Raw genomic sequence first — 184861 nt, forward strand, 5'->3', positions numbered from 1 at the left:
GCGGAGGGAGTCCGCGGACCGGCCGCCTTCGGGTGTGCGGTCAGCGGCCGCCGCCCGCGGCCGAGCGGGGGCGGAGAGCACCGAGGCGGCGCCGGCCGGTGCGGGTGCGGCGGCGCAGCGAGGCGGCGAGCCGGGCCCTGGTACGCGCCCAGCCCCGGCTGCGCCGGCTGGCGGTCAGCTCCGCGAACAACTCCTCGTAGCGGGCGACGACCGGGGCCGCGTCGAAGCGGGCCGCGCCCTCCAGCGCCGCCCGGCCCATGGCGCGGCGCCGCTCCGGGTCGCCGATCAGCTCCAGCATCGCGTCGGCCAGCGCGTCCGCGTCACCGACCGGGACCAGCCTGCCGTCCACCCCGTCCCGGACGATCTCCGCGGGGCCGAGCGGGCAGTCGGTGGAGACCACGGGTACGCCGCAGCGCATCGCCTCCACCAGGGTCATCCCGAAGGACTCCGCGTCGGAGGCGGAGACCACCAGGGAGGAGCGGGCGAACTCCGGCTCGATGGGGGAGTGCGACCCCATCAACTCGGCGCGGCCCACGAGCCCGAGCCGGTCGATCAGCGCCTCAAGACGCTCCTGCTGGGCGCCGCCCCCGTAGACGCGCAGGCTCCACTCCGGTTCCTTGGCGGCGACCACGGCGAACGCCGTCAGCAGCAGGTCGAAGCGCTTGCCGCGGGCCAGCCGCCCGGCCGCGGCGATCACCGGCGCGGTGCCGTCGGAGGGGGCGACGCCGTGCGGTGCGGGCACGATGTTCGGGACCGAGGTGACCCGCACCCCGGGCAGCGGCATGTTCGCCCGGTAGACCTCGGCGTCGGCGCGGGTGGTGGTGACCAGGGCGTCCAGGGTGCGGTAGTGGCGGGCGAGGAGCTGGCGCAGCGGCCCGGTGTGGGCGTCGTGCCGCAGATGCTCCTGGGCGATGCGCAGCGCGCCGCGCGGCCCGAAGCGGGCGAGGTAGACATTGATCCCGGGGCGGGTGCCGATCACCACATCGGCGTCGCTGCCCGCCAGGTACTCGCGGACCCGCAGGTCGATCAGGCGGTTGTACTGGCGGTGCCGCTTCTCCTCGGTGGGGAAGTCGATCGCGGGCTGGGCGAAGGCGGGTTCGCGCACATCGGGCCCGTCCTCCCGCAGGTCCACCAGGGACGTCAGCCGCAGCCGCGCGTCCACCGCGAACCGCGGGGTGCTGCGGTGCCGCATCATCGACACGATCTCCACCTGGTGCCGCTCCGCGAGCGCGGTGGCGAGGTTGAGCGTGGTGCGTACGGTGCCGCCGATGGCGTACGCGTTGTGCAGCAGGAACACGATCTTCATCTGGTTTCACCCGGCCTTCCCGCGGAGCCCGACTCCCGGGCGACATAACGGCACAGGGTTACCCGATACGGTCCCCCTCGCGCCGGGCCGCGGCGGAAATCGGCGCCCAAGTGCACTCGCGGGGGTGGTTCGCCCGGACTCGGGTTGACGGAGTGGGGAGGGGGCGGGGCGCGGACGTACAGGTCGGCGGCCAAGTCGGTGGCGTTACGCGGCAGTTCCCGTCGGCCGGACGCGACAGGTCGCCGAACTCCCCCTATATTCAAGCGAGTTGGGAGTGCGGCTGGTTCCGCCGAACCCCGTTCGGGCCATTGTCATGGCCTCGACACTGCCCCTAGCCTGAGCTGATTCCTGATCCCCCCACATCCAGGAGTGCCCATGTCCACCAGTACACCGCCGACAACCCGGCTCCGGGTGTCGTTGCTGGCCGTCGCCGTGACCGCCGCGCTCTCCGCGACCGGCGTCCAGGCCACCGCCGCCCCCCAGCCGGACCCCACCTCGGTGACGGTCAACGCGGCCTTCGAGCAGGCGGCGGACAAGTACGGCGTCCCGCGGGACCTGCTGGTCGCGGTCGGCTACGGCGAGACCCACCTCGACGGCCACCACGGGCAGCCCAGCCAGGACCGCGGCTACGGTGTGATGCACCTGGTCAGCAACCCGGTCAACCACTCCCTCGCCAAGGCCGCCGCGCTCACCGGCCACTCCCGCGCCGAACTGCGCCACGACACCGCGGCGAACATCGAGGGCGGCGCCGCCGTACTGCGCGCCCACGCCGACGAGTTGGGCCTCAATCGGGCCGAGCGGCGGGACCTCGGCGCCTGGTACCCCGTCGTCGCCCGCTACAGCAACGCCAAGGGCGCCACCGCCGCCCTCTACGCGGACACCGTCTACCGGTTCCTCGCCAAGGGCGTCACCGCCAACGCCGCGGGCGAGAAGGTCACCGTCGCCGGGCGCAGCGTCGCCCCCGACAAGAGCGCGTACCGGAACACGCTCAAGGCCGACGGCTTCGGCACCATGAGCGAGGACTACCCGCCCGCGCACTGGGTCCCGGCCTCCCCCAGCAACTACAACTCCGGGCGCTCCGCGGACATCAGCACCATCGTCATCCATGTCGTCCAGGGTTCGTACGACGGCTCGATCGGCTGGTTCCAGAACCCCGAGGCGGAGAGCAGCGCCCACTACATCGTCCGTTCCTCGGACGGCGACATCACGCAGATGGTGCGGGACTCCGACACCGCGTGGCACGCCCGGGGCGGCAACCCCTACTCCGTGGGCATCGAGCACGAGGGCTTCATCGACAACCCGAGCTGGTTCACCGACGCGATGTACCGGTCCTCCGCCGCGCTCACCAAGCACCTGGCCGACCGCTACGGCATCCCCAAGGACCGGGCGCACATCGTCGGCCACTCCGAGGTCCCCGGCAACGACCACACCGACCCGGGACCCAACTGGAACTGGGACTACTACATGCAACTGGTCGGCGGCTCCGGCGGCGACAACCCGCCCCCGCCGCCGCCCCCGTCGACCGGCAAGCACTGGGTGGACACCTTCGCCGACGCCCCCGGCTACGCCTCGCCGAGCGACACCACCGAGACGGGCACCCTGAACAAGGGCACCAACTACGTCTACTGCAAGGCGCAGGGCCGCGACATCACCGACAACTCCGGCAACCACAACCACTGGTGGCTGCGCACCGACCTCGACTCCGGCCCGGGCGGCCAGTACGTCCCGGCGTACTACCTCTCCCGCTGGGGCAACGACGAGGCGCGTGACAACGACGGCAACGAGATCCCCGACTGCTGAGCCCGGAGGCCGCGACCGGGCGCCGTCCGACGGCGCCCGGCCGACCGGCCCCGCCGGCGGCCTACGGCCAGACCAGGCAGTACGGCTGGTGCCCCGCCTCGTGCAGGCGGTTGCTGAAGTCCTGCCATTCGTGCAGGAGTTGGTACACGTTGAAGGCGTCGCGCGGGCCGCCGCGGTCGGGCACCGTGGACCAGATGAACGCGGCCGCGCCCACCGACTCCTCGCCCACGCCGCGCAGCGGGTCGACCACCGTCATCGGGAGCCGCACCACCGCGTAGTCGGGGTGCAGCACGACCAGTTCCAGCGGGGGGACCTTGTGCAGGGGTATGCCCTCTATGCCGGTGAGGACCATCGCGGCCATCGTCTCCGGCTTGATCTTGGTGAACATGCCGCCCATGCCCAGTTCGTCACCGCCGAGCTCCTCGGGGCGCATCGAGATGGGCACCCGCGCCGCCGTCGCACCGTCCGGGGCGCCGAAGTACTTGTAGGTCACCCCCACCCGGCCACTCCTGCTTCCCGCCTGAGCCCACTCGCCGGCGTCCCCGCGCCCGGTCTGCGAACCGTCGAACCCTTGCGGGCTGCCCTGGCCCTGCTGCCGGTGCTTGTCCCGCCGATGCCTGCCCTGCCCCTGGCCGGCGGCAGGGGGGACCCTGCGCCGGGGACCCAGGTCGTCGGTCCCCTCGCCCAGCCCGCCACCGCGATGCATATCTCCACCCGACTGCTTTTCTGGGACGCCCGACCCCCGCCGCGCAACCCGATCATCGTGACAGTGACCTCCCCCACCGGTGCCCTCCGAAACGTGCCCGGAAACACCGGTATACAACGTCCCGAAACCGCACCGGGCCGCACGGTGCCGGGAGGCTCTGAGACCATGGCCCCCGGGGGTCATCCGTACGAAGCCCCAGTCTCGCAGACATATGGGGGACGGCGCCCGGTCCGGAGCGAGAAGAGCGCCGAGCCCGCAGCCCCCGCGGCCATGATCACCCCGACATGGCCGCCGAGCCCGATACCTTCACAGTCTTCGCAGGTCAGGACCAAAGTGCCTTATAGCTATGAAGCCCCAGTCTCGCAGACGCTCTTCGACCGCGCGGCGCTTGTGACGCCCGGCGGTGTGAACTCCCCGGTGCGTGCCTTCGGCGCCGTCGGTGGCACGCCCCGTTTCATGGTGTCCGGCGACGGCGCCTGGCTGACCGACGCCGACGGCCGTGAGTACGTCGACCTCGTCTGCTCCTGGGGGCCGATGATCCTCGGCCACCAGCACCCGGAGGTGCTCGCCGCGGTCCGTGAGGCCGTCGGCCGCGGCTTCTCCTTCGGTACGCCCGGCGAGGGCGAGGTGGCGCTCGCCGAGGAGATCACCGCCCGGATCGGACCGGTGGAGCAGGTGCGGCTGGTGTCCAGCGGCACCGAGGCCACCATGTCCGCGATCCGGCTGGCCCGCGGCTTCACCGGCCGCGCCAAGGTGGTCAAGTTCGCCGGCTGCTACCACGGGCACGTCGACGCGCTGCTCGCCGCCGCCGGTTCCGGCCTCGCCACCTTCGCGCTGCCCGACACCCCCGGCGTCACCGGCGCCCAGGCCGGCGACACCATCGTGCTGCCGTACAACGACCTGGACGCGGTACGGGCCGCGTTCGCCGCGCACCCCGGTGAGATCGCCTGTGTGATCACCGAGGCCTCGCCCGGCAACATGGGCATCGTGCCGCCCGGCGAGGGCTTCAACGCGGGCCTGCGCGAGCTGTGCCACCAGCACGGCGCCCTCTATGTCTCCGACGAGGTGATGACCGGTTTCCGCACCTCCCGCACCGGCTGGTACGGCATCGACGGCGTCCGCCCCGACCTGATGACCTTCGGCAAGGTGATGGGCGGCGGCTTCCCCGCGGCGGCCTTCGGCGGCCGGGCCGACGTGATGGCGCACCTCGCCCCCGCCGGCCCCGTCTACCAGGCCGGCACCCTCTCCGGGAACCCGGTGGCGACCGCGGCCGGCGTGGCCCAACTGCGGCTGCTGGACGAGGCGGCGTACACCAAGGTCGACGCGGTCTCCGCCGAACTGCGCGGCCTGGTCACCGCGGCCCTCAGCAAGGAGGGCGTGGCGCACCGGCTGCAGCACGCGTCCAATATGTTCTCCGTCTTCTTCACCGACCGCGAGGTGCGCGACTACGCGGACGCGCAGACGCAGGAGACCTTCCGCTACACGGCGTTCTTCCACTCGATGCTGTCCCAGGGGGTCTATCTGCCGCCCTCGGCCTTCGAGTCCTGGTTCGTCTCCACCGCCCACGACGAGCGGGCCCTGGAGCACATCGCGGCCGCGCTCCCGGCCGCCGCCCGCGCGGCCGCCGAGGTGACGGCATGAGCGACCTCAACTCCCCCGGCTCCGCCGCCACTTCGGGTTCCACCGGCTCCGGCGACGAGCTGACCGTGGTCCATCTGATGCGCCACGGCGAGGTGCACAACCCGGAGGGCGTCCTCTACGGGCGGCTGCCCGGCTACCACCTCTCGGAACTGGGCCGGCAGATGGCCGACCGGGTCGCCGAGCACCTCGCCGGGCGGGACATCACCCATGTCGTGGCCTCGCCGCTGGAGCGGGCCCAGGAGACGGCGGAGCCCATCGCCAAGGCGCACGGCCTCGGCCTCGGCTCCGACGGGCGGCTGATCGAGGCGGAGAACGCCTTCCAGGGCAAGGAGTTCGGCGTCGGGGACGGTGCGCTGCGCCGCCCGGCCAACTGGAAGCTGCTGGTCAACCCGTTCAAGCCGTCCTGGGGTGAGCCCTATGTGGACCAGGTGGTGCGGATGATGAGCGCGCTGGACGCGGCCCGGGACGCGGCCCGCGGGCATGAGGCGGTGTGCGTCAGCCACCAACTGCCGATCTGGATCGTGCGCAGCCATGTGGAACGGCGGCGGCTCTGGCACGACCCGCGCCGCCGCCAGTGCACCCTCGCCTCCCTCACCACCTTCACCTATCGCGGCGACCGCATCGTGTCCGTGGGCTACTCCGAGCCGGCCCTCGACCTGGTCCCCGCCCACCTCCGCGCCGGCGCCAAGCCGGTGAAGGGCCAGGCCAAGGCCTTCGGCGCGTAGCCGGTCCCGGCCGCGGGCGGCGGGGCCCCTCCCGCCACCTGCGGCCGTCCACCCCACCCCCGGGTAAAAACTCCCCATCTGTAACTCCTCACCCCCATATGTCCGTTGTCACGAAACCGTGGTCGGAAATCCGTGCGAGGTCCGGAACCCGGTTTCGGCTCGGATCCTCTTAGGGAGCGACCACCTCCCGTACGGAGGTAAAGCGCGACGAATGGGGGCAAGATGCGGGACTTCAGCCGGAGGAGGCTGCTCGCACTCGGGGCCACGGCGGTGGCCGCGGCGGGAGTCGCCGCCTGCGGCCACGGCGTCAGCGGCGTGGTGAGCAGCGGCAGCGGCGGGGGATCCGGCGAGCGGCGGAGCAAGCCCATCGGCGACGGCTCCACCGCGTACACCGGCAAGCAGCCGCACCAGCCCGAGGCGCCCCGGCCACTGGAACCGGGCGAACAGCCCCCGCAGTTCGTGGTGTTCTCCTGGGACGGCGCGGGCGAGGTCGGCAACGGGCTCTTCCCTCGCTTCCTCAAGGTCGCCGAGGACCACGGCGCCGCCATGACCTTCTTCCTCTCCGGGCTCTATCTGCTGCCCGAGTCCAAGAAGCGCCTCTACCGGCCGCCGAACAACTCCGTCGGCGCCTCCGACATCGGCTACCTCAGCGACGAGCACCTCGTCGAGACCCTCGGCTGCATACGCCGCGCCTGGCTCGCCGGGCACGAGATAGGCACCCACTTCAACGGGCACTTCTGCGCCGGCACCGGCACCGTGGCGAACTGGACGCCCGCCCAGTGGCGCAGCGAGATCGACCAGGCCAAGAGCTTCGTCAAGAACTGGCGCACCAACACCGGCCGCACCGACCTGCCTTCGCTGCCCTTCGACTACGACCGCGAACTCGTCGGCGGCCGCACCCCCTGCCTCCTCGGCCAGGACAACCTGCTGCCCACCGCCCGCGAACTCGGCTGGCGCTACGACGCCTCCTCACCCGGCGGACTCCAGCGCTGGCCGCAGAAGAAGCAGGGCCTGTGGGATCTGCCACTCCAGGCGATGCCCTTCCCCGGGCACACCTTCGAGGTGCTGTCGATGGACTACAACATCCTCGCCAACCAGTCCCGGAACTCCACCAAGGCGCCCCCGCGCAACTATCCGGCCTGGCGCACCCAGGCCACCGAGTCCTACACGGCCGGCTTCAAGCGCGCCTACGAGACCAACCGGGCACCCCTCTTCATCGGCAACCACTTCGAGCAGTGGAACGGCGGCATCTACATGGACGCCGTGGAGGAGGCCCTGAAGCGGATCGCCGGGGCGGGCGAGCGCAAGAAGGACGTACGGCTGGTGTCCTTCCGGCAGTTCACCGACTGGCTCGACGTACAGGATCCCAAGGTCCTCGCGAGGCTCCAGTTGCTCGGGTCGGCGAGGCTCCGGCGGGTGGCTGGAAGGACTATCTGCGGGGTTCCACAGACAGTGCGCAGGGCCCGCCGAACGCCGCCTGAAATGGTGTTTTCCGCCGGATAGGGGGGTGCGGAAGATCCCCTGGCCGGACATGCGAAACTTTTCACATGAGTGCCGCCCGCAGCGCCCACCACAGCACCGCACCCGCGTCCCGCGCCCCCCGCGCGGGACGTGGCCGCGCCGGCCTGCTCACCGCGGGCGCCGCCCTCGCCGCCCTGGTCCTGACGGCCTGCGGTTCCGGTACCAGCGGCGGTTCCGGCAAGACCGGCTTCGTCTCCGGCAAGAACGGCATCGCCACCGTCGCCCTCGCCGACCGGCACCAGGGCCCCGACATCAGCGGCACCACCCTGGACGGCAGGAAGCTCGACGTGGCCGACCACCACGGCAAGATCGTCGTACTCAACGTCTGGGGCTCCTGGTGCCCGCCGTGCCGGGCCGAGGCGCCCAACTTCGCCAAGGTCGCCAAGGAGACCAAGGCCAAGGGCGTGCAGTTCATCGGCATCAACACCCGGGACAGCAGCCGCAATCCGGCGCTCACCTTCGAGAAGAGCCAGGGCATCCCGTACCCGAGCCTCTACGACCCGGCGGGCAAGCTGATGCTGCGCTTCCCCAAGGGCACCCTCAACCCGCAGTCCATCCCCTCCACCGTGGTGCTCGACCGCGAGGGCCGGATCGCGGCCCGCTCCCTCCAGGCGCTCAGCGTCAAGAAGCTGCACGACATGATCGACCCGCTGGTCGCGGAGAAGTGACCCGGTGACCGCCCTGGCCGCCGGCCCCGTCAACGACACCGTCTACAGCGGCACTCTGCTGCTGGCGCTGCCGATCGCCGTCCTCGGCGGCCTGGTCTCCTTCTTCTCCCCGTGCGTCCTGCCCCTGGTCCCCGGCTACCTCTCGTATGTCACCGGCGTCAGCGGCACCGATCTCGCGGACGCCCGGCGCGGCCGGATGGCGAGCGGCGCCGCCCTCTTCGTCCTCGGCTTCACCGTGGTCTTCGTCTCCGGCGGGGCCCTCTTCGGGTACTTCGGGCAGACCCTCCAGGAGTACGGCGGGGTCCTGTCGAAGGTGCTCGGGGTGCTGATGATCCTGATGGGCGTGCTGTTCATGGGCCTGATGCCGTGGCTCACCCAGCGCGAGTACCGCTTCCACACCCGCCCCACCACCGGCCTGGCCGGCGCCCCCCTGCTGGGCGCGCTCTTCGGCATCGGCTGGACGCCGTGCATGGGACCGACCCTCGCCACCGTGCAGGGCCTCTCCTTCAGCGAGGCCAGCGCCGGGCGCGGGGCGCTGCTCACCGTGGCCTACTGCCTGGGGCTCGGCGTGCCGTTCGTACTGGCCGCCGTCGCCTTCCGCAAGGCGCTGGGTGCGTTCGGCTGGGTCAAGCGCCACTATGCGTGGGTGATGCGCATCGGCGGCGGCATGATGATCGCGACCGGTCTGCTGCTGCTGACCGGCGCGTGGGACCACATCGTCCAGGCGATGCAGGTCTGGTCCGACGGCTTCACTGTGGGGATCTGATGAGCAAGACCGGCAACGACACCACCCCCGCCACCGGCCGGGACACCGACGCCGACGACGGGCTGGACGCCGCCGGCTCCCGGCTCTCCACCGCCCCCGTCGAGGACACCGCGCCGCTGGACGACACCTCGCCCGCCCTGCCGCGGCTCGGTGTGCTCGGCTGGGTGCGCTGGTTCTGGCGGCAGTTGACGTCGATGCGGGTCGCGCTGATCCTGCTGCTCCTGCTGTCGCTGGCGGCGATCCCCGGCTCCCTCATCCCGCAGGACAGCGACGAGATGAAGGTGCGCGCCTTCCAGGACGCGCACACCACGCTGGCCCCGGTGTACGACAAGCTCGGCCTGTTCCATGTGTACAGCTCGGTGTGGTTCTCCGCGATCTACCTCCTGCTGTTCATCTCCCTCATCGGCTGCATCGTGCCCCGCACCTGGCAGTTCACCGGCCAGCTCCGCGCCCGCCCGCCCGCCGCCCCGGGGCGCCTCGACCGGCTGCCCGCGTACGCGACCTGGCGTACCGAGGCGAGCGCGGACGAGGTGCGGGAGGCGGCGCGGGCCGCGCTGCGCGGGCGGCGCTACCGCACCCACCTCGCGGGCACCGCGGTCGCCGCCGAGAAGGGCTACCTCCGCGAGGCCGGGAACCTGGTCTTCCATATCGCCCTGATCGTGATGCTGCTCGCCTTCGCCGCCGGCCAGCTCTTCAACTCCGAGGGCAACAAGCTCGTCCTCCAGGGCGACGGCTTCTCCAACACCCTCACCCAGTACGACGACTTCACGTCCGGCAACCTCTTCGACAGCGGCAGCCTGACCCCGTTCAGCTTCACCCTGGACAAGTTCCTCGGCACCTTCGAACGCAACGGCCCCAACCGCGGCACCGCCCGCACCTTCGAGGCCCACGTCAGCTACTCCGCCGGCGTCGACGGCCCCACGAAGCGGAAGGTCATCAAGGTCAACAAGCCGCTCGACGTGGACGGCACCAAGGTCTTCCTGGTCAGCCACGGCTACGCGCCCGAGATCACGGTGCGCGACAGCAAGGGCGAGGTCGTCTACCACTCGTACGTACCGCTGCTGCCCATCGACAACAACCTGACCTCCACCGGCGCCGTCAAGGTCATGGACGGCTACCGCGACAAGTCGGGCAAGGTCGAACAACTCGGCTTCAACGCCTTCTTCGTGCCCACCTTCGCCGGCGTCGGCCGCGGCCAGATGCTGTCCCAGTTCCCCTCCCCGGACTACCCGGTACTGGCGCTCTCCGCCTACCACGGCGACCTGGGAGTGGACGCCGGGCTGCCGCAGAACGTGTACCAGCTCGACACCACGCATATGAAGCAGTTCAAGGACGCCAAGGGCCAGTTGTACAAGGAGCGGCTGCGGCCCGGGGAGACGATGAAGCTGCCCGGCGGGCAGGGCACCGTCACCTACGGCAAGGACCTGCGGCAGTGGGCCAGCTTCCAGATCGCCCAGCAGCCCGGCACCGGCTGGGCGCTCGGCGGAGCCATCGCCGCCATCGCCGGTCTCGCCGGTTCCCTCTTCATCCAGCGGCGCCGGGTCTGGGTCCGCGCCACCCCGGGGGACGACGGCACCACCGTCGTCGAGATGGCCGGGCTGGGCCGCGGCGAGTCCGCCAGACTGCCCGAGGAACTCGGCCGCCTGGCCGGCCTCGTCCACGACCGGGCCCCCACCGCGCCCGACCCCCGCACCGACCAGGACCGCGCATCCTCCGCATCCGACTCTGAAGACGTCACCGCCGAAGGGGCTGAGAAGTGAATCTCGCCGCCGCAACCAACGAGAACCTCGCGGAGATCAGCAATGTGCTGGTCTACTCCGCGATGGCCGTCTACCTGCTGGCCTTCTTCGCCTACATGGCCGAGTGGCTCTTCGGCAGCCGCAGCAAGGTCGGCCGCACCGCCGCCGCCCTCACCGCCGACCAGGACACCCACGGCGCCGCGCCCGTGGTCCGGGTGAAGGGCGCGCAGCGGAACGGTGGCACGGCCGTACTGGAGCGGCCGCAGGTGGTGACCCGGGCCGCGGCCGGCTCCCGCGGCGACCTGCCGGACGGCCCCGGCGCCCACGGCGGCGACGAGCAGGGCGACCTGTACGGCAGGATCGCGGTGTCCCTGTCGGTGCTGGCGTTCCTCATCGAGGCGGGCGGTGTCGTCTCCCGCGCCCTGTCCGTGCAGCGCGCCCCCTGGGGCAACATGTACGAGTTCAGCATCACCTTCTCCACGGTGGCCGTCGGCGTGTACCTGGCGCTGCTGGCACTGAAGAAGAACGTGCGCTGGATGGGCCTGCCGCTGGTCACCACCGTGCTGCTGGACCTGGGCCTCGCCGTCACCGTGCTCTACACCGCCAGCGACCAGTTGGTGCCCGCGCTGCACTCGTACTGGCTGTGGATCCACGTCTCCACCGCCATCTTCTGCGGCGCCGTCTTCTACGTCGGTTTCGTCGCGACCCTGCTCTACCTCTTCCGCGACTCCTACGAGAGCAAGCTCGCCGCGGGCGGCACCCCCGGCCGGTTCGCCACCTCGGTACTGGAGCGGCTGCCGTCCTCCACCAGCCTGGACAAGTTCTCCTACCGCATCAACGCGGCCGTCTTCCCGCTGTGGACGTTCACCATCATCGCGGGCGCCATCTGGGCCGGCGACGCCTGGGGCAAGTACTGGGAGTGGGACCCCAAGGAGACCTGGTCGTTCATCACCTGGGTCGCCTACGCCGGCTATCTGCACGCCCGCGCCACCGCCGGCTGGAAGGGCCGCAAGGCCGCCTATCTGGCCCTGCTCGCCTTCGCCTGCTGGATCTTCAACTACTACGGCGTCAACATCTTCGTCTCCGGCAAGCACTCCTACGCCGGCGTCTGACCCGCGAACCCACCGGCGGCCGGCCCCCGTTCACCTCGGGGACCGGCCGCCGTGGTGTCCGTGCGCCTCAGTGGGCCTGCGGAGTGCGCACCGAGGAGACGGTGAAGGAGTCGCCGCACACCCGCGGGGTGCCCGAGCGCAGCGTCATGGACTGCTTCGAACCGGGCGGATACACCTTGACCAGGTCGGGCCGGTGCCAGCAACCGCCTTGCCCGATGCCCTCGTTGGTGGTGTGCAGGGCGGCCTGGGCACGCGCGCCGGGCGCCAGGGTGACGGGGCCCGCGGCGGCGCCCTCACGGGTGGCGGGATGGCCGACGGTGCTGCCGTCGCGGCGGATCAGGGAGACGCCCGGGAAGCCGCTCAGGGTGCAACTGCGACTGCCGGTGTTGGTGAAGGTCAGGTCGTAGTAGACCTGCCCGGCGCCCGGTTGGCCACGGCCCAGCTTCATCGTCAACTGGCTTGTGGTGCAACGGGATCCGGCGCCCCGCTGGCCGGTGCCGCCCGTGGCGGGGGCGCTCGACGAGGGGGCGCCTTCCGAGGGGGCGGCGGACGGGTCGGAGGGGGCTTCGGTGCCGGTGTCGGACGGGGGGCTGCTCGACCGGTCCGTGCCGGGGGTGGAGCCGCGGTCCCCGTGGTCGGCGCGGGGGGAGGTGGAGGCGCCGGCCGAGTCCCCGCCCTCGCACGCCGTGGTCAGCAGCGCGAGGGCGGCCACCGTGGCGGCCGCCGCACCGGCACGCCACCGGCCGCGGGGCGCGGTGGCACGGTTCCGGCTCTGAGGTGTCGCGTGGTTCTCGGGCATACCTGCCGTGTGCTCCGCCCGGCCGGGTCTGAACGTCACACGATCGGACTGTTACCCGCTCATTACAGGGGCGCGCCCGGAGTGCCCGACAGCCGCCCGGCATAGGGCAGTTCAGTCAGTTCAGTCAGTTCAGTCAGTTCGGTCGGTTCAGTTGCCGGTTCAGTCCTCGGCGCGGCCCTCGCCCCGTTCCCTGCGCCGGAGTTCCTCCTCGCGGCGCCGCAGATCCGCCTCCCAGTCCTTCAGCAGCGACTCGTCCTGCTGCTCCTTCTCGTCCCGCAGCGAGGCCAGGAACTCCGGGTTGTCGTCCGGCGCCACATAACCTCCGCCCCGCGCCGACGGTGAAGCGCCCGCGGCGGCACCCCGCCGGCGGCCCACCACCAGCCAGGCCACCGGGCCCAGCAGCACCTCGCCGAAGAGCAGGATGATGATCACCCACACCACCTTCGGCAGATGCCGCACCTCTTCCTCCGGGGTGTTCAGGCAGTCGATGAAGGTATAGATCCACAGGGCCAGGACCAGCAGGAACGGCAGATACCTGAGCATGGCGGGCGAGGTCCCCCAGAACGCGGGCGGCGGGGCGGCGGGCCCCCGGTGACGGGCCCAGGGTATCCGGTGTCCGATACTTGGCCCCATGGCTTACGACGATCTCCGCTCCCTGCTTCGCGCCCTGGAGCGCGAGGGCGACCTGAAGCGCATCAAGGCCGAGGTGGACCCCCATCTCGAAGTCGGGGAGATCGTCGACCGAGTGCAGAAGGCACAAGGCCCGGCGCTGCTCTTCGAGAACGTCAAGGGCTCCGACATGCCGCTGGCGATGAACGTCTTCGGCACCGATCGCCGCCTCCTGAAATCCCTCGGCCTCTCCTCTTACGAGGACATCAGCGGCAAGATCGGCGGACTGCTCAAGCCCGAACTCCCGCAGGGCTTCGTCGGGATGAGGGAGGCCTTCGGCAAACTCGGCGCGATGACGCACGTACCGCCGAAGAAGGTGAAGGCGGCCGACGCGCCCGTACGGCAGGTGGTGCTGCACGGGGACGATGTGGACCTGGAGCGGCTGCCGGCGCTGTTCACCTGGCCCGGGGACGGCGGCTCCTTCTTCAACCTCGGCCTCACCCACACCAAGGACCCCGAGTCCGGGGTGCGCAATCTCGGCCTCTACCGGCTCCAGCGGCACGACCGGCGCACCATCGGTATGCACTGGCAGATCCACAAGGACAGCCGCAACCACTACCAGATCGCCGCCCGCCGGGGAGAGCGGCTGCCGATCGCCATCGCCTTCGGCTGCCCGCCCGCCGTCACCTACGCGGCGACCGCCCCGCTCCCCGGCGACATGGACGAGTACCTCCTCGCCGGCTTCGTCCAGGGCAGGCGGATCGAGATGGTGGACTGTGTGACGGTGCCGCTCCAGGTGCCGGCGCAGGCCGAAGTGGTGCTGGAGGGCTGGCTGGAGCCGGGCGAGATGCTGCCGGAGGGCCCGTTCGGCGACCACACCGGTTTCTACACCCCGCAGGAGCCGTTCCCGGCGCTCACCATCGACTGCGTCACCATGCGGCGGAAGCCACTGCTCCAGTCCATCGTGGTGGGGCGGCCGCCGACCGAGGACGGTCCGCTGGGCCGTGCCACCGAGCGGTTCTTCCTGCCGCTGCTGAAGGTGATCGTGCCGGACATCGTGGACTACCACCTGCCGGAGGCGGGCGGCTTCCACAACTGCGCCATCGTCTCCATCGACAAGAAGTATCCGAAGCACGCGCAGAAGGTCATGCACGCGGTGTGGGGCGCCCACATGATGTCGCTGACCAAGCTGATCGTGGTGGTGGACGCCGACTGCGATGTGCACGATGTGCAGGAGGTGGCCTGGCGGGCCTTCGGCAACACCGACTACGCCCGCGACCTGACCGTGGTCGAGGGCCCCGTCGACCATCTGGACCACGCCTCCTACCAGCAGTTCTGGGGCGGCAAGGCCGGTATCGACGCCACCCGCAAGCTGCCCGAGGAGGGCTACACCCGGGACGGCGGCTGGCCCGAGATGGTGCTGTCCGACCCGCGGACGGCCGCCCTGGTGGACCGCCGCTGGAAGGAGTACGGATTGTGAGCGCTGCCGAGGCGGTCAGCGGGCAGGGGCCCGCGCGGACCGGGCGGGTGCGGGCCTTCCTACGGCTGGTGATGATCGAGCACTCGGTCTTCGCACTGCCCTTCGCGTATATCGCGGCGCTCACCGCGGGCTTCCAACTCGACGGCACCGTCCACTGGTTGAAGCTGCTGCTGGTGACGGTCTGCATGGTGGGGCTGCGGACCTTCGCCATGGCGTGCAACCGGATCATCGACCGGGAGATCGACGCCCGCAATCCGCGCACCGCGGGCCGCGAGTTGGTCACCGGCACGGTGTCGGTGCGCTCGGCGTGGACCGGCGCACTGGTCGCGCTGGTGGTCTTCCTGGGCGCGGCGGCACTGCTCAACCCGCTCTGCCTGGCGCTGTCCCCGCTGGCCGTGGTGCCGATGGTGGTCTATCCGTACGGCAAGCGGTTCACCGACTTCCCGCACGCGATCCTGGGGCTGGCGCAGGCGATAGGACCGACCGGGGCGTGGCTCGCCATCACCGGGGCGTGGTCCTGGGAGGCGGTGCTGCTGGGCCTCGCGGTCGGGGTGTGGATCGGCGGCTTCGACCTGATCTTCGCCTGCCAGGACGTACAGGCGGACCGGGCGCACGGGGTGCAGTCGGTACCGGCGCGCTTCGGTGTCCCCGCCGCGCTGTGGGGCGCCCGCGGCTGCCATGCCGTCACCATGGGGCTCTTCGTCTGGTACGCGCTGGCCACGGACGCGGGGGTGTTCTTCTGGCTGGGCCTGGCGATCGTCGCCGCGGCCTTCGTCTACGAGCACACCCTCGTTCGCCCCCATGACCTGTCCCGCCTGAACCGGGCGTTCTTCACCACCAACGGCTTCATCGGCATCGCGCTGTTCCTCGCCGCGCTGGCCGATCTGCTGGTGCGGGGGCTGTCGGTGTGAGTGGCCGTGAGCCGTGGGTGGTCGGGGTCTCGGGGGCGTCCGGGACGCCGTACGCGGCCGCGGTGCTGCGGGCCCTGCTGGCGGCGGGGGAGAGCGTGGACCTGGTGGTGTCGCGGGCGGCGCGGCTCACCCTGCTCGACGAGACGGGCATCGCGTTCCGGGACGCGCACTGGGAGCGGGACCTGTCCGAGTGGCTGGCGCGGGGCGCGGACGGTGACCCAACGGCGTTCGCACCGGCGGGAGTTGAGCGGGTGCGGTACTGGCCCGCGGGTGATCTGGCGGCGGGCCCGTCGTCCGGTTCGTACCGGGTGAAGGGGATGCTGATCGTGCCGGCGTCGACGGCCTGTGTGGCGGGGGTGGCGCTGGGGCTGTCGAAGGATCTGCTTCAGCGGGCGGCGGGGGTGACGCTCAAGGAGGGCCGGCGGCTGGTGGTGGCGGTGCGGGAGACGCCGCTGAACGGGCCCACACTGCGGCAGTTGGCGGCACTGGACGAGGCGGGCGCGGTGGTGCTGCCCGCCTCTCCGGCGTTCTACGCGGGGGCGACGCACATCCAGGATCTGGTGGACTTCGTCGCGGGGCGGGTGCTCGACGCGGCGGGTGTGCCGCACGGCCTGTACCGCCGCTGGAAGGGGGAGCTCGGAGGTGGCTCGGGTTAGCGCTTCTTGGCGGCGCGGCGGACGCCGGCGAAGCGGCCGCGGCGGGCGGTCACGGGCCGGTGGGCACGCGAGCGGTCGGCCAGCTCCTGGAGCTCACGCATACGGGCGTAGGCCATCTCGATCGAGTACACGGTGGGTCTCACTCCTGACGATCGTTCTCCGCGTCGAGAACCCGGGATTGCCAGGCATCAACTGAAGAGATGTGGAAGATTTACAGGGTGTGGCCCCTGTGTGCCTTAGATTCTACACGTAAACTCGCGATATTGCTACATAATGAAAGGCATGGACCTATGGACGCCGTGGACAGGCAGCTCATCCAGGCCCTGCGCGAGAACGGCCGCGCCTCCTACGCCGAACTGGGGCGGCTGGTCGGGCTCTCCGGGCCCAGCGTCACCGACCGCATCAACCGCCTGGAAGCCGCCGGGGTGATCACCGGATACCGCGCCACGGTGGACGCCGCCTCGCTCGGCCTGGGCGCCACCGCCCTGATCGGCATCTCCCTCTCCGACGCCGCCGACCACGAGGACGTGGCACAGCGCCTGAAGGACCTGTACGAGATCGAGGACTGCTGGTTCATCGCCGGCGACGACTCGTTCATGCTCAAGGTGCGGGTGAGCGATGTGGACGGCCTGGAGCGCACCATCCGCCGCCTCTCCGGCACCAAGGGCGTCTCCCGCACCCGTACCACCGTGGTCCTCTCCACCAAGTGGGAGAACAGGGTCGGCGAACTCCCCGAGGAGATGTGAGCGGCGGCGGGGGTACGGTTGTCGGGGCCCGGTGAGGGTCCCCGCCGCCGGGGTTCCGGGCCGGCGGAGAGCGAGGACCGGAGGGCGGTCGGCGGATGGACGCGGGGCTGAAGCGCGAGCTGGAGGAGAAGGTCCGCGGGGGTGAACGGCTGACCCGCGAGGACGGCGTCGCGCTCTACGCGTCGGACGACCTGGCCTGGCTCGGCGGTCTCGCGCACGAGGTGCGCACCCGTGAGAACGGCGACGTGGTGCACTTCAACGTCAACCGCCACCTCAATATGACCAATGTGTGCACCGCGTCCTGCGCGTACTGCTCCTTCCAGCGCAAGCCGGGGGAGAAGGACGCCTACACGATGCGGATCGAGGAGGCGGTGCGGCTCGCCAAGGAGATGGAGGGCGAGCACCTCACCGAGCTGCACATCGTCAACGGCCTTCATCCGAGCCTGCCTTGGCGCTACTACCCGCGCTCCCTGAAGGCGCTCAAGGAGGCCCTGCCGGACGTCTCCCTGAAGGCGTTCACCGCCACCGAGATCCACCACTTCGAGAAGATCTCCGGGCTGCCCGCCGCCGAGATCCTCGACGAACTCATCGACGCCGGGCTCGAATCGCTCACCGGCGGCGGCGCCGAGATCTTCGACTGGGAGGTGCGGCAGCACATCGTGGACCACGACACCCACTGGGAGGACTGGTCGCGGATCCACCGCCTCGCCCACCAGAAGGGCCTGAAGACCCCGGCGACCATGCTCTACGGCCACATCGAGGAGCCCCGGCACCGCGTGGACCACGTACTGCGGCTGCGTGAACTCCAGGACGAGACCGGCGGTTTCCAGGTCTTCATCCCGCTGCGCTACCAGCACGACTTCGTGGACATGAAGGACGGCAAGGTACGCAACCGGCTCCAGGCCCGCACCACCATGGCCACCGGCGCCGAGGCCCTGAAGACCTTCGCCGTCTCCCGGCTGCTCTTCGACAACGTGCCCCATGTGAAGGTCTTCTGGGTGATGCACGGTGTGCAGACCGCCCAACTCGCCCTCCAGCACGGCGCGGACGACATGGACGGCTCGGTCGTCGAGTACAAGATCACCCACGACGCGGACAACTACGGCACCCCCGCCAAGCTCACCCGGGACGACCTGCTGGAGCTGATCCGGGACGCCGGCTTCCGGCCCGTGGAGCGCAACACCCGCTACGAGATCATCCGCGAGTTCGACGGCCCCGACCCGGCCCGCCGGGACAGCCCCCAGCCGATGCGGGTCTGAGGCCGGGGCGTACGGAGTGGCGGACGCCGGGCCGACCCCGCGCCCGGGGCCGGTGCCGTGCGTGCTTCACTGGAGGAGCGCCCGCCCGACTCGGGCGGCCCACCGGAACGGAAGACGGATTGACATGCTCCGCTACACGCTGATGCGACTGGGGATCTTCGCGGGCTGCCTGCTGGTCGTCTGGGGCCTCGTCTACTCCGGCATCGCCCCGCGCGGCCTCGGCGGCTCCAACTACCTCTGGGTGGTGCTGCTCTCCCTGGTGATCTCCGCGCCCATCAGCTTCGTGGTGCTGCGCGGGGAACGGGACCGCGCCTCCGAGCGGATCGTGGCCCGAGTCGACCGCGCCAAGGCCAACCTCCAGGCCAACCGCAGCATGGAGGACGAGGCGGACGACGCCCAGCGCGCCCACGGCGGCCCCGCCGTCCGTTAAGCGCGTCACATCCCGCACGCCCCGGTCCAGGGGAGAACGCTCCGGACCGGGGCGTTTGCCGTGCTCGGGCCGAGTCGCCGGGCCGCGTCCCAAAGAGATGCTTTGATTACCTCAAAGTTGAGATGTTAACGTATTCGGCGTGTTCGACCCGACGACCGCTGCCCGCCAACACGCCCGGAACATCCGGCTCGTGGCGCGTCTGCATGTCGATCTCTGCCGCTGTGTGTCCGCGGCCTGTCGCAGCCTCTGAGCTCCGAGCCGCCTGAGAGTTCCCCAGCGACACCACAGCGGTGCGCCCCCGTACGGCCACCGCACCCCGACTGCTGTACTACCCCTGACTGGAGTGTGTCCGTGTCCGCAACCGCTGAGAAGCCGGGCCGCCGAATACCCGAGGTCCCGTTCTGGGCCCAGATCATCGCGGGCCTCGTCCTCGGTGTCCTCCTCGGCTGGATCGCCCGCAACCAGGACGTCACCTGGCTGGTCACCACGCTGCAGAAGATCGGTGACATCTTCATCGGCCTGCTCAAACTGGCCGTCGCCCCACTGGTGTTCTTCGCGATCCTGGTGTCGATCACCAATCTGCGCAAGGTCAACAACGCCGCCCGCCTCGCCAGCCGCACCCTGCTGTGGTTCATGGCGACCTCGCTGATCGCCGTCGCCATCGGCCTCGCCATCGGCCTGCTCACCAACCCGGGCTCCGGCACCGGCCTCACCGCCAAGGACGGCGCCAAGCCGGACCACGCCGGCTCCTGGCTCGACTTCCTCACCGGCATCGTGCCCACCGACGTGGTCACACCGTTCACCGAACTGAACGTGCTGCAAATCGTGTTCATGGCCGCCGTCGCCGGGATCGCCGCCCTCCAGCTCGGCGACAAGGCCAAGCCGATCCTCACCCTGAGCGAGTCCGTCCTCGCCCTGCTCCAGAAGGCCCTGTGGTGGGTCATCCGCCTCGCCCCGCTCGGCACCGTCGGCCTCATCGGCAACGCCATCGCCACCTACGGCTGGGACCTGATCGGCAAGTACGCCACCTTCACCGCGGACGTCTACATCGGCTGCGCCCTGGTGCTGTTCGGTGTGTACCCGCTGCTGGTGGCCACCGTCGCCAAGGCCAGCCCGCTCCAGTTCTTCAAGGGCGCCTGGCCGGCGATCCAGTTGGGCTTCGTCTCCCGCTCCTCCGTCGGCACCATGCCGCTCACCCAGAAGGTCACCGAGCGCCTCGGCGTCCCCAAGGAGTACGCCAGCTTCGCGGTGCCGTTCGGCGCCACCACCAAGATGGACGGCTGCGCCGCGATCTACCCGGCCATCGCCTCGATCTTCGTGGCGCAGATCTTCGACATCCAACTCGGCTTCGGCGACTACCTGTTGATCGCCTTCGTCTCCGTGGTGGGCTCCGCGGCCACCGCCGGCCTCACCGGCGCCACCGTGATGCTCACCCTGACCCTGTCCACCCTCGGCCTGCCGATGGAGGGTGTGGGCCTGCTGCTGGCCATCGACCCGATCCTGGACATGATGCGGACCGCCACCAATGTGGCCGGCCAGGCGCTGATCCCGGTCCTGGTCGCGGCCCGCGAGAAGATCCTCGACCGGGATGCCTTCGACCACGCCTCGGCCTCCCCGATCGACGCGCAGGACGAGCCCGTCGAGGCGGCCCCGGTGCCCGCGGCGGCCTGACGCACCCTGCCGCTTCCCGGCCGTGCCCCGGTCCCCGCCCGCCGCGGGGGCCGGGGCACCGGCGTTCCCGGCTCCGGCTGCAGGCCCGGCCCGTCCCCGATACGCCGGTTGGAGCGCGTCGTCACCGGCGCCCCGTACGCTTGCGCCTGATCGGACGCGGACAACTCGGGGTGTCGGAAGGGGCGGGGCGGATGGCTGTGGTGGGGGACGGTGGCGCGGTGTCGGTGCAGCGGCAGAAGCGGATGCCGCGCGCGGAGCGGGAGCGGCAGATGCTGGACGCGGCCGTGCAGATCTTCGGCCGACTCGGCTACCGGGCCGCCTCCATGGACGAGATCGCCGAACTCGCCGGCGTTTCCAAGCCGTTGGTCTACCTCTACCTCGGCAGCAAGGACGATCTGTTCCTCGCGTGCATCCGGCGGGAGGCGGCGAACCTGGTGACGGCGCTGCGGACCGGCGTCGACCCGGAGGACGCCGCGGAACGGCAGCTCTGGCAGGGGCTGCTCACCTTCTTCACCCACACCGGCGCCCACCCCGACGGCTGGGCCCTGCTGCACGACCGGGCGCGTACCCGGGGCGAGTTGTTCGCCTCCGAAGCGGCCGAGACGCGGCGGGAGATCATCGGCTTCGTGACGGAGCTGGTCATGGCCGCGGCCCGGGAGGGGCACGGCGACCTCGAATTGGGGGACCGGGAGGTCGACGGGCTCGCCTTGGCCCTGGTCGGAGCCACCGAGTCACTGGCGGACTGGGCGTGCCGCGATGCCACCGTCTCCGCCCGCGATGCCGCCGTCACCCTGATGAACGTGGCCTGGTCCGGCCTCGGCAATCTGATGTCCGGCCACCGCTGGACCCCACCCTCCACCGGCTGACCCGGCGTCCTACGGGCGCGGCAACGGGCCGTCCAGGGAGGGGTGTTCGGCGTTCCACCGGTGCGGGGAGCCGAGGGGGACGGGGCAGAAAAGGCAGGAGCCCCGCTTCCGCCGCTTGCGCGGGGAGCAGGGCTCCTTGGGTACTGCTATCCGTTCCGGATCAGATCCCGAGTGACCTCGGGACCCCGATTACATCGGGGAGACGTTCTCCGCCTGCGGGCCCTTCGGGCCCTGCGTGACGTCGAAGCTCACGGCCTGGTTCTCCTCAAGGGAGCGGAAGCCGCTAGCGTTGATCGCGGAGTAGTGGACGAAGACGTCGGGGCCGCCGCCTTCCTGGGCGATGAATCCAAAGCCCTTTTCGGCGTTGAACCACTTCACGGTTCCGGTAGCCATAAGCCCTCCTTGGGCCAAAGGGTTGCCCTGCTCCAGAACCTGCTGTTGTAAGCAACTGCATATGCCTGAAAACGACGAAAGCCTGCGGGTCACATGCTCCGCAGGCTCTGTACTGCAAGGGAAACCAAACTGCAACTTGCGGTGAGCCTAGCACGGCGGAAGCCGAAAGCGATAGAGGGAAAGATCACTTCACTCGGAGGCCGGAGAATCCCCGCGCCGCCTTGACGCCCTTGCGGGGCCGAACGGGGCCCTGGAGTCGGGCGCCCGCGCCGCTGGGTCTAGCCTCACGATGTGGACAATTCTCCCGCGGACTCAGCAAACGGCCCGGGCCGCCACGAGCGCCCCGCCGCACCTAGTGTCAGGCCGCGCGTCGGCCACATCCAGTTCCTGAACTGCCTGCCCCTGTACTGGGGCCTGGCCAGGACCGGCACCCTGCTCGACCTGGAGCTGACCAAGGACACCCCGGACAAGCTCAGCGAACAGCTCATCCGGGGCGAACTCGACATCGCGCCCGTCACCCTCGTCGAGTATCTGAGGAACGCCGGGGAGCTGGTCGCCCTCCCCGATATCGCGGTCGGCTGCGACGGGCCCGTGATGTCCTGTGTGATCGCCTCCCAGGTGCCGCTGGACCGGCTGGACGGCGCCCGGGTCGCCCTCGGCTCCACCTCGCGCACCTCGATCCGGCTCGCCCAACTGCTCCTCGCCGAGCGGTACGGCGTCCAGCCCGAGTACTACACCTGCCCGCCCGACCTTGGCCTGATGATGCAGGAGGCCGATGCCGCCGTACTCATCGGGGACGCGGCGCTGCGGGCCAATCTGCACTACGGGCCCAAGCTCGGCCTGGACGTGCACGACCTGGGCGCGATGTGGAAGGAGTGGACGGGGCTGCCGTTCGTCTTCGCCGTCTGGGCCGTCCGCCGTGAATACGCCGCCGGGCAGCCGGAGTTGACCGCCCAACTGCATGAGGCCTTCCTCGCCTCCCGGGATCTCTCGCTGGCGGAGGTCGCCAAGGTCGCCGAGCAGGCCTCCCGCTGGGAGGCCCTTGATCAGGAAGTGCTGGAGCGGTACTTCACCACCCTCGATTTCCGTTTCGGCCCCGACCAGTTGCGCGGTGTGACCGAGTTCGCCCGTCGCGTCGGCCCCACCACCGGCTTCCCGGCGGATGTGCGGGTGGAGCTGCTCGGGCACTGAGCGGCAGCGAACGGCGACCCTGAGTAATTCCCGTACCGGAGCCCGGAATTCAGGCTTTCCGCGGCAGTGGGAAACCATCGCCCGGCTGAATTCCCGGTGACGGTACGGCGGCGGCGCTGGGGCGGGTCCGGTCCGACCCCGTACCGGATTACCGTCAGGTGGAAATGCGGTACGGGAAAGCACCGCCCCTTTACACCCCGTATCGGGCGTGCATTCTTCCCGATCGGGCAACCCCTTACGGACATACGGCAGTTGCCTGGAAGGCGCGCGGCTAGGCTGGCCCGCGCCGCGGGTCGGCCGGCCGCCGGGCCGTGGCGCTGAAGTCCGTACGGGGGAGGTCGTGATGCAGCCGCTGGACGCCGGGGAACCGCGCGCCGTCGGGCCCTACCGGCTGCTCGGCCGGCTCGGTGCCGGCGGCATGGGCCGGGTCTACCTGGGGCGTTCCACGGGCGGTCGTACCGTCGCGGTGAAGATCGTGCATCCGCACTTCGCGCTGGACGAGCAGTTCCGGGCCCGCTTCCGGCGCGAGGTGGCCGCGGCCCGCCGGGTCGGCGGCGCCTGGACCGCGCCCGTGCTGGACGCCGACCCGGAGGCCGCGGTGCCCTGGGTCGCCACCGGCTATGTGGCCGGCCCGTCCCTCGCCCAGGCCCTCACCCCCGACCCGCCCGCCGACCCCGACAGCCCGCTCCCGCCCCGCCCCCTCCCGGAGCACTCGGTCCGCGCACTGGGCGCCGGACTCGCCGAGGCCCTGGCCCACGTCCACGCGCTGGGCCTGGTGCACCGCGATGTGAAACCGTCCAATGTGCTGCTGGCCATGGACGGCCCCCGCCTCATCGACTTCGGTATCGCCCGCGCCAGCGACGGCACCGCCTCCCTCACCACCACCGGCGTCTCCATCGGCTCGCCCGGCTATATGGCGCCCGAGCAGATCCTCGGCGGTGCGGTCACCGGCGCCGCCGACGTCTTCTCCCTGGGCGCCGTCCTCGCCTACGCGGCCACCGGCCGACCGCCCTTCCCCGGCGACTCCTCGGCGGCACTGCTCTACCGGGTGGTGCACGAGGAACCGGTACTGGACGGGCTCGGCGGGCCGCTGCTCGACCTGGTGTGCCGCTGCCTGACGAAGGACCCGGCGCCCCGGCCGGCCCCCGCCGAACTGGCCCGCCGGCTCGCCCCCGAGGGCGCCGCCCGAGCGGTGGCCGCGGGCTGGCTCCCCGCCCCGCTGGTGGAGCAGGTCGGCCGGGACGCGGTACGGCTGCTGGACCTGGAGGCGGCGGAGGTCCCACCGGGCGGCGCCCTCTCCGGCCCGGTGCCCTTCGACCGCCCCGCCGTCACCGCCGACCCCGGCACCGGCACCGTGGCACCCCCGGCCACCGGCCCGGCCGTACCGCACCCCGGCGGACCCGTGGCCTCCGGCACCTTCGGCCCGCCCGACCCCTCCTACCGCCCCACCGAGGCGACCCCGCCCCCCGGCTCCCCGGCGCACCCGCCGACCGCTCCCGGTCAGGCGCCGGTGCCCGGTCCGCGTAGTGGGGAGGAGGCCGACGGCAAGCAGCCGGGGAAGTTCTCCCTGCGGCTCAGCGCCGGGTCGGGTACCGGGTCCAACGGCCGTGGCCGCCAGGTGAGTTGCACCCTCGCCCTGGCCGTGGCGGGTGCGCTCGCCGCGGTCACCCTTGGCGGTGCCTTCCTCCTCGATGTGCTGCCCGGATCCGGGAACGGCGACGGCCCCGCCGCCGGCGCCGACCACTCGCCCGTCGCCAGCGCCCCCGCGCGCGACTCGGCGACCGCCGTACCCAAGGCGTACCTCGGGCACTGGAAGGGGGAGGCGCAGAGCAGCAGAGGGCTGCCGGTGGGGACCTTCGCGCTGGAGGTCCACCAGGCCCGCAAGGGTGCCCGCTTCGCCACCCTCGTCACCGATCTGTACGGCAGCCGCTGCAAGGACGTGCTCACCCTGGACAAGGCGGACGGGGGCCGGATCACCGCCACCGGGCGCGGCGACAGCGGCAACGGGCCGCTCTGCTCGCAGGCCGCGCACACCGTCTTTCTGAAGCCGGTCGGCGACGACCTGCGGTACACCTCCGTCGACCCGAAGGCGGGCAACCCCTCGGCCCGGCTCAGCCGCGACGACTGACCGCCCGCCGCGTCCGGCGCGGGGCCCTGGCGTACGCTGGATCGGTCCGTGCGGCAGCACATCGCCGCTGCTGAACAGCCACACCCGATGTGCCCGATGAGCCCCGATGACCCCCGATGAAATCCGATGAAAGGGACGCCGGTGACCGAGCAGGCCGACTTCGCTTCCCCCGGTGTCGATGTCACCGCAGTCCTCGAACGCGCCGCCGCCGGTGGGCGGATCAGCGCGGAGGAGGCCGTGGTCCTGTACCGGGACGCGCCGCTGCACGCGCTGGGCGCCGCCGCCGACACGATCCGCCGCCGCCGCTACGCGGGCACCGAGCACATCGCCACGTACATCATCGAGCGGAACATCAACTACACCAACGTCTGTGTCACGGCGTGCAGGTTCTGCGCGTTCTACGCGGCCCCCAAGGACACCGACAAGGGCTGGACCCGCGGCCTGGACGACATCCTGCGGCGCTGCGCGGAGACCGTCGAACTGGGCGGCACCCAGATCATGTTCCAGGGCGGCCACCACCCGGACTACGGCGTGGAGTACTACGAGCAGCACTTCTCCGCCATCAAGAAGGCGTTCCCCGAGCTGGTGATCCACTCGCTGGGCGCGTCCGAGGTGGAGCACATGGCGCGGATCTCCGGGGTGTCCGTGGAGGAGGCCATCACCCGCATCCACGCGGCGGGTCTGGACTCCTTCGCGGGGGCCGGCGCCGAACTGCTGCCGGCCCGGCCGCGGAAGGCGATCGCCCCGCTGAAGGAGTCCGGCGAACGCTGGCTGGAGATCATGGAGGCGGCGCACCGGCTGGGCGTGGAGTCCACCTCCACCATGCTGATGGGCACCGGCGAGACCAACGCCGAGCGGATCGAGCATCTGCGCATGATCCGCGACGTACAGGACCGGACCGGCGGCTTCCGCGCCTTCATCCCGTACACCTACCAGCCGGAGAACAACCATCTGAAGGGCCGCACCCAGGCCACCCTCTTCGAGTACCTGCGGCTGATCGCCATCGCCCGGATCTTCCTGGACAACGTGGCGCACATCCAGGGCTCCTGGCTGACCACGGGCAAGGAGGTCGGCCAACTGTCCCTGCACTACGGCGCGGACGACCTCGGCTCGATCATGCTGGAGGAGAACGTGGTGTCCTCCGCGGGCGCCCGGCACCGCTCCAACCGGCTGGAGATCATCGACCTGATCCGCAAGGCCGGCCGGGTCCCCGCCCAGCGCGCCACCACGTACGAGCATCTGCTGGTCCACGACGACCCGGCGAACGACCCGGTGGACGACCGCGTCAGCTCGCACATCTCCTCCACCGCCCTCGACGGCGGCACGGCCCACCCCGAACTGAAACTGGTCGCCACCGACTGAGGCCCGCCGTGATCACCCTGCACACCGCCGAGGCCGACCCCGGGACCTCGGTCCTGGTCGACGGCGCCCGGATCGCCGCCGTCGGCCCGTACCGGGAGCTGGCCGAGGCGCACCCCGACGCCCGGCTGCGCCGCTGGCCCGGCATCCTCACCCCCGGCCTGCTCAACCCGTACGGTTCCGAGCTGTTGGAGGCCACCTACCACCCCGATCCGCGGGAGGCCGCCGAGCTGGGCACCGAGCCGATCGGCGGCGACCGGGCCCGCCGACTGCTCGCCGCCGACCCGGCCAGGGCCGGCGCCAGCGCACGGCGCGGGGTGCAGCGGATGCTGGCGCACGGCACGGTCGCCGTCGCCGGTGAACTGCGCTCCCGGGCCGCGGTGGACGCGGTACGCCGCGCGGGCCTCGCCGTCGGCCACCGCCCGGAGAGGCTGCCGGGCCCGCCCGCGCTCTCCCCGGTATCGCTGGTCCTCCTCCCGCCCCTGACCCCCGGCGCCCCCGCCCGCTTCGCCGTCTTCGACGTCCCCGACCGCCCCGCCCTGGTCCACCTCGGCGCCACCACCTGCGTCGCCACGGTCATCGCCGGCCGCCTGGTCTACCGGGGGCGATGACGGCGCCCGATCCGGTCCCCGAGTCGACCGGCGAGTGAGCCGAAGGGGCGCGGCCGGTGTCGAGACCGCGCCCGCGCGGAGGCCGCGAGGAACGAGTGGTCGAGCACGGGCGTGGTCTCGACACCGGCTGGAGCGCCCCGGAGGCGAACCGAGCCTGGAAAGGGCAGGCACAATGGGCTCCGTGAATCGCGCATCCCTGGACAAAAAGCCGGCTGAAGTCGCCTCGATGTTCGACGACGTGGCGGAACGGTACGACCTGACCAATGACGTGCTGTCCCTGGGGCAGGCCCGGCGCTGGCGTCGCGAGGTGGCGCGTGCCGTCGACGCGCGCCCGGCGCAGAAGGTGCTGGACCTGGCAGCCGGTACCGGCACCTCCTCGCTGCCCCTCACCCGCGCCGGGGCCTATGTGGTGCCCTGCGACTTCTCCACGGGCATGTTGCGGGTGGGCAGGAGCCGCCACCCGTGGCTGCCGTTCACCGCGGGCGACGCGACCCGACTGCCGTTCCGGGACGAGGCGTTCGACGCGGTCACCGTCTCCTTCGGGCTGCGCAACGTGCAGGACACCGGTGCCGCGCTGCGGGAGATGCTGCGGGTGACGCGGCCCGGTGGGCGGGTGGTGATCTGCGAGTTCTCCCATCCGACGTGGGCGCCGTTCCGCACCGTGTACAGCGAGTACCTGATGCGGGCGCTGCCGCCCGCGGCCCGCGCCGTCTCCTCGAATCCGGAGGCGTATGTGTATCTCGCCGATTCGATCCGGGCCTGGCCCGATCAGCGGGAGCTGGCGGGGAGGTTGGGGGAGGCGGGCTGGTCGCGGGTGGCGTGGCGTGATCTCTCCGGCGGTGTCGCCGCCGTGCACCGAGGCTTCAAGCCGGGGGTGTGAGCGCGGGGGTGCCCCGGCCGCGTACGGCGGCGCTTGTCGTCGCCGGACGCCGCGGCGGGCCGGTGGGCGGCGCTGCATAGACTGCCGGGTGTCCAGTGCCGTCCGGCACGCAGCTTTCCAGTCTGGGGGAGAACCCGCCGTGACCGAGCCGCTCTCCGAACACACCGCGGACGTGATCGTCGTCGGGGCCGGTCCCGCCGGGTCCACCACCGCCTACCACCTGGCCAAGTCCGGCCTCGATGTACTGCTGTTGGAGAAGACCGCCTTCCCGCGGGAGAAGGTGTGCGGTGACGGCCTCACACCGCGTGCCGTGAAGCAGCTCGTCGGAATGGGCATCGATGTCTCCGAGGAGGCCGGCTGGCTCCGCAACAAGGGCCTGCGGATCATCAGCGGCGGGACCCGCCTCCAGTTGGACTGGCCGGAGCTGGCCTCGTACCCGGACTACGGACTGGTCCGCAAGCGCGACGACTTCGACGAGCAGCTCGCCCGCCAGGCGCAGAAGGCCGGCGCCCGGCTGTACGAGCGGTGCAATGTGGGCGAGCCGATCGTGGACGAGCGCACCGGCCGGATCACCGGTGTGCACGCCAAGCTCGGCGAGGAGAAGGCGCCCACCACCTTCCACGCGCCGCTGGTGGTCGCCGCCGACGGCAACTCCACCCGGCTGTCGCTGGCGATGGGCCTGCACCGCCGGGAGAACCGCCCGATGGGCGTCGCCGTCCGCACCTACTTCACCTCGCCCCGGCACGACGACGACTATCTGGAGTCGTGGCTGGAGCTGTGGGACCGGCGCGGTGACAAGCCCCATCTGCTGCCGGGCTACGGCTGGGTCTTCGGGATGGGCGACGGCACCTCCAATGTGGGCCTCGGGGTGCTCAACGCCTCGCCCGCGTTCCGGGAGTTGGACTGGCGGAAGATCCTCAAGGCGTGGTGCGCGTCGATGCCGGAGGACTGGGGCTTCACCCCGGACAACATGACCGGACCGATCCGCGGCGCCGCCCTCCCGATGGCCTTCAACCGCCAGCCGCACTACACCAGGGGCCTGCTCCTGGTCGGCGACGCGGGCGGCCTGATCAACCCGTTCAACGGTGAGGGCATCGCGTACGCCATGGAGTCCGGGGAGCTCGCCGCGGATGTCGTGGTGCAGGCGCACGCCCGGAGCACCGACGCCCAGCGGGAGCTGGCCCTGCACCGCTATCCGAAGGTCCTCAAGGACACCTACGGCGGCTACTACACGCTGGGCCGCGTCTTCGTGAAGCTGATCAGCAACCCGAAGGTGATGAAGCTCGCCGCGGAGCGCGGGCTGACGCACCCGGTGCTGATGAAGTTCACGCTGAAGATGCTCGCCAACCTCACCGACCCCACCGGCGGCGACGCCATGGACCGGGTCATCAACGGCCTGACCAAGATGGCCCCCAAGGCCTGAGCCGACCTTGGAACCGCACGAGAAGGGCGCCGCACCGGGGAGGTGCGGCGCCCTTCTCATGCGCTCGGTACTCGGAGGCTCAGCGGACTCAGAGGACGCGGACCGCGCCGCTCGCCGGGTAGCCGGAGAGGTTCTGGATGACGACGCCCTTGGAGGGGTTCGCGGCGTCCAGGTACTGGCCGTTCCCGATGTAGACGCCCACGTGGTACGCGGAACCGGCGCCGCCCCAGTAGAGGATGTCGCCGACCTGGGCGCTGGACACGGAGACCTGGGTGCCGACGGTGGACTGGGCCTGCGAGGTACGCGGCAGGCTCACCCCCGCCTGCCGGTAGGCGGCCTGCACCAGGCCGGAGCAGTCCCAGGAGTTGGGGCCGGTGCCGCCCATCACGTAGGCGTCGCCGAGCTGCGCCTTGAGGAACGAGATGACACTGGCGACGCTGCCGCTGGCCGGGGCGGAGACGGGCGCCGGGGCGGGCGTGGAGGCGCCGGACCTGGTGGAGAGCGTGGTGCGCTCCGCGGCGCGGGAGGCGCGCTCCCGGGCGGCCGCCGCGGCCTTCCGCTTGGCCTCGGCCTCGGCCTTCTTCTTGGCCTCCGCCGCCTTGCGCTCGGCGGTGGCCTTGTCCTTCTTGGCCTGCTTCACGGCCTTCGCGGCGGCCGATTCCTGGGTGGCCTGCAGCTCGTAGGCGGCGGCGCGCTGCTGGGTGGCGTCGGCGGCCTGGGCGGACTGGCTGGCCAGGTCCGCGGTGAGCGTGGGGAGCGCCGCGGTCTCGGCCACGGGCTCGGCCGCACTGGCGGTACCGGACGCACCGGCCACTGCCAGGGTGCTGAGGACGCCACCGGCGACTCCGGCGCGCAGGGCCATCTTCGAGGCGCTGCGGCGGGGCTTCCGGTGGCTGGGTATGTGAGCGGTGTGGGACATGGGTACAAGCGCTATCAGGGCGCCGCCGTTACCTTCAAGAAACGTGTGGTGCGCCACAGTTGCCGCCTTCGCGGCCGAATCCCGGGCGCGCCGCTCCTTATTGACGCCGTAACGGGCAATACGGGCAGTAGTGATCATGCCGTTGATCATGGCCTTTCAGCAATACGCCCGAATTGCCCGCGACTTACCACCGGTTGAGGTGGTTGGCCAAGCCCGGCTTCCGGTGCCGCGCGAGCCCTGTGGGATAGGTCACGGAACGGTCACCCTGCTCCCGGCGTCCCCTCCTGCTGCCGGCGATAGGTGACGGGGTGTCAGTTCATCGGGGAGATGTCCGGATCATGCGCATGAGAGGGGTGAAATCCGATCCGTCCCCTCCGGCTTTCGCTCGTGGGTGCGCCGGATCGCCCTTGGTGGTGGAAGTTCGTGAACGCGCGCACACGTCCGCAACGAGCCGGAGATTTCCGCCTGTTGTGTGAACAGCCCACTATCAAGTGATTGTGTCCAGCGCCAATTTGCTTGCGCCGTAGGCGCCTTGATAGAGCGCGCACCGCTGCGACCAGCGGTGACCTGCGTGTATGTAGCTCATCGTGATCGATCGGACACATCGTGTGCGAGGCTTCAAGTCCGCCTGAATTCATGATCGTTCGTCGGGTGGTGGAGATCACAAAGCGGATCTTGGACCCCGTGTCGCACGTCACAGACCGCCGGGCATAGGATGCGGGGCAGCCGGGCTTGTGACCTGCTTCACATGCGAGCGATCATTGAGTTGAGAGGGCGCGGGACGCGGTCTCCGCGCAGCGCATGGAGACAGGGGGCGCGCCCGGCGCCGACGAAGCAGTCAGTGCCGACTGAGAGGAGCGAGGAGCGGTGAACGCCTATGCGCCCATCCTCGTACTGGGAGCCCTCGGGGCAGGCTTTGCGATCTTCTCCGTGGTCATGGCCACGCTGGTCGGTCCAAAGCGGTACAACCGGGCCAGGCTGGAGGCCTACGAGTGCGGTATCGAGGCGACGCCGACAGCGGCCGGCGGCGGACGGTTCCCGATCAAGTACTACCTGACGGCGATGCTGTTCATCGTCTTCGACATCGAGATCGTCTTCCTCTACCCCTGGGCGGTCAGCTTCGACGCCCTGGGTCTGTTCGGGCTCGTCGAGATGCTGCTCTTCGTGCTCACCGTCTTCGTCGCGTACGCGTACGTGTGGCGGCGTGGCGGCCTGGAATGGGACTGAAGGCCGCGAGGGATCAAGTCCGCGAGGGATCTAGAGGGGTCTGAGGGGCCACACCAATGGGACTCGAAGAGAAACTGCCGAGCGGTTTTCTGCTGACCACCGTCGAACAGGCCGCGGGCTGGGTGCGGAAGTCGTCCGTCTTCCCCGCGACGTTCGGCCTTGCCTGCTGCGCCATCGAGATGATGACCACCGGCGCCGGCCGCTACGACCTGGCCCGCTTCGGCATGGAGGTGTTCCGCGGTTCACCGCGCCAGGCTGACCTGATGATCGTGGCGGGCCGGGTGAGCCAGAAGATGGCGCCGGTGCTGCGGCAGGTCTACGACCAGATGCCGAACCCCAAGTGGGTCATCTCCATGGGCGTCTGCGCCTCCTCGGGCGGGATGTTCAACAACTACGCGATCGTGCAGGGCGTCGACCACGTCGTGCCGGTCGACATCTACCTGCCCGGCTGCCCGCCGCGGCCCGAGATGCTGATCGACGCCATCCTCAAGCTCCACCAGAAGATCCAGACGTCCAAGCTCGGCGTGAACGCCGAGGAGGCGGCCCAGGAGGCGGAGGAAGCGGCGCTCAAGGCGCTCCCCACCATCGAGATGAAGGGGCTGCTGCGATGAGCGACGACCAGGGCAAGCGCCCGGAGCCCGGCCCCGCCGAGCCCAACCCGGAGCAGGAGCTCAGCGAGCAGAACCTGCCGGGCCAGCGCGGCGAGGGCGGCGAGGAGATCCGCGTCCAGCAGGGCATGTTCGGCGCCAACAACGGTGGTGACACCAGTGGTTACGGTGGCCTCACCAGGTCGGTGCGGATGCCGGGACCGGCCAACCGCCCCTACGGGGGCTGGTTCGACGAGGTCGCCGACGAGCTGGAGGGCGCCCTGGAGGAGCAGGACCTCCTCCCGGAGAACGCCATCGAGAAGACCGTCGTGGACCGCGGGGAACTCACCTTCCACATCGCCCGCGAGCACCTGCTGAGGGTGGCCCGCACCCTCCGCGACGACCCGGCGCTCCGCTTCGAACTCTGCACCGGTGTCAGCGGCGTGCACTACCTCCACGACAAGGGCCGTGAGCTGCACGCCGTGTACCACCTGCGCTCCATCACCCACAACCGGCTGCTGCGCCTGGAGGTCTCGGCCCCCGACCAGGACCCGCACTTCCCGTCGCTGGTCGAGGTCTACCCGACCAACGACTGGCACGAGCGGGAGGCCTACGACTTCTTCGGCATGATCTTCGACGGCCACCCCGCGCTCACCCGGATCATGATGCCGGACGACTGGCAGGGCTTCCCGCAGCGCAAGGACTACCCCCTCGGCGGCATCCCCGTCGAGTACAAGGGCGCCCAGATCCCCGCCCCGGACCAGCGGAGGTCCTACTCATGACAACGCCTTCTGCCGCCCCCCGCGAAACCACCGAGGGGACCGTCTACACGGTCACCGGTGGTGACTGGGACGAGGTCGCCCAGGCCGCCGCCCAGGCCGACGACGAGCGCATCGTCGTCAACATGGGCCCCCAGCACCCCTCCACCCACGGTGTGCTGCGGCTCATCCTGGAGATCGACGGCGAGACCGTCACCGAGGCCCGCTGCGGCATCGGCTACCTCCACACCGGCATCGAGAAGAACCTCGAATACCGCACGTGGACGCAGGGCACCACGTTCGTGACGCGCATGGACTACCTGACGCCGTTCTTCAACGAGACGGCGTACTGCCTCGCGGTGGAGAAGCTCCTCGGCATCGAGGACGACGTACCGGACCGGGCCAACGTCATCCGCGTCATGCTGATGGAGCTGAACCGCCTCTCCTCCCACCTGGTGGCCCTCGCCACCGGCGGTATGGAGCTGGGCGCCACCACCATCATGATCTACGGCTTCCGGGACCGTGAGCTGGTGCTCGACGTGTTCGAGCTGATCACCGGCCTGCGGATGAACCACGCCTACATCCGCCCCGGCGGCCTCGCCCAGGACCTGCCGCCCGGCGCCGTCGACAAGCTCCGCGAGTTCGTCAAGGCCATGCGGAAGAACCTGCCGGAGTACGACAAGCTCGCCACCGGCAACCCGATCTTCAAGGGCCGGATGCAGGACATCGGGTACCTGGACCTGGCCGGCTGCATGGCGCTCGGCGCCACCGGCCCCGTCCTGCGCTCCGCGGGCCTCCCGCACGACCTGCGCAAGGCGCAGCCGTACTGCGGCTACGAGAACTACGACTTCGACATCCCGACCGCCGACACCTGCGACTCCTACGGGCGGTTCCTGATCCGCCTGGAGGAGATGCGGCAGTCGCTGCGGATCGTCGAGCAGTGCCTCGACCGGCTTGAGCCCGGCCCGGTCATGGTCGGCGACAAGAAGATCGCCTGGCCCGCGCAGCTCGCCCTCGGCCCCGACGGCCTGGGCAACTCGCTGGACCACATCAAGAAGATCATGGGCAGCTCCATGGAGGCCCTGATCCACCACTTCAAGCTCGTCACCGAGGGCTTCCGGGTACCGCCCGGCCAGGCCTACGCGGCGGTCGAGTCCCCCAAGGGCGAGCTGGGTGTGCACGCCGTGTCCGACGGCGGCACCCGCCCCTTCCGGGTCCACTTCCGCGACCCGTCCTTCACCAACCTGCAGGCCATGGCGGCGATGTGCGAGGGCGGCCAGGTCGCCGACGTCATCGTGGCCGTGGCGTCCCTCGACCCCGTGATGGGAGGCGTTGACCGGTGACCGCCACTGGATCGGAGCGGGGCGTCAGCCTGGGAATGCCCCAACTGCCCGCCCCCGAGTACCCGGCCGACGTCCGGGCCCGCCTGGAGGCCGACGCACGGGAGATCATCGCCCGCTACCCCGACTCCCGCTCGGCGCTGCTGCCGATGCTGCACCTGGTGCAGTCCGAGGAAGGCCACGTCACCCGCACCGGCATGAAGTTCTGCGCTGACCTGCTGGAGCTGACCACGGCCGAGGTCACCGCCGTCGCGACCTTCTACACGATGTACCGGCGCAAGCCGAGCGGCGACTACCAGGTCGGGGTCTGCACCAACACGCTGTGCGCGGTGATGGGCGGCGACGCGATCTTCGAGGCGCTCCAGGAGCACCTCGGCGTCGGCAACGACGAGACCACCGACGACGGCAAGGTCACGCTGGAGCACATCGAGTGCAACGCGGCCTGCGACTTCGCCCCCGTGGTCATGGTCAACTGGGAGTTCTTCGACAACCAGACCGTGGAGTCCGCCAAGGACCTCGTCGACCGGCTGCGCGCCGGCGACAGCGTCGAACCCACCCGCGGCGCCACGCTCTGCACCTTCAAGGAGACCGCGCGCATCCTGGCCGGCTTCCCCGACGAGCGGGACGGAGCCGTCGCGGCCGGCGGCAGCGCGGGCCCCGCCTCGCTGACCGGGCTGCGCCTCGCCAAGGGCGAGAACACCGCGGCCCGCGTCGTCCACCCCAGGGACGCGGCGCCCCAGGAGGCCCCGCAGTCCGACCCCGAGCAGCCCGCAGGCCCGGCCCGTGAGGAGGGGGAGTGATGACCGTGTCCACCGAGACCCCGGGGGCGCCCCGCCCGGACGCCGGCGGCGACGGCAGCCCGGAGAAGCTCCTGGCACCCGTACTGTCCGCGTTCTGGGACGAGGACGACTCCTGGACCCTCGACGGCTACCGGCGCCACGACGGCTACCAGGGCCTGGCCAAGGCCCTGGAGATGCAGCCCGACGACCTCATCGCCTATGTGAAGGAATCCGGGCTCCGCGGTCGCGGCGGCGCCGGCTTCCCCACCGGCATGAAGTGGCAGTTCATCCCGCAGGGCGACGGCAAGCCGCACTACCTGGTGGTCAACGCCGACGAGTCGGAGCCCGGCACCTGCAAGGACATCCCGCTCCTCTACGCCAACCCGCACAGCCTCATCGAGGGCATCGTGATCGCCTGCTACGCGATCCGCTCCGAGCACGCCTTCATCTACCTGCGCGGCGAGGTCGTCCCCGTACTGCGCCGGCTGCACGAAGCCGTCCGCGAGGCGTACGAGGCGGGCTACCTCGGCGAGGCCATCCTCGGTAGCGGCCTGAAGCTGGACCTCACCGTGCACGCCGGCGCCGGCGCGTACATCTGCGGTGAGGAGACCGCGCTGCTCGACTCGCTGGAGGGCCGCCGCGGCCAGCCCCGGCTGCGGCCCCCCTTCCCCGCCGTCGAAGGCCTCTACGCCTGCCCCACCGTGGTGAACAACGTCGAGTCCATCGCCTCGGTTCCCGCGATCATGCACCGCGGCAAGGACTGGTTCCGCTCCATGGGCAGCGAGAAGTCCCCCGGCTTCACGCTGTACTCCCTCAGCGGTCATGTCTCAGGCCCCGGCCAGTACGAGGCGCCGCTCGGCATCACCCTGCGGCAACTCCTCGACATGAGCGGCGGGATGCGCCCCGGGCACCGCCTCAAGTTCTGGACCCCCGGCGGCTCCTCCACCCCGATGTTCACCGACGAGCACCTCGACGTCCCGCTCGACTACGAGGGCGTCGGCGCCGCCGGATCCATGCTCGGCACCAAGGCCCTCCAGTGCTTCGACGAGACCACCTGCGTGGTCCGCGCCGTCACCCGCTGGACCGAGTTCTACGCCCACGAGTCCTGCGGCAAGTGCACACCCTGCCGCGAAGGGACGTACTGGCTGGTCCAGTTGCTGCGGGACATCGAGGCCGGCAAGGGCACCATGGCCGATCTCGACAAGCTCGCCGACATCGCCGACAACATCAACGGCAAGTCCTTCTGCGCCCTCGGCGACGGCGCCGCCTCCCCGATCTTCTCCTCGCTGCAGTACTTCCGCGAGGAGTACGAGGAGCACATCACCGGCAAGGGCTGCCCCTTCGACCCGGCCAAGTCCACGGCCTGGGCGGACACGCACACGGAGGTGACCGCATGACCGTGACGACCGGGGCTCCCTCCGGGAGCGGCGAGGCCGCCGTGCCGCCCGAGGACCTCGTCACCCTCACCATCGACGGCATCGAACTCAGCGTCCCCAAGGGCACGTTGGTGATCCGCGCCGCCGAGCAGCTCGGCGTGGAGATCCCGCGCTTCTGCGACCACCCGCTGCTCGACCCGGCCGGCGCCTGCCGGCAGTGCATCGTGGAGGTCGAGGGCCAGCGCAAGCCGATGGCGTCCTGCACCATCACCTGCACCGAGGGCATGGTGGTCAAGACGCAGCTCACCTCGGCCGTCGCGGAGAAGGCGCAGCGCGGCGTGATGGAGCTGCTGCTCATCAACCACCCGCTGGACTGCCCCGTCTGCGACAAGGGCGGCGAGTGCCCCCTGCAGAACCAGGCCATGTCCGTCGGCGACCCCGACTCCCGCTTCGAAGGCCGCAAGCGCACCTACGAGAAGCCCGTCCCGATCTCCAGCCAGGTACTGCTGGACCGGGAACGCTGCGTGCTGTGCGCGCGCTGCACCCGCTTCTCCAACCAGGTCGCCGGCGACCCGATGATCGAACTCATCGAGCGGGGTGCCCTCCAGCAGGTCGGCACCGGCGAGGGCGACCCCTTCGAGTCGTACTTCTCCGGGAACACCATCCAGATCTGCCCGGTCGGCGCGCTCACCTCGGCCGCCTACCGGTTCCGGTCCCGGCCGTTCGACCTGGTGTCCTCGCCGAGCGTGTGCGAGCACTGCTCCGGCGGCTGCGCCACCCGCACCGACCACCGCCGCGGCAAGGTCATGCGGCGCCTCGCCGCCGACGACCCCGAGGTCAACGAGGAGTGGCTGTGCGACAAGGGCCGCTTCGCGTTCCGCTACGCGCAGCGCCCCGACCGCCTCACCACCCCCCAGGTCCGCGACGCCGACAGCGGTGAACTCCGCCCGGCGAGCTGGCCGGAGGCCCTGGACGCGGCGGCCCGCGGACTGCTCGCCGCCCGCGGCCGTACCGGCGTGCTGACCGGTGGCCGGCTCACCGTCGAAGACGCCTACGCCTACAGCAAGTTCGCCCGGGTCGTGCTCGACACCAACGACGTCGACTTCCGGGCCCGGGTGCACAGCGCGGAGGAGGCCGAGTTCCTCGCCGCCCGCGTCGCCGGCCGCGGCCGCGACCTGGACCGCACCGGCGTCACCTACACCTCGCTGGAGCAGGCACCCGCCGTACTGCTGGTGGGACTTGAGGCCGAGGAGGAGGCGCCCGGCGTCTTCCTGCGGCTGCGGAAGGCCTGGCGCAAGCACCAGCAGCGCACCTACGCCATCGCCACCCACGCCACCCGTGGCCTGGAGAAGGCCGGTGGCACCCTGCTGCCCGCCGCGCCCGGCACCGAGACCGAGTGGCTGGACGCACTCGCCGGCGGCGTCGGCCTCACCGAACCGGGCACCGCCGCGGCCGAGGCACTGCGCGGCGAGGGCGCCGTGATCGCCGTCGGCGAGCGGCTGGCCGCCGTACCCGGCGGGCTCACCGCCGCGATCCGCACCGCGACCGCCACCGGCGCCCGCCTGGTGTGGATCCCGCGCCGGGCCGGCGAACGCGGCGCCGTCGAAGCCGGCGCGCTGCCCTCCCTGCTGCCCGGCGGCCGGCCCGCCACCGACCCGCGGGCCCGCGACGAGGTCGCCACCGCCTGGGGCCTCGCCCAACTCCCGCACCGCTACGGGCGCGACACCGGCGAGATGCTGGCCGCCGCGGCCGGCGGCGAACTGGCCGCCCTGCTGGTCGCCGGTGTCGAGCCGGCCGACCTGCCGGACCCGGCGGCCGCCCTCAGCGCCCTCGACGAGGTCGGCTTCCTCGTCTCCCTGGAGCTGCGGCCCGGCCAGGTCACCGAACGCGCCGATGTGGTGCTGCCGGTGGCGGCCGTCGCGGAGAAGTCCGGCACCTTCCTCACCTGGGAAGGCCGCGGCCGCCCGTTCGAGACCGCGCTGAAGCCGGACCAGATGACGCGCTCGGTGGCCCCCGCCGATCTGCGGGTGCTCCAGATGCTCGCCGACGCCATGGACGTGCACCTGGGACTGCCCGATCTGCACACCGCCCGCCGCGAGTTGGAGCGGCTCGGCGTGTGGACCGGGGAGCACGCGGCGGACCCGGAGACCGCGACCGTCCCCGCGCCGCGGCCCGCGGCCGGTGAGGCCGTACTCGCCGGACACCGTCTGCTGCTCGACCTGGGCCGGCTGCAGGAGGGCGACGAGGCACTGGCCGGGACCCGGCACGCCGCCGTCGCCCGGCTCTCCGCCGCCACCGCGGACGAGGCCGGCGTCAAGAACGGCGACGTCCTCGCCGTCACCGGACCCGCCGGCCGGGTCGAACTCCCGCTGCTGGTCACCGAGATGCCCGACCGCGTGGTGTGGCTGCCGCTCAACTCCACCGGTTCCGGTGTCGCCGCCGACGCGGGCGCCCGCCCCGGTGAACTCGTCCGTATCGGCCCGGCCCCCCTGCCGGAGTCCCAGGAGGTAACGGAGGTGACGTCATGACGCCTCTGGTCCACGTACCCGCGGGGCTGCCGCTCGCTGCGGAAGACCTGTCGATGTTCGGCCGCGATCCTTGGTGGCTCGTCGTAATCAAGGCCGTGTTCTGCTTCGCGTTCCTGATGGTGACGGTGCTCGTCTCCATCGTGTGGGAACGCAAGGTCGTCGCCTGGATGCAGTTGCGCATCGGCCCCAACCGGCACGGCCCCTGGGGACTGCTCCAGTCGCTCGCCGACGGCGTCAAACTGATGCTGAAGGAAGACGTCGTCGTCAAGCGGGCCGACAAGCTGGTCTATGTGATGGCGCCGGTCGTCGCCGCCGTCCCCGCCTTCATGGCCATCGCGGTGATCCCCTTCGGCCCCGCCGGCAACGAGATCTCGATCTTCGGCCACCGCACCACGATGCAGCTCACCGACCTGCCCATCGCGATGCTGTACGTCCTCGCGGTGGCCTCCGTCGGCATCTACGGCATCGTGCTCGCCGGCTGGTCCTCCGGCTCGACCTACCCCCTCCTCGGCGGCCTGCGCTCCTGCGCCCAGATGATCTCCTACGAGATCGCCATGGGCGCCGCGTTCGCCTCCGTCTTCCTCTACTCGGGCTCGATGTCCACCTCGACCATCGTCGAGCAGCAGCACGACCGCTGGTACATCCTGCTGCTGCCGGTCTCCTTCGTGATCTACATCGTGACGATGGTCGGCGAGACCAACCGCGCCCCCTTCGACATGCCGGAGTCCGAGGGCGACCTCGTCGGCGGCTTCAACACCGAGTACTCCTCCATCAAGTTCGCCATGTTCATGCTGGCCGAGTACATCAACATGGTGACCGTCTCCGCGGTGGCCGCCACCCTCTTCCTCGGCGGCTGGCGCGCACCCTGGCCGATCAGCACCTTCTGGGAGGGCGCCAACCACGGCTGGTGGCCCATGATCTGGTTCGTCGCCAAGGTGCAACTGCTGCTGTTCTTCTTCATCTGGCTCCGCGGCACCCTCCCCCGGGTCCGCTACGACCAGTTGATGAAGCTCGGCTGGAAGGTCCTCATCCCGGTCTCCGTGGTGTGGCTGATGCTCGTCGCCACCGTCCGCGCACTGCGCAACGAGAACTACGACTTCAGCGAGATCGCGCTGTACGTCGTCGGCGGAGTGCTGGCCCTGCTGGTGCTCTCCTTCGTGGTCGACATGTTCCGCGACAGGGCCGGCCAGAACGGCCAGGCCGCCACCCCCGCCGCACCGGGCGGACCCGGCGGCGCCGGAGCGCCCGGCGCCTTCGACCCGATGGCCGGCGGATTCCCCGTACCACCGCTGCCCGGCCAGGAGTTGCCGCCGGTGCCGCGGCGCCGGCCGCGCGGTGAGCGGGCACTGATCCCCAGCGGCGCACCCGGAAATGACCAGCCCGAGGGCGAGCCCCGAACATCCGGGGCCGGCGAAGGAAAGGAGGCGTCCGATGGCTGAGCGACCCGAAGAGGGCAAGAGCACCGAGCCCGGGTTCATGAACCCGGTGGCGGGCTTCGGCGTGACCTTCAAGGCCATGTTCAAGAAGCGGCTCACCGAGCAGTACCCGGAGCAGCAGAAGGTCACCGCACCGCGGTTCCACGGCCGCCACCAGTTGAACCGCCACCCGGACGGACTGGAGAAGTGCGTCGGCTGCGAACTCTGCGCCTGGGCCTGCCCCGCCGACGCGATCTACGTCGAAGGCGCCGACAACACCGACGAGGAACGCTACTCGCCGGGCGAGCGCTACGGCCGCGTCTACCAGATCAACTACGCCCGCTGCATCCTGTGCGGACTGTGCATCGAGGCGTGCCCCACCCGCGCGCTGACCATGACCAACGAGTTCGAACTCGCCGACAGCAGCAGGCAGAACCTCATCTACACCAAGGAACAACTGCTGGCCGGCCTGGAGGACGGCATGGTCGACTCGCCGCACGCCCTCTACCCCGGCGCCGACGAACAGGACTACTACCGGGGCCTGGTGACCCACGCCGCCCCCGGCACCGAACGCCAGACCGCGGTCTCCAAGGGCGAGACCCCCGAGTCCGCCGCGGACACCGAGAGCGGCGCCGACACCGGCACCGCCTCCGGTGACCAGGCCTCCGGGAAGGCGGGCGGTCGATGAACAGCCTTGCCGCCTACACCACTTCCACCGGTGAGGCCATCCAGTTCTGGGTGCTGGGCACGGTCGCCGTGCTCGGCGCCCTCGGCACCGTCCTCATGCGGCGCGCGGTGCACAGCGCCCTCTGCCTCGCCGGCACCATGATCGTCCTGGCGGTGTTCTACCTCGCCAACGGCGCCTACTTCCTCGGCGTCGTACAGATCGTCGTCTACACCGGCGCCATCATGATGCTGTTCCTCTTCGTGGTGATGCTCGTCGGCGTCACCGCGGCGGACTCCCTCAAGGAGACCATCAAGGGCCAGCGCTGGCTCGCCGCCCTCTGCGGCCTCGGCTTCGGCATCCTGCTCATCGCCGGCACCGCCAACGCCTCCCTGAAGAACTTCCAGGGCACCGGCGAAGCCAACGCCGCGGGCAACGTCCCCGCCCTGGCCGCCCTCATCTTCACCAAGTACGTCTTCGCCTTCGAGATCACCGGCGCCCTCCTCATCACCGCCACGGTCGGCGCCATGGTCCTCACCCACCGCGAACGCACCGAACGGGCCCTCACCCAGCGGGAGATGTCCGAGCAGCGGATCCGCGACGGCAAGCAACTCCCGCCGCTCCCCGCCCCCGGCGTCTACGCCCGGCACAACGCCGTCGACATCGCCGGACTGCTGCCCGACGGCACCCCGTCCGAGCTCACCGTCAACAGGACGCTGCGCGCCCGCGGCCAGATCCGCGACGTCTCCGACGAGGCACTCGACGATCTGCACGCCCTGGAACAGCGCTCCGAGGAGCGCCTGGAGCGGACGAGGACCGAGGAGGCCTCCCAGTGAATCCGGTCTACTACCTCTACCTCGCGGCGCTGCTCTTCACCATCGGCGCCTCCGGGGTGCTGATCAGGCGCAACGCCATCGTGCTGTTCATGTGCGTGGAGCTGATGCTCAACGCCTGCAACCTCGCGTTCGTCGCCTTCTCCCGGCTGCACGGCAACCTCGACGGGCAGATCATCGCGTTCTTCACGATGGTCGTCGCCGCCGCGGAGGTCGTCGTCGGGCTCGCGATCATCGTGTCGCTGTTCCGTTCCCGCCACTCGGCCTCGGTCGACGACGCCAGCCTGATGAAGCTCTGAGGGGTCGCAGAAGTGGAGAATCTCATCGCGCTGCTCATCGCGGCGCCACTGCTCGGAGCGGCCCTCCTGCTGTGCGGGGGCCGCCGGTTCGACCGGGTCGGCCATCTCGTCGGCACCGTGCTCGCCGCCACCTCGTTCGTACTCGCCGCGGTCCTCTTCACCGACCTGCTCGGCCGGGCCGCGGACGACCGCACCATCCACCAGCACCTGTTCAGTTGGGTGCCCGTACAGGGCTTCCAGGCCGACATGGCCTTCCAACTCGACCAGTTGTCCATGACGTTCGTCCTGCTGATCTCCGGCGTCGGCACCCTGATCCACCTCTACTCGATCGGGTACATGGCGCACGACGAGCGCCGCCGCCGCTTCTTCGGCTACCTCAACCTCTTCCTCGCGGCGATGCTCATCCTGGTCCTCGCCGACAACTACCTGCTGCTGTACCTCGGTTGGGAGGGCGTCGGCCTCGCCTCGTACCTGCTGATCGGCTTCTGGCAGCACAAGCCGAGCGCCGCCACCGCCGCCAAGAAGGCCTTCCTGGTCAACCGCGTCGGCGACATGGGCCTCTCCATCGCGATCATGCTGATGTTCACCACCTTCGGCACCTTCGCGTTCGGCCCCGTCCTGCACTCCGCGGGCGACGCCACCGAGGGCAAGCTCACCGCGATCGGCCTGATGCTGCTGCTCGCCGCCTGCGGCAAGTCCGCCCAGGTGCCGCTGCAGTCCTGGCTCGGGGACGCGATGGAAGGCCCCACCCCGGTCTCCGCACTGATCCACGCGGCCACCATGGTCACCGCCGGCGTCTACCTCATCGTCCGCTCCGGAACGATCTTCAACGCGGCACCCGACGCCCAACTCGTCGTCACCGTCGTCGGCGCCGTCACCCTGCTCTTCGGAGCGATCGTCGGTTGCGCCAAGGACGACATCAAGAAGGCACTCGCCGGCTCCACCATGTCGCAGATCGGCTACATGATCCTCGCCGCCGGCCTCGGCCCCATCGGCTACGTCTTCGCCATCATGCACCTGGTGACCCACGGCTTCTTCAAGGCCGGCCTCTTCCTCGGCGCCGGCTCCGTCATGCACGGCATGAACGACGAGGTCGACATGCGCCGCTACGGCGGCCTCTGGCGCCATATGCCGATCACCTTCGCCACCTTCGGCCTCGGCTACCTCGCCATCATCGGCTTCCCCGGCCTCTCCGGCTTCTTCTCCAAGGACCTCATCATCGAGGCCGCGTTCGCCAAGGGCGGCACCGAGGGCTGGATCCTCGGCGGCGCCACCCTCCTCGGCGCCGCCATCACCGCGTACTACATGACCCGCGTGATGCTGATGACGTTCTTCGGCGAGAAGCGCTGGGCCAAGGACGCCGACGGCAACGAACCCGAGCCCCACGAGTCGCCCAGCTCCATGACGATCCCCATGATCGTCCTGGCCTTCGGCTCGGTCTTCGCCGGCGGCTTCTTCAGCATCGGCGACCGCTTCCTGCACTGGCTCGAACCGGTCACCGGGCACGCCCACGGCGACTCCCCGGTCAGCGCCCTCACCGTCACCGCGGCCACCATGGTCTGCCTCGTCCTCGGTGTGGCCCTGGCCTGGCTCCAGTACGGGCGGCGCCCCGTGCCCGCCACCGCACCCCGCGGCTCCCTGCTCACCCGGGCAGCCCGCCGCGACCTCCTCCAGGACGACTTCAACCACGTCGTCCTGGTCCGCGGCGGCGAACACCTCACCCGCTCACTGGTCTACCTCGACCACTCCCTGGTCGACGGAGTCGTCAACGGCACCGCGGCCTCGATGGGCGGCCTCTCCGGCCGGCTCCGCAAACTGCAGAACGGCTACGCACGCAGTTACGCGGTCTCCATGTTCGGCGGTGCGGCGGTGCTCGTCGCCGCCACCCTGCTGATGAGGGCGGTCTGATACCGATGTCCTTTCCCCTGCTGACAGCGACGGCGGCGCTCCCGGCCCTCGGGGCGATCGCCACCGCCGCCGTCCCCGCCGCCCGGCGCACCGCGGCGAAGTGGACGGCGCTGATCTTCTCCCTCGCCACCCTGGCACTCGCCGGGCTGGTCCTCGCCCGCTTCGAACCGGGCGGCGCGCGCTACCAGTTGACCGAATCCCACGCCTGGATCCCGGACTTCGGCGTCCGCTACGACCTGGGCGTCGACGGCATCGGGGTGGCGCTGATGGCGCTCACCGCGCTGCTCATCCCGTTCGTGATGCTCGCCGGCTGGCACGACGCCGACCCCCTGGACACACACAGCTCGCGGTGGCGGCCCACCCAGGGCTTCTTCGCGCTGATCCTGCTCGTCGAAGCCATGGTGATCCTCTCCTTCGAGGCCACCGACGTCTTCCTCTTCTACATCTTCTTCGAAGCCATGCTCATCCCGATGTACTTCCTCATCGGCGGCTTCGGCGACCGCGCACACGGCGGCAGCGAGGAGAACGCCGCCGCCCAACGCTCCTACGCGGCCGTGAAGTTCCTCCTGTACAACCTCGCCGGCGGCCTGATCATGCTCGCCGCCGTCATCGGCCTCCACGTGGTCACGGGCAGCTTCTCGCTCCCCGAGATCGCCGCCGCCCGCGCCGACGGCACCCTGACGATGGCGACCAGCACCGAACGCTGGCTGTTCCTCGGCTTCTTCTTCGCCTTCGCCGTCAAGGCACCGCTGTTCCCGCTGCACACCTGGCTGCCGAACGCCATGGGCGAGTCCACCACCCCGGTCGCGGTACTGATCACCGCGGTCATGGACAAGGTGGGCACCTTCGCCATGCTCCGGTTCTGCCTCGGCCTCTTCCCCGAGGCCAGCAAGTGGGCCACCCCCGTCATCATGGTGCTGGCCCTGATCAGCATCCTCTACGGGGCGCTGCTCGCCGTCGGCCAGCGCGACATCAAGCGCCTGATCGCCTACGCCTCGATCTCCCACTTCGGGTTCATCGTGCTGGGCATCTTCGCCATGACCAGCCAGGGCCAGTCCGGCGCCACGCTCTACATGGTCAACCACGGCATCTCCACCGCCGCCCTGATGCTCGTCGCCGGCTTCCTCATCTCCCGCCGCGGCTCCCGGCTCATCGCGGACTACGGCGGAGTGCAGAAGGTGGCGCCGATCCTCGCCGGCACCTTCCTGGTGGGCGGCCTCGCCACCCTGTCCCTGCCCGGACTCGCCCCGTTCGTCAGCGAGTTCCTGGTCCTGGTCGGCACCTTCTCCAGCCACCCGGTGCTGGGCATCATCGCCACCCTGGGCATCGTCCTCGCCGCGCTCTACGTACTCGTCCTCTACCAGCGCACCATGACCGGGCCGGTCAAGCCGGAAGTCTCCGCCATGCCCGACCTCAAGGTGCGTGAACTGGTGGTGGTCGCCCCGCTGATCGCCCTGCTGATCTTCCTGGGCGTCTACCCCAAGCCGCTCACCGACATCGTCAACCCGGCGGTACAGCAGACCATGTCCGACATCCATAAGCAGGACCCCCGGCCCGAGGTGGAGGCGGCCCAGTGAGCACCCCAGCCGTCCACAGCCTGTGGACAACGGCGGCCGAACCGCTGACCAAGATCAACGCACCGAAGATCGAATACGGTCAGCTCTCGCCCACCCTCATCGTCATCGGCGCCGCCCTGGTCGGCGTCCTCATCGAGGCCTTCCTGCCGCGAAGGTCGCGCTACTACGCCCAGGTCTTCACCTCCGTCGTCGCCCTCGCCGCGGCCTTCGCCGCGGTGGTCGCTCTCGCGGCCGGCGGCTACGGCACCACCAAGGCGCACATCGCCGCCATGGGCGCCATCGCCGTCGACGGACCCGCCCTCTTCCTCCAGGGCACCATCCTGCTGGCCGGCATCGTCGCCGTCCTCACCTTCGCCGAACGCCGCCTCGACCCCGAAGCCCACGGCAACCGGGTCGACTCCTTCGCCGCCCAGGCCTCCTCCGTGCCCGGCAGCGACAGCGAGAAGGCCGCCGTCAAGGCTGGCTTCACCACCACCGAGGTCTTCCCGCTCGTCCTCTTCGCCGTCGGCGGAATGCTCGTCTTCCCCGCCGCGAACGACCTGCTGACCCTCTTCATCGCACTGGAGGTCTTCTCCCTCCCGCTCTACCTGCTCTGCGCCGTCGCCCGCCGCCACCGCCTCCTCTCCCAGGAAGCAGCGGTCAAGTACTTCCTCCTCGGCGCCTTCGCCTCCGCGTTCACCCTCTTCGGCATCGCCCTCCTCTACGGCTATGCCGGCTCCGTCTCGTATGCGACCATCGCGCACGTCGTCGACGGCAGCGTCCAGGACGTCAACCCGGCCCTCGCCAACACCATGGGCAACGACGCGCTGCTGCTGATGGGCGCCGCGATGGTCGTGATGGGCCTGCTCTTCAAGGTCGCCGCGGTCCCCTTCCACATGTGGACCCCGGACGTCTACCAGGGCGCCCCCACCCCCGTCACCGGCTTCATGGCCGCCGCCACCAAGGTCGCCGCCTTCGGCGCCCTGCTGCGGCTGCTGTACGTGGTGCTGCCGGGGATGCGCTGGGACTGGCGGCCCGTCATGTGGGGCGTCGCCATCGTCACCATGCTGGGCGGTGCGATCGTCGCCATCACCCAGACCGACATCAAGCGGCTCCTCGCCTACTCCTCCGTCGCGCACGCCGGCTTCATCCTCGCCGGTGTCATCGCCTCCAACGCCGACGGCATCTCCTCGGTGCTGTTCTACCTGGCGGCGTACTCCTTCGTGACCATCGGCGCCTTCGCCGTCGTCACCCTGGTACGGGACGCGGGCGGCGAGGCCACCCACCTCTCCAAGTGGGCCGGCCTGGGCAGGCGTTCACCACTGGTGGCGGCGGTCTTCGCGATCTTCCTGCTCGCCTTCGCCGGTATCCCGCTGACGAGTGGCTTCGCCGGGAAGTTCGCCGTGTTCAAGGCGGCCGCGGAAGGCGGCGCGGCCCCGCTGGTGGTGATCGGTGTGATCTCCTCCGCGATCGCCGCGTTCTTCTACATCCGGGTCATCGTGCTGATGTTCTTCAGCGAACCCCGCCCCGAAGGCCCCACGGTGGCCGTGCCGTCCGCCCTGACCACCACCGTCATCGCGGTCGGGGTGGCCGTCACCGTCGTCCTCGGCGTCGCCCCCCAGTACTTCCTGGACCTCGCGGGCCACGCCAGCGTCTTCGTCCGCTGACCCGACCGGCACACCACCGGCCCGGCACCCCTGGAACGGGGGCGCCGGGCCGGTGGCGTACCGGGGGCGGCCCGGGTGGCAGGCCCCCGGAGCAGCCTGTGGATAACTTTCCCGGCTGTCGGCGCGGACGCCTATCGTTGCGGTGTGGTCGAAAGACGGCCGGGCGGGACCCGCGTGATCGGCGGGGCCGTCGCGATGAACGGGACGGGTGCGACGTACGTGACGGACGCGGCGGACACGGCGGACGTGGTGGGCACGGCTGACGTGGTGGACCACTTCGACGAGGCGGACCCCTTTGGCGGGGCGGATCCCTTCGATGAGGCGGATCCGTTCGATGGGGTGGACCCCTTCGACGGGATGGATCCCTTCGACGGGGTGGGCACCTCTGGCTCGGTGGGCACCTCTGGCGTGGTGGGCGCGGCCGATTCGACCGGTGGTGGTGGCGGGGGCGGGGGCGGGGCCCGGAGGGCCGGCCTCTCCCCCCTCGAAACCCTCCGCAAGATCTTCGGCTACGACGCCTTCCGCGGCGAGCAGCAGGCCGTGATCGAGCAGGTGGTCGGCGGCGGGGACGCGGTCGTGCTGATGCCGACGGGCGGCGGCAAGTCCCTCTGCTACCAGATCCCGGCTCTGGTCAGGCCCGGCACCGGCATCGTGGTCTCCCCGCTGATCGCCCTGATGCAGGACCAGGTCGACGCCCTGCGCGCCCTCGGCGTCCGGGCCGGCTTCATCAACTCCACCCAGGACTTCGACGAACGCCGCATGGTGGAGGCCGAGTTCACCGCCGGCGAGCTGGACCTGCTGTATCTGGCGCCGGAGCGGCTGCGCCTGGACAGCACCCTGGCGCTGCTGTCCCGCGCCCCGATCTCGGTCTTCGCCATCGACGAGGCGCACTGCGTCGCCCAGTGGGGCCACGACTTCCGCCCGGACTACCTGTCGCTGTCCCTGCTCGGGGAGCGCTGGCCGCAGGTCCCGCGGATCGCGCTCACCGCGACGGCCACCCCCGCCACCCACCGGGAGATCACCGAGCGCCTCGGCATGGCCGGCGCCCGCCACTTCGAGGCCAGCTTCGACCGGCCCAACATCCAGTACCGCATCGTCCCCAAGGCCGACCCCAAGAAGCAGTTGCTGTCCTTCCTCAAGGACGAGCACCCGGGCGACGCCGGCATCGTGTACTGCCTGTCCCGCAGCAGCGTGGAGAAGACCGCCGAGTATCTGACCCGGCAGGGCGTGGCCGCGGTGCCGTACCACGCGGGGCTGGACGCGAGGACGCGGGCCGAGCACCAGGCGCGGTTCCTGCGCGAGGAGGGCCTGGTGGTGGTGGCGACCATCGCCTTCGGTATGGGCATCGACAAGCCCGATGTCCGTTTCGTCGCCCACCTCGATCTGCCGAAGTCGGTGGAGGGCTACTACCAGGAGACGGGCCGCGCCGGGCGGGACGGCCAGCCGTCCACGGCGTGGATGGCGTACGGGCTCCAAGACGTGGTGCAGCAGCGGAAGTTGATCCAGTCCGGGGAGGGCGACGAGGCGTTCCGCCGCCGTGCCGCCTCCCATCTGGACGCGATGCTGGCCCTGTGCGAGACGGTCCGCTGCCGCCGCGGCCAGCTCCTCACCTACTTCGGGCAGGAGGCCCCCGGCGAGTCCTGCGGCAACTGCGACACCTGCCTCACCCCGCCGCACACCTGGGACGGCACGGTGGCCGCGCAGAAGGTGCTGTCGGCGGTGGTGCGATTGCAGCGGGAGCGGGGGCAGAAGTTCGGCGCCGGGCAGATCATCGACATCCTGCGGGGCCGCCGCACCGCGAAGATCATCCAGTTCGACCATGACCAGCTCTCCGTCTTCGGTATCGGCGAGGAGCTGTCCGAGGCCGAATGGCGGGGCGTGGTACGGCAGTTGCTGGCGCAGACGCTCCTCGCCGTGGAGGGCGAGTACGGCACCCTGGTGCTCACCGGGGACAGCGGTGCGGTGCTGCGCGGGGAACGGCAGGTGCCGCTCCGCAAGGAGCCGGAGCGGCCCGCCGCGCCTGCCGCGTCCCGTGCCGAGCGGAGCGGGAAGAAGGCGAAGGCGGCGCCGGTGGATCTGCCGGAGGAGGCCGTGGCGCTCTTCGAGGCGCTGCGGGCCTGGCGCGCCGAGCAGGCCAGGGAGCAGGGCGTCCCCGCCTATGTGGTCTTCCACGACGCCACACTCCGCGAGATCGCCACCCTGCGCCCGTCCACCGTCGCCGAGTTGGGCACCATCAGCGGTGTCGGCGAGAAGAAGCTCGCGACGTACGGCGAGGGGGTGCTGGAGGTGGTGGCCGGCGGCGGGAGCTGACCGCCGCGGCGGGCGCGGGGTGGGTCTCGGTCGGCGGGGGCTCAGCCCGTGGGGGCGGCGGGGGTGATACGGCCGGTGACCTCGCCGAGGCCGATCCGGGTGCCGTCCGGTCCCGGTGCCCAGGCGGTCATGGTGACCTCGTCGCCGTCCGCGAGGAACGTCCGCTCGCCGTCCGGGAGTTGGAGCGGCCGGCTGCCGTTGCCGGTCAGTTCGATCAGTGATCCGTACTCGTGCTCGGTGGGGCCGCTGACGGTGCCCGAGCCGTAGAGGTCGCCGGTGCGCAGCGAGGCGCCGTTGACCGTCATATGGGCCAGCATCTGCGCCGCCGTCCAGTACATGAGGGAGAAGGGCGGTTCGGATACCACGGTGCCGTTGACGGCGACCGCGATGTGCAGGTCGTAGCCGGTCGGTCCGGTGGTGGCGTCGTCGAGGTACGGCAGCAGGGGGTGGGTGCGTTCCGGCGGGTTCACCCGGGCCGTGTCCAGGGCGTCGAGGGGGGTGATCCAGGCGGAGACGGAGGTGGTGAAGGACTTGCCGAGGTGCGGGCCGAGGGGTTGGGCCTCCCAGCCCTGGATGTCGCGGGCCGACCAGTCGTTGAGGAGGCACAGCCCGAAGACATGCTCGCGGAAGTCGGCCAGCGGCACCGGGCGGCCCATCGGGGAGGGGGTGCCGACGACGAAGCCGACCTCGGTCTCGATGTCGAGGCGCGTCGAGGGCCCGAAGACGGGGTCGCTCTCGCCGGGTGCTCTGCGCTGCCCGCTGGGGCGTACCACGTCGGTGCCGGAGACGACGACGGTGCCGGAGCGGCCGTGGTAACCGATGGGCAGATGCTTCCAGTTGGGGGTGAGCGGGTCGGGCGCTTCGGGCCGGAAGAAGCCGCCGAGGTTACGGGCGTGGTGCTCGGAGGCGTAGAAGTCGACGTAGTCGGCGACCGCGAACGGCAGGTGGAGTCGGACGTCCGCCAGCGGGTGCAGCAGGGGTTCCACGGTGTCCCGGTGGGCGGGGTCGGTGACCCAGGTGGTGAGTTCGGCGCGGACCCGGCTCCAGATGGGGCGGCCGGCGGCGAGCAGCGGGTCGAGGGACCCGGCGGTGAGGAGCCCGGTGTGCGGGGAGCCGAGGGCGGTGGCGGCGGCGCCCGCGTCCAGTACATGGTCGCCGAGCCGGACGCCGACCCTGCGGGTGGGGGAGTCGGGGGTGGTGAAGACACCGTAGGGCAGGTTGTGCGGGCCGAAGGGGTGGCCGTCGGGGAGGTCGAGCGGGGTGTGCTCGTGCGGCTCGGGCATCGGGTACTGCCTCGCTTTCCGTGTGGTTGACCACACCGTACGTCCGGTCGGTGCCGGGGGTGGGGCCCGGGGGCGCGGACCGGCGTACCAGGAGGCGCGTTATCACAACTCGGGCCTCCGGTGGGCGAATTGCGGGGCAAGTGGGTCCGGGGACTGGCTGGATTCCTCGCCTCGGAGGGCTCTCCGTATCCTGGGATCATGATCAACCAGCCGCCCTACGCGCTGATCGCCACCGATCTGGACGGCACGCTGCTGCGCGCCGACGGCACGGTGTCGGACCGCTCCCGGGCGGCGCTGGACCGGGCGGCCGCGGCGGGTGCCCGGCATATCGTCGCCACCGGCCGGCCGGTTCCCGAGGTGCGGCCGCTGCTGGACGACCTGGGGTATCGGGGGCTCGCGGTGTGCGGGCAGGGCGCGCAGGTGTATGACGCGGGTGCCCGGGCCATGGTCTGCTCGCTCGATCTGGAACTGGAGCTGGCGGAGGTCGCCGTCGGCAAGATCGAGGCGGAGACCGGTGAGCTGGACATCGCCGTCAACCAGAGCGCCGTGGACGGTCTCACCCTGGCCGAGCACGGGTACCGGATGCCGAATCCGATGCTGCCGGCGACCCGGGTCGACCGCCGCGCCGAGCTGTGGGCGGCGCCCGTCAACAAGGTGCTGGTGCGCCATCCGCTGCTCACCGACGACGAGTTGGCGGCGACCGCCCGCCGGATCGTGGGCGATCTGGTGACCGTCACCATGGCGGGCCCGCACATCGTGGAGCTCCAGCCGTACGGGGTGACGAAGGGGAGCGGGCTGGCGGTGGCGGCGGGTTGGCTGGATGTGTCCGCGGCGGAGGTGATCGCGTTCGGGGACATGCCCAACGACATACCGATGTTCCGCTGGGCGGGCCGCGGGGTGGCGATGGCCAACGCGCATCCGGAGCTGAAGGCGGTGGCGGACGAGGTCACCCGCTCCCACGAGGAGGACGGGATCGCGGTGGTCCTTGAGCGGCTGTTCTCCTGAGACGGGCGGGGTCCGGCGGGGCCGCGGTGGCCGGTGGGATGAGCCGATCAGCGCTCCGCGGTGGGCGATCGCGTGCTGTCGTCCCCGCCCGGGGCGGGCGCTCACGGTGATCGAAACACGACCGGATACGCTGACTTGAGTGGTAACAGCGACTCATCGACAAACCGTGGTCGACCTCGTGACCGTCAGCAGACAGGAGCACCCAGTGACCGTCGTCGGGCCGTTCGGGCTGAGCGTGCGGGACCAGGCTCTCGAAGCCGATGTCCAGGCCGGGTTGGCCGCCGTGGAGGAGGGGCTGCTCGACGCCACCAAGAGTGAGGTGCCCTTCATCACCGAGGCCGCCCAGCACCTGATCCGGGCCGGCGGCAAGCGGTTCCGGCCGCTGCTGGTGATGCTCGCCGCCCAGTTCGGCGACCCGCACGCGCCCGGTGTGGTGCCCTCCGCGGTGGTGGTGGAACTGACCCATCTGGCCACCCTCTACCACGACGACGTGATGGACGAGGCCGAGGTGCGCCGCGGGGTGGACAGCGCCAACAACCGCTGGGACAACTCGGTCGCCGTCCTCACCGGCGACTTCCTCTTCGCCCGCGCCTCGCACATCCTCGCCGACCTCGGCCCGGAGGCCGTCCGCATCCAGGCCGAGGCCTTCGAACGCCTGGTCACCGGCCAGATCCTGGAGACCGCGGGACCGCGCGACGGCCGCGACCCGGTCGACCACTACCTCGACGTCCTCGGCGGCAAGACCGGCTCGCTGATCGCCGTCGCCTGCCGGTTCGGCGCCATGATGTCCGGCGCCGACGAGACCGTGGTGGACGTCCTCACCCAGTACGGGGAGCGCCTCGGCGTCGCCTTCCAGCTCGCCGACGACGTCCTCGACATCGCCTCCGAGTCCACCGAGTCCGGGAAGACGCCCGGCACCGATCTGCGCGAGGGCGTCGCCACCCTGCCGGTGCTGCGGCTGCGGGAACGCGCCCAGCGCCTCGGCCTCGCCGAGGACCTCGCCCTGTGCGAGCTGCTCGACTCCGACCTCGGTGACGACGCCCGGCACGCCGAGGTCCTGTCCAGGCTCCGGGCGCACCCCGCGCTCCAGCAGGCCCGCGAGGACACCATCCGCTACGCCGAGGAGTCCCGCGCCACGCTCTCCCCGCTGCCGGCGAACCGGGCGAAGAACGCCCTGGTCGAGTTGTGCGACGCGGTGGTGCACCGCGCGGGCTGACCGCCTCCCGTGCGCCGGGCCGGCCCCTACGCCCGGGGGAGGCGCGGCCGCCCTGCTCTCATACCGCAGCAGTACACGGAGTTGAGTCCGTGGTCTGACGCCTTGTCGGGGCGGATTTGGTCAGATGGGTAGCAGCACTCCTGACCAATACGGGTGAGAATGGCGGCGCGGGAGTGTGTACCGCGGGTACTCGGAAGAGACCGAAGGCCGCCGCCGACCACGGAGGTAGGGCAACAGCATGGCACCGTATGAATCCGGCGACACAGCAACCGGGCCCGCCGGGCCCGAGGACAGTGCGGGGGCGGCCGTGACGCCGGCCCGCCGCAGAGCCGCACGCTACGTGGTCCCGGTCGCGGTCCTGGGGGTGGCGGCGGCGACCATCTCGCTGGTCCCCGCCCTGGCTGACTCCGGTGACCCGGACCTGCCGAAGATCAGCGCCGAGAAGCTCATCGCCAAGATCGCCGCCTCGGACGTCCAGCAGGTGTCCGGCACCGTGAAGATCAGCACCGATCTGGGTCTGCCGGATCTGGGCGGTCTCACCGGCGGGATGCCCGGCGGCGGCTCGTCCCGCGAGGGCGGCGCCTCCGCCGACCCGCAGCAGAAGCTGACCGAACTGGCCTCCGGTACGCACACCTTGAGGGTGGCGGCGGACGGCCCCGACAAGCAGAAGCTGTCCGTCCTGGAGCAGGGCGCCGAGTACAGCGTCATCCACAACGGCACCGACCTCTGGGCGTACGACAGCGCCGCCAATGCCGTCTACCACGCGAAGGGCGAGGCGGCCGGGAAGGACCGCGGGCACCGCGGACACGTCCCGGAGGGCGCCCCGGCCACCCCGGGAGCCATGGCCCGCGAGGTGCTGAAGGCGTCCGCCGACACCACCTCGGTGACCGTGGACGGCACCGCTCAGGTCGCCGGGCGGGACGCCTACCGGCTGGTGGTCAAGCCCAAGGGCGAGGGGTCCACGGTCGGCGCGGCCACCATCGCGGTGGACGCGAAGACGGGCACCCCGCTGAAGTTCACCCTCACCCCGGCCGCCGGCGGCAGCGCGATCGTCGACGCCGGTTACACCAAGGTCGACTTCGGCAAGCCGGCCGCCGGCACCTTCGACTTCCGGCCGCCCAAGGGCGCCGAGGTCACCGAGGGCGGCTCCGCCGACCACAAGGGCCGCCCCGGCCTGCCGGGCGGCCTCGGCGGCCTGGACGGGCTGAGCGGTCTCACCGGCGGCCGCGGAGCGGACGGCGCCCACGGGCGGGACGCGATAAAGGTCATCGGCAAGGGCTGGCAGTCCATCGCCCGGATCACCCTGCCCGCCGGCGCCGGTCTGCCCGTGGACGGCTCCGACCGGATGCCGGCGGAGGCCAAGGGCATGTTGGACGCCCTCGGGGACAAGGCGAGCGGGAAGTTCGGCTCCGGCCGGGTCTTCTCCACCCGCCTGGTCAACGCCCTGATCACCGAGGACGGCAAGGTGTATGTGGGCGCCGTCACCAAGAGCGCACTGGTGAAGGCGGCCGACGCGGGCCACTGAGGGCCGTGGGGAAAGCAGTCGAGCAGGGCCGGGCCGGTCGCAGGGATGCGGCCGGCCCGGCCCGCCTGGGGAGAGGCGGGAGAGCGTATGGGCGGACCGGCCGGCATGGACCGGGGCGGGGACGGCGGCGCGGGCGGCGGCACCGGCCCCGCCCCGGTGATCACCACACACGCCCTCAGCAAACGCTTCCGCGGCGGCCAACTCGCCGTGGACGCACTGGACTTGGCGGTGCCCGCCGGCAGCGTCTTCGGCTTCCTCGGGCCGAACGGCTCCGGTAAGACCACCACCATCCGGATGCTGCTCGGCCTGGTCGAGCCGACCTCCGGCCGGGCCGAGGTCCTCGGCCACCCCATGCCGCGCGCCGCGCGCATCGTACTGCCGCATGTCGGCGCGCTCATCGAGGGCCCCGCCCTCTACGGCTTCCTCTCCGGCCGGGACAATCTGCTCCGCTACGACGCGGCCGACCCCACCGCCGACCCCCGCACCCGCCGCACCCGGGTCGCCGCCGCCCTGGACCGGGTCGGCCTCAGCGCCGCCGCGGGCAAGAAGGCCAAGGCGTACTCGCTGGGCATGAAGCAGCGTCTTGGGCTGGCCTCGGCGCTGCTCCAGCCGCGGAAGCTGCTGGTCCTGGACGAGCCGACCAACGGCCTCGACCCGCAGGGAATGCGTGAGATCCGCGCCCTGGTACGGGAGTTGGCGGAGGAGGGCACCACCGTCTTCCTTTCCTCGCATCTGCTGGACGAGATCGAGCAGGTCTGCACCCACGCCGCGGTGATGGCCCGCGGCCGGCTGCTGGTGCAGGGCCCGGTAGCCGAGTTGTCGGCCGGGGCCCGCGGCCGGCTCGTCGTCACCACACCCGACGCGGCCGACGCGGTCCGGGTACTGAAGGAGCGGGGCGCGGCCGATCCGGTCGTCACCGGGGACACCGTGAGCTGCGATCCGCCGCCCGGCGATCTCGCCGACACCACGGCCGCCCTGGTAACCGCGGGGGTCCGGGTACGGGGCCTGACCATGGCCCGGGTCTCCCTGGAGGACGCGTTCGTGGCCCTGACGGGGGAGGGATTCGATGTCGCAGGCTGAGCCCGAGGTCCGGGCCGCGGGAGCCCCGGCGGCCCTGTCCGGCGGGGGGCGCCGCAGTTGGTCGCTGTCGCTGCTGCGCAGCGAGATCGCCGTCACCTTCCGGCGCTGGCGCACCCTGGCGCTGCTGGGGGTGCTGGCCGGGGTGCCGGTACTGGTGGGGATCGCGGTGAAGATCGAGACCTCCGGCGGTTCGACCGTCGGCGGTGGCGGCGGGCCGGACGGCGGGCAGGGGCCCGCGTTCATCGGCCAGGTCACCAACAACGGCCTGTTCCTGGTGTTCACGGCGCTCGCCGCGACCCTGCCGTTCTTCCTGCCGATGGCGGTGGGCGTGATCGCGGGGGACGCGGTGGCGGGGGAGTCCGGCGCCGGCACGCTCCGATATCTGCTGGTCGCCCCGGCCGGCCGGACCAGGCTGCTCGCCGTCAAGTACGCCACCGTGGGTGTCTTCTGCCTGGCGGCGACGCTGGTGGTGGCGGTCAGTGCCCTGGTGGTGGGGGCGCTGCTGTTCCCGCTGGGCGAGGTCACCACCATCTCCGGCACCCGGATCGGTTTCGGTGACGGGCTGCTGCGGGCCGGGTGCATCGCGGTCGCGGTGGCGGTGTCGCTGCTGGGTCTGGCGGCGCTCGGAGTGTTCGTGTCCACGCTCACCGGCAGCGGTATCGCCGCCATGGCGACCACCGTGGGCCTGCTGATCACGGTGCAGATCCTGGACCAGATCCCCCAACTCCACGCGCTCCAGCCGTACTTCTTCCCGCACTACTGGCTGTCGTTCGCGGACCTGTTGCGCGACCCGGTCTACTGGGACGGCATCCTGCGCAACCTCGGCCTCCAGGCGCTGTATACGGCGGTCTTCGGCGCGGCGGCCTGGGCGCGGTTCACCACCAAGGACATCACCGCCTGAGCCCCGCCCGCCCCGCACCCGCACCGAAGGGCCGGGCGGTGGCGGGGCGGGCGGTGTGCGCCGGGTTCGCGGTGCGGACTACGGCACGGCCTACGGTGCGGCGAGGGTCCAGACGGCGTCGGCGATGGCGTTGGTGTTGCGGCCCAGTGCCGTCTCGTCGATGTTCTCGGTGGTGTCGCAGGACGAGTGGTAGCAGGGGTCGAAGGCCTTGCCCTCGGTGCCGCCCCAGTTCTTCGCCTGCTCTGCGGTCTTGATGTAGTCGGCGCCGCTGAAGAAGCCGCCGACGGGGACGCCCGCGTCCTTGAACGGGGCGTGGTCGGAGCGGCCGTCGCCCTCGGTGTCCGGCTCGGTGGCGATGCCGAGACCGCTGTAGTAGTCGTTGAGCACTTTCTCCAGTGCCGGGTCGTCGTCGTAGACGAAGTAGCCCGGGTTGGGGGAGGCGACCATGTCGAAGTTGAGGTAACCGGTCAGGGTGGAGAGGTCCTCGGAGGAGAGGCTGTCCACATAGTGGCTGGAGCCGATGAGGCCCAGCTCCTCGGCGCCGAACCAGGCGAACCGCAGATGCTTGGCCGGCTCCAGCTTCGCCTTGGACACGGCGAGCGCGGTCTCCAGTACGGCGGCGCTGCCGGACCCGTTGTCGTTGATACCGGGGCCCTCGGTGACGCTGTCCAGATGGGCGCCGGTCATCAGCACCTGGCCCGGGTCGCCGCCGGGCCAGTCCGCGATCAGGTTGTATCCGGTGCTGCCGTCGGCGGTGAACTCCTGGACGCTGGTGGTGAATCCGGCCGCGTCCAGCTTGCCCTTGAGGTAGTCCAGGGAGGCCTGGTAGCCGGGGGTGCCGTGGGCCCGGTTGCCGTCGTTGGCCTCGGCTATGGACTGCAATTCCGCCAGATCGCCCTGGACATCGGCGACCGGTATCTCGGGGGCCTCGGCCGTGGGGGCCGCGGAGTGCGGGGCGGCGCCGGCCACCGTCTGGGTGGCGAGGACGGTGGCCAGTGCGGCGGCCGCGGCGACCGCGGTACGTGCGGAGACGGAGAGACTCATCGTGGGGGGCTCCGGATTCCGTGGGGGGAACTGGGCGGGGCCGATGATGAGTTGGGCGCTGAGACCCGGTCAAGAGCCGATTCCAGTCAGCTTTGTCCGCTATACGGTCGCCTCCGGGATGAGGTCGGACAACGGCGATCATCGCCGAGCGGGCCCCCGTACGGCTGGCTGAGAGTCGCCCCTGTCAGCTCTGGCAGCCGGGGGTCTCCGCGACGGGGGCCGGGGCGCCCGCGGGGGTGAGGCGGTCGGCGGCGCGCTGGGCGCGGAGCCTGCTGCGGCGGGCGTTGCGCAGCGCGTCCCAGGTGAGGATGGAGAGCGCCGCCCACACCAGGGCGAAGCCCGCCAGCCGCTCCACCGGCATCTCCTCGTGGAAGTACCAGACGCCCAGCAGGAACTGGAAGACCGGCGTCAGGTACTGGAGCAGGCCCAGGGTGGAGAGCGGGACGCGGATCGCGGCGGCGCCGAAGCAGATCAGGGGGACGGCGGTCACCAGGCCGGCCGAGGCGAGCAGCGCGGCGTGCCCGGGGCCCTCGGCGGTGAAGGTGCCGGTGCCCCGCGCCCCGAGGAACAGCAGATAGCCCAGCGCGGGCAGGAACTGGATCGCGGTCTCCGCGGCCAGCGACTCCAGGCCGCCCAGGTCCACCTTCTTCTTGGCCAGCCCGTAGGTGGCGAAGGAGAAGGCCAGGCAGAGGGAGATCCACGGCGGCTGTCCATAGCCGATGGTGAGGACGGCGACGGCGGCGGCACCGGTGCCGACGGCGGCCCACTGGGCGGGCCGCAGCCGCTCCTTCAGCAGCAGCACCCCGAGGGCGATGGTGACCAGCGGATTGATGAAGTAGCCGAGCGAAGCCTCCACCACATGGCCGGAGTTGACCGACCAGATGTAGACACCCCAGTTGACGGTGATGGTGGCGGCGGCCACGGTGACCAGGGCGAGGCGGCGCGGGCTGCGCAGCAGTTCCCCGGCCCAGGCCCAGCGCCGCATCACCAGCAGCGCCACGGCCACCACCCCGAGGGACCACACCATCCGGTGGGCCAGGATCTCCACCGCCCCGGCCGAGTCGACCAGCGGCCAGAACAGTGGCACCAGGCCCCACATCCCGTACGCGGCGAAGCCGTTGAGCAGGCCGGTGCGCTGCTCGCTCCTGGTCTTTCCGTCTTGTGCCGCCACGCGCCCGGTCCCTCCTGCTCGCCCGCGCCGCCCGCCGGCCCGGGGCGGCCGCGGCAGCCCGACGAAGGTAGCGCCGCACCCACCCCGCTGTCATGTCCGTATCGCCATACGGTCATGACAGCGGGGCGGGGTGGGAGGCCGGAACGCGGCGGGGCCCGGAACCGCGGGTGCGGTTCCGGGCCCCGGGCGGTAGCGGGTGCCGCTCAGCCGACGACGGTCCAGGTGTCGTTCCCGGCCAGCAGCGCCGACAGGTCGCCCTTGCCCTGCTGCTGCACCGACTCCTCCAACTGGTCCGCCATCAAGGTGTCGTAGACCGGCCGCCGGACATCGCGCAGCACCCCGATCGGGGTGTGGTGCAGGGTGTCCGGGTCGGCCAGGCGGGACAGCGCGAAGGCGGTGGTGGGGGACGCGGTGTGCGCGTCGTGCACCAGGATGTCCGCCTCGTTCCCGGCGGTCACCTCGACCACCTTCAGATCCCCGGTGGCCGCGTCCCGTACGACGCCCTTGGCGCCGTCGGTGCCGAAGCGGATCGGCTGCCCGTGCTCCAGCCGGATCACGGCCTCCTCGGCCTGCTGCTTGTCTTTGAGGACCTCGAAGGCGCCGTCGTTGAAGATGTTGCAGTTCTGGTAGATCTCCACCAGGGCGGTGCCGGGGTGGTCGGCGGCCTGCCGCAGTACCTCGGTGAGGTGCTTGCGGTCCGAGTCCACCGTGCGGGCCACGAACGAGGCCTCCGCGCCCAGCGCCAGCGACACCGGGTTGAACGGGGCGTCCAGCGAGCCCATCGGCGTCGACTTGGTGATCTTGCCGACCTCGGAGGTCGGGCTGTACTGGCCCTTCGTCAGGCCGTAGATCCGGTTGTTGAAGAGCAGGATCTTCAGGTTGACGTTGCGCCGCAGGGCGTGGATCAGATGGTTGCCGCCGATGGACAGCGCGTCGCCGTCACCGGTGACCACCCACACCGACAGATCCCGCCGCGAGCTCGCGAGCCCGGTGGCGATGGCCGGCGCCCGCCCGTGGATGGAGTGCATCCCGTAGGTGTTCATGTAGTACGGGAAGCGGGAGGAGCAGCCGATGCCGGAGACGAAGACGATGTTCTCCTTCGCCAGCCCCAGCTCCGGCATGAAGCCCTGCACCGCGGCGAGGACCGCGTAGTCCCCGCAGCCCGGGCACCAGCGCACCTCCTGGTCCGACTTGAAGTCCTTCATGGACTGCTTGGCCTCGGCCTTGGGGACCAGGTTGAGCGCCTCGAAGGTGCGGGTGGTGTCAGCCATCGATGGCCTCCTTGAGTGCCGCCGCGAGCTGCTCGGCCTTGAAGGGCAGTCCGCGTACCTGGGTGTAGGACTGGGCGTCGACCAGGTACCTGGCGCGGATCAGGGTGGCGAGCTGGCCGAGGTTCATCTCGGGGATGACGACCTTGTCGTAGCGGGCCAGCACCTCGCCGAGGTTGGCGGGGAAGGGGTTGAGGTGGCGCAGATGGGCCTGGGCGATGTGCTCGCCCGCGGCCCGCAGCCGGCGTACCGCGGCGGTGATGGGGCCGTAGGTGGAGCCCCAGCCGAGGACCAGCAGCCGGGTCTCGGCGCTCTCGTCGTCGACCTCGATGTCCGGGACCTCGATGCCGTCCACCTTGGCCTGGCGGGTGCGGACCATGAAGTCGTGGTTGGCCGGGTCGTAGCTGATGTTGCCCGTGCCGTCCTGCTTCTCGATGCCGCCGATGCGGTGCTCCAGGCCGGGGGTGCCGGGGACGGCCCAGGGGCGCGCCAGGGTCTGCGGGTCGCGCTGGTAGGGCCAGAAGACCTCGGTGCCGTCCTCGGTGGTGTGGTTCGGCCCGGTGGCGAACTGCACGCGCAGATCGGGCAGTTCGTCCGCCTCGGGGATACGCCACGGCTCGGACCCGTTGGCCAGGTACCCGTCGGACAGCAGGAAGACGGGCGTGCGGTAGGTGACCGCGATCCGGGCCGCCTCCAGGGCCGCGTCGAAGCAGTCGGCGGGCGTCTTCGGCGCGACCACCGGCACCGGGGCCTCGCCGTTGCGGCCGTACATGGCCTGCAGCAGGTCGGCCTGCTCGGTCTTGGTGGGCAGGCCGGTGGAGGGGCCGCCGCGCTGGATGTCGACCACCAGCAGCGGCAGTTCCAGGGAGACGGCGAGGCCGATGGTCTCCGACTTCAGGGCCACCCCGGGCCCCGAGGTGGTGGTCACCGCGAGGGAGCCGCCGAAGGCCGCGCCGAGCGCCGCCCCGATACCGGCGATCTCGTCCTCCGCCTGGAAGGTCCGCACACCGAAGTTCTTGTGCCGGGACAGCTCGTGCAGGATGTCCGAGGCCGGGGTGATCGGGTACGAGCCGAGGTAGAGCGGCAGATCCGTCTGGACGGAGGCGGCGATCAGCCCGTAGGACAGCGCCAGATTGCCCGAGATGTTGCGGTAGGTGCCGGCCGGGAAGGCCGAGGAGGCGGGGGCCACCTCGTAGGAGACGGCGAAGTCCTCGGTGGTCTCGCCGAAGTTCCAGCCGGCGCGGAAGGCCGCGATGTTGGCGGCGGCGATCTCCGGCCGCTTGCCGAACTTGCTCTGCAGGAACCGCTCGGTGTTCTCGGTGGGCCGGTGGTACATCCAGGACAGCAGGCCCAGCGCGAACATGTTCTTCGAGCGGTCCGCGTCCTTGCGGGACAGGTCGAAGTCCTTCAGCGCCTCCACGGTCAGCGTGCCCAGCGGCACCGGATGCACCTGGTACCCGTCGAGCGAGCCGTCCTCCAGCGGGGAGGCCTGGTAACCCACCTTGGCCAGGGCGCGCTTGGTGAACTCGTCGGTGTTGACGATGATCTCCGCGCCGCGCGGCACATCCACCAGGTTCGCCTTGAGCGCCGCCGGGTTCATCGCCACCAGCACGTTCGGCGCGTCACCCGGGGTGAGGATGTCGTGGTCGGCGAAGTGCAGTTGGAACGAGGAGACGCCGGGCAGGGTGCCTGCGGGCGCCCGGATCTCGGCCGGGAAGTTCGGCAGGGTGGAGAGGTCGTTGCCGAACGACGCGGTCTCCGAGGTGAAGCGGTCGCCCGTCAACTGCATTCCGTCGCCGGAGTCACCCGCGATGCGGATGATCACCCGGTCCAGGCGGCGGATCTCCTTGCCGCCCGGCGCGGCCGGACGCTCCGCCGCCGGCGGGCGCGGCTCACCGGCGACGGTCCCGTCGGCCTGCTCGGCTGGGCTACTGACCTGGCTGGTCACTGAACTGGACCTCCCTGGGGCGGCGGTGCGGGGCGGGCCGGCCGACCCGGTCCCACCCTACGTCGGTAAGGGTCGCCTTCCCCGGGCCGCTCGCATCGTGGACGTGTGCCTGAGACACACGGCGGCGAGGTCGCGCGCGCCCCCTGCCGCGCGGGCCGGCCCTGCTCGGGAAGACGCTCCCGGTGCATCCTCTGGTTCGGGGCTCGCGCCCGGCTCGTTCTCCGAGGGAGAACACCGCCGTCCCGCTCCTTCTTCCGAGCAGGCCCGCGGTGGCGTTCCAGGCGTCGGGAGCCCCGGCTGCCCACCAGTGTGGGTCGATCAGGAGTTCAGGTAGGTAAGGACTGCAAGGACACGCCGGTGATCTCCATCACTCTGGGACAGTCCCAGCTTCAGGAAGATGTTGCTGACGTGCTTCTCCACCGCACCGTCACTCACCACCAGGGCGCGGGCGATCGCCGAATTGGTCCTGCCCTCCGCCATCAGCCCCAGCACCTCGCGCTCCCGCGGCGTCAGCCCCGCCAGCACATCCTGCTTGCGGCTGCGCCCCAGGAGCTGGGCCACCACCTCCGGGTCCAGCGCGGTACCGCCCTCGGCGACCCGCACCACCGCGTCCACGAACTCCCGGACGTCCGCCACCCGGTCCTTCAGCAGATACCCCACTCCCCGGCTGGACCCGGCCAGCAGCTCCGTGGCGTACTGCTCCTCCACGTACTGCGAGAGCACCAGCACCCCGAGGTCCGGGTGGACGCGGCGCAACTGGACGGCGGCGCGCACCCCTTCGTCGGTGTGGGTCGGCGGCATCCGCACATCCGCCACCACCACGTCCGGCAGCGCGCCCTGCGCCGCCAGTTCGGTGATGGTCTTCACCAGCGCCTCCCCGTCTCCGACACCCGCCACGACCTCATGGCCCCGGTCGGTCAGCAGCCGAGTCAGGCCCTCCCTGAGCAGCACCGAGTCCTCGGCGATGACCACCCGCACAAAACCCTCCAGCTTCCTCGGCCCCCGACGGGGCCGTCCCCCACCCGGATCCGTCTGGCCGGGCCGCGACAACTCCAGCATCCCAGGAACCGGGTCGCCCCGGGCGCGGGCCGCAAGGAATCGGACGGCGGGCACGGCCGCACCCCGGCCGGGGCGGCCGGGGTGACGACACTGCTGTGCGGTCAACGGTCAACGGCGCCAGGGCAGTTCGGCGGTGACCCGGGTGGGGCCGGCCGGCGGGGAGTCCACCACCAGGACGCCGTCCACCGCGTCCAGCCGCTCCGCCAGACCCGCGAGCCCCGAGCCGGCGACCGGATCGGCGCCGCCGGTGCCGTTGTCCATGACCTGGAGGATCAGCCGGTGCTCCACCTTCCACACATCGACCGTGGCCCGGCTGGCGCCGGAGTGCTTGCTGACGTTCTGCAGCAGCTCCGAGACGACGAAGTAGGCGATGCCCTCGATGGCGGGGGCGGGGCGGGCCGGTAGATCCACCTCGACCCGCACCGGCACCGTGCAGCGGGAGGCCAGCGAGGAGAGCGCGGCGTCCAGTCCGCGGTCGGTGAGGACCGCGGGGTGGATACCGCGGGCCAGGTCCCGCAGTTCCTGGAGTGCCGTCTTCACCTCGCCGTGCGCCTCGTCCACCATCCGGGCCGCCGCCTCCGGGTCCTCCTGGAGCTTCTCCCGGGCCAGACCCAGATCCATGGCCAGGCTCACCAGGCGGGCCTGCGCCCCGTCGTGCAGATCCCGCTCGATCCGCCGCAGATCCGCCGCGGCCGTGTCCACCACCGCACCCCGGTCCGACTCCAGCTCCACCACCCGGCTGCCCAGTCGCGAGGGCCCCAGCAGCCCCTGCACCAGCAGCCGGTCCACCGAGGTCAGCGCCCGTACGATCCACGGCGTCGCCAGCGTCACCAGCAGCCCCAGCAGTGCCGTCACGGTGATCTCGAACGGGTTGTCCAGATAGATCTGGTGGGTCTCGTCGCCGTACAACTGGAGCCCGCCGACGCCCACATAGGCCGGGAAGACCCACTGCCACAGCGGGTACGTCAGCATCGCCCAGCCGTACGACCAGAAGGACACCGCCACCACGAAGGCGAACACCGCCCACGGGAAGTGCAGCAGCCCGTACAGCGCGTGCCGCCAGGAGGCGCCGCTCTTCAGCAGGGCGCCCATCCACGACATCGGCCCCGGCTTCGCCGCCCGGACCGGTTCCGGAGCCGCCACGTCCAGGTGGAGCAGGGCCCGCGCCCGGGTCCGCTCCAGCGAGCCGAAGCCCCGGCAGGCCGCCAGCGCCGCCGCCAGCACCGGCACCCCGAGGAAGGTCACCAGCAGACCCGCGCCCGCCGACAGCATCGCCACGGTGAAGCCGAACATCGCGGTGCTCAGCGGCAGGCTCAGCAGCAGATAGCCCAACTCCCGCCAGGTACGCGCCTCGAAGGGCGCGCGCAGCCCGGTCGGCAGCCGGTGCCGCCCGGCCGGGCTGCCCGCCCCGGCGCCGCTGTACCCGGGGCGGCCCGGCCGCCCGTGTCCCTGCCCGTACTCCGTGGTCATCGGTGCCGTCCCGTCCGCTGAAGAAGTCTCCTGCCGCGCCCGCCCCGTCCGGGACCGCCCGCGTCCTACCTCAAGACTGCTGGCCGGACGCGGCCCGGACCATGGAGTACGTCGGCGTCTCGGTGCGGGGGTTTTCCCTACCCCCGGGCGGCGGGGGAGGGGCGGACGCCCGCCGGGTCGACGGCCCGGTCCCGCCAGGGCAGTTCGGCGGTGACGGTGGTGGGGCCGCCGGCCGGTGAGTCCACCACGAACAGGCCGTCCACCGCGCCCAGCCGGTCCGCGAGCCCCGCCATCCCGCTGCCGCCGTCGAGGGACGCGCCGCCCACCCCGTCGTCCCGCACCTGGATCAGCAGCCGGTCCCGGGAGCGCCACACCTCCACCGAGGCGGACCGCGCCCGGCTGTGCTTGCTGACGTTCTGCAGCAGCTCCGAGACGGTGAAGTAGGCGATGCCCTCGATGGCCTCGGCCGGGCGAGCCGGCAGCTCCGCCACCACCTGTACCGGCACCGTGCAGCGGGCGGCCAGCGAGGACAGTGCCGCGTCCAGTCCGCGGTCGGTGAGGACCGCCGGGTGGATACCGCGGGCCAGGTCCCGCAGTTCCTGGAGCGCCAGCTTCACCTCGCCGTGCGCCTCCGCCACCATGGACGCCGCCGCGTCCGGGTCCTCCAGCAGCTTCTCCTTGGCCAGACCGAGGCCCATCGCCAGATTCACCAGCCGGGCCTGCGCCCCGTCGTGCAGATCCCGCTCGATCCGCCGCAGATCCGCCGCGGCCGCGTCCACCACCACCCCGCGGTCCGACTCCAGCTCCGCGATCCGCCGCTCCAACTCGTCCGACGGCGACAGCAGCCCCCGCACCATCGCCCGGTCCGCGTTGGTCAACACCCTTGAGACGAACGGCAGTACGGGCCACAGCACGAACAGCGACACCAGCGTCACCGCGAACGTCGCCACCCCCCACGGCAGCCGGATCAGGCCGAACAGCGCGGCACGCCAGCCCACCGGGTCCCTCAGCCGCGTCCACACCCGCCCCAGCGCGGTGTCCCCGTGCGAGGGCAGCGGGCTCGGCTCCTCGATCCGCAGGCCCAGCAGCGCACGGGCCCGCGCCCGCTCCGCCTTCCCCAGCAGCCGCGCCCCCGCCAGCACCAGCGCCAGCAGCGGCAGCCCCACCACCGTCACCGAGAGCCCGGCACCGACGGAGACACCCGTCACCACATAGACGAAGCCGGCGATCGCCATCGGCAGGCTGGCCAGCAGATAGGAGATCTCCCGCCAGGTCTGCCCGCCGAAGGCGAAGCGGGGCGGTTCGAGCCGGTCGGCGCCGGGTGGCTCATCGTGCCAAGTGGGTGCGGTCATACCCGCCAGCGTGCCCGCCGCACCGCGCCCGCGCCATGAGGTCGGCCTCCCGAAGCCCTGGGGGATAACCCCACCCGGGCCGCGCCCACCACCCGGCGGGACCGCCGGCGTCCACCACGGGCACCGGATGCTGAGACGGGCTGCTTACCGTTTCTTTAGCAGGCCCTAGACTCCGGTGCGTACAGATCGACGATCGAGGCGCCCGCGGCCACGTCCCCACGTGCCCCGGGTCGCGAGTCAGGGAGCGAGGGGCCGACGTGCCGGAACCGACCGCGGTCGCCGGGGCGACCGTGCTCGCGGCGGACCACACGGACTACTTCAGGTCCTACTCCGTCGTCGGGCTGCTCGCCGTGGTGGGCGTCCTCTTCGTCGCCGTCGCCTTCGGCGCCGGACGGCTGCTGCGGCCCGTCGCGCCGACCCCCGAGAAACTCCTCACCTACGAGTGCGGCGTCGACCCGGTCGGCGAGGGCTGGGCCCACACCCAGGTCCGCTACTACGTCTACGCCTTCCTCTATGTGATCTTCGCCGTGGACTCGATCTTCCTCTTCCCCTGGGCCACGGTCTTCGCCGCACCCGGCTTCGGCGCCACCACCCTGGTCGAGATGTTCGTCTTCCTCGGGTTCCTCACCGTCGGCCTCCTCTACGCCTGGAAGAAGGGCGTCCTGACATGGACGTGAACCCCACCGCCGACCGCGCCCCGGTGGACCTCCCCGACCCGGCCGCGCCCCCCGTCGCGGGCGCCGGGGACCGCCTCGGCATCCTCGGCCGCCTCGCCCCCCAGCCCATGAAGGTCGTCCTCAACTGGGGCCGCCGCTACAGCCTCTGGGTCTTCAACTTCGGACTCGCCTGCTGCGCCATCGAGTTCATCGCCGCCTCCATGGCGCGCCACGACTTCATCCGGCTCGGCGTGATCCCCTTCGCGCCCGGCCCCCGCCAGGCCGACCTGATGGTGGTCTCCGGCACCGTCACCGACAAGATGGCCCCCGCCATCCGCCGCCTCTACGAGCAGATGCCCGAGCCCAAGTACGTCATCTCCTTCGGCGCCTGCTCCAACTGCGGCGGCCCGTACTGGGATTCGTACTCCGTCACCAAGGGCGTCGACCAGGTCGTCCCCGTCGATGTGTATGTACCGGGCTGCCCGCCGCGGCCCGAGGCGCTGCTCCAGGGCATCCTCACCCTCCAGGAGAAGATCGCCCGCGAGTCCCTCGCCGACCGCTACGGCCGCTCCGCCCGGCCGTCCGCCGCGGCCCTCCAGAGCCCGCTGGTGAAACCGCCCGCGCCGGGCTCCGCGCCGGGGGAGGGGGAGCGGTGACCGGCTGGCTGACCGCACCCGTCGAGGAGCTGTTCGGCGCGGACGCCACGGCCGAGGAGTCCTACGGGCTGCTCACCGTGGACGTACCGCCCGGCGCCTGGCTCACCGCGCTCACCACCGCCCGCACCGGACTCGGCTGCACCTACTTCGACTGGCTGAGCGCCGTCGACGAGCCCGGCACCGGCTTCCGGGTCTGCGCCCACCTGGTCGCCCTCCACCCGGTACGGCGGCTGCTGCTGCGGACCACGGTGCCGCACGAGGCGCCCGTACTGCCGTCCGCGGTCGGTGTGTACGCGGGCGCCGCCTGGCATGAGCGCGAGACCCACGAGATGTTCGGCGTCGGCTTCGAGGACCACCCGCACCTGGAGCCGCTGCTGCTGCCGGACGGCTTCGAAGGCCACCCGCTGCGCAAGGACTTCGTGCTCGCCGCCCGCGTCGTCAAGGCCTGGCCGGGCGCGAAGGAGCCCGGCGAGTCCGAGCACGGCGGCCCCAAGCGGCGCCAGATGCTCCCCCCGGGCGTACCCGACCCGAACGAGTGGGGCCCTCTCAAGGGCACCCTGCCCCCGGCTCCGTCCCGTCCTGCCCGTGGCGCGGGCCGGGCGGCGGGAGCCGGCGGCGGCACGGGCGAGCGGCCCGCGCGGCGCACCCGCACCTCCGCGGAGGGCTCGGCCGCCCAGCGCGCCAACGGGCCGGAGCCGGCGGGCAGTTCGGAGGGCGGGGGCGACTCGTCCGGTACGGCCGGCTCCGGTACGGCGGCCGCGCGGCCGAGGCGGTCCCGGAGCGCGTCCGGTGGTTCCGCCTCCCAACGGTCCGAGGGCGCCCCGGCCCCCGAGCCCGGTGCCCCGAAGCCCGAGAGCGGCGACGCCCCCTGGCACCACGCCCGCCCCGCCTTCGACGAACAACCGGCCCCGCCCGAGGGCGAACCGGCCCCCGGCACGGAGGAGTCCGGCAAGGACGAGTCCCCAGGAGGCAGTGAGTGAGCGGCACGCTCGACGTCGTACTGCGGCTGCTGGTCGTGTTCGCCGCCTTCCTGGTGCTGCCCCTGGTGGTGGGGCAGACCGAGCACAAGGTGATGGCTCATATGCAGGGCCGGCTCGGCCCCATGTACGCGGGCGGTTTCCACGGCTGGGCCCAACTCGTCGCGGACGGCGTGAAGTTCGCGCAGAAGGAGGACGTGGTCCCGGCCGACGCCGACCGCCGCGTCTTCCAGTTGGCGCCCGCCGTCGCCCTCATCCCCTACGTCCTGGTGCTGCTCGTCGTGCCGATCGGCCCCGGCGAGGGCGCGGTGGGGCAGGTGGTCGACGCCGGGATCTTCTTCGTGCTGGCCGTGATGGGCGTCGGCGTCCTCGGCTCGCTGATGGCGGGCTGGGCCTCGGCCAACAAGTTCTCCCTCCTCGGCGGCCTGCGCACCGCCGCCCAACTCCTCTCCTACGAGCTGCCGATGCTGCTGGCCGCCGCCTCCGTGGCGATGGCCGCCGGCACCGTCTCGCTGCCCGGCATCCTCGACGCCTTCCACTGGTGGTGGCTGCCCTGGCAGATCATCGGCGCCCTCGTCTTCTTCACCGCGGGGCTCGCCGAGCTGCAACGCCCGCCGTTCGACATGCCGGTGGCCGACTCGGAGATCATCTTCGGCGCGTACACCGAGTACACCGGGCTGCGCTTCGCGCTCTTCCTGCTCGCCGAGTACGCGGGCATCGTCGTCCTCTCCGGTCTGACCACGGTCCTCTTCCTCGGCGGCTGGCACGGGCCGTGGGGTGCGGACGGGCTCGGCTGGGTGTGGACGCTGCTGAAGACCGCAGTGCTCGCCTTCGTGGTGATCTGGCTCCGGGTGACCTATCCCCGGCTGCGCGAGGACCAGTTGCAGCGCCTGTCCTGGACGGTCCTCGTACCGCTCGCCCTCGCCCAGATCGCCCTCACCGGCGTCGTCAAGGTGGTGATCCAGTAATGGCCCCCGGATCCGGCTTCCCCGGCAGCGGCCTGGCCAAGGGGCTCGCCGTCACCCTGCGCACCATGACGCGGAAGACCGTCACCGCGCAGTACCCGGACACGCTCCCCGAACTCCCGCCGCGCAGCCGCGGGGTGATCGCGCTGTTCGACGAGAACTGCACGGTCTGCATGTTGTGCGCCCGCGAGTGCCCCGACTGGTGCATCTACATCGACTCCCACAAAGAGACGGTCCCCCCGGCCGCCCCCGGCGGCCGCGAACGCAGCCGCAACGTCCTGGACCGCTTCGCCATCGACTTCGCGCTCTGCATGTACTGCGGCATCTGCATCGAGGTCTGCCCCTTCGACGCGCTCTTCTGGTCCCCCGAGTTCGAGTACGCGGAGACCGACATCCGGGACCTCACCCATGAGCGGGACAAACTGCGGGAGTGGATGTGGACGGTGCCGCCGCCGCCCGCACTCGACGCCGCCGCCGAGGAGCCCAAGGAACTCGCCGCCGCCCGCAAGACCGCCGACAAGCTCGCCGCGGCCGAGGCGGCGGAAGCGCCCGAACCGGGCGACCGGGGCGGGGAGGGAGCGGAGTGATCGTCGCCGCGCAGACCCACGGCCTCCAGACCCACGGCTTCCTGTCCCCGACCGGCGTGGAGGTCACCTTCGTCCTCGTCGGCCTGGCCACCCTCGCCGCCGCCGTCGTCACCGTCACCACCCGCCAACTGGTGCACGCCGCCCTCTGGCTGGTGGTGGCACTCGGCGGCGTCGCCGTCGAATACCTGCTGCTCACCGCCGAGTTCATCGCCTGGGTGCAGGTCCTCATCTACGTCGGCTCGGTCGTCGTCCTGCTGCTGTTCGGGCTGATGCTGACCCGGGCGCCCATCGGCCGCTCCCCGGACGCCGACTCCGAGCACCGCTGGGCCGCCGTCACCGTCGCCGGGGCCGCGGCCACCGCCCTGGTGTGGGTGGTGGTGGACGCCTTCCGGGCCACCTGGATCGACCTGGAGGGGCCGGTCGCCGGGTCCACCGCGGTCACCGGAGCCAGCCTGTTCCGGCACTGGGTGCTGCCCTTCGAGGCGCTCTCCGTACTGCTGCTCGCCGCGCTCGTCGGCGCGATCGTCCTCTCCCGCCGCACCCCGGCCCCGGACGCGGACACCGAGGGACGCGACGGCCCGCCCGCCGCCGCACCGAAGGAGCCGCGCTGATGCACCTCGCCTACCCCGCCGTGCTCTCCGTCCTCCTCTTCAGCGTCGGCGTCTACGGAGTGCTGGCCCGCCGCAACGCGATCCTGGTGCTGATGTCCGTCGAGCTGATGCTCAACGCCGTCAACCTCAACCTGGTCGCCTTCGACGTATGGCTGCGCGACCGCCTCCACTCCGGCCAGGCCCTCACGCTGTTCACCATCGCCATCGCCGCCGCCGAGATCGGTATCGGCCTGGCCATCGTGCTGATGGTCCACCGCGGCCGCGGCACCTCCGACGTGGACCGGCTCCGCGACACCGCCGAGCACGGCCCCGGCACCGGCGCCACCGACGACGACACCGAAGCCCCCTCCCCGGCGGGGCAGACAGAGGCCGCCGCGTGACCACCACCACCCTCGCCGTACTCGTCCCGCTGCTGCCCGCCCTCGGCGCCCTCGCCGGACTGCTGCTCGGCCGCGCCGCCCCCGGCTTCGCCCGCCCCGTCGCCCTGCTGCCCACCCTGCTCTCCGCCGTACTCGCGGTACTCCTCGCGGCGCGGCAGGGCGGCGGGCCCGCCATCGACGCCGCCACCCGCCTCACCCCCACCGGCTCCGTCCCCATCGACCTGGCCCTGCACATCGACGGCTTCGCCGCCCTGGTCGCCGTCCTCGTCACCGTCGTCGCAAGCTGCGTCCAGCTCTACTCCACCGGCTATCTGCGCGAGGACCCCCGCTACTCCTCGTACGCCGCGCTGGTCTCCCTCTTCACCGCCGCGATGCTGCTCGTCGTCTACACCGGCGATCTGATGGTGCTGCTCGTCGGCTGGGAGATCATGGGCATCTGCTCGTACTTCCTCGTCGGGCACTACTGGGAGACGCCCGAGGCGCGCGCCGCCTCACTGAAGGCGTTCCTCGTCACCAAGCTCGGCGATGTCCCCTTCCTGATCGGGCTGTTCACGCTCGCCGGGGACACCGGGTCGTTCCGCATCACCCGCATCCTCGGCTCCGTCGCCACCGGCGGGCTGGACCACCCGACGCTGATCGCGCTGCTGCTGCTCGCGGGCGTCGCCGGGAAGTCGGCGCAGTTCCCGCTGCACACCTGGCTGCCCGACGCGATGGCCGGCCCCACCCCGGTCTCCGCCCTCATCCACGCCGCGACCATGGTCGCCGCCGGTGTCTACTTCATCGCCCGGCTCCTCCCCGTCTTCACCGCCTCCGCCGCCGCCCTGGTCGTCCTCGCCGTGCTCGCCGCCGTCACCATGACCGGCTCCGCGCTCGCCGCACTCGCCCAGGACGACATCAAGCGCGTCCTCGCCTACTCGACCATCGGCCAACTCGGCTATATGACGGGCGCCTTGGCCGTCGGCGACCGCGGCGCCGCCGTCTTCCACCTCCTCGCCCACGGCGCGTTCAAGGCCCTGCTCTTCCTCGCCGCCGGCGTCGTCATCCACGCCGCCGGCACCAACTCGCTGGCCGCCATGTCCCGGATGAGGAACCTCCGCGACCGCGTCCCCGACGCCTACTGGACGATGACCGTGGCCCTGCTCGCGCTCGCCGCGATCCCGCCGTTCAGCGGCTTCTTCTCCAAAGAGGCCGTCCTGGGCGCCGCCGAGCACACCGCCACCGGCGGCCAGCACGGCATCCCGGGCGCGGTCGGCTGGATCGTGCTCGTCGCCGGCCTCGTCACCGCCCTCCTCACCGCCGCCTACGCCACCCGCCTCTGGCTGCTCGCCTTCCGCGGCAGCGGCATCGAGGCCCCCGACCACGGCCGGCAGCCGGTGACGATGACCGCCGTCCTCTGGCTCCTCGCCGTCCCCTCCCTCGCCTTCGGACTCACCGTGCGCACCCTGCCCGACTGGTTCGACGGCAACGCGCTCACCCCGACCCTCACCACCTCCGTCCTCGGTACCGGCGTCGCCCTCGTCGGCGGCCTCGTCACCTACGGCGCCTGGCGGCACACCACGGCGCTCACCGCCCGGGTCCCGCTCGGCGCCGTCGCCGCCCACCCCGACGCGGACGCCTCCCACGTCGAGATCGAGGCACTGGTCAGCCACACCCCGGCCTACGGCGACCCGGCCTCCGCGCCCGACCCGGCCGACCCCGGCCGGCTGCTGCTCGGCCCGCTGCACCGGCACGCCGCCGCCGGCTTCCACCTGGACGCCCTCTACACCACCGCCTTCGTCCGCCCCGTACTGGCCGCCGCCTCCCTCGTCCGCTTCCTGGACCGCGAGGTCATCGAGACCTATGTACGCGGCGCGGGCGCCGTCCCCCGCGGGCTCGGCACGGCCGCCCGTCGTGCCCAGACCGGCAATGTGCAGACCTATCTCGGCGCGCTGCTCGCCGGGACCGTCGTACTGGCCGTCGCCGTAGTCCTCGTCGCCACCGCCGGAGCGTGAGCAGCCGTGATCGATATCAGTGCGCCCGTGATGCAGTACCTGCTGGTGTTCACGGTGCTCGCCCCGCTGCTCGGCGCGGCCGCCGCCCTGCTGCCCGCACCCCCCGGTCTGCGCGGCCGCGACCCCGACCAGGCCGTACTGCGCCACGGCGTCACCGTCACCGGTGTGGTGCTCGCCGCGGTGATCCTGCTCGCCCTCGGCTTCGACCACGACAGGCCCGCGACGATGCAGGCCAGCACCGACCTCAGCTGGATCGCGGCCCTGGACATCCGCATCCACCTCGGCATCGACGGCATCTCGCTCCCCCTCCTCGTCCTCACCGCGCTGCTCACCTTCCTCTGCGCCCTCTACAGCTACTTCAAGCTCCCCGAAGGCCCGTCCCCGAAGGCCTTCGTCGCCCTGCTGCTCCTCCTCGAATGCGGCACCCTGGCCTCCTTCGCCGTGCTGGACCTGGTGCTCTTCTTCCTGGCCTTCGAGACGGTGCTCATCCCGATGTACTTCCTCATCGCCAACTGGGGCGGCGCCGGACGGCAGGCCGCGGCCTGGCGCTTCATCCTGTACACCCTGCTCGGCTCCGTGGTCATGCTGCTGGGCCTGCTCCTGATCGGTCTCAGGGCGGGCACGTTCGACATGGTGGCACTCGCCACTGACAACGGCCGCTCCCTCTCCACATCCGTGCAGGTCATCGCCGTTCTCGCGGTCGGACTCGGGCTCGCCGTGAAGGCCCCGATGTGGCCGCTGCACAGTTGGCTGCCGGACGCGCACACCGCCGCCCCCACCGTCGGCTCCGTCCTCCTCGCCGGCGTCCTGCTGAAGATGGGCACCTACGGCTTCGTCCGGATCCTGCTCCCGGCCACCCCCGACGGAATGCACACCTTCGCCCCCTACCTCGGCGCCTTCGCCGTCACCGGCATCGTCTACGGCTCCCTCGCCTGCCTCGCCCTCGCCCGGCGCGGCGCCCGGGGCGACCTGAAACGCCTCATCGCGTACTCCTCCGTCGGCCATATGGGCTTCGTGCTGCTCGGCATCGCCACCCTCAGCCCCACCGGCGTCAACGGCGCGCTCTTCGCCAACATCGCCCACGGCCTCATCACCGGCCTGCTGTTCTTCCTGGTCGGCGCCCTCAAGGACCGCACCGGGACCACCGATCTGGACACCCTGGCGCAACAGACCGGCGCCGCCCTCTACGGCCGCGCCCCCCGCCTCGGCGGCCTGATCGCCTTCGCCGCCGTGGCCTCCCTCGGACTGCCCGGACTCGCCGGGTTCTGGGGGGAGATGCTCACCATGTTCGGCGCGTTCCGCCCCGCCCACGACCTCAGCCGGCCCGCCTTCCTCACCTTCATGTCGGTGGCCGCCTTCGGCACCCTGCTGACCGCCGGCTATCTGCTGGTCGTGGTCCGCAGGGTGTGCATGGGCGCCCTCCACCCCGAGGCCGGCACCGGCACCCCCGACCCCCAGCCCCGGGCCCCGCTGCCCGACGTCCACGGCTACGAGTTCGCCGCCTGGACCCCGCTGGTCGTCCTCACCGTCCTCGCCGGACTCTGGCCCGCCGCGCTGCTGGGCCTGACCGATCCGGCCGTGCAGCAGTTGTTCGCAGGAGGCCCCCAGTGACCGAGTCGGCCGCCGGCCTCGTCCAGTCCGTCGACTGGCTCGCCCTCGCCCCACCCCTGATCACCGCCCTCGCGGCCCTCGGCATACTCGTCGGCGACCTCTTCCTCGAAGCGCCCCGCAAACCCGTCCTCGGCTGGATCTCCGTCGGTTGCCTGGCACTCGCCCTGCTCAGCCTGCTCCCGCTGACCGGCCGTACCCGGTCCACCTTCTGCCTCACCGGCCAGCCCGAGGTGTGCAGCTACACCGCCGACCGGTTCGCGCTCGTCGTCCAACTCCTCGTGCTCGGCGGCGCGTTGCTCGCCGCGCTGCTCTCCATCACCGCCCTGCGCGACGCCCGCGGCACCATGCCGGAGGGCGAGTTCTGGTTTCTGCTGCTGTCCTCCGCGGCCGGCGCCGCCCTGCTGCCCGCCGCCCGCGACCTCGCCACCCTCGTCGTCGCCCTGGAGGTGGCCTCGCTGCCCGCGTTCGCGCTGGTCGGCCTGAAGCGCGGAGAGCGGCGCTCCGCCGAGGCGGCGCTCAAGTTCTTCCTCTCCTCCGTCACCGCCACCGCCGTCACCCTCCTCGGCGCCAGCTTCGTCTACGCCACGACCGGCAGCCTCCATCTGAGCCGCATCGCCGAAGGCCTGACGCACACCGACGGACAACTCGCCACCCTGGCCCGCACCGGCGTCGTCCTCACCCTCGTCGGCTTCGCCTTCAAGACGGCCGCGGTGCCCTTCCACTTCTGGGTGCCCGACACCTACGTCGGCGCCCCGCTGCCCATCGCCGCCTACCTCTCCGTGGTCGGCAAGGCCGTGGGCTTCTCCGGCATCATCGTGATCACCGTCCTCGGCTTCCCCTCGTACGCCCACGTGTGGGGCCCCGCCCTCGCGGTACTGGCCGCGCTCACCATGACCGTGGGCAACGCCGCCGCCCTGCGCCAGCGGTCCGACCGGCGGCTCAGCGCGGTCCGGCTGCTCGCCTGGTCCTCCGTCGGCCAGGCCGGCTACCTGCTGGTACCGGTCGCCGCCGCCGCGTACACCGACTCCGCGACCGCCGCCCAGCACGCAGTCGGGGCCACGCTCGCCTATGCGCTGATGTACGCCGCGGTCAATCTGGGCGCCTTCGCGGTGGCCGCCCTGATCGCCCGCACCCGGCCCGCCAACCGCATCGACGACTACCGCGGACTCACCGCGAACCGCCCCGTCACCGCCCTCCTCCTGGGCTTCTTCCTGCTCTGCCTGGCCGGCCTGCCCCCGGGTGTCATCGGCCTCTTCGCCAAGGTCACCGTCTTCTCGGCGGTCGTCGACGCGGGCCTCGGCTGGCTCGCCGTGGTGATGGCGGTGAACGTCGTCATCGCCCTCTACTACTACCTCCGCTGGACCGCCCTCCTCTTCCGCGCCCCGGCCCCGGCGGCGGCGCCGGGCACCCCGGCTGACGGTGCGGCCGCCGCCGTCCCGGTGCCGCTCGCCGCCGCGCTCGCCCTGACCGCCCTCCTCGGCCTCGTCCTCTCCGGCGCCCCCCAGCTCGTCCTCCGCTTCGCCGCCACCGGCCTCTTCTGACGGCCGTCCGCCCTCCCGACGGCCCGTCACCCAGGCGGCCCACCCACCCCTCCGACACCGGGGAACCACAGCCCCCCGCCTGGCGTTGACCAGTACGGGAGGGTCCACTGGAGCAGTGGAGCACCACGGAGCATCACGCAGGAACCACCCTGGTTCCCCACAGAAGCACCAGGAGGGCGACTGTGCACCGCCGGTACAACGGGCTGAAAACCGCCGTACTCCTCGGCGTCCTCTCCGCACTGATCCTGCTGATCGGCAGTTTCTTCGGACGCACCGGCCTCGTCGTGGCGCTGCTCGTCGCCATCGGCACCAACGCCTACGCCTACTGGAACAGCGACAAGCTGGCCCTGCGGGCGATGCGTGCCCGCCCGGTCAGCGAGTTCGAGGCCCCCGGCCTGTACCGCATGGTGCGCGAGCTCTCCACCCAGGCCCGCCAGCCCATGCCCCGGCTCTACATCTCACCCACCGAGGCCCCCAACGCCTTCGCCACCGGCCGAAACCCCCGCAACGCCGCGGTCTGCTGCACCGAGGGCATCCTGCGCATCCTCGACGAACGGGAGCTGCGCGGCGTCATCGGCCATGAGCTGAGCCATGTCTACAACCGGGACATCCTGATCTCCTCCGTCGCCGGCGCCCTCGCCTCGGTCGTCATGTTCCTGGTGAACTTCGCCTGGCTGATCCCCATCGGCCGCTCCGACAACGACGAGGGCCCCGGCATCGTCGGGATGCTGCTGATCATGCTGCTCGGCCCGCTCGCCGCCAGCATCATCCAGCTCGCCGTCAGCCGCTCCCGCGAGTACCAGGCCGACGCCTCGGGCGCGCAGCTCACCGGTGACCCGCTGGCCCTCGCCAGCGCGCTGCGTAAGCTGGAATCAGGGACCAGGCAGCTCCCACTGCCGCCCGAGCCCCGGCTGGAGACCGCCAGCCATATGATGATCGCCAACCCGTTCCGGCCCGGCCAGGGGTTGTCCAAGATCTTCTCCACACATCCACCCATGGCGGAACGTATCGCCAGGCTCGAACAGATGGCAGGACCGCAGCGATGAAGACCATCCTCAATCTCGTCTGGCTCGTCCTCAGCGGCTTCTGGCTTTTCCTCGCCTATCTCCTCGCCGGGGTGCTGCTCTGCATCACCATCATCGGCATCCCGTTCGGCATCGCGGCTTTCCGTATCGGCGTCTACGCGCTCTGGCCCTTCGGCCACACCACCGTGGACCGGCCCGAGGCGGGCGCCCCCTCCCTCGTCGGGAACGTGCTGTGGCTGGTCCTGGCCGGCTGGTGGCTCGCCCTCGCCCACATCACCACCGGCATCGCGCAGTGCGTCACCATCATCGGCATCCCCCTCGGCATCGCCAACTTCAAGCTGATCCCTGTGTCGTTGATGCCCCTGGGCCGCGAAATCGTCCGTACCGACCAGCCGTTCGCCGTCCACTGAGACACCGGCCGACCGAGGCACCGGCCGCCGCACCCGGTGCGGCAAAGCTCACACTGAACCGTGCGCCGCCCGGTGGCGTCCTTTCCGGCGACGCATGACATCCCCGGCACGCGGGGTAGCAGCATCCCGGCAAGGGCGGCAGGAGCCTGCCCGTGCCGCGACGGTAGGCTCCGCCGCGACACACATCGCACGTCACACGGAAGTTTGGGAAAGGCAGGTCCCCGGCATGGGAATCATCGGTTGGATCATCCTCGGACTACTGGCCGGTGTCATCGCCAAAATCCTGCTACCAGGCCGGGACCCGGGCGGCCTGGTCGGCACCACCGTCATCGGCATCGTGGGCGCCTTCCTCGGCGGCTGGATCTCCGCGAAGTTCCTCGACAAGCCCATCAGCAAGGACTTCTTCGACCTCGCCACCTGGGTCTCCGCGATCGGCGGAGCCCTCGTACTGCTGATCCTCTACCGCATATTCTTCGGCAACTCGCGCAGCCACCGCTGACCGCACACACCCCGACGCCCGGCTCAACCGCCCCTCTGCACAAGGCGGTTGAGCCGGGCGTCGGCGTACGCGACCCGGTCAGGCCTACCGGTAGTTGACGAACTGCAGCGCGAAGTCGAAGTCCCTGCCCTTGAGCAGCGCGATCACCGACTGGAGGTCGTCCCGGCTCTTCGAGGTGACCCGCAGCTCCTCGCCCTGCACCTGCGCCTTGACACCCTTGGGCCCCTCATCGCGGATGATCTTGGCGACCTTCTTGGCGTTCTCCTGCGAGATGCCCTCCTCGATGGAGGCGAACAACTTGTACTCCTTGCCGGACAGTTGGGGCTCACCCGTGTCCAGCGACTTCAGCGAGATGCCGCGCTTGACCAGCTTGGACTGGAAGACGTCGAGGATCGCCTTCACACGCTCCTCGGAGTTGGCCTGCATGAGGATCTTCTCGCCGGACCAGGCGATCGAAGCGCCGATGTTCTTGAAGTCGTAGCGCTGCGAGATCTCCTTGGCGGCCTGGTTGAGCGCGTTGTCGACCTCCTGCCGCTCGACCTTCGAGACGATGTCGAAACTGGAGTCGGCCATGTCCTGTGGCTCCTTGAATCGGGGTGCTGGCTGTCTGGATGCACGGTCGCGACCGATCAACCCGGGCCGCTCCCGCAAGCCTAGCCAGCCCTCCGCACCACTGCGATCACGAGATCAACCGGGTGGCGAAGCACCCCTGCGCATCAGGTATCGTTTACGTCGTTGCCACGGAGCCCCGCCCAGCGGAGCCCCCAGGCAGCACCCCCGGCGGTGTGCCCGAGCGGCCAAAGGGAGCAGACTGTAAATCTGCCGGCTCAGCCTTCCCAGGTTCGAATCCTGGCGCCGCCACGCTGAGGGAGACCCCCTCCGACCTGTGCTTCTGTGCGGGTGGGAGGGGGTTTCTTGTTGCGTGGGGTCGGGGAGCAGCAGCCCCGCCGACCCGCGGTTTCAGGTCGTGAGGGCACCGTCCTGAGCCCCAAGTGCCGCCCGGCGAGCGGTTGGTGGGAGGGTCTGTCAGTCCGCGGGAGAGGCCGGTCAGTTGCCGGCGATGGCCTTTACCGCGACGGAGACGGGGGAGTGGCCGCTGATGAGTTCGAGGGTGAGGCCGGCCGTGGCGGGGGAGTCGGTGAGTTCGGCGAGGACTGCGGCGACGTCGTCGCGGGGGACCGGGCCGCGGCCGGTGGAGGCCTCCAGGCGGACCAGGCCGGTGCCGGCGTCGTTGGTGAGCATTCCGGGGCGGAGGATCGTCCAGTCCAGGCCGGGGCGGGCGCGGATCGAGTCGTCGGCCTCGCCCTTGGCGCGGAGGTAGATGTCGAAGACCTCGTCGCCGGGGTGCCGCGGGGCGGCGCCCATCGCGGACACCATCACATAGCGGCGCACGCCCGCGCGTTCCGCCGCGTCGGCGAGGAGTACGGCCGCGCCGCGGTCCACCGTGTCCTTGCGGGAGCTGCCGCTGCCGGGGCCCGCGCCGGCGGCGAACACGACGGCGTCCGCACCCGGCAGATGCCCCGCGACCTCCTCCACCGAGGCGGACTCCAGGTCGCACACCACGGGCTCGGCGCCCGCGGCGAGCAGATCGCCCGCCTGTTCCGACCGGCGGATGAAGCCCGCGACCTCGTCGCCGCGCGCGGCGAGCAGCCGCTCAAGCCGCAGCGCGATCTGACCATGACCTCCAGCGATGACAATGCGCATACCTCCGACGGTACGCCGGGCCGCGCGCCCGCGCCGGACTGCCGTCGGCCGGAGCTAACCGCCCGAGCGCCCTTGGCGGGGCAGGTCGAGGACGGCGATGGCGGCCGAGTCGCAGTACTCGCGTACCGCGCTGGTGCGGGCGACGATGCGGCCGCGGTGGACCACGATCCGGCTGTACGCGAGGGAGAGCACTCCGGAGAGGCGTTCCCCGCGTACCGCGAGGAGTTCCGCGGGGAAGCCGGCCTCGACGCGGATCTCGGGCAGGCCCAGCGCGGCGCGTGCGGTGGCGCTGATCGCGGCGTACGCCTCGGCGGGCGGCAGGCCCTCGCGGGAGGCCAGGAGATAGGCGGCCTCCAGCGGGTCGCCGCGGCCGGCCGGGTTGGACACGTCGCGCAGGGAGCCGCTGCCCGCGGCGATCGGTACGCCGGCCGATCTGAGCAGCCGTACCGGGGCGGTGCCGTGGCCGTCGATCGAGCCGCAGTTGCCCTGCGGCAGGCAGACCACGGTGACTCCGGACGCGGCCAGTCGTTCCGCGGCGTGGCCGGCGGCGGTCTCCGGCAGCCGGGCCAGCCCGCCGCAGGGGCCGAGGGCGACGCCCGGCCGCAGCCCGCCGGTCATCGCCGCGAGCCGGGCGAGCCGTGCCGGATCGGCCCCGTCGGTGTGCAGGTCGACGGGGCAGCCGTACTCGGCCGCGATCTCCGTCACGGCCTCCACATAGCCGGCCGGGTCCGGGTCGGTGTCGGGGCAGCCGCCGATGACGCCGGCGCCCATCTTCACCGCGTCCCGCAGCAGCGCGAGACCGTCCGCGCCGGCCGCACCGGTCAGCAGCCGCGGCACCGCCACCACCGTGAGTTCGGCGAGGCCGTGCAGGGCGCGGCGGGCCTGGAGCACGGCTTCCAGCGGCCCGAGTCCCTGCATGTCGCCGATCCGTACATGGGTGCGCAACGCCGTTGCGCCGTGGCCGAGTTGGAGCAGGGCGGCCTCGGTGGCGCGGCGCTGTACGTCCTGCGGGTCGAGGTCGACGGGGCCGTCGGAGTCGGCGGAGAGCGCGGTGTCGCTGTGGGCGTGGGGTTCGGCGGGGGCGGGGAGCAGCAGGTAGCCGGTGAGGTCGACGCGGGTGGTGCAGGGCGCGGTGCCGAGGCTGCCCTGGGTGCCGACGGCCTGGATGCGGCCGTCCTGTACGCGGACGTCGACGGTGCGGCCGTCGGTCAGCCGGGCGCCGCTGAGCAGCAGGGCGGTGCCGTCGCCGGACGGGCGGCGGCCCGCCGAGCCGGAGGAGTGCGGCGGCTGCGGCTGGCTGTCGGGCATCGCGCTCCTCTGGGTCGGGGGCGGCTGCGGTCCGGGTGGCGCGGTCCGCTCGGCGGCGGGTGCGGCGGTCGGTGGTGGCCGGTCCGGCGGCCGGTCGGCGAGGTCACGCAGCGTGGTCCAGAGCCTAGGGTGGTCGCTGTCCGGCCGAGCGGAGGATGCACCCACGGACGCAATAGTCGTACTGGTGGGGACGGTGGGGTGCGGGGGGTCGCGCGGCGCGAAAACGGATTTGGGCGAACGGCGGACCACCGTGTAATGTCTTTCTCGCTCGCCCCAATAGCTCAGTCGGCAGAGCGTCTCCATGGTAAGGAGAAGGTCAACGGTTCGATTCCGTTTTGGGGCTCTGATGTGAATCGTCTCCCTCGCCTCCGGGTGAGGGTCCGAATCGCATCGCAGCGGTGTAGCTCAGTCGGTAGAGCAAGCGGCTCATAATCGCTGTGTCACCGGTTCAAGTCCGGTCACCGCTACTGTCAGTAGCCGATTGCGGGGTCGGTCCTTCGATCGGCTACTCTTTTCTGCGTTCATACCATCAATCCGTTCGTCAAGGAGCACTCACGTGGCTGCCACCGACGTCCGCCCGAAGATCACGCTGGCCTGCGTGGAGTGCAAGGAGCGGAACTACATCACCAAGAAGAACCGGCGTAACAACCCGGATCGCCTTGAGATGAAGAAGCACTGCCCGCGTTGCAACGCGCACACCGCGCACCGCGAGACGCGATAACCAAGGCTCGACTGCGAGGCCGTCCCCACCGGGGGCGGCCTCGTGTTCGTTTTGCGGCTGCACCATGTCCGCACCGCAGACCAGCATGTCCGCACACCAGGAGGTTCCGGCCCATGGCGCTCGACCAGTCCTTCGTGGGGCGGTCCTATCCGCCCACCGCCCCGTACGAGGTCGGCCGGGAGAAGATCCGCGAGTTCGCCGCCGCCGTCGGTGACACCAACCCGGCCTACACGGACCGGGAGGCGGCGGGCGCGCTCGGGCATCCGGATGTGATCGCGCCGCCCACCTTCGTCTTCTCGATCACCTTCGCCGCCGCCGGCCAGGTCGTCCAGGATCCCCAACTCGGCCTGGACTACAGCCGGGTGGTGCACGGCGATCAGAAGTTCGCCTACCGCCGCCCGGTGCGCGCCGGCGATCTGCTCACCGTGTCCTCGACCATCGAGGGCATCAAGTCCATGGCCGGCAACGACATCCTGGACATCCGCGGCGATGTCCACGACGCGGACGGCGAGCTCGTGGTGACGTCCTGGACCAAGCTGGTGTCCCGCGCCGCAGAGGAGGCCTGACCATGACCGCGAAGATCGGCTACGACGAGGTCGAGGTCGGCACCGAACTCCCCGCCGCCTCCTTCCTGGTGACCCGCGACACCCTGGTGCGGTACGCGGGCGCGTCCGGCGACTTCAACCCGATCCACTGGAACGAGCGCTTCGCCCGGGAGGTCGGACTGCCGGATGTGATCGCGCACGGCATGTTCACCATGGCGGAGGCGATCCGGGTGGTCACCGACTGGGTGGGCGACCCGGCCGCCGTCGTCGAGTACGGCGTCCGCTTCACCAAGCCGGTCGTGGTGCCCGACGACGGGCAGGGCGCCGTGATCGAGGTCAGTGGGAAGGTCGCGGTGAAGCTGGACGACAAGCGGGTCCGCGTCGACCTCCTCGCCACCAGCGCCGGGCAGAAGGTCCTCGGCATGTCCCGGGCCGTCGTCCAACTGTCCTGAGCACACCACCCCACGCGGCCCCGGCGGCACCGCCCCCGCGGCCGCGTACGCTTGCTCGCGTGCTGGAACTCCACGACGCCCCCCTGGCCCCGCTGACCACCTTCCGGCTCGGCGGCCCCGCGCACCGGCTGCTGACCGCCACCACCGACGCCGAGGTGGTGGAGGCGGTCCGCGCCGCCGACGCCGCCGGTACCGGGCTGCTGCTCATCGGCGGCGGCAGCAATCTGGTCATCGGCGACGACGGCTTCCCGGGCACCGCGCTGCGGATCGCCACCCGCGGGGTCGAGATCGACGGCAGCACCGTGGAGTTGGCCGCGGGCGAGGTGTGGACGGACGCCGTGGCCCGCACCGTGGAGCAGGGCCTGGCCGGGGTGGAGTGCCTGGCCGGCATCCCCGGCTCGGCGGGCGCCACCCCGGTGCAGAACGTCGGCGCCTACGGCCAGGAGGTCGCCGCCACCCTCACCGAGGTACTCGCCTACGACCGGCGCAACGGCGAGACCGTCACCCTCAGCCGCGCCGAGTGCGCCTTCGCCTACCGCGACAGCCGCTTCAAGGCCGAGCCGGACCGCTTCGTGGTGCTCCGGGTCCGCTTCCGCCTGGAGGACGCCGACGGCCTCTCCGCCCCGATCCGGTACGCGGAGACGGCCCGGGTGCTGGGGGTGGAGCCGGGGGAGCGGGTGCCGCTGGAGCGGGCCCGGGAGACGGTGCTCAAACTCCGTGCCGGGAAGGGCATGGTGCTGGACCCGGAGGACCACGACACCTGGTCCGCCGGCTCCTTCTTCACCAACCCGATCCTGCCCGACGAGGAGTTCGCCGCCTTCCGCGAGCGCGCCGTACACCGCCTGGGCCCCGACGCGGCTCCGCCCGCCTGGCCGGTCGGCGAGGGCCGTACCAAGACCTCCGCGGCCTGGCTGATCGACCGGGCCGGATTCACCAAGGGCTACGGCGAGGGGCCGGCCCGGATCTCCACCAAGCACACCCTGGCCCTGACCAACCGCGGCGCCGCCCGCACCGAGGACCTGCTCGCCCTCGCCCGAGAGGTGGTGGCCGGAGTGCGGGACGCCTTCGGGGTGACCCTGGTCAACGAGCCGGTGACGGTGGGCTGTTCGCTCTGAACCGGGCTCCGGCGGGGCTCAGTCGGCCACGCCCACGCCCTGCCGTACCGCGGCCGGGTCGTCGACCAGGGCCAGCATCGCGTGCGCCACATCGGCGCGGGCGATGGACCTGCCGCCGCGGGGGGCGCCGCCCACCACCGTCCGGTAGGACCCGGTCGGCTGCCCGTCGGTGAGCCGCGGCGGGCGTACCGCCGTCCAGTCGGTGCCGCTCTCGGCCAGCAGGCGTTCCATCGCGGCCAGGTCGGCGTAGACGTCCCGCAGTACGGCGCTGATGACGCGGCGGGCGGCGCGGTCCAGCAGCGGGTCGTCCGGGGCGGGCGCGCCCACGGGGCTCGCGGAGACCACCAGCAGCCTCCGTACGCCCTCGGCCCGCATGGCGTCCAGCACGGTGCGGGTCAGCGGGGTGACGACGCCCGCGTCCTTGCGGCTGCGGGGGCCGAGGCCGGAGAGCACCGCGTCCCGTCCGGCGACCGCGGGCCGCAGCGTCTCGGCGTCGGCGAGGTCGGAGCGGAACACCTCCAGGCGGTCCCCGGTGACCGTGAGCCGCGCCGGGTCCCGGACCACGGCGGTCACCTCGTGCCCGGCGGCCAGCGCCTGCCGGACCACCTCCCGGCCGATCCCGCCGGTGGCTCCGAAGACGGTCAGCTTCATGACGGCATCCCTTCCCGGGGTGGGTGGTAGAGCGCCAAGGTGGGTGAGTGTCCACTCACCTCTCTCCCCACTAGAGTGAGTGGACACTCACCCCCACGTCAAGGCACGCCACCGCCCCCACGCCCTTCAGGAGGAGAACCTTGCGGCAGCAATCCGCCCGGCCGCGCATCCTCGACGCAGCCCACGAGCTGATGCGGACCGTCGGCCTCGCCCGCGCCACCACCAAGGAGATCGCCAGGGCCGCCGGCTGCTCGGAGGCGGCCCTGTACAAGCACTTCAGCAGCAAGGAGGAGCTGTTCATCAGCGTCCTCAAGGAGCGCCTGCCCCGCCTCTCACCGCTGCTGGACGAGCTGATCGCCCGGCCCGAGGTGCGCCCCGTCGAGGACAACCTCACCGAGATCGCCCGCCGCGCCACCCTCTTCTACGAGGAGAGCTTCCCGATCGCCGCCTCCCTCTACGCCGAGACCCAGCTCAAGAAGCGCCACGAGGAGGCCCTGCGCGCCCTGGGCAGCGGCCCCCACCTGCCCATCGAGCAGCTCGACGGCTATCTGCGGGCCGAGCGGAAGGCCGGCCGCCTCCGCCCCGGGGCCGACACCTACGCCGCCGCCTCCCTGCTCCTCGGCGCCTGCGCCCAACGCGCCTTCGCCTACGACATGACCGAGTCCGGCCGCCCCCCGCAGGACCTGGACACCTTCGCCACCGGGCTGGCCCGCACCCTGCTCGCCGGGATCGGCTGAGCCGCGGGCCGCCCGGATCAGTCCCGCAGCCAGTCGTCCACCCCAGCCAGCAGCTTCTCCCGCACCGGCGCCGGGGCGGCCGAGCCGCGGATGGACTGCCGTGCCAGCTCGGCCAGTTCGGCATCGCTGAAGCCGTGGTGCTGCCGCGCGATCTCGTACTGGGCGGCCAGCCGGGAGCCGAAGAGCAGCGGGTCGTCCGCGCCCAGCGCCATCGGCACACCCGCCTCGTAGAGGGTGCGCAGCGGGACGTCCTCCGGCTTCTCGTAGACGCCGAGCGCCACATTGGAGGCGGGGCAGACCTCGCAGGTCACCTGCCGCTCGGCGAGGGTCCGCAGCAGCCGCGGGTCCTCCGCCGCCCGCACCCCGTGGCCGACCCGGGTCGCCCCCAGGTCGTCCAGGCAGTCCCGTACCGAGGACGGACCCGCCAGCTCGCCGCCGTGCGGGGCGGCCAGCAGCCCGCCGTCCCGGGCGATGGTGAAGGCCCGGTCGAAGTCCCTTGCCAGACCGCGGCGTTCGTCGTTGGACAGCCCGAACCCGACCACCCCGCGCTCCGCGAAGCGCACCGCGAGCCGGGCCAGGGTGCGGGCGTCCAGCGGATGCTTCATCCGGTTCGCCGCCACCAGCACCCGCATCCCGAGCCCGGTCTCCCGCGCCGTGCTCTCCACCGAGTCCAGGATGATCTCCAGCGCCGGGATCAGCCCGCCCAGCCGCGGCGCGTACGAGGTCGGGTCGACCTGGATCTCCAGCCACCCCGAACCGTCCCGTACGTCCTCCTCGGCGGCCTCGCGCACCAGCCGCCGGATGTCGTCCGGCTCGCGCAGGCAGGACCGCGCCGCGTCGTACAGGCGCTGGAAGCGGAACCAGCCGCGCTCATCGGTGGCCCGCAGCTTGGGCGGCTCCCCGGCGGTCAGCGCGTCCGGCAGCCGCACCCCGTACTTGTCGGCCAGCTCCAGCAGGGTGGTGGGCCGCATCGACCCGGTGAAATGCAGGTGCAGATGGGCTTTGGGCAGCTCACTCAGGTCTCTTGCTACGCGCTCCATCCGCAGATCGTGCCGCACCGGGCACCCCGTCGAAAAGTCGCGCCCCCCTTTGGTGGTCCCGCCCGAACAGGATTCCCGCACCCCTGCCCGTTCCGTCCCCGTACGAGCCCTTACGGAGAGGGGCCGCACACGCGGACGGGCCGCCTCCGGCACGGGGATCCGTGGCGGGGGCGGCCCGGCCGAGCCCGGGGCGGGCGGTCACTCGCGCGCCGCGGCCCCCAGCTTCTGGGTACGCGAGACCCCCACGACCCCGTCCAGTTCCCGCCCCGTTCGGCGCCTTTCGGGGTGGGGCCCCCCCCGGGGCGGGGGCCGCCCCCGCCCGGGGTTCCGGGGGGGGGGGGGCCCCGTCCGAGCCGGTGGCGTGCGGTCAGTCGCGCGCCTCGGCCAGCAGCTTCTGGATCCGCGAGACACCCTCGACCAGGTCCTCGTCACCCAGCGCGTACGACAGCCGCAGATAGCCGGGGGTACCGAAGGCCTCGCCAGGGACGACCGCGACCTCGGCCTCCTCCAGGATCAGCGCCGCCAGCTCCACCGAACTCCGTGGCCGCTTCCCTCGGATCTCCTTGCCCAGCAGCCCCTTCACCGACGGGTAGGCGTAGAAGGCGCCCTCCGGCTCCGGGCAGACCACGCCGTCGATCTCGCTCAGCATCCGCACGATGGTGCGCCGCCGCCGGTCGAAGGCCTCCCGCATCTTCGCCACGGCCTCCAGACCTCCGGAGACGGCGGCCAGCGCGGCGGCCTGCGAGACGTTCGCCACGTTCGAGGTAGCGTGCGACTGGAGGTTGGCCGCGGCCTTCACCACGTCGTTCGGACCGATCACCCAGCCCACCCGCCAGCCGGTCATCGCATAGGTCTTCGCGACACCGTTGACGACGATGCACTTGTCCCGCAGCTCCGGCAGGACGGCCGGGAGCGAGGTGAACTCCGCGTCGCCGTACACCAGGTGCTCGTAGATCTCGTCGGTCAGCACCCACAGCCCGTGCTCCAGCGCCCACCGGCCGATCGCCTCGGTGTCCTCGCGGCTGTACACCGCGCCCGTCGGGTTGGACGGCGAGACGAAGAGGACGACCTTGGTGCGCTCGGTGCGCGCCGCCTCCAACTGCTCCACCGAGACCCGGTACCCCGTGGTCTCGTCGGCGACGACCTCCACCGGCACACCGCCGGCCAGCCGGATCGACTCCGGGTACGTCGTCCAGTACGGGGCGGGCACGATGACCTCGTCGCCCGGGTCGAGGATCGCGGCGAACGCCTCGTAGATGGCCTGCTTGCCGCCGTTGGTGACGAGGACCTGGGCCGGGTCGACCTCGTAGCCGGAGTCCCGCAGCGTCTTCGCGGCGATCGCGGCCTTGAGCTCGGGCAGACCGCCGGCCGGCGTGTAGCGGTGGAACTTCGGATTGCGGCAGGCCTCGATCGCGGCCTCGACGATGTAGTCCGGGGTGGGGAAGTCGGGTTCGCCCGCACCGAAGCCGATCACCGGTCGCCCGGCGGCCTTGAGGGCCTTGGCCTTGGCGTCGACGGCGAGGGTCGCGGACTCGGAGATCGCACCGACCCGGGCGGAGACCCGGCGCTCGGTGGGAGGGGTTGCAGCGCTCATGCACCCCATCGTTCCAGACCCGAAAGCCCCCGGGCACAAGGGTTTCACCAACCGGACGCGGCCCGGTGACCCCGGTACGAAGGTATGTGCGGTCACCGGTCGGTGCTTTCTGTTCGACGTCGGCGCGCGGACCACGTACACTCACACCTCGTTGGCCTTCGGCGGCCTCCCGATCGGGGCACCTTACGCACCCGACCGGATGGGGTACGTTGGGGGACGTCAAAGGGTCGTAGCTCAATTGGTAGAGCACTGGTCTCCAAAACCAGCGGTTGGGGGTTCAAGTCCCTCCGGCCCTGCTACACACACCTTCGCCAGGATGTGTGCGCATGTACGTACTGCAATGCACCGCCGTGCGGCTCCACCGGGCGCGGCACGGCCACGACCCGGGAATCAGGTGAGGACGAGTGACGGACGCCGTGGGCTCCATCGACAAGCCTGACGCCGATGGCGAGGCACCGGAGTCCAAGAAGGCCCGGAAGGGCGGAAAGCGCGGCAAGAAGGGCCCCTTCGGCCGGCTCGCGCTCTTCTACCGCCAGGTGATCGCGGAGCTCCGCAAGGTCGTCTGGCCGACCCGAAACCAACTCACCACCTATGCAACCGTGGTGATCGTCTTCGTCGTCATCATGATCGGCCTGGTGACCGTGATGGACTACGGTCTGAACCATGTCGCCAAGTACGTGTTCGGCTGAGCCGAAGAGCGAAGGGCGCCGTACCGGCGCCCCTATTCGCGTGTTCCACCCCAAGTAACCAGGAAGAAGCAGCCACAGTGTCTGACCCGAACCTGAACGACGCCGCGCAGTCTGCGAGTGCGGGCTTCGAGTCCGCTGAGGACGAGCTCGAAATCGTCGAGGCGGCGGACGCGGAGGACCCGGACCAGGCCGAAGCTGCCGAGGCCGCCGCGGGCGAGGCTGCCGAAGAGGCCGCGGTGCACACCGAGTCCGACGAGGCGGCCGCCGAGTCCGACGAGGACGCGGAGGCCGCCGGCACGGAGGCGGAAGCCGAGGTGGAGGCCGAGCCGGTCGACCCGGTCGCCGCCCTTCGCGAGGAGCTCCGCACCCTTCCCGGCGAGTGGTACGTGATCCACACCTACGCGGGCTACGAGAAGCGCGTGAAGGCCAACCTGGAGCAGCGCGCCGTCTCGCTGAACGTCGAGGAGTTCATCTACCAGGCCGAGGTCCCCGAGGAAGAGATCGTCCAGATCAAGAACGGCGAGCGCAAGAACGTCCGGCAGAACAAGCTGCCCGGCTATGTGCTCGTCCGCATGGACCTGACGAACGAGTCCTGGGGCGTCGTCCGCAACACTCCCGGTGTCACCGGCTTCGTCGGCAACGCCTACGACCCGTACCCGCTGACCCTGGACGAGATCGTCAAGATGCTCGCCCCGGAGGCGGAGGAGAAGGCCGCCCGCGAGGCCGCCGAGGCCGAGGGCAAGCCGGCGCCGCAGCGCAAGGTCGAGGTCCAGGTCCTGGACTTCGAGGTGGGGGACTCGGTCACCGTCACCGACGGCCCGTTCGCCACCCTCCAGGCCACCATCAACGAGATCAACGCCGACTCGAAGAAGGTCAAGGGCCTGGTCGAGATCTTCGGCCGCGAGACCCCGGTCGAGCTGAGCTTCGACCAGATCCAGAAGAACTGACGGCCCCCGCGGCCTGTCGCCGGCCCCCGTCCCGCACTCCGCGGGACGGGGGCCGGCGCGTTCAACGGGCCGTGCACGGGCGGCTGTTCACCGCGGCGACCGGTGGCGTACGGGGTCGATCCGGGTACGTCCGGATCACTCGTGGGAATGAATCGCCGCCCGCGCCACAACCCTTCGGGTATGGCACAGGTCTCACCTGATGACCGAAACGCGCGGACGATCTCCTTCGCGGGGGTAAGCCACAACTGGCCAGTGTTTGCGGCGAGTTATGCGCTCTGTACGGGAAACGACCAGACCGTCCGCTGTGCGCGTTTATGACTTCCTGTCAACGAATAGCTAGGGGGACTCCCTCATGCGTGTTCGCACCACCGCCATCGCCGCCACGACCTGCGCTCTCGTACTGCTGCCCGCCGCCGGCGCGATGGCCGGCACCGGCCCCGCGCCCGCACCCCACAACTCCGTCCGCGCCCAGTCCACCGCGCCCTCCGAGGCCGGCAACCCGCTCAGCGCCAAGGCCCAGGCCGCCGACGTCTGCACCGACGCCTACCAGATCGGCAGCACCGGCTACATCGACCGCGGCGGGGTGCACATCGCCTCCGTCAAGCAGTTCTACTCGCCCAAGTGCAAGGAGAACTACGGGTACTTGTGGATCTGGCAGGACTTCCGCAACAAGGTGAAGTCCTACGACGTCAGCACCGGCGTCTACAGCTACCCGCGGGACGCCGTGCTCGGCAAGGTCACCGTCAACCAGACCCACGGCCAGGAGTTCTGGTCCAAGCCCGCCGCCACCATCAAGGAGTGCACCTCCGGCATCGGCACCCTGCGCGCCGCCGGCGACCCGCTCACCCGCACGGGCACCAGTTCCAAGCGCTGCTGACGCCACCATCCGCGCCTCGCGGCCGGGCCTGCGCCCGGGCTGCCCGGCGCACGTTCCCACAGGTCGGACCCGCTCTGCCGGAGCGGGTCCGACCTGCCGGTTTTTGGCCCCGGGGGGCTACCCGTTATCGTTGTGCGGTATGCCTCCATCCGGATGATCCGGTGGCGGCCGGTTCGGACCGGCCGCGACCCGCGGCACCGGTACCCATCGGTGCCCCGCAGGACCGGGCGGAGGCCGGAAACTCTCACTAGGACCCGGAGAGAGCAATGCCTCCCAAGAAGAAGAAGGTCACGGGGCTGATCAAGCTCCAGATCCAGGCCGGCGCAGCCAACCCGGCCCCGCCGGTCGGCCCCGCGCTGGGCCAGCACGGCGTCAACATCATGGAGTTCTGCAAGGCCTACAACGCGGCCACCGAGTCGCAGCGCGGCTGGGTGATCCCGGTGGAGATCACGGTCTACGAGGACCGCTCCTTCACCTTCATCACCAAGACCCCGCCGGCCGCGAAGATGATCCTCAAGGCCGCGGGCGTGGAGAAGGGCTCCGGCGAGCCGCACAAGACCAAGGTCGCCAAGATCACCCAGGCGCAGGTCCGCGAGATCGCCACCACCAAGCTGCCCGACCTCAACGCGAACGACCTGGACGCCGCGTCCAAGATCATCGCCGGTACCGCCCGCTCCATGGGCGTCACCGTCGAGGACTGAGCACCCCGAACGACCTGTGGCAGGGCCAGGCGCTGGCCCGCACCACGACTCCATCCCAGCCGGGCGGCACCCCCGCCGGGCACAACTGCCAGGAGCAGAAGTGAAGCGCAGCAAGACTCTCCGCGCTGCGGACGCGAAGATCGACCGGGAGAAGCTCTACGCCCCGCTCGAAGCCGTCCGTCTCGCCAAGGAGACCTCCGCGACCAAGTTCGACGGCACCGTCGAGGTCGCCTTCCGCCTGGGTGTCGACCCGCGCAAGGCCGACCAGATGGTGCGCGGCACCGTGAACCTCCCGCACGGCACCGGCAAGACCGCCCGGGTCCTGGTCTTCGCGACCGGTGACCGTGCTGCGGCCGCGGAAGCAGCCGGAGCCGACATCGTCGGCGCCGACGAGCTGATCGACGAGGTGTCGAAGGGCCGTCTGGACTTCGACGCCGTCGTCGCCACCCCCGACCTGATGGGCAAGGTCGGCCGCCTCGGCCGCGTCCTCGGCCCCCGTGGTCTGATGCCGAACCCCAAGACCGGCACCGTGACCCCGGATGTCGTCAAGGCCGTCAACGACATCAAGGGCGGCAAGATCGAGTTCCGCGTCGACAAGCACTCCAACCTGCACTTCATCATCGGCAAGGTGTCCTTCGACGACGCCAAGCTGGTGGAGAACTACGGCGCCGCGCTGGAGGAGATCCTGCGTCTGAAGCCGTCCGCAGCGAAGGGCCGCTACATCAAGAAGGCCGCCATCACCACCACGATGGGTCCCGGCATCCAGGTCGACCCCAACCGCACCCGCAACCTCCTCACCGAGGAGGACCCGGCAGCCGCCTGAGTCCGCGAAGGACCAGCCGGCCACCGCGTCCGCGAGTGGCCGAACGCCCCCCGGGCCCCGCACCTGCTGGTGCGGGGCCCGGGGTGTGTCCGGACCTGCCGGTGACCGCGGGAACCGATTGGGCACCCGGCAACTTCGGCCGTGAATTGATGTGCGGTCCGCCGACTTTGGTCCGCGGCACTCGATTTACGGTCCGGCAATTGTTTCGTGTAAGGTTCCACCGAAGCCAAAGACCGCTGGTCGTTGCCGTACGCCCGTCAGGGAGTGCGGTGGCCGAAGGATCCGCCGCAGGGCGGACGACCCGCGCAGGTGATTGCGGCAGTGCTCCTGGACGTCCGTCCGGTCGAGTTCACGCCCCGAGCGCCTGCGCCGGGGCGTTTTCGTTTGTGCAGGACTCCTGCCGAGCGTCCCTTCCTCGCGTGCCTGATGAAGGCGGTCCGGCGACGCGCGGCTGGTCGGAAGGCCAGTCGAGGATCATCACCCCGGAAGGAGGCCGAGGCTCATGGCGACGTCCGACAAGGTCGCAGCCGTCGAGGAGATCGCGGGTAAGCTCCGCAACTCCAACGCCGCTGTTGTCACGTCTTACACCGGACTGTCCGTGGCGCAGCTCAAGCAGCTCCGCCGTTCTCTCGGCGAGAACGCTCAGTACCGAGTGGTGAAGAACACGCTGACCAAGATCGCGGCCGAGCAGGCCGGGGTCACCGAGCTGAACGAGCACCTCAAGGGCTCGACGGCTGTCGCCTTCGTCACCGGTGACCCGGTGGAGGCGGCGAAGGGTCTTCGTGACTTCGCCAAGGACAATCCCGCGCTCGTCATCAAGGGCGGTGTCCTTGACGGCAAGGCGCTGTCCGCCGACGAGATCAAGAAGCTTGCGGACCTTGAGTCCCGCGAGGTTCTGCTGGCCAAGCTGGCGGGTGCCATGAAGGGCAAGCAGTCGCAGGCTGCCGCGCTCTTCCAGGCGCTTCCCTCGAAGTTCGTCCGCACCGCGGAGGCGCTTCGTGCCAAGAAGGCCGAGCAGGGCGGTGCCGAGTAATTCGGCTCGCACCTGACCGCCGCCGCACGGCGACGGTCACAGCGGGCCAGACGTACGCCCGCCTACATGTACATCCGGCACCAGCCGCTTAGTGGAAGGACCGCCATCATGGCGAAGCTCAGCCAGGAAGACCTGCTCGCGCAGTTCGAGGAGATGACCCTCATCGAGCTCTCCGAGTTCGTGAAGGCCTTCGAGGAGAAGTTCGACGTCACCGCCGCCGCCCCGGCCGCCGTGGCCGTGGCCGTCCCGGGCCAGGGTGGTGGCGACGGCGCCGCCATCGAGGAGCAGGACGAGTTCGACGTCATCCTCACCGGCGCCGGCGACAAGAAGATCCAGGTCATCAAGGTCGTGCGTGAGCTGACCTCGCTGGGTCTGAAGGAGGCCAAGGACCTCGTCGACGGCACCCCGAAGCCGGTCCTGGAGAAGGTCGCCAAGGACGCCGCGGAGAAGGCCGCCGAGGCCCTCAAGGGCGCCGGCGCCTCCGTCGAGGTCAAGTGACCCCGACGCCGCGTCTCACCTTGTGAGCGTCGCGCTGTAACGCGCGGGCACCGAAGGGCGATCACCCAACCGGGTGGTCGCCTTTCGGCGTTCCGAGGCGCCTGCGGCGGCCGCCTTGCGTGCCGGGTGGCGGCGGGTATGGTGATCTTCGTTGTGCCCCGGGCGGGTCCGCCCGGCGGGGGGATGGCGTGAGGTTCGCGGCACTCCCGCGGGATGTGGGGGCCTTGACGAACTGCACGCAGCGCGCAATTCTCAGGACGCGACGTCACAACGATCCGTATCCGAGGCATGGATCGGCGGCGAAGAGGGCAGGATCGAAGTGCGCAGCAGAGGGGACAGCACACCACAGGTGGTGAGGACGGCGAGGGTCTTTCGAGACCGCGGATACCCGCACTGGACATCAGTGGGCCAAGTGGCTACACTGACCCTTTGCGCTGCCTGTTAGCTGCCTCCTGCCCGTCACCAGGGGCATACCCTCATCGAGCATCGTGGACGCAAGCGGCCCTGACCAGGGGTTTCTCGCTTCGTCGTCCGCTCTGTCCATTGAGGGGGCCGGTACGCGCGTAGTGAGTCCGAGCCCTCGGAAGGACCCCCTCTTGGCCGCCTCGCGCACTGCCTCGACCGCGAATACGAACAACGGCGCAAGCACCGCCCCGCTGCGCATCTCCTTTGCAAAGATCAAGGAGCCCCTTGAGGTTCCGAACCTTCTCGCTCTGCAGACCGAGAGCTTTGACTGGCTGCTCGGCAACGACGCATGGAAGGCTCGTGTCGAGGCGGCTCTGGACAGCGGACAGGACGTCCCCACCAAGTCCGGTCTGGAGGAGATCTTCGAGGAGATCTCCCCGATCGAGGACTTCTCCGGGTCGATGTCGCTGACTTTCCGCGACCACCGCTTCGAGCCTCCCAAGAACTCCATCGACGAGTGCAAGGAGCGCGACTTCACGTACGCCGCCCCGCTCTTCGTCACCGCCGAGTTCACCAATAACGAGACCGGTGAGATCAAGTCCCAGACGGTCTTCATGGGCGACTTCCCGCTCATGACGAACAAGGGCACCTTCGTCATCAACGGCACCGAGCGTGTCGTCGTCTCGCAGTTGGTGCGTTCGCCGGGTGTCTACTTCGACTCCTCCATCGACAAGACGTCCGACAAGGACATCTTCTCCGCCAAGATCATCCCGTCCCGCGGTGCCTGGCTGGAGATGGAGATCGACAAGCGCGACATGGTCGGTGTCCGTATCGACCGCAAGCGCAAGCAGTCCGTCACCGTTCTCCTGAAGGCCCTCGGCTGGACCACCGAGCAGATCCTGGAGGAGTTCGGCGAGTACGAGTCGATGCGCGCCACCCTGGAGAAGGACCACACCCAGGGCCAGGACGACGCGCTGCTCGACATCTACCGCAAGCTGCGCCCGGGTGAGCCCCCCACCCGCGAGGCCGCGCAGACGCTGCTGGAGAACCTCTACTTCAACCCCAAGCGCTACGACCTCGCCAAGGTCGGCCGCTACAAGGTGAACAAGAAGCTCGGTGCCAACGAGCCGCTGGACGCCGGCGTACTCACCACCGACGACGTCATCGCCACCATCAAGTACCTGGTCAAGCTGCACGCCGGGGAGACCGAGACGACCGGCGAGTCCGGCCGCTCGATCATCGTCGAGACCGATGACATCGACCACTTCGGCAACCGCCGCATCCGCAACGTCGGCGAGCTGATCCAGAACCAGGTCCGTACGGGTCTCGCCCGTATGGAGCGCGTCGTGCGTGAGCGCATGACCACCCAGGACGTCGAGGCGATCACCCCGCAGACCCTGATCAACATCCGCCCCGTGGTGGCGTCGATCAAGGAGTTCTTCGGCACCTCGCAGCTCTCCCAGTTCATGGACCAGAACAACCCGCTGTCGGGGCTGACGCACAAGCGTCGTCTGAACGCCCTCGGCCCGGGTGGTCTCTCCCGTGAGCGGGCCGGCTTCGAGGTCCGCGACGTGCACCCCTCGCACTACGGCCGGATGTGCCCGATCGAGACGCCGGAAGGCCCGAACATCGGCCTGATCGGCTCGCTGGCCTCGTACGGCCGGATCAACGCCTTCGGCTTCATCGAGACGCCGTACCGCAAGGTCGTCGAGGGCCAGGTCACCGATGAGGTGGACTACCTGACCGCCGACGAGGAGGACCGCTTCGTCATCGCGCAGGCCAACGCCCCGCTCAGCGACGAGATGCGGTTCGCCGAGGAGCGCGTGCTGGTCCGCCGCCGCGGCGGCGAGGTCGACTACGTCACCGCCGACGACGTGGACTACATGGACGTCTCGCCGCGCCAGATGGTGTCGGTCGCGACCGCGATGATCCCGTTCCTGGAGCACGACGACGCCAACCGCGCCCTGATGGGCGCGAACATGATGCGCCAGGCCGTGCCGCTCATCAAGTCCGAGGCGCCGCTCGTCGGCACCGGCATGGAGTACCGCTGCGCCACCGACGCCGGCGATGTGCTCAAGGCCGACAAGGACGGCGTGGTCCAGGAGGTCTCGGCGGACTACATCACCACCGCCAACGACGACGGCACCTACACCACGTACCGGCTGTCCAAGTTCACCCGCTCCAACCAGGGCACCTCGGTGAACCAGAAGGTCGTGGTCTCCGAGGGCGACCGGATCGTGGTCGGCCAGGTGCTGGCCGACGGCCCCGCCACCGAAGACGGCGAGATGGCCCTCGGCAAGAACCTCCTGGTGGCGTTCATGCCGTGGGAGGGCCACAACTACGAGGACGCGATCATCCTGTCGCAGCGCCTCGTGCAGGACGACGTCCTCTCCTCGATCCACATCGAGGAGCACGAGGTCGACGCCCGGGACACCAAGCTCGGCCCCGAGGAGATCACCCGGGACATCCCGAACGTCTCCGAGGAGGTCCTCGCCGACCTCGACGAGCGCGGCATCATCCGCATCGGCGCCGAGGTCATCGCGGGCGACATCCTCGTCGGCAAGGTGACCCCCAAGGGCGAGACGGAGCTGACCCCGGAGGAGCGCCTGCTGCGCGCCATCTTCGGCGAGAAGGCCCGCGAGGTCCGCGACACCTCGCTGAAGGTGCCGCACGGCGAGACCGGCAAGGTCATCGGCGTCCGCGTCTTCGACCGCGAGGAGGGCGACGAACTGCCGCCCGGCGTCAACCAGTTGGTGCGCGTCTACGTGGCGCAGAAGCGTAAGATCACCGACGGTGACAAGCTCGCCGGACGCCACGGCAACAAGGGCGTCATCTCGAAGATCCTGCCGATCGAGGACATGCCGTTCCTGGAGGACGGCACCCCGGTCGACATCATCCTCAACCCGCTGGGCGTCCCCTCCCGGATGAACCCGGGGCAGGTCCTGGAGATCCACCTCGGCTGGCTCGCCAGCCAGGGCTGGGACGTCTCCGGGCTCGCCGACGAGTGGGCCCAGCGGCTCCAGGTGATCGGCGCGGACGACGTCGCCCCCCGGACGAACGTCGCCACCCCGGTCTTCGACGGCGCGCGCGAGGACGAGCTGGCCGGCCTGCTGGAGAACACCCGGCCGAACCGAGACGGCGACCGCATGGTCCTGCCGACCGGTAAGGCCCGGCTGTTCGACGGCCGCTCCGGTGAGCCGTTCCCGGAACCGATCTCGGTCGGGTACATGTACATCCTCAAGCTGCACCACCTGGTCGACGACAAGCTGCACGCGCGCTCGACCGGTCCGTACTCGATGATCACCCAGCAGCCGCTGGGTGGTAAGGCCCAGTTCGGTGGTCAGCGCTTCGGTGAGATGGAGGTGTGGGCGCTGGAGGCGTACGGCGCCGCCTACGCGCTCCAGGAGCTGCTGACGATCAAGTCCGACGACGTCACCGGCCGTGTGAAGGTCTACGAGGCCATCGTCAAGGGCGAGAACATCCCCGAGCCGGGCATCCCCGAGTCCTTCAAGGTCCTCATCAAGGAGATGCAGTCGCTGTGCCTGAACGTGGAGGTGCTGTCCTCGGACGGTATGTCCATCGAGATGCGTGACACGGACGAGGACGTCTTCCGTGCCGCGGAGGAGCTCGGCATCGACCTGTCCCGGCGCGAGCCGAGCAGCGTCGAAGAGGTCTGACAGGTCTGGCCGGGATCGCCGCACGAGGAGATCCCGGCCCCGCCCCGGACCCCGTACAGACCACCCAGACACAACCCTGAGAGGGATTGACGCATAGTGCTCGACGTCAACTTCTTCGACGAGCTCCGGATCGGCCTGGCCACCGCGGACGACATCCGTCAGTGGAGCCACGGCGAGGTCAAGAAGCCGGAGACCATCAACTACCGCACGCTCAAGCCGGAAAAGGACGGGCTCTTCTGCGAGAAGATCTTCGGCCCCACCCGGGACTGGGAGTGCTACTGCGGCAAGTACAAGCGCGTCCGCTTCAAGGGCATCATCTGTGAGCGCTGTGGCGTCGAGGTGACCCGCGCCAAGGTGCGCCGTGAGCGGATGGGCCACATCGAGCTGGCCGCCCCCGTCACCCACATCTGGTACTTCAAGGGCGTCCCGTCGCGCCTCGGTTACCTGCTGGACCTCGCCCCGAAGGACCTGGAGAAGGTCATCTACTTCGCGGCGTACATGATCACGTTCGTGGACGAGGAGCGCCGCACCCGCGACCTGCCCTCGCTGGAGGCCCATGTCTCCGTCGAGCGCCAGCAGGTCGAGCAGCGTCGTGACGCGGACCTGGAGGCCCGCGCCAAGAAGCTGGAGACGGACCTCGCCGAGCTGGAGTCCGAGGGCGCCAAGGCCGACGTCCGCCGCAAGGTGCGCGAGGGCGCCGAGCGCGAGATGAAGCAGCTCCGCGACCGCGCCCAGCGCGAGATCGACCGCCTCGACGAGGTGTGGAACCGCTTCAAGAACCTCAAGGTCCAGGACCTGGAGGGCGACGAGCTGCTCTACCGCGAGCTGCGCGACCGCTTCGGCACCTACTTCGACGGCTCGATGGGCGCCGCCGCGCTGCAGAAGCGCCTGGAGTCCTTCGACCTGGAGGAGGAGGCCGAGCGCCTCCGCGAGATCATCCGCACCGGCAAGGGCCAGAAGAAGACCCGCGCGCTCAAGCGCCTCAAGGTCGTCTCCGCGTTCCTGCAGACCAGCAACAGCCCCAAGGGCATGGTGCTGGACTGCGTACCGGTCATCCCGCCGGACCTGCGTCCGATGGTGCAGCTCGACGGTGGCCGCTTCGCCACCTCCGACCTGAACGACCTGTACCGCCGCGTCATCAACCGCAACAACCGCCTGAAGCGGCTTCTCGACCTCGGTGCGCCCGAGATCATCGTGAACAACGAGAAGCGGATGCTCCAGGAGGCCGTCGACGCGCTCTTCGACAACGGCCGCCGCGGCCGCCCGGTGACGGGCCCCGGCAACCGCCCGCTGAAGTCGCTGTCCGACATGCTCAAGGGCAAGCAGGGCCGCTTCCGGCAGAACCTGCTGGGCAAGCGCGTCGACTACTCGGCCCGTTCCGTGATCGTCGTCGGCCCGCAGCTCAAGCTGCACCAGTGCGGTCTGCCGAAGGCGATGGCGCTTGAGCTGTTCAAGCCGTTCGTGATGAAGCGCCTGGTGGACCTGAACCACGCGCAGAACATCAAGTCCGCCAAGCGCATGGTGGAGCGCGGCCGCACCGTGGTGTACGACGTCCTCGAAGAGGTCATCGCCGAGCACCCGGTGCTGCTGAACCGCGCGCCCACTCTGCACCGCCTCGGCATCCAGGCCTTCGAGCCGCAGCTCGTCGAGGGCAAGGCCATCCAGATCCACCCGCTCGTCTGCACCGCCTTCAACGCGGACTTCGACGGTGACCAGATGGCCGTGCACCTGCCGCTGTCCGCGGAGGCGCAGGCCGAGGCCCGCATCCTGATGCTGTCCTCGAACAACATCCTGAAGCCGGCCGACGGACGCCCCGTCACCATGCCGACCCAGGACATGGTGCTGGGCCTGTTCTTCCTCACCACCGACGGTGCGGAGCGCGAACTCAAGGGCGAGGGCCGGTTCTTCGGCTCGGCGGCTGAGGCGATCATGGCCTTCGACGCCGGCGAGCTGAACCTCCAGTCCAAGGTGGACATCCGCTTCCCGGTGGGCACCATCCCGCCGCGCGGCTGGACCCCGCCGGCCGAGGACGAGGGCGACGAGATCATCGGCACCTCCCCCTGGCAGCCGGGCGACCCGTTCCGCCTGAAGACGACCCTGGGCCGCGCGCTCTTCAACGAGCTGCTGCCCGAGGACTACCCGTTCGTCGACTACGAGGTCGGCAAGAAGCAGCTCTCCGAGATCGTCAACGACCTCGCCGAGCGCTACCCGAAGGTCATCGTGGCGGCGACGCTCGACAACCTGAAGGCGGCCGGCTTCTTCTGGGCGACCCGCTCCGGCGTCACCGTGGCCATCTCCGACGTCGTCGTCCCCGAGGCGAAGAAGGAGATCGTCCGCGGCTACGAGGCGCAGGACGAGAAGGTCCAGAAGCAGTACGAGCGCGGTCTGATCACCAAGGACGAGCGCACCCAGGAGCTCATCGCGATCTGGACCAAGGCGACCAACGAGGTCGCCGAGGCGATGAACCAGAACTTCCCGAAGACCAACCCGATCTTCATGATGGTGAACTCGGGCGCCCGAGGGAACATGATGCAGATGCGTCAGATCGCCGGTATGCGCGGTCTGGTGTCCAACGCCAAGAACGAGACCATCCCGCGTCCGATCAAGGCCTCGTTCCGCGAGGGCCTGTCGGTGCTGGAGTACTTCATCTCAACTCACGGCGCCCGTAAGGGACTTGCGGACACCGCTCTGCGTACCGCCGACTCCGGCTACCTCACCCGTCGTCTGGTGGACGTCTCGCAGGACGTCATCATCCGCGAGGAGGACTGTGGCACCGACCGCGGCCTCCGCCTGCGGATCGCCGAGCGCGGCGCCGACGGTGTGCTGCGCAAGGCGGAGGACGTCGAGACCAGCGTGTACGCACGTGCGCTGGCCGAGGACATCACCGTCGACGGCAAGGTGCTGGCCCCGGCCAACACCGACCTGGGCGACGTCCTCATCGACGAGCTGGTCCGGCACGGCATCGAGGAGGTCAAGACCCGCTCCGTGCTGACCTGCGAGTCCGCCGTCGGCACCTGCGCCATGTGCTACGGCCGCTCGCTGGCCACCGGCAAGCTGGTCGACATCGGTGAGGCGGTCGGCATCATCGCCGCCCAGTCCATCGGTGAGCCCGGCACCCAGCTCACGATGCGCACCTTCCACACCGGTGGTGTGGCCGGTGACGACATCACCCAGGGTCTGCCGCGTGTGGTCGAGCTCTTCGAGGCCCGTACGCCGAAGGGTGTCGCGCCGATCTCCGAGGCCGCGGGCCGGGTCCGTATCGAGGAGACCGAGAAGACCAAGAAGCTCGTCGTCACCCCGGACGACGGCAGCGACGAGACGGCGTTCCCGATCTCGAAGCGCGCCCGGCTGCTGGTGGGCGAGGGCGACCACGTCGAGGTCGGCCAGAAGCTCACCGTCGGCGCCACCAACCCGCACGACGTGCTGCGCATCCTCGGCCAGCGTGCGGTCCAGGTGCACCTGGTGGGCGAGGTCCAGAAGGTCTACAACTCGCAGGGTGTGTCGATCCACGACAAGCACATCGAGATCATCATCCGGCAGATGCTGCGCCGGGTGACGATCATCGAGTCGGGCGACGCGGAGCTGCTGCCGGGCGAACTGGTGGAGCGGTCGAAGTTCGAGACCGAGAACCGCCGCGTGGTACAGGAGGGCGGCCACCCGGCCTCCGGCCGTCCGCAGCTCATGGGCATCACCAAGGCCTCGCTGGCCACGGAGTCCTGGCTGTCGGCCGCCTCCTTCCAGGAGACGACCCGGGTGCTGACGGACGCGGCGATCAACGCCAAGTCCGACAGCCTCATCGGCCTCAAGGAGAACGTCATCATCGGCAAGCTCATCCCGGCCGGTACGGGCCTGTCCCGCTATCGCAACATCCGGGTGGAGCCCACCGAGGAGGCCAAGGCGGCGATGTACTCGGCCGTCGGCTACGACGACATCGACTACTCGCCGTTCGGCACCGGCTCCGGCCAGGCCGTTCCGCTGGAGGACTACGACTACGGTCCGTACAACCAGTAAGCGGGTCGACGCTGTGCGCCGGGCGGTCATCCCCTCGCGGGGTGGCCGCCCGGCGGTGTTCGCGGGGGCCTCGGCGGGGGCCGGCACGGATTCGTTTTGACCCAGCTCGGTGAGCTGGGTACGCTCAGACCTTGTGCCTGGGGTGTGCCCTGGCGTCCGCGCGTGTTTTCGGCCGTGCGGACTGTCTGTACCGGCCACCGCAATCCGCGTTTTCCCGCCCTCACAGTGGGGGTCCGCGGCTTTCGACACACCCGACCGCGTGGGTCGGTGAAGGTTCCAGGTTAGCTTTACTCGGCACACAGAAACCGGAGAAGTAGTGCCTACGATCCAGCAGTTGGTCCGCAAGGGCCGGCAGGACAAGGTCGAGAAGAACAAGACGCCCGCACTTGAGGGTTCGCCCCAGCGCCGCGGCGTCTGCACGCGTGTGTTCACCACCACCCCGAAGAAGCCGAACTCGGCGCTGCGGAAGGTCGCGCGTGTGCGGCTGACCTCCGGCATCGAGGTCACGGCCTACATCCCGGGTGAGGGGCACAACCTGCAGGAGCACTCCATCGTGCTCGTGCGCGGCGGCCGTGTGAAGGACCTGCCGGGTGTTCGCTACAAGATCATCCGCGGCTCCCTGGACACCCAGGGCGTCAAGAACCGCAAGCAGGCCCGCAGCCGTTACGGCGCCAAGAAGGAGAAGTAAGAATGCCTCGTAAGGGCCCCGCCCCGAAGCGCCCGGTCATCATCGACCCGGTCTACGGTTCTCCTCTGGTGACCTCCCTCATCAACAAGGTGCTGCTGAACGGCAAGCGCTCCACCGCCGAGCGCATCGTGTACGGCGCGATGGAGGGCCTGCGCGAGAAGACCGGCAACGACCCGGTCATCACGCTCAAGCGCGCGCTGGAGAACATCAAGCCGACCCTTGAGGTCAAGTCCCGCCGTGTCGGTGGCGCGACCTACCAGGTGCCGGTCGAGGTCAAGCCGGGCCGCGCCAGCACGCTGGCCCTGCGCTGGCTGGTCGGTTACTCCCGCGCCCGGCGCGAGAAGACCATGACCGAGCGCCTGCTGAACGAGCTGCTCGACGCCTCCAACGGCCTCGGTGCTGCTGTGAAGAAGCGCGAGGACACGCACAAGATGGCCGAGTCCAACAAGGCCTTCGCGCACTACCGCTGGTAGTCGCTACCCCCATCGAGAACCGAGAGAAGACGAAAGCCTTATGGCTACCACTTCGCTTGACCTGGCCAAGGTCCGCAACATCGGGATCATGGCCCACATCGACGCGGGCAAGACGACGACCACCGAGCGGATCCTGTTCTACACCGGTCGTTCGTACAAGATCGGCGAGGTCCACGACGGCGCCGCCACGATGGACTGGATGGAGCAGGAGCAGGAGCGTGGCATCACGATCACGTCTGCTGCGACCACCTGCCACTGGCCGCTTGAGGACGTCGACCACACCATCAACATCATCGACACCCCGGGGCACGTCGACTTCACCGTCGAGGTGGAGCGTTCGCTGCGCGTCCTCGACGGTGCCGTGACGGTGTTCGACGGTGTCGCCGGTGTCGAGCCGCAGTCCGAGACCGTGTGGCGTCAGGCGGACCGTTACGGTGTGCCGCGTATCTGCTTCGTCAACAAGCTGGACCGCACCGGTGCCGAGTTCCACCGCTGCGTCGACATGATCAGCGACCGCCTGGGTGCGACCCCGATGGTCATGCAGCTCCCGATCGGCGCCGAGGCCGACTTCCGTGGTGTCGTCGACCTCGTCACCATGAAGGCGTTCGTGTGGTCCGCCGAGACGGCGCTGGGCGAGGCGTACGACATCGTCGAGATCCCCGACACGCACAAGGAGGCGGCCGACGAGTGGCGCGGCAAGCTCCTTGAGGCCGTCGCGGAGAACGACGAGGAGATGATGGAGCTGTACCTGGAGGGCGAGGAGCCCTCCGTGGAGCAGCTGTACGCGGCGGTCCGCCGGGTCACCATCAACTCCGGCAAGGGCGACGGCACCACCGTCACCCCCGTGTTCTGCGGAACGGCGTTCAAGAACAAGGGTGTTCAGCCCCTGCTCGACGCCGTGGTGCGCTTCCTCCCGTCCCCGCTGGACATCGAGGCGATCGAGGGCCACGGGGTCAGCAACCCCGATGAGGTCATCGAGCGCCGCCCCTCCGAGGACGAGCCGCTGTCGGCGCTGGCGTTCAAGATCGCGAGCGACCCGCACCTCGGCAAGCTCACCTTCGTCCGGGTGTACTCGGGCCGGCTGCACGCCGGTTCCCAGGTGCAGAACTCGGTCAAGGGCAAGAAGGAGCGCATCGGCAAGATCTACCGGATGCACGCCAACAAGCGTGAGGAGATCGAGTCGGTGGGTGCCGGTGACATCGTCGCCGTCATGGGTCTGAAGCAGACCACCACCGGTGAGACCCTCTGCGACCCGGCGAACCAGGTGATCCTGGAGTCCATGGACTTCCCGGCGCCGGTCATCCAGGTGGCCATCGAGCCGAAGTCCAAGGGCGACCAGGAGAAGCTGGGCGTCGCGATCCAGCGCCTTGCCGAAGAGGACCCCTCCTTCAAGGTGCACACCGACGAGGAGACCGGCCAGACCATCATCGCGGGCATGGGCGAGCTGCACCTGGACGTGCTGGTCGACCGCATGAAGCGCGAGTTCCGGGTCGAGGCCAACGTCGGCAAGCCGCAGGTGGCGTACCGCGAGACCCTCCGCAAGGCGGTCGAGCGGCTGGACTACACGCACAAGAAGCAGACCGGTGGTTCCGGTCAGTTCGCGAAGGTCCAGATCGCCATCGAGCCGCTGGACGGCGACGGCTACGAGTTCGAGAACAAGGTCACCGGTGGCCGTATCCCGCGGGAGTACATCCCGTCCGTGGACGCGGGCTGCCAGGAGGCCATGGAGTTCGGCGTGCTCGCCGGCTACCCGCTCACGGGTGTCCGGGTCATCCTGCTCGACGGTGCCTACCACGAGGTCGACTCCTCCGAGATGGCCTTCAAGATCGCCGGTTCGATGGCCTTCAAGGAGGCCGCCCGCAAGGCCTCCCCGGCCCTGCTCGAACCGATGATGAAGGTCGAGGTGACGACGCCCGAGGACTACATGGGCGACGTCATCGGCGACATCAACTCCCGTCGCGGTCAGATCCAGTCCATGGAGGACCGCCACGGCGCCAAGCTCGTCACGGGCCTGGTCCCGCTGTCGGAGATGTTCGGCTACGTCGGCGACCTCCGCAGCAAGACGTCGGGTCGCGCAAGCTACTCGATGCAGTTCGACTCCTACGCCGAGGTTCCGCGGAACGTCGCCGAGGAGATCATCGCGAAGGCCAAGGGCGAGTAACTCAGCCGAGTTCTCGTTTTAGGCTTGACTCCGGAGCCTGTGGGGCATTCCGCCGCAACCGCGGAGAATGCCCCCGGTTCCGGGCTTTCCAGCAAAGATCACCTGGCGCCGATGAAGCAAGGCGTTCAGAACCACTCCACAGGAGGACCCCAGTGGCGAAGGCGAAGTTCGAGCGGACTAAGCCGCACGTCAACATCGGCACCATCGGTCACATCGACCACGGTAAGACGACCCTCACGGCCGCCATTACCAAGGTGCTGCACGACGCGTACCCGGACCTGAACGAGGCCTCGGCCTTCGACATGATCGACAAGGCTCCTGAGGAGCGCCAGCGCGGTATCACCATCTCCATCGCGCACGTCGAGTACCAGACCGAGTCGCGTCACTACGCCCACGTCGACTGCCCCGGTCACGCGGACTACATCAAGAACATGATCACCGGTGCCGCCCAGATGGACGGCGCGATCCTGGTGGTCGCCGCGACCGACGGCCCGATGCCGCAGACCAAGGAGCACGTGCTCCTGGCCCGCCAGGTCGGCGTTCCGTACATCGTCGTCGCCCTGAACAAGGCCGACATGGTGGACGACGAGGAGATCCTGGAGCTCGTCGAGCTTGAGGTCCGCGAGCTCCTCTCCGAGTACGAGTTCCCGGGCGACGACGTTCCGGTCGTCAAGGTCTCCGCTCTGAAGGCCCTTGAGGGCGACAAGGAGTGGGGCAACTCGGTCCTGGAGCTCATGAAGGCCGTGGACGAGTCCATCCCGGAGCCCGAGCGCGACGTCGACAAGCCGTTCCTGATGCCGATCGAGGACGTCTTCACGATCACCGGTCGTGGCACCGTCGTCACCGGTCGTATCGAGCGCGGCATCCTCAAGGTCAACGAGACCGTCGACATCATCGGCATCAAGACCGAGAAGACCACCACCACGGTCACCGGTATCGAGATGTTCCGCAAGCTGCTCGACGAGGGCCAGGCCGGTGAGAACGTCGGTCTGCTGCTCCGCGGCATCAAGCGCGAGGACGTCGAGCGCGGCCAGGTCATCATCAAGCCCGGTTCGGTCACCCCGCACACCGAGTTCGAGGCCCAGGCCTACATCCTGTCGAAGGACGAGGGTGGCCGCCACACCCCGTTCTTCAACAACTACCGCCCGCAGTTCTACTTCCGTACGACGGACGTGACCGGCGTCGTTTCCCTCCCCGAGGGCACCGAGATGGTCATGCCGGGTGACAACACCGAGATGAAGGTGGACCTCATCCAGCCCGTCGCCATGGAAGAGGGCCTCAAGTTCGCCATCCGTGAGGGTGGCCGGACCGTGGGCGCCGGCCAGGTCACCAAGATCGTCAAGTAAGTCCCGCTTACCCGACGGTCCGGGAGACCCGGCACCCGCTCCTCGGAGCACATCCGTCAGGGCCCGTACGACTCCGGTCGTACGGGCCCTTTCGCGTTCCCGGTGGGGAGGGGAGCCGGCGAGGTCGTGCGTCGGCGGGGCTGAGGCAGGTGATCGCTACGGTGATTAAAGAGACTTGGCACCCGATGGTGGCTTAAATCACCCCCATCCCGTCTCAGGTACTGGTCACCTGGGCAAGGTGTTCTGGCCTAGGCATTAACGCAGGCGTAACACTGGTGCGGGGCCCGCCGTACGCACGGCGGGTCCATCCCCGCGCACCGGCAACGGCGCCGAGCGCACCGCACCGGTCGTCGAAGGGATCCCGTGGTGACACGACCCGACACACATCCCCTGCTTTCCGCACTCCTGACCGAGGTCGAGCAGCGCAACCCGGCCCAGCCCGAATTCCACCAGGCCGTCCACGAGGTACTGGAAAGCCTCGCCCCCGTCCTCGTCGAGCGCCCGCACTACGCGGAGCCCGGCCTGGTGGAGCGCCTCCTCGAACCGGAACGGCAGATCATCTTCCGGGTGCCATGGCAGGACGACCAGGGTCGGGTCCAGGTCAACCGCGGTTTCCGGATCGAGTTCAACAGCGCGCTCGGCCCGTACAAAGGGGGCCTGCGCTTCCACCCCTCGGTCAACCTCGGCATCGTGAAGTTCCTCGGCTTCGAGCAGATCTTCAAGAACGCGCTCACCGGACTCGGCATCGGCGGCGGCAAGGGCGGCAGCGACTTCGACCCGCACGGCCGCTCCGACGCCGAGGTCATGCGCTTCTGCCAGTCCTTCATGACCGAACTCCAGCGGCATATCGGCGAACACACCGACGTACCCGCGGGCGACATCGGCGTCGGCGGCCGCGAGATCGGCTACCTCTTCGGCCAGTACCGCCGCATCACCAACCGCTGGGAGGCCGGCGTCCTCACCGGCAAGGGCACCACCTGGGGCGGCTCCGCCATCCGGCCCGAGGCCACCGGATACGGCAACGTCCTCTTCGCCGCGGCGATGCTCCGCGAGCGCGGCGAGGACCTCGAAGGCCAGACCGCCGTCGTCTCCGGCTCCGGCAACGTCGCGCTCTACACCATCGAGAAGCTGATCGCCCTCGGCGCCAACCCCCTGACCTGCTCCGACTCCGGTGGCTATGTCATCGACGAGAAGGGCATCGACGTCGCGCTGCTCCAGCAGATCAAGGAGGTCGAGCGGGGCCGCGTCAGCGACTACGCCGAGCGCCGCGGCAGCTCCGCCCGGTACGTACCCGGCGGCCGGGTCTGGGACGTCCCCGCGGACGTCGCCCTGCCCTCGGCCACCCAGAACGAACTCGACGCCGACGCCGCGGCCACCCTCATCCAGAACGGGGTCAAGGTCGTCTCCGAGGGCGCCAACATGCCCACCACCCCCGACGCCCTCCACCTCATCCAGCAGGCGGGCGTCGCCTTCGGCCCCGGCAAGGCGGCGAACGCGGGCGGGGTCGCGGTCAGCGCCCTCGAAATGAGCCAGAACCACGCGCGCACCGCCTGGACCCGCGAGCGCGTCGAGGACGAACTGACCCAGATCATGAACGACATCCACCGCACCTGCCACGACACCGCCGACCGCTACGGCGCCCCCGGCGACTACGTCACCGGCGCCAACATCGCCGGCTTCGAACGAGTGGCGGACGCGATGCTGGAGCAGGGGGTTATCTAGGGGGCGGCCCCTTCGGAGGCCCAGTCTGCCCGCCCTGGTTCCACCGGGGCGGGCCGTTGTTCTCAGAGGTTCCCGCCTCACTCACAGGAGTGAAGTCACCGGGCGGCCGACAGACCGTTTCTCCGGCCGTGCGCCAAGCCCTCGCGCCCCTCCGCCCACCTGTCTCGACCAGCAGGGACCACGCATTCGATGGACACGCCCTGCTACGTTCCGTGCGCTATCAGTCGCTGACGGTCGCGGCCGAGTGGACGAACGGACACACATGCGCAAGTTGACGATGGGCCTTCTCTCAGGGGCGCTTTTCCTCGGCGGGATGGGCTCCGCAGCGGCGGGCTCCTGGGCCCAGATTCCGGACAGAAGTACGGACGGAGCCGAGTTCCAGCAGGCCACGTACATGTTCTGGCCCTCCGGCAGCCACCACGGTGCCTTCGAATGGCGGGGCAAGCTCAGCGACAGCACCAAGAACGACGGGCACAACGTGTACGTCCAGGCCCGGGTCGAGGGACAGGGCTGGTCCCGCTTCAACGGCAAGCAGAATCGCACCGTGCGCCTGCACAAGCGGCTGTGGAACGGCTCCCAGCAGTACGTGACCCAGGCGTACCTGCGGGTCTGCCGGGACAAGGGCTCGTTCCAGCCCGACAACTGCTCGCCGACCTGGCACCGCAGCCGGTGAGCGCGATGTTCTCCCGATCCGCGGGACAGGCCGCGCATCCCGTACCCCTGGCCCCGTTCCAGGAGGAGGGTGACTCCGAGCTGAGTGGTGTCCTGGAGGCCACGGGCGTCACCCTCAACTACGGCGAGACATCCGCGGTCAGCGACGCCAGTCTGAGGATCTCGTCCGGACAGATCGTGGCCATCACGGGGCCGAGTGGGTCCGGCAAGTCATCACTGCTCTACTGCCTTGCCGGAGTGCTGCGCCCTAGCCAGGGGACGGTCTGCTTCGAGGGGGAGAACCTCTGCTCTCTCAACGACGCCGACCTGAGTCTCCTGCGCCGTGAACAGTTCGGCTTCGTCTTCCAGTACGGCGAGTTGCTTCCCGAGCTGACGATCGAGGAGAACACCGCGCTGCCCCTGCGGCTGGCCGGAGTGAGCAAACGCCCGGCCAGGCACGCCGCCGCGGAGGTGCTCGACCGGCTCGGGCTTGCGAAGCTCAGGTACCGCCGTCCTCCGCAGGTGTCGGGCGGCCAGGCACAACGTGTGGCGGTGGCCCGGGCGCTGGTGCATCAGCCGGCGGTGGTCTTCGCCGACGAGCCGACCGGCTCACTGGACAGTGCCAGTGCGGCTGCCGTGCTTCAGGAGTTCCTCGGCCTGGCCCGCTCGCAGGGCAGCGCGGTGGTCCTGGTGACGCACGATGCGCAGGTCGCCGCCCAGGCCGACCGGCGCTGCACAATGTCCGACGGGCGCCTCACCGTCCAACGGGCGGAGGACACATGAGGGAGTTCGCCCTCGGGCTGCGCATGATGGCCGGATCCGGCCGCGGTCTGCGGATCCGCCTGGCCCTCATGGCGCTCGGGACGTCGTTGGCGGTCTGCTGCCTGGCGATGGTCCTGGCCGTGCCCACGATCCTCCAGGCTCACGACGACCGGGTGGCCGCGCGTGAGCCGCAGAGCCTGGAGCCGGGTACCGCCGGTGCGGAGAACGCTCCCGTCGTGCTGACTCGCCGCGATCCGCACGGCTGGCGGATGTTCACCCGCGTCTTTGTCGCTCCCGCCACCGCCGGTGCTCGGCCCGCGCCCGCACCGCCGGGACTGGACCGGCTGCCCGCGCCGGGCGAGGTCTTCGTGTCCCCGGCGGTACGGCGGCAGCTCCGATCCGAGCCGGCGCTCAAGGAGTTGTTGCCCGGCCGGGAGAAGGGCGTCATCGGCGGCGAAGGACTGGGCGGCCCCGACGAACTCCTCGCCTACGTCGGTATCGAGCGCTCCGCCGTCCCGCGTGGGCCTGCGTACGACGGCGAGGAGGCGCGGCCGGTGGAGGGCTTCGGTCTGCGCTATCCGCCCTCGCCGGTCGTGGAGCCGGCCACGCTCAGAATCCTCCGCCTCACCCTGGCCGGTGTGGTGCTGCTCCCGCTCACTGTGTTCCTCACGGTGTGCGCCCGGCTCTCCGCCAGGGAGCGGATGAGGAGGTTGGCGGCGCTGCGCCTCCTCGGCCTCAGCGCCAGGGGAGTGCAACGGGTCAACGCCGCCGAGAGCGTCACTGCGGCACTCGCGGGCGCGCTACTGGGCCTCGCCGAGTACTGGCTGATCAATCAGGTGCTCGCCCGGACGGGTCTCCCCGACTTCCGGTGGTACGCCGACGACGGTCAACTCTCGGCCGGAACAGTGCTTCTCTCCGTGCTCGGCGCTCCCGCCCTCGCCTGGCTGGCCGCCCGCAACGGGGCACGCAAGGCCGTCGCCGACCCCCTCGGCGCCAGGCGGGGAGCGGCGACGCGACGCCCGGCCCGCTGGAGTCTGCTGCCGCTCTTCGCCGGACTCGGCATCGTCACCGGATACTGCATCGCGGGAATGCCCCACCGGGAGATCGCGTCGACACCACTCAACGATCGGCTGATGCCGATCGGGATCCTGCTCACCGGCGTGGGACTGGTGTGGTCGCTCCCCTACCTCTCCCATGTCCTCTCGAAGAAGGGGGCCCCGGCCACACGATCCGTTGCACTCCATCTCGCGCTGCGCCGCAACGAGGTTGATCCGGGCAGCGCGATCCGGGTGGTCAGCGGACTGGTGCTGCTGATCTACGCGGCGTCCCTGACCCAGGGAGTGCTGATCGAGGAACAGCAGGTGGCGCGGCAGAACCCGATCGAGCAGGAGTACCGGATCGGCATGTCCGACCTCGGGCCGGGCGAACGCAGTCGCCTGGCCGCCCTGCCCGGGGTGCGCAGCCATGGGATGACTCTTCAGTCAGGGACGTTGTCGCCGGCCACCGGCGAGGACACGAACGGGCCGCGGCTCACCGCGCTCGTCGCCACCTGTGCTCAACTGGCCAAAATGGTGCAGCACTTCGAGGGATGCGTGGACGGACGTGTCCTACGGCTCCGGGACCCGGAAAGAACCGCGGTGAATCCCCCACCCGGACCGAAGCAGTCGATCTCCTTCTGGAGATCCGAGGTCGACGGACCGACCAATACCCGCTGGCTCGCGGTGCGGCCCACCGCGGGCACGGTCACCGTGCACAGCCACCAGTTGTCGGCTCCCGCCGAAGCGACCCTGCTGATCCCACCCGGCATGATCCCCGAGGGCACGTTTCCCGGGTCCGCGAAGTATGTACTCACCGGAGGCGCGGCCACCGACGAAGTCCGCCGGGTGCTCGACGGCATCGGCTCGGTGGCCCCCGCTGCGGATGTCCGGCCCGTAGGCGTAGTAGTCGAATCCCTCCAGCAGATTGCTGTGGTGGAGAGTCTGTTGGGGGTGGGGATGGTCATGGGGTTGGTTATCGGGGTGGCGGCGTTTGTGGTTTCGGTGGTGGATCGGGCGGTGGAGCGGCGGGCGCATGTGACGGCCTTGTCGCTGCTGGGGGCGCGGGCGGGGACCTTGCGGGCGGCGCAGTGTGCGCAGGTGGTGGTGCCGTTGGCGGTGGGGCTGGTGCCGGCGCTGGTGGCGGGGAAGTTGGCGGAGTCGAGTTATCTGGTGACCGGTGGTGGGGCGGTGTTCTGGGACTGGGAGGGGATTCCGGTGCTGGCGTCGGCCGCGGTGGGGGTGCTGGTGCTGACGGTGCTGGCCGCGCTGCCGCTGGTGGGCCGGCGGATCGACCCGGAGTTGATCCGACGGGATTGAGGGGGAGTGGCGGGAAGTCGTTCTTCCCTTGCGGCGTTCGCGGGCCGAGGCTGGGGGCGTCCGACGTGGGTTCGGGGAGGAGAGGTTCGGCATGGCGGAGCGGCTGGAGTGGGCGGGGCGTGGCGGGGGCCGACATGCGGTGGTGGTCGGCGGCGGTATGGCGGGGCTGCTGGCGGCGGGTGTGCTGGCCGCGCATACGGAACGGGTGACGGTGGTGGAGCGCGATCCACTTCCGCCGGAGCCGAGACCGCGGCCGGGGGTCCCGCAGGGCCGGCATCTCCATGTCCTGCTGGAGGGCGGACAGTCGGCGCTGGAGGAGCTGCTTCCGGGCGTGGTCGGCGAGTTACGCGGTCAGGGGGCACCCGAGGTAGGGGCGCCCCGGGATGTGATGCAGTGGCAGGACGGCCGGTGGTTTGCGCGGTCGCCGGCCTCGACGGCGCTGTTCACGGGGGAGCGGTTCCGGCTGGAGCATCTGGTGCGGCGCCGGGTGCTGGCGGACGGCCGGGTCCGGGTGGTGGAGGGCGCGGAGGTCGTCGGGCTGACCGGCGGGCCCGACCGGGTGCGCGGGGTCCTGCTGCGGGACCGGGGCAGGCGCGGAAGCGGGCGGGGGAGTGAACACCGGGGCGGTGAGCGGGAGTTGGCGGCGGACCTGGTGGTGGACGCCTCGGGCCGCGGTACCCGGGCGCCGCGGTGGCTGTCGGCGCTGGGTGCGGAGCCCGCGGCGGAGGAGACCATCGACACGGGCCTGGCGTATGCGACGCGGCTCTACCGGGACGGCTCGGGCGGTCGGCTCTCGGACTGCCTCGGGTACTACGTCGTCCCCAGCGCCGAGCAGACCCGTGGTGGCACGATCATGCCGGTCGAGGGGGAGGGGCTGCATCTGGTGACGCTGTCCGGGCTGCGCGGTGACGAGCCGCCCACCGACCCGGAGGGTTTCGAGGCCTTCGCCGGATCGCTGCCGGGGTCGGTGCTGGGCCGATGGCTGGCGGCGGCCGAACCGCAGGCCGCGGTGCGCGGCTTCCGCGGCACCGCCAACGTACGGCGGCGCTATGACCGAAGTGGGCGCCGTCCGGCGGGATTTCTGGCGATCGGGGACGCGATGTGCGCGTTCAATCCGATCTACGGGCAGGGGATGACAGTGGCGGCGCTCAGCGCGGTGGCGCTGCGGGACGCGCTGGCCGATCCGCGGCGGGTGCCGACCACGCTGCGGGTCCAACGGGCCCTGGCGCGGGCCTCGTCGCAGGCGTGGAACATCTCGGCGGGCGCCGACCGGGCCATGCCGGGGGCGGTGGGCGACGCGGCCGGTACGCGGGCGGTGGAGCGGCCGGCTGCGTGGTATCTGCGGCGGGTGCAGGAGCGGTACGCGGAGGATCCGGCGGTCGGGCGGGTGTTCCGGTCGGTGCTGGCGCTGTCCGCTCCGGTCGGCGCCCTCTCTTCGCCCCGGCCATGCTCCGCGCCACCCTGCTGGGACCGGTACTGCCCACTCCGGACGAGCCGCCCTACCATATCGGCGCGGTCCGCGATCCGCTCGGCAGGACCGGCGAGGCCCCCGGCCCGGTCGAGCCGGCAAGCCGCTGAGACCGCGGGGCCGCTGAGGCCGCAGGGCCGCTGAGGCCGCAGGACTGAGGAATACCGCAGGGCACTGGGATCGCCGGGCCGCCGAGGGCGCTGACTCACACCGTCCCCGGCCCGGCGCCAGCCCCAACTGGGCGGCCGGACAAGCCAGTTGGCCGCCGGGAGACCATCCCCGCACGCCCGGAGTCCGGGTGCCCGCGGCGCCGCCGGGTGCGAGCCGCCGTTTGACGGGAGGTGGGTGCGGGGTACTATCCACGGCTCGATTGGCCACGGCTGCGCCCCGTATGGCAGACTACCCGGGTTGCTCGGTTGAGTGCCGATGCTGCGCGCCTCCCGCCGGGAGGACTGGAAGCGAGTCCCACGGTACTCGTCGCTCCACGCATTACATCGAGAGATGTAGGGGCGGACGTACGGGAATCTTCCGGGAAGTGTCAGCGGGGTGCCTCGGCCAGGCGCCCGGTGGAGGTTTCTCCCCGGTCCGCGCATCCGGTTCGGTTCGGATCGCACTCCCTCGGAAGGGAATTCCCCAGCGGATATCCCTGTCAGCGGGAGAGCGACACGCCCGACCGCGTGGGTCGGAGCGAAGCGGCAGGACCGCCCGGGTCCCAGAGCGTTTACGAGAGACAGGACTACGAAGTAGCCATGGCGGGACAGAAGATCCGCATCCGGCTCAAGGCCTACGACCACGAGGTCATCGACTCCTCGGCGAAGAAGATCGTCGAGACGGTGACCCGTACTGGTGCGTCGGTCGCGGGCCCGGTGCCGCTGCCCACTGAGAAGAACGTGTACTGCGTCATCAAGTCGCCGCACAAGTACAAGGACTCGCGCGAGCACTTCGAGATGCGCACGCACAAGCGCCTGATCGACATCCTCGACCCGACGCCCAAGACCGTTGACTCGCTGATGCGCCTGGACCTTCCGGCCGGCGTCGACATCGAGATCAAGCTCTGAGAGGCGCGGAAGAGATGACCAAGCAGATCAAGGGCGTCCTGGGCGAGAAGCTCGGCATGACCCAGGTCTGGGACGAGAACAACCGTGTCGTCCCCGTGACCGTGGTCAAGGCCGGACCCTGCGTCGTTACCCAGGTCCGCACGAACGACAGCGACGGCTACGAGTCGGTCCAGATCGCCTTCGGCGAGATCGACCCGCGCAAGGTGAACAAGCCCCTCAAGGGCCACTTCGCCAAGGCCGACGTGACTCCCCGTCGCCACCTCGTCGAGATCCGTACCGCCGACGCCGGCGAGTACACCCTCGGCCAGGAAGTGACCGCCGAGACCTTCGAGGCCGGCGTCAAGGTCGACGTCACCGGCAAGAGCAAGGGCAAGGGCTTCGCCGGTGTCATGAAGCGCCACAACTTCCACGGTGGCAAGGCGTCGCACGGCGCCCACCGCGTGCACCGCAAGCCCGGTTCCATCGGTGGCTGCGCCACCCCGGGCCGTGTGTTCAAGGGCCTCCGCATGGCTGGCCGTATGGGCAACGAGCGGGTCACCACCCAGAACCTGACCGTCCACGCCGTTGACGCGGAGAAGGGTCTGCTGCTCATCAAGGGCGCGGTTCCCGGTCCGAACGGCGGCCTCGTCCTGGTCCGTACTGCGGCCAAGGGGGCCTGAGGTAAACGATGAGCACCATTGACATCCTTTCGCCTGCTGGCGACAAGGCCGGGTCCGTCGAGCTCCCCGCGGAGATCTTCGACGCCAAGGTCAGCATTCCGCTGATGCACCAGGTCGTCGTCGCGCAGCTGGCCGCTGCCCGTCAGGGCACGCACAAGACCAAGACCCGTGGCGAAGTCCGCGGTGGCGGCAAGAAGCCGTACCGCCAGAAGGGCACCGGCCGCGCGCGCCAGGGTTCCACCCGTGCGCCGCAGTTCGCCGGCGGTGGCGTCGTGCACGGTCCCGTGCCGCGCGACTACTCGCAGCGGACCCCGAAGAAGATGAAGGCCGCCGCCCTGCGCGGTGCCCTCACCGACCGGGCCCGCAACAACCGCATCCACGTCGTCTCCGGCGTGATCACGGGCGAGGCGCCGTCGACCAAGGCCGCGAAGAACCTGTTCGGCAAGATCAGCGAGCGCAAGAACCTGCTCCTGGTCATCGACCGGACCGACGAGGCCGCGTGGCTCTCCGCCCGCAACCTGCCCCAGGTCCACATCCTGGAGCCGGGCCAGCTGAACACGTACGACGTGCTCGTCTCGGACGACGTGGTCTTCACCCAGGCCGCCTTCGAGTCCTTCGTGTCCGGCCCGAGCAAGGCCACTGACACCGAAGGGAGCGAGGCCTGATGGCTACGCGCCACCCGAGCATTGCCCCCAAGGCGGCCAAGGCCGCGAAGGCCGCGCGCGTCGCCAAGGCGCGTCGCCACGCCGCCGAGGGCAAGAACACCGTCGAGACCCCGCTGAGCAAGAGCTACACGGACCCCCGTGACGTTCTCGTGAAGCCGGTCGTCTCCGAGAAGAGCTACGCGCTCCTCGACGAGAACAAGTACACGTTCATCGTCGACCCGCGCGCCAACAAGACCCAGATCAAGGAGGCCGTCCAGGCGGTCTTCTCGGTCAAGGTCACCGGGGTCAACACGATCAACCGCCAGGGCAAGCGCAAGCGGACCCGTACCGGCTTCGGCAAGCGTGCCGACAGCAAGCGCGCGATCGTGACCCTCGCCGAGGGCGACCGTATCGACATCTTCGGCGGTCCGACCTCCTGACGGAGGTTGGGATCGTCCAGAAGTCCGGATCATTCCGAGGACTGAGAGACAATGGGTATCCGCAAGTACAAGCCGACGACCCCGGGCCGTCGTGGCTCCAGCGTCGCCGACTTCGTCGAGGTCACGCGGTCCACGCCGGAGAAGTCGCTGGTCCGCCCGCTGCACAGCAAGGGCGGCCGTAACAACACCGGCCGTGTGACCGTTCGCCACCAGGGTGGCGGACACAAGCGCGCCTACCGAGTGATCGACTTCCGTCGTCACGACAAGGACGGCGTGCCGGCGAAGGTCGCGCACATCGAGTACGACCCCAACCGCACCGCGCGTATCGCGCTGCTGCACTACGCCGACGGCGAGAAGCGCTACATCCTCGCGCCGCGCGGCCTCGGGCAGGGCGACCGGGTCGAGAACGGCCCCGGCGCCGACATCAAGCCCGGCAACAACCTGGCCCTGCGCAACATCCCGGTCGGTACCACGCTGCACGCGATCGAGCTCCGCCCCGGCGGCGGCGCCAAGTTCGCGCGTTCCGCCGGTGCCTCGGTGCAGTTGCTGGCGAAGGAGGGCGCCATGGCGCACCTCCGGATGCCGTCCGGTGAGATCCGCCTGGTGGACGCGCGCTGCCGAGCGACCATCGGCGAGGTCGGCAACGCCGAGCAGTCGAACATCAACTGGGGCAAGGCCGGCCGCAAGCGGTGGCTGGGCGTCCGTCCGACCGTCCGCGGTGTGGTCATGAACCCGGTGGACCACCCGCACGGTGGTGGTGAGGGCCGGACCTCCGGTGGCCGCCACCCCGTGTCCCCGTGGGGCAAGAAGGAAGGACGTACTCGTTCTCCCAAGAAGGCGAGCAACAAGTACATCGTCCGCCGCCGCAAGACGAACAAGAAGCGCTAGGAGCGGGTTCAGATGCCGCGCAGTCTCAAGAAGGGGCCCTTCGTCGACGACCACCTGAGCAAGAAGGTGGACGCCCAGAACGAAGCCGGCACCAAGAACGTCATCAAGACCTGGTCCCGTCGCTCGATGATCGTCCCGGCCATGCTCGGCCACACGATCGCGGTGCACAACGGCAAGACCCACATCCCGGTGTTTGTCACCGAGTCCATGGTCGGCCACAAGCTCGGCGAGTTCTCGCCGACCCGCACCTTCCGGGGTCACGTCAAGGACGACCGGAAGTCCAAGCGCCGCTAAGCGGGGTGGAATGACCGATGACAGACACTGAAGGGACAACCATGGAAGCCAGGGCCCAGGCGCGGTACATCCGCGTCACGCCCATGAAGGCCCGCCGAGTGGTGGACCTTATCCGCGGCATGGACGCCGCGGAGGCTCAGGCGGTCCTGCGTTTCGCCCCGCAGGCCGCGAGCGTGCCGGTCGGCAAGGTGCTGGACAGCGCCATCGCCAACGCCGCGCACAACTACGACCACACCGATGTCGACAGCCTCGTCATCTCCGAGGCCTATGTCGACGAGGGCCCGACCCTGAAGCGGTTCCGTCCGCGCGCCCAGGGCCGTGCCTACCGGATCCGCAAGCGGACCAGCCACATCACCGTGGTCGTCAGCAGCAAGGAAGGAACCCGGTAATGGGCCAGAAGGTAAACCCGCACGGGTTCCGGCTCGGTGTCACCACGGACTTCAAGTCCCGCTGGTACGCCGACAAGCTGTACAAGGACTACGTCAAGGAAGACGTCGCCATCCGTCGGATGATGACGTCCGGCATGGAGCGCGCCGGCATCTCCAAGGTCGAGATCGAGCGCACCCGTGACCGCGTGCGGGTGGACATCCACACCGCGCGTCCGGGCATCGTCATCGGCCGCCGCGGCGCCGAGGCCGACCGCATCCGCGGCGACCTGGAGAAGCTCACCGGCAAGCAGGTCCAGCTGAACATCCTTGAGGTCAAGAACCCCGAGACGGATGCCCAGTTGGTCGCGCAGGCCGTCGCGGAGCAGCTCTCCTCCCGCGTCTCCTTCCGCCGTGCGATGCGCAAGAGCATGCAGTCGGCCATGAAGGCGGGCGCCAAGGGCATCAAGATCCAGTGCGGTGGCCGTCTCGGCGGCGCCGAGATGTCCCGCTCGGAGTTCTACCGCGAGGGCCGCGTGCCCCTGCACACGCTCCGCGCCAACGTGGACTACGGCTTCTTCGAGGCCAAGACGACCTTCGGCCGTATCGGTGTGAAGGTCTGGATCTACAAGGGCGACGTCAAGAACATCGCCGAGGTCCGCGCCGAGAACGCCGCTGCCCGCGCCGGCAACCGTCCGGCCCGTGGCGGCTCCGACCGCCCGGCCCGCGGTGGCCGCGGTGGCGAGCGCGGCGGTCGCGGCCGCAAGCCGCAGCAGCAGTCGGCTCCGGCCGCCGAGGCTCCCAAGGCCGAGGCGCCCGCCGCTGCTCCCGCGGCTGAGAGCACCGGAACGGAGGCCTGACCGAAATGCTGATCCCCCGTAGGGTCAAGCACCGCAAGCAGCACCACCCGAAGCGCAGCGGAATGTCCAAGGGTGGCACGCAGGTTGCGTTCGGCGAGTACGGCATCCAGGCGCTGACCCCGGCGTATGTGACGAACCGTCAGATCGAGGCTGCTCGTATCGCCATGACCCGCCACATCAAGCGTGGCGGCAAGGTCTGGATCAACATCTACCCGGACCGTCCGCTGACCAAGAAGCCCGCCGAGACCCGCATGGGTTCCGGTAAGGGTTCGCCGGAGTGGTGGATCGCGAACGTCAAGCCCGGTCGGGTGATGTTCGAGCTGTCGTACCCCAACGAGAAGATCGCGCGCGAGGCTCTGACCCGTGCGGCACACAAGCTGCCGATGAAGTGCAAGATCGTCAAGCGCGAGGCAGGTGAAGTGTGATGTCGGCCGGAATCAAGGCGTCCGAGCTGCGCGAGCTGGGCAACGAGGAGCTTCTCGCGAAGCTCCGCGAGGCCAAGGAAGAGCTGTTCAACCTCCGCTTCCAGGCGGCGACGGGCCAGCTTGAGAACCACGGCCGGCTGAAGGCCGTCCGCAAGGACATCGCCCGGATCTACACCCTGATGCGTGAGCGCGAGCTGGGCATCGAGACGGTGGAGAGCGCCTGATGAGCGAGAGCAACGTGACTGAGACTGCCAAGACCGAGCGCGGATTCCGCAAGACCGCCCAGGGCCTCGTCGTCAGCGACAAGATGGACAAGACCGTCGTCGTCGCCGTCGAGGACCGTGTCAAGCACGCGCTGTACGGCAAGGTCATCCGCCGTACCAGCAAGCTCAAGGCGCACGACGAGCAGAACGCCGCGGGTGTCGGCGACCGCGTCCTCCTCATGGAGACCCGGCCGCTTTCCGCGACGAAGCGCTGGCGCGTCGTCGAGATCCTCGAAAAGGCCAAGTAACCCCATCCGAGGGGGAGTTCCCTCTCGGACCAGTTCCGCCAGGCTCCGGGGGCTGTGCGAACAGCCCCCGGGGAACCGGCAGACGATCAGGAGATAGACGTGATCCAGCAGGAGTCGCGGCTGCGTGTCGCCGACAACACTGGTGCGAAGGAAATCCTTTGCATCCGTGTTCTCGGCGGCTCCGGTCGCCGCTACGCGGGCATCGGCGACGTCATCGTCGCCACCGTCAAGGACGCGATCCCCGGCGGCAACGTGAAGAAGGGTGACGTCATCAAGGCGGTCATCGTTCGCACCGTCAAGGAGCGCCGCCGTCCGGACGGCTCGTACATCCGCTTCGACGAGAACGCCGCCGTCATTCTGAAGAACGACGGCGACCCTCGCGGCACCCGTATCTTCGGCCCGGTGGGCCGTGAGCTGCGCGAGAAGAAGTTTATGAAGATCATCTCCCTCGCGCCGGAGGTGTTGTGAGCATGAAGATCAAGAAGGGCGACCTGGTCCAGGTCATCACCGGCAAGGACAAGGGCAAGCAGGGCAAGGTCATTGCCGCTTACCCGCGCGAGGAGCGCGTCCTGGTCGAGGGTGTCAACCGGGTCAAGAAGCACACCAAGACCGGCCAGACCGCTCGCGGTTCGCAGACCGGCGGCATCGTGACCACCGAGGCCCCCGTTCACGTGAGCAACGTCCAGCTCGTCGTGGAGAAGGACGGCAACAAGGTCGTCACCCGCGTCGGATACCGCTTCGACGACGAAGGCAACAAGATCCGCGTTGCCAAGCGGACCGGTGAGGACATCTGATGACTGCCACCACTGCGCCGCGTCTGAAGACGCGCTACCGCGAAGAGATCATCGGCAAGCTGCGTGACGAGTTCAAGTACGAGAACGTCATGCAGGTTCCCGGCCTCGTCAAGATCGTGGTCAACATGGGTGTGGGCGACGCCGCCCGCGACTCCAAGCTGATCGAGGGCGCCGTGCGCGACCTCACCACGATCACCGGCCAGAAGCCGGCCGTCACCAAGGCCCGCAAGTCCATCGCGCAGTTCAAGCTGCGTGAGGGCCAGCCGATCGGTGCCCACGTCACGCTCCGTGGCGACCGCATGTGGGAGTTCCTGGACCGCACCCTGTCGCTCGCGCTGCCGCGCATCCGCGACTTCCGCGGCCTGTCCCCCAAGCAGTTCGACGGCCGTGGCAACTACACCTTCGGTCTCACGGAGCAGGTCATGTTCCACGAGATCGACCAGGACAAGATCGACCGCGTCCGGGGTATGGACATCACCGTGGTGACCACGGCGACCAACGACGCCGAGGGCCGCGCGCTCCTCCGTCACCTCGGCTTCCCGTTCAAGGAGGCGTGAGCCGTGGCGAAGAAGGCTCTCATCGCAAAGTCCGCCCGCAAGCCGAAGTTCGGCGTGCGTGCGTACACCCGGTGCCAGCGGTGCGGCCGTCCGCACTCCGTGTACCGCAAGTTCGGCCTGTGCCGCGTCTGCCTTCGTGAGATGGCTCACCGCGGCGAGCTGCCGGGCGTCACCAAGAGCTCCTGGTAGACCCGTAGTTCGGGTTTCACCGGAGTCTCTCGGTAAGCAACAGGACGGTGGATGCCCGACCTTGGAGCCCCGGCGGATGCCGTAGGCTTGCAGGGTTGGGCGCCCGCCGCCCTGGATCGTCCACGGGCCGCGCGCCCGTAACGCTTACTACGCCGTAGGTCCACCGCGCCGCACCCGTCCCGTCTCGGATCGGGGAGAGGGATGGCGCACCAGGAAACCCCGGCGAGAGAGGCCGAAGGCCAATTCATGACCATGACTGATCCGATCGCAGACATGCTCACACGTCTGCGTAACGCGAACTCGGCGTACCACGACTCCGTGGCGATGCCGCACAGCAAGATCAAGTCGCATATCGCGGAGATCCTCCAGCAGGAGGGCTTCATCACCGGTTGGAAGACCGAGGACGCCGAGGTCGGCAAGAACCTCGTTCTGGAGCTGAAGTTCGGCCCCAACCGCGAGCGCTCCATCGCGGGCATCAAGCGGATCTCCAAGCCCGGTCTCCGGGTCTACGCGAAGTCCACCAACCTGCCGAAGGTTCTGGGCGGCCTGGGTGTGGCGATCATCTCCACCTCCCATGGGCTCCTCACCGACAAGCAGGCCGGCAAGAAGGGTGTGGGCGGGGAAGTCCTCGCCTACGTCTGGTAATTGGGAACGGAGGAAAAGCAATGTCGCGCATCGGCAAGCTCCCCATCCCGGTTCCCACCGGCGTGGACGTCACCATCGATGGCCGTACGGTCCAGGTGAAGGGCCCCAAGGGTTCCCTCTCCCACACCGTTGCCGCGCCGATCGAGATCGCTAAGGGCGAGGACGGCGTGCTGGCCGTCACCCGCCCGAACGACGAGCGTCAGAACAAGGCCCTGCACGGCCTGTCCCGCACGCTGGTGGCGAACATGATCACCGGTGTGACCACGGGTTACGTCAAGAAGCTCGAAATCAGCGGTGTCGGTTACCGGGTCCTGGCCAAGGGCTCGAACCTTGAGTTCTCGCTCGGCTACAGCCACCCGATCCTGGTCGAGGCCCCCGAGGGCATCACCTTCAAGGTGGAGTCCCCGACCCGGTTCTCGGTCGAGGGCATCGACAAGCAGAAGGTCGGCGAGGTCGCGGCCAACATCCGCAAGCTCCGCAAGCCCGACCCGTACAAGGCCAAGGGCGTCAAGTACGAGGGCGAAGTCATCCGCCGCAAGGTCGGAAAGGCGGGTAAGTAAGCCATGGCATACGGTGTGAAGATCGCCAAGGGCAAGGCCTACAAGGCCGCTGCCATCAAGCGCCGCCACATCCGGATCCGCAAGAAGGTCTCGGGTACGGCCGAGCGTCCGCGCCTGGTCGTGACGCGCTCGAACCGCCACATCGTGGCCCAGGTGATCGACGACATCAAGGGTCACACCCTGGCGTCGGCGTCCACCCTGGACACGAGCATCCGCGGCGGCGAGGGCGACAAGTCCGCGGCCGCCGGCAAGGTCGGTGCTCTGGTCGCCGAGCGCGCCAAGGCCGCGGGTGTCGAGACCGTCGTGTTCGACCGCGGTGGCAACCAGTACGCGGGGCGCATCGCCGCCCTGGCGGACGCCGCCCGCGAAGCCGGGCTCAAGTTCTGAGCCTGCCGTAGCTAGCGGAAACAGAGAGAGGTAATTCCAATGGCTGGACCCCAGCGCCGCGGCAGCGGTGCCGGTGGCGGCGAGCGGCGGGACCGGAAGGGCCGTGACGGTGGCGCAGCCGCCGCCGAGAAGACCGCTTACGTTGAGCGCGTCGTCGCAATCAACCGCGTCGCCAAGGTTGTGAAGGGTGGTCGTCGCTTCAGCTTCACCGCGCTGGTCGTGGTGGGCGACGGTGACGGCACCGTGGGTGTCGGTTACGGCAAGGCCAAGGAGGTGCCGGCCGCCATCGCCAAGGGTGTTGAGGAGGCCAAGAAGCACTTCTTCAAGGTCCCGCGTATCCAGGGCACCATCCCGCACCCGATCCAGGGCGAGAAGGCCGCGGGCGTCGTCCTGCTCAAGCCGGCTTCCCCCGGTACCGGTGTGATCGCCGGTGGCCCGGTGCGTGCCGTGCTGGAGTGCGCCGGTGTGCACGACATCCTGTCGAAGTCCCTGGGCTCCGACAACGCGATCAACATCGTGCACGCGACCGTCGAGGCCCTCCGGGGTCTGCAGCGTCCCGAGGAGATCGCGGCCCGCCGCGGTCTGCCGCTTGAGGACATCGCCCCCGCGGCTCTGCTGCGGGCGCGTGCCGGGGCTGGTGCGTGATGGCGCAGCTCAAGATCACGCAGACGAAGTCGTACATCGGCAGCAAGCAGAACCACCGTGACACCCTTCGTTCGCTCGGCCTCAAGCGGGTCAACGACGTGGTCGTCAAGGAGGACCGTCCCGAGTTCCGCGGCATGATCCGTCATGTCCGCCACCTCGTGACGGTCGAGGAGGTCGACTGATCATGGCGGAGCAGAAGCCGCTCAAGATCCACAACCTCCGTCCGGCCCCGGGCGCCAAGACCGCCAAGACCCGTGTCGGTCGTGGTGAGGCGTCGAAGGGTAAGACGGCCGGTCGTGGCACCAAGGGCACCAAGGCCCGTTACCAGGTTCCGGAGCGCTTCGAGGGTGGGCAGATGCCCCTCCACATGCGGCTCCCGAAGCTCAAGGGCTTCAAGAACCCGTTCAAGACCGAGTACCAGGTCGTGAACCTCGACAAGCTGGCCGCGCTCTACCCGCAGGGTGGCGAGGTCACGGTGGCCGATCTGGTCGCCAAGGGCGCCGTTCGCAAGAACTGCCTCGTCAAGGTCCTCGGTCAGGGTGAGGTCTCCGTGGCGCTGCAGGTGGCGGTCGACGCCGTCTCCGGCTCCGCCAAGGAGAAGATCACCGCCGCCGGCGGGACCGTCACCGAGCTCGTCTGATCACTCAGGCGTCTCGATGACCTGAACAAACCCGACCGGGGATACCCACAAATGGGGTATCCCCGGTTGGTCGTTCCACGGGGGCAGCGTCGCCGGTAAGGTGGCCTGCGTTTACTTAATCGTCGAACCTCAAGACCGTCACCTCTGACGCATAGCGCGGGGGTCGCAGGAGGCACCGTGCTCACCGGCTTCGCCCGGGCGTTCAGGACGCCCGACCTGCGCAAGAAGCTGCTCTTCACGCTCGGCATCATCGTGGTCTACCGGGTCGGTACGCACATCCCGATTCCCGGTGTCAGCTACAAGAACGTGCAGATCTGTATGGACCAGGCGAACGCCAACCAGGGTCTGTTCGGTCTGGTGAACATGTTCAGTGGTGGCGCGCTGCTCCAGATCACGATTTTTGCGCTGGGAATCATGCCGTACATCACGGCGAGCATCATCCTTCAGTTGCTGACGGTGGTGATCCCGCGTCTGGAGGCCCTGAAGAAGGAGGGGCAGGCCGGCACGGCGAAGATCACGCAGTACACCCGGTACCTGACGGTGGCGCTCGCCGTCCTGCAGGGCACCGGCCTGGTCGCCACCGCCCGCAGCGGCGCACTGTTCAGCGGCTGCCCCGTCGCCGGGCAGATCGTGCCGAACCAGTCGATCTTCACCACCATCACCATGGTCGTCACCATGACCGCCGGTACCGGGATGGTCATGTGGCTCGGCGAGCTGATCACCGACCGCGGTATCGGCAACGGCATGTCGATCCTGATGTTCATCTCGATCGCCGCGACCTTCCCGTCCGCGCTGTGGGCCATCAAGAAGCAGGGCACCCTGGCCGACGGCTGGATCGAGTTCGGCACCGTCATCGCGGTCGGCCTGGTGATGGTCGCCCTGGTGGTCTTCGTCGAGCAGGCGCAGCGCCGCATTCCCGTCCAGTACGCGAAGCGGATGATCGGCCGCCGGTCCTACGGCGGCACCTCGACGTACATTCCGCTGAAGGTCAACCAGGCCGGTGTGATCCCGGTCATCTTCGCTTCCTCGCTGCTCTACATCCCGGCTCTCATCGCCCAGTTCGCGGGTGGCAACTCCGGGTGGAAGTCATGGATCCAGGCCAACCTGACCAAGGGTGACCACCCCATTTACATCACCATGTACTTCCTGCTGATCGTCTTCTTCGCCTTCTTCTACGTGGCCATCTCGTTCAACCCCGAGGAAGTCGCGGACAACATGAAGAAGTATGGTGGCTTCATCCCGGGCATCCGGGCCGGCCGGCCGACCGCCGAGTACCTGAGCTTCGTACTCAACCGGATCACCTGGCCGGGTTCGCTGTACCTGGGCCTGATCGCTCTTGTGCCGACGATGGCGTTGGTGGGTTTCGGAGCAAACCAGAACTTCCCGTTCGGCGGCACCAGCATCCTGATCATCGTGGGTGTCGGTCTTGAGACGGTGAAGCAGATCGAGAGCCAGCTCCAGCAGCGCAATTACGAAGGGTTCCTCCGCTGATGCGAATCGTCCTGGTCGGGCCGCCCGGTGCCGGCAAGGGAACGCAGGCTGCGTTCCTCGCCAAGAACCTCTCCATTCCGCACATCTCCACGGGCGACCTGTTCCGAGCCAACATCTCCCAGGGCACGGAACTGGGCAAGCAGGCCAAGGCGTACATGGACGCCGGCAACCTGGTTCCCGACGAGGTCACGATCGGCATGGCGAAGGACCGGATGGAACAGCAGGACGCCGAGAACGGCTTTCTGCTGGACGGCTTCCCGCGCAACGTCTCGCAGGCCGAGGCGCTGGACGAGATGCTGGCCGCCGAGTCGATGAAGCTGGACGCGGTGCTCGACCTGGAGGTCCCGGAGGACGAGGTGGTCAAGCGCATCGCCGGCCGCCGCATCTGCCGCAACGACTCCAGCCACGTCTTCCACGTCACGTACTCGCAGCCCAAGCAGGCGGGCGTCTGCGATGTCTGCGGCGGCGAGCTGTACCAGCGGGACGACGACAGCGAGGGCACCGTCCGCAAGCGGCTGGAGGTCTACCACACCCAGACCGAGCCGATCATCGACTTCTACCGGGCCCAGGGCCTGGTGGTGACGATCTCGGCGCTCGGCAAGGTGGACGAGGTCACCGGCCGTGCGATGGGCGCCCTGCAGAACAAGCGCTGAGCCGACGCACCGGCCGCCGCGGCCGCGGTGCCCCTCAGTCAGGGGGCGCCGCGGCCGTAGTGTTGTCCGGGCGCCGGCGACCAAGGGTCCGCGCCGACCGCGGGCCGAGCAGACGACAGACGGAGAACCAAGACCCCATGGTGCAGATCAAGACCCCCGAGCAGATCGCCCGGATGCGTGCGGCGGGCCTGGTCGTCGCCGCGGTGCACGAGGCGACCCGTGCGGCCGCCGTGCCGGGCGCCACCACCAAGGACCTGGACGAGGTGGCCCGCAAGGTCCTCGCCGAGCACGGCGCGACCTCGAACTTCCTCGGCTACGGCGGCTTCCCCGCCACCATCTGCACCTCGGTCAACGAGGTCGTCGTCCACGGCATCCCCAGCGCCGACACCGTGCTCAAGGACGGCGACATCATCTCCGTCGACGCCGGTGCGATCGTCGACGGCTGGCACGGTGACGCTGCCTTCACCGCCTTCGTCGGCTCGGGGCACGCACCGGAGCTGGTCGAACTGTCGCGGGTGACCGAGGAGTCCATGTGGGCCGGACTCGCCGCGATGAAGCAGGGCAACCGCCTGGTCGACATCTCCCGCGCCATCGAGACCTACATCCGCCGCCAGCCCAAGCCCGGCGGCGGTCGCTACGGGATCATCGAGGACTACGGCGGCCACGGCATCGGCACCGAGATGCACATGGACCCGCATCTGCTGAACTACGTGGAGCGGCGCCGCGGCCGCGGGCCCAAGCTGGTGCCCGGCTTCTGCCTGGCGATCGAGCCGATGGTGAGCCTCGGCACCCCGAAGACCGAGGTCCTGGACGACGACTGGACCGTGATCACCACCGACGGGACCTGGTCCTCGCACTGGGAGCACAGCATCGCGCTCACCGAGGAGGGCCCGCTGGTGCTCACCGCGCCCGACGGCGGCCGGGCCAGGCTGGCCGAGTACGGCGTGGTGGCGGCGCCGGATCCGCTGGCATAACGATCTCCCCGGCCGGGCATGGAGGGGAACAGCGGGTTCGCCAGGGGCGATTCGTCTTTTCGGGGTGCGCTGACGTAGACTGTCGTGTCGACTCTCATGCATCCGTGTGCCCGCATACTGCCGCAGAAGAGTCGATCAAGGTAGTCGATTCGAAGGGCGAAGCGTGGCCAAGAAGCAGGGTGCCATCGAGATCGAAGGCACTGTCGTCGAGTCTCTGCCGAACGCGATGTTCAAGGTCGAGCTCCAGAACGGCCACCAGGTCCTGGCACACATCAGCGGCAAGATGCGAATGCACTACATCCGCATCCTCCCTGACGACCGGGTCGTGGTGGAGTTGTCTCCGTACGACCTGACACGTGGCCGGATCGTCTACCGGTACAAGTAGATCTTGCTGACGCCCCATTCCGGTGGGGTGCCGGCACTGACCCGGAGAACCTCACACCCATGAAGGTCAAGCCGAGCGTCAAGAAGATCTGCGACAAGTGCAGGGTGATCCGCCGTCACGGCCGGGTCATGGTCATCTGCGACAACCCGCGCCACAAGCAGCGCCAGGGCTGAAGCACGACCACATCCTCTGCTCCCGCAGAACTTCGCGCGACGCAGTACAACATGTTCATACGCAGGGCCCGGGGCGGAGCGATCCGGTCCGACACCCCCGGTCGGAGGCCGGGGACCCATTCCGTACCTGATACGGCGGGTGGGGACCGGCCCTGCGGAAGACCTCCGACAATCAACTGGAGCCATTGAATGGCACGCGTTTCCGGTGTTGACATCCCGCGCGAAAAGCGTGTGGAGGTCGCCCTCACCTATGTGTTCGGCATCGGCCGGACCCTCTCCCAGCAGACGCTGGACGCCACCGGCGTGGACCCGAACACCCGCGTCCGTGACCTGTCCGAAGAGGACCTGGTCAAGATCCGCGAGTACGTCGACGCCAACCTCAAGACCGAGGGTGACCTTCGCCGCGAGGTCCAGGCCGACATCCGCCGCAAGGTCGAGATCGGCTGCTACCAGGGCCTGCGTCACCGCCGTGGCCTGCCCGTCCACGGTCAGCGGACCAGCACCAACGCCCGCACCCGCAAGGGCCCGCGTCGCGCCATCGCCGGTAAGAAGAAGCCGGGCAAGAAGTAGTCCTCAGCGGTCGATCGACAGCCTGAACGCTGCAGGACCGACCACCTCCACGGGAGTTATGTATGCCTCCGAAGAGCCGCCAGGGCGCGACCAAGAAGGTCCGCCGCAAGGAAAAGAAGAACGTCGCTCACGGCCACGCGCACATCAAGAGCACGTTCAACAACACCATCGTCTCGATCACGGACCCGACCGGGAACGTGATCTCCTGGGCCTCCGCCGGCCACGTCGGCTTCAAGGGCTCGCGCAAGTCCACCCCCTTCGCCGCCCAGATGGCCGCCGAGTCGGCCGCCCGCCGCGCGCAGGAGCACGGGATGCGCAAGGTCGACGTCTTCGTCAAGGGTCCCGGCTCCGGCCGTGAGACCGCGATCCGCTCCCTCCAGGCCACCGGCCTTGAGGTCGGCTCGATCCAGGACGTCACCCCCACCCCGCACAACGGCTGCCGTCCGCCCAAGCGCCGCCGCGTCTGACGCAGCGGCCCATCGGCCGGCCTTGGGGTTCCGGGCGGTACGGCTCCGGCCTTCTCCGTACAAGCGGGGGTGAACCGGACCGTGCCGCCCGTACCCTTGCAGTACCGAGTCGGGCGTCAAATAGCGGGCGCCCCTGACTGAAGGAACAGAACATGCTGATTGCTCAGCGTCCCTCGTTGACCGAAGAGGTCGTCGACGAGTTCCGCTCCCGGTTCGTCATCGAGCCGCTGGAGCCGGGCTTCGGCTACACCCTCGGCAACTCGCTGCGTCGTACGCTCCTCTCCTCGATCCCGGGTGCGGCCGTCACGTCCATCCGCATCGACGGTGTCCTGCACGAGTTCACCACCGTGCCGGGCGTCAAGGAGGACGTCACCGACCAGATCCTCAACATCAAGCAGCTCGTCGTCTCCTCGGAGCACGACGAGCCGGTCGTGATGTACCTGCGCAAGCAGGGCCCGGGTCTGGTCACCGCGGCCGACATCGCGCCGCCGGCCGGTGTCGAGGTGCACAACCCCGACCTGGTCCTCGCCACGCTCAACGGCAAGGGCAAGCTGGAGATGGAGCTGACCGTCGAGCGCGGTCGCGGCTATGTCTCCGCGGTGCAGAACAAGCAGGTGGGCCAGGAGATCGGCCGTATCCCGGTCGACTCCATCTACAGCCCCGTGCTCAAGGTCACCTACAAGGTCGAGGCGACCCGTGTCGAGCAGCGCACCGACTTCGACAAGCTGATCGTCGACGTCGAGACCAAGCAGGCGATGCGTCCCCGTGACGCCATGGCCTCCGCCGGCAAGACCCTGGTCGAGCTGTTCGGTCTCGCCCGCGAGCTGAACATCGACGCCGAGGGCATCGACATGGGCCCGTCGCCGACGGACGCCGCTCTGGCCGCCGATCTGGCCCTGCCGATCGAGGAGTTGGAGCTCACGGTCCGCTCCTACAACTGCCTCAAGCGCGAGGGCATCCACTCCGTGGGTGAGCTGGTCGCCCGCTCCGAGGCCGACCTGCTGGACATCCGCAACTTCGGTGCGAAGTCCATCGACGAGGTCAAGGCGAAGCTGGCCGGTATGGGCCTGGCGCTCAAGGACAGCCCGCCCGGATTCGACCCGACCGCCGCGGCGGACGCCTTCGGCGCGGACGACGAGGGCGACACGGGTTTCGTGGAGACCGAGCAGTACTGAGCACATCCACACCTTCCCGCGCCCCTTCGTGGGGCGCGGGTCTCCGACGGGTGATCGCCCGCTCGGACACTGACACCGGTACCTGGTACGGCCGGTGCAGATCACTAGGAGAGAACGATGCCGAAGCCCGCCAAGGGTGCCCGTCTGGGCGGTAGTGCCGCGCACGAGCGGCTGATGCTGGCGAACCTCGCCAGGTCGCTGTTCGAGCACGGCCGCATCACCACCACCGAGGCGAAGGCCCGCCGCCTGCGCCCGTACGCCGAGCGTCTGGTCACCAAGGCGAAGAAGGGCGACCTTCACAACCGCCGGCAGGTGCTCCAGGTCATCACCGACAAGAGCATCGTGCACACGCTCTTCACGGAGATCGGCCCGCGCTACGAGAACCGCCCGGGTGGCTACACCCGTATCACCAAGATCGGTAACCGCCGGGGCGACAACGCGCCCATGGCCGTGATCGAGCTGGTGGAGGCGCTGACCGTGGCCCAGGCCGCCACCGGTGAGGCCGAGGCGGCCACCAAGCGTGCCGCCAAGGACGCCGAGGCCAAGGCTGTGGAGACCGAGGCCCCGGCCGCGGTCGAGGCCGAGGAGTCCAAGGACGCCTGAGCCTCAGCCCGGCTGTGAGCGGGTCCGTCCCTGCGGGGGCGGGCCCGCTGTCGCTTTTCCCGTTGTCTTTCCCGTTGCTTTCCCGTTGTAGTGGCTTATGTGTTTCCGTGGTGAGGATCGGTACGTGACTGAAGAGGTGGCGCCCGGGCGGGTGCGGGTGCGGTTGGACCTGTCGTACGACGGTGCGGGTTTCTCCGGGTGGGCGAAGCAGGCCCGGGGGCAGCGGACCGTGCAGGGCGAGATCGAGGACGCGCTGCGCACCGTGACCCGGTCCCCGGAGGTCTTCGAGCTGACGGTGGCGGGGCGTACCGACGCGGGGGTGCACGCGCGAGGGCAGGTCGCGCATGTGGATCTGCCGGTGGAGCTGTGGGCGGAGCACCGGGAGAAGCTGCTGAAGCGGCTCGCGGGGCGGCTGCCGAAGGACGTCCGGGTGTGGTCGCTGGCCGAGGCGCCGGCCGGTTTCAACGCCCGCTTCTCCGCGGTCTGGCGCCGCTACGCCTACCGGGTCACCGACCATCCCGGCGGGGTGGATCCACTGCTGCGGGGCCATGTGCTGTGGCACGACTGGCCGTTGGACGTGGACGCCATGAACGAGGCGGCGCGCGGACTGCTCGGTGAGCACGACTTCGCCGCGTACTGCAAGAAGCGGGAGGGGGCGACCACCATCCGTACCTTGCAGGAGTTGTCGCTGGTGCGGGGGGAGGACGGGATCGTCACGGCGACGGTGCGGGCCGACGCCTTCTGCCACAACATGGTGCGTTCGCTGATCGGTGCGCTGCTCTTCGTCGGCGACGGGCACCGGGCGCCCGACTGGCCGGGGAAGGTACTGGTGGCGGGGGTGCGGGACTCGGCGGTGCATGTGGTGCGGCCGCACGGCCTGACCTTGGAGGAGGTCGGTTACCCGGCCGACGGACTGCTGGCCGCGCGCAGCCTGGAGGCCCGCAACCGCCGTACCCTGCCCGGCGGTTGCTGCTGAGTGCTCGCCTCGCGGCGGGCGCTCGTCAGGGTGCGGTCATGGCGGCGGAGGCCTGGACCTCGCCGCGGTGGATGATCCGGCGGAAGGTGTACTCGGCGAGGTCGTCGCCGGTGGTGAAGACCTCGCGGTCCTTCTTGGTGACGTTCTTGCCGGAGGTGTATCCGGTGACGGTGAAGTAGGCGTAGCGGCCGTAGGAGTTGGTGGTGCTGCGGCAGACCACGGTGTTGCAGAAGCCGGAGACGCCCTTGCCGGGCAGGGAGCGGATGTTGCCCTTGTCGGCCTGGTCCTTGGCCCTGGTGGCCTGCTTCTCAGTGTCGAAGACGGCGACGCCGACGGTGACGGCCACCTTGCCGCGGTGGTAGGTGGCGCGGAGCACACGGGTGCAGTCGTTCTTGTCGAGGACAGCGCCGAGCGGGCCGTGGGTGACCGAGGCGCATGTGCCGGTGCTGTCGGTGGCGCCCTTGGCGTAGTCGTGGTCGCCCAGGGAGAGGCGGGCCTCGGGGAAGAGGGTGCCGGGGCTGAGCGGCGCCTTGTCCTTGTCGGCGCTGGACACGAAGTCCTTGGGGTCGGGCGGTGGGGGCGGGGTGGTCTCCGCGAAGGTCGGTTCGGCGGCGGTGGCGCTGGGCGGTATGTCGGCGGTGGCGGGCAGTCCGCCGGGGCCGCCGGCCTTCTTGTCGTCGCCGCTCGCCGAGACCACGGCGAAGGCGACGGCCGCGCCGATGGCCACGGTGGCGACGGCGGCGCCGCCCGCCATCAGCAGCTTGCGGCGCTTGCCGCGGGCCGCGGCGGCGTCCGCGAGGGCGGCCCAATCGGGCGTCGGCTGCCCGGAGTCGGCCGCGGCCCACGGCTCGGGCCGCTGCCCGGCACCCCACTGCGGGGGCTGCGATTCCGGCCCCGATCCGCCGGACCCCCATGAGGGTCCCCCCTGCCCAAAGCTCATGGTTCGTATCTTATGGGAGGGGTCCGCGGGGGTGGCCGGGGAGGGCGGGAGCGGTTTTGACCCGCCGTGGCGGCCCGGGTATTCTGCCTGTTTGTTATGTGTATTGGCTTGCTCATTCTCACGTGAGGGGCCCTTACACCGGTCCACCGGGCCGATGACCAGCGGCAGGCACTCGGTTTGCGTCACCGATGTGCGGCCACGGCTGTCGTGATCGTCCGTGGTGGCCTTGTCAGGACCCACTCACCGAAGAATCGAAGGCTACGAACCGTGCGTACGTACAGCCCCAAGCCCGGCGATGTGACGCGCCAGTGGCACGTCATCGACGCCCAGGACGTGGTCCTGGGCCGCCTGGCCACCACGGCCGCGTCCCTCCTGCGGGGCAAGCACAAGCCGATCTACGCGCCCCACGTCGACACCGGTGACTTCGTCATCATCATCAACGCCGACAAGGTGCACCTCTCCGGCAACAAGCGGACCCAGAAGATGGCGTACCGCCACTCCGGGTACCCGGGCGGTCTGCGCTCGGTCCGCTACGACGAGCTGCTGGACAAGAACCCGGAGAAGGCCGTCGAGAAGGCGGTCAAGGGAATGCTCCCCAAGAACACCCTCGGCCGTCAGATGCTCTCCAAGCTGAAGGTCTACTCGGGCGATCAGCACCCGCACGGCGCCCAGCAGCCGGTGCCGTTCGAGATCACCCAGGTCGCGCAGTAAGTCCGGCCACCCCCTAAGACTGAAGAGAATTCTGAGGAGCATCGTGGCCGAGACCACCGCTGAGCAGCCGCTCGAAGAGACCGACATCGAGCAGTACACCACCGAGTCCGAGGTGCCCGTCGAGGGCGAGTACACCTCGGAATCCCTCGCCTCCGCCTTCGGCGAGCCCCAGCCGGCCGCCGGGCTGGGCCGCCGTAAGAACGCCATCGCCCGCGTCCGGATCGTCCCGGGCACCGGCAAGTGGAAGATCAACGGCCGCACCCTTGAGGACTACTTCCCCAACAAGGTGCACCAGCAGGAGGTCAACGAACCGTTCAAGGTTCTTGAGCTGGACGACCGTTACGACGTCGTCGCCCGCATCGCCGGCGGCGGTGTCTCGGGTCAGGCCGGCGCCCTGCGCCTGGGTGTGGCCCGCGCGCTGAACGAGGCGGACGTGGACAACAACCGCGGCCCGCTGAAGAAGGTCGGCTTCCTGCGCCGTGACGACCGTGCGGTCGAGCGGAAGAAGGCCGGTCTGAAGAAGGCCCGCAAGGCCCCGCAGTACAGCAAGCGCTGATCGTCGCCTGCTCGTACGACCTGGTTCGCCCCGGCGGCACGATGTGCTGCCGGGGCGAACCCGTTTTCTCGGCTCACCACAAGGGTTGGCACAAGTTCGGAGGACACCAGTGGGACGACTCTTCGGCACGGACGGTGTGCGCGGTGTCGCGAACGCGGATCTGACGGCGGAGCTCGCGCTCGGCCTGTCGGTCGCGGCGGCGCATGTACTGGCGGAGGAGCGCTCCCCGGAGGGGCATCGGCCGGTGGCCGTGGTCGGGCGGGATCCGCGGGCGTCCGGGGAGTTCCTGGAGTCGGCGGTGGTGGCCGGTCTCGCCAGTGCCGGAGTGGACGTCCTGCGGGTCGGGGTGCTGCCGACGCCGGCGGTGGCGTATCTGACCGGGGCGCTCGGGGCGGACTTCGGTGTGATGCTGTCCGCCAGCCACAACGCGATGCCGGACAACGGCATCAAGTTCTTCGCCCGCGGCGGCCACAAGCTGGCCGACGAGCTGGAGGACCGGATCGAGGGCATCTACGCGGAGCACCGCACCGGCGCCCCGTGGGACCGTCCGACCGGTGCCGGGGTGGGCCGGGTCAAGGACTACGACACCGGCTTCGACCAGTACATCGCGCATCTCATCGGGGTGCTGCCGAACCGGCTGGACGGGCTGAAGGTCGTCCTGGACGAGGCGCACGGGGCGGCGTCCCGGGTGTCGCCGGAGGCGTTCGCGCGGGCCGGGGCCGAGGTCGTCACCATCGGCGCGGACCCGGACGGCCTCAACATCAACGACGGTTGCGGCTCCACCCATCTCGGTCTGCTGAAGCAGGCGGTGGTCGAGCACGGCGCCGATCTCGGGGTCGCGCACGACGGTGACGCGGACCGCTGCCTCGCCGTGGACCACACCGGGGCCGAGGTGGACGGGGACCAGATCCTCGCGGTGCTGGCGCTGGCGATGCGGGAGCGGGGTGCGCTGCGCTCGGAGACGGTGGTGGGCACCGTGATGTCGAATCTGGGCTTCAAGCTCGCCATGGAACGCGAGGGTGTGTCCCTGGTGGAGACCGCGGTCGGGGACCGTTATGTGCTGGAGGCGATGAAGGAGCACGGCTACGCACTCGGCGGTGAGCAGTCCGGGCATGTGATCATCCTCGATCATGCGACCACCGGCGACGGCACCCTCACCGGGCTGATGCTGGCGGCCCGGGTCGCGTCCACCGGGCGTCGGCTCGCGGAGCTGGCCGCGGTGATGCAGCGGCTGCCGCAGGTCCTGGTGAACGTGCCGGACGTGGACCGGTCCCGGGTGGCCACCTCCGCCGAACTCGCCCAGGCCGTGGCCGACTCGGAGCGGGAGCTGGGTGCCACCGGCCGGGTGCTGCTGCGGCCCTCGGGGACCGAGCCGCTGGTGCGGGTGATGGTGGAGGCCGCCGACATCGAGCAGGCCCGGTCGATCGCGTCCCGGCTCGCGGACGCGGTGAAGACGGCTCTGGGCTGAGTCTCGATCTCCTTGTCGGACAAGGCTGTTGCGGCCCGTCGTGGTGAACTCCACGGCGGGCCGCGGTCGTTGGGGCCGTGCGGCGGCGGTCAGAGCTTGCGGAGGCTGAGTTTGCGTACCTTGTGGTCGGCGCCCTTGCGTATCACCAGGGTGGCGCGGCCGCGGGTGGGGGCGACGTTCTCCACCAGATTGGGCTTGTTGATGGTGCGCCAGGTGGTGCGCGCGTAGTCCAGCGCCTCCTCCTCGGAGACCTGCGTATAGCGGCGGAAGTACGAGGACGGGTCCTGGAAGGCGGTCTGCCGCAGTTTGCGGAAGCGGCTCAGGTACCACTGCTCGATGTCCTCGGTGCGCGCGTCGACATACAGGCTGAAGTCGAAGTAGTCGGCGAGGCCGACCCGGGTGCGGCCGTCCTTGCCGGGGAGGGCGGGCTGGAGGACGTTGAGGCCCTCCACGATGAGGATGTCGGGGCGGCGCACGGTGAGCCGGCGGCCCGGCACGATGTCGTAGATCAGGTGGGAGTAGACGGGTGCCGTCACCTCGTCCTTGCCGGCCTTGATGTCGGCGACGAAGCGGGTGAGCGCCCGCCGGTCGTAGGACTCGGGGAAGCCTTTGCGGGAGACCAGGCCGCGTTCGCCGAGGTCCTTCATCGGCAGCAGGAAGCCGTCGGTGGTGACGAGTTCGACCCGCGGGTGCTCGGGCCAGCGGGCCAGCAGCGCCTGGAGGAGCCGGGCCACGGTGGACTTGCCGACGGCGACCGACCCGGCGACGCCGATCACGAACGGGGTGCCGGACTGGGATCCCTGCTCACCGAGGAAGGTGTTGAGGGCGCCGCGGAGGGTGTCGGTGGCGCCGAAGTAGAGGTTGAGGAGCCGGGACAGCGGCAGATAGATGTCCCGTACCTCGTCGAGGTCGATGACGTCGCCGAGGCCGCGCAGCTTCTCCACCTCCTCGGCGGTCAGCGGCAGCGGCGTCTTGTCCCGCAGGGCGCTCCACTCGGCACGGGTGAGGTCGACGTAGGGAGTCGCCTCCGGCCTGGGCCGGTGGGCGCTCCGGGAGGAGACCGGAGAGATCACCGTCTCATTGTCGCGGCTGCCCGCCGCCCGCGGAGCGTGGGGTACGTCACCTTGCCCCGTCCCCCCTTGGCGGTCCCGGAACGGCACCCTCGGCGAGCGCGCCCTAGGCTGCCGCTTATGTGCGGAATCGTGGGTTACGTCGGAGGCCGGTCGGCGCTCGATGTGGTGCTCGCCGGGTTGAAGCGGCTGGAGTACCGCGGCTATGACTCGGCCGGAGTGGCCGTGCTGGCGGACGGCGGGCTCGCCGCGGCGAAGCGCTCCGGGAAACTGCTCAACCTGGAGAAGGAGCTGGCGGACCGTCCGCTGCCGGCCGGTGCCGCCGGGATCGGGCACACCCGCTGGGCCACCCACGGCGGCCCCACCGACACCAACGCCCACCCGCATCTGGACAACGCGGGCCGGGTCGCCGTCGTCCACAACGGCATCATCGAGAACTTCGCCGCACTCCGCGCCGAACTCGCCGAACGCGGCCGGGACTTGGTCTCCGAGACGGACACCGAGGTGGTGGCGCATCTGCTCGCCGAGGAGTTCTCCACCACCGCGGACCCGGGCGACGCGATGCGGCTGGTCTGCCGTCGGCTGGACGGCGCCTTCACCCTGGTCGCGGTCTTCGCCGACGCCCCGGACGTGGTGGTCGGCGCCCGCCGGAACTCCCCGCTGGTGGTGGGCGTCGGCGACGGCGAGGCCTTCCTCGCCTCGGACGTCGCCGCGTTCATCGCCCACACCCGCTCCGCCCTCGAACTCGGCCAGGACCAGGTGGTGGAGGTACGCCGGGACGCGGTGTCCGTCACCGGCTTCGACGGCACCCCCGCCGAGGCCCGCGCCTACCACGTCGACTGGGACGCCCGCGCCGCGGAGAAGGGCGGCTACCCCTCCTTCATGCTGAAGGAGATCGCCGAGCAGCCCAGGGCCGTCGCCGACACCCTGCTCGGCCGGGTCGACGCCACCGGCACCCTCAGCCTCGACGAACTGCGCATCACCCCCGCCGAACTCCGCGAGATCGACAAGGTGGTGATCGTGGCCTGCGGCACCGCCTACCACGCGGGCCTCATCGCCAAGTACGCCGTGGAGCACTGGACCCGCATCCCCTGCGAGGTGGAGCTGGCCAGCGAGTTCCGCTACCGGGACCCGATCCTGGACCGGCGGACGCTGGTGGTCGCCGTCTCCCAGTCCGGGGAGACCATGGACACCCTGATGGCGCTGAGGCACGCCCGCGAGCAGGGCGCCCGGGTGGTGGCCGTCTGCAACACCATCGGCTCCACCATCCCCCGCGAGTCCGACGCCGCGCTCTACACCCACGCCGGCCCCGAGGTCGCCGTCGCCTCCACCAAGGCCTTCCTCACCCAACTCGTCGCCTGCTATCTGCTGGCGCTCTACCTGGGGCAGGTACGCGGCACCAAGTGGGGCGACGAGATCCGCGCCGTCGTCCGCGATCTGGCCCGGATCGGGGACGAGGTGGAGCGGGTGCTGGCCACCATGGAGCCGGTGCGGGAACTGGCCAGGTCGCTCGCGGACAAGGACACGGTGCTCTTCCTCGGGCGGCACGTCGGCCACCCGGTCGCCCTGGAGGGCGCGTTGAAGCTGAAGGAACTGGCGTATATGCACGCCGAGGGCTTCGCCGCGGGGGAGTTGAAGCACGGGCCGATCGCGCTGGTCGAGGAGGATGTGCCGGTGGTGGTGATCGTGCCCTCGCCCCGCGGCCGCTCCCTGCTGCACGACAAGATCGTCTCCAACATCCAGGAGATCCGCGCCCGCGGCGCCCGCACCATCGTGATCGCGGAGGAGGGCGACACGGTGGTGGAGCCCTACGCCGACCACCTGGTGCGGGTGCCGGCCACCCCCGTGCTGCTCCAGCCGCTGGTGGCCGCCGTACCGCTCCAGGTCTTCGCCTGCGAACTGGCCACCGCCCGCGGCAACGAGGTCGACCAGCCGCGGAATCTGGCCAAGTCGGTGACGGTGGAGTGAGATCATGCCGCCTGGACGTACGGGCGGCCGCGGGCGGTCGGGCGTCCGGCGGGGCTCCCGGTGGGCGGGGGACGTCCAGGAGTGAGGGGAACGGTTGTGATCATCGGGGTGGGGATCGACGTGGCGGAGATCGACCGGTTCGCCGGGGCCCTGACCCGCACCCCGCAACTGGCCCGGCGCCTCTTCCTGCCCACCGAACTGACGCTGCCCGACGGTGAGCGCCGCGGCACCGCCTCCCTCGCCGCCCGCTTCGCCGCCAAGGAGGCCCTGGCCAAGGCCCTCGGCGCCCCCGCGGGGCTGCGCTGGACGGACGCCGAGGTGTACGTCGAGGACAACGGTCGCCCCCGGCTGCGCGTCCAGGGCACCGTCGCCGCCCGCGCCGCCGAACTGGGCGTGCGCTCCTGGCATGTCTCCCTCAGCCATGACGCGGGTGTGGCCTCCGCGGTGGTCATCGCCGAAGGGTGAGCCAACCGGGCCGCGGGGCACGGCAGTTGGGCGCTGGTGACGGTCTGCCCGGCGTCCGGCCCGGACGGCCGCGGGACTCCGGCGCCGGGAAGCCGCCCGCCTCCGCAGAGGGCAGACTGAACCGTATGCGTACCGCACACAGCGTGAAGACGGTGAGGGCCGCGGAGCAGGCCCTGATGTCCCGCCTCCCCGACGGCGCCCTGATGCAGCGCGCCGCCGCCGGTCTCGCCGCGTCCTGCGCCGAACTGCTCACCTCAGCATCCGCCACCGGCCGCCGCGGCGGCCGCGGCGTCTACGGGTCCCGCGTCACCGCCCTCATCGGCAGCGGCGACAACGGCGGTGACGCGCTGTACGCCGCGGCCCGGCTGGCCCGCCGTGGCGCCGGGGTGACCGCGCTGCTGCTGTCCCCGGACCGCACCCACCCCGGGGGACTGGCCGCGCTGCGCGCCGCGGGCGGCTCGGCACGGGCGGCCGGCGAGGACCCGGCGGCGGACACGGCACTGGTCCACCGGGCCGACCTGGTCCTGGACGGCATCGTCGGGATCGGCGGCAGCGGCGGCCTGCGTCCGGCGGCGGTACCGCTGGCGGCCGCGGCCCGCGCCTCCGCCGCGCCGGTGGTCGCGGTGGATCTACCGAGCGGTGTGGAGGCGGACAGCGGCGAGGTCCGCGGCGAGGCGGTACGCGCCGACCTCACCGTCACCTTCGGCACCCACAAACCGGGCCTGCTGATCGACCCGGGACGCAGCCACGCCGGCGCGACCCGTCTGATCGACATCGGCCTCGGCCCCGAACTCCCCGACGAAGCGGAACTGGAGGCACTGCAATACGCCGATGTGGCCCGGCTGCTGCCCCGCCCGGCCGCGGAGAGCGACAAGTACCGCCGCGGTGTGGTGGGCGTCATCGCGGGCTCGGCCCGCTATCCGGGCGCCGCGGTGCTGGCGGTGGCCGGGGCGCTGCGCGGCGGTGCGGGCGCGGTGCGCTATGTGGGGCCCGCCGCGGACGCGGTGATCGCCCGCTTCCCCGAAGTACTGGTCTCGGTCGGCTCGCCGGGCAAGGCGGGGCGGGTGCAGTCCTGGGTGGTCGGGCCCGGCATCGGGGACGACGCGGAGGCCGTGGACGAGGTACTCGCCTCCGATGTGCCGGTACTGGTCGACGCGGACGGCCTGCGGCTCTCCCAGCGCGGCGCGGTACGGGCCCGCCGGGCACCCACCCTCCTCACCCCGCACGCCGGCGAGGCGGCCGCCCTGCTCGGCACGGAACGCCGCCACGTCGAGGCCGCCCGACTGGCCTCGGTACGCGAACTCGCCGCCCGCTACGGGGCGTCGGTGCTGCTCAAGGGCTCGACGACACTGGTCGCGGCGCCCGAGGGGGGAGCGGTGCGGGTGAACCCGACGGGGACGCCGTGGCTGGCGACGGCGGGCAGCGGCGATGTGCTCTCCGGGCTCGCGGGCTCGCTGCTCGCGGCGGGCCTCGGGGCGGTGGACGCCGGATCCACGGCTGCCTATCTGCACGGCCTCGCGGGGCGCTTCGCTGCGGACGGCGCCCCGGCCGGGGCACACGATGTGGCCGACTGCATCCCACGGGCCTGGCGCGATGTGTGCGAGAGCGCGTGAGGTCCGCCTGCACCCTTCGTACGCAGGGGAGTTGAGATTTCCGCGCGAAAGCGCGTGACGTTTCGCGGTGGGCGGTGTCTGAGGTGGTGAGGGGCGCAGAGACCGCTCCTCATCGGCGGCATCGAGCCGGACGGAGGCGGAGCGGATGAGGACACAGCAGGCGGGGACGGGTTCGGGTGTCCTGCACGGGCGTCGGGGGCGGGGCGGCCTGAGAGACTGGGGGAGCGATGAATCAGAGAGAGACCCGGCCCCCGGGCGAAGCCCTGCGGGCCCATGCGCTGATCGACCTGGCGGCCCTGCGCGCCAATGTCCGGACGCTGCGCGCGCGGGCCCCGCACGCCGCGTTCATGGCCGTGGTGAAGGCCGACGGCTACGGCCATGGTGCGCTGCCCTGCGCCGAGGCCGCCCTCGACGCGGGCGCGAGCTGGCTCGGCACCGCCACCCCGCAGGAGGCGCTGGCCCTGCGCGCCGCCGGGATCGGCCCCGACCGGGCGCGGGTCATGTGCTGGCTGTGGACGCCGGGCGGGCCATGGCGGGAGGCCGTCGAGGCGGACATCGATGTGTCGGTGAGCGGACTGTGGGCGCTGCGCGAGGTGGCGGCGGCGGCCCGGGAGGCGAGCCGTCCCGCCCGGGTGCATCTGAAGGCGGACACCGGCCTGGGCCGCAACGGCTGCCAGCCGGCGGACTGGGCGGAGCTGGTCGAGGAGGCGCTGCGGGCGGAGGCGGCAGGCCTGCTGCGGATCACCGGCCTGTGGTCCCACTTCGCCTGCGCCGACGAGCCCGGACACCCGTCGATCGCCGCCCAACTCGACGTCTTCAGCGCCATGATGGCGGAGGCGGAGCAGCACGGCGCCCACCCCGAGGTACGCCATATCGCCAACTCGCCCGGCACCCTGACCCTGCCCGAATCCCACCTCGACCTGGTGCGCCCCGGCATCGCCATGTACGGGCTGTCGCCGAGCCCCGAGGTGGGCACCCCGGCCGATCTGGGGCTGCGGCCGGTGATGACGCTCACCGCCGCACTCGCCCTGGTGAAGCAGGTACCCGGCGGCCACGGCGTGAGCTACGGCCACCACTACGTCACCCCCGGCGCCACCACCCTCGGCCTGGTGCCGCTCGGGTACGCGGACGGAATCCCGCGCCATGCCTCCGGTACGGGACCGGTGCTGGCCGGGGGGAAGTTGCGGACGGTGGCGGGCCGAATCGCCATGGACCAGTTCGTAGTCGACCTCGGCGGGGACGAACCGTCCAGCGGAGGCGAGGCCGTGCTCTTCGGCCCCGGCGACCGCGGCGAGCCCACGGCGGAGGACTGGGCCCAGGCCGCGGGCACCATCGCCTACGAGATCGTCACCCGCATCGGCCCCCGCGTCCCCCGGGTGTACACCGGCACCTGACGGGACGGCCCCGATCCACCATGCCCGGTCAACGGGTTGATCGTTCCGTGACCGGAAGCGGGTAGAACGTACTGGCGGGCCGAGTACCGCTGAGATGACTGAGACCAACCGAGTACGGCTGAGACGGCGAGGACAAGGAGCGGCACGTGGCGGAGAGCGGCGCGGGGGCGGCCGGCACCTGGCGGCGGGCCGGTATCGCGGGCGCGGCGCTGGGCGCGGTGGCGGCGGGCGCCGCGGCCACCGTGGCCATAGAGCGGATGACGGTGGGCCGGGGCATACGCCGCAAGGCACAGCTCACCCTGGAGGCCACCGGCCCGTACGGCGCGCTCCGCGGCACCCCCGGCCAGGCCGTGGCCGACGACGGCACCTCCCTGTACTACGAGGTGGACGAGGTGGGCGAGGTGGAGCCGGACGGCGGTCCGGAGTCGCGTCGCCGGCGGCTCTTCGGCGACCGCGTTCCCGCCCCGGTGACCGTCGTCTTCAGCCCCGGCTACTGCCTCAACCAGGACTCCTGGCACTTCCAGCGGGCCGCGCTGCGCGGCGTGGTCCGCACCGTGTACTGGGACCAGCGCAGCCATGGCCGCTCCGGCCGCGGCGAGAGCCAGCGGCGGGGCGAAGCCGTCAGCATCGACCAGCTCGGCCGGGACCTGAAGGCGGTGATCGACGCCGCCGCCCCCGAAGGCCCCCTGGTCCTGGTGGGGCACTCCATGGGCGGGATGACGATGATGGCGCTGGCCGACCAGTATCCGGAGCTGGTGCGGAAGCGGGTGGCGGCGGTCGCCTTCATCGGCACCTCCGCGGGCCGGCTCGAAGAGATCACCTACGGGCTCCCGGTGATGGGAGCGAACGCGGTACGGCGGGTGCTGCCCGGGGTGCTGAAGGCGCTGGGCACCAGGGCCGAGCTGGTGGAGCGGGGGCGGCGGGCCACCGCCGAGCTGTTCGGCTATGTCATCAAGCGGTACTCGTTCGCCTCCCGGGATGTGGATCCGGCGGTGGTGCGCCTCGCGGAGCGGATGATCGAGGCCACCCCGATCGATGTGGTCGCCGAGTTCTATCCGGCGTTCGCCGACCATGAGAAGACGGCGGCGCTCCAGCGGTTCGCCCACCTGCCCGCCCTGGTGCTGGCGGGTGACGGGGATCTGGTGACGCCCAGCGAGCACAGCGAGGCCATCGCCGATGCGCTGCCGGAGTCCGAGCTGGTGCTGCTGCCGGACGCCGGGCACCTCGCCATGCTGGAGCACCCCGACGCGGTCACCGATCGGCTGGCGGACCTGCTGGTACGCGCCGGAGCGGTGCCCGCAGCCGCTACCGTTGGCCGGTATGGACGTACCAGCAGCACCCGCGGCCGTGGACGGCCGGGCGGCTGACGGGGTGGCACCGCAGTCCGCCGCCCCCGGCGCCACGGCCCGGATCACTCTCAACTCGCCTGAGCAGACACAGCAGTTGGGCCGGCGGCTCGCCGGGCTGCTGCGCCCCGGTGATCTGGTGATGCTCACCGGCGAGCTGGGCGCCGGCAAGACCACGCTGACCCGGGGCCTCGGTGAGGGCCTGGGGGTGCGGGGCGCGGTCACCTCGCCGACCTTTGTGATCGCCCGGGTCCACCCCTCCCTCGGTGACGGTCCGCCGCTGGTGCATGTCGACGCGTACCGTCTCGGTGGCGGGCTGGACGAGATGGAGGACCTCGATCTGGAGGTGTCGCTGCCCGAGTCGGTGATCGTCGTGGAGTGGGGCGAGGACAAGGTGGAGGAGCTGTCCGAGCAGCGGCTGCACATCGTCATCGACCGGGCCACCGGCGACAGCGTCGGCGGGGAGGACGAGATCCGTGAGATCACCCTGCGCGGTTTCGGCAGCCGGTGGACCCAGGAGGATCTGGCGTCGCTCGCGGGGCCGCCCGGGGCCGGTACCTGACCGGAAGCCACTCCCCGGATCCGGCGGTCGTCCGCGCTGACCTGCCGCGGCGGGAAGTTACCGACGAGCTGCCGGGAAGTTGTTGCGTCAGCGGGGCTCGGCGTGGTCACATGGGCGAAGGGTCGGGTTAGGTCTGCCTAACCGCATCCGCCCGAGCGTCAGGGAGGCGCCCATGCCGGCCGAAGACCACCATGTCCCGCCGAACGCACCGGCCGTCTCCATGAGCGAGTTGCTGGCGTCCTGCGCCGCTGCGGCCGCGATCTCCACCCCGCCCCGCGCCCCGGAACCACACCCGGCGAAGCCCCCGCACCACCTGCGCCCCGCCGAAGCCGAGTCCGAAACCGGGGCCGAAGCCGAGCCCGAGGAGCCGCGCGCCGCCTGAGCCTTCCGGCTTGAAGCGCGGGGCCGGGCGGTGGCGGGGCTACTTGACGACGATGACCGGGCGGTTGATGCCGGCGAACTCCCACATCGCGGCGCCGTCCGCGCGCCTCTCCCGGATTCCGCCGGTCCGCTTCACCGGGTCGGGGTCCGGCATGGAGCCGTCCACCGCCGCGCTGAAGCCGATCGTCACCCCGTCCACCACGGCGAAGCGGACCACATGCTCGATCGGCACGCCGTCGGAACCGGCCACCGAGTTGGTGCGGGAGGTGACCGCGAAGGTGCCCGGCTTGGGATCGACGGCGCTGGGCGCCACCTTGAAGGTGCGCTGGACCGCGTTCTTGGCGCCGACCAGCCACACCCGGTCCGCGCGCAGCGAGTACACCACCCGCTGACCGGTGCCGGAATGCGCCGGCAGGGCCTCGGGATCCGGCTTGGGCTGCGGCGACCTGGAGGCGGAGGCTTCCGGTCCGCGCTGTCCGCCCGGGTGGGCGGTGAGACCGTCGGGGGCGCTGGCCGCGGCCTGGTAGGCGAGGAACCCGACGGCGGCGACGGCCGCGACGGTCAGTCCCGCCACCATTCCCGAGCTGCTCCTGGACACCGGGGCCGCCTCTCCTCGCTCCGCTTCGACATCAACGCACGTGGACACGCTGCCGCGCGCCGCAGGTGACGGTAGCAGCAGGTGCGGGTGGTGCCGGGGCGGCCGTGCCACGCCCGCCGGAGCCGTAGGCTGTCCGTGTGCTCTTGCTCGCTCTGGATACCGCCACACCCGCCGTCACCGTCGCCCTCCACGACGGGGACGCGGTCCTCGCCTCCCTGAGCCGGGTGGACGCCCGCCGCCACGGGGAGTTGCTGCTGCCCGCCGTCGACCGGGCGCTGACCGAGGCGGGGCGGACCCTCGCCGAGGTGACGGAGATCGCGGTCGGCGTCGGCCCCGGTCCGTACACCGGGCTGCGCGTCGGGCTGATGACCGCGGACACCTTCGGGCTGGCGCTCGGGGTGCCGGTGCACGGCGTCTGCACCCTGGACGCGCTCGCCCACGCCTACCGCGCCACCGGCGGCCCCGGCCCGTTCACCGTGGCCACCGACGCCCGCCGCAAGGAGGTCTACTGGGCGCGCTACGCGGACGACGGCACCCGTACCGGCGGGCCTGCGGTGGACCGCCCGGCGGAGATCGCGGAGCAGGTCGCCGGGATGCCCGCGGTCGGTTCGGGCGCCGAGCTGTACCCGGAGGTCTTCCGCGACATCCGGCCGCCCGCCCTGGCCGACGCCGCCGCGCTGGCCGCCTTCGCCGTGGAGCGCCTGGCCGCCGGGGAAGAGCTGCTGCCGCCGCGGCCCCTCTATCTGCGCCGCCCCGACGCGCAGGTGCCGAAGAACTACAAGGTGGTCACCCCGCGGTGACCGCCGCCGCCGACCCGCAGACCACTGGCCGCACCGCCGTACTGCGCGAGATGCGCTGGTGGGACATCGACCCGGTGCTGGAACTGGAGCGTGCCCTCTTCCCGGAGGACGCCTGGTCGCGCGGAATGTTCTGGTCCGAGCTGGCGCACGCCCGTGGCCCCGGCGCCACCCGCCGCTATGTGGTCGCCGAGTCCGGCGGCCGGCTCCTCGGCTACGCGGGCCTCGCCGCGTCCGGCACCGCCCCCGACGGCACCCCGTCCGACGGCACGCCCCCGCCTCCGTCCGAGGGCGGCCCCGTCTCGGCCGATGTGCAGACCATCGCCGTCGCCCGTGAGCAGTGGGGGACCGGGCTCGGCGGCCGGCTGCTGGCTGAACTGCTGCGCCACGCGACGGCTTTCGAGGCGGCCGAGGTGCTGCTGGAGGTGCGGGTGGACAACGTCCGCGCCCAGAAGCTCTACCGGCGCTTCGGCTTCGAACCGGTCGGCCTGCGCCGCGGCTACTACCAGCCGGGCAATGTCGACGCCCTGGTCATGCGGCTCATCACGACCGGCGACCCCGCGGCACCCCCCGCCCACCCCGAGTAACGATCCACCAGGCCCCAAGGAACCGACACCCATGGCTGACTCACCCGCCCCACGCGCCGCCCGCGCCCCGCGCGAAGAGCCGCTGGTCCTCGGCATCGAGACGTCCTGCGACGAGACCGGAGTGGGCGTCGTCCGCGGCACCACCCTCCTCGCGGACGCCGTGGCCTCCAGCGTCGAGGAACACGCGCGCTTCGGCGGAGTGGTGCCCGAGGTCGCCTCCCGGGCACACCTGGAGGCGATGGTTCCGACGATCGAGCGGGCCCTGAAGGAAGCCGGGGTCGCCCCGTCCGACCTGGACGGCATCGCCGTCACCGCGGGCCCGGGACTGGCCGGCGCCCTGCTCGTCGGGGTCTCCGCCGCCAAGGCCTACGCGTACGCCCTGGGCAAGCCGCTCTACGGGGTCAACCACCTCGCCTCGCACATCTGCGTCGACCAGCTCGAACACGGCACGCTGCCCGAGCCGACGATGGCGCTACTGGTGTCCGGCGGGCACTCCTCGCTGCTGCTGTCCAGCGACATCACCTCCGATGTGCGGCCGATGGGCGCCACCATCGACGACGCGGCCGGCGAGGCCTTCGACAAGGTGGCCCGGGTGCTCGACCTGGGCTTCCCCGGCGGCCCCGTCATCGACCGCTACGCCCGCGAGGGAGACCCCGCCGCCATCGCCTTCCCCCGCGGCCTGACCGGACCGCGGGACGCCGCGTACGACTTCTCCTTCTCCGGGCTGAAGACGTCCGTGGCCCGCTGGATCGAGGCGAAGCGGGCGGCGGGCGAGGAGGTGCCGGTACGGGATGTGGCCGCGTCCTTCCAGGAGGCCGTGGTCGATGTGCTGACCCGCAAGGCGGTCCGCGCCTGCAAGGACGAGGGCGTGGACCATCTGATGATCGGCGGCGGGGTGGCGGCCAACTCGCGGCTGCGCGCGCTCGCCCAGGAGCGGTGCGAGGCGGCCGGGATCCGGCTGCGGGTGCCGCGTCCCAAGCTGTGCACGGACAACGGGGCGATGGTCGCGGCCCTCGGCGCGGAGATGGTGGCCCGCGGCCGTACCGCCTCCGACTGGGACCTGCCAGCGGACTCCTCGCTCCCGGTGACCGAGCCGCACGTCCCCGGCACGGGACACGGCCACACACACGGCCACGCACACACCCATGACCATGTGCACGAGCTGGCGAAGGACAACCTCTACTCATGACCGTGGCCCTGATGTGGGAGGCCCGAGCGGCGCACGGCCGCGGCCCCGAACTCCTCGACTGGGCCCGCGCCCGCACCCTCGACCCGGCCCCGCTCCGCCGCGAGACCCTCACCGCCCCCCGGGACCGCGTCCTGGTCATGACCTGGTGGGACGCCCCGTACGAGGCCGAGCTGCCGGAGCTGCCCGAGCCGCCCGCCGAACTGCTGTACCGCCCCCCGCACCGCTGGCGCTTCGAGACCGCCTGACCGGGCCCGCACACCGCCTCCGCGCTCGCCGCCGCGGAGGCTATCCTGCCGGGGCGCGGCGCGGGACCCCGGCGGGACCGGGGACGAGGGGGAGCGGATGAGCTGGTACTGGTGGATCCTGATCGTCTTCTGGATGGGCGGCTTCGGCTGGCTCGCCGACACTGTGCGCACCGCGATGCGCAACCGGCACGAACGCCGGATGGAGATGCTGGAGGCCCAGCGGGACGAGCGGCTGGCGGTGGAGGCGGCGCAGCGCCCGCCCGAGCCGGTCTGCGGCTGCACCCACCACCTCGCCAAGCACGACAAGCAGGGCGCCTGCCACGAGCGGGTCGAGGTGCCGACCGCCTGGGACGAGAACAAGAAGCCGGTCCGCTTCGAGTCCGGCACCTGCAACTGCCAGCAGTACGTGGGCCCGCAGCCCCTCTCCCAGGTCTACGCCGACGAACTCACCGACCTCGACTGACGCCGGGACAACGGGAGTTCAGACCGCGGCGGGCCGTCCGACCAACATGCTGGGCGCGCCGTCCACCCGGGTCAGGAAGACGGTCGCCGCGTTCGGGCCCTGCGGCCTGACCTTGCGGCGCAGCTCCTCCGGCTCGACCGCCGAGCCCCGCTTCTTCACCGTCAGCACCCCCACCCCCCGCTCCCGCAGCAGCGCCCGCAGCCGCTTCACCTGGAACGGCAGCACATCGGTGATCTCGTACGCGGTGGCGAAGCCGGTGGCGCGCAGGATGTCGGAGGTGACATAGGCGATGCTCGCGTCGAGCAGGCCGCCGTCTACCTCGCGGGCCGCCTCCGCGACCAGATGGGCACGGATCACGGCGCCGTCCGGCTCGTAGAGGTAGCGGCCCGGGGCGCGGACCGGCGGGTCGGGCAGGCCCGCTCCGGTGAGGGTGCGCGGGCCCGGCAGCAGGGTGGCGCGGACCGAGCCGGGGGAGGTGCCGAACCACAGCACGGCCTCCTTCACGTCCCCGCCGTCCGAGACCCACTCGGCCCCGGCGTCCTCCGGCACCGCCTCGTGCGGCACCCCGGGGGCGACCTTCAGCGCGGCGTACCGGGCGCCGCGCGCCAGCGCCACCGCCTGCGAGAGCGGCGGGGAGTACGCCTCCGGATCGAAGACGCGGCCCCGGCCGCCCCGCCGCGCCGGATCCACGAACACCGCGTCCCAGCCCGCGGTGTCCACCTCGGCGACATCCGCCTCCCGCACCTCGATCAGGTCCGCCAGGCCCAGCGCCTCGGCGTTGGCGCGGGCCACCGCGCAGGCCAGCGGGGAGCGGTCGACGGCGAGCACCCGGATCCCGGCGCGGGCCAGCGCGACGGCGTCACCGCCGATCCCGCAGCACAGATCGGCCACCGAGGACACGCCCAACTCCCGGAAGCGCTCGGCCCGGTGGCGGGCCACCGAGGCGCGCGTCGACTGCTCCACCCCGGCGGCGGTGAAGAACATCCGCTCCGCGTCCGCCGCCCCGAACTTCGCGGCGGCCCGCTGCCGCAGCCGGGCCTGCCCGAGCGCGGCGGAGACCAGGGCGGCGGGATGCTCGCGCCGCAGCCTGGTGGCGACGGCCAACTCCCGGGCCGGTTCGGTGCCTTGGACCGCCGCCAGCAGGGCGCGGCCCTCCTCGGTGCGCAGCGCGGCGAAGGCGGCGGTCTCGTCGGGCGAAGTGCGGTCGGTCACCCACCCATTGTGGGCCCCGTCCGGGGGCGCTCCGCGGGGGCCCCGCGACACGACACCCCGCACGCCACTGGCACTCCGCTTGACCGAGTGCTAATCGCAGTCATAGTCTCAGCTCTGGCACTCCCCACAGGAGAGTGCCAACTACGCGACAGGCAGGTCCGGCACCCGCGACGACGGATCCACCTGGTCGCCACCTCAGACAGTTAACCCCGTGAGATCTCCGAAGGGGGAGGTCGGATCGTGACGACCGCCAGCTCCAAGGTTGCCATCAAGCCGCTTGAGGACCGCATCGTGGTCCAGCCGCTCGACGCCGAGCAGACCACGGCTTCGGGCCTGGTCATTCCGGACACCGCGAAGGAGAAGCCCCAGGAGGGCGTCGTCCTCGCCGTCGGTCCGGGCCGTTTCGAGAACGGCGACCGTCTGCCGCTCGACGTCAAGACCGGTGACGTCGTGCTCTACAGCAAGTACGGCGGCACCGAGGTGAAGTACAACAACGAGGAGTACCTCGTCCTCTCGGCTCGCGACGTGCTCGCGATCATCGAGAAGTAACTCACCCGAGTTCCGTCTCTGCTTGCAGTTCCGCTTGCAGCTGCGCCCCTGGCCCCCGCGACCTAAGAAGCCGGGCGCCCGGGGCGCAGTTGGTTCAACCGAGTTCCGAGAGGGCTGAAACGCTCCCATGGCGAAGATCCTGAAGTTCGACGAAGACGCCCGTCGTGCCCTTGAGCGCGGCGTCGACAAGCTGGCCAACACGGTCAAGGTGACCATCGGCCCCAAGGGCCGCAACGTCGTCATCGACAAGAAGTTCGGCGCCCCCACCATCACCAACGACGGCGTCACCATCGCCCGCGAGGTCGAGGTCGAGGACCCGTACGAGAACCTCGGCGCGCAGCTCGTGAAGGAGGTGGCGACCAAGACCAACGACATCGCGGGTGACGGCACCACCACCGCCACCGTGCTCGCCCAGGCCCTCGTCAAGGAAGGCCTGCGCAACGTCGCCGCCGGCGCCTCCCCGGCCCTGCTCAAGAAGGGCATCGACGCCGCCGTCAAGGCCGTCTCCGACGACCTGCTCGCCACGGCCCGCCCGATCGACGAGAAGTCCGACATCGCCGCCGTCGCCGCGCTGTCCGCCCAGGACCAGCAGGTCGGCGAGCTGATCGCCGAGGCCATGGACAAGGTCGGCAAGGACGGCGTCATCACCGTCGAGGAGTCCAACACCTTCGGTCTGGAGCTCGACTTCACCGAGGGCATGGCCTTCGACAAGGGCTACCTGTCGCCGTACTTCGTCACCGACCAGGAGCGTATGGAGGCCGTCCTCGACGACCCGTACATCCTGATCCACCAGGGCAAGATCGCCTCCATCCAGGACATGCTGCCGCTGCTGGAGAAGGTCATCCAGGCCAACGCCTCCAAGCCGCTGCTGATCATCGCCGAGGACGTCGAGGGCGAGGCCCTCTCCACCCTCGTCGTCAACAAGATCCGCGGCACCTTCAACGCCGTCGCGGTGAAGGCCCCCGGCTTCGGCGACCGCCGCAAGGCGATGCTCGGCGACATGGCCACCCTCACCGGCGCCACCGTCATCGCCGAGGAGGTCGGCCTCAAGCTCGACCAGGCCGGCCTGGACGTACTGGGCACCGCCCGCCGCGTCACCGTCACCAAGGACGACACCACCATCGTCGACGGCGGCGGCAGCTCGGAGGACGTGGCCGGCCGCGTCAACCAGATCAAGGCCGAGATCGAGGCCACCGACTCCGACTGGGACCGCGAGAAGCTCCAGGAGCGCCTCGCGAAGCTGGCCGGCGGCGTCTGCGTCATCAAGGTCGGCGCCGCCACCGAGGTGGAGCTGAAGGAGAAGAAGCACCGCCTGGAGGACGCCATCTCCGCGACCCGCGCCGCGGTTGAGGAAGGCATCGTCTCCGGTGGCGGCTCCGCCCTGGTCCACGCCGTCAAGATCCTCGACGGCAACCTCGGCAAGGACGGCGACGAGGCCACCGGTGTCGCCGTGGTCCGCCGCGCCGCCGTCGAGCCGCTGCGCTGGATCGCCGAGAACGCCGGCCTTGAGGGCTATGTGATCGTCTCCAAGGTCGCCGAGCTCGACAAGGGCAACGGCTACAACGCGGCCACCGGCGAGTACGGCGACCTGGTCAAGGCCGGCGTCATCGACCCGGTCAAGGTCACCCGCTCCGCCCTGGAGAACGCGGCCTCCATCGCCTCCCTGCTGCTCACGACCGAGACCCTGGTCGTCGAGAAGCCGGCCGAGGAGGAGCCCGAGGCCGCCGGCCACGGTCACGGCCACGCCCACTGATCCACCCCGCGCACCGACCGAGGCCCGGTCCCCCTCACCAGGGGACCGGGCCTCAGCCCTTCCTCAACTCCCTTACTGCGGGCCGTACTTCCGCCCCGTCCGCGCACTGACCCCGCCCACCAGCCCCCGCGGGGCCAGCTTCGCCAGCCCCATCAGCGCCTTGTACCGCGGATCCGGAACGGACAGCGACCGCCCCCGCGCGAGATCCGCGAGCCCGGCCGCCACCACCTTGTCCGCGTCCAGCCACATCCACCCGGGAATGCTGTCCGTCCCCATCCCGGCCCGCTCATGGAACTCGGTCCGCACGAACCCGGGGCACAGCGCCATCAGCCGCACCCCCGACCCGGCCAGATCCCGCGCCGCGCCCTGAGTGAACTGCACCACCCACGCCTTCGACGCCCCGTACGTCCCACGCGGCACGAACGCGGCCACCGAGGCCACGTTCACCACACCACCGCGGCCCCGCTCCCGCATCGGCCCGGTCGCCGCGGACGTCAGCCGCAGCACCGCCTCGCAGTGCACCTTGAGCATGGTCAACTCGTCGGCCACGGGCACCTGGAGGAAGCGGCCCTTGTTGCCGAACCCGGCGTTGTTGACCAGCAGATCGACCGGGGCCCGCCCGTCCCCCAGTCGCTCGGCGACGGCCTCGATCCCTCCGTCCGTGGCCAGGTCGGCGGTCAGTACCTGCGCCTCCACCCCGTGCCGGTCGTGCAGTTCGGTGGCCTGGCCGCGGAGCCGTTCGGTGTCGCGGGCCACCAGGACCAGGTCGTGTCCGTCGGCGGCGAGCCGACGCGCGAAGGCCGCGCCGATCCCCGAGGTCGAGCCAGTGATCAGAGCCGTTGTCATGGCCCCAGGCTAGACGCTGCACCGGGCCCGACCGGACACGTCAACTCAGGCCCGCCCGGGCCCCGATGTACCGCAGCGCCGCCGCCCGCGCCTCGGAATGCAGCGCCGCCCCGGCGTCCAGCAGCCGCGGCAGCAGCTCCCGTTCGGTGGTCATGGCACGGAAGTGCACGGCCACGGTGACCTGGTGGCGGGGCCGGTGCAGCACCTCGATCGGGTCGCCGGCCCGGATCTCCCCCGGCTCGACCACCCGCAGATAGGCGCCCGGCGACGCGGCCCGAGTGAAACGCCGCACCCACCCCGGCTCACCGAGACGACCGGCGAACGTACGGCAGGGGACGCGCCCACTGGTCACCTCCAGTACCGGGCCGCCGCCGATCCGCCAGCGCTCACCGATGAGGACGGCGGCCAGATTGAGGCCCCCGGTGGTGAGGTTCTCGCCGAAGTGACCGTTGGGCAGGGGCCGGCCGAGCGCCTCCTGCCAGGAGTCGAGCTCCTCCCGGGCGAAGGCGTACACGGCCTGCTCGTCACCCCCGTGATGCCGCGTATCGCAGACCGCGTCCCCCGCCAGCCCACTGCCACCGACCCCCTTCGGCCCCGGAGCGGCCACCCGCACCGGCCCGTCGACCGGCCGCTTGTCGATACCGCTGAGCCCCTCCGGCTGACCGGTGTACGGCACGCGCCGAGCACGCCCGAGGTTCAACGACAACACCCGCCCCGACCGCCCCACCACCACCCTGCCCGCATCGTCCTCTACGTCCCTTTTCTCCATGTCCTCAGTCTCGGGTGCAGGCCCCTGGAGCCGCCACCTAAAAGCGGCTGCCCATGATCGGGGTGCGGTCCCAAGCACCACTTATGCTGGAACGGTGATCGAAGCCCGCCACCTCCGCGTCCTGCGCGCCGTCGCCGCCGCCGGCTCGTTCTCCGCCGCCGCCCGCGAACTGGGCTGCACCCAGCCCGCCGTGAGCCAGCAGATGAAGGCCCTGGAAACCTCCGCGGGCACCCCGCTGCTGATCCGCGCCGGCCGCGAAATGCGCCTCACGGAAGCCGGCGAAGCACTCGTACGGCACGCGGCGGGCGTCCTCGCCGGACTCACCGCGGCCGAGGAGGAAGTAGCGGCCATCGCCGGGCTGCGCGCCGGCCGGGTCCGCCTCGTCTCCTTCCCCAGCGGCAGCTCCACCCTGGTCCCCGCGGCCCTCGCCGCCCTCCGCGCCGCCCACCCCGGCACCCGCGTCTCCCTCGTCGAAGCGGAACCCCCGCGCTCGGTGGAGATGCTCCGCGCCGGCGACTGCGACATCGCCCTCGCCTTCCGCTACGAAGGCACCCGCACCGAAGGCGCCCGTACCGACGCCGCTGAGGACTGGGGCGACCTCGTGGCACGCCCCCTGCTCGCCGACCGGCTGGTGGGCCTGGTCCCGGAAACCCACCGGCTGGCCGGCAAGGAGTCGGTGGCGATCGAGGAACTCTCCCAGGACCCGTGGATCGTCGGCTGCCCCCGCTGCCGCAGTCAACTGATCGAGGTCTGCCGAAGCGCCGGCTTCGCCCCCCGCATCGACTTCGCCACCGACGACTACCCGGCAGTCGCAGGCCTCGTCGCCGCCGGCCTCGGAGTCGCCGTACTACCCGGCCTCGCCCTGCAATCGGTACGCACCGAGGGCCTCCGCACGGTGGCGGTGAACCCCGCGGTACGCCGCGAGGTGGTCGCCCTCACCCTCCCCGACCTGGCCCGAGTCCCCGCCGTAGCGGCCACCCTGGACCACTTGGAGCGCACGGCGGGACGGTGAGCGTTTCGTTGCGGGGCGCGCTCGCGGAGATATCGGCGGGTGCGGGGTTCGGCTGGGCGCGGAGCACTGCTCACAGCCGGGATAACCGCTCTCGAAGTGGAGCGCCGCTCTCTCAAAGTGGAGCGCTGCTCGCAAGCCAGAGCGCCGATCACGAACGGGAGCACCGCTCACGTAAGAGAGCGCCGTTCATATAGGAGAGCGCCGCTCACGTAGGAGAGCACCGCTCGCATCCCGGAGTGCCGCCCCGAATCAGAGCACCCCCCATCGACATCAACACAGGCCGGAGCACCGCTCACGAACCCCGTGGACAGGTCATGCAGAAACGTTCCTTCACAAGTGGCGAGGCGTGATCGTCAAGCTTGGTGCAGGCCGGGGCCGCCGGACGGCGAGGTCGCGGGGGCGCTGGAGGCGGTGGCCGGGACCAGTCGGTTGCGGGCCCGCCCCATCAGCTCCTCGCGCTCGTCCTCGGTCAGCCCGCCCCACACCCCGTACGGCTCTCGTACGGCCAGCGCGTGGGCGGCGCATTCCGAGCGCACGGGGCAGCGCATACAGACCTCCTTGGCCGAGTTCTCGCGTGCACTCCGGGCCGCTCCGCGTTCGCCCTCCGGGTGGAAGAAGAGGGAGCTGTCCACTCCGCGGCACGCGGCGAGGAGCTGCCAGTCCCACAGATCTGCGTTCGGGCCGGGAAGGCGGGAGAAATCTGCCATTACGTGTCCCCTCGTGCCGTTGTGGCCGCTCTGGCGCCGCCGGTGCCCACGACCGTACATCTACTGTCGAAGGAGATGAAAATATGACTCTTTGCGAATCTAGCCTCAGACACCAGGAAAGTGAAAGAAAACCAGCTAAATGGGGCATGACTCTCCAGGCGGTCCACGCTGACCTGCGGCCTCTTGCTGTGTCCGACCCCTCACGTAGAGTGCCGAAGGCAGCTGAACGACCCGTAACTCTTTCGAGTGACCGTCGTTGAGAGTGCGGAAGCGGTTGAAGGAAGAAGCGCTCGGGCAGGTGTCCGAGCGTGTCAACCGCAGAGGTGACGATTCGTACCAGCCTGGAGGCTCAAGGTGACGCGCATCAGCTGCGGAGGACGGTCATGACTTCCGTTCTCGTATGTGACGACTCCCCGCTTGCCCGAGAGGCGCTCCGCCGCGCGGTTGCAACCGTGCCCGGTGTGGAGCGCGTGACGACCGCGGCCAACGGCGAGGAAGTCCTCCGCCGCTGGGGCGCCGATCGATCCGACCTGATCCTGATGGATGTGCGTATGCCGGGACTCGGTGGAGTGGAGACCGTCCGCCGGCTCCTCTCGGCCGACCCGGGCGCCCGCATCATCATGCTCACCGTCGCCGAGGACCTGGACGGTGTGGCGCTCGCCGTCGCCGCCGGCGCCCGCGGGTACCTGCACAAGGACGCCTCGCGCGCCGAGCTGCGGGCCACCGTCACGCAGGCCCTCGCCGACCCGACCTGGCGGCTGGCCCCGCGCCGGCTGCGTTCCGCGGAGATGGGTGCGGCGCCGACCCTGACGGCCCGTGAGATCCAGGTCCTCGAAGGTATGAGCCACGGCCGCTCCAACGCGGAGATCGGCCGGGAGCTCTTCCTCTCCGAGGACACCGTCAAGACGCACGCCAGGCGGCTGTTCAAGAAGCTCGGCGCCTCGGACCGGGCACACGCGGTGGCGCTCGGCTTCCGTTGGGGCCTGGTCCGCTGAGTGTGCTGTGCCGGGAGTTTCCCGACCCCCGCCTGCCGTCGGGTGGGCGGGGCAGTTGTGAACTCCTTCGCCGCCAGGGCCGTCCGGCTCGGCTCCGCGACCTGTGATGCGACGGCCGCGGTGCGGCCGTCGGGCCTGCCGCGGCGGGGTGCCGCACGCTCCGGTCGGTCGCGGCTTGCCATGCTTCGGCGCCGATGCCGCATCCTTGAGGTGTGGAGTTCCTCGGGGTTGCAGTTTTCGAGGGTGCCGAGGGCGTCGAGCGTGAGGGGAGGGCGCAGCGGATGAGTACCGGCGCACCTGCGCATAACGCTTCGGTGCACAACTACGGACGTGGTGCCGCGGAGCGAACGGCGGCGGGGCACCATGGTCCGATGCGTGAGGACGGGACGGCGGGCGCCCAGGGGGGCATCGGTGCGCTCGTCCATCGCGCGGTGGAGGGGGACGAGCAGGCCACGCACGACCTGCTGGCGCATGTGCACCCGCTGGCGCTGCGCTACTGCCGCACCCGGCTGTCCCGACTCCCCGGTGACGCACGGCACTTCGTGGAGGACCTGGCGCAGGAGGTCTGTGTCGCGGTGCTGCTCGCGCTGCCGCGCTACAAGGACACCGGCCGGCCTTTCGAGGCTTTTGTCTTCGCCATCGCCGCGCACAAGGTGGCCGATCTCCAGCGGGCCGCGATGCGGCATCCCGGTTCGACGGCGGTGCCCTCCGACGAGATGCCGGAGCGGGCCGACGATTCGCTCGGCCCCGAGGAGCGCGCCCTGCTCAGCAGCGACGCGGAGTGGGCGAAGAAGCTGCTGGCCAACCTTCCGGAGAACCAGCGCGAACTGCTGCTGCTGCGGATCGCCGTCGGCCTCACCGCGGAGGAGACCGGCCAGATGCTCGGTATGTCCCCGGGCGCCGTCCGCGTCGCCCAGCACCGCGCACTCAGCAGACTGCGGGCGCTGGCGGAGCAGTGAGTACGCAGCTGTGACCGCGGAGCCGGGGGCCGGTGACGGCTGAGCGGTGGTGAGGCGAGCCCGGTCCGGTGGAGTAGCGCGCTGGCGCAGTGCTGCGGTCCGAGGCGCGGGAGGATCGTACGAAGATCCTTGGTGATCTTGCTCGTGGAATGGGACGGCCCGGTTGGCCGTTAGCATGGACATCCGCACCGATCAAGGCCATTGGGGAAGGTGTCATGACTGCTCACATCGACGGAGTGCCCGGAAAATTCGCGACACTCGGGCTGACCTACGACGATGTGCTGCTGCTGCCCGGCGCGTCCGACATGGCGCCGGACCAGATCGACACCGCCTCGCAGATCTCCCGCAATGTCAGGGTCAACATCCCGCTGCTGTCCGCCGCGATGGACAAGGTCACCGAGTCCCGGATGGCGATCGCCATGGCCCGGCAGGGCGGCGTGGGCGTGCTGCACCGGAATCTCTCCATCGCCGACCAGGCCAACCAGGTCGACCTGGTGAAGCGCTCCGAGTCCGGCATGGTCACCGACCCCATCACCGTGCACCCCGACGCCACCCTCGGTGAGGCCGACGCGATCTGCGCCAAGTTCCGCATCAGCGGCGTGCCGGTCACCGATGGCGCGGGCAAGCTGCTCGGCATCGTCACCAATCGCGATATGGCCTTCGAGTCGGACCGCTCCCGCCAGGTGCGCGAGGTCATGACGCCGATGCCGCTGGTCACCGGCAAGGTCGGGATCTCCGGTGTGGATGCCATGGAGCTGCTGCGCCGCCACAAGATCGAGAAGCTGCCGCTGGTCGACGACGCCGGTGTGCTCAAGGGCCTCATCACCGTCAAGGACTTCGTGAAGGCCGAGAAGTACCCGAACGCGGCCAAGGACTCCGAGGGCCGGCTGCTCGTCGGCGCCGCGGTCGGTGTCGCGGGTGACGCCTTCGAGCGCGCGCAGGCCCTCGTCGAGGCCGGTGCCGACTTCATCGTGGTGGACACCGCGCACGGCCACTCCCGACTGGTCGGCGACATGGTGTCCAAGATCAAGTCGAATGCCTCCGGTGTCGACGTCATCGGCGGCAACATCGCCACCCGGGACGGCGCCCAGGCCCTGATCGAATCCGGTGTCGACGGCATCAAGGTCGGCGTCGGCCCCGGCTCCATCTGCACCACCCGCGTCGTCGCCGGTATCGGAGTCCCGCAGGTCACCGCCATCTACGAGGCCTCGCTCGCCGCCAAGGACGCCGGTGTCCCGGTCATCGGCGACGGCGGCCTCCAGTACTCGGGCGACATCGCCAAGGCGCTGGTGGCCGGCGCCGACACGGTGATGCTGGGTTCGCTGCTCGCCGGCTGCGAGGAGTCCCCGGGCGAACTGCTCTTCATCAACGGCAAGCAGTTCAAGTCGTACCGCGGGATGGGCTCGCTGGGGGCCATGCAGACGCGGGGCGAGCAGAAGTCGTTCTCCAAGGACCGGTACTTCCAGGAGGGTGTCGCCTCCGACGAGAAGCTGGTGCCCGAGGGCATCGAGGGCCAGGTGCCCTACCGCGGTCCGCTCTCCGCCGTGGTCCACCAACTCGTGGGCGGGCTGCGGCAGTCGATGTTCTACGTGGGCGGGCGTACCGTGCCGGAGCTCCAGGATCGCGGGCGGTTCGTGCGGATCACCTCCGCGGGTCTCAAGGAGAGCCACCCGCACGACATCCAGATGACCGTCGAAGCGCCGAACTACAACGGCCGCGGCTGACCTCCGTCCCCGACTAGACCGGGGCGGCACCGGCCGGACACCGCACCCCGCGGGTCCCGGTTTCCCGGCGCCGCCCCTCGGCATGTGTCGGGGATACTGGAAGGCGCTGACACGCACAGGGAAAGGCCACACACGTGACTGAGATCGAGATCGGGCGCGGCAAGCGCGGCCGCCGGGCGTACTCCTTCGACGACATCGCCATCGTCCCGAGCCGCCGCACCCGGGACCCGAAGGAGGTCTCGATCGCCTGGCAGATCGACGCCTACCGTTTCGAACTGCCCTTCCTGGCCGCTCCCATGGACTCCGTGGTCTCCCCGCAGACCGCGATCCGCATCGGCGAGCTGGGCGGCCTCGGCGTCCTCAACCTGGAGGGCCTGTGGACCCGGTACGAGGACCCGCAGCCGCTGCTTGACGAGATCACGGAGCTGCCCACGGAGAGCGCCAGCCGGCGGCTCCAGGAGATCTACGAGGCGCCGATCCGCGAAGAGCTGATCGGGCAGCGCATCAAGGAGGTCCGCGACTCGGGTGTGGTCACCGCGGCGGCGCTCTCCCCGCAGCGCACTGCCCAGTTCTCCAAGGCCGTTGTCGACGCCGGGGTGGACATCTTCGTGATCCGCGGCACCACGGTCTCCGCGGAGCATGTCTCCGGCGCCGCCGAACCGCTCAACCTCAAGCAGTTCATCTACGAGCTGGACGTTCCCGTCATCGTCGGCGGCTGCGCCACCTACACCGCGGCGCTGCACCTCATGCGGACCGGTGCCGCGGGTGTCCTGGTCGGCTTCGGAGGTGGTGCCGCGCACACGACGCGCAATGTGCTCGGTATCCAGGTGCCGATGGCGACCGCCGTCGCGGATGTGGCCGCCGCCCGCCGCGACTACATGGACGAGTCCGGTGGCCGTTATGTGCATGTCATCGCTGACGGTGGGGTCGGCTGGTCCGGCGACCTGCCGAAGGCCATCGCCTGCGGTGCGGACTCCGTGATGATGGGCTCGCCGCTGGCCCGTGCCACCGATGCGCCGGGACGGGGCCACCACTGGGGCATGGAGGCGGTGCACGAGGAGGTGCCGCGCGGCAAGAAGGTCGGCCTCGGCACCGTCGGCAGCATCGAGGAGGTCCTCACCGGTCCCTCGCACACTCCGGACGGTTCGATGAACTTCTTCGGTGCGCTGCGCCGGTCGATGGCCACCACCGGGTACAGCGAGCTGAAGGAGTTCCAGCGGGTGGAGGTCACCGTCTCGCCCGCACAGCACAAGCGCTGACAGCGGAGACGACCGACTGCTCCGACGGCCGGGCGCGGGGACGGACCCTGCGGCCCGGCCGTTCCGCGCCCCGGATGCGGTCAGGCGGCGGACGCTCCGGTGCTCAGGCCGCGGACTTCTTCGCGGCGCCGAACGCGGCGAACGCGGCTATCGCGAAGAACACGAAGCTCATCCCGTCCGCATCGGCCTTCCACGCCTCGTGCACCAGCGAGAAGTGCTGGAAGAACAACTCGGAGAAACCCACGTTGAGTTGCTTGGCGCCTATCATCGCCTCGCCGATCATCTGCCCCAGATACACGGAGCCCAGCGCGACAAGGGCGGACACCACGGGCAGTGCCATATTGCGGCCGCCGACCTTGCCCGCGCCGAGGCCGACGATGAAGCCGACGCCGATCGCGGCGTACCCGATCTCGTGCTTGGTGAGGCCGACGATCAGGCCGTACGCCGCGGCCGCGATCAGACCTGCGGCGATGGCGGCGACCACTCCCAGGCCCATGTTGCCCGTGGCCGGAGGCGGTGGCATGGGGGCGAACCCGGGGCCTGGCTGCTGCTGCGGGAAGGCCTGGTAGGGCGCGCCGGGTGCCTGCTGCGGCGGGTAGGGCGCGGGGCTGCCGGGCTGCTGGCCGTACGGTTGGGCCCCGGGCTGCTGGCCGTACGGGTTCCCGTCGGGTGGCTGCGGTGGTACGGGCTGGCCCATGGTGTGATCCCCCTGTGGTGCGTGCGGTGCTCGCACGTATGTGCAAGTGCTGCCGCACAGTAGCAGGAGGGGACGACACCGACCGGGGCCTGTGGACAGCCGCTCTGATCGGTCACGGACGGGTGAGAGACGGCCTGTGGACAATGGTTCCCGGACCGGCTCTGAGCACGGTGAACCGGTGGCCCTGTGGACAACCGGGGCGGGCCCGCACGGCGGCGGTACCGTCGGTGGTCAGTGGCGGTGGCCGAAGACGGGATCAGGGGCGGTGGGCGAAGTGACGCGCAGTGGCGATGGTCAGAGGCGGTGGGCGGAGCCGGCCGGGGTCGCGCCGCGGGTGTCGAGCAGGAGCTGGGCCTTCACGGAGAGACCTTGCAGGTCGTACACGCGGTGCTGCTGGAGGAGCAGGGTGAGGTCGGCGCCCGCGGCCGCCTCGTAGAGGGAGTCGGCCCGGGGGACGGGGCGGTCCAGGACGGTCCAGGCCGGCACATGCGGGTCGTGGTAGCTGACGGCGGCGCCGAGTTCCATCAGGCGCAGCGCGATCTCCCTTGCGGGGGCGCCCTGTTGGTCGGGCAGGTCCGGCTTGTAGGTGACGCCGAGCAGCAGCACCCGGGCGCCGCGGGCCGACTTGCCGTGCTCGTTGAGCAGCGCCGCGGCCCGGCGTACCACGTACTGCGGCATATGGTCGTTGACCTGCTGGGCCAGTTCCACCATGCGCAGTGAGCGGGCCGCGTGCGGGGGGCCGGAGAGGTGCTGGGGGAGGCTGTGGCCGCCGACGCCGGGTCCGGGACGGAAGGCCTGGAAGCCGAACGGCTTGGTCTCGGCGCAGCGGATGACGTCCCACAGATCTACGCCCAGGTCGTGGCAGAGCACCGCCATCTCGTTGACGAGCGCGATATTGACGTGCCGGAAGTTGGTTTCGAGGAGGTGGACGGTCTCGGCCTCGCGGGGGCCGCGGGCGCGGACCACCTTGTCGGTGAGCCTGCCGTAGAACGCGGCGGCGGATTCGGTGCAGGCGGGGGTGAGGCCGCCGATGACCTTGGGAGTGGCGGCGTAGCCGTGGGTGCGGTTGCCGGGATCGGTGCGTACCGGGGAGTGGGCGAGGTGGAAGTCGCGGCCGGCGCGCAGACCTGAGCCCTCTTCGAGGAGGGGCAGCAGCAGGCCTTCGGTGGTGCCGGGTGGAACGGGCGACTCCAGGATGACGGTGGTGTGCGGGCGGAGCCGGGCGGCGAGGGTGCGGGCGGCGTGGGCGACGTGGGTCAGATCCGGGGAGCCATCGGCGCCGGGTGGCACGGGGACGCAGATCACGGCGGTACGCACCCGTCCGAGCTGGGCCGGGTCGGTGCCGGGCCGGAAGCCGCCGGAGGCGATACGGCGCAGGTCGGCGGTGGTGAGCAGGCCGCCTCGGCGGGGGAGCGCGGAGGGCTCTGCGGTGCCGCGCGGGCCCGGGGTTTCGGTGGCCGGCTCGTAGCCGAGGGTGGGGATGCCGGCGGCGACAGCGGCCTGGGCGAGCGGCAGACCGAAGTGGCCGAGTCCGATGACGGCGAGATCAGCGGGCATTGGTAAGCCGTCCTTCCCAGTAACCGGAGCGCTGGATTCACGCAAGTCCTGTGGACAGGGTGGACCAGCGCACAGTCAGACTAGGAGTAAATATGAACGTTCTGTCGCATTTCGGGATGGTGATTCCACCGGTGTTGGGCAGGTGCCGGACTCAGAGTTATCCACAGATCACCGGAGCGTGGTGGCCGATGTCGGTCCGCACCGTCAGAATCTTGGGCATGGGGGTCTCGTAAGCGGGGCACCCGGCGGCGACGACGGGCGTGCCGTGACGCGACTGAGGACGGAGGCGGCGGTGAGGACAGCGAAACTGGGACCGGCGGAGCGCGCCGAGTCACTGGCGACCATGGCCGAGCAAGAACTGGACGTTTTGGTGGTGGGAGCCGGCGTGGTCGGTGCGGGCACCGCGCTCGACGCGGCCACCCGCGGCCTGAACACCGGACTCGTGGAGGCGCGTGACTGGGCGTCGGGCACTTCGAGTCGATCCAGCAAACTGATCCACGGCGGCCTCCGCTATCTCGAAATGCTGGACTTCGCACTGGTCCGCGAGGCACTCAAGGAGCGCGGCCTGCTCCTCGAACGGATCGCACCCCACCTCGTCAAGCCGGTGCCCTTCCTCTACCCCTTGCAACACAAGGGCTGGGAGCGGCTCTACGCGGGCTCCGGCGTCGCCCTCTACGACGCCATGTCCATGGCCCGCGGGCACGGCAGAGGCCTGCCCATGCACCGGCATCTGACCCGCCGCCACGCGCTTCAGGTCGCCCCCTGCCTCAAAAAGGACGCCCTGGTCGGCGCCCTCCAGTACTACGACGCGCAGATGGACGACGCGCGATATGTGGCCACCCTGGTGCGCACCGCCACCGCCTACGGCGCCAAGACCGCCAACCGGGCCCGGGTCACCGGCTTCCTACGGGAGGGCGAGCGGGTGGTCGGCGCCCGCGTGGAAGACCTGGTGGACGGCGGCACCTACGAGATCCGCGCCAAGCAGGTGGTGAACGCCACCGGAGTGTGGACCGACGATACCCAGGCCCTGGTGGGCGAGCGCGGCCAGTTCCACGTCCGCGCCTCCAAGGGCATTCACCTGGTGGTGCCCAAGGATCGCATCCACTCCACCACCGGCCTCATCCTGCGCACCGAGAAGAGCGTCCTCTTCGTCATCCCCTGGGGCCGGCACTGGATCATCGGCACCACCGACACCGACTGGGACCTCGACAAGGCTCACCCCGCGGCCTCCAGCGCCGACATCGACTACCTCCTCGAACATGTCAACTCCGTCCTCGCCGTCCCCCTCACCCGGGACGACGTGGAGGGCGTCTACGCGGGACTGCGGCCGTTGCTCGCCGGGGAGTCCGACGCCACCAGCAAGCTGTCCCGGGAGCACACCGTCGCCCACCCCGCCCCGGGCCTGGTGGTCGTGGCCGGCGGCAAATACACGACGTACCGGGTGATGGCGAAAGACGCGGTGGATGAGGCGGTCCACGGTCTGGACCAGCGAGTCGCGGAGTGCGTCACGGAGGACATCGCGCTGCTCGGCGCCGAGGGGTACCGCGCGCTGTGGAACGCGCGGGCACGGATCGCGGCGCGTACCGGCATCCATGTGGCCCGCGTGGAACACCTGCTCAACCGCTACGGCTCGCTCACCGAGGAACTGCTCGACCTGATCGCCGAAGACGAGTCCCTGGCCGCGCCGCTCCAGGGCGCCGACGACTACCTCCGCGCCGAGGTCGTCTACGCCGCCTCCCACGAAGGCGCCCGTCATCTGGACGATGTGCTGACCCGGCGGACGCGGATCTCCATCGAGACCTTCGACCGGGGCACCCGCTGCGCCCTGGAGGCCGCCGAGCTGATGGCTCCGGTACTGGGCTGGGACAAGGACCGGATCGCGCGAGAGGTGGAGCACTACGAGAAGAGAGTGGAGGCGGAGCGGGAGTCGCAGCGCCAGCCGGACGACCTGACGGCGGACGCGGCACGGCTGGGCGCACGGGACATCATCGCCGGGTAGGTGGGGCGGGACGGGGTGGGGCGCCGGGTTGGTCGGGGGTGGTCTCTCTCCCCCCGGGTGGGGCGCGCCTGGTTCGTTCCGGGGCCGGCGGCGGTCTGCTCCGGTGCCACCTGTAGCCGCTCTGGTCCCGCCCGGTCCACCGCGGTCCCGGTTGTCCTGGTTCCGTTCGCCCCGGCTCGGACTGCTCCCGGGTGCGGTCTGGCGGTGACTCGGCGCTGAGCGGGCGGAGGCAGGCGGGCGCGGGTGCCGGTCTGCGCGCTGGGCCGAACTCCGCGGTGGGCTGGGCGGGTTCGGGTCGGACGGTTCGGCGCGGGTGGGTGCCGTGTCCGGGGCGCCGACCCTGGCTCGGGGCTGGCCAGCGGGTTAGGCCACCGTGTCCAGGCGGTGAGCGAGGTGCCGTCTGGCGTCTGTGGCTTGGGTGTTGGGCACCCTGGCGGGGACTTGTGGGGGAGGGGTGGGGCGGGGAGGGGGAGGGGGGAGCCCCCCCAAAAGGACACCCCCTCCCCAAGACACCCCTCGGGCCCCCAGCAAGGGACCCCCCAGCAAATGAGAACCCCCTCCCCCCAACTCCCTTCAGTGGCCGCAGAGATGGCAAGGAGCAGCGGGGCAACCGGTTCGGCTCTTGCTCTTGTTGGCGGTCGGGGGAAGAGTGGCATCGGTGGTCGGTTGCCGGGGGTGTGGGCTGCCAGGGGACCGGTCCGGTAGGACCATGACCAGGAGTACGACTCGAACTAGGGCCACGACTCAGGACCACGACCTGAAGTACCACCGAAAGCACAGCCCGAAGTACCACTTGAAATACGACCTGAAGTACGACCTGAAGTATGGCCAGCGGTGCCCGAAGTACGGGCATGAGGGGCGTCCGTTTGTTCGGCCGGGGGTGCCTGCCGGGTGTAGCTCATCGTGTGGGATGGGCGACCCTGGGCACCGGACGGTCCCCGCGTGGGGGACAATGGAGGCTCTGTCGGGGCGGGTTGCAGAGGGGACGCATGTCGGAGGCGGAGCAGGCGGGGGAAGCCCGTCAGGACAAGGACGCACCTCTCCTCGCCGGGCGCTACCGGTTGGGGGAGGTCCTCGGCCGCGGCGGCATGGGCACGGTCTGGCGGGCGTTGGACGAGGTCCTCGGCCGTACGGTCGCGGTGAAGGAGCTGCGGTTTCCCTCCAGCGTCGATGAGGACGAGAAGCGGCGGCTGATCACTCGTACCCTGCGCGAGGCGAAGGCTATTGCGCGGATCAGCAACACCAGTGCGGTGACGGTGTATGACGTGGTCGACGAGGACGACCGGCCGTGGATCGTGATGGAGTTGGTGGAGGGCAAGTCGCTGGCGGAGGTCATTCGCGAGGACGGGCTGCTCACCCCGAAGCGGGCCGCCGAGGTGGGCCTCGCCATTCTTGACGTGCTGCGTTCCGCGCACCGTCAGGGCATTCTGCACCGGGATGTGAAGCCGTCCAACGTCCTCATCGCGGAGGACGGCCGGGTGGTTCTCACGGACTTCGGTATCGCGCAGGTCGAGGGGGATCCGTCGATCACGTCCACCGGGATGCTGGTCGGCGCGCCTTCGTATATCTCGCCGGAGCGGGCCCGGGGGCACAAGCCGGGGCCTGCCGCCGACCTCTGGTCTCTGGGCGGTCTGCTGTATGCGGCCGTGGAGGGCACCCCGCCCTATGACAAGGGTTCCGCGATCGCCACGTTGACGGCGGTGATGACGGAGTCGGTGGAGAAGCCCAAGAACGCGGGGCCGCTGCTGGAGAAGGTCATCTACGGCCTGCTCGTCAAGGACCCGGATCGGCGTCTTGACGATGCGGGTGCCCGCGCCATGCTCACCGAGGTGCTGACCACGCCGGAGCCGTCCGCCGAGCGGGACGACGCCACCAAGTCGCTGCCGGTGGTCGGCCCGGGGCCCGAGGACGAGGGTCCGGCGGGTCGGTCCGACGGGCGGCGGTCCGAGGAGGCGCCGGGGCCGCGGCTGCGTGGTGCGTTGCGCTCCGTGCGCAAGGCCGCCGCTGCGGCGACGGGGGCGAAGGCTGCCGGGGCGAAGGCGGCCGGTGGCCGTCACCGGCCAAGTCCCGCCGCGGCCGCTCCGGTTGTGCCGCCCCCGCCCGCGGTTCCGCCGACCGGTGCGGGCAGCGGGGCGGGGGCTGCCGAGGCTTCCGCGGGGTCCGGGACGGTGCCCGATCCGCGTGCGGCGATGGGTACTTCGGGGCTCTCATCGGTCGGGGCGGCGGGGACCTCCGGTGCTGCCGGGACCACTGACGACTCCGGGGCCACCGGGGCTGCCGGGGCTCAGGACGGTGACGGAACGACCAAGGGCGCCGCGGGTTCGGTTGCCGCAGTCGGTTCCGGGAAGGGGGCCGCCGGATCCGTGGAGTCGGCCAAGTCGGCTGGCTCGCCCGGGATTTCGGGTGCTGACAAGTCCGATGCGGACCAGGCGTCCCATGGCACCGGGAACGCGGCGGGTGACTCGGCCGGGCGGTCTTCGCGCTCCCGTGCCGGGGTGCCGCTGGCCAAGAAGGGCGCCAAGAAGGGAAGCGCGGTCGCCGCAACAGCCGTGGGCGCGGCGGCAGTCGAGGGCACGGCGGCAGCCTCCGCCCCGGCCACCGGCACACCCGCCACCTCAACCTCCGAAGCCACCTCACCCCCCGAAGCCACCGCAACACCGGCGACTTCGGCCCCGGCGACTTCGGCCCCGGCCACCCCCTCCCCCCTCTCCGCTCCCGTTCCAGCCGAGGCCTCCGCGGATGCCGCCCTTGGCTCGGCCGGGGCGGTCACGGTGCCGCCTCCGCCGCAGGGGGCGCCGGGTGGTGGGTCCCGTGGTGGGGCGAAGGCGTCGATCACCGATGTGGTGTCGCGCCGGTCGCTGGTGGTGATCGCGCTGGTGGCGGTGCTCGCCGTGATCGGTACCGTGCTCGCGGTCACGCTGGGGAACGACGACGGGACCAAGGGCGGCCACCAGGGAGGGGATACCTCGACCAGCGGTGGCGCCGCTTCCGGTGGTACCGGTGGCCAGGCCGACGGTTCCGGTGGGAAGGGCGACGGCAAGGACACCGGCCACGGTACCGACAAGGGCAGCGGCGGCCAGGACTCCGGCTCGGGTGACCACTCCGGGGACCCGGACTCCGGCAAGGGCGCCGACCCGGGCCGGGACGGCTCCGGGGGCTCCGGTGGCGGTTCGGGCGACGACTCGATCACCACGTACCGTCATGCGCAGGGGTTCTCCATCGGGCTGCCCGCGGGCTGGAAGTACGAGAAGACCGATGGTGCCGGGGCGCGGTTCACAGGGCCCGACCAGCAGAAGCTGCTGGTGGGGTGGACGACCTCGCCCAAGGCCAATCCGGTGCTCGACTGGCGTCGGCAGGAGCGGGACATGCGGCGGTCCCAGTACCACCGCATCCGGATCGAGGGGCTGGACTACCGCGGTTGGCCGGCGGCGGACTGGGAGTTCACCTATGTCGAGTCGGGCACCAAGTTCCGTAGCGTGGACCGCGGTTTCGTGGTGGGGCCCAAGCTGGGTCATGCCCTGATGTACACGGCGAAGGCCGGTAGTTGGGGCGACTCGGTGCGGAAGGACACCTGGCGCACCTTCACCCGTTCCTTCAAGCCCAAGTCCTGATCGCCGGTGGCTGGTTCGGGCCGGTCCTGGCCCGAACCGGCCGGTGGGCGGGGCGGGATCACGGATCCGGTCGGTACCTCATGGGCGGGGCACGTATCGTGAAGGTCTGCGGACCGTACGCAGTCGAGCGCTGTCGGATTGCGGTCCGGAGGTTTCACAACCGGGCGGCAGGCGAATGGAATTGACCACCGGGCGGATGAATCCGGATCGGCAGGCGGACGGGGGAGGGCACTGTGGAGGAGTACGCGGGCCGGGTCCTCGCCGACCGCTATCGGCTGCCGCTGCCGCCGTCCGAGGAGTACGACTTCGCGCAGACCACGGCCTTTGACACCTACAGCGGGCAGGAGGTGCTGGTCCGGCAGGTGCCGCTGCCCGAGGTGGTCGAGGCGGAGGTGCTGGACGAGGGCGACGGGTACGGGGGGCGCGGTACCGGTGTCGCGCGGACCGACAGCGGCGCGCTGCGCACCTCCTCCGATCCGGCGGTCCGGCGCGCCATCGAGGCGGCGCAGGCCGCCGCGCAGCTTCCCGACCATCCGCTGCTCGACCAGGTCTTCGATGTGTTCGCGGAGGGCGGTTCGCTGTGGGTGGTCAGTGAGGTGGTGGCAGCGCGGCCGCTCGCCGCGCTGCTCGCCGACCGGACGCTGTCGCCGTACCGTGCGGCGGAGGTCGCGGCCGATGTGCTGACCGCGATGCGGGCGCTGCACGCGCATGGCTGGGTGCATCGCAACATCACCGCGCACACGGTCCTGGTCTGCGACGACGGGCGGACCCTGCTCACCGGTCTCGCCGCCGGTGCCGCCGAGGAGGCCCTCTGCGGCTACGACCCCCGCCCCGAGCCCGAGCCCCTCGCGCAAGCCGAGCCGGACGACCAGGAGCACACCGGTGACGGCGCGTCCGTGGTCGGTGCCACGGGTGGTCTGGGGGACGCGGACCGGCAGCGGTACGGGGCGCGGTACGGGCTTCCCGGGGTGCCGGCGGGCGGCCGGGCGGAGGCCGAGCGGGGTGCCGAGCGGCCGCTCGCCGAGCGTCAACGCGCCCTGGGGACAGGGGAGTCCGACCCCCGTGGCGGTACCGGTCCCACCGATGCCCGGGCGGCCCGCGCCGGTGCCATCGCCGCGTACCGGGCCGGTACCAGGGCGGCGGCCGCGGCCCGGATCACCGGGGAGCGGTCCGGGGAGCGGGAGGCGTCGCGGGACGGCGAGCACAGCGGGGACAGGTCCGCTCCGGATTCGTCGGAGCTGTCTGAGCTGCCCGGTCAGTACACCGAACCGCCCGACACCGCACCCGAGTTGTCCACCCGCTCCGGCCAACTCACCACCCACACACCGGCGTTGCCCGCCCAGGCCGACGAACCATTGGGCTTAACACCGGAGTTGCCCGCAGGCGCCACCGACCTGACCAGCACCCCCGACACCCCCGACACCCCCGCCCCCGGTGCCGCGTTCGGGCAGATCGCCGATCCGTATGGGGTGCGGCCGCCGTATGCCTCCGCGCCGTGGCAGGCCGGGGTGCCGCGTCAGGCAGATGCGTCCGCGGTTCCCGGTGGGGAAGCCGGGCCGTCGTCGGGGCGGGATGCCGTGGACGAAGGGGAGGGGCAACGGGGCACGAGCTGGGGGGAGTTGGTGGAGCAGGGGGCCGCTCCGGTCCGTGGGCCGGGGACGGCGCTGGCCGCGGAGCGTGCCCGGCACGCCAGGATGGCCGTGATCGGGCCGGTCACCGAACGCTGGGCGCCCGAGCAGGCCGGACCGGTGCACCAGAACTGGCAGTTGGCCGCGCCGGTGGGCCCGGCGACCGATCTGTGGGCCCTGGGTGCGCTCCTCTTCCGTGCGGTGCAGGGCCATGCGCCCTACCCGGAGGACAGCGCCGCCGAGTTGGTGCAGATGGTGTGTGCGGAGCCGCCCGCTTTCGCCGAGGAGTGCGGGCCGCTGCGGCCGGTGGTGGAGTCGCTGCTGCGCCAGGACCCCACGGAGCGGCCCGACTTCGAGGAGTTGCGCGGCTGGCTGCGGTCCCTGGTGCGGTCCGCGCCGGAGCCGGAGGCCGGTACCAACGTGGTGACGGCGCCGCCGCTGGAGCCCGGTCCGGGCGGTACCGGCAGGCTGCCGGTGGTGCGGCGCCGCGGTGAACTCGCCCGCAAGCGCCGGGAGTCGCTGCCCGCCGCCGCCCATGGCCGGCACAAGCGGTCCGGTGGTTCGCCCCGTCCGCGGCGGCTGGGCCGGTTGCTGCTGCTGGTGGTCCTGCTGGGCCTGGCGGCGGCCGTGGCGTACGCGATGCTGTTCATGCCCAAGGCGGGTGAGGGTGGGGCCGGGGCCAGGCCGGTGCCGGGGCATTCGTCCGACGCGGGCAGCGTGCCGGGGTCGGGGCAGGACGAGGGTCCGGGGAAGAGCGGTTCGCAGCAGCCGCAGACCACCGGGCCGGGGCTTCCCGACGGGTATGTGCTGCGGCGGGACGCGGCCGGTTTCCGGATCGCCGTCCCCAAGGGCTGGACCCGGCACGGCAAGAACTCCCAGGGTCAAGTGGTGTACGGCAAGGGCCGGTTCGAGCTGATCGTGGTGCCGGGCCGGGACTCCGCCGGTGACATGGGCCGCGACCCGATGACGTATCAGCAGGAGAAGGAGCCGGAGTTGCGGCCGTTCCGGGACTCCAGTTGGGCCACGTCCGGTGGGCGGCGCCGGATCGATGTGGGGGAACGGGCCATGGCGGAGGGGCAGTTCACCTGGCAGGGCGACAACGGCTATGTCTTCGCGCGGAACGTGGCGATGCTGATCGGGGGGCGGTACCACGTGGTGCAGGTGCGTGGTCCCGATGCGGAGCGTGACGAGGTCACCTCGGTGTACCAGCAGGCCTCCGGCAGCTACCAGCCGACCTCCTGAAACGCCGACCGCGACCGGCCGCCGCCCCCTTCGCGCGCAACTCGGCGCGCCGTAAAGCCCGTTGGTGTTTCCGGCGGCTGTTGACCCTGCGGAGTCGGGCGGATACCCAGTGCTGCCGCGCGTCACAAGGCGGTACGGGTTGCACCCCCAAGTGTTCCGCGCCGTGGGCGCGCTCCCTAGGCTGGTGGCGCCAAGACCATTGCGGGGGAACGTGAATCAGATGAAGGGCCAGCTCCTCGCCGGACGCTACCGCCTCGGTGAGACGATCGGCCGGGGCGGTATGGGCCGGGTGTGGCAGGCGCATGACGAGGTGCTGCACCGTGCCGTCGCCGTCAAGGAGCTGACGGCCGCCCAGTTCGTCGCGGATTCCGATCGCGGTGTGCTGCTCGCCCGTACCCGGGCCGAGGCGCGGGCCGCGGCCCGGATCAGCCATCCCGCCGTCGTCACCGTGCACGATGTGCTGGAGCACGACGAACGGCCTTGGATCGTCATGGAGTTGGTGGTCGGCCGGTCGCTGGCCGACGCCGTGAAGGGGGACGGGCCGCTGGATCCGCGGGAGGCGGCCCGGATCGGTCTGTGGGTGCTGCGGGCGCTGCGCGCCGCCCACACCGCCGGGGTGCTGCACCGCGACGTCAAGCCGGGCAACGTACTGCTCGCCGAGGACGGCCGGGTGCTGCTCACCGACTTCGGTATCGCCCAGGTCGAGGGCGACACCACGCTCACCAAGACCGGTGAGGTCGTCGGCTCGGTCGACTATCTGGCGCCGGAGCGGGTCCGCGGCGCCGACCCGGGGCCCGCCTCCGATCTGTGGGCGCTGGGCGCCACCCTGTACACCGCGGTCGACGGCCGTTCCCCGTTCCGCCGCACCACCCCGCTCACCACCATGCAGGCCGTGGTCACCGAGGAGCCCTCGGTGCCGCGGGGGGCGGACGCGCTCGGTCCGGTGATCATGGCGCTGCTGCGGAAGGACCCGGAGGACCGGCCCACCGCGGAGCAGGCCGAGGAGCTGCTCGCGGAGGCCGCCGAGGGGCGCCGCCCGGCCGGTGTCCAGGAGTATCTGCCCACGTCGGAGCACTATGTGCCGACGACGCAGAGCCCGACACCGTTCCCGCCGTACCGGCACCCGGAGCAGGCGGGCGCGGACGGCGGCGCACAGCCGGCCATCCCGGACCAGCACTCCTCGCCCACCGCGAGCACACCCGTCACCCCGCACCGCGCGTACCCGCCGCACACCTACCCGCAGGACGGTTACGGTCCGGGCGAGTATCCGCAGGACGGGTATGTGCACTCCGGGTACGGGGCGGGGGACTCGGGGATGCCGCCCGGGGTGACGCACCCGCAGCAGACCGCCGGGCGTGGGCGGCGGCGCGGCAAGGTGGTGGTGGGTGTGGTGCTGGCGGCGGCCCTGGTCGGCGGCGGCACCGCGGCGGTCGTCATGGCGATGCAGTCCGACCGGCGGAGCAACGACGCGGGCCGGCCCGCCCCCGTCCAGTCCGGCAGTCCCGGCCCGTCCAAGTCCTCCACCTCGGCTCCCCCCATGGGCACCCTCCCCAAGGGCTGGGTGCGGGTGAAGGACGAGAAGGGCTTCAGCCTGCCCATCCCCAAGGGCTGGAAGCGCGAGGTCAACGGCACCCAGATCGACTACTCCCCCGACGACGGCAAGCACTTCGTGCGGATCTCGGTGGACCCCTCGCCGGACTACGACACCGCGTTCGGGCACCAGGTCGACCTGGAGAAGCAGTTGCAGCCGCGGCTGCCGAAGTACCACCGGCTGCGGCTCAACGCCAACTTCTACCGGGACCAGCCCGGTTCGCTGTGGGGGTTCACCTGGGAGGCCGCCGAAGGGGACCCGTTCCCCGGGCCGCGGCGTGCCGTCGAGCAGACCTACTTCTCCCGCGACGGCGTCGAGTACGCCATCTACATGTCCTCCCCGGCCGCCGACTGGCCCACCGCACACAGACAGTTCGAGACGATCCTGCGCGGCTGGCAGCCGTAGGTCCCTCAAGAGGGTGTCCGTGAAGTCCGCCGGTTCTTCGGCCCCGGGCGATCATCTTCGGACAACCCGTGGTCGCCGGGCCCGCGGTTCGCATGTGGAGCGTGACGGGTGGGGCATCATGGCCGCATGGGGACCGACGGGGAGAACGCCCGCGTCGTCGGCGGCCGTTACCGGATCGATGGGCGGCTCGGCCGAGGCGGCATGGGCATCGTGTGGCGCGCCACCGATCTGCTGCTCGGGCGCAGTGTCGCCGTCAAGGAACTCATCCTGGACGACGGCCTCCCCGCCCAGGACGCCCGTACGCAGCGGGAGTTGGCGCTGCGGGAGGCGCGGGCGATCGCCGCGCTGGGGCATCCGCACATCATCGTGGTGCACGATGTGGTCGAGGCCGACGCACGGCCCTGCCTGGTGCTGGAGCTGGTCGACGGCGGCACGCTCGCCGAACGCATCGCGGCGCACGGCCCGTTGGGCCCGGCGGAGACCGCCCGGATCGGGATCGCCCTGCTCGGCGCGCTGGGCCGGGCCCATGGCGCGGGTGTCCTGCACCGCGATCTGAAACCGGAGAACGTACTGCTGGAGCGGGACACCGGCCGGGTCGTCCTCACCGACTTCGGTATCGCCCAGGTCCCCGGCACCACCACCCTCACCGAACGCGGGTCGTTCGTCGGCTCCCCCGAGTACACGGCGCCGGAGCGGATGGCGGGGGAGCGGACCGGGCCCGCGTCCGATCTCTGGTCGCTGGGGGTGCTGCTGTGCACCGCGATCAGCGGCCGCTCCCCGTTCCACCGGGAGTCGCTCAGCGGGGTGCTGCACGCGGTCGTCGTGGACGAGATCCGGCCACCGGCGGAGGCCCGGCCCCTGCTCCCGGTGATCAGCGGGTTACTGGAGCGCGACCCGGAGCGGCGGCTGGACGCGGACACCGCGGAGCGGATGCTGCGGCGCTACTACGAGACGGGGCGGATGCCGAGCGCGGCGGCCGGGCACCGCAGTACCACCTTGCAGGACGTGCTGCGGTCCGCGGTCCATCCCCTGCACCCCCTCCAGTCCCTGCTCCCGGACCGCGGCGCTCCACCGGAGGCAGACCCGGAGACCGGGGCTCCGGAGGTCCCGCCTCCGCCGCCGCCCCCGTCCGTGGCCCCGGCGCCCCGCCCCCGCCCGCCCCGCCGCGCTCCGGACGGCCCGGGTGACGCGGGTGGTGGCCGTGGCCGGTCCGGTGGCCGCGGTGGTGAGGCGGGGGACGGTGAGGGGCCGCGCCGCGGTGGCGCCGCGCACGGTTCCCCGGCGGATCCTCCGCAGCTCGACCGCGGGCCCTCCGGCCACCCCCCGGTCGACCCGCCGGTACGGCCCGCGGGCCCGCCGCCGCCCCGTCGTCCCGGCACCCCGGCGCCCGCCCCCGACGGGAACGCCGGCGAGGACCACGCCTGACCGGCCCGCCGGCACACGCCTCCACGGGTCCCGGCCCCCAGTGGCCCAGCTCACTCGCTACGGACCGGTATGTCACGGTGCTGCATCCGAGCCGGGCACGGCTGGAAGCGGATGGCCGGGATCCGTCAGGATGGGCGCATGACGAACCCCGGGGGACAGCCGTACGAGCCGACCAGCTATGAGCTGCGGCCGCCGCAGGCCCCGTCCCACCCGCCGCAGGCTCCGGCCGGCCCGCCGGTACCGCCGCAGCAGACCGTCCCGTACCAGCAGGCTGACGCGTACCAGCCGACGCAGGCCGCTTCCGTCCCGCCGGACGAGGGGCAGGGGCGGGTGCTCGGTGGGCGCTACCAACTGCTGTCGCGGCTCGGGCACGGCGGGATGGGCACGGTGTGGCGGGCCCGGGACCTGGTGGTGGAGCGGGAGGTCGCGGTCAAGGAGCCACGGCTGCCGGACCAGCTCGGGGACGCCGAGCGGCAGACCGCCTACGAGCGGATGCAGCGGGAGGCGCGGGCCGCCGCCCGGATCGACCATCCGTCCGTGGTGACCATGCACGACGTGGTGGTGGAGGGCGGCAAGCCGTGGGTGGTGATGGAGCTGGTGCACGGCCAGTCGCTGGCCGACCGGCTCCGGGAGGGCACGCTCGATCCGCGGGAGGCGGCCCGGGTCGGCCTCGCGGTGCTGGGCGCGCTGACCGCCGCGCACGAGGCGGGGGTGCTGCACCGCGACGTCAAGCCGGACAACGTGCTGCTGGGCCGCGGTGAGCGGGTGGTGCTGACGGACTTCGGGATCGCCCAGGTCGAGGGTGAGCAGGGGCTGACGGAGACCGGGGGTTTTGTCGGCTCCCCGGAGTTCATCGCCCCGGAGCGGGTGCTGGGGCGGCGGCCGGGGCCGGCCTCCGACCTGTGGTCACTGGGCGTGGTGCTGTATGTGGCGGCGGAGGGCGTCTCGCCGTTCCGCCGCAGCAACTCCCCGGCCACCCTCCAGTCGGTGCTGAACTCCACGCCCGCGGCGCCGGCCGCCGCGCAGGGTCCGCTGGCCGACGCGATCAACGGGCTGCTGGCGAAGGACCCGGCGCAGCGCCCGGACGCGGCGCGGGTGCGGGCCCTGCTGGAGGAGGCGGCGCGGCCCCCGCAGCCCACCCGGGTGGTGCGGGTCGCCGGGCCGGGCGGTGGCGGGGTGCGCATCGGCCGCAAGACGTTGCTGGTCACGGCCGCGGTGGTGGCGGCCGCGGTGGCGGTGGGGGTGCTGGTGGTGACCGATCCGTTCTCGGGGCCGCTGCCCGACGACTGGTCGGAGCACCACCTCGGCGGGAAGATCGGCGCCACCCTGCCCGCACCCTCCGGTTTCGAACGGGTCAAGCCGGAGGAGGCCACCGACGGCACCACCGAGTCCTACGAGGATCCGAGCGGCCTGGTGTCGATCACGCTGAACGTGGCCCGCAAGGCGGAGGACCAGGACGGGCACATCCAGGACACCGCCTCGGCACAGGCCTTCGCCGACTGGCGCGAGTGGAAGGACGGCGACTACACCACCCATATCGAGGAGAAGCCGGCGCCCGAGGGGGAGCCGAAGGAGACCCAGTTCGACGGTCATGAGGCCGCGGAGAACACCGTCCTCTACACCAGCAGCAAGGACCTCAACCATCCGCGGGTGCGGGAGGCGCGGGTGCTCTACTACCGCAACTCCAAGGGCGATATGTACCGGCTGTGGGTCGACTACCCGGGCAAGGGGGAGTTCGCCGCGGAGGGCCGGGAGATGGCGAGGACCGCGGTGGCGAATCTGAAGATCGACGCGATGTGAGACCCCGCCGGTGGAGCGGAGCCCGAGCCTTCGGGCGGCGTCCGCCGTACTCCCTTGTGTGGGTGACAACGCGCTGATCAGGCCGTTCGTTGCCAGTGAACGCTGGCGGTGTGTGAGCGGATGGTGAAACCCTGTTACCCACGGGTACCCAAATGTTCCGAGGGCGCCTACGCTCACGCCCATGACGGACTCGCAGGCCCCCGCCTCCCGCCCCACCGGTACCAATCCGCTCGCCGCCGCCCCGGCCGGCGTCCGCACCGCCGCCGATGTGGTCACCCCCGAGCTGGTCGCCCAGCTCACCAGGGATGTCGCCGGCTCCGGCCGTACCGCGAACCACACGCCGTTCACCGGGGAGAAGCTGGCCGACCTGCCCGAGTCCACCCCCGAGGACGTGGCCGCGGCGTTCGCGCGGGCGCGGGCCGCGCAGCCCGCCTGGGCCGCCACCCCGGTCCGCCACCGGGCCGCGGTGCTGCTCCGCTTCCATGACCTGGTGCTGGCCCGGCAGGCCGAGGTGCTCGACCTGATCCAGTTGGAGACCGGAAAGGCCCGGCTGCACGCCCATGAGGAGGTGCAGTCCGTCGCCGTCGCCGCCCGCCACTACGGGCGCCGGGCCCCCGCCTATCTGCGGCCTCGCCGTCACACCGGCGCCGTGCCCACCCTCACCAAGGTCACCGAGCTGCGCCAGCCGCGCGGGGTCGTCGGCCAGATCGCGCCCTGGAACTACCCGCTGGAGCTGTCCGTCGGGGACGCCCTGCCGGGCCTGGTCGCCGGCAACGCGCTGGTGATGAAGCCGGACACGGAGACCGCGCTGACCGCGCTCTGGGCGCGCGACCTGCTGGTCGAGGCGGGCCTGCCGCCCGAGGTGTTCCAGGTGGTACTGGGTGAAGGCCCGGTCGTGGGGCCCGAGTTGGTGAAGCACGCCGACTATGTCTCGTTCACCGGCTCCACCCGCACCGGCCGCGAGGTCGCCCAGGGCGCCGCCGCCCGCCTGGTCGGCGTCTCCCTCGAACTCGGCGGCAAGAACGCCATGTTGGTCCTGCACGATGCGGACATCGAGAAGGCGGCGGCCGGCGCGGTCCGCGCCTGCTTCTCCTCCGCGGGCCAGCTCTGCATCTCCATCGAGCGGCTCTACGTCCATGAGTCGATCGCCGACGCCTTCCTGGAGCGCTTCGTGGCCCGCACCCGCGCGATGCGCCTGGGCAACTCCCTCGCCTACGGCGCCGACATGGGCTCCCTGGTCGGCGAACGCCAACTGGCCGCCGTCGTCCGGCATGTGGACGACGCCGTGGCGAAGGGCGCCGAGGTCCTCGCCGGCGGCACCGCCCGCCCCGACATCGGCCCCTACTTCTACGAGCCGACCATCCTCGACGGGGTCGGCGAGCCGATGGCGGTGTGCGGCGAGGAGACCTTCGGCCCGGTCGTCTCCGTCTACCGCTTCACGGACGAGGACGAGGCCGTCGAGCGCGCCAACTCCACTGCCTACGGCCTGAATTCCTCGGTGTGGACCAGGGACGGCCGCCGTGGCCGCGCCGTCGCCGCCCGGCTGCGCACCGGTACCGTCAACGTCAACGAGGGCTATGCGCCCGCCTACGGCAGTGTGCAGTCGCCGATGGGCGGCATGAAGGACTCGGGCCTCGGCCGGCGGCACGGCTCCGAGGGCATCCTCAAGTTCACCGAGGCGCAGACCGTCGCCCACCAGCGCCTGATGCCGATGGCCCCGTCCTTCGGTCTGGACGACGCCCGGTACGCCGACCTGATGACCCGCAGTCTCAGGGCGATGAAGGCCTTCCGCCTGCGCTGACCCGGCCCGCCCGCTCACCCGCCCCTACGGAGGTACCCCATGCCCATGGACACCGCCGGCGCGTACGACTACGACGTCATCGTGATCGGCTCCGGCTTCGGCGGCTCCGTCTCCGCCCTGCGCCTCACCGAGAAGGGCTACCGGGTGGGCGTCCTGGAGGCCGGGCGCCGCTTCACCCGCGAGACCCTGCCCCGCACCTCCTGGGACCTGAAGAACTACCTGTGGGCCCCCGCCCTCGGCCTCTACGGCATCCAGCGCATCCATCTGCTGGGCCATGTGATGGTGCTGGCCGGCGCGGGCGTCGGCGGCGGCTCCCTCAACTACGCCAACACTCTCTACAAACCGCCGAACGCCTTCTTCGAGGACCCGCAGTGGTCCCATATCACCGACTGGCAGGGCGAGTTGGAGCCCTACTACGACCAGGCGCGCCGGATGCTCGGGGTGCGGCTGAACCCGACGATGACCCCCTCCGACGTCCATCTGAAGGCGGCCGCCGAGGCGATGGGCGTGGGCGACTCCTTCCATCCGGCGCCCGTCGGGGTGTTCTTCGGCGACGGCGAGGACGCCGACGGCAGCGCCAAGGCGGAGCCGGGCGGGGAGGTCGCCGACCCGTACTTCGGGGGTGCGGGGCCCGCGCGGAAGGCGTGCACCGAGTGCGGTGAGTGCATGACGGGCTGCCGGCACGGTGCGAAGAACACCCTCAACGAGAACTACCTCTACCTCGCGGAGCGGGCCGGCGCCGTCGTCCACCCGCTGACCTCGGTGGTCGCCGTCACCGAGGACAGCCGCGGCGGCTACGCGGTACGGACCCTGCCCACCGACGACCGGCGCAAGGGCCGCGGCCGCACCTTCCGCGCCCCCGAGGTGGTCGTCGCGGCCGGCACCTACGGCACCCAGACCCTGCTGCACCGGATGCGGGACACCGGTCTGCTGCCCCAACTCTCCGTGCGGCTCGGCGAGTTGACCCGTACCAACTCCGAGGCCCTGGTCGGTGCCCAGACCGACAACCGGCGCTACCGCAAGCGGCACGGTGCCCCGCGGGCGGACTTCACCCGCGGGGTGGCGATCACCTCGTCCATCCACCCGGACGCCGACACCCACATCGAACCGGTGCGCTACGGCCGCGGCTCCAACGCGATGGGCGGCCTGACCATCCTCCAGGTGCCGTACCGGGAGGACGGGAAGCGGGTGCGGGCCTGGCTGGGGCATCTGGCGCGGCACCCGGTGCTCGCGGTGCGGATGCTGTCCACCCGGCGCTGGTCGGAGCGGACCATCATCGGCCTGGTGATGCAGTCGCTGGACAACTCGCTGACCACGTACCGCAAGGACAAGGGCCTCGGGAAAGGGCTGCTCACCGCGCGGCAGGGGCACGGTGCGCCCAACCCCGGGCAGATCAGGGCCGCGACGGAGGCGGCCTCGCTGCTGTCCGAGGAGATCAACGGCTTCGCCGGCTCCAACATCGGTGAGCTGATGGGCACTCCGCTCACCGCGCACTTCCTCGGCGGCTGCCCCATCGGCGACAGCGCCGAGACCGGCGTCATCGACCCGTACCACCGCCTCTACGGGCACCCCGGTATCTCGGTGGTGGACGGGGCCGCGGTCACCGCCAACCTGGGCGTCAATCCCTCGCTGACGATCACCGCACAGGCCGAGCGCGCCATGTCGTTCTGGCCGAACAAGGGCGAGCAGGACACCCGCCCGGCACCCGGCGCGGCCTATGAGCGGCTGGCTCCGGTGCCGCCGTCCGCACCCGCGGTGCCCGAGGAGGCGTTCGGCGCGCTGCGGTTGCCGTTCCTCGGGATGCCGTCGATGCCGCCACGGGACACGGAGGACGGTTCGGCCGCTCCGGCGTAGCGGGCGGCGAGTGGAGGCGGGGGACGCGGGAGGACCTGCGCCCCCCTCCGAGCGCAGGTCCCTCAGCGTGTACGCGACGCCGCGCTCGATGCCGCTCAGGCGGCAGGGCGGTGCCACGTTCTGCATTCATGACCTGCCGTCCCCGGCAATGGTTGTCCTGGACCCCCGGGATTTCTTATGTGACCTGTGTCACCCATGTGGGGGATGGGGCGGTAGGCCGGTCCCGGAGCGGGGGGTGACGGGGGACTGTGAAGGGGGAGGGGCCGCCGCGCCAACAGGGGCCGCAGCAGGGGGAGTTGGGTGCCGGCCGGCCCCGGGCGTCCCCGGAGCCGGCCGTTCACCTGGTGACCGGGCTGCTGTCCCCTGCCGTCCGGTCACCGCGTCCGGAGCGAGGTCCCACGACATACGGCACGACCCGTACGTCTCATCGCTCCGGCTGGGAGTTCCACGCGTGGTCCTGGGCCCGCCCCTGGCTGGCACGGACAACGGGACCAACGAAGCCCGCCCGCGCCGGGTCACGCTCCGAGCGGGTGAGACGGCACCCGAACTCAGATACGGCCCCTGCACAGTTCGAGCAGGGACATCGCCAGGGCGGTGCCGGGGCGGCCCAGCGCGTCCCGGTACCGGCTCAGCACCTCCATCTCGCGGGAGAGGCTGACCCGCCGCCCACCGGAGGCGATCCGGGACTCCTGGACGACGGTGGACACCGCGATCCGCTCCTGCATCAGACCGATGATCCGGTCGTCCAGGCTGTCGATCCGCTCACGCGCACCGCTGATCACGTCGGCCGCCTCCGCGGTGTGCGCGCCGGTGCGGTTCAGTACGTCGGACATGCTTCGGGCTCCTCGCCGGTGGCGGCGCCCCGCGGGCCGGACCGGCCCTGCCGTGAAGGTCCGCGAACGCCAGACGCCCCGGGCCTTGCCGGCCCGGGGCGCCTGGTTCAGTTCGCTTGGTGGATCAAGCAGCACGACCATGGCAGCCGGTGGGCCGGTTGCCATAGGTAAAGACGAAGCTCAGGTGCTGGATCACGCGGCCACTATAACCGCACCCGGCTCCCGGCCGGACGCCCCCGGCAGCCCGTTAGACTCGGCCCCATCAACCCCCGCGACGCCCCGCCCCAGCGCAGGGCCGCCGCAGACGTTCAACGCCGGAAGGCCGCCCCCGTGCCATCAGCGCCCCCCGCTGCCGCCCCCGACACCGTCCTGGTGGTCGACTTCGGCGCGCAGTACGCCCAGCTCATCGCCCGTCGCGTCCGCGAGGCCCGGGTCTACAGCGAGATCGTGCCGAGCACCATGCCGGTCGCCGAGATGCTCGCAAAGAACCCGGCGGCGATCATCCTCTCCGGCGGCCCCTCGTCGGTCTACGCGGAGGGCGCCCCCCGCCTCGACCGCACCCTCTTCGAAGCCGGCGTCCCCGTCTTCGGCATGTGCTACGGCTTCCAGCTCATGGCCACCGCCCTCGGCGGCACCGTCGACGACAACGGCGCCCGCGAGTACGGCCGCACCGCGCTGTCCGTGTCCCGCACCGGCTCCACCCTCTTCGAGGGCACCCCCGCCGAGCAGCAGGTGTGGATGTCCCACGGCGACGCCTGCTCCGCCGCCCCCGAGGGCTTCACCGTGACCGCGTCCACCGACGTCGTCCCGGTCGCCGCCTTCGAGAACGACGAGCAGAAGCTGTACGGCGTGCAGTACCACCCCGAGGTGATGCACTCCACCCACGGCCAGCAGGTGCTGGAGCACTTCCTGTACCGCGGCGCGGGCCTCGACCCGTCCTGGACCACCGGCAGCGTCATCGAGGAGCAGGTCGCCGAGATCCGCGCCAAGGTGGGCGACCGCCGCGCCATCTGCGGCCTCTCCGGCGGGGTGGACTCCGCGGTCGCCGCCGCCCTGGTGCAGAAGGCCATCGGCTCCCAACTCACCTGCGTCTACGTCGATCACGGCCTGATGCGCAAGGGCGAGACGGAGCAGGTGGAGAAGGACTTCGTGGCCGCGACCGGCGTCCAGTTGAAGGTGGTCGACGCCTCGGAGCGGTTCCTCGCCGCGCTGAAGGGCGTCTCCGACCCGGAGCAGAAGCGGAAGATCATCGGCCGGGAGTTCATCCGGGTCTTCGAGCAGGCGCAGGCCGAGATCGTTGCCGCGGCGCCGGGCGACCAGCCCGTCGAGTTCCTGGTGCAGGGCACCCTCTACCCGGACGTGGTCGAGTCCGGCGGCGGCACCGGCACCGCCAACATCAAGTCCCACCACAACGTGGGCGGCCTCCCCGAGGACCTTGAGTTCCAACTGGTCGAGCCGCTGCGCAAGTTGTTCAAGGACGAGGTGCGGATGGTGGGCGCCGAGCTGGGCCTGCCCGAGGAGATCGTGCAGCGCCAGCCGTTCCCGGGCCCCGGCCTCGGTATCCGCATCGTCGGCGAGGTCACCGCGGAACGCCTGGACCTGCTGCGGGAGGCGGACGCCATCGCCCGCGAGGAGCTGACCTCGGCCGGTCTCGACCGCGACATCTGGCAGTGCCCGGTGGTCCTCCTCGCCGATGTCCGCAGCGTCGGCGTCCAGGGCGACGGCCGCACCTACGGCCACCCGATCGTGCTGCGCCCCGTCTCCTCCGAGGACGCCATGACGGCGGACTGGTCCCGTCTGCCCTACGAGGTCCTGGCGAAGATCTCCACCCGCATCACCAACGAGGTCTCCGAGGTGAACCGGGTCGTCCTGGACGTCACCAGCAAGCCGCCGGGCACCATCGAGTGGGAGTGACCACCTCGCTCTCCCGCTGAGGCGCCGTCCACCCCCGGGTGGACGGCGCCTCCCGTGCTACCCGGGACCGACTCCCCTCTCCACCCACAACAACCGCCCCCTCGCTCCCGTGAGCCCCCGTGAGCCGTCCATTCTCGGCGACGACCACACCGCTTGTCCGCCCGCGCGGAACACCCGCAGGGTCCGTAGGGTCGGCCCCAAGGCGCCGGTCCACCGGCCCGGCACGGAAGGCGGCACCCCGCACATGGCACCTGGCGAACGCGCAGCCGCCAAACCGAAACCCACCGGTCGACCAGCCGAACGCCCTCCGGCCGTACGGCAGTTGACCGCCACCCTGGCCCGGCTCCGCACCCCGGCGGGAGCCCTGCTGCCGCTACGCCTCTTCCTCGGCGCCACCTTCACTACGCCGGACTCGACAAGCTCACCGACCGCGCCTTCCTCACCGCCTCCGGCCCCGAATCCCTCGGCGACCTGATGCACTCCGTACGCGGCACCGCGGCCGTACCCGCCCTGGTCGACCTCGCCCTGAGCAGCCCCACCGCCTTCGGCTACGCCCTCGCCCTCGGCGAACTCGCCGCAGGCATCGGCACGTTGCTCGGCCTCCGCGCCCGCCTCGCCGCCACCACCGGAGCCCTGATCTCTCTGGCCCTCTGGCTCACCGTGAGCTGGCCCACCACGCCCTACTACTACGGCAACGACCTTGCGTACCTGATCGCTTGGCTCCCCCTGGCGCTGGCCGGCACGCCGTACCTGTCGGTGGACGCATGGCTCGCGAGGAGGCGGCGCGGGGATCCGAACGGCACGGCCTACAGGTAGGGCCACCCCAGGTCCTCCGCCGCCCACTCCCGGAACGTTCCCGCCAGGCGCATACAGTTCGGGGAGTCGCGGTCCGGGGAGGGGAAGACGTACACCTCCCCCGTCGCCGGGTCGAGCACGATCGCGCCCTCCTCCTCGACCTCGTCCGTCTCGTCGGTACGGAAGTCGATCAGGATGCCGCGCTCCGTGGCGATCTCGTAGGTGTGCTTGAGGCCGGCGTTCAGCTCGTCGTAGGCGGCCTGCGCCTCCGCCCGCGACCAGTAGTCCGCGACGAAGTCGTCGGACATCTCCCACCAGGTGCCCGGGCCCTCGGAGAGCTTGTCCCACACCCGGCCCAGCGTCGTGTGGAACGGCCTGAACTCCTCGGGGGTCACCACCCCCGCTCCCCCCAGGACGCGGAGGAACTCGCGTAGTTCGTCGGGCAGTTGGGCACCGCCACGCCGCTCGCACTCCGCGATCTGGTCCTCGGTCAGCGGGGCGGCCCCGAAGTCCGGGGGCAGATCCTCGATGACCCTCGGGGCCAAGTCCCCGAGGAGACCGGTCAGGTACTCGCGCTGTGCCGCGTTCAACTCGCTCACGGTGTCCGTGTCCCCCTGCTTCCCCGCCGTCGGCGGATCGTGTGGCCAACCGTGCCGGTGACGCCGGCCAGGCACAAGCCGCCCAGGACCAAGGGGATCATCACGTACCAGGGGATCTGCCAGTGGTCGGCCGCGTCGCCTGCGTAGAGGACGCCCGCCGCCGTCAGGGCCGCGCCCGCGACCAGTTTGCCGGGCTGGAAGTCATGCCGCAGCACGCTTCACCTCCGCCTGTCCGAGGCCCACCTCAAGGGTGAGGTCGACCGTGCCGCCGTGGGTGCCCGCCGGTGCCGGCAGGGTCGTTCCGCGGTCCCGTCCCGGGGCCACGTCCACATCGTGCGGGTCGTCCCGCGGCAGCCGGACGTCACCCAGCCCGACCTGGGCCCGCACCCGCACCAGCGCGTCATGCGGCACGATCACCACCAGCCGCCCCGCACCCACCCGGACATGCGTGGTGACCGTCCCGTCCTCGGCCAGCTTCAGCCCGTGCAGGTCCAGGGTGCCGACGCCGCTGCCCAACTCGTAGCGCTCCCGCACCTGGGAGGCGGCGGCCGGGCTCCAGTCGGCGCGCATCCAGTCGGCGGTGATGTTCTCCGGCAGCAGCGAAGCCCCCGTCAGCAGTACCGCCGTGAACACCGCGAGCATCATCGAACCGGCCCCGGTACGACCCAGCAGCGAACTCACCGCGATCCCCAGGCCGAACACCCCCAGCGCGCACGCCAGTCCGAGTTGGAGGCTCGTCGCCATCGGCCACTCGCGCCAGGTCAGCCCCGCCCCCAGCCCCCCAGCGAGCAGCGCCAGCAGAAACGTCCAGCCCCCCAGCGCCCGCGGTCGCGGAGGCCGCGGCTCCTGCGTCCAGGGCCAGCCGCCCGTGCAGGACGCCGCCCCCGGGCCACCGCCCGGCCTGCCCGCCCCCGGTCGCCGCACCTCCGACTCGACCCCGGCGTCCGCGGGCCCCCACAGATAGCCGGTACCGGACCGGAGGCCCGCACCGGCATCCCGGCCCGCCGGGTCCCGCCACCAGGAGCCCACCCGGTCCGGCCGCGGCGGGGCCTTCGCCTCCGGCGGGGCGTCGGCCGCGGCCTGCGCCGCCAGCGGGTCCTCGTGCTCGGCGCCCCGCTGCCGCGACCAGTACCCGGCGCCCGCCAGCAGCACCGCCACCGTGCCGCCGAAGGACAGCACATCCCCGTTGTTCAGCATCGACAGAAACAGCCCGCAGCCCACCAGCGCACACAGCACCGCGGTGAGCGCCGCCCCGTCGACCCGGCCCGACAGCAGCCGCCGCGCCTCGTTCTCCTCCTCGCCGTCGAGCGGCACCAGCAGCCAGACGAAGCCGTAGAAGACAAGACCGAGGCCGCCCGTCGCGGAGAGGACGGCCAGCACGATACGGAAGATCACCGGGTCCAGATCGCAGTGCCGCCCCAGACCGGCGCACACCCCGCCGAGCATCCTCTGCCCGGCGTCCCGCCGGAACCGCTCATCCGTCATACGCCCATGGTGACCGCCCGCCGCACCCCGCGGCAGCCGGGACGACCCTGGCCCGACCCTGAGATTTCCCCGGCCGGGCACCGGGCCCGACACTGGGCCGCGCAGCTCAGGGACAGCTCAGGGGCGGACCCTGATGCTCCCGCCGTGGCCGCGTGTGACCATCGGTGCCATGCCCGACGCCGCCACCGCGCCCACCGACGAGCCGCGCCCCCCGCGCAAGCTGTACCGCAGCAGCGACGGCCGCTGGCTCGGCGGCGTGGCCCGCGGCCTGGCCGGGCACCTGGGGCTGCCCGTGGTCTGGGTCCGCGTCATCTTCCTCGGCCTCTTCCTCGCCGACGGCCTCGGCGCCCTGCTCTACGCCGCGTTCTGGTTCTTCGTGCCGCTCGGCGTCGGCGGCGTCGGCGGCATGGGCGGTTGCGGTGGCGCTGGTCTCGGTCACGAGCACCGGAGTCTACGGGCGGCTCCGCGGCGCCCACCAACCGGTTTCCGGGCCACCCGCCCGCGGCGTCCAGA

173 protein-coding genes, 4 tRNA genes and 3 pseudogenes are annotated in these 184861 nt (G+C 70.9%); 146 read left to right on the top strand and 34 right to left on the bottom strand.

Annotated elements, in window-relative coordinates:
• Nucleotides 1–40 precede the first annotated feature (40 nt).
• Entirely contained in the window at nt 41–1306 is a 1266-nt protein-coding gene (locus ACFVST_RS03895; RefSeq protein ID WP_390146599.1) for a glycosyltransferase family 4 protein, read from the bottom strand.
• Nucleotides 1307–1681: 375 nt separating this feature from the next.
• Here ACFVST_RS03895 and ACFVST_RS03900 point away from each other — a divergent pair, with 375 nt between their 5' ends.
• A complete protein-coding gene (locus ACFVST_RS03900; RefSeq protein ID WP_390146601.1) occupies nt 1682–3106 on the top strand; it encodes an N-acetylmuramoyl-L-alanine amidase in 1425 nt (474 codons plus the stop codon).
• Between the two features lie 61 nt (nt 3107–3167).
• On the opposite strand, the gene ACFVST_RS03905 is transcribed toward ACFVST_RS03900, so the two are convergent.
• Nucleotides 3168–3605, bottom strand: a complete 438-nt coding sequence (locus ACFVST_RS03905) for a hypothetical protein (protein ID WP_390146603.1) — start codon at nt 3603–3605, stop codon at nt 3168–3170.
• A 540-nt stretch (nt 3606–4145) separates the two neighbouring features.
• Between ACFVST_RS03905 and hemL the strand changes: the two genes are divergently transcribed.
• The 7 genes and pseudogenes from hemL (at nt 4146) to ccsB (ending at nt 11984) form a co-directional block, all read left to right on the top strand.
• On the top strand, nt 4146–5453 hold the full coding sequence (gene hemL, locus ACFVST_RS03910) for a glutamate-1-semialdehyde 2,1-aminomutase (protein WP_390146605.1): 1308 nt from the start codon (nt 4146–4148) through the stop codon (nt 5451–5453).
• Nucleotides 5450–6178 (top strand): histidine phosphatase family protein, encoded by a 729-nt coding sequence (locus ACFVST_RS03915; RefSeq protein ID WP_390146607.1) that lies wholly within the window; start codon nt 5450–5452, stop codon nt 6176–6178. Before hemL ends, ACFVST_RS03915 begins: the two co-directional genes overlap by 4 nt.
• A 222-nt stretch (nt 6179–6400) precedes the next feature.
• Nucleotides 6401–7659 (top strand): annotated as a pseudogene (locus ACFVST_RS03920) (hypothetical protein).
• A 66-nt stretch (nt 7660–7725) separates the two neighbouring features.
• Nucleotides 7726–8367 (top strand): TlpA disulfide reductase family protein, encoded by a 642-nt coding sequence (locus tag ACFVST_RS03925; RefSeq protein WP_390146609.1) that lies wholly within the window; start codon nt 7726–7728, stop codon nt 8365–8367.
• 4 nt (nt 8368–8371) lie between these two features.
• On the top strand, nt 8372–9133 hold the full coding sequence (locus tag ACFVST_RS03930) for a cytochrome c biogenesis CcdA family protein (protein WP_390146611.1): 762 nt from the start codon (nt 8372–8374) through the stop codon (nt 9131–9133).
• Nucleotides 9133–10893 carry a cytochrome c biogenesis protein ResB gene (locus tag ACFVST_RS03935; protein WP_390146613.1) on the top strand — a complete coding sequence of 587 codons (1761 nt, stop codon included), beginning with the start codon at nt 9133–9135 and terminating at the stop codon, nt 10891–10893. Before ACFVST_RS03930 ends, ACFVST_RS03935 begins: the two co-directional genes overlap by 1 nt.
• Complete coding sequence (ccsB, locus tag ACFVST_RS03940; protein WP_390146615.1) at nt 10890–11984, top strand: c-type cytochrome biogenesis protein CcsB; 1095 nt, start codon at nt 10890–10892, stop codon at nt 11982–11984. The genes ACFVST_RS03935 and ccsB overlap by 4 nt, the downstream gene beginning before the upstream one ends.
• Before the next feature lie 67 nt (nt 11985–12051).
• Here ccsB and ACFVST_RS03945 read toward each other — a convergent pair whose 3' ends face one another.
• Nucleotides 12052–12783: a DUF4232 domain-containing protein gene (locus ACFVST_RS03945; protein ID WP_390146617.1), complete on the bottom strand. Its 732-nt coding sequence runs from the start codon at nt 12781–12783 to the stop codon at nt 12052–12054.
• 159 nt (nt 12784–12942) lie between these two features.
• Nucleotides 12943–13326, bottom strand: coding sequence for a PLD nuclease N-terminal domain-containing protein (locus tag ACFVST_RS03950; protein ID WP_390146619.1), 384 nt, complete (start codon nt 13324–13326; stop codon nt 12943–12945).
• Between the two features lie 88 nt (nt 13327–13414).
• Between ACFVST_RS03950 and ACFVST_RS03955 the strand changes: the two genes are divergently transcribed.
• Genes ACFVST_RS03955 through ACFVST_RS03965 form a run of 3 tightly spaced genes read left to right on the top strand, consistent with a single transcriptional unit; the run spans nt 13415 to nt 16439 of the window.
• Nucleotides 13415–14872, top strand: coding sequence for a menaquinone biosynthesis decarboxylase (locus tag ACFVST_RS03955; RefSeq protein ID WP_390146620.1), 1458 nt, complete (start codon nt 13415–13417; stop codon nt 14870–14872).
• Nucleotides 14866–15783, top strand: a complete 918-nt coding sequence (gene mqnP, locus ACFVST_RS03960) for a menaquinone biosynthesis prenyltransferase MqnP (RefSeq protein WP_390146937.1) — start codon at nt 14866–14868, stop codon at nt 15781–15783. Before ACFVST_RS03955 ends, mqnP begins: the two co-directional genes overlap by 7 nt.
• On the top strand, nt 15780–16439 hold the full coding sequence (locus ACFVST_RS03965) for a UbiX family flavin prenyltransferase (protein ID WP_390146622.1): 660 nt from the start codon (nt 15780–15782) through the stop codon (nt 16437–16439). The genes mqnP and ACFVST_RS03965 overlap by 4 nt, the downstream gene beginning before the upstream one ends.
• Here the strand turns inward: ACFVST_RS03965 and ACFVST_RS03970 are convergent.
• Nucleotides 16436–16582 (bottom strand): hypothetical protein, encoded by a 147-nt coding sequence (locus tag ACFVST_RS03970; protein WP_390146948.1) that lies wholly within the window; start codon nt 16580–16582, stop codon nt 16436–16438. The two genes, ACFVST_RS03965 and ACFVST_RS03970, sit on opposite strands and share 4 nt — an antisense overlap.
• A gap of 147 nt (nt 16583–16729) precedes the next feature.
• Between ACFVST_RS03970 and ACFVST_RS03975 the strand changes: the two genes are divergently transcribed.
• The 5 genes from ACFVST_RS03975 (at nt 16730) to ACFVST_RS03995 (ending at nt 21411) form a co-directional block, all read left to right on the top strand.
• Complete coding sequence (locus tag ACFVST_RS03975; RefSeq protein WP_390146624.1) at nt 16730–17185, top strand: Lrp/AsnC family transcriptional regulator; 456 nt, start codon at nt 16730–16732, stop codon at nt 17183–17185.
• Between the two features lie 95 nt (nt 17186–17280).
• Entirely contained in the window at nt 17281–18444 is a 1164-nt protein-coding gene (gene mqnE, locus ACFVST_RS03980; protein WP_390146626.1) for an aminofutalosine synthase MqnE, read from the top strand.
• Between the two features lie 124 nt (nt 18445–18568).
• Nucleotides 18569–18874 carry a DUF4229 domain-containing protein gene (locus tag ACFVST_RS03985; protein ID WP_390146627.1) on the top strand — a complete coding sequence of 102 codons (306 nt, stop codon included), beginning with the start codon at nt 18569–18571 and terminating at the stop codon, nt 18872–18874.
• Nucleotides 18875–19225: 351 nt separating this feature from the next.
• Nucleotides 19226–20545, top strand: a complete 1320-nt coding sequence (locus tag ACFVST_RS03990) for a dicarboxylate/amino acid:cation symporter (RefSeq protein WP_390146629.1) — start codon at nt 19226–19228, stop codon at nt 20543–20545.
• Between the two features lie 191 nt (nt 20546–20736).
• Nucleotides 20737–21411 carry a TetR/AcrR family transcriptional regulator gene (locus tag ACFVST_RS03995; RefSeq protein ID WP_390146631.1) on the top strand — a complete coding sequence of 225 codons (675 nt, stop codon included), beginning with the start codon at nt 20737–20739 and terminating at the stop codon, nt 21409–21411.
• Nucleotides 21412–21600: 189 nt separating this feature from the next.
• Here ACFVST_RS03995 and ACFVST_RS04000 read toward each other — a convergent pair whose 3' ends face one another.
• On the bottom strand, nt 21601–21804 hold the full coding sequence (locus tag ACFVST_RS04000; protein ID WP_390146633.1) for a cold-shock protein: 204 nt from the start codon (nt 21802–21804) through the stop codon (nt 21601–21603).
• Between the two features lie 291 nt (nt 21805–22095).
• On the opposite strand from ACFVST_RS04000, the gene ACFVST_RS04005 reads away from it, so the two are divergent.
• The 6 genes from ACFVST_RS04005 (at nt 22096) to ACFVST_RS04030 (ending at nt 29396) form a co-directional block, all read left to right on the top strand.
• The gene (locus ACFVST_RS04005; protein ID WP_390146635.1) at nt 22096–22995 is read left to right on the top strand and encodes a menaquinone biosynthetic enzyme MqnA/MqnD family protein; all 900 of its coding nucleotides are present in this window, start codon (nt 22096–22098) and stop codon (nt 22993–22995) included.
• A 343-nt stretch (nt 22996–23338) separates the two neighbouring features.
• Nucleotides 23339–25123, top strand: a complete 1785-nt coding sequence (locus ACFVST_RS04010) for a protein kinase (RefSeq protein ID WP_390146637.1) — start codon at nt 23339–23341, stop codon at nt 25121–25123.
• A 141-nt stretch (nt 25124–25264) separates the two neighbouring features.
• Nucleotides 25265–26485 (top strand): cyclic dehypoxanthinyl futalosine synthase, encoded by a 1221-nt coding sequence (mqnC, locus tag ACFVST_RS04015; protein ID WP_390146639.1) that lies wholly within the window; start codon nt 25265–25267, stop codon nt 26483–26485.
• A gap of 8 nt (nt 26486–26493) precedes the next feature.
• On the top strand, nt 26494–27093 hold the full coding sequence (locus tag ACFVST_RS04020; RefSeq protein WP_390146641.1) for a hypothetical protein: 600 nt from the start codon (nt 26494–26496) through the stop codon (nt 27091–27093).
• 181 nt (nt 27094–27274) lie between these two features.
• Nucleotides 27275–27973, top strand: a complete 699-nt coding sequence (locus ACFVST_RS04025; protein ID WP_390146643.1) for a demethylmenaquinone methyltransferase — start codon at nt 27275–27277, stop codon at nt 27971–27973.
• 139 nt (nt 27974–28112) lie between these two features.
• A complete protein-coding gene (locus ACFVST_RS04030; RefSeq protein WP_390146645.1) occupies nt 28113–29396 on the top strand; it encodes a geranylgeranyl reductase family protein in 1284 nt (427 codons plus the stop codon).
• 88 nt (nt 29397–29484) lie between these two features.
• Here ACFVST_RS04030 and ACFVST_RS04035 read toward each other — a convergent pair whose 3' ends face one another.
• Nucleotides 29485–30315, bottom strand: a complete 831-nt coding sequence (locus ACFVST_RS04035; protein ID WP_390146647.1) for a C40 family peptidase — start codon at nt 30313–30315, stop codon at nt 29485–29487.
• An 867-nt stretch (nt 30316–31182) separates the two neighbouring features.
• Between ACFVST_RS04035 and ACFVST_RS04040 the strand changes: the two genes are divergently transcribed.
• The 15 genes from ACFVST_RS04040 (at nt 31183) to recQ (ending at nt 49562) form a co-directional block, all read left to right on the top strand.
• Nucleotides 31183–31542 carry an NADH-quinone oxidoreductase subunit A gene (locus ACFVST_RS04040; RefSeq protein WP_390146649.1) on the top strand — a complete coding sequence of 120 codons (360 nt, stop codon included), beginning with the start codon at nt 31183–31185 and terminating at the stop codon, nt 31540–31542.
• Nucleotides 31543–31598: 56 nt separating this feature from the next.
• On the top strand, nt 31599–32153 hold the full coding sequence (locus ACFVST_RS04045) for a NuoB/complex I 20 kDa subunit family protein (RefSeq protein WP_390146651.1): 555 nt from the start codon (nt 31599–31601) through the stop codon (nt 32151–32153).
• Nucleotides 32150–32911: an NADH-quinone oxidoreductase subunit C gene (locus tag ACFVST_RS04050; RefSeq protein ID WP_390146653.1), complete on the top strand. Its 762-nt coding sequence runs from the start codon at nt 32150–32152 to the stop codon at nt 32909–32911. The genes ACFVST_RS04045 and ACFVST_RS04050 overlap by 4 nt, the downstream gene beginning before the upstream one ends.
• Nucleotides 32908–34230, top strand: a complete 1323-nt coding sequence (locus ACFVST_RS04055; RefSeq protein WP_390146655.1) for an NADH-quinone oxidoreductase subunit D — start codon at nt 32908–32910, stop codon at nt 34228–34230. The genes ACFVST_RS04050 and ACFVST_RS04055 overlap by 4 nt, the downstream gene beginning before the upstream one ends.
• Nucleotides 34227–35027 (top strand): NADH-quinone oxidoreductase subunit NuoE, encoded by an 801-nt coding sequence (nuoE, locus tag ACFVST_RS04060; protein ID WP_390146657.1) that lies wholly within the window; start codon nt 34227–34229, stop codon nt 35025–35027. Before ACFVST_RS04055 ends, nuoE begins: the two co-directional genes overlap by 4 nt.
• Nucleotides 35024–36403, top strand: a complete 1380-nt coding sequence (nuoF, locus tag ACFVST_RS04065; protein WP_390146658.1) for an NADH-quinone oxidoreductase subunit NuoF — start codon at nt 35024–35026, stop codon at nt 36401–36403. The genes nuoE and nuoF overlap by 4 nt, the downstream gene beginning before the upstream one ends.
• Nucleotides 36400–38910 carry an NADH-quinone oxidoreductase subunit G gene (locus tag ACFVST_RS04070; protein WP_390146660.1) on the top strand — a complete coding sequence of 837 codons (2511 nt, stop codon included), beginning with the start codon at nt 36400–36402 and terminating at the stop codon, nt 38908–38910. Before nuoF ends, ACFVST_RS04070 begins: the two co-directional genes overlap by 4 nt.
• Nucleotides 38907–40349 carry an NADH-quinone oxidoreductase subunit NuoH gene (gene nuoH / locus ACFVST_RS04075; RefSeq protein WP_390146661.1) on the top strand — a complete coding sequence of 481 codons (1443 nt, stop codon included), beginning with the start codon at nt 38907–38909 and terminating at the stop codon, nt 40347–40349. Before ACFVST_RS04070 ends, nuoH begins: the two co-directional genes overlap by 4 nt.
• Entirely contained in the window at nt 40342–41013 is a 672-nt protein-coding gene (gene nuoI, locus ACFVST_RS04080) for an NADH-quinone oxidoreductase subunit NuoI (protein ID WP_390146663.1), read from the top strand. The genes nuoH and nuoI overlap by 8 nt, the downstream gene beginning before the upstream one ends.
• The gene (locus tag ACFVST_RS04085; protein WP_390146665.1) at nt 41010–41825 is read left to right on the top strand and encodes an NADH-quinone oxidoreductase subunit J; all 816 of its coding nucleotides are present in this window, start codon (nt 41010–41012) and stop codon (nt 41823–41825) included. Before nuoI ends, ACFVST_RS04085 begins: the two co-directional genes overlap by 4 nt.
• Complete coding sequence (gene nuoK / locus ACFVST_RS04090) at nt 41822–42121, top strand: NADH-quinone oxidoreductase subunit NuoK (RefSeq protein WP_390146667.1); 300 nt, start codon at nt 41822–41824, stop codon at nt 42119–42121. The genes ACFVST_RS04085 and nuoK (ACFVST_RS04090) overlap by 4 nt, the downstream gene beginning before the upstream one ends.
• 12 nt (nt 42122–42133) lie before the next feature.
• A complete protein-coding gene (nuoL, locus tag ACFVST_RS04095) occupies nt 42134–44029 on the top strand; it encodes an NADH-quinone oxidoreductase subunit L (RefSeq protein WP_390146669.1) in 1896 nt (631 codons plus the stop codon).
• 5 nt (nt 44030–44034) lie between these two features.
• A complete protein-coding gene (locus tag ACFVST_RS04100) occupies nt 44035–45606 on the top strand; it encodes an NADH-quinone oxidoreductase subunit M (protein WP_390146671.1) in 1572 nt (523 codons plus the stop codon).
• Entirely contained in the window at nt 45603–47252 is a 1650-nt protein-coding gene (gene nuoN, locus ACFVST_RS04105; protein ID WP_390146673.1) for an NADH-quinone oxidoreductase subunit NuoN, read from the top strand. The genes ACFVST_RS04100 and nuoN overlap by 4 nt, the downstream gene beginning before the upstream one ends.
• A 357-nt stretch (nt 47253–47609) precedes the next feature.
• Nucleotides 47610–49562, top strand: a complete 1953-nt coding sequence (gene recQ / locus ACFVST_RS04110) for a DNA helicase RecQ (RefSeq protein ID WP_390146939.1) — start codon at nt 47610–47612, stop codon at nt 49560–49562.
• A 41-nt stretch (nt 49563–49603) separates the two neighbouring features.
• On the opposite strand, the gene fahA is transcribed toward recQ, so the two are convergent.
• Nucleotides 49604–50845 (bottom strand): fumarylacetoacetase, encoded by a 1242-nt coding sequence (fahA, locus tag ACFVST_RS04115; RefSeq protein ID WP_390146675.1) that lies wholly within the window; start codon nt 50843–50845, stop codon nt 49604–49606.
• A gap of 198 nt (nt 50846–51043) precedes the next feature.
• Between fahA and ACFVST_RS04120 the strand changes: the two genes are divergently transcribed.
• From ACFVST_RS04120 to ACFVST_RS04140, 5 genes are all read left to right on the top strand, one after another.
• Complete coding sequence (locus ACFVST_RS04120; RefSeq protein WP_390146677.1) at nt 51044–51850, top strand: HAD family hydrolase; 807 nt, start codon at nt 51044–51046, stop codon at nt 51848–51850.
• A gap of 205 nt (nt 51851–52055) precedes the next feature.
• Entirely contained in the window at nt 52056–53066 is a 1011-nt protein-coding gene (locus ACFVST_RS04125) for a polyprenyl synthetase family protein (RefSeq protein ID WP_390146679.1), read from the top strand.
• A gap of 238 nt (nt 53067–53304) precedes the next feature.
• On the top strand, nt 53305–54591 hold the full coding sequence (locus ACFVST_RS04130) for an outer membrane lipoprotein carrier protein LolA (protein ID WP_390146680.1): 1287 nt from the start codon (nt 53305–53307) through the stop codon (nt 54589–54591).
• Between the two features lie 105 nt (nt 54592–54696).
• Complete coding sequence (locus ACFVST_RS04135; protein ID WP_390146941.1) at nt 54697–55671, top strand: ABC transporter ATP-binding protein; 975 nt, start codon at nt 54697–54699, stop codon at nt 55669–55671.
• The gene (locus ACFVST_RS04140; RefSeq protein WP_390146682.1) at nt 55658–56572 is read left to right on the top strand and encodes an ABC transporter permease; all 915 of its coding nucleotides are present in this window, start codon (nt 55658–55660) and stop codon (nt 56570–56572) included. The genes ACFVST_RS04135 and ACFVST_RS04140 overlap by 14 nt, the downstream gene beginning before the upstream one ends.
• Nucleotides 56573–56662: 90 nt before the next feature.
• Here ACFVST_RS04140 and ACFVST_RS04145 read toward each other — a convergent pair whose 3' ends face one another.
• From ACFVST_RS04145 to ACFVST_RS04175, 7 genes are all read right to left on the bottom strand, one after another.
• Complete coding sequence (locus ACFVST_RS04145) at nt 56663–57616, bottom strand: M28 family metallopeptidase (RefSeq protein WP_390146684.1); 954 nt, start codon at nt 57614–57616, stop codon at nt 56663–56665.
• A 184-nt stretch (nt 57617–57800) separates the two neighbouring features.
• Nucleotides 57801–58787, bottom strand: a complete 987-nt coding sequence (gene rarD, locus ACFVST_RS04150) for an EamA family transporter RarD (protein ID WP_390146685.1) — start codon at nt 58785–58787, stop codon at nt 57801–57803.
• A 203-nt stretch (nt 58788–58990) separates the two neighbouring features.
• On the bottom strand, nt 58991–60058 hold the full coding sequence (locus ACFVST_RS04155; protein WP_390146687.1) for a 2-oxoacid:ferredoxin oxidoreductase subunit beta: 1068 nt from the start codon (nt 60056–60058) through the stop codon (nt 58991–58993).
• Nucleotides 60051–62003, bottom strand: a complete 1953-nt coding sequence (locus tag ACFVST_RS04160; protein WP_390146688.1) for a 2-oxoacid:acceptor oxidoreductase subunit alpha — start codon at nt 62001–62003, stop codon at nt 60051–60053. The genes ACFVST_RS04155 and ACFVST_RS04160 overlap by 8 nt, the downstream gene beginning before the upstream one ends.
• A 318-nt stretch (nt 62004–62321) precedes the next feature.
• Nucleotides 62322–62981, bottom strand: coding sequence for a response regulator (locus ACFVST_RS04165; protein WP_390146689.1), 660 nt, complete (start codon nt 62979–62981; stop codon nt 62322–62324).
• Nucleotides 62982–63170: 189 nt separating this feature from the next.
• Nucleotides 63171–64532: a sensor histidine kinase gene (locus ACFVST_RS04170; protein WP_390146690.1), complete on the bottom strand. Its 1362-nt coding sequence runs from the start codon at nt 64530–64532 to the stop codon at nt 63171–63173.
• A gap of 137 nt (nt 64533–64669) precedes the next feature.
• Complete coding sequence (locus ACFVST_RS04175; RefSeq protein ID WP_390146692.1) at nt 64670–65884, bottom strand: sensor histidine kinase; 1215 nt, start codon at nt 65882–65884, stop codon at nt 64670–64672.
• A 257-nt stretch (nt 65885–66141) separates the two neighbouring features.
• On the opposite strand from ACFVST_RS04175, the gene ACFVST_RS04180 reads away from it, so the two are divergent.
• The 13 genes from ACFVST_RS04180 (at nt 66142) to ACFVST_RS04240 (ending at nt 77793) form a co-directional block, all read left to right on the top strand.
• Nucleotides 66142–66561: an NADH-quinone oxidoreductase subunit A gene (locus ACFVST_RS04180; protein ID WP_390146693.1), complete on the top strand. Its 420-nt coding sequence runs from the start codon at nt 66142–66144 to the stop codon at nt 66559–66561.
• The gene (locus ACFVST_RS04185; protein ID WP_390146695.1) at nt 66552–67196 is read left to right on the top strand and encodes an NADH-quinone oxidoreductase subunit B; all 645 of its coding nucleotides are present in this window, start codon (nt 66552–66554) and stop codon (nt 67194–67196) included. The genes ACFVST_RS04180 and ACFVST_RS04185 overlap by 10 nt, the downstream gene beginning before the upstream one ends.
• Nucleotides 67193–68176: an NADH-quinone oxidoreductase subunit C gene (locus tag ACFVST_RS04190; protein ID WP_390146697.1), complete on the top strand. Its 984-nt coding sequence runs from the start codon at nt 67193–67195 to the stop codon at nt 68174–68176. The genes ACFVST_RS04185 and ACFVST_RS04190 overlap by 4 nt, the downstream gene beginning before the upstream one ends.
• Nucleotides 68173–69141, top strand: coding sequence for an NADH-quinone oxidoreductase subunit H (locus ACFVST_RS04195; RefSeq protein WP_390146699.1), 969 nt, complete (start codon nt 68173–68175; stop codon nt 69139–69141). The genes ACFVST_RS04190 and ACFVST_RS04195 overlap by 4 nt, the downstream gene beginning before the upstream one ends.
• The gene (locus tag ACFVST_RS04200) at nt 69141–69725 is read left to right on the top strand and encodes a NuoI/complex I 23 kDa subunit family protein (RefSeq protein WP_390146701.1); all 585 of its coding nucleotides are present in this window, start codon (nt 69141–69143) and stop codon (nt 69723–69725) included. Before ACFVST_RS04195 ends, ACFVST_RS04200 begins: the two co-directional genes overlap by 1 nt.
• Nucleotides 69722–70336, top strand: coding sequence for an NADH-quinone oxidoreductase subunit J (locus tag ACFVST_RS04205; protein ID WP_390146703.1), 615 nt, complete (start codon nt 69722–69724; stop codon nt 70334–70336). The genes ACFVST_RS04200 and ACFVST_RS04205 overlap by 4 nt, the downstream gene beginning before the upstream one ends.
• The gene (gene nuoK / locus ACFVST_RS04210; RefSeq protein WP_390146705.1) at nt 70336–70716 is read left to right on the top strand and encodes an NADH-quinone oxidoreductase subunit NuoK; all 381 of its coding nucleotides are present in this window, start codon (nt 70336–70338) and stop codon (nt 70714–70716) included. Before ACFVST_RS04205 ends, nuoK (ACFVST_RS04210) begins: the two co-directional genes overlap by 1 nt.
• Nucleotides 70713–72707 carry an NADH-quinone oxidoreductase subunit L gene (locus ACFVST_RS04215; RefSeq protein WP_390146707.1) on the top strand — a complete coding sequence of 665 codons (1995 nt, stop codon included), beginning with the start codon at nt 70713–70715 and terminating at the stop codon, nt 72705–72707. The genes nuoK (ACFVST_RS04210) and ACFVST_RS04215 overlap by 4 nt, the downstream gene beginning before the upstream one ends.
• A 6-nt stretch (nt 72708–72713) precedes the next feature.
• Nucleotides 72714–74318 (top strand): NuoM family protein, encoded by a 1605-nt coding sequence (locus ACFVST_RS04220; protein WP_390146709.1) that lies wholly within the window; start codon nt 72714–72716, stop codon nt 74316–74318.
• Nucleotides 74315–75859 (top strand): NADH-quinone oxidoreductase subunit N, encoded by a 1545-nt coding sequence (locus ACFVST_RS04225; RefSeq protein ID WP_390146711.1) that lies wholly within the window; start codon nt 74315–74317, stop codon nt 75857–75859. Before ACFVST_RS04220 ends, ACFVST_RS04225 begins: the two co-directional genes overlap by 4 nt.
• A gap of 182 nt (nt 75860–76041) precedes the next feature.
• Nucleotides 76042–76905 (top strand): zinc metalloprotease HtpX, encoded by an 864-nt coding sequence (gene htpX, locus ACFVST_RS04230; RefSeq protein WP_390146712.1) that lies wholly within the window; start codon nt 76042–76044, stop codon nt 76903–76905.
• Complete coding sequence (locus tag ACFVST_RS04235) at nt 76902–77294, top strand: YccF domain-containing protein (protein WP_390146714.1); 393 nt, start codon at nt 76902–76904, stop codon at nt 77292–77294. Before htpX ends, ACFVST_RS04235 begins: the two co-directional genes overlap by 4 nt.
• A 226-nt stretch (nt 77295–77520) precedes the next feature.
• Nucleotides 77521–77793 (top strand): GlsB/YeaQ/YmgE family stress response membrane protein, encoded by a 273-nt coding sequence (locus ACFVST_RS04240; RefSeq protein ID WP_390146716.1) that lies wholly within the window; start codon nt 77521–77523, stop codon nt 77791–77793.
• Nucleotides 77794–77877: 84 nt separating this feature from the next.
• Here ACFVST_RS04240 and ACFVST_RS04245 read toward each other — a convergent pair whose 3' ends face one another.
• On the bottom strand, nt 77878–78366 hold the full coding sequence (locus tag ACFVST_RS04245) for a YajQ family cyclic di-GMP-binding protein (RefSeq protein ID WP_390146718.1): 489 nt from the start codon (nt 78364–78366) through the stop codon (nt 77878–77880).
• Nucleotides 78367–78572: 206 nt separating this feature from the next.
• Between ACFVST_RS04245 and ACFVST_RS04250 the strand changes: the two genes are divergently transcribed.
• Nucleotides 78573–78654 (top strand) — tRNA-Tyr (locus ACFVST_RS04250).
• A 186-nt stretch (nt 78655–78840) separates the two neighbouring features.
• Here ACFVST_RS04250 and ACFVST_RS04255 read toward each other — a convergent pair.
• Entirely contained in the window at nt 78841–79497 is a 657-nt protein-coding gene (locus ACFVST_RS04255) for an SDR family oxidoreductase (RefSeq protein ID WP_390146720.1), read from the bottom strand.
• 54 nt (nt 79498–79551) lie between these two features.
• Nucleotides 79552–80805, bottom strand: coding sequence for an amidohydrolase family protein (locus ACFVST_RS04260; protein WP_390146722.1), 1254 nt, complete (start codon nt 80803–80805; stop codon nt 79552–79554).
• Between the two features lie 270 nt (nt 80806–81075).
• Here ACFVST_RS04260 and ACFVST_RS04265 point away from each other — a divergent pair.
• From ACFVST_RS04265 to ACFVST_RS04290, 6 genes are all read left to right on the top strand, one after another.
• Nucleotides 81076–81148 (top strand) — tRNA-Thr (locus tag ACFVST_RS04265).
• A gap of 51 nt (nt 81149–81199) precedes the next feature.
• Nucleotides 81200–81272: transfer RNA gene (locus ACFVST_RS04270), tRNA-Met, on the top strand.
• A gap of 89 nt (nt 81273–81361) precedes the next feature.
• On the top strand, nt 81362–81526 hold the full coding sequence (gene rpmG / locus ACFVST_RS04275) for a 50S ribosomal protein L33 (protein WP_003948671.1): 165 nt from the start codon (nt 81362–81364) through the stop codon (nt 81524–81526).
• A 113-nt stretch (nt 81527–81639) separates the two neighbouring features.
• Nucleotides 81640–82092 (top strand): MaoC family dehydratase N-terminal domain-containing protein, encoded by a 453-nt coding sequence (locus tag ACFVST_RS04280; protein ID WP_390146724.1) that lies wholly within the window; start codon nt 81640–81642, stop codon nt 82090–82092.
• 2 nt (nt 82093–82094) lie between these two features.
• On the top strand, nt 82095–82523 hold the full coding sequence (locus tag ACFVST_RS04285; RefSeq protein WP_390146726.1) for a MaoC family dehydratase: 429 nt from the start codon (nt 82095–82097) through the stop codon (nt 82521–82523).
• 59 nt (nt 82524–82582) lie between these two features.
• Entirely contained in the window at nt 82583–83638 is a 1056-nt protein-coding gene (locus tag ACFVST_RS04290) for a UDP-N-acetylmuramate dehydrogenase (RefSeq protein ID WP_390146728.1), read from the top strand.
• 18 nt (nt 83639–83656) lie between these two features.
• On the opposite strand, the gene ACFVST_RS04295 is transcribed toward ACFVST_RS04290, so the two are convergent.
• Complete coding sequence (locus ACFVST_RS04295) at nt 83657–84289, bottom strand: NAD(P)-dependent oxidoreductase (protein WP_390146730.1); 633 nt, start codon at nt 84287–84289, stop codon at nt 83657–83659.
• Between the two features lie 140 nt (nt 84290–84429).
• Here ACFVST_RS04295 and ACFVST_RS04300 point away from each other — a divergent pair, with 140 nt between their 5' ends.
• Nucleotides 84430–85026 carry a TetR/AcrR family transcriptional regulator gene (locus tag ACFVST_RS04300; RefSeq protein WP_390146732.1) on the top strand — a complete coding sequence of 199 codons (597 nt, stop codon included), beginning with the start codon at nt 84430–84432 and terminating at the stop codon, nt 85024–85026.
• A gap of 17 nt (nt 85027–85043) precedes the next feature.
• Here ACFVST_RS04300 and ACFVST_RS04305 read toward each other — a convergent pair whose 3' ends face one another.
• On the bottom strand, nt 85044–86066 hold the full coding sequence (locus ACFVST_RS04305) for an adenosine deaminase (RefSeq protein ID WP_390146734.1): 1023 nt from the start codon (nt 86064–86066) through the stop codon (nt 85044–85046).
• 367 nt (nt 86067–86433) lie between these two features.
• Entirely contained in the window at nt 86434–87660 is a 1227-nt protein-coding gene (locus tag ACFVST_RS04310) for a pyridoxal phosphate-dependent aminotransferase (protein ID WP_390146736.1), read from the bottom strand.
• 223 nt (nt 87661–87883) lie between these two features.
• On the opposite strand from ACFVST_RS04310, the gene ACFVST_RS04315 reads away from it, so the two are divergent.
• The 50 genes and pseudogenes from ACFVST_RS04315 to truA all read left to right on the top strand — a co-directional run bounded on the left by ACFVST_RS04315 (nt 87884) and on the right by truA (nt 130974).
• Nucleotides 87884–87956, top strand: a tRNA-Trp gene (locus ACFVST_RS04315).
• Nucleotides 87957–88064: 108 nt separating this feature from the next.
• Nucleotides 88065–88349, top strand: a complete 285-nt coding sequence (gene secE, locus ACFVST_RS04320; protein WP_390146737.1) for a preprotein translocase subunit SecE — start codon at nt 88065–88067, stop codon at nt 88347–88349.
• Between the two features lie 77 nt (nt 88350–88426).
• Nucleotides 88427–89296, top strand: coding sequence for a transcription termination/antitermination protein NusG (nusG, locus tag ACFVST_RS04325; protein WP_390146739.1), 870 nt, complete (start codon nt 88427–88429; stop codon nt 89294–89296).
• A gap of 352 nt (nt 89297–89648) precedes the next feature.
• Complete coding sequence (locus tag ACFVST_RS04330) at nt 89649–90173, top strand: hypothetical protein (protein ID WP_390146741.1); 525 nt, start codon at nt 89649–89651, stop codon at nt 90171–90173.
• A 266-nt stretch (nt 90174–90439) separates the two neighbouring features.
• Nucleotides 90440–90874, top strand: a complete 435-nt coding sequence (rplK, locus tag ACFVST_RS04335; protein WP_390146743.1) for a 50S ribosomal protein L11 — start codon at nt 90440–90442, stop codon at nt 90872–90874.
• A 100-nt stretch (nt 90875–90974) separates the two neighbouring features.
• Nucleotides 90975–91697, top strand: a complete 723-nt coding sequence (rplA, locus tag ACFVST_RS04340) for a 50S ribosomal protein L1 (protein ID WP_390146745.1) — start codon at nt 90975–90977, stop codon at nt 91695–91697.
• Between the two features lie 502 nt (nt 91698–92199).
• Nucleotides 92200–92730, top strand: a complete 531-nt coding sequence (rplJ, locus tag ACFVST_RS04345) for a 50S ribosomal protein L10 (protein ID WP_390146747.1) — start codon at nt 92200–92202, stop codon at nt 92728–92730.
• Nucleotides 92731–92838: 108 nt separating this feature from the next.
• Entirely contained in the window at nt 92839–93228 is a 390-nt protein-coding gene (rplL, locus tag ACFVST_RS04350; RefSeq protein ID WP_390146749.1) for a 50S ribosomal protein L7/L12, read from the top strand.
• Between the two features lie 596 nt (nt 93229–93824).
• On the top strand, nt 93825–97310 hold the full coding sequence (gene rpoB, locus ACFVST_RS04355; protein ID WP_390146751.1) for a DNA-directed RNA polymerase subunit beta: 3486 nt from the start codon (nt 93825–93827) through the stop codon (nt 97308–97310).
• 96 nt (nt 97311–97406) lie between these two features.
• Nucleotides 97407–101321: a DNA-directed RNA polymerase subunit beta' gene (locus ACFVST_RS04360; protein ID WP_390146753.1), complete on the top strand. Its 3915-nt coding sequence runs from the start codon at nt 97407–97409 to the stop codon at nt 101319–101321.
• Between the two features lie 316 nt (nt 101322–101637).
• The gene (gene rpsL, locus ACFVST_RS04365; RefSeq protein WP_003948652.1) at nt 101638–102009 is read left to right on the top strand and encodes a 30S ribosomal protein S12; all 372 of its coding nucleotides are present in this window, start codon (nt 101638–101640) and stop codon (nt 102007–102009) included.
• A gap of 2 nt (nt 102010–102011) precedes the next feature.
• Nucleotides 102012–102482, top strand: coding sequence for a 30S ribosomal protein S7 (rpsG, locus tag ACFVST_RS04370; protein WP_030345396.1), 471 nt, complete (start codon nt 102012–102014; stop codon nt 102480–102482).
• 40 nt (nt 102483–102522) lie between these two features.
• On the top strand, nt 102523–104643 hold the full coding sequence (gene fusA / locus ACFVST_RS04375; protein WP_390146756.1) for an elongation factor G: 2121 nt from the start codon (nt 102523–102525) through the stop codon (nt 104641–104643).
• A gap of 152 nt (nt 104644–104795) precedes the next feature.
• Nucleotides 104796–105989: an elongation factor Tu gene (gene tuf, locus ACFVST_RS04380; RefSeq protein WP_390146758.1), complete on the top strand. Its 1194-nt coding sequence runs from the start codon at nt 104796–104798 to the stop codon at nt 105987–105989.
• Nucleotides 105990–106355: 366 nt separating this feature from the next.
• Nucleotides 106356–107711 carry an NADP-specific glutamate dehydrogenase gene (gene gdhA / locus ACFVST_RS04385; protein WP_390146760.1) on the top strand — a complete coding sequence of 452 codons (1356 nt, stop codon included), beginning with the start codon at nt 106356–106358 and terminating at the stop codon, nt 107709–107711.
• Between the two features lie 313 nt (nt 107712–108024).
• A complete protein-coding gene (locus ACFVST_RS04390) occupies nt 108025–108384 on the top strand; it encodes a hypothetical protein (RefSeq protein ID WP_390146762.1) in 360 nt (119 codons plus the stop codon).
• Between the two features lie 5 nt (nt 108385–108389).
• The gene (locus ACFVST_RS04395) at nt 108390–109145 is read left to right on the top strand and encodes an ABC transporter ATP-binding protein (protein WP_390146764.1); all 756 of its coding nucleotides are present in this window, start codon (nt 108390–108392) and stop codon (nt 109143–109145) included.
• Nucleotides 109142–111478 (top strand): FtsX-like permease family protein, encoded by a 2337-nt coding sequence (locus ACFVST_RS04400; protein ID WP_390146766.1) that lies wholly within the window; start codon nt 109142–109144, stop codon nt 111476–111478. Before ACFVST_RS04395 ends, ACFVST_RS04400 begins: the two co-directional genes overlap by 4 nt.
• Nucleotides 111479–111569: 91 nt before the next feature.
• Nucleotides 111570–113056: pseudogene (locus tag ACFVST_RS04405) on the top strand (FAD-dependent oxidoreductase).
• Between the two features lie 639 nt (nt 113057–113695).
• Complete coding sequence (gene rpsJ / locus ACFVST_RS04410; protein ID WP_003948644.1) at nt 113696–114004, top strand: 30S ribosomal protein S10; 309 nt, start codon at nt 113696–113698, stop codon at nt 114002–114004.
• Nucleotides 114005–114018: 14 nt separating this feature from the next.
• The gene (rplC, locus tag ACFVST_RS04415; RefSeq protein WP_390146768.1) at nt 114019–114663 is read left to right on the top strand and encodes a 50S ribosomal protein L3; all 645 of its coding nucleotides are present in this window, start codon (nt 114019–114021) and stop codon (nt 114661–114663) included.
• Nucleotides 114664–114671: 8 nt separating this feature from the next.
• Nucleotides 114672–115328, top strand: coding sequence for a 50S ribosomal protein L4 (gene rplD, locus ACFVST_RS04420; RefSeq protein WP_390146770.1), 657 nt, complete (start codon nt 114672–114674; stop codon nt 115326–115328).
• Nucleotides 115328–115747 carry a 50S ribosomal protein L23 gene (gene rplW / locus ACFVST_RS04425; RefSeq protein ID WP_390146772.1) on the top strand — a complete coding sequence of 140 codons (420 nt, stop codon included), beginning with the start codon at nt 115328–115330 and terminating at the stop codon, nt 115745–115747. The genes rplD and rplW overlap by 1 nt, the downstream gene beginning before the upstream one ends.
• 51 nt (nt 115748–115798) lie before the next feature.
• On the top strand, nt 115799–116635 hold the full coding sequence (gene rplB, locus ACFVST_RS04430; RefSeq protein WP_390146774.1) for a 50S ribosomal protein L2: 837 nt from the start codon (nt 115799–115801) through the stop codon (nt 116633–116635).
• 12 nt (nt 116636–116647) lie between these two features.
• Nucleotides 116648–116929 (top strand): 30S ribosomal protein S19, encoded by a 282-nt coding sequence (gene rpsS / locus ACFVST_RS04435; protein ID WP_276110735.1) that lies wholly within the window; start codon nt 116648–116650, stop codon nt 116927–116929.
• Nucleotides 116930–116970: 41 nt separating this feature from the next.
• A complete protein-coding gene (gene rplV, locus ACFVST_RS04440; protein WP_390146776.1) occupies nt 116971–117318 on the top strand; it encodes a 50S ribosomal protein L22 in 348 nt (115 codons plus the stop codon).
• Nucleotides 117318–118154: a 30S ribosomal protein S3 gene (gene rpsC, locus ACFVST_RS04445; RefSeq protein WP_390146778.1), complete on the top strand. Its 837-nt coding sequence runs from the start codon at nt 117318–117320 to the stop codon at nt 118152–118154. The genes rplV and rpsC overlap by 1 nt, the downstream gene beginning before the upstream one ends.
• Nucleotides 118155–118159: 5 nt before the next feature.
• Complete coding sequence (gene rplP / locus ACFVST_RS04450; protein WP_390146780.1) at nt 118160–118579, top strand: 50S ribosomal protein L16; 420 nt, start codon at nt 118160–118162, stop codon at nt 118577–118579.
• On the top strand, nt 118579–118803 hold the full coding sequence (gene rpmC / locus ACFVST_RS04455) for a 50S ribosomal protein L29 (protein ID WP_390146782.1): 225 nt from the start codon (nt 118579–118581) through the stop codon (nt 118801–118803). Before rplP ends, rpmC begins: the two co-directional genes overlap by 1 nt.
• Nucleotides 118803–119090, top strand: a complete 288-nt coding sequence (rpsQ, locus tag ACFVST_RS04460) for a 30S ribosomal protein S17 (RefSeq protein WP_390146784.1) — start codon at nt 118803–118805, stop codon at nt 119088–119090. Before rpmC ends, rpsQ begins: the two co-directional genes overlap by 1 nt.
• 99 nt (nt 119091–119189) lie before the next feature.
• Nucleotides 119190–119558 (top strand): 50S ribosomal protein L14, encoded by a 369-nt coding sequence (gene rplN / locus ACFVST_RS04465; protein ID WP_003992364.1) that lies wholly within the window; start codon nt 119190–119192, stop codon nt 119556–119558.
• Nucleotides 119559–119560: 2 nt separating this feature from the next.
• On the top strand, nt 119561–119884 hold the full coding sequence (gene rplX, locus ACFVST_RS04470) for a 50S ribosomal protein L24 (RefSeq protein WP_390146786.1): 324 nt from the start codon (nt 119561–119563) through the stop codon (nt 119882–119884).
• The gene (rplE, locus tag ACFVST_RS04475; RefSeq protein ID WP_390146788.1) at nt 119884–120441 is read left to right on the top strand and encodes a 50S ribosomal protein L5; all 558 of its coding nucleotides are present in this window, start codon (nt 119884–119886) and stop codon (nt 120439–120441) included. Before rplX ends, rplE begins: the two co-directional genes overlap by 1 nt.
• A 3-nt stretch (nt 120442–120444) precedes the next feature.
• Complete coding sequence (locus ACFVST_RS04480; protein WP_390146790.1) at nt 120445–120630, top strand: type Z 30S ribosomal protein S14; 186 nt, start codon at nt 120445–120447, stop codon at nt 120628–120630.
• Between the two features lie 246 nt (nt 120631–120876).
• The gene (gene rpsH / locus ACFVST_RS04485) at nt 120877–121275 is read left to right on the top strand and encodes a 30S ribosomal protein S8 (protein WP_030831671.1); all 399 of its coding nucleotides are present in this window, start codon (nt 120877–120879) and stop codon (nt 121273–121275) included.
• A gap of 20 nt (nt 121276–121295) precedes the next feature.
• A complete protein-coding gene (gene rplF, locus ACFVST_RS04490) occupies nt 121296–121835 on the top strand; it encodes a 50S ribosomal protein L6 (protein ID WP_390146792.1) in 540 nt (179 codons plus the stop codon).
• A gap of 3 nt (nt 121836–121838) precedes the next feature.
• The gene (gene rplR, locus ACFVST_RS04495) at nt 121839–122222 is read left to right on the top strand and encodes a 50S ribosomal protein L18 (protein ID WP_390146794.1); all 384 of its coding nucleotides are present in this window, start codon (nt 121839–121841) and stop codon (nt 122220–122222) included.
• A gap of 39 nt (nt 122223–122261) precedes the next feature.
• Nucleotides 122262–122867, top strand: a complete 606-nt coding sequence (gene rpsE / locus ACFVST_RS04500) for a 30S ribosomal protein S5 (RefSeq protein WP_390146796.1) — start codon at nt 122262–122264, stop codon at nt 122865–122867.
• The gene (gene rpmD, locus ACFVST_RS04505) at nt 122867–123049 is read left to right on the top strand and encodes a 50S ribosomal protein L30 (protein ID WP_390146798.1); all 183 of its coding nucleotides are present in this window, start codon (nt 122867–122869) and stop codon (nt 123047–123049) included. The genes rpsE and rpmD overlap by 1 nt, the downstream gene beginning before the upstream one ends.
• A 2-nt stretch (nt 123050–123051) precedes the next feature.
• Complete coding sequence (gene rplO / locus ACFVST_RS04510) at nt 123052–123507, top strand: 50S ribosomal protein L15 (RefSeq protein ID WP_390146800.1); 456 nt, start codon at nt 123052–123054, stop codon at nt 123505–123507.
• Nucleotides 123508–123684: 177 nt separating this feature from the next.
• Complete coding sequence (gene secY / locus ACFVST_RS04515; protein ID WP_390146802.1) at nt 123685–124998, top strand: preprotein translocase subunit SecY; 1314 nt, start codon at nt 123685–123687, stop codon at nt 124996–124998.
• Nucleotides 124998–125651 carry an adenylate kinase gene (locus ACFVST_RS04520; protein ID WP_390146804.1) on the top strand — a complete coding sequence of 218 codons (654 nt, stop codon included), beginning with the start codon at nt 124998–125000 and terminating at the stop codon, nt 125649–125651. The genes secY and ACFVST_RS04520 overlap by 1 nt, the downstream gene beginning before the upstream one ends.
• A 137-nt stretch (nt 125652–125788) precedes the next feature.
• Entirely contained in the window at nt 125789–126625 is an 837-nt protein-coding gene (map, locus tag ACFVST_RS04525) for a type I methionyl aminopeptidase (RefSeq protein ID WP_390146806.1), read from the top strand.
• A gap of 163 nt (nt 126626–126788) precedes the next feature.
• Complete coding sequence (gene infA, locus ACFVST_RS04530) at nt 126789–127010, top strand: translation initiation factor IF-1 (protein WP_003948620.1); 222 nt, start codon at nt 126789–126791, stop codon at nt 127008–127010.
• Nucleotides 127011–127069: 59 nt separating this feature from the next.
• Nucleotides 127070–127183, top strand: coding sequence for a 50S ribosomal protein L36 (gene rpmJ, locus ACFVST_RS04535; RefSeq protein WP_003974245.1), 114 nt, complete (start codon nt 127070–127072; stop codon nt 127181–127183).
• A 189-nt stretch (nt 127184–127372) separates the two neighbouring features.
• Entirely contained in the window at nt 127373–127753 is a 381-nt protein-coding gene (rpsM, locus tag ACFVST_RS04540; RefSeq protein WP_390146808.1) for a 30S ribosomal protein S13, read from the top strand.
• Nucleotides 127754–127815: 62 nt separating this feature from the next.
• Nucleotides 127816–128220 carry a 30S ribosomal protein S11 gene (gene rpsK / locus ACFVST_RS04545; protein ID WP_390146810.1) on the top strand — a complete coding sequence of 135 codons (405 nt, stop codon included), beginning with the start codon at nt 127816–127818 and terminating at the stop codon, nt 128218–128220.
• A 152-nt stretch (nt 128221–128372) separates the two neighbouring features.
• Nucleotides 128373–129395: a DNA-directed RNA polymerase subunit alpha gene (locus tag ACFVST_RS04550; RefSeq protein ID WP_390146812.1), complete on the top strand. Its 1023-nt coding sequence runs from the start codon at nt 128373–128375 to the stop codon at nt 129393–129395.
• 117 nt (nt 129396–129512) lie between these two features.
• On the top strand, nt 129513–129998 hold the full coding sequence (gene rplQ / locus ACFVST_RS04555; protein ID WP_390146814.1) for a 50S ribosomal protein L17: 486 nt from the start codon (nt 129513–129515) through the stop codon (nt 129996–129998).
• A 124-nt stretch (nt 129999–130122) separates the two neighbouring features.
• Nucleotides 130123–130974, top strand: a complete 852-nt coding sequence (truA, locus tag ACFVST_RS04560; protein ID WP_390146816.1) for a tRNA pseudouridine(38-40) synthase TruA — start codon at nt 130123–130125, stop codon at nt 130972–130974.
• A 25-nt stretch (nt 130975–130999) separates the two neighbouring features.
• On the opposite strand, the gene ACFVST_RS04565 is transcribed toward truA, so the two are convergent.
• A complete protein-coding gene (locus ACFVST_RS04565) occupies nt 131000–131914 on the bottom strand; it encodes a hypothetical protein (protein WP_390146818.1) in 915 nt (304 codons plus the stop codon).
• Nucleotides 131915–132181: 267 nt separating this feature from the next.
• Here ACFVST_RS04565 and rplM point away from each other — a divergent pair, with 267 nt between their 5' ends.
• The 3 genes from rplM (at nt 132182) to glmM (ending at nt 134649) form a co-directional block, all read left to right on the top strand.
• Nucleotides 132182–132625: a 50S ribosomal protein L13 gene (rplM, locus tag ACFVST_RS04570; RefSeq protein ID WP_390146819.1), complete on the top strand. Its 444-nt coding sequence runs from the start codon at nt 132182–132184 to the stop codon at nt 132623–132625.
• Between the two features lie 43 nt (nt 132626–132668).
• Complete coding sequence (gene rpsI, locus ACFVST_RS04575; RefSeq protein WP_390146821.1) at nt 132669–133181, top strand: 30S ribosomal protein S9; 513 nt, start codon at nt 132669–132671, stop codon at nt 133179–133181.
• Nucleotides 133182–133290: 109 nt separating this feature from the next.
• Nucleotides 133291–134649 carry a phosphoglucosamine mutase gene (gene glmM / locus ACFVST_RS04580; RefSeq protein WP_390146823.1) on the top strand — a complete coding sequence of 453 codons (1359 nt, stop codon included), beginning with the start codon at nt 133291–133293 and terminating at the stop codon, nt 134647–134649.
• An 89-nt stretch (nt 134650–134738) separates the two neighbouring features.
• On the opposite strand, the gene coaA is transcribed toward glmM, so the two are convergent.
• Complete coding sequence (gene coaA / locus ACFVST_RS04585; protein WP_390146824.1) at nt 134739–135722, bottom strand: type I pantothenate kinase; 984 nt, start codon at nt 135720–135722, stop codon at nt 134739–134741.
• A gap of 117 nt (nt 135723–135839) precedes the next feature.
• Between coaA and glmS the strand changes: the two genes are divergently transcribed.
• The 7 genes from glmS (at nt 135840) to ACFVST_RS04620 (ending at nt 143449) form a co-directional block, all read left to right on the top strand.
• Nucleotides 135840–137687, top strand: coding sequence for a glutamine--fructose-6-phosphate transaminase (isomerizing) (gene glmS / locus ACFVST_RS04590; protein ID WP_390146826.1), 1848 nt, complete (start codon nt 135840–135842; stop codon nt 137685–137687).
• Nucleotides 137688–137783: 96 nt separating this feature from the next.
• Entirely contained in the window at nt 137784–138152 is a 369-nt protein-coding gene (locus ACFVST_RS04595; RefSeq protein ID WP_390146827.1) for a holo-ACP synthase, read from the top strand.
• Between the two features lie 125 nt (nt 138153–138277).
• Nucleotides 138278–139765: an NAD(P)H-hydrate dehydratase gene (locus ACFVST_RS04600; protein ID WP_390146829.1), complete on the top strand. Its 1488-nt coding sequence runs from the start codon at nt 138278–138280 to the stop codon at nt 139763–139765.
• Between the two features lie 227 nt (nt 139766–139992).
• Nucleotides 139993–141159, top strand: a complete 1167-nt coding sequence (gene alr, locus ACFVST_RS04605) for an alanine racemase (protein WP_390146830.1) — start codon at nt 139993–139995, stop codon at nt 141157–141159.
• 146 nt (nt 141160–141305) lie between these two features.
• Entirely contained in the window at nt 141306–142526 is a 1221-nt protein-coding gene (locus tag ACFVST_RS04610) for an alpha/beta fold hydrolase (RefSeq protein WP_390146832.1), read from the top strand.
• The gene (tsaE, locus tag ACFVST_RS04615) at nt 142480–143067 is read left to right on the top strand and encodes a tRNA (adenosine(37)-N6)-threonylcarbamoyltransferase complex ATPase subunit type 1 TsaE (RefSeq protein ID WP_390146834.1); all 588 of its coding nucleotides are present in this window, start codon (nt 142480–142482) and stop codon (nt 143065–143067) included. The genes ACFVST_RS04610 and tsaE overlap by 47 nt, the downstream gene beginning before the upstream one ends.
• A gap of 172 nt (nt 143068–143239) precedes the next feature.
• Entirely contained in the window at nt 143240–143449 is a 210-nt protein-coding gene (locus ACFVST_RS04620; RefSeq protein ID WP_390146836.1) for a hypothetical protein, read from the top strand.
• A 39-nt stretch (nt 143450–143488) separates the two neighbouring features.
• On the opposite strand, the gene ACFVST_RS04625 is transcribed toward ACFVST_RS04620, so the two are convergent.
• Nucleotides 143489–144046, bottom strand: coding sequence for a hypothetical protein (locus tag ACFVST_RS04625; protein WP_390146838.1), 558 nt, complete (start codon nt 144044–144046; stop codon nt 143489–143491).
• A 137-nt stretch (nt 144047–144183) separates the two neighbouring features.
• Here ACFVST_RS04625 and tsaB point away from each other — a divergent pair, with 137 nt between their 5' ends.
• From tsaB to ACFVST_RS04650, 5 genes are all read left to right on the top strand, one after another.
• Entirely contained in the window at nt 144184–144846 is a 663-nt protein-coding gene (gene tsaB, locus ACFVST_RS04630; RefSeq protein WP_390146840.1) for a tRNA (adenosine(37)-N6)-threonylcarbamoyltransferase complex dimerization subunit type 1 TsaB, read from the top strand.
• Between the two features lie 50 nt (nt 144847–144896).
• Entirely contained in the window at nt 144897–145430 is a 534-nt protein-coding gene (locus ACFVST_RS04635) for a GNAT family N-acetyltransferase (protein ID WP_390146943.1), read from the top strand.
• 31 nt (nt 145431–145461) lie between these two features.
• Nucleotides 145462–146619 (top strand): tRNA (adenosine(37)-N6)-threonylcarbamoyltransferase complex transferase subunit TsaD, encoded by a 1158-nt coding sequence (tsaD, locus tag ACFVST_RS04640; RefSeq protein WP_390146842.1) that lies wholly within the window; start codon nt 145462–145464, stop codon nt 146617–146619.
• Nucleotides 146616–146864, top strand: a complete 249-nt coding sequence (locus tag ACFVST_RS04645) for a hypothetical protein (RefSeq protein ID WP_390146843.1) — start codon at nt 146616–146618, stop codon at nt 146862–146864. The genes tsaD and ACFVST_RS04645 overlap by 4 nt, the downstream gene beginning before the upstream one ends.
• Nucleotides 146865–146961: 97 nt before the next feature.
• Nucleotides 146962–147327 (top strand): hypothetical protein, encoded by a 366-nt coding sequence (locus tag ACFVST_RS04650; protein ID WP_390146845.1) that lies wholly within the window; start codon nt 146962–146964, stop codon nt 147325–147327.
• An 18-nt stretch (nt 147328–147345) separates the two neighbouring features.
• Here the strand turns inward: ACFVST_RS04650 and ACFVST_RS04655 are convergent, their stop codons facing one another.
• On the bottom strand, nt 147346–148539 hold the full coding sequence (locus tag ACFVST_RS04655; RefSeq protein WP_390146847.1) for a methyltransferase domain-containing protein: 1194 nt from the start codon (nt 148537–148539) through the stop codon (nt 147346–147348).
• A 240-nt stretch (nt 148540–148779) separates the two neighbouring features.
• Here ACFVST_RS04655 and groES point away from each other — a divergent pair, with 240 nt between their 5' ends.
• Both groES and groL read left to right on the top strand, forming a co-directional pair.
• The gene (gene groES / locus ACFVST_RS04660) at nt 148780–149088 is read left to right on the top strand and encodes a co-chaperone GroES (protein ID WP_390146849.1); all 309 of its coding nucleotides are present in this window, start codon (nt 148780–148782) and stop codon (nt 149086–149088) included.
• Between the two features lie 127 nt (nt 149089–149215).
• On the top strand, nt 149216–150841 hold the full coding sequence (groL, locus tag ACFVST_RS04665; RefSeq protein WP_390146850.1) for a chaperonin GroEL: 1626 nt from the start codon (nt 149216–149218) through the stop codon (nt 150839–150841).
• A gap of 72 nt (nt 150842–150913) precedes the next feature.
• Here groL and ACFVST_RS04670 read toward each other — a convergent pair whose 3' ends face one another.
• Both ACFVST_RS04670 and ACFVST_RS04675 read right to left on the bottom strand, forming a co-directional pair.
• Complete coding sequence (locus tag ACFVST_RS04670; RefSeq protein ID WP_390146852.1) at nt 150914–151687, bottom strand: SDR family NAD(P)-dependent oxidoreductase; 774 nt, start codon at nt 151685–151687, stop codon at nt 150914–150916.
• Between the two features lie 40 nt (nt 151688–151727).
• Nucleotides 151728–152456, bottom strand: coding sequence for an MOSC domain-containing protein (locus ACFVST_RS04675; protein ID WP_390146854.1), 729 nt, complete (start codon nt 152454–152456; stop codon nt 151728–151730).
• Between the two features lie 94 nt (nt 152457–152550).
• Between ACFVST_RS04675 and ACFVST_RS04680 the strand changes: the two genes are divergently transcribed.
• Nucleotides 152551–153468 carry a LysR family transcriptional regulator gene (locus ACFVST_RS04680; protein ID WP_390146856.1) on the top strand — a complete coding sequence of 306 codons (918 nt, stop codon included), beginning with the start codon at nt 152551–152553 and terminating at the stop codon, nt 153466–153468.
• A 353-nt stretch (nt 153469–153821) separates the two neighbouring features.
• Here ACFVST_RS04680 and ACFVST_RS04685 read toward each other — a convergent pair whose 3' ends face one another.
• Nucleotides 153822–154175: a WhiB family transcriptional regulator gene (locus ACFVST_RS04685; RefSeq protein WP_390146858.1), complete on the bottom strand. Its 354-nt coding sequence runs from the start codon at nt 154173–154175 to the stop codon at nt 153822–153824.
• 383 nt (nt 154176–154558) lie between these two features.
• On the opposite strand from ACFVST_RS04685, the gene ACFVST_RS04690 reads away from it, so the two are divergent.
• The 4 genes from ACFVST_RS04690 (at nt 154559) to ACFVST_RS04705 (ending at nt 159112) form a co-directional block, all read left to right on the top strand.
• Nucleotides 154559–155170, top strand: a complete 612-nt coding sequence (locus ACFVST_RS04690; protein WP_003948568.1) for a response regulator transcription factor — start codon at nt 154559–154561, stop codon at nt 155168–155170.
• A gap of 371 nt (nt 155171–155541) precedes the next feature.
• Nucleotides 155542–156129, top strand: coding sequence for a sigma-70 family RNA polymerase sigma factor (locus ACFVST_RS04695; protein ID WP_390146860.1), 588 nt, complete (start codon nt 155542–155544; stop codon nt 156127–156129).
• A gap of 215 nt (nt 156130–156344) precedes the next feature.
• Nucleotides 156345–157853 carry an IMP dehydrogenase gene (guaB, locus tag ACFVST_RS04700; protein WP_390146862.1) on the top strand — a complete coding sequence of 503 codons (1509 nt, stop codon included), beginning with the start codon at nt 156345–156347 and terminating at the stop codon, nt 157851–157853.
• A 134-nt stretch (nt 157854–157987) separates the two neighbouring features.
• Entirely contained in the window at nt 157988–159112 is a 1125-nt protein-coding gene (locus tag ACFVST_RS04705; RefSeq protein ID WP_390146864.1) for a GuaB3 family IMP dehydrogenase-related protein, read from the top strand.
• 103 nt (nt 159113–159215) lie between these two features.
• Here the strand turns inward: ACFVST_RS04705 and ACFVST_RS04710 are convergent, their stop codons facing one another.
• On the bottom strand, nt 159216–159809 hold the full coding sequence (locus ACFVST_RS04710; protein ID WP_390146866.1) for a hypothetical protein: 594 nt from the start codon (nt 159807–159809) through the stop codon (nt 159216–159218).
• 294 nt (nt 159810–160103) lie between these two features.
• A complete protein-coding gene (locus tag ACFVST_RS04715; protein ID WP_390146868.1) occupies nt 160104–161366 on the bottom strand; it encodes a nucleotide sugar dehydrogenase in 1263 nt (420 codons plus the stop codon).
• A 292-nt stretch (nt 161367–161658) separates the two neighbouring features.
• Here ACFVST_RS04715 and ACFVST_RS04720 point away from each other — a divergent pair, with 292 nt between their 5' ends.
• The 8 genes from ACFVST_RS04720 (at nt 161659) to ACFVST_RS04755 (ending at nt 178722) form a co-directional block, all read left to right on the top strand.
• A complete protein-coding gene (locus ACFVST_RS04720; protein ID WP_390146869.1) occupies nt 161659–163365 on the top strand; it encodes a glycerol-3-phosphate dehydrogenase/oxidase in 1707 nt (568 codons plus the stop codon).
• 989 nt (nt 163366–164354) lie between these two features.
• A complete protein-coding gene (locus ACFVST_RS04725) occupies nt 164355–166976 on the top strand; it encodes a protein kinase (protein WP_390146871.1) in 2622 nt (873 codons plus the stop codon).
• 233 nt (nt 166977–167209) lie between these two features.
• Complete coding sequence (locus tag ACFVST_RS04730) at nt 167210–169846, top strand: protein kinase (protein WP_390146873.1); 2637 nt, start codon at nt 167210–167212, stop codon at nt 169844–169846.
• Between the two features lie 220 nt (nt 169847–170066).
• Entirely contained in the window at nt 170067–171842 is a 1776-nt protein-coding gene (locus tag ACFVST_RS04735; protein ID WP_390146875.1) for a serine/threonine-protein kinase, read from the top strand.
• A gap of 126 nt (nt 171843–171968) precedes the next feature.
• Entirely contained in the window at nt 171969–173267 is a 1299-nt protein-coding gene (locus ACFVST_RS04740) for a serine/threonine-protein kinase (protein ID WP_390146877.1), read from the top strand.
• A gap of 138 nt (nt 173268–173405) precedes the next feature.
• On the top strand, nt 173406–175067 hold the full coding sequence (locus ACFVST_RS04745) for a serine/threonine-protein kinase (RefSeq protein ID WP_390146879.1): 1662 nt from the start codon (nt 173406–173408) through the stop codon (nt 175065–175067).
• A 181-nt stretch (nt 175068–175248) separates the two neighbouring features.
• The gene (locus ACFVST_RS04750; protein WP_390146880.1) at nt 175249–176868 is read left to right on the top strand and encodes a succinic semialdehyde dehydrogenase; all 1620 of its coding nucleotides are present in this window, start codon (nt 175249–175251) and stop codon (nt 176866–176868) included.
• Nucleotides 176869–176907: 39 nt separating this feature from the next.
• Nucleotides 176908–178722 (top strand): GMC oxidoreductase, encoded by a 1815-nt coding sequence (locus ACFVST_RS04755; protein ID WP_390146882.1) that lies wholly within the window; start codon nt 176908–176910, stop codon nt 178720–178722.
• A gap of 548 nt (nt 178723–179270) precedes the next feature.
• On the opposite strand, the gene ACFVST_RS04760 is transcribed toward ACFVST_RS04755, so the two are convergent.
• Nucleotides 179271–179555: a chorismate mutase gene (locus ACFVST_RS04760; RefSeq protein WP_390146883.1), complete on the bottom strand. Its 285-nt coding sequence runs from the start codon at nt 179553–179555 to the stop codon at nt 179271–179273.
• Between the two features lie 330 nt (nt 179556–179885).
• Here ACFVST_RS04760 and guaA point away from each other — a divergent pair, with 330 nt between their 5' ends.
• Entirely contained in the window at nt 179886–181469 is a 1584-nt protein-coding gene (gene guaA, locus ACFVST_RS04765; protein ID WP_390146885.1) for a glutamine-hydrolyzing GMP synthase, read from the top strand.
• 322 nt (nt 181470–181791) lie between these two features.
• Nucleotides 181792–182285: pseudogene (locus ACFVST_RS04770) on the top strand (DoxX family protein).
• Here ACFVST_RS04770 and ACFVST_RS04775 read toward each other — a convergent pair.
• From ACFVST_RS04775 to ACFVST_RS04785, 3 genes are read right to left on the bottom strand one after another with little or no spacing between them, the layout of a single operon-like run.
• Entirely contained in the window at nt 182276–182863 is a 588-nt protein-coding gene (locus ACFVST_RS04775) for an SMI1/KNR4 family protein (RefSeq protein WP_390146887.1), read from the bottom strand. The pseudogene ACFVST_RS04770 and the gene ACFVST_RS04775 overlap by 10 nt on opposite strands.
• Nucleotides 182860–183078 carry a hypothetical protein gene (locus ACFVST_RS04780; RefSeq protein WP_390146889.1) on the bottom strand — a complete coding sequence of 73 codons (219 nt, stop codon included), beginning with the start codon at nt 183076–183078 and terminating at the stop codon, nt 182860–182862. The genes ACFVST_RS04775 and ACFVST_RS04780 overlap by 4 nt, the downstream gene beginning before the upstream one ends.
• Complete coding sequence (locus ACFVST_RS04785) at nt 183065–184348, bottom strand: PspC domain-containing protein (RefSeq protein WP_390146890.1); 1284 nt, start codon at nt 184346–184348, stop codon at nt 183065–183067. Before ACFVST_RS04785 ends, ACFVST_RS04780 begins: the two co-directional genes overlap by 14 nt.
• Nucleotides 184349–184517: 169 nt before the next feature.
• Here ACFVST_RS04785 and ACFVST_RS04790 point away from each other — a divergent pair.
• A partial coding sequence (locus tag ACFVST_RS04790; protein WP_390146892.1) for a PspC domain-containing protein occupies nt 184518–184861 on the top strand: 344 nt, incomplete at its 3' end.

The sequence above is a fragment of the Streptomyces sp. NPDC058045 genome (assembly GCF_042885635.1).
Lineage (GTDB): Bacteria > Actinomycetota > Actinomycetes > Streptomycetales > Streptomycetaceae > Streptomyces.

Excerpts from the sequence above, each read along its gene's own strand:
- ACFVST_RS03895 (WP_390146599.1), bottom strand. The coding sequence starts at position 1,306 with ATGAAGATCGTGTTCCTGCTGCACAACGCGTACGCCATCGGCGGCACC.
- ACFVST_RS03900 (WP_390146601.1), top strand. The coding sequence starts at position 1,682 with ATGTCCACCAGTACACCGCCGACAACCCGGCTCCGGGTGTCGTTGCTG.
- ACFVST_RS03915 (WP_390146607.1), top strand. The coding sequence starts at position 5,450 with ATGAGCGACCTCAACTCCCCCGGCTCCGCCGCCACTTCGGGTTCCACC.
- ACFVST_RS03925 (WP_390146609.1), top strand. The coding sequence starts at position 7,726 with ATGAGTGCCGCCCGCAGCGCCCACCACAGCACCGCACCCGCGTCCCGC.
- ACFVST_RS03935 (WP_390146613.1), top strand. The coding sequence starts at position 9,133 with ATGAGCAAGACCGGCAACGACACCACCCCCGCCACCGGCCGGGACACC.
- ACFVST_RS03945 (WP_390146617.1), bottom strand. The coding sequence starts at position 12,783 with ATGCCCGAGAACCACGCGACACCTCAGAGCCGGAACCGTGCCACCGCG.
- ACFVST_RS03950 (WP_390146619.1), bottom strand. The coding sequence starts at position 13,326 with ATGCTCAGGTATCTGCCGTTCCTGCTGGTCCTGGCCCTGTGGATCTAT.
- ACFVST_RS03955 (WP_390146620.1), top strand. The coding sequence starts at position 13,415 with ATGGCTTACGACGATCTCCGCTCCCTGCTTCGCGCCCTGGAGCGCGAG.
- ACFVST_RS03975 (WP_390146624.1), top strand. The coding sequence starts at position 16,730 with ATGGACGCCGTGGACAGGCAGCTCATCCAGGCCCTGCGCGAGAACGGC.
- mqnE (WP_390146626.1), top strand. The coding sequence starts at position 17,281 with ATGGACGCGGGGCTGAAGCGCGAGCTGGAGGAGAAGGTCCGCGGGGGT.
- ACFVST_RS03985 (WP_390146627.1), top strand. The coding sequence starts at position 18,569 with ATGCTCCGCTACACGCTGATGCGACTGGGGATCTTCGCGGGCTGCCTG.
- ACFVST_RS03995 (WP_390146631.1), top strand. The coding sequence starts at position 20,737 with ATGGCTGTGGTGGGGGACGGTGGCGCGGTGTCGGTGCAGCGGCAGAAG.
- ACFVST_RS04000 (WP_390146633.1), bottom strand. The coding sequence starts at position 21,804 with ATGGCTACCGGAACCGTGAAGTGGTTCAACGCCGAAAAGGGCTTTGGA.
- ACFVST_RS04010 (WP_390146637.1), top strand. The coding sequence starts at position 23,339 with ATGCAGCCGCTGGACGCCGGGGAACCGCGCGCCGTCGGGCCCTACCGG.
- ACFVST_RS04035 (WP_390146647.1), bottom strand. The coding sequence starts at position 30,315 with ATGTCCCACACCGCTCACATACCCAGCCACCGGAAGCCCCGCCGCAGC.
- ACFVST_RS04045 (WP_390146651.1), top strand. The coding sequence starts at position 31,599 with ATGGGACTCGAAGAGAAACTGCCGAGCGGTTTTCTGCTGACCACCGTC.
- ACFVST_RS04050 (WP_390146653.1), top strand. The coding sequence starts at position 32,150 with ATGAGCGACGACCAGGGCAAGCGCCCGGAGCCCGGCCCCGCCGAGCCC.
- ACFVST_RS04055 (WP_390146655.1), top strand. The coding sequence starts at position 32,908 with ATGACAACGCCTTCTGCCGCCCCCCGCGAAACCACCGAGGGGACCGTC.
- ACFVST_RS04070 (WP_390146660.1), top strand. The coding sequence starts at position 36,400 with ATGACCGTGACGACCGGGGCTCCCTCCGGGAGCGGCGAGGCCGCCGTG.
- nuoH (WP_390146661.1), top strand. The coding sequence starts at position 38,907 with ATGACGCCTCTGGTCCACGTACCCGCGGGGCTGCCGCTCGCTGCGGAA.
- nuoI (WP_390146663.1), top strand. The coding sequence starts at position 40,342 with ATGGCTGAGCGACCCGAAGAGGGCAAGAGCACCGAGCCCGGGTTCATG.
- ACFVST_RS04085 (WP_390146665.1), top strand. The coding sequence starts at position 41,010 with ATGAACAGCCTTGCCGCCTACACCACTTCCACCGGTGAGGCCATCCAG.
- ACFVST_RS04100 (WP_390146671.1), top strand. The coding sequence starts at position 44,035 with ATGTCCTTTCCCCTGCTGACAGCGACGGCGGCGCTCCCGGCCCTCGGG.
- recQ (WP_390146939.1), top strand. The coding sequence starts at position 47,610 with ATGGATCCCTTCGACGGGGTGGGCACCTCTGGCTCGGTGGGCACCTCT.
- fahA (WP_390146675.1), bottom strand. The coding sequence starts at position 50,845 with ATGCCCGAGCCGCACGAGCACACCCCGCTCGACCTCCCCGACGGCCAC.
- ACFVST_RS04120 (WP_390146677.1), top strand. The coding sequence starts at position 51,044 with ATGATCAACCAGCCGCCCTACGCGCTGATCGCCACCGATCTGGACGGC.
- ACFVST_RS04130 (WP_390146680.1), top strand. The coding sequence starts at position 53,305 with ATGGCACCGTATGAATCCGGCGACACAGCAACCGGGCCCGCCGGGCCC.
- ACFVST_RS04135 (WP_390146941.1), top strand. The coding sequence starts at position 54,697 with ATGGACCGGGGCGGGGACGGCGGCGCGGGCGGCGGCACCGGCCCCGCC.
- ACFVST_RS04140 (WP_390146682.1), top strand. The coding sequence starts at position 55,658 with ATGTCGCAGGCTGAGCCCGAGGTCCGGGCCGCGGGAGCCCCGGCGGCC.
- ACFVST_RS04145 (WP_390146684.1), bottom strand. The coding sequence starts at position 57,616 with ATGAGTCTCTCCGTCTCCGCACGTACCGCGGTCGCCGCGGCCGCCGCA.
- ACFVST_RS04155 (WP_390146687.1), bottom strand. The coding sequence starts at position 60,058 with ATGGCTGACACCACCCGCACCTTCGAGGCGCTCAACCTGGTCCCCAAG.
- ACFVST_RS04170 (WP_390146690.1), bottom strand. The coding sequence starts at position 64,532 with ATGACCACGGAGTACGGGCAGGGACACGGGCGGCCGGGCCGCCCCGGG.
- ACFVST_RS04175 (WP_390146692.1), bottom strand. The coding sequence starts at position 65,884 with ATGACCGCACCCACTTGGCACGATGAGCCACCCGGCGCCGACCGGCTC.
- ACFVST_RS04185 (WP_390146695.1), top strand. The coding sequence starts at position 66,552 with ATGGACGTGAACCCCACCGCCGACCGCGCCCCGGTGGACCTCCCCGAC.
- ACFVST_RS04200 (WP_390146701.1), top strand. The coding sequence starts at position 69,141 with ATGGCCCCCGGATCCGGCTTCCCCGGCAGCGGCCTGGCCAAGGGGCTC.
- nuoK (WP_390146705.1), top strand. The coding sequence starts at position 70,336 with ATGCACCTCGCCTACCCCGCCGTGCTCTCCGTCCTCCTCTTCAGCGTC.
- ACFVST_RS04235 (WP_390146714.1), top strand. The coding sequence starts at position 76,902 with ATGAAGACCATCCTCAATCTCGTCTGGCTCGTCCTCAGCGGCTTCTGG.
- ACFVST_RS04240 (WP_390146716.1), top strand. The coding sequence starts at position 77,521 with ATGGGAATCATCGGTTGGATCATCCTCGGACTACTGGCCGGTGTCATC.
- ACFVST_RS04245 (WP_390146718.1), bottom strand. The coding sequence starts at position 78,366 with ATGGCCGACTCCAGTTTCGACATCGTCTCGAAGGTCGAGCGGCAGGAG.
- ACFVST_RS04255 (WP_390146720.1), bottom strand. The coding sequence starts at position 79,497 with ATGCGCATTGTCATCGCTGGAGGTCATGGTCAGATCGCGCTGCGGCTT.
- ACFVST_RS04260 (WP_390146722.1), bottom strand. The coding sequence starts at position 80,805 with ATGCCCGACAGCCAGCCGCAGCCGCCGCACTCCTCCGGCTCGGCGGGC.
- ACFVST_RS04280 (WP_390146724.1), top strand. The coding sequence starts at position 81,640 with ATGGCGCTCGACCAGTCCTTCGTGGGGCGGTCCTATCCGCCCACCGCC.
- ACFVST_RS04285 (WP_390146726.1), top strand. The coding sequence starts at position 82,095 with ATGACCGCGAAGATCGGCTACGACGAGGTCGAGGTCGGCACCGAACTC.
- ACFVST_RS04295 (WP_390146730.1), bottom strand. The coding sequence starts at position 84,289 with ATGAAGCTGACCGTCTTCGGAGCCACCGGCGGGATCGGCCGGGAGGTG.
- ACFVST_RS04305 (WP_390146734.1), bottom strand. The coding sequence starts at position 86,066 with ATGGAGCGCGTAGCAAGAGACCTGAGTGAGCTGCCCAAAGCCCATCTG.
- ACFVST_RS04310 (WP_390146736.1), bottom strand. The coding sequence starts at position 87,660 with ATGAGCGCTGCAACCCCTCCCACCGAGCGCCGGGTCTCCGCCCGGGTC.
- ACFVST_RS04330 (WP_390146741.1), top strand. The coding sequence starts at position 89,649 with ATGCGTGTTCGCACCACCGCCATCGCCGCCACGACCTGCGCTCTCGTA.
- rplK (WP_390146743.1), top strand. The coding sequence starts at position 90,440 with ATGCCTCCCAAGAAGAAGAAGGTCACGGGGCTGATCAAGCTCCAGATC.
- rplJ (WP_390146747.1), top strand. The coding sequence starts at position 92,200 with ATGGCGACGTCCGACAAGGTCGCAGCCGTCGAGGAGATCGCGGGTAAG.
- rplL (WP_390146749.1), top strand. The coding sequence starts at position 92,839 with ATGGCGAAGCTCAGCCAGGAAGACCTGCTCGCGCAGTTCGAGGAGATG.
- rpsG (WP_030345396.1), top strand. The coding sequence starts at position 102,012 with ATGCCTCGTAAGGGCCCCGCCCCGAAGCGCCCGGTCATCATCGACCCG.
- fusA (WP_390146756.1), top strand. The coding sequence starts at position 102,523 with ATGGCTACCACTTCGCTTGACCTGGCCAAGGTCCGCAACATCGGGATC.
- ACFVST_RS04390 (WP_390146762.1), top strand. The coding sequence starts at position 108,025 with ATGGGCTCCGCAGCGGCGGGCTCCTGGGCCCAGATTCCGGACAGAAGT.
- ACFVST_RS04395 (WP_390146764.1), top strand. The coding sequence starts at position 108,390 with ATGTTCTCCCGATCCGCGGGACAGGCCGCGCATCCCGTACCCCTGGCC.
- ACFVST_RS04400 (WP_390146766.1), top strand. The coding sequence starts at position 109,142 with ATGAGGGAGTTCGCCCTCGGGCTGCGCATGATGGCCGGATCCGGCCGC.
- rpsJ (WP_003948644.1), top strand. The coding sequence starts at position 113,696 with ATGGCGGGACAGAAGATCCGCATCCGGCTCAAGGCCTACGACCACGAG.
- rplC (WP_390146768.1), top strand. The coding sequence starts at position 114,019 with ATGACCAAGCAGATCAAGGGCGTCCTGGGCGAGAAGCTCGGCATGACC.
- rplD (WP_390146770.1), top strand. The coding sequence starts at position 114,672 with ATGAGCACCATTGACATCCTTTCGCCTGCTGGCGACAAGGCCGGGTCC.
- rplW (WP_390146772.1), top strand. The coding sequence starts at position 115,328 with ATGGCTACGCGCCACCCGAGCATTGCCCCCAAGGCGGCCAAGGCCGCG.
- rplB (WP_390146774.1), top strand. The coding sequence starts at position 115,799 with ATGGGTATCCGCAAGTACAAGCCGACGACCCCGGGCCGTCGTGGCTCC.
- rpsS (WP_276110735.1), top strand. The coding sequence starts at position 116,648 with ATGCCGCGCAGTCTCAAGAAGGGGCCCTTCGTCGACGACCACCTGAGC.
- rplV (WP_390146776.1), top strand. The coding sequence starts at position 116,971 with ATGGAAGCCAGGGCCCAGGCGCGGTACATCCGCGTCACGCCCATGAAG.
- rpsC (WP_390146778.1), top strand. The coding sequence starts at position 117,318 with ATGGGCCAGAAGGTAAACCCGCACGGGTTCCGGCTCGGTGTCACCACG.
- rplP (WP_390146780.1), top strand. The coding sequence starts at position 118,160 with ATGCTGATCCCCCGTAGGGTCAAGCACCGCAAGCAGCACCACCCGAAG.
- rpmC (WP_390146782.1), top strand. The coding sequence starts at position 118,579 with ATGTCGGCCGGAATCAAGGCGTCCGAGCTGCGCGAGCTGGGCAACGAG.
- rpsQ (WP_390146784.1), top strand. The coding sequence starts at position 118,803 with ATGAGCGAGAGCAACGTGACTGAGACTGCCAAGACCGAGCGCGGATTC.
- rplX (WP_390146786.1), top strand. The coding sequence starts at position 119,561 with ATGAAGATCAAGAAGGGCGACCTGGTCCAGGTCATCACCGGCAAGGAC.
- rplE (WP_390146788.1), top strand. The coding sequence starts at position 119,884 with ATGACTGCCACCACTGCGCCGCGTCTGAAGACGCGCTACCGCGAAGAG.
- rpsH (WP_030831671.1), top strand. The coding sequence starts at position 120,877 with ATGACCATGACTGATCCGATCGCAGACATGCTCACACGTCTGCGTAAC.
- rplF (WP_390146792.1), top strand. The coding sequence starts at position 121,296 with ATGTCGCGCATCGGCAAGCTCCCCATCCCGGTTCCCACCGGCGTGGAC.
- rplR (WP_390146794.1), top strand. The coding sequence starts at position 121,839 with ATGGCATACGGTGTGAAGATCGCCAAGGGCAAGGCCTACAAGGCCGCT.
- rpsE (WP_390146796.1), top strand. The coding sequence starts at position 122,262 with ATGGCTGGACCCCAGCGCCGCGGCAGCGGTGCCGGTGGCGGCGAGCGG.
- rpmD (WP_390146798.1), top strand. The coding sequence starts at position 122,867 with ATGGCGCAGCTCAAGATCACGCAGACGAAGTCGTACATCGGCAGCAAG.
- rplO (WP_390146800.1), top strand. The coding sequence starts at position 123,052 with ATGGCGGAGCAGAAGCCGCTCAAGATCCACAACCTCCGTCCGGCCCCG.
- ACFVST_RS04520 (WP_390146804.1), top strand. The coding sequence starts at position 124,998 with ATGCGAATCGTCCTGGTCGGGCCGCCCGGTGCCGGCAAGGGAACGCAG.
- map (WP_390146806.1), top strand. The coding sequence starts at position 125,789 with ATGGTGCAGATCAAGACCCCCGAGCAGATCGCCCGGATGCGTGCGGCG.
- rpmJ (WP_003974245.1), top strand. The coding sequence starts at position 127,070 with ATGAAGGTCAAGCCGAGCGTCAAGAAGATCTGCGACAAGTGCAGGGTG.
- rpsM (WP_390146808.1), top strand. The coding sequence starts at position 127,373 with ATGGCACGCGTTTCCGGTGTTGACATCCCGCGCGAAAAGCGTGTGGAG.
- rpsK (WP_390146810.1), top strand. The coding sequence starts at position 127,816 with ATGCCTCCGAAGAGCCGCCAGGGCGCGACCAAGAAGGTCCGCCGCAAG.
- ACFVST_RS04550 (WP_390146812.1), top strand. The coding sequence starts at position 128,373 with ATGCTGATTGCTCAGCGTCCCTCGTTGACCGAAGAGGTCGTCGACGAG.
- rplQ (WP_390146814.1), top strand. The coding sequence starts at position 129,513 with ATGCCGAAGCCCGCCAAGGGTGCCCGTCTGGGCGGTAGTGCCGCGCAC.
- ACFVST_RS04565 (WP_390146818.1), bottom strand. The coding sequence starts at position 131,914 with ATGAGCTTTGGGCAGGGGGGACCCTCATGGGGGTCCGGCGGATCGGGG.
- glmS (WP_390146826.1), top strand. The coding sequence starts at position 135,840 with ATGTGCGGAATCGTGGGTTACGTCGGAGGCCGGTCGGCGCTCGATGTG.
- ACFVST_RS04600 (WP_390146829.1), top strand. The coding sequence starts at position 138,278 with ATGCGTACCGCACACAGCGTGAAGACGGTGAGGGCCGCGGAGCAGGCC.
- alr (WP_390146830.1), top strand. The coding sequence starts at position 139,993 with ATGAATCAGAGAGAGACCCGGCCCCCGGGCGAAGCCCTGCGGGCCCAT.
- tsaE (WP_390146834.1), top strand. The coding sequence starts at position 142,480 with ATGGACGTACCAGCAGCACCCGCGGCCGTGGACGGCCGGGCGGCTGAC.
- ACFVST_RS04620 (WP_390146836.1), top strand. The coding sequence starts at position 143,240 with ATGCCGGCCGAAGACCACCATGTCCCGCCGAACGCACCGGCCGTCTCC.
- ACFVST_RS04635 (WP_390146943.1), top strand. The coding sequence starts at position 144,897 with ATGCGCTGGTGGGACATCGACCCGGTGCTGGAACTGGAGCGTGCCCTC.
- tsaD (WP_390146842.1), top strand. The coding sequence starts at position 145,462 with ATGGCTGACTCACCCGCCCCACGCGCCGCCCGCGCCCCGCGCGAAGAG.
- ACFVST_RS04645 (WP_390146843.1), top strand. The coding sequence starts at position 146,616 with ATGACCGTGGCCCTGATGTGGGAGGCCCGAGCGGCGCACGGCCGCGGC.
- ACFVST_RS04650 (WP_390146845.1), top strand. The coding sequence starts at position 146,962 with ATGAGCTGGTACTGGTGGATCCTGATCGTCTTCTGGATGGGCGGCTTC.
- groL (WP_390146850.1), top strand. The coding sequence starts at position 149,216 with ATGGCGAAGATCCTGAAGTTCGACGAAGACGCCCGTCGTGCCCTTGAG.
- ACFVST_RS04670 (WP_390146852.1), bottom strand. The coding sequence starts at position 151,687 with ATGACAACGGCTCTGATCACTGGCTCGACCTCGGGGATCGGCGCGGCC.
- ACFVST_RS04675 (WP_390146854.1), bottom strand. The coding sequence starts at position 152,456 with ATGGAGAAAAGGGACGTAGAGGACGATGCGGGCAGGGTGGTGGTGGGG.
- ACFVST_RS04685 (WP_390146858.1), bottom strand. The coding sequence starts at position 154,175 with ATGGCAGATTTCTCCCGCCTTCCCGGCCCGAACGCAGATCTGTGGGAC.
- ACFVST_RS04690 (WP_003948568.1), top strand. The coding sequence starts at position 154,559 with ATGACTTCCGTTCTCGTATGTGACGACTCCCCGCTTGCCCGAGAGGCG.
- ACFVST_RS04695 (WP_390146860.1), top strand. The coding sequence starts at position 155,542 with ATGCGTGAGGACGGGACGGCGGGCGCCCAGGGGGGCATCGGTGCGCTC.
- guaB (WP_390146862.1), top strand. The coding sequence starts at position 156,345 with ATGACTGCTCACATCGACGGAGTGCCCGGAAAATTCGCGACACTCGGG.
- ACFVST_RS04710 (WP_390146866.1), bottom strand. The coding sequence starts at position 159,809 with ATGGGCCAGCCCGTACCACCGCAGCCACCCGACGGGAACCCGTACGGC.
- ACFVST_RS04715 (WP_390146868.1), bottom strand. The coding sequence starts at position 161,366 with ATGCCCGCTGATCTCGCCGTCATCGGACTCGGCCACTTCGGTCTGCCG.
- ACFVST_RS04725 (WP_390146871.1), top strand. The coding sequence starts at position 164,355 with ATGTCGGAGGCGGAGCAGGCGGGGGAAGCCCGTCAGGACAAGGACGCA.
- ACFVST_RS04735 (WP_390146875.1), top strand. The coding sequence starts at position 170,067 with ATGAAGGGCCAGCTCCTCGCCGGACGCTACCGCCTCGGTGAGACGATC.
- ACFVST_RS04740 (WP_390146877.1), top strand. The coding sequence starts at position 171,969 with ATGGGGACCGACGGGGAGAACGCCCGCGTCGTCGGCGGCCGTTACCGG.
- ACFVST_RS04745 (WP_390146879.1), top strand. The coding sequence starts at position 173,406 with ATGACGAACCCCGGGGGACAGCCGTACGAGCCGACCAGCTATGAGCTG.
- ACFVST_RS04750 (WP_390146880.1), top strand. The coding sequence starts at position 175,249 with ATGACGGACTCGCAGGCCCCCGCCTCCCGCCCCACCGGTACCAATCCG.
- ACFVST_RS04755 (WP_390146882.1), top strand. The coding sequence starts at position 176,908 with ATGCCCATGGACACCGCCGGCGCGTACGACTACGACGTCATCGTGATC.
- ACFVST_RS04760 (WP_390146883.1), bottom strand. The coding sequence starts at position 179,555 with ATGTCCGACGTACTGAACCGCACCGGCGCGCACACCGCGGAGGCGGCC.
- ACFVST_RS04785 (WP_390146890.1), bottom strand. The coding sequence starts at position 184,348 with ATGACGGATGAGCGGTTCCGGCGGGACGCCGGGCAGAGGATGCTCGGC.